Below are 230686 nucleotides of genomic sequence, written 5' to 3' on the forward strand. Positions count from 1 at the left end.
TGAAAGCATACCTGTTATAATAGTACTGCTCATTACCGGGATGTACTTCCAGAAACTGATAAGGTGCTGTTCCAAAAATTTTACCGCCATATACATTATAATAAACATAACCAAATGGTGCAATTTTTAAATAATCAGAAACAGATAAACTTACTTTATCGTAGGTGTAACTACTGTTTAAAACACCGGGGAAGCCATGCGCATAGTTGAATAATACAATGGGATAATCGCTACCCAAACTATAACGTGTAAAATTACTGACCAGGGTACGTTCATCGTAAGCATAGCGAACACTAAATCCGGCTTCAAAGGTTTTTAAAGGGGTACCGCCATTCGTAGTAGGAAAATATTGTTTACCGGGCAAGTTTAATAATGCTTCATATTGTTTAGAAGTGAAAGAAGTGCCAAAGCCAAAACCTGAATTGGTCTCTGCATAATAATTCAAATCCCATTCTTCGGAACGTTGGTATTTAAAAGGAATATTAGGCCTCCTGAAAATGGTAGCAAAAATATTATCGGTACCTAACTGATCAGCATACATCTGGCCATTATCCAAATCATTTCGATACTTTAAGTTGATGTAACTCCAGGGTTGCCTGCTAAACTGATACCGTATTTCACCCAACCCTTTTAGCCCTTTATCTTTAAAGCCATAAGCCAGATAAGTATGTGCAAACCAATGCTCATTAAATCCACGATTGGTTTCCACATCAAAACGAACCCTTGCACCTTCATAGGGGTTGGCGCTTAACCAATACCACCAGGGGCCAATACGTACATTGCCCACATCTTTATACCCTTTCGCTAAAAACTCTAATGTATTTCGATAATGAATATAAGTTTTATTATTTTCCAATGTATCTAATAATGCATACACCGTTTTTTCACTTTTATTCAGTTCTTCATGCCGATGATCGGCCCAGAATGAATCGGGCAAATTGGTAACATTGGGTAATAGATCAACTTCACTCGGTGTTTTGGCCGAATCGAGCATGCGGGTAACATAAGGGCTGTTCAGCAATACCTTTCGGTAAGTGGTTGTTTTTCGTCCTTTAAAAGCCAGTTTATTTTTCCCAAGGGGCGAAATATCTACCACAAATTTATCTTTCGATAAAAACCAGATACTATCATCTATTAATCTATATTCCTGAATTAAAGTAAGCCCACTGATAAAATTTAAATTTACGTCAACGGCAGGACGTAAAGTAATTTTTTGAATGGCAAAGCTGGTATCATTCACCCAGCAATCTCCTTCAAATACATCTTCACCTTTGTGTTTGGGTGTAAATTTAAAATGCACCAATCTCCGATGATTCAGGTACTGTGTATCTAATAATTTAAAATTATAAAACTTATCGCCACGTTCATTAAAAGGGCCAATGAAATCTCGGTTAAACACAGGAATGGTGTTGGCATAAATATCTACAATCTGGTACATATTACCCAATTGTTTTATCAGGCTTTCATTATCAATGCCATTGGTTTTGGTTGCTTTAATAATTTCGCGGGAACGTACGGGATTATTTTGATGATAATAATCTGAAATGGTTTCGGTTAAATAAGCCGGTAAAAATGGTTTATCTTCTGAAGTAGAGTCAATATAATTGAACACAAAATTCAAAGGCTTTACCAAAAAGTTTTTGGAAAGTTTGGCAGTGTTAATATTGGCAATATCTAATTCTAATTTATTGTAAGCCTCATAATAAAAATTATTCCAGTGGGTACGCTCATGATCGGCTTTGTGCTGCATAATTTTTCGCCAAAACCATAATGCCCGGTTGTATTTGCTTTTAACCACCACATCATTACTGGGCAACAATTCCATTTTAACAGTAAAAAATGCCGAGTCTTTAAATAAAGCACTGGGTATTAAAACATTTTTATACCCAACTGAACTGATTTGCAAGGTATCATTGTGACTCCATTGGCCGGAAGTAAATACAAAGCGGCCGGAAGAGTCGGTTAAAACACCCTGCCCGCTCAATTTAAAAACAGCAGTAGAGAAGGGAATAGGCTCATCACTTTGTTTATCTACTATGACTCCACTAATTTTAATTGCCTGCGCTACAGTTACTGCGCTACACATCCAAACCAAAAGAACACTCAAAAGGGTTTTCTTAACTGTATGCCATATCATAGCGCAAAATTAAAGGATAGGGGAATGTAAATAGAGACATAAGTCACAATTAAATTTAATTTATTTTAAATCATGCCCAATGACTTTTGGTTAGATAGCCCTTTTTTATGAAATGCTGCTTTTGTGAAAATGAATGGAAAAAACACAGCTTTCAATTGTTATTATTTAAAATAAATTAATGTATAACAAGATTTTTCAAAAATGGTTGCTACATATTTCCCAATAACAATAACTTTAAACTACAATTCAAACAAGGGAATGACCTCATTTTTTATTGCTGTGAAATATGCTGCTATCGGCATTTATACATTTTTTATACAGGAAAGAAATGCAAAAATACAGTTCTTTATAGCCATTCTTACCCTTTTTCTCAGTTGGTGGTTACATATTTCAAACATAGAATGGATACTGGTTTTGCTTTGCATGATGCTGGTAATTGGGTTAGAAATGATGAATACAGCTATTGAAAAAATCTGCAATCACATCACACCGGATTTTCATCCTAATATTAAAATCATTAAAGATATTGCTGCTGGTGCCGTACTTTGGGCAGCCTGTTGCAGTGTAATAATTGGTTGCATTATTTTTATTCCAAAAATCACTCACTATATTTTCAATTGGGAATAAAAAAACCGATGCAATGGATGTACACCGGTTTATTGAAGCATATCATATTCATTTCATTAAAAATCTAACCCAAGTGATAAATAAAATACAGATGGTCCTCTAAATAAGCCTTTCATTGGCCAACCCAAATCGGCACGGATAAAATAACCCAACAAAGTACTTCTTGCACCAAATCCATAACCACCGGCAAATGGGCCTAAACCACCGGCATCTAAGCGTACTGTAATAGGATTAATAGCCGGATTGGCAGGTTGAAATATTTCAGTAGGCCGTTTAATGCCATTAAATTTTCCGTTCCATGCGGTACCTAAATCAATGAATTGAACCAATTGAAAATTCCTTAAAAAGGCATTGTTAATGGGGCGGTTAAACAAGGTTGAAAATAAAGGAAACCGAAGTTCACTATTAATCACCACTGCATTATTACCATTGGCAACATTTTGATTATAACCCCGCATATTTAAAGCCAACGATTGAAATGCATAGGTTTGATCGGGTGCAGGCTGATTGGCACTATTGAACTTTGGATTTACCCAGCCATCTGTTCCACCCAAGTAATAAATAATTTTTTGGTTGCCAAAACTAAAGTCGCCTGCTGCCCTTGTTGCCCAAATAAAATTGCGATAAATTTTGTAGTAGTTACGTGCATCAAAGCCTAAGTTATAAGTTTGATTACCACTGCCACCGGTAGTTCCGGCAATGGGCTCATTAATATCGGCATATACTTTCCAGCGCAAACCATTCCAGATATTCTGTGCCGGGTTGATGGTATTATCATAAACGTACTCAATATGCCCCACTAAATATTGTGCACTGGTATCATTTACCTTGAGTGAAAACTGATCTGCAGGTTTTATAACGCCAAGGTCTTTACGTAAGCCGAATGTGGCTCGCAGGCTTCTTACCTCATCAAATGGATAGGCCACATTAAATTGATACAAGTTGGTAATTAACTGATTATCATAAGGGCTGGTATTAAAGAAATTAGTTTGGGTACTACGGTAATAAGTTACACCCCAGTCAACCCGTTTTTTCAAGTTTTGAAAGGAGAAAAAGAAATCTTTATCTTTTAAAGAAGTGCCGAAACGAATACCTCCAATAAATTTAATGTCTTCCATCAAATCGCTGACACCTGCGCGGAAGCTCCAGTTAATGGCACTTCCATTGTTCAACTGAATAGGGCCGGCACCACCTGCATAAGGTTGATAACGATTTACCAATATGTTATTAGTAACACCGGCCAACAAATAATCGGCACTAAACTTTAAACGATAATTAAACAGTTTGGTTTCTTGTAAATAGTTATGTTGATTTTTAGTTCCTGTGGCATTGTTTCCTGAAATATTGGTGTTCGAAATACCTGATTGGGAGGTAGCAGTATCGGCTTCACTTGAAAATTCATTTTGAAAAAAGTTTTTTGGTGCTGGTTTTACCGTATCAACTAATGCAACAGGCAGTTTCTTTTTGGAATTATTGGTGTAATTTAACGGATTACCCCGTGCAATTTTTTGTGCATTCATTTGCTCTTGTATGTATTGTGTAGGCCGGGCATTCACGTTTCTTCTGTTCAATGCTGTTTCATCTACTTTTAATTTGTAAAGAAATTTAAAGTCACCTTCCTGTCGGGTTTCGCTTACCTGGCCGTTATTGCCCGATACTCTTGATTCCAGTAAAGAACTCTGGTAATTGGTAATAGGGAAAGTATAAGTAGAATCTTTATACACCTGAAAATAACTGATACTATCGGCTTCGGGTTTACGCCAGGCGGCTAAGGTAGAATCCAACTCTTTTACAGAAGGATTTCTCAACATTTCGGTACCAATATAATACAATGTGTCAAGCCCATCCCGTTTGGTAGAGAAAAAACCGGCCCAACGGTTACCAATTCCATTCTCATCACTCACAAAAGTAAAGTGATTGGTATTGTATTGCATCGGGAAAGTAGCATTACCATATTTTAAATTCGTAAGTTGTGTAATTTGTTTGGTTTTGCTTTTGTTTAAAATATCAATCAGGAAAATATTGAAACGGTAACGGCTTGGCAAAACGGTATCATTACTGGGGGCAGAAGGGCTGGGTCTGTTAGAGGAAAAAATGATACCGGATCTGTTGGGGAAAGATACAAAATTGGGATACAATTCATCATACACATCATTGGTTACCTGCTCTATTTTCTGGTCATCAATTTTATAAATAAACAAATCTGTCTGACCATTTTTAACTGCACTTAAAATAAGGGTATTGGCATCGAGCATAAAAGACGCATCATTAATCTGCTCAAATCCTGTAATTTCCTGTTTAAACCTTTTATAACGGGCTAATACATCGTATACAAACATTTTAATTTTTCCTTTATCCCAATAAATTACTAAAAGCCGGGTTCCTTTGCCATCCCATGCTAAAATGGGATAATTTGGATTAATGTCCCCTTCGTTGGTACGAACGCCATAATCTAATAATATTTTTGTGTCGTAAAAATTTTCAACATATTTAACCCGGTAAACACCTTTCTTAAATTCAACTACGGCATAGTTATTATTGCGTGGATTGGGATTTGCCTGAAAACGGAAATAATCATTTTTGCTCACATCTTCCGATACACTTAAAACACCTTTTGGCGCATTTCTTCTTTGCCGGATATCTTTATAATAGCGGTCTTGCATTTGCTGCATGAAATCATCTAATACCTCTTTAAATTTTTTCTTACAAATTTTTTCAGAAGCACTATTCAAACTTTTGTAGATACGGGCTAAGTATAAAAAATAAGTTACATTTTCTTTTCGGTAATGTTCGGCTATGTAATACCAGAACGCGTTGCCGGCTAAAAGCGGTTTATCGAATGCAAACTGGTAAAAATTATTATAATTACCACTTAACAGGGCACTTTTTAACTGATCATCTTTCTCTGTACTCCAATTCTGTGCAACATAAGCTACATAACCATCTGTTAACCATTGCGGCAAATCCAATAAAGCCTGATTACTGGCAAATTCACCAATATCATCTCCAAACAAAATATTATCGGTTAATACTTTGGCAATTCCTTCTCGGATCTGATTTCTTAAATGATTATGATTGCCATCAAAAAAAACTACAATTTTATTGTTCACCAATTTGGTTAATCCACCGGCATTTTGCCAATCAATGCCAATTCCAATATTACTTTGTTTAAAATCGTTATAGCTGTTGTACACCACAATATTGGCGCGGCGTTGCAAACTATACTCGGTAAATTTTTCTAACTCAGGTAAATTATCTTCTGCAACCTGTGCTACAAATTTTCCCAATTCAGTACCACCTTGTGTAACATAGGTATTGAAATTAGGTGACTGGTAAAATTTCCATTTGAATTTGTTAAACTGTACCCTGTTTTTACCAAATTCAACCATATTTACCTGTGCCGTAACCGCTACCGGTAAAATGATAAATAATAAGATTGTAACTTTATGAATGATTGATTTCATTTGCATATCCAGTCAGAATTTAAAAATGTTCGGGGCATCAGAAACGTTTGTCCAAAATTTTAAAGTGAAGATATTGGTCAATTAATTTCTAATTCCTCAATACTTGTTAAAATTAAGTAATTACCCATTATCAATTTAAAAATAAGTACATGTTGCACATTAAAGTTTTTACGTTTAACCCCATACAGGAAAATACTTACCTTATTTATAATGATGCTTTAAACGCTGTAATTGTTGACCCGGGATTTTATTTTTCTTCAGAACAACAGGTTTTTAGCGATTATATTCAAAAAAAACAATTAACACCCTCGTTGCTCGTTAATACACATTGCCATTTAGACCATGTTTTTGGAAATAAATGGGTACATGAACATTATAAAATTGAACTTTGGGCACATAAAGATGAAATACCCATGTTAGAAATGGCACCCATTTCGGGCCAGCAATGGGGCTTGCCATTTGAAAACTATAGTGGAAACATTAATTTATTGCAGGAAGGAGATAAAATATATTTAGATGAGGATGAATTTGAAATTTTTGAAGTGCCAGGTCATTCACCTGCCAGTATTTGCTTATATCATGCACCGCAAAAAATTTTAATTGCAGGCGATGCGCTTTTCAAAGAAAGTATTGGAAGAACTGATTTACCCGGAGGCAACCACCATCAACTCATTAAAAACATTAAAGAAAAATTGCTTGTTTTACCAGAAGATACAGTGGCATACCCGGGGCACGGACCTGCCACTACTATTGGGCATGAGTTGCGCTACAACCCCTTCCTGCAATCATAATATCTTACTGACTTTTAGCTTTTTGAATGGCTTTATTATATGCCATAATAAACATGGCTCCTAAATTGTTTTGCGGTGGCACGTAATCATCAAATTTTTCTTTATAACCGCCGGTAAATTTATTTTGCAATCCGCTCCAGATTTTAGCCCAGTCTAAATTTTTACCCTGTCGCAAAGTTTCTGTAATAGTTTCTATCAATGCCATATTCACCACACCCGTACCCACTTGTTTAGATGCAATGATATGTGACTCTGGGCAAATTTTTAAAACATCATTCAAACTATTGTAACCACCACAACTGCCCAATAATACCACTTTTGCCGAAGGGAACAACCTTTTGATGGTAGAATTTACATAATAACTGTGGCCACGATGAATCACTACCGTAGGTTCTATATTGGCTGAATCTAAATAACTATACAGGTGCTGCTGAGCAGCATCATCTAAATCCTGCTGCGCATCTAAAGGCTTGTTGGCATAAATTTCAATAGGTGTGCCTTTCATTGATTTTACTTCTACCCATTCCGGTTTATTTACAACACGCCAATATCCATTATTAAAATTGGCCAAAAATGCATTAAATATATTTTTACCGTCTTTATCTCCGTAAAAAAACTGCTGAATAATTACTTTACCTGAGGCATCTTTCAATAATGATAAAGGCATTTCATACACCGGAATAATTCCCAATTTTGCTGAAACATCAATGTGATTGGCAGGATCCATCGATAAAAAAATGGTATTCAATATGTTATAAATTACAATGCCTCTTTCATTTCGCTTTTTTTGATTGTATTGCAGTTGCTGTTGCACTTGCTTTAACATCAGGCTTCTTATTCCGGGATCATTGATGCTGGCATAAGAATCAGCAACATCTACCGCATCTTCCAATGTGGTGGTTTTTTCCAGACCGTTTACAAAGCGCTTAATTAAATTTTGAGCGGTTGATTTATCCATTCGCTTTAAAAAATCATCCAGCTCATTATACGCAGCGGCCATGCGAATAAACTTCTTGTAAAAATCATCATGTACCCATGCCAATAAAGTATCTGATCGGGGAATGGCCATGCGTGGAAAAATTCGGTTGTACACACCCAGATAGCTGCTGGTATAAATATCATCTTCACCCAAAACACATAAATAGTATAAATCTTGAGGCGCCAAATTATCTAATACTTTAAACCGAACAGCATCGCGTGGCTCTTCATGCAGTCCATTAATTTCATTAATATAATGTTCAACAGCTTTTTGTTTCAGTTTATCGGTTAACACTTGTTTGGCATAAGGTGTATCACCCATTTGCATACGGGCTGCATATTTTATTTCTGTATTCACCAATAATTTATAAAAGGGGTCGTCGGTATCTTTTAATTTCTGTATTGAATCAATAGTAATTTGTTTGTGATAAATTTCATCCAGAAAAGCGAAATAAATACGGCCACCGGGCAATTTTTCTATTTGATAAATGGTTTGCACCAATGCATCATTTACTTTTTTTATTTTTTGCGAAAGTTCATTTCCTGCACCGAGATAATCATAAATCATATCCGGATTTCTGTGCGCCACAACAGTTATGAGGCTATCGGCAAAAGGCAAATTCAAATGATTTCCTATAATATTTAAAATGTTATCCGGATTTTGTTGGCAGTTTTTTAGTACTAAAATATTTTTAGCATCATTTAGCCCAATATTATCCTGCAAGGCAAAATTGCTGATCAGTAGATTTCCAATTGCCATATCGTTAGCATTAACAATCGGGGCTATAGATTGGTGATTTTTTTCAAAGGCTATTGCATTTTCGTAAACTACCATCAAATCGCCCAGCATAATTCCTTTTATTAATCCGGCTTTATAAGCTGTAATAAAACTTTCTAAAAGGCTGTAAATACCTCTTAACCATTTGTATTTATCATTATTGCTAATAGTGCTGTCTAATTCAACCGCTGCAGCCATATTATGAACAGTGGTATGCAGCAATTGGGTAATTTGTAAATTAACATCAATGTTGTTAGTTGGTGCAAATAAATGATCCTTATTCGGCGTAAGGTTAATAACATTTTGTTCGGCCGTTTTTATATTATCGTGAATTAACTGGCGCATATGCGGTATAACCGGCATTGCTAATTCGGGTTGCGCCTGCAAGACCATTACACCCAGCAAACATAAAACGGATAGGTAAACCTTTTGAATGATTCGCATAATCATCAAAAATAAATGCAATTATGCAAATTTTTCGTTAATGGAGTTAACAATTAGATAATCTGGGCCTTGTAGATGAATGCAAAAACTGTAAGTTAAATTTGTGTAAATTTGATGTTATCATGGAAACAGCAGCTAAAAAAATTTTAATTGCAGACGATGAACCCGATATTTTAGAAATTATCAGTTACAATTTAACCAAAGAAGGATATGCAGTTACTACTGCCAAAGATGGAGATGAAGCCATAGAAAAAGCCAAATTGGTTAAACCGAATTTAATTATTTTAGATATTATGATGCCGCATAAAACTGGCATTGAAGTATGTGCTATTTTAAGAGCGCAACCACAGTTTCAACATACCCTCATCATTTTTTTGACTGCATTAAGTGATGAACCATCGCACATTAAAGGTTTAGAAACCGGCGCAGATGATTATGTAAGCAAACCCATATCGCCCAAAATGCTCATCAGCAGGGTAAATGCGCTGTTTAGAAGGGTACAAAAAGAAGATGGCAAACCACTGAAAGTGGGGAATCTTACCATCGATCCTGTAAAATTTGTGGTTGAAATAGATGGCCGTGAAATAATGCTGGCAAAAAAGGAATTTGAATTACTATTTCTGCTGGCGGCTAAACCGGGCAGGGTATTTTTAAGGAATGAAATACTTTCGCAGGTTTGGGGCAATGAAGTAATTGTTGGCGACAGAACCATTGATGTGCATATTAGAAAAATCAGGCAAAAGTTAAATTTAGATTGTATTACCACTGTAAAAGGTGTAGGCTATAAATTTGATATATAAGTTTACGAACTGAAAATAATTCCTCCCATGCTTGTTATAAAAGTATTTGCTGCTTAGCTTTATGCATATTAGCCACTATGTTAGAAACCAAAAATTTATCGCCCCAGCAACTATCTGCCTTAACCGCATTATTTCTGGCCATTCCTATTGGATTTACATTTTTTTTAATTGAAAATGTATGGATTGGTGCAGCAGCATTTGTACTCACTTTTATTGGTAGTTATTATCTCATCGGGTTTGTGCTGGAATCGTTCATTTACCGAAAAATCAAGCTAATTTATAAATTCATTTATCAAACCAAAGCCAGTAAAAGGGAAGAAACCTATTATAAATATATATTACCACAAAAGGGAATAGATGAGGTACGAGAAGATGTAGAAAAATGGGCAGAACAAAAAAGTGCTGAAATAGAATTGCTGAAACAAAATGAAGCTTACCGGAAAGAATTTCTTCAAAATTTAGCACATGAATTTAAAACACCCATTTTTGCCATTCAGGGTTATATAGATACTTTATTAAGTGGTGCCATTGAAAATCCGGAAGTCAATAAAAAGTTTTTGGAAAATGCTTCTAAAAATATTGACCGAATGGTAAATTTAGTGGAAGATTTAGATGAGATCTCGAAATTAGAAAGTGGTGAACAACCCCTGTATAAAGAAAATTTTATTATTCAGGATTTAATCAGGGAAGTTTTTGAAGCCCTTTCCATAAAAACTGCAGCCAAACAAATAAAAACAATCATTAAAAAAGGATGTGAAGCACCCATAATTGTATTTGCCGACAAAGAAAAAATAAGGCAGGTGCTCAATAACTTAGTGATAAACGCCACCAAATACGGTAAAAACAATGGTACTATTATAGCCAGTATTTATAAAACCGATGGCATGCATGTTTTAGTTGAAATTAGTGATGATGGGATTGGCATTGCTGAAGAGCATTTACCCAGAGTGTTTGAACGTTTTTACCGAACCGACCGGGGAAGAAGCCGAAATGTAGGCGGTACAGGTTTAGGATTAGCCATTTGCAAACACATTATTGAAGCACATGGCCAAACCATACATATAAGAAGCAAAATTGATGTAGGTACATCGGTTGGGTTTACCCTTTCTACCAAAAGAAATTAAAAAAGCCCCTATGAAAATAAGGGCCGGTCATGAGAAAATCTACTGTACTCTTGTTGCGCTTTAACTATGAACTAAATTCTGAATGCAAAATAAAGAGCCCAATGTGAAGCCAATGTAAATTCAATGCAACCAAATCATTAACATTTTGGAGCCAAAGTTTAAATGGCTGTATTAACAAATTATTAATTCTTTTTTTTACCCAAGGCTTCAAATCCATAGCTTTACTTTTGTCCAAATTTTTTCGATTATGGGATTAAACACGATTGGCAGGATTTTCATGCCCAAAAACAAAATTTTCTACGAACTTTTTGAGCAGGTAGCCGATACCGTTTGTGAGATGGCAGATATGCTTAAAAAAGTGGTAGCAGAACCGGAACATGATAAAAGGGCACCACTTATTAAACAAATTGAAGATTTAGAACACAAAAATGATGACCATACCCACAAAATTTTTACCGAATTAGGCAGAAATTTTATAACCCCTTTCGATAGGGAAGATATTCACTATTTGGCCACTGCATTAGATGATATTGCAGATTATATTTATTCCTCTTCCAAAAAAATTAATTTCTACCATATTAACCCTAATGACAGCGGTATCCAAAAAATGGCTGAATTAATTTACCAGGGTTGCAATGAAATTAAAAAAGCAGTATATGGCCTTCGCGATATGAAAGATTTGAGAAAAATGACTGAAGCATTAGTAAAAGTAAATTCCATAGAAAATCAGGCCGATGATGTTTTTGATATGAGCATTGAAATGCTTTTTCAGAAAGAGAATGATGCCAAAGAAGTGATTAAAAAGAGAGAAATTTATCAGGTATTGGAAATTGCTACAGATAAATGCGAAGATGCCGCTAATGTAATTGAATCCATTATCATCAAATATGCTTAATCGGCATTGATGGCTTAAACTAAACTTATTAACAGCAATCAGGAGATATGATGATTTTATTGGTTACACTTGTTGTACTTGCGCTGATATTTGATTTTATTAATGGCTTTCATGATGCTGCCAACTCCATTGCCACCATCGTTTCTACAAAAGTACTCACACCTTTACAGGCAGTAGTTTGGGCAGCTTCTTTTAACTTTATTGCCTATTTTGTTTTTAAAGAACACAAAGTAGCCGGCACTATTGCCAACATCATTGCAGAAAATATAATTAATTTTCATGTATTAATGGCTGCAACCGTTGCTGCTATTATCTGGAATTTAATTACCTGGTATTTTGGTATCCCCTCCAGCTCATCTCACACTTTAATTGGGGGTTTAGCCGGTGCAGCCATTGCAGCCGGTGGCGGATTAGATGGCGTAAACAGCAGCCCCATTATAACTGCATTAGTTTTCATGGTACTCTCCCCTATTTTGGGATTAATATTTGGTTTTATCATCACCATTATTACTGTTAATGTGGCAAAAAATGCCCGCCCCTCTAAAGCTGAAGGATGGTTTAAACGTTTGCAATTGGTATCATCTGGTGCATTAAGCTTAGCGCATGGCGGTGGCGATTCACAAAAAACCATGGGTTTAATTTTAGCCGGTTTATGGTTTTTTGAAAAATCTTCTAACCCAAATATTGGTTCTATTCACAATTTTGCCATGCCCGAATGGCTGCCTTTTGCATGTTATACGGCAATAGCTTTGGGTACTTTGTTTGGCGGCTGGCGCATTGTTAAAACCATGGGTACAAAAATTACAAAGGTTACCCCGTTAGAAGGATTTTGTGCAGAAGGTGGTGGTGCATTAACCATATTTTTAACTACATTTTTTGGCATCCCGGTAAGTACTACCCATACCATAACCGGTGCCATTATTGGCGTTGGAGCCACCAAACGCTTAAGTGCAGTGCGCTGGGGGGTCACTATCAATTTAGTTTGGGCATGGATACTAACCATCCCGGTTTCAGCAGGTATGGCTGCATTGTTCTATTATGGCGCAAATTTTTTATTCTAACGTTTGCACATAAATTTATACGGCTATCTTTCCATATTTACACAATCAGGGTATAACTTTATACCGGTTTATATTTTCATTGAAATGAATGAAAATAATATTACACAACAGCTTAGTATAACTGAGAATCTCAAAATAGTTTGAATAATATGAAGAAAATATTAGTTACCGGTGGATGCGGCTATATTGGATCACACACCATTGTTGATTTAATTGAAAACGGATATGAAGTAATTTCTATTGATGATAATTCAAGATCAAGCATTACTGCTTTAAATGGCATTGAATTGATTACCGGAAAAAAAATAAAAAATTATACAGTTGATTTGAAGAATTTTGATGAAACACAAGCGGTATTTCAAGAACATCATGATATTACAGGAATTATACATTTTGCAGCTTATAAGGCCGTAAGTGAATCGGTTGAACAACCTTTGTTTTACTATGAAAACAATCTGTTTTCATTAATCAATCTGCTGAAATGTGTAAAGGAATTTTCTATTCCTTACTTTGTTTTTTCTTCTTCCTGCACTGTTTATGGTAATCCCGATAGTATACCTGTTACAGAATCTTTTCCCATCAAAAAAGCTGAATCGCCTTATGGAGCTACCAAACAAATGGGTGAGGATATTGTAAGAGATTGCAGTAATGCTTTTGAAACTACTTCAATTTTATTACGCTACTTTAATCCGGTAGGTGCCCATCCTTCCAATCATTTGGGCGAACTGCCCATTGGTAAACCCATGAATCTTGTGCCGGCTATTACCCAAACTGCTATCGGTAAAATACCCAAACTAATGGTGTATGGCAGCGATTATCCTACACGAGATGGTAGTTGCATCAGAGACTTTATTCATGTATGTGATATTGCACATGCACATACCCTTGCTTTGGAATATTTAATTGCTCAAAAAAACAAAAGCTATTGCGATGTTTTTAATTTAGGCACCGGCAATGGAGTTTCCGTTTTGGAAGCCATACATGCATTTGAAAAAGTAAGTGGTGTTCAATTAAATTATGAAATTGGCCCAAGAAGGCCGGGCGATGTAGTAGCCATTTATGCCAATAACGAATTAGCAAAAAAAACATTAGGCTGGAACATTCAATACAGCTTAGAAGATATGATGCGCACTGCATGGGCTTGGGAACAAAAACAGTTTACGACAAAAAAAATTAAATAGCACCCGGAAAATCAAACTATTGTACTATTCCGCATTTATTGAAGTAATAAAAAATTTACGAATTGCAGGTGAAGGGAATAACTTTATACCTGTATGGATTATTTAAAACAATTCCGCAGTTTTATTAATAGTTATTATGTTGGCGAAGGGGTAAGAATTACCATTGGCATTTTATTGCCTTCACTTATTGCAGGATATTTTCATGCTTTGCCTATTGGCATTAATATGTCGCTGGGCGCATTGGGTATAGCCATTAGCGACAATCCCGGCCCAATTTCCCATCGCAAAAACGGATTTTTAGCCGGAAGTATTATCCTGTTTTTGGTGTCGTTAATCATTGGTTTCGCCAGTCCAATCCACTGGTTATATGGTTTCATATTACCCTTATTGTGTTTTATATTTTCCATGTTAGGTGTTTTTGGAACAAGGGCCGCTTCTATTGGAATTGCAGCTTTATTGATTTTAGTATTACAGGCAGAACACCATTACAATAATTGGAGGGATGTTGTAACCGTAAGTTTTTATATTGGAATGGGTGCTGTTTGGTATAGCCTGTTAAGCCTGGCACTGTATAATCTTCGTCCCTACAAAATCATGCAACAGGCATTAGGAGAATATCTGGAATCCATCAGCAGATATTTGCGTTTAAAAGGATCTTTTTTTCAGGATGCAACAAATCTAGAGCATACTTACGCACAACTATTGCAATTGCAAACAACCGTTCTGGAAAAACAAAACCTGACAGCCGAACTAATTTTTAAAACCAGAAATTTTGTAAAAGAATCTACACCGGTTAGCCACATTTTAATGATGGCATTTTTAGATGCAACCGATTTACTGGAAATTTCAATGACTTCGCATCAGAATTATCAGGCATTGCATGCCTATCTTCCTGCACAAAATTTACTAAAAGGTTATGCCAATGCAATTAGCGATCTGGCAAATTACTTAGATGAAGCGGGAATTGCTTTAAAAAGTAGTACTGCCATTCAATCACCCACTGATTTTAGTGCAACCATTCGTTCACTTAGAAATGAATACAGCCAGTTGCATGCTAAAAATATCGCAGCAGATTCTATTCCAATTTTAATCAGCCTGAAACATATTTTAGACAGTATAGAAGCAGTAGCTGGAAGAATAAAAACGCTCGAATTATATACATCTTACAGAACTAAAATACCCGGTAAAATTTTTCAGGAAACAAATCCTGAAGATTTCATTTCACACCAACGGATATCATTTAACGTAGTTTTAGATAATTTAACTTTCCATTCAAATATTTTCAGGCACTCACTCAGAATTGCTTTAGCAGCCCTGGCAGCCTATTTCATAGCGCAATATTTTTTACTAGGGCATAGTTACTGGCTTTTATTAACTGTAATTGTAATTTTAAAACCGGCTTATAATCTTACCAAAAAAAGAAATAAAGAAAGATTAACCGGCACCATCATTGGTGCAATGATTGGTGCAATAGCACTTTACTTTATTCATAACGATACTATTTTATTACTGATACTTTCTGCCAGTATGCTGGTAGCCTACAGTTTTATGCGCACCAATTACCGGCTAAGCGTTGTTGCCATTACTTTATATGTTATATTGCTGTATCACCTTTTAAATTTCAATAATTATCGCTTACTGATTACAGACCGATTAATTGATACGGCCATTGGTTCTGCCTTAGCTTTCATTTTTAGTTATGTTTTACCTCCGGTTTGGGAAAGTGTTCAATTAGATACCATTATAGTGCGGGCTTTAGCTGATACACGTAATTATTTTAAAGCTTTAAATGAAATTTTTACAGGAAGGGCAATATACAACAAGGCAGATATGCGCCTTTCCAGAAAAAAAAGTTGGGTTGCAATAGCCAATGTTTCAGACAGCTTTAACAGAATGCTATCTGAACCTAAAAATCAGCAACATCACCTTACACAAATACACCAATTAGTGGTGTTGTTGCATATTACCAATGCGCATTTGGCTACCCTAAATTTTTATGCGGAGCAACTAACCAACCAATATATCACACCTGAATTAAACGATATCGGAATATTGATTGAACAATATTTTGATAGCGGCATTCAGCAATTGCAATCTGATAAGATAATTGAGCAAACAGATTTTTCAAATAAAATCATTCAAACAACCACCATCGAGCAAAAAATTAATGATTTATTGCAAATAAGAGCCAATGAAATTAATGCCGGACAATTGAATAGTGAAACCAGGCCATATCTTTCTACCTTAAAATCAATTACTGATCAGTATTATTTTATACACAATGTTTCCTATGATATGGCTAAAATTACTGATAAGCTTATTGCATATCATAAAAATAAACCCTCCGAATAAAAGAGGGTTTTGGTTTTTGATATAGGATTAAGAGAGGGGGATTAAAAGTTTTATTTTTTATATATTTAATATTTTAGTTATTCATTTATTTTTTCAGCATGGCACTCATTTCAGCTACCAACTCAGTTTTAGTAATTGGAATACCCATTATTTTATTGTAACCTTTCGCATCTACCATGTATATGTCTCTCAAAATTTTAACCAATTGTCCATTGTTAATTTCTGGTACCAATACCTGCTTAAATCCTTTAATAATTTGTCCAAGATTTTTTGGGAAAGGGCGTACATAACGAAGGTGGGCATGACTAACGACATAGCCTTGCTGTTGCAATTCGAGTACGGCACTTTTAATAGCCCCATACGTTGAACCCCATCCAATTACAAGCAAATCGCCTGTTTCGGCACCACTGTCTAAATGCTGTAATGGGATATGATCGGCAATTTTATCTACTTTAGCCTGTCTGATTTTTACCATGTGTTGGTGGTTATCGGGGTCATAACTCACATTTCCGGTAATATCCTGTTTTTCCAATCCACCAATTCTGTGCTCCAATCCTGCAGTTCCGGGTACAGCCCAGGGACGCACTAATTTTTCATCTCTTACATACGGCTGAAACTTTTCATCAGCATTAGTTTTAGCAGGAGCAAAAGCCACTTCAATTGGTTTTAAATCTGCTGCTTTTGGAAAACGCCAGGGTTCAGCACCATTGGCAATGTAACCATCACTCAATAAAATAACCGGCGTCATATGCTGTACGGCAATTCTGCAAGCTTCATAAGCCACATCAAAACAATCACTGGGTGTAGCTGATGCAATAATGGGCATAGGGCATTCCCCGTTTCTGCCATAATATGCCTGCATTAAATCGCTTTGCTCGGTTTTTGTAGGCAATCCGGTTGAGGGGCCGCCACGTTGTATATCAACAATCACCAAAGGAATTTCCAACATCACTGCCAAGCCCATCGCCTCTGCTTTTAAAGCCATTCCAGGACCTGAGGTTGTGGTAATACCCAAAGAACCACCATAACTGGCACCTATACTGGAGCTAATGGCAGCAATTTCATCTTCTGCCTGAAAAGTTTTTACACCAAACCCTTTATACTTGCTGAGTTCATGCAAAATATCAGATGCAGGTGTAATAGGATAAGAACCTAAGAACAAAGGCAACTCACTTTTTTGGCTGGCTGCAATTAAACCATATGCCAATGCCTGATTACCCATGATACTTCTGTAAGTACCTGCAGGAAGTTTGGCTTTTTCTACTTTGTATCGCGTAGTAAATGTTTCAGTGGTATCACCATAATTATAACCCGCCTGTAATACCTTAATATTACTTCGTAAAATGCTTTCTTTCTTACCAAATTTTTCCTTCAGAAACGCAATGGTATTATCAAGTGTGCGGTTGTACATCCAATAAATAAAACCCAACACAAACATGTTCTTGGCACGATCACGCTCTTTGGTGCCTAAATCGGTAAAATCTTTAAGTGCTTCTCTTGTCAGTTTGGTTACATCAATTTTAATTACTTCATAACTATCCAAACTACCATCCTCTAAAGGATTAACGCCATCCGGATAATTGGCTAAGCGTAAATTTTTTGCATCAAACCCATCAATATTGGCAATAATTTTTCCACCCGGTTTAATACTTTTCAAGTTTACTTTTAATGCAGCCGCATTCATTGCTACCAACACATCAGCAATATCGCCGGGTGTATATACTTTATTGGAAGAAAAATGTAATTGATACCCACTTACCCCAGGCAGTGTTCCAATGGGGGCTCTGATTTCAGCAGGAAAATCGGGAAATGTTGCTAAATCAATTCCTAATAAAGCGGTGTTATTGGTAAATTGCTGACCGGTTAATTGCATGCCATCGCCGCTATCGCCGGCGAACTTGATTACTACATCCTGCAGTAATTGCTCATTTCTGTTCATTTTATAAAAAATTGGTTACGAAGTTAAGCATAATACCCGTTCATATTTGAGCAGTTTTGCAGCAATTTAGAAACATTTTAAACATTTATTACACATTACCGCATTACCTTGCACCACCTGCAGGGTATAAAAGTAACATATGACTGATTCTTTACTAAAAAATTTATCCTTAAAAAGTTTAATGGGGCTGCTATTCATGCTTAGCATTTCATGCAATGAAAAGCCTTCCAATGCAAAATTATCTTCTCTTGCTCTTTCAATACCTGATATAGTGGCACTGGCGGATTCCATGCATGCACAAAAGCAAACCATTATCAGCACGCCCATTCAATATGATACAACAAAAAAATACATCTATCTGACTTTTGATGACGGCCCGCAACATGGCACAACTGCCTGCGTAGAAACCATCAAAAAAGAACAGGTAAAAGCTTCTTTTTTTATGATAGGCAATCAGATAAACGATGTATACCTGAAAAAATTAGTGGCATCTATTCGCAATGATTATCCGCAAATACTATTGGCCAATCACAGTTTTACACATGCCGGCAATAAATACATTTATTTTTATCATCATCCACAAATGGCGTTTAATGACTTTATTCAAGCACAGGAAACAATCAATATTCCATTCAAAATTATTCGTTTGCCGGGTAACAGTGCATGGATTGGCGCCAATTCAATAAAAACATCACCACTGGTAAGGCCTGTTTGCAAAATGTTAGATAGTGCCGGTTACAATGTAATTGGCTGGGATGTAGAATGGAGCTTTAACCATAAAACGGCAAACCCCATTCAAACTCCGGAAACAATGTTGGAACTGGTCAATCATGCATTCGAAAAAAATTATACCCATACTAAAAACCATCTGGTGATTCTTTCACACGACCGGATGTTCAGAAATGCTAATTTTACAGATTCATTGCAAAAATTTATTAGCCTGTTAAAACAAAACTCCAACTACGTTTTTGAAACAGTTGACCATTACCCCAATCTTAAAAAACCATTATAACTTTAACGACTCTTTTTACATTATTGCAGTAACTTTACACAAGAATTAAAACAATTTAAATTATGGCAATTTTTAAATCTGGTAACCCTACTTTAACAGAAAAAATTTTTAATAACAGCCTTACTGCCGAAGCCAATGCACAAGGCATTATGAGTGTTAGAGGCACCTTAAATAAATTCGGTTTTTTAATGCTGATGGTAATTGGTGGCGCTTTTTATACCTGGCATACTTACCAAAGCGGACAACCCGGCACCACTACCACTTTAATGATGGTGGGTGTTTTTGGTGGCTTAATTGCCGCTATTGCAATTATGTTTAAGCCCATGTGGGCAGGTTATATTGCCCCGGCCTATGGCATATTGGAAGGATTATTTATTGGTGCCATTTCAGCAATGATCAATGACATGTTTGCAAAAAATTATCCAAATTTGGTACTACAAGCAGTGGGCTTAACTTTTGGTGTTGCACTTGCTATGTTTTTGCTGTACAGTTTCAGGATTATTAAAGTAACCGACAAATTAAGAAGCATTATTTTCACTGCTACTTTAGGCATCGCTATCTTTTATGGCCTTACACTTGTTTTGGGCCTTTTTGGAGTGAATATGCCATTTATGAGTATTACCAATGGCGGTATGCTTGGCATTGGTATCAGTTTGTTTGTTGTAGCTATTGCTGCCTTGAACCTTTTATTGGATTTTGATATGATTGAAAGAGGCGCTGAGCAAGGAGCACCTAAATTTATGGAATGGTACGGCGCTTTTGGTTTGCTGGTTACCATTGTTTGGTTATACATTGAAATATTAAAACTGCTTAGCCGTTTGGCCAGCAGCAGAAACTAATAAACCAATTATTTTTGATAGCCCCATACCCAAACAGTATGGGGTTTTTTATACCCTTTTAAAAAACTTTGAAAACATTTTTGCAGATTGATATACCTGCAGCGAATAACCGGTAATTTAGAACTTTAAAACAAGAGCTGCCATGGAATTTAACAGAAAATCGCTTACTGATACCGACTTAATAAACCTTTACCGGCATTTGTTATTACCCAGATTGATAGAAGAAAAAATGCTGTTGTTACTGCGTCAGGGAAAAATCAGTAAATGGTTTAGTGGTATTGGTCAGGAAGCCATTGCTGTAGGCGCTACCATGGCATTAGAACCCGATGAATGGATAATGCCACTGCATAGAAATCTAGGTGTGTTTACATCCCGTAAAATGCCCCTGCATAAATTGTTTATGCAATGGCAAGGCAATAATGAAGGTTACTCAAAAGGAAGAGAAAGAAGTTTTCATTTTGGAAGCAAAGAACATTTTATTTGCGGAATGATATCGCACCTTGGCCCACAATTGGCTATAGCCGATGGTGTGGCATTAGCCAATCAGCTACAACAAAAACAAAAAGTAGCATTAGCCTTTAGTGGTGATGGCGGAACCAGCGAAGGCGATTTTCATGAAGCATTAAATGTAGCGGCAGTATGGAGCTTACCCGTTATTTTTTTGATTGAAAACAACGGTTATGGACTTAGCACGCCAGTAAATGAGCAGTACCGTTGCAAAAATTTGGTTGACAAAGCCATAGGTTATGGCGTGGAAGCCGTTCAAATTGATGGGAATAATATTTTGGAAGTGTATGATACCATTCGTGGGGTTAGGGATTATTGCATCACACAGCAAAAGCCTTATTTTATTGAATGCATGACTTTCAGAATGAGAGGGCATGAAGAGGCTAGCGGCACAAAATATGTTCCGCATGAATTATTTGAGATATGGGGCGAAAAAGATCCGGTAAAAAATTATGAGCAGTATTTATTAGATGCGCAAATACTTTCTGCACAGGCAATAGATGAAATCAGACAAAATACCAGGAAAGAAATTGAGCTGGAATTGCAAATCGCATTTCAGGCACCGGCCATTATACCCAATACAGCACTAGAATTAGCGGATGTATATGCCCCAGTGGAAGCTATTGATGAACCTGATGAATCATTGCGCCATCATCCATCTCAACAAAAACCACATCGACTTATAGATGCCATTAAAGAAGGATTAGATCAGGCAATGGAAAAATATCCTAACCTGATATTGATGGGGCAGGATATTGCAGAATATGGCGGTGCATTTAAAATTACAGAAGGGTTCGTTGAAAAATTTGGCAAAAATCGGGTACGCAATACACCACTTTGTGAAAGCGCAATTATAGGAACAGCACTGGGGCTAAGTTTAGAAGGATTTAAAAGTATGGTTGAAATGCAGTTCGCCGATTTTGTATCAGTAGGCTTTAATCAAATTGTAAATAATCTTGCAAAAATCCATTACCGCTGGGGACAAAATGCTGATGTAGTAATTCGCATGCCTACAGGTGCCGGTGTTGGTGCTGGCCCATACCATTCTCAGAGCAATGAAGCATGGTTTACACATGTACCCGGATTAAAAGTAGTATACCCTGCTACCCCTTTTGATGCAAAAGGATTATTACTTGCAGCTTTTAAAGACCCCAATCCGGTTTTATTTTTTGAACATAAAGCTTTGTACAGGAGTATTAGTGGCTATGTCCCAAACGGGTACTATGAAATTCCTATCGGAAAAGCACGTGTAATAAAACCCGGGAATGATATGAGTATTATTACCTATGGCGCCGGTGTTCACTGGGCATTACAATATACAGCGCAACATACTGAAACAGATATTGAAATTCTTGATTTAAGATCTTTACAGCCTTTTGATTATGAAAGCATTCGTGCTACGGTTCATAAAACAGGTAAAATATTGGTGCTGCATGAAGATACCTTAACAGGCGGTATTGGTGCTGAAATCAGTGCATGGATCACTGAACATTGTTTTGAGCATTTAGATGCACCCGTGTTGCGCTGTGCCAGTTTAGATACACCCATTCCATTTAATACGGCATTGGAACAAAATTTTTTAGCCAGTTCAAGATTAGAAGCTGCTATTCAAAAACTAATGCATTATTAAATGGAATCAACTACCCGGATGATAGGTTTTTTCGGCATGTTGCAATACATCTTCTTTGTAAAACAGCACATCTTTAAAAATGCCATTGGTGTACATGGCTGCCTGATCGGAAAAATGCGCAGATGACAAATGACCACTTTCGCCACCGGTGAGCAATGATTTGGCTTTTATTCTTTTTCCAAATTCAACCGCACAAATAAAACTATTGCCGTTATACCCATATCTTTTTTTGGTTCCATTAAATGTTCTGCTGACAAACGATGGAATACAACCCCAGGTAGAAGCTGCAAAACCAACAGGCAGACTGGGTTTGCTATCATCAAATTGCTCATTTATTTTTCCGGTTAACCGCTGGTAACGGTTCATATCGCCCCAGGCAACTTGCCATGTGCCGAAATTTTCAATTAATTTTTGAATCACATTTTCAAGTGGCTGTAATAAGGTAGCGGCATTGGCTTGTTGTACAAATTTTTCAGTTTTTTGTACCTGATCATCATCATCTCCATTATTGCGCATAATAGCAGGTAATAATTGCTGTGCCCATTCAATAGCCAATGTAGTAGCAACCGACGTAGCATTGGCATCACGATTCCAGTTTCGTAAAATTTCTATAGGCTGCTGCAGGTTTGCATAATTATTTTTTTCAGCGTCATATGCGTTCAGCAAAGCAGGAATTAAAATATCAAATGCACTTAAATGTGTATTATATGCTGTTTTTATAACCTTATCAATGGTTAATTGTGTTGCATTTTTCCAAAGTTTAACGGCCAATATTCCTCTGAAATTCTGACCATCGGGTGCCATATAACGCGGATAATTTTGTTTCAAGGGACTGCTGCTTCCCGATACGGTAAAAGGGGTTGAATTACAATTTTCTATCCAGCCGGTGGCAGGATTATATACATGCACCATTTCATCTAAAGTATGTAAGCCTTTCCATTCAGTTGCGGCAGTAGTGCCATCAACAGGTAATGCCCAGTTATAAGCTGTATCTCTGCGTGGTATAAAATTTCCATGCCAGTAGGCAATATTGCCCTTATCATCTGCAAAAACGGTATTGTTAGAGGTATTGGCATACAACTCCATAATTTTTTTGTACGATTCAAACCCATTGGCCTTTGTGCGTTCCCAGGATTGAATAAGGCTGGTCATAGATCGGTTCATAGCCTTAACGGATATCCATTTACCATTGCGCTCAGCCATTACAGTACCATGTTGTGTAAAAAAAGTAGTGAATGATTTTGAGGACAATCCATTATCAGTTGTGTAGGAAATGGTAATACTTTTTTCTTTTACCGGCAACCATTTCTTTTCGTATTCATAAAAATATTGCCCCTTTTTTTGAACAATTTTTTCAGCATACAAATCAGCTGCATCTGCGTAGCTGGAGGTATGCATCCAGCCGCAATGTTCGTTGAAACCCTGATAGACAAAGAATTGCCCCCAAGTTACTGCACCATATGCATTTAACCCCTCATCACTTGCCACTTGCACTTCAAATCTAAAATAAAAAGTAACATGCGGATTAATGTACAATATCGCATTACCCGATGCTGTTCGGGATGGCGCAAAGGCAAAGCCGTTAGAACCTGATGTTAAGATGTTATTTTCAGTATCAACTTTAGCTACAGGCTCATTTAACTTGCCATAAAAATTTTTTATTTCAGTTGTACTTAGCCCTCCAATATCTATGGCACCAATACTACCATCCGTCCACAAAAGTGGATACCAGGGTTTAAAGCAGTATAGCAATTTGGGCTTTACCTCCGGATGTTTGTACAAATAAAAATTGATGCCATCGGCATACGCATTGAGTAAAGCTTTTAACCATTGCGGCGCCGCTGCATAATCTTTTTGGGCATCTGCTGAATCAATTTGCAACCTGATCAGTAAATCATCATACAAAGCAGATTCACCTTTTATCTCAGACATACGGCCTAATTTTTCAATATAATTCATTTCAACCCTATCAAAATCATCTTCGCATTGTGCATACAACAAACCAAAAACAGCAGCCGCATCTGTTTTTCCGTAAATATGTGGTATGCCCCAATTATCCCTGATGATGGTTACATTATTTGCCATGTCTTCCCATCTTGCAACCATTTCATGGGTAGGTGATTGTGCAAAAAGCTGTATCGGCCAAAGCAAAGCAATCCATACATATTTCATAACAATACTTTTATTTTTAATTTTCGTTTTGTTTGAAAACACGTAACAAATTACCGCCTAAAATTTTATTGATATCTTTTTTACTGTATCCTCTTTGCAATAAACCTTTGGTAATGAGCGCATAATTTGTAACATCATTTAATTGCTGCGGTGCAGCGTTAATGCCATCAAAATCAGATCCAATGCCAACATGGTCTACACCAATTAAATGTACCACATAATCCAAATGATCGAGCAGTAAGGATAATGGAGGCCGCCAGCTATTTACTTCTGCTGCATATTTTTCAAATAAAATGATTAGGGCATAATCTTGTTGTGTTCCTGCATGAATCATTGAATCTAATTCATGGCGATGGTGCACACCAAACAGTTTTTGTTTTTGCATAAAAGTGCTGTCTAAAAATCCGGAATAAAAATTCAATTGTACAACACCTCCATTTTTACCAATCGCTTTTATCTGATCATCTTTTAAATTTCGAAAAACCGGACAAAGCGCATAAACATCACTGTGCGAAGCAATTACAGGTTTGGTTGTGGCATGCATTACATCCCAAAAAGTTTGTTCACCTACATGCGATACATCAATCATCATTCCCAATTGATTCATGTGTTGTACTAATTTTTTTCCAAAATCAGACAGTCCTTTTTGTTGCAATGCATCGGGGTGAAGGGTTTCATCCATTGCCGAACTTGCCCAGGGGTTTGAATTATTCCAGGTGAGTGTTAAATAGCGGGCACCTCTTTTGTACAGGCTATCGAGTTTGGATACATCATTTTCAATCATGTGTCCACCTTCTACGCCAAATAATGCTGCCAGTTTATGTGCTTTTACCGCCTGCATTAACTGGCTATAATTTTTTACGATAGCCATTTTATCAGGGTTTCGTTCAGCCACGGCATACAATGTATCCATTTCACGATTCGCAAAGTCAAATGGGTTCCGTTGGTCACTATCACACCACACAGAAAAAAATTGTACATCTACTCCACCCTGTTTAAATCTTTTTAAATCAGACATGGTAATACCTTTCAAGTCTTGATCTAACGATACCTTCTTTTCAATACAGGCGGTTAAAATATCATTGTGGGTATCTACTAAAATAGCCTGCTGTGTAATGCGTTGGTAACGTTGTGCAGATAAGCTGATAGCAAAACACAAAGCGATTAGGGTAAAAAATATTTTCATATATGAATGTTTATAATTAATGCAATACAACAAGCTATTTTCAAAATGGTACTCCTCCTTTATGAAACCATTAAAATGATGCACTATTTTTTAGTGTAATACCATTTCGTGCGCCGGTATGCTGCCCATTTTTCAATGTAATGGTTCCATTCACTACCACATATTTAAACCCTTCTGAATACTGGTGTGGTTTTTCATAGGTAGCTTTATCGGTTACTGTATCCGGATTAAACACTACAATATCTGCCGCATACCCCGGCAATAATAATCCTCTGTTTTGTAAGTGAAATTTTTGAGCTGGCAGACTGGTCATGCGCCGGATGGCTTGTTCCAAAGAAAACAAATGTTCCTCACGAACATACTTTCCTAAAATTTTAGCATTACTGCCATAGCCTCGGGGATGTGGCACCCCTTCGCCAAAAACCCTGATACCAGCATCGCACCCAAACATGCAGAAAGGATACTGCATAATGTATTGTACATCTGTTTCACTCATGCCATGAAAAACCATTCCTGCACCACCGTGCTGCATCATTTCTAAAACGGTTTCAGCTTCAGCTTTGGCCGTATGTTTTCGGCCTTTTAACAGGTTTATTGTTTCGATACTTTTCCCATTAAAAGCAGTATCAAAAGCATAATTGGCTACTACCGGGTAACTGAAATGCTTTAATTTTCGCTTACTTAAGCGTTGTAGCATATAAGCAATTACCTGTTCACGGATAACAGGATTATTCAATCGGGCATTAATTGAATCTTTGCCATCTGCCAATACCCAATCAGGTAACAATGTTCCTAAATTGGTACTACTGGCGGTATAAGGATATTGATCAATGGTAACATCAATCCCTTTTTTTCTGGCATCTATTATTAAAGCAAGTGTTTCTTTACTTCTTCTCCAGTTTTGCTGGCCACTTAATTTAAAGTGCGAAATTTCAACAGGCAGTCCTGCAACTGTTCCAATATGCAATGCCTCCTGAATGGCTTGTACTACACTATCACCTTCATCACGCATATGGGTGGCATATACACCATGATAGGCTGCAGCAATTTTTGTTAGAGCCACCACTTCATCGGTAGCAGCATAGGTGCCGGGAATATAAATTAAGCCGGTTGACAAACCTACTGCTCCATCCTGCATTGCTTTTCGGGTAATAGCTTCCATCTGCAACATTTCAGCTTCAGTGGGCGCTCTTCGGGCAGTGCCCATTACGGCTTTCCGTATATCATTATGCCCTACTAATGATGCAATGTTAATAGAAAGATGCAAGCTATCTAACCACTTAAAATAATTTCCAATATCTACTTTAGAAAGGCCACAATTACCCGTTATTACCGTGGTTACTCCATCATAAATAAAATTATCTGCTGTAGGATTTCGGACTTCATCGCCTTCAATATGCGTGTGTACATCTATAAAACCAGGTGCTACTATCATTCCGGCGGCATCGATTACTTTGGCGCTTTTCCAGGCAGAGAGATTACCTACCGCTGCAATTTTATTGTTCACAACAGCCACATCACCATAAAACCAATTATTACCTGTTCCATTGATAATTTTCCCATTTTTTATAAGTATATCAGCAGTTTGGGCTGTTAGTGCAACGGGGAAAAGAACAATAAAAAGCCAAATTAATTTTCTCATGTGTGCTGTTTTGGGGTGATTGAAATTAAGGAAACTTAATCTTACTGCAAAGCAGTACTTTTGCCAACTCAAAATTTTTTGTGGATATGCTGGATAAACTAGAAGCCATTAAAGCGCGATTTGACCAGGTAGGTGTTGCACTGACCAACCCGGAGATTATTAATAACCAGGCAGAGTTTGGAAAACTTAGCAAGGAATACCGTTCCTTAGAGAAAATTGTACAACCATTTGAGGAATACAAAAAGGTACTCAACGACTATCAATTTGTAAAAGAAAACCTGAATAGCAACGATGAGGAGATGAAAGACCTGGCCAAAATGGAATTACCGGAATTAGAAATGAAGAAAGATTCATTAGAAAAAATATTAACCCAATTATTAATTCCGAAAGATCCGCAGGATGATAAAAATGCCATTTTGGAAATTAGAGCCGGTACCGGTGGCGATGAAGCGAGCCTTTTTGCAGGCGATTTATTAGGAATGTATTTACGTTATTGTGCCAAAAAGGGTTGGAAAACGGCTATTGTGAGTGAAAGTGAGGGCACAGCAGGTGGCTACAAAGAAGTTGTGGTAGAAGTAACCGGCGAAGATGTGTATGGAACTTTAAAATTTGAAAGTGGTGTACACCGTGTTCAACGTGTACCCGCTACTGAAACGCAGGGCCGTGTGCATACTTCGGCGGCTACTGTTGCAGTGATACCGGAAGCAGAAGAAGTTGATTTTGAGTTGAAAGAAAGTGATGTTAAAATGGAAACTGCCAGAAGTGGAGGTGCCGGCGGACAAAATGTAAACAAAGTAGAAACCAAGGTATTTTTAACCCATATACCCACCGGAACAGTGGTGGTATGCCAAACAGAGCGAACACAGTTAGGCAATCGCGAAAAAGCTATGCAAATGCTGCGTACAAAATTGTATGAAGAACAGGTGCGTAAACAGGAAGAAGAAATTGCCCGGCAAAGAAAAACTTTGGTAAGCACCGGCGACAGAAGTGCAAAAATTCGCACCTACAACTGGCCGCAGGGAAGGGTTACCGACCACAGAATTGGATTAACTTCATATAATTTAGATGCAGTAATGAATGGCGAAATAGATGAATTTATTGAAGCACTGCAATTGGCAGAAAACTCTGCAAAAATGGCCAATCAGTAAGCTATGCGGTTGTTTTTAAGGTTTTACTTTTCATTTGTTTTTTATAATACAAACATATTTCGGTTAAACCACATGCACTGCATTTAGGATTGCGTGCCAAACAGGTATATCGCCCATGCAAAATAAGCCAATGATGTGCTTTGTGCACCAATGTTTCGGGTATGTATTGAACCAATTGCTTTTCGGCTGCTAAGGGCGTAGTAGCTTTTGTAGTTAAACCCAAACGGGCACTTACCCTAAAAACATGTGTATCTACCGCCATATTGGGTTGCTGATCAATAACACTGGTAATTACATTGGCTGTTTTGCGGCCTACTCCGGGTAATTGAACCAATTCATTCACCGTCATGGGTACCTCGCCCCCAAACTTTTGAATGAGCATATTGGCCATGCCTATTAAATGTTTGGTTTTATTGTTGGGATAAGATATACTTTTTATTAATGGTAATAATTCTTCAAATGTAGCTTTCGCCAATGCATCCACGTTAGGATACCTTTTAAAAATAGCCGGTGTGGTTTGATTAACCCGAACATCAGTGCATTGTGCAGAAAGAATAACAGCAACCAGCAGTTGGAACGGATTATGGTATATTAGTTCTGTTTGCGCATTGGGTATGCTACGTTCAAAATAATCTAATACAATTTTATAACGTTCTTTTTTGGTCATACACCTGCTTCAAATAGAATACAACAAAGAAAAGTGGCTAAAACTGGTGAAAGCTGTTTCCAATAAACTGAAGTGCATCTGTAATTCCGGTGCGCCAGTATGTCCAGTTATGCGCCCCATCACGCACCCTATATTCGTGTGGAATTTTTTTATCGGTTAATGCAATATGCAGCATGCAGTTTCCTCTTGTTAAGAAATCATCATCGCCGCAATCAATCCAGTAACGTACTTTTTTCAAACTATCTGCCGGTGTATTCTCTACCATTTTTAAAATAGAATTTTGATACCAGGCATTATTTAAACGCTGTTTACCTGTTAAGTTATTACCATATAATCTGGCAAATGTTATATCCCAGCTTTTTTGTGGCATATTTACCATCTCATCGTCGGTAAAAACGGCGGCACTGAGTGGGGCTGCTGCTGCAAACAAATCGGGATATTTCATAGCGTATATTAAAGTGCCATAACCACCCATCGATAGTCCAGCAATACCTCTGAATTTTTTTTCAGCTTTAATACGGTATTTTTTTTCAACTGTGGGCATCAACTCTTTTATAAAAAAGTCTTCATAATTTTCATTCCCATCAAATGAATTAATATACCAGCTTGAGTCAGCATTCGGCATAATAATAATCATAGGAGGAATGATACCATGGGCAATAGCATTATCTGCATAACGGTTTATTTCACCAAACTGCAACCAACCGGTTTGATCATCAGTATACCCATGCAATAAATAAACAACAGGATAATTGCGGTTTGAAGTAGTATAATCGAAAGGAAGGTACACTGCATACGCTACATCTTTATGCAGAATATTACTTTTAATTACTTCATGTTCACTTACTGTACCGTGCGATTGAGCTACTGCAAAGTAACCTGTGGTGCAAAGCACCAATACCAATAAAAATGATTTCATAACATGTGTTTTTGAAAAATAGCAAACTAAAAATACGTTATTTTTTAGCCAATTTTTTAGCATACGCCAAAATACTGTTCACAGACTCTTCGCGGGGATGTTTTGATTGTTTTTTTAACCGTTCTAATTGTTTGATGCTGCGTTGCAGTACTTTCAGTCTTTCTTGCAAATGAATATCTTCTTCTAATGCTGCTTCAATTTCTTTAGTTAGATTTTTATCGGTTTCCTGATAAAGGTATAATAATAGTGCTTCTTCTGTAAATGATTTCATTGTTACCGGATATTTTTTGCAGTGTTATTGGTGATTTGTTGTTTCATTTTTTAATCAAACAAGACGACCTCAGTTAAACGAGCTTTTATTTCAATTATTGCAGTAGTGCATTAATTGTGGAAAACATCGCCTTCCACAATAAAAACATCTTCATTGGGCTTTTTCATCAGATATTTTTCACGGGCAAATTTTTCAATTGCGGCGGGATTATGCTGTAAATTATCTAAATCTATTTGTACCAGTTTAATTTGCTGCTCATAGTATTGTTTTTTTAATTGCAGTGATTGTAATTGATGTTTTTGCTGCAATACATAAAAAACATCGCGCTGATCAATAAATAGCATCCAAACCACAAAAAATGCGGTGACCAGCACATACTTATTGTAAAAAAATGAGGGAATTTTTTTCATGCGTAAGAGAACATTTTTATTTCAACCTTTTAAACAACCAAATGCATTGTAGTGTAACATTTTTTTTCAACTGATTGATTCATATCAAGAACACAAAAGAATATTTCAAATTGATTTGAGCAGCCTCATGCCAAAATTACTTGAGTTGAAAGTTATTTTTTTTATTAAACGGAATATTTGCTGTTTTATTGAAAAAAGCATAAAAAAAGAAGAAAACATGTTGCCATGCCTTCTTCTTTCATTCAATAAGTAATTAAATATCACTACTTAGCAAACTTAATTTTACCGGTCGGGAAGATGGCTGTTGAACCCAGTTCTTCCTCAATTCTAAGCAGCTGGTTGTATTTGGCAATTCTATCTGTACGGGAAGCGGAGCCGGTTTTAATTTGTCCGCAACCTAATGCAACAGCTAAATCGGCAATGGTTACATCTTCAGTTTCACCGCTTCTATGACTCATGATAGTATTATAACCATTGTGCTGCGCCAAAGTAACGGCATTAATTGTTTCAGTAATTGATCCAATTTGATTTACTTTCACCAATAATGCATTGGCAATATGCTCATCAATACCTCTTTGTAAACGGTTTACGTTGGTAACAAACAAATCATCGCCCACCAATTGTATTTTACTGCCCAATGTTTGTGTTAATAATTTCCAGCCATCCCAGTCGTCTTCAGCCATACCATCTTCAATAGAAACAATGGGATAATTTTTTGCCCAGTTAGCCCAATAATCTACCATTTTTTCAATGGAAAGTTCTTTGCCATCTGATTTATGAAAATGATATACTTTTTTATCGGCATTAAACATTTCACTTACTGCAGGATCCATGGCAATGGCCATCTGTGTTCCGGCTTTGAACCCGGCAGCGCTAATTGCCGCCATTACAGTATCAATGGCTTCTTCATTGCTTTGAATATTAGGTGCAAAACCACCTTCATCGCCCACATTGGTACTGTAACCTTTTTTCTTTAATACTGATTTTAATGCGTGAAAAACCTCAACACCCCAGCGCAATCCTTCACTAAAAGATGGGGCGCCAATAGGCATTACCATAAATTCCTGAAAATCTATTTTATTATCGGCGTGTGCACCACCGTTTAAAATATTCATCATAGGAATGGGCAATGTTTTTGCATTGGTACCACCTATGTAGCGATATAAGGGCAATCCTGCTTCTTCGGCAGCAGTTTTTGCAACAGCCATACTAACTGCTAAAATTGCGTTGGCACCTAATTTAGCTTTGTTGGGCGTGCCATCTAATTCAATCATCGCCTCATCAATGGCCACTTGTTGGGCAACATCATAACCCACTACTGCTTCTGCTATTGTATCGTTTACATTTTTTACAGCCTGTAAAACACCTTTTCCCTGATAAACTTTTTTATCATTATCCCGCAATTCAACGGCTTCATGTACACCGGTGCTGGCACCACTGGGTACTGCTGCACGGCCCATGATACCTTCATCGGTTAAAACATCTACTTCAATCGTTGGGTTACCGCGACTATCTAATATTTGGCGGGCATGTACTTCTACAATGTAACTCATGGTTGCTTATTTTTAATTTATTGGATGCGAAATTAATTTATCTGTGGAATTTTTTCTGATATATTTAACTACCAAGTGTTAGCTGGCGAAATACTTCTTCCAGCGATTTTTGTTCCGTTTGTAGAGAAAGTATATTCAAATTTTCCTGTAAGGCAAAAGCCAGCAGGTTTTTTCTTACCAATTGCTCTTGTTTGGTATGTAATTTAAAATTACCCGGCGTTATCATTTCTACACGATCAACAAAATTGAATTTTAATTGCTCTGGAGTTAAATACTGCTCCCGAAAACTTACAATAACAGTTACCACTTCATTTTTTTGATGTTGTAAATTTTGCAACGAATCATTGGCTACTATTTGTCCTTTATGAATAATCATAACCCGATCGCATACTGCATTCACTTCCTGTAAAGTATGGGAAGAAAACAATACCGTTTTATCACTTCCCTGCTGTTTAATAACATTTCTAATTTCAACAATTTGATTGGGATCTAACCCACTGATTGGCTCATCTAAAATAAGTACTTTAGGCTGATTAATTAATGCTGCAGCAAGACCTACCCTTTGTTTGTATCCTTTTGAAAGCTGCCCTATTTTTTTATTTTTTTCAAGTTCCAGACCAGTAAGGGCAATTACGTTTTTTATGTGCTTCCATTTTTGATCTATTTTTTTAATGCCAGCAACAAAATAAAGGTATTCACTCACATACATTTCATAGTACAATGCATTTGACTCGGGCAAATATCCAATCATTTTTTTTACGTCAATTGGATTCCTTTGCACATCTATTCCATTCACTAAAACGGTTCCGGCATCAGACTTTAAATAGCCGGTTATCATTTTCATGGTGGTACTTTTACCGGCACCATTTGGCCCGAGAAAACCGGTAATTTCTCCTTTATTCAGCTTAAAACTTATATCGTTTACTGCCAATTGTGTACCATACTGTTTCAGTAAATGTTGCACTTCTACCGACATGTGTTGCTAATTTGCCCGAAAGTACTACTTTAAACCTAAGCAGATTGCAATAAAAACATAAAATAACCTCATATTTTCATCTGTTCAAACAGAAAGTAATTGAAATAACATTGGCTATTAAATCGATGGTTTGTAGAACCTAAACCAGATTACCACACCAATCTCAACAGGGAAATTGAGCAAAATAAATTTGAATTGTTTTTGGGCAATCACTTTTACTTCATTAAAATTATTTTGCAATGAATAGAAAATGTTAAAAGAAAAATACCCGACAGCTACGAAACATATTGTGTCTTGTCCTGAAATAATAATGCAAAGACAGACTTGTGTTTATTTTTGATGCTTACCATTTAAATTAAACTATCCTAAAAAATGATGGAAAGCAGAAAACCATGTTACCATTATGGCGCAAACCTTTGCATTTTGCAACAAAAAACAACATGCCCATCACTGCATGCCAACCAATAATCTTAATTTTATTGCCAAAACATTGATTGCCATGTCGTATCCTTATCAAATTAAAACTGTAGCACAGTATCAATCCGATTACAAAAACAGTGTTGAAAATCCGGAAGCTTTCTGGAATAATATTGCAGAAAATTTTACCTGGCGTAAAAAGTGGGATAAAACTTTAGAGTGGAATTTTACAGAACCAAAAATTGAATGGTTTAAAGGCGGCAAACTCAATATTACAGAAAACTGTTTAGACCGACATTTAGAAAAAATGGGCAATACGCCGGCCATTATTTGGGAACCCAATGACCCTGACGAACACCACCGGGTACTTACCTATAAAAAATTGCATGAAAAAGTTTGTTTATTTGCACATGTACTCAAAAATAATGGCGTTAAAAAAGGTGATAGGGTTTGTATATACATGGGCATGATTCCTGAATTGGCCATTGCAGTTTTAGCCTGTGCCCGAATTGGCGCCATACATTCAGTAATATTTGGTGGCTTTTCGGCCCAAAGTATTTCCGACCGGTTAGAAGATGCAAAAGCAACTTACATTATTACCTGCGATGGTGCTTTTAGAGGTGCCAAAGACATTCCTTTAAAAAGTGTAATTGATGATGCTTTAATTGGCAATAAAACCGTACAAAGGGTAATTGTTTGTACACGCACCAGAACACCGGTTTCTATGATAAAAGGGCGTGATGTTTGGTGGGAAGAGGAAATTAAAAAAATAGAAACCTTGGGACTAACAGATTTTGTAGCCGAAGAAATGGATGCAGAAGACCCCTTATTTATTTTATACACTTCCGGCTCAACCGGCAAACCAAAAGGTGTTGTGCATACCTGTGGCGGATACATGGTATACACCAATTACAGTTTTGTAAATGTTTTTCAATACCAACCGGGACAAATACATTTTTGCACGGCAGATATTGGCTGGATTACCGGGCATAGCTACATTGTTTACGGACCATTATCTGCCGGTGCCACCACGCTAATGTTTGAAGGCATACCTACCTGGCCCGATGCCGGTCGTTTCTGGGATATTGTAGACAAATACAAAGTAAATATTTTGTACACCGCACCTACTGCCATCAGAAGTTTAATGGGTTTTGGTTTAGGGCCGCTGGCAGGCAAAAACCTATCTTCGTTACAGGTATTGGGTACGGTAGGTGAACCCATTAATGAAGAAGCCTGGCATTGGTATCATGAACATATTGGAAAGAAAAAATGCCCCATTGTTGATACCTGGTGGCAAACAGAAACCGGAGGTATTTTAATTTCAAACATTGCCGGTATTACACCATCCAAACCCGGATGGGCCACCCTGCCATTACCCGGTGTGCAAATGACTTTAGTAGATGAAAATGGCAAAGAAATTGAACAGGGTGATGCCGCAACTGTATCAGGCAATCTTTGTATTAAAGCACCCTGGCCTGGTATTTTAAGAACCACTTATGGCGATCATGAGCGTTGCCGCACCAATTATTTTGCCACTTACCCCGGCATGTATTTTACCGGTGATGGTGCTATGCGAAACAAAGAAGGTATGTATCGCATCACCGGAAGAGTGGATGATGTACTCAACGTAAGCGGGCACCGAATTGGTACTGCTGAAGTAGAAAATGCCATTAACATGCATGCCGGCGTGGTAGAGAGTGCCGTGGTAGGTTACCCACATGATGTAAAAGGGCAAGGCATTTATGCTTTTGTCATTTATCAAGGTTCACATGGTCAGGATACACATGGCACCGGCGATTTGGTAAGAAAAGATATTTTGCAAACCGTTACCCGCATTATTGGTGCCATTGCCAAACCAGATAAAATTCAGTTTGTAAGTGGCTTACCGAAAACCAGAAGTGGTAAAATTATGCGCCGCATTCTCAGAAAAATTGCCGAAGGCGAAACGGAAAATTTAGGTGATACAACTACCTTATTAGACCCCGGTGTAGTTGATGAAATAAAAAAAGGAAAATTATAACTTTCATCCATTGGATAGTTGAAAAAATCTCACCATTCAGTGAGATTTTTTGTATCCGACAATAATCCAATTTCCTTCATTTGCCTATGCACTACCAAAAACCATAATGGTGGAAAAAGACTCAGCATCATCATACCCGGATAACCGGTAGGCATTTGTGGCGATTGAGGTTGGTGCCTTAATAGCTGGTATTTTCTGGATGCCATGTAATGGTGATCACTATGTCTGCTCAATTCAAATAACATTAAACGGCCTATTACATGATTACTATTCCAACTATGCCAGGGCATAACTCGTTCATATTTATCATCAGCCATTTTTTTCGCTGCAATCCATAATGTTCAATATAATTCACGGTTTCTAACAACAAAAACCCAATTACTGTGGCTGCTATATAATAACAGGTAATTAACCAGTCTATCCAATACCAAATGCCTGCCATCCATATTATTTGAATGAATTGCATTTGTATCATTTCATTCCTGTAATGCACAACAGGGAGGCCTTGTTGCTGAATACTTTTATTGGCTATTCTCCAGGCATTTTGATATGTGCCGGTTACACTTCTAACCCAGAAACCATATACCGATAAATGCAAAGGCGCACTACTCGGATCTTTTGGTGTTGCCACCCATTTATGGTGCCCATGGTTATGCTCTATAAAAAAATGCATATACAAACTGGTTAACAGAGCAATTTTTGCCAGTGCTGTTCATACTTTTTTTGCCAATGCCCCAACTCATGCGCCATATTAATACCAAATGTGCTGCATAATAAGCCCATGGTTGCAATTCGAGCTATAACAGTGGTAAAAGGCAATCCTATTGTTTGCATACTACCTAAAAAAACAATGAATAATAAAATATGCAACACTACTGCCACATACAAAACCGCATCATAATGAAAATCATTTTTTGCAGCCTTTTCCTCCGACTCTGAAAGATTCGTGATATCTGGGCTGCTTAATAATTCAATAAGCGGAATCAGCAGCCAGGCATATATCAGTGCAGTCAGGCACCACCAGCCTGTATGCGTAAATGCCATATAAGCCAGTAAAAACAATATAAATGAGGTAGTAAATTTTAACCAGTGCAACATTCCACCATTAATTTACAATTTTTTGAAACAGAAATACATAATTCCAATATCTTTAAAACTTTAAAAATGCATTATGAGTGAATTAAAAGAAACGATTGCACCTAAGCCACGTATGCCCAAAGCCGTTCCATTCATCATTGGCAACGAGGCTGCAGAACGATTTAGTTTTTATGGCATCCGGTCTATTTTGGCAACTTTTCTGGTTGCACAATTTTTTAACCCCACACACAATCCGGTACTTACTGCTATTGCTGAAGCCAAAAGCAATGAACAAACCCATATTTTTGTTTCATTGGCTTATGTAATGCCATTAGTGGGTGGCATTATTGCAGATTGGTTTTTTGGTAAATACTTAGTTATTTTTTATGTATCTATTTTATATTCCATAGGTAATTTAACGCTGGCCTTATCTACCCATAGCCTTCCATTGTTTAGTACCGGATTAGTCATTATAGCTGTTGCTGCCGGCGGTATTAAATCATGTGTATCGGCCAATGTAGGCGATCAGTTCGATAAATCGAACCAAAGCCTGATGAGTAAAGTGTATGGATGGTTTTATTTTAGTATTAATGCCGGTTCTGTATTTTCTACCATGCTCATTCCTGTATTGTATAAATCTTTTGGCCCATCTGTTGCCTTTGGCGTACCGGGTTTATTAATGTTGCTGGCAACACTTATTTTCTGGTTAGGCCGTAAATACTATGTAAGGGTACCTCCTTCCGGCATTAAAAAAGAAAATTATGTGTTTATTATGGCGTATTACATAATGAAAGCATTCAGTAATCGCAATGGCAAAACCATTTGGGAAGCAGTAGGTGAAAAATACAGTGCCGAGTCGATTGATGGCGTGAAGGCAGTAAACCGGGTGTTAATGGTATTTGCTTTTGTACCCATATTTTGGGCTATGTGGGACCAAAGCCTTTCAGAATGGGTTTTACAAGCAACAAAATTAAACCTCAATATTTTTGGTAAAACCTTTTTACCCGAACAAATACAAACAGTAAATCCGTTATTTCTATTAATGATGATACCCATTTTTACTTATGGCATTTATCCATTGGTTGAAAAACTGGGTATTAAGGTAACACCACTCAGAAAAATTGGGGCAGGTTTATTTTTAACCGGTGCATCATTTATTATTATAGCGCTCATTCAAACAGCTATTGATCATGGCGGGTACCCCAGTGTTTGGTGGCAAATTTTGGCCTATGCCATACTTTCTGCATCGGAAGTAATGGTTTCTATCACCGGATTGGAGTACGCTTATACCAACTCACCCAAATCAATGAAAAGTACCATGAGTGCTATTTGGTTATTAACTGTTGCCGTAGGTAATTTATTCACTGCATTTGTAAACAGCAGCATTGCAAGCGGAGGTATTTTTGCCAAATTTACAGGTGCCAGTTATTTTTGGTTATTTGTGGCAATTTTATCAGGGTTTTTGATTGTATATATGTTAATAGCCAAAATGCTGCCCGAAAAAAACTATGTTTTGGAAGATGCAGCTTCAGCAGGGTAACCCAACTCAATAACATTAAAAAAGCAGTCTGTTTGAAGTACTGCTTTTTATTTTATGCCTTCCAATACCCAAACTAATATTTTCAGTTAAAAATAAGGCGCTAATTTCGCAGCCATCCGGAAAACAGGTTACATTTTTTAATAAACCCCAATCTGCCGGTTTTTCTGTTTTTTTCATCAAAAACCATTGAACTGATTCGCATCATATCAACAAACAAATTCTAATGAAAATACTTCTTTTAGGTAGCGGAGGTCGTGAACACGCACTGGCCAAAAAATTATCGGAAAGTTATCATTGCGATGCTTTATTTATTGCACCCGGCAATACAGGTACACAACAATACGGCTCTAATGTATCTTTATCCCTCAACGATTTTAACAGTATCAGAAATTTTTGTGTAGAACAAACAATAGGCTTGCTGGTGGTTGGCCCCGAAGAACCTTTGGTAAACGGGATCTACGATTTTATGCAGGAAACCAATAAGGAAGGAATCAAATACTGGGATGGTATTTTAGTAGGCCCTTCCAAAAATGCAGCACAACTTGAGGGTAGCAAAGCATTTTCAAAACTGTTTATGCAAAGGCACAACATTCCAACTGCTGCATACGCCAGTTTTACTGCAACCAACTTTGAAGCAGGTAAAGCATATATTCAACAACATAGCTTACCCATTGTATTAAAAGCCGATGGACTGGCTGCCGGAAAGGGTGTTGTAATTTGCGAAGACCATGCAACAGCTCTCTCTGTTTACGAAAACATGATTCAACATGCGCAATTTGGAGAAGCCTCAAAAAAAGTTGTAATAGAGGAATTTTTGACCGGTATTGAGCTGAGTGTTTTTGTATTAACCAATGGCACAGATTATCAGATAATTGGCCATGCAAAAGATTATAAAAGAATTGGAGAAGGTGATACCGGTTTAAACACCGGCGGCATGGGCTGTATTAGTCCGGTTCCGTTTGCCAATGATGCATTTATGCAAGAAGTAGAAACCACCATTATTCAGCCCACTATAAAAGGATTACAGGAAGAACAATTGGAATACAACGGCTTTATTTTCTTTGGATTAATGAAAGTTGGTAATAAACCCTATGTAATTGAATACAATTGCCGTATGGGCGATCCGGAAACTGAAGTAGTAATACCCAGGTTACAAACCGATTTGGTAGCCCTGTTTGCAGCTATGCACAATGGCACATTAGCCGATGTAAATATTAATGTAGATGAACGCGCTGCAGCTACCATTGTTGCCGTTAGTGGCGGTTATCCGGAAGCCTATGAAAAAAACAAACCCATTCATGGTTTGGATACAATGCCTAAAAGAGCAGATGTAATGGTATTTCATGCAGGCACCTGTTTAGATAACAACCAAATTGTTACCAGCGGGGGTAGGGTTTTGGCAGTAACAGCATTAGCCCCTCTACTGCAGGAAGCAGTAAGGCTTTCCAAACAAACATTATCTGCTATTTCGTTTGATAGAATGTATTACAGAAATGATATTGGTTACGAATTTTTATAAACTCTGGCACGATTATTCGAATGTTCAGAGCCAATAAAAAAATAGTTTTTGCGTTAGAGTTACAGAATATCTAAGTCAATTATGGTTTCATCGATAACTGCATGTGTCCGGCAAACAAAATATTCACTTACAAATTATATTCAGTTTCAATAAAAATATAATTGGCTTTGATAGTTAGCTATTTTTCATACACCTTTGCAACTAATTTATTCAACTTTAGAGAATCATCATTTACATGGGAGTTTTTAATTTTTTAACCCAGGAAATTGCCATCGACCTGGGCACAGCGAATACTTTAATTATTCACAACGATGAAATTGTGGTAAACGAACCGAGTATTGTTGCCTTGAACAGAAATAATCCGAAAGAAGTGCTGGCTGTAGGCAAAAAAGCCTTGCTCATGCACGAAAAAACCCATGAAAGCATTAGAACGGTAAGACCCCTGAAAGATGGTGTAATTGCCGATTTTAATGCTGCCGAATTAATGATAAGGGAATTAATTAAGTTGGTATATCCTAAAAAACCGCTTTTCCCACCCAGCTGGCGGATGGTTATTTGTATTCCGTCTTCCATCACTGAAGTAGAAAAAAGAGCCGTACGCGATAGCGCTGAACAGGCAGGCGCCAAAGAAGTGTATATGATTCACGAACCAATGGCCGCTGCATTAGGTATTGGTATTGATGTAGAAGAACCTGTAGGTAATATGATTATTGATATTGGCGGTGGTACCACCGGTATTACGGTAATTGCTTTGGCCGGTATTGTTTGCGACCAATCGATTCGTATTGCAGGAGATGAGTTTACAGCCGACATTATGGAAGCCTTACGCCGCTATCACAGTTTATTAATTGGAGAAAGAACTGCAGAACAAATTAAAATAAATGTGGGCGCTGCAATGAAAGATTTAGATAATCCACCCGATGATATGCCCGTAAATGGCCGCGACCTGGTAACAGGTATCCCCAAACAAATTATGGTGAGCTATCAGGAAATTGCAGAAGCCTTGGATAAAAGTATTTTTAAGATTGAAGAAGCCATTTTAAAAGCACTGGAAACCACACCTCCCGAATTAGCCGGCGATATTTACCGGAGAGGTTTATACCTTACTGGTGGAGGTGCCCTTTTAAGAGGACTCGATAAAAGATTGAGTGCGAAAATTAAACTTCCCGTACATGTAGCAGATGACCCATTAAAAAGTGTGGTAAGAGGTACCGGACTGGCGCTTAAAAATTATCAACGCTTTCCTTTCATTATGCGATAGCCGTATTAAAAAAATATTTACAGTTTACTAAAAACAGATGCCAAGATAATAACTTTGTCAGGTTTTTAGAGTAGCTTCCCTTTTTAGAAAATGAAAAATATTTTTCTATTTATAAGACGTTTTTTTGTATTTATCTGCTTTATTGTATTGCAGATAACCAGTATGGTATTTCTATCCAAATATAGTAAAACCCATGAAGTTTTTTTCGGTGCAGTTACAGGTGATATAACTGGAAAAATATATACACAGTTTAATGATATAAACAGTTATTTCTCGCTTCGTAAAATTAATCAGCAACTGGCAGAAGAAAATGCTGCACTTAGAAATCGCTTAAAAGCAGATTTCCAAATACCAGATACTTCAAAAATAATTTTCACCGATACGCTGCGCATTGATTCACTTCAAAAAACAAGAAAATATATTTTTCTGCCTGCCCGTGTGGTGGGGAATTCAGTTAGTTCACAAACCAATTATCTCACCTTACAACGTGGTGCCAATCAGGATATCAAAAAAGGAATGGCGGTGATGGGGCCACAAGGTATTGTTGGCGTAGTAATTGATGTAAGCCCCAATTACAGCAGGGTTATGAGTTTGCTGCACCGCAACAGCAAAGTAAGTGCCATGCTAAAAAAAGACAATAGCTTTGGTAGTATTGAATGGGATGGCGATAACCCCAACGAGCTAACCTTACGCAATATTTCAAAAGGTTCAGTAGTAAATAAAGGAGATACGGTAGTTACCAGTAGTTATTCTGCTAACTTCCCACCAGGTTTAATGATTGGGACAGTAAGTGGAACAGAAAATGAAGCAGCCTCTAACTTTTATACTTTAAAAGTTAAACCCGCCACTAACTTTTATACTTTACAATATGTATATATTATAGCAAACAAATATTTTAACGAACAAACCAATTTAGAAAACGCCAAATTAAAAAATGAGTAACCTCATCCGAAATATTATCCGCTTCGTACTATTTATTTTGGTGCAGGTATTTGTGCTAAACCGTATTCCACCTATTCATCAGTTTATTGTACCATACGTTTATTTTCTTTTTATTCTTTGGTTACCTTTTTCCATCAACCGCTTAGTGCTACTTTTTACAGGATTTTTGTTTGGTATTAGTTTAGATTATTTCACTGAAACCCCCGGCCTGCATGCCGCTTGTTGCACGCTTATTGCTTATCTCCGACCATTTTTGCTCAACATTTTAATTCCACAAGAAACTACAGAACAAAGTTATTTAGAACCCTCTATTAAAAGTATGGGTTGGGCACCTTATAGCCTTTATGTGCTGTTGCTAACGCTTACTCATAATGTTTATCTGGTATTGATAGAGTGGTTGCAATTTGGAAATTTTTTGTATTTTATGGGTAAAGTGCTGGGCACCACCGCCATTAATTTATTGCTTATTTTTATAACTGAAATGCTTTTTTTCAGAAAAGCAAAGTACAGAACAAACGCTGCATAAAACTGCTGCTTATTGCAAAAAGCAATAAATATATTTTAATGATTTGTTTTTGGAAAAGTTTGTGCGGTTGTCTGTAGCTTTTGTGCATCTTTGTATATTCATTTCATTATTTATTGATATATTTTAGAAAACAATGCCCGTATTTAACCAAAGCAGAAGCAGGGTTATACAAATTATTTTTGCTATTGTATTCATCATAATAGCAGCACAATTAATCAACCTGCAGGTTTTTTCCAAAAAATATAAATTACAGGCAGAGAATAATGCCATTTACCGAAAAGTGATTTATCCGGACAGGGGTATTATTTTCGATAGAAAAAATAAAAGCCTGTTAGAAAACAGTATTATGTTTGATTTGGTGGTTACACCTGCCGAAAGCCGTGGCATTGATACCTTGGCGCTATGTAATTTATTAGACATTGATACAGCTGAATATAAAAGGAGAATGCGGGATATTATTTTTAAAAATACTTCAGTAAGACCCAGTGTTTTTGAGCCCTTGCTATCACAGGAATTATATGCCCGCCTCAATGAAAACATTTACAAATTTCCCGGATTTGAATTAAGTGAACGTTCGGTTCGTATTTATCCCTTTCATATTGGCGCTAATTTTTTAGGGTATACAGCTGAAGTAAATCCTGCATTTCTTTCCAAACATAAAGATGAAGGCTACGAAATGGGCGATTATACCGGTATGACAGGACTTGAACGAACTTATGAAAAAGTATTAATGGGTCAACGAGGTATAAAACGCTATATAAAAGACAACCGAAGCCGCATTCAGGGATCGTATGAAAATGGGCTTTTTGATACCGCAGCTGTTGCAGGAAAAAACCTATACCTCAGTTTAGATGCCCAATTACAGGCACTGGGTGAAAAATTAATGACCAACAAAGTGGGCAGCATTGTAGCTATCGATCCCAATACAGGGGGTATTTTATGCATGGTGAGTGCACCCAGTTACGACCCCAATTACTTAACCGGAAGTGAACGCAGCAGGCATTTCAATAAATTATATAAAGACCCCCGCCTGCCTTTATTAAACCGCGCTATTTATACCACTTACTCGCCCGGCTCAACTTTTAAAACAGTGGTAGGCATTGTTGGTTTATCAGAAGGTGTAATTGATGAACGCTTCTCCATTGTTTGTAATGGTGCCTTTTGGGGTTGTGGCAATGGCCGTCCTAAATGCTTAGACAAAGGCACTTTTAATTTAACATCGGCCATAGCACATAGTGATAACACTTATTTTGCTACAGTGTACAAACGTATACTAGACCAACAACGGTATGGTGGAGCAGACAGTGCTTTAAAAATATTTAACAGCTATGCATACACTTTCGGACTGGGACACAGGCTGGGAATTGATTTACCCGGCGAGCAACCTGGCAATTTGCCTATCTCTTCTTATTACAGAAAAATTTTTGGAAAAAACTGGAACTCCTGCAATGTTATTTCTAATGCCATTGGGCAGGGTGAGGTAAGCACAACCGTGTTACAATTGGCCAATGTAATGGCCACCATTGCCAACAAAGGCTGGTATTATACCCCACATATGGTTGATTCAATTGAAGGAAAAGAATTCGACTATTTATTAGACCGCTTTAAAGAAAAACACTTAACCGACAGTGCTATACCCGACAGTGTTTATGAAGCAGTACAAAATGGCATGCAGGGTGTAATGGAATATGGAACCGGAGCTGCTGCACAGGTACCCGGTGTGGTAGTATGCGGTAAAACCGGTACCGTACAAAATTTTTACCATGGTGTGGCCCAAAAAGATCATGCTTTTTTTGGCGCTTTTGCCCCACGCAATCACCCTAAAATTGCCATTGCTGTATTGTGTGAAAATGCAGGATTTGGTGCACAATCTGCCGCCCCAATTGCCAGTTTAATGATTGAACAATATTTAAAAGACTCAATACCCGAACCCGACAGAAAATTGAAAGTAGAAGAAATAGCCAAACTGAATTTAATACCAGCCCGAATGAAAGCGGAAATGAATCGTTTGGATTCTATCAAACTAAAAAAAGAAGAAGAACAGAACCGACAAAATCTGCAAGAGCAGTTGTTAGATTCTTCCGGAACCGAAACAACTGAAGCATTATTCCCCAATGAAGTAAAACAACAACCCAATCATTCATTACCCAACCAGCCGAATAAGAGAAAACAGCAGCAACTTACAATGGCTATTTTAATGACTGATCACAAAAAAAAGAAAACATTCCGATTCAATGCATAGAAATCATCATTCTACCCAAACCATTTCTCCAGGTATAGACTGGGTAATTGTGGCTATTTACCTTATTTTGGTAGCCATTGGCATACTCTGCATTTTTATGGTAGAATACAAACCCAATACCGATGTGTTGGCATCGTTTATCAGTGGCAAAACCAATTACAGTAAACAATTGATTTTTGCAGGCGTTTGTTTGGTAGCAGCCATATTTATATTACTCACAGATAGTAAAATTTATACTGCATTCGCCAATCTTTCTTATACATTGGGCATTGTTTTAATGCTGGCCACATTTGTAGCAGGTAGAAGCATTAATGGTTCTAAAAGCTGGATACCCATTGGCGGTGGATTTAACCTGCAGCCGGCAGAATTGTGTAAAATTTTTACAGCACTTGCATTGGCTAAATATTTATCACGACAAGAAACAGATTTCTCCAAATTAAAATCACAATTAATTGGTGGTGCACTTGCGCTGGCTCCGGCAGTATTATCTGTTTTTCAAAACGAAACCGGTCTGGCGCTTGTTTACCTTTCTTTCTTCATTGTTATGTATCGGGAAGGGCTACCACCCGGCTTGCTGATTTTTGGTTTTTCTTTTGCAGCGCTGGTCATAGCCACATTAATAATTGAACCCAATACCCTTGCTTTGACATTAACCGTTATAGCCGTATTAACCATTTATTTTGTTCGAAAACAATTGAAACGCAATAAAAGGCTGTTAAGTATTATTATTGTATTATGGGCATTGAGTGTAGGCATCCAGCGCTTTGCAGTGCCTTATATTTTTAATAATGTTTTTCAATGCTACCAAAGTACACGTATTTACAGCATGGTAGGTAAAGATTATGATTGCAGTAAAAACCACCATCATACCAATAGCAGTAAAGCCAATTATAAGCCTCCCAGAAAACCCGATGATTATAATGTACGCCAAAGTAAAATAGCCATAGGCTCAGGAGGTATTTGGGGTAAAGGTTTTTTGAAGGGTACACAAACTCGGGGTAAATATGTTCCAGAACAACATACCGATTTTATTTTTACTTCTTTGGGCGAGGCTTTTGGGTTGGCAGGCAGTTTAACTTTTTTGCTCATTTATTTATTTCTGCTAATACGTATTGTGAACATTGCTGAAAGACAAAGAAGTACTTTTAGCAGAGTATATGCCTACAGTGTTGCCAGCATCCTGTTTTTTCATATTGTAGTAAATGTATGTATGACAATTGGTTTGTTTCCTATTATTGGCATTCCACTTCCACTCATTAGTTATGGTGGATCTTCCCTGCTAACATTTACTATCTTAATTTTTATTATGCTCCGATTAGATGCCGACCGGCAAATGGTTTTACGCTAATTAAAAAAAGGAAGGGATATTTGCAAAATTGGAAAGCAGCAGCAATGCTGTTTCTTTTTGTTTTTAATCAATTAAATGCAAGTTAAATGCAAGTAATACCATTATCGGAAGGGAGTTTCACGATTGATAAATCTAAAATTTTTGTTCCTTTTAATCTGGAAGCTGATAATTTACATAACAGGCCCATTGGCAGTTTATTGGTAGAAGTGCAGCCTTTTGTAGTGATTACGGAAAAAGATATTATTTTATTAGATACCGGTTTGGGCTTTTCGGTTCAAAATACATTGCAGTTAATTCAAAATTTACAAGCCCAACATATACAACCCGAACAGGTTACAAAAGTGTGGATGAGTCATTTACATAAAGACCATGCAGGCGGCATTAGTAAAAAAAACAATCTGGGATTTTATAACCTTACCTTTACTAATGCGGTATATTATATTCAGGAAGAAGAATTTGCTTATGCAATGGATACAGGATTTCCCTCTTACATGATTGAAGAAATTGAAGTGCTGCATCATCATCCGCAAGTGCAATGGCTACATGGCAATGGCAGGTTAACAAATAATATCGGTTACGAAATTGAATATGAAATTACCGGTGCTCATAGCCCTTTTCACCAAATTTGTCGCATAAAAAATAATTCGCAAACCATTTTTTTTGGTGCGGATGATGCCCCACAATTGCAGCAAATGAAAAGTAAGTTTATAGCTAAATATGATTTTGACGGGAAAAAGGCCATGCAATTAAGACAGCAATGGTGGCAGGAAGGTAAAGCTCAAAATTGGACCTTTTTATTCTACCACGATATTGTAACACCAGTGTATCAAATGTAGCCTTCAGGAAACATTTAACGTTGATTGGGCAAACGGTTTTGTCTTCGCTTTTCCAATTCGTTCTTTAAAACCAATCTAAAATTTCTTTCGCAAAGAAATACTTTACCGGCCCTTTCATCAGTACCCAATATTTGTTTAAATTGGTTGTAATAATTTTTCTTAACCTCTAAAATAGCTTCATCCAATGCCAAGATATTGGGATTATTGAGATTATTTTTTCTTGCCTCTTTCAAAGCATCTAAATAATCATAGTAAACAGGCCAAAATTGCTGTGCTTCCTCACTGCTTAAATTCAACTGTTTGGTGATGTAAGCAATTTTCAAACCCTGAATATTGACAAAACGATTATTGGTAGTTTGTGCAAATACCTGTAGCCCACAAAACAACAAAACAACCAGGAATATATAATTTTTTTTCATCTGCAAATTTTTAATGCTTCAAACATTCAGCATTTGATCTTCAAACGTATATCTGATTAGGGCTTAACTTCCAACTTTTTGTTTGGTTTCAGCAGCTACCGGCAGGTTTGCAACATCTTCAGTTGCCTTTAAATAGCCTTTCAACTCATCATCACTAATGTTTTGTAAACTTTCCTGCACACTCAGCATGGTACCATCTGTATCAATACCGGCGGTATCATTCACATAAGCGGGAGCAGTAATATCATTGTTCAAATAATTTTGAATGGATTCATCGCTTACATTCGTAATTTCTTTATTCAAACTAAAAGCATTGATAGATGAAGTAAGCATGGTATTGTTCCACAATGCACCGGTTACCAAAATGCCTGACATAACAGCCGCCGCTGCATAAGTTATCCATTTGCGGGTTTTACTAAAGCCAATCACTTTTGCCTTAGTTTGTTCCTGAACAGGCGTAAAATCAGTGCGCTCAAAATATTTCGAAGGTACACTGTAAACTGGCATTTTTGAAATTTGATTGAGCAATGGTGCCACTTCCTCTAATTCTTCCCAAGCTGTTTGCTGGGAATTATCCTGTTGCTGAATCCGTTGTAATATTTGATGCGGCAACTTATTAAAATAATTATTCGGAACCGCAAACGGATTTTGGGGAGAGGGAAATAGGGATGCTACTTCATCTTCACGAATTTTAAGCAATAAATTGCCTGCAAACTGTTCAAAATAATTATGAGGAACAGTATAAACCTGCGTGGGTTGTATCTGAATCAACCCCGGAGAATGTTCTTTCAACTCCTGCAATATCATTTCACTTCTCAACATCATGGTATAAAGACTAATTTTTGGAGTAATCGTTTAACAGTTTATAAGTTTTTAATTACTTCTTCAATTTTTTTAGCGGCATGGTGGTAGCTCGCCTTCAAAGCGCCCTCGCTGGTATCTAATACTTTACTCATTTCCTCATAAGGCATTTCATCAAAATAACGCAGGTTAAACACCAATCGTTGTTTTTCAGGCAATTGTTGAATGGCCAACTGCAGTTTCCATTCTAACTGATTGGCGTTAAAATTTTCATCTGCCCGAATTTTATTGCTTAAACCACTTTCCATTTCATCAAAACTTAAAGTGCCTTTTTTCTTTTGTTGCTCCAAAAAAGTAAGGCATTCATTGGTGGCAATTCGGTATAACCAGGTGTATAATTGGCTATCTTCCCTAAAATTTTCTAATCCTTTCCAGGCTTTAATAAATACATTTTGCAACACATCGTTGGCATCTTCATGATTCACTACCATTCTTCGGATGTGCCAGTATAATTTTTCCTGATATTTTTTTACAATGGCAGTAAATGTCCGCTCTTTTGTAGCCGGTTCCCGAAACTCATATAACAATACGGTATCATCGCTTTGCATGCAGGGAAATTAAATAAAAAACGGAAATAAAGCTGGTTAGACTGTTTTTTTATGGAAAAGTTTAATGCACAAAAAGTTTATATTACCACTATTTTCACATTATTACTAAATTTAGAATACAAATACACATGAAGCGAATTGCTATACTGCTTTGTTTTTATCCATTTCGGCTTTCAGCACAGGTTTCTGAAGATGAAGCTGCCACCCGAAACATATTACAACAACAAGTAGTTGCCTGGAACAATGGCAATTTGGATGCATTTATGCAAGGGTATTGGAAAAAATGACAGTTTGTAATTTATTGACAGCAACGGGTCTGTATATGGTTATAACAAAACTTTGGCCAATTATAAAGCACATTATTCCACTAAAGCACAGATGGGCCATTTTACTTCCCCTACTTTACGTTTGCAACCTTTATCTAGCAATTATTGCTATGTAACCGGTAAATGGCATTTGGAAAGAACAGTGGGGAATGCCGAAGGTTACTATACCTTATTGTTTAAAAAAATAGAAGGGCAATGGGTCATTATTTCCGATCATAGTTCCTGATGAAATCATTTGAGCGGATGTTTCTTTCTCCAAATTTTTAGAACGTAATAAAAAACAAATGCACCACTCAACAATACCCACACATAAAATATAATATTGCCAGCAGTTAAATGATGTTGCACTTCTGCAAATTTTAACTTTAACCCAATTGCAATATTTACAAACAGCCAAAGTAATATTGCTGCAATGGTATTGATGATTTTTACAAAAAATGTCCTGATATCTTCTTCCAATATAATTGTATTTAAAGCTTAACAATCAGTGTTGCTGAATGGTTGATATTAATCTAAACTTTGGTTGGCTGTAGCTGCTAATTTTAAAATACGATCAAATTGTGCCGGTGTTAAATCATTATAAAAATAGTAAATAGGATCAACCGGTTTCCCATTTTTATGTACCTCATAATGACAATGCGGACCAGTACTTTTGCCGGTACTACCCACATAACCAATCACTTCACCCCGCTTTACCACTTCGCCCGACCTGGCTTTTACTTTAAACATGTGCCCATATAAGGTTTGGTAACCATAGCCATGATTAATGATTACTTCATTACCATAACCACCGGTATTAAATCCGGCTGTTTGCACTACACCATCTGCAGTAGCATAAATAGGCGTACCCAGTGGTGCAGCAAAATCTAATCCTGCATGAAACTTGGTTACTTTATAAACCGGGTCAATTCTATAACCAAAACCACTCGCTATTCTATTTAAATTTTTATTGCTTACCGGCTGAATGGCAGGAATAGCCAATAACAACTTCTCCTTATTCTTTATCATGTTATCAATATCGGCATAGCTTTTTCCCTGATAAGCCACCCGAAGGGTTAAATTATTCAATTGATTTTTAATGTTATTCACCAATTCGGTTTCTGTTTGCCCTTCTAATAATTTAATTTCATTTTTGGTTTCCATAATCTTGGTTCTGGCGCTATCGGGTATGGGGGTTGATTCAAATATGGTACGGTACACATTATTATCCCGATCTTCCAGTTCCTGCATTTGCACTTCCAACTGTTTTACCCTTTCTTGTATAAGGGCATAATTTTCAGAAAGATCGCGATTTTGCTGACGCAGTAATTTCTCTTTCGGGCTGTCAACAAATTGAAATACCAATAATACCAGCAATACCCCTGTAACAAGCGAAGCTGCGATAAAACCAATTACCTGCAATATTCGAACCCGCAAAGGTACTTCCAATTTTTCGAACCGAAGGGTATGTGTATTATAATAATATTTTATTTTTCGCATAAATGTGATTGTTTTTAAACACCGCTAAAAAGCCACTATTTGAGCTAACGGTTTCCCATGTTATAACCACATGGCATTAGAACATTGGATTTTCATTCGGTTTCATCAGCTTGATGATAAATGTATTCAAATAATTTGTTTGTTTTGCATGGTACCAATTTCAAAGTAAAACAACAGCTGTTTTTTCAGTGAGCGATGTACAGCCATATTTTAATTCAAACCAAATTCAGTTGTATTCATGAAAAAAAATACATATTCAACTGAAACGAATAAATTTTAGTTGCATACCGTATGTTTAAGCATACGGTTTGCTTACCTTTGAACGCTGCCAAATAATTGGCAAAGGTAATTGTAATGATTGCTAAACTTTTAGTAAAATTTTGAAACAGGCATGTTAACATCGGCAGAAATAAGGCAACAATTTTTAGATTTTTTTGCTTCAAAAGGGCATAAAATAGTACCCTCGGCACCTATTGTGTTAAAAAATGACCCCACTTTAATGTTTACCAATGCCGGAATGAATCAATTCAAAGATATTTTCCTAGGCGTTCGGCAACCCAATGCTGTTCGGGTTGCCGACACCCAAAAATGCCTTCGGGTAAGCGGTAAACACAACGATTTGGAAGAAGTAGGTGTTGATACCTACCACCATACCATGTTTGAAATGCTGGGCAACTGGAGTTTTGGCGATTATTTTAAAACAGAAGCCATTGCATGGAGTTGGGAATTATTAACCAAGGTTTACAAAATTGATAAAGACCGATTGTATGTAACCATATTTGAAGGCGATACGGCAGAAGGTTTACCCGAAGATGTAGAAGCACGGATAGAATGGAGTAAATGGATTGCCGCGGATAGAATTTTACCCGGCAACAAAAAAGATAATTTTTGGGAAATGGGCGATACCGGTCCCTGCGGCCCTTGTACAGAAATACATATTGACTGTAGACCAGATGCTGAACGGATAGCCATTAATGGCAAAACACTGGTGAACAAAGACCACCCACAAGTTATTGAAATTTGGAATAATGTGTTTATTCAGTATAACCGTTTAAAAAACGGAAAATTAGAACCCTTACCTGCTAAACATGTAGATACCGGAATGGGGCTGGAACGTCTGGTTCGTGTTATTCAAAATAAAACCAGTAATTACGATACTGATTTATTTACACTCACTATTGCATTAACAGAACAAATTACTAAGCAACAATACCAGAATACGCAAAATAAGCAGGATATTGCATTTAGAGTAATTGCCGATCATATTCGTGCCATTGCCTTTACCATAGCCGATGGGCAATTGCCGGCCAACAACGGTGCCGGCTATGTAGTACGCCGCATTTTGCGTAGAGCCGTTCGCTATTATTTCTCGTATCTTCAATACAAACAACCTTTACTGTTCCAGCTTATACCGGCATTAGCACAACAATTTAATCAGGTATTTCCTGAATTACAACAGCAAGTTGATTTTGTGGCAAAGGTAATTAAAGAAGAAGAAGAAGCTTTTTTACGTACGTTAGATAAAGGGCTTAAAAAAATGGAAGAACTGATAGAACAGGCACAGCAAACGCAACATATCATTGATGGTAAAAGTGCCTTTGAATTATTTGATACATTTGGCTTTCCCATTGATTTAACCAAACTCATTGCTGCTGAAAATAATTTGCAGGTTGATGATAAAGGCTTTGAAACCGAAATGCAATTACAAAAAAACCGGTCGAGAGCTGCCAGTACAATTGATGCAGATGATTGGGTAATACTACAACCCAATGCCTTTACTGAATTTATTGGTTATGACACCTTAAGTATTGAAACAAAAATTGTACAATACCGAAAAGTTACCGCAAAGGGAAAACAAGCTTACCAGGTGGTGTTAAACGCTACCCCATTTTATGCAGAAAGCGGTGGCCAGGTAGGCGATACTGGTTGGCTTACCATTGGCAATGAAACCATTGCTGTTACCGATACACGTAAAGAAAATAATGTATTTATTCAATTTACAGAAGCTTTACCCGCTCAGTTAAATGAACCGGTTATTGCAAGTATTAATATTCCCCGCCGAAAAGCCATCATGGCGCACCATACGGCCACCCATTTGCTGCATGCTGCACTTAGAAAAGTATTGGGTACTCATGTAGCACAAAAAGGCAGTTTAGTAAATGAAGCCTATTTGCGATTTGACTTCTCACATTTCGCAAAGCTTACTGATAAAGAATTAGAAAATATAACAGCTTTGGTGAATGAAAAAATAAGGGGAAATATTCCGGTAGTTGTTCAAACCATGAAAAAGGAAGATGCCCTGAAAATGGGCGCTATGGCTTTATTTGGTGAAAAATATGGAGATGAGGTACGTGTGGTAATTATTGACCCCTCCTATTCCGTTGAATTGTGCGGCGGTACCCATGTAGGCAGTACGGGAGAATTGGGAATTTTTGCCATTCAACACGAAACTGCAGTAGCTGCAGGTGTGCGCAGAATTGAAGCTGTTTGTGGTATTGCAGCGGAACAATGGATGCAACAACAATTACATACTTTACAGGAAGCAAAAACATTACTAAAAAACCCCAAAGACCTGTTAAAAGCCATTGAACAATATTTGGAAGAAAATGCACTACTGAAAAAACAGGTAGCCTATTTAGAGTTGAAACAAATAGAACAAATTCAGGAGCAACTATTACAGCAAGCAGATACCGTTAACCATACACATTTTATAGGTAAATTGTTAAATGTAATGCAACCCGACATATTGAAAAAACTTTGCTTTCAATTAAAAAACCAACTTACCGGAAATTATGTAGTTGTACTGGCTGCAAATATATCTGGCAAACCACATGTTGCTGTGCTATTATCTGAAACAATGGTTACTGAAAAAAAATGGGATGCCAACCAACTCATTAAACAACATATTGCACCCATTATTAAAGGCAGCGGTGGCGGACAAAAAACGCTGGCAACTGCTGGCGGACAAGATGCCAGTAACCTGAACACCATTTTTTCAGCCATCCGGGCACTTTTATAAATCTAATTCAAGTTTATTTTACTCATAATAACCGGCAGCATTTGGCTCCGGTTTTTTTGTATTTATCCTTGATGATTTTAACATTTCCGAAGGTTTTCGTAAATGAAAAATTGAATTACTTTTGAACTACTAAACTTTTCGTATAACCTCAAAAACAAATGGTATGAACAAAAAACAAATCATTTTGCCCCTGCTGGCAATGGCAATTACAGCAGGTATTGCAGCACAAACCAAACAAAACGATGATATTATTATTCATAGAAAAGGAAATGCACAACAAAAAACAACCATCGTAATTGATGGAAAAAATATTACTGTAAATGGCAAACCGGTTGACCAATGGAAAGATGGCACTGTTGAAATAGTGCAATCAGATTCAACCTCCATTGCCTTCAATTTCCCCGAATTTAAACAACAATTTGAACAAATGTTTGGCCCCAATGCATCAAGAGGTGGTGTTCAGTTTTTTAGAGGAATGGGACCGGTTGTGAATGCCCCCATCTACAATAAAGCCCAATTAGGTGTGCTTACCGAAAAAGCTGAAAACGAAACAGGTGCAGCTATTAAAGAAGTAAAAAAAGGTACTGCAGCCGAAAAAGCCGGGTTACAAACACGAGATATTATTCAAAAAATAAATAACACACCCATTCAAAACAGCGAAGATTTATATAAAGCTATTGGCCAATACAAACCTGGCGATACTGTTAACATTGCTTACTTAAGAAACGGTATCTCTAACACCACAAAAGCACTATTGCAGAAAAATGAAATGGCAGCCAATGATAATCAATGGGGTAAAGAAAATTTTAATCTTCAAATGCCGCCCATGCCTGACATGCCCGGATTCAATTTCAGAAATATGAATAAAAAACCGATGCTGGGTGTACAAATTGAAGAAATGGACAATAATGCAGGCGTAAAAATTAATAGCGTTAATCCCAATTCACCGGCCGAAAAAGCAGGACTTCAAAAAGGAGATGTTGTTATCGCTATTGATGGAAGTACCGTGAAAAGCATTGAGGACATTAAACAAGTAATGAATAACAAAAAAGAAGGCGATGAGGTGAGTTTATCTTATTTACGAAACGGTAAAAAATACAATACCAATATCCTGTTTCCTAAAACCATCAAAAAAGCTACGCTATAAAAGCCTGCCCCCAATGAAAATCCAAGCGCACCACACTAATGTAAAAAGTTAGTGTGGTTTTTTCATTTTAAACAAGCTGCTTTTACCCTATGTTATAAAATGATACCTTTACGCAGTAAAATCATCCAGTGACTATTGAATTTAACGAATGGATTATTCAAAATATGAAACCGTAATTGGCCTTGAAGTACACGCACAATTACAAACCCAAAGTAAATTATTTTCAGGTGATGCCAATCGTTTTGGAGGCCATCCCAATACCCAAATCAACCCTATTACACTGGCACATCCCGGCACCCTTCCTAAAATCAATAAAAAAGCTATTGAATATGCCATTAAAATGGGCTTAGCTTGTCATTGTGCAATTGAAACCCTGAATTGTTTTGCCCGTAAAAATTACTTTTATCCTGATTTGCCCAAAGGTTATCAAATATCACAACATACTACCCCAATTTGCATAGGTGGCTATATCAGCATTTTTATTGCAGGCATTGAAAAAAAGATTTATTTAAACAGAATTCATATTGAAGAGGATGCCGGTAAAAGCATTCACGATGCGGTAGAAGGGTTTACCTGTATTGATTATAACCGTGCCGGCACACCTTTAATTGAAATTGTAACGGAACCTTGTATTCAATCGGCTGAAGAAGCCTTCCAATATTTAACGGAAATAAGAAAATTAGTGCGCTGGTTAGATATTTGTGATGGGAATATGGAAGAAGGCAGTTTGCGCTGCGATGCCAATATTTCTATCCGTTTAAAAGGTGCAACAGAACTGGGCACCAAGGTAGAAGTAAAAAATTTAAACTCTATTCGTAATGTAAAAAAAGCTATTGAATATGAAGTGGAACGTATGATTGCATTAACAGAAAATGGCAAACCCATTGTTCAGCAAACCCGAAGTTTTGATGCAAACAACGATACCACCTTTGCGATACGTGAAAAAGAAGAAGCCAATGATTACCGTTATTTTCCGGATCCTGACCTGGTGCCATTTTTTATCAATCAGTCTACTATTGAAGTCATTCAAAAAACAATGCCGGCCTTACCCAATGCCTTAAAACAAAAGCTTCAGCATGAATATGGGTTAAGTGTATATGATGCGCATCAGTTATGTGACGATAAACATACAGCGGCCTTTTTTGAGACTACTGCAACCCATACCCGCCATTTCAAAGCCATTGCCAATTGGATGCTGGGACCTTTAAAACAATACCTGAATGAACAAGGCCATGATTTTAGTCAATTAACCCTACAGCCAAAAACATTAGCCGGCATCATACAATTAGTAGATGATGGCAAACTTAATTTTTCAACCGCTGCCAATAAATTATTACCCGCAATAATCACAACCAACGCAGATCCGGCAATAACTGCCGAAAAAATGAACCTGATTCAGGTTTCAGATGACAATGCAGTTTTAGAATGGGTACATCATGTTATTACAGCAATGCCCGAAAAAGTTGCCGAATATAAAAAAGGAAAAAAAGGATTAATGGGTTTGTTTGTTGGCGAAGTGAAAAAATTAAGCAAGGGTAAAGCTGATCCTAAAATAACTACCACAATATTAGAAAAGATTTTAAATGCAAAATAATATTGCAGCAAACAAGCTGCATATTCAATTAGAATTTCAAAACAAAGCGTTTATTTAAAAACAAATCAAAATATATGAAACAATTTGTATTAGGTATTGTACTGGTTTTTACACTATTTGCCTGCCAGCAAAAAAAATACGGAGCTTTTATTATAAGCGGGAAAATTGAAAATGCACCCTCCAATAAAATTTTATTAGAAGCATTGCCCTTTGGTGCACAACAACCCGTAGTAGTTGATTCAACTACATTAACTTCGAACGGAAATTTTGAATTAAGAGGAACTGCCACCACTGAAGGCCTTTATTTATTGGCAATAGAAAATGGGCCACAGGTTTTATTTATTAATGATAGTAAAGATATTAAAGTAGTAATGGATGCACATAATTACAAGGCTTATACTACCAATGGTTCTGCTGCATCTACTGCATTACATCAGTTTTTAGAACAGTATAGTACAAAATTTGGGCCTTTGGCCGATGCCTATCTGCAGGCAGATTCTTTACAAAATACACCCCATGCCGACAGTGCATTATTGGCAGCAGTTAATTTGCGCAAAGAAACCTTATTGAAAAATTTTAATGGGTTTTTAGAGCAAACCATTAAAACATCCAATAGTCCGGCTCTCACCTATTATGTAATTGGTAAAGCATTTAAAACCATGCAACCCGATGCAATCAAACAATTAACAGATGCATCTGCAGCAAAATTTAAAGACAATGCGGGCTTATTGCGTTTACAGGAAATCATCAATGGCCAAATGGCAACCGATCCAAAAATTGCACTCATGAACAAACCGGCACCCGATTTTACATTAGCCGATACTTCGGGTAAAATGGTATCATTGAGTAGTTTTAAAGGTAAGTATGTATTAGTAGATTTTTGGGCCAGTTGGTGCAGCCCCTGTCGTCAGGAAAATCCCAATGTAGTTGCTGCTTTTAACAAGTATAAAGATAAAAATTTTACTGTTTTAGGCGTATCATTAGACAATGACAAAGCAGCCTGGTTAAAAGCCATCCATCAGGATAAACTTACCTGGACCCATGTAAGCGATTTAAAACAATGGCAAAGTAGTGTGGTTGATTCATATAAAATAACGGGTATACCATTTAATGTATTGGTTAACCCACAGGGTATTATAATTGGCGTTGAATTAAGGGGAGCTGCGTTGCAGGATAAGTTAGCGGAAGTGTTAAAATAGAAAAATGATTGTAAAGCAGCTTATTGTAAAAACAGGTAGATTCTTAAAATAGGTTGCACTAATATTCATTAGAGGATGTATCAAAAGCAAAATGAAAGAGCTGAGATTTACATAAACAAAATTTTTCTCCATCCCCTTTTACTGAAAAAAGAGGCTGCATATCACTTTTGATACAACCTCTTTTTAGTGCTTTTTTAGATTGCTTAAATTAGCTAATGCACCTTTACAAATTAATGGGGCAAATTTTTAAAGAATAGAGAAAAAGGAAGTATACAATAAAAAACAGGCTGTACCCATACCCATAATGGAGCAGCCTGTTTTTATTAAATTAAAAACCAAATTAATAACCTGGGTTTTGAACCATTATGGAACCACTATTCAAAATTTCTTGTAAAGGAATTGGGAATCTACATTTAAAAGCACTATTAGGATCGGAAGTATTAATTCCAATAATACCTAATTGTTTGTATCTTCTTAAATCAAAAAAACGATGCCCTTCATGTGCTAATTCAACTCTTCGTTCATTTAAAATTGCAGTTAAAAGATCACTCTGTGTAACAGCCAAAGTATTTGGTAAACCAGCACGATTTCTAACAACATTTAAATCGCTGGCAGCTCCAATAAGGTTACCTTGCTGCGCTCTTGCCTCGGCGCGAATTAAATAGATTTCGGCTAATCTAATTTGAGGAATAAAATCATCACCAGTCGAAACACGTGTATATTTAAGCGTTTTAGCTGGAGGAGCAATAGCAGCACTTGCAGCGGTTGTGTAATTTACGCCCTTTCTTAAATCACCAATTTCATGCGCATTATTTAAGCCTGTGCTGGCAGAAATTTCATTTCTACCACCATAACCAGTTGTAAAATAGAAGAAAGCAACTGAATTTTGATTTGTTGGGTCATATGGAAGTGTCCAAATAACCTCTTGTTTAGGACCAATATTGCCATATAAGGACGCATAATTTGACAATAATGACTGACCTGTTACAGAAATTACGGCAGTTGCTTTTGCTTCAGCATTTGCCCAATCTCCCCTGTATAATGCAACTCTGGACAATAAAGCATTTGCAGCTTTTTGATCAATTCGCCAGTTATAACTGCTATTGGCTGAATTGGTTACTGCCAGGTTGGCTATAACCTGGGTTGGGTCTAAATCAGCTAAAATTTGTTTCCACACATCATCTTCTGAAGATCTTGCTATTGGAGCTGCATCACTTCCGGTTAAAGTTGGATTTATTCTTAAAGGAACTCCCCAAGATTTCCCATTTACATCTGGCCCCTGATTATAACCATTTTCATTGCCCCCCCAATAACGTAACAAATTAAAGTAGTGATATGCTCGCAAAACTTTAGCTTCTGCAATAACTTGATTTTTATCTGTAAAAGTGGTTGCAGTATTTGCTGTTGCAGCAGCTATAACAGTATTACATCTATTTATTCCAGCATATATTTGCGTCCACATATTTGTAATTTCTACATTATCCGGAGTAATTGATTTGTTAAATATCTGTGCAAAACTTGGAAACGTACCAACATGCGTTATATTATCTGCATACATATCTGCAAAAATAAAGTAACGTAATCCCATATAATTACCACTTAAAGATGCACTATAAGCACCAAGTAAAGCAGCACGAATACTCGCAGGATCATTAAGCCTGGATGCTTCTATATCATTTTGTGGGGTTTGGTTTGTAATTACTTTGGTACAACTCGTAAAAATAGTACCAAATATAAACAAAATAACAAATATTTTTTTCATACATTTTTATTTGAATAAATTAAAAGGTAACATTTAATCCTATTGACACAGTTCGAGCCTGAGGCACAGTTAAAAAATCTGTTCCAGCGGCCGTAGTGGTCTCACCAAAAGTGCTAATTTCAGGATCAAATCCGCTATACTTCGTAAAAGTTGCTAAATTCTGTCCCTGAATATAAAACCGCATAGAGGATATAGTCAATCTTCTCAAAATACTTTGAGGTAAATAATAAGCAATTGTTACAGTTTTTAATCTTAAGTATGAACCATCTTCCAAAAATCTGGTAGAAGTTCTTCTATTATTATTAGGATCACCAAAAACCGCTCTGGGATACCTGATGTCAGTTGTTGGATTGGAGGGAGTCCACCTATTTAAGGTAGTTGCAAATTGGCCAAATATACTATTCATTCCTTCAGCAAATGCACGTGTATTGTTATAAATTAGATTGCCCACCTGATATTGAGCAAAAACTGAAAATTCAAAATTTTTATATTTGAAAATATTACTAAATCCTCCAAAATATAATGGTTGTGCATTTCCGAGTATAGTTTGATCTGCACCGGTTATAGCAGATCCCCCTGTTAAACTTTTAAACTTTAAATCGCCGGGAGAGGTAAGTGAACTTTGAAAAGGGGCACCTGAAATCTCAGATTTAGATTGAAATACTTTATCTACAATATACCCTCTAAAAGAACCTAATGCATATCCTTCCTGTACCCAACTAGTAAAACCAGCAGCAAATGGCTGCCCACTTAATTTTGTAACGCGATTATTGTTCCAGGTAATATTTGCATTAAAGTCCCAACTAAAATTATTTATTTTTACTACATTAGCATTTACAGAAAGTTCTATCCCTTTGTTTGTAATTTGTCCAATATTTGAGGCAATACTGGTAAATCCCGAATTAAGAGGCAATGGTAAGTTAAATAATAAATCGTCTGTAATATTCTTGTATACATCTACTGTAATATTGACCCTATTAAACAAACCCAATTCTAAACCTATATCAGCAGCTTTACGATTTTCCCAACTTAAACTCGGATTTCCCAATTGTCTGGGAGCCAAACCAGGTAACTGATTAATATTAAATCCCGGTGAAACTAAGGCTAAAGCTGCAAAGTCTCCAAAATTTCTATTACCTGTTGTACCATAACTGCCTCTTAATTTCAAATTAGAGATAATTCGATTATTCTGAAGAAACTTTTCTTCACTGATATTCCATCCTCCGGAAATTGAATAAAAATTACCATAACGGTTATTGGCTCCAAAATTAGAGGACCCATCTCGCCTAAAACTTGCACCTAATAAATATTTTCCTTTGAAAGAATAATCAGCTTTGCTAAAAAAACTTACTAAAGCGTTGCTTGTAGCACTGGAACCAGCGCCAGATTTAACTGCACCTGCATCTAACTGGGTTATTGTATTTCCGGGAAAATTTGTGGCAGAAGCATTGATTGTTTCGTAATTAAATGTTTGTACTTCATTACCAATTAAGGCTGACAATTCATGGTTTCCTGCCCGATCTATTTTTTTCCTGAAAGTTAATACATCATTCCACAATAATGTATAATAGTTTGTATTAGCCTGATAACCATTTCCATTGGTGCCTCGTCCGGAATTAGTGGTGGTGGGATAAAACCTGGATTCTCTTAAGTTTACTGAATTTACACCAAAGGTGCTTTTAAATGTTAACCAGGGTTTAATTTTCCACTCTCCATAGGTATTTGCATTCAAGGTGTTTGTGATTGCTTTTATGGTAGGTTCGTAAGCAACTGCCAAGGGATTATCTATACTTGAATTTCTATCACGACCATAACTACCATCCGCATTGTATGCTGGTGTATTAGAACCTAGCAAAACTGCAGTTGAAAGTACGCCATAAATACTGTTATCATTCACCAGTCTGTTATTTTGAGATCTAGATAATGCAATTACCCCTCCAATTGTAAAATTATTGGAGATTTTGTTCTCTAAATTCATTCTCAAATTATAGCGCTCATATCCTGAACCAATTAAAGTTCCTTGCTGGTTTAAATATCCGCCAGAAAAATAAAACTTAGTTTTTTCATTTCCACCGGAAGCACTAAGTTCATAATTTTGAATAGGTGCATTTCTAAACACTAAATCTTGCCAATTGGTACTTACACCTTTAGCACTATCTGCAATTAATAATCCATTTCCACTACCAAACAACCCATTTACTAAAGCATCTAAATTTGGGAATGGATTTGGAATTAAATTACCATATCGATTAAATACTTCCTCACGAACCAACCCAATATATTGTGGACCTGTAAGTGGTTGAATTTTTTTCCAAACAGATTGAATACCGTTCTGAGAACTAAAACTTATTTTAGTTTTTTGATTAGCACCCCGTTTAGTAGTAACCAATACAACGCCATTATTAGCTCTTGAACCATATAAAGAAGCTGCGGCAGCATCTTTTAAAATTTCAATAGATTGAATATCATCTGGATTTAAATCAGATAAAGGATTTAAACCCTGACCACCAACACCGATTGTTTGTAAGTTGTTCGTTATAACCGGTACACCATCAACCACCCACAGTGGTTGATTTCCGGCACTCAGTGAAGAAACTCCTCTAATTCTAATAGAAATTCCACCACCGGGAGTACCTGATTGTGAACTTACTTGAACACCAGATGCCTGACCCTGAATTGCCTGATCCGGGCCTGCAACAGGTAGATCTTGTATCGATGAACCTGAAATGGTAGCAACAGAACCTGTAAGTTCTTTTCGTTTTTGAGTACCATAAGCTACAACAACTACTTCATCTAATTTTGAATTAGATGGTTCTAATTTTACGTTAATTAAAGTGGCCCCTTCAATATTTACCTCTTTTCTGGCAAAGTTTAAAGAAGTAATAATTAAAGCCTTAACATTAGCAGGAACTGCTAATGAAAACGTTCCATCACTTTCTGTACTCGTCCCAATTTTCGTTCCTTTTGCCAAAATGGATGCTTTTTCAACGGGTTTGCCGTTTTCATCCAGAACCGTACCTTTTATGGTACGATTTTGTGCCCACAATTGACCCACAGTCAACAATGCACACACGAGAAGCAATAGCAGTTTTCTCATAATTCTCTGTGTTTTAGTTTTAAAAAAAGTTAAAAAAGGATTTCAAATATAAGTTATCAAAACATTAAAGACATAAATTTTCTATAAAAAGTTGCAAAAAAATAAAAATTATCACTATTGTTCGACAAAACTTAACTTAAAAATCGCTGTAATCTTTTGCTGTAAAGAATTACAGGCTAAAAAATGATTATTTCAAAGTTGGAGGGAGCACCCCATCATCTTTTGAAATCGACTGAAATATGGTTCTGTAAGGGGGTTAAACCATTATTTTACAACTTTAGTCGGACAACAATGTGAAATTATCTTTTTTTTAAAAAAAATATTCTTGGATTTAAGTTTAAGATAATTTATAATTAAAAAAGGCCAAATTTTAATTTAGCCTTTTTAAAAATTAATTAAAAAAATATTAATACCCGTTATTCTGAACAATATTGGGATTCACTAATACCTCATCCTTTGGTATGGGAAAGATGATATTTAAGGTTGCAGGTGTAACATTTAAGCTTTGTATAATGGCATTAGTGGCATCCTGCGCCTGTGGTTTTACAAAAGAACGCTGCAACCGGTAAAAATCCCAAAAACGGTAACCTTCCCATGCTAATTCTTTACCCCGTTCAGTTAAAATATCTTCTAACACCTGCGGGCCGGAAGAGGTATAACCTGTAAAAGCAGGATCTCGTTGCATCGCTACCATGTTCAAGTATTTCAGTGCATTAATGGGATCGTTTAAATTGTAATAAGCTTCCGACAAAATCAGTAAAACTTCTGCATAACGTACAATTTTTACATCATCATAATTAATCGGATCAATAGGGTATTTGGTTATATAATAGGCAATACCCAATTGACCGGAACGGGTACTTGGATTATACAATTGCCGTCTGGCATCGGTTAAAGTATACGAATTGTAGAAATCTTGTGTTGCCAAAATATCACCATAGCTTCCAATTGGTTTGGGTACATAGAGGTTCGCCAATGTACCATCTGAAACACTATTGTTGGCGTCAGAAGTTACTTCAAACATGGTTTCTACCCTGTCAGTTCTTGGAGTAGTTCCTTTCCAGTAATTTACAAGGCCTGTACTTGGAGTTAAGGTAAAGCCTCCATTATTTACCACATCTAAAGCGGCATTTTTAGCATTGGTCCAATCGCCCATGTGCTGATAAACTTTTGCCAATAAACCTGAAATGGCATATTTAGAGCAGAAAGAAGAATTGACACTTCTGGTTTGGCCGGTACTGAGAAATGTCATGGTACCACCCTGATTAAATTTTGCAAGAGAATAAGCTTTATTTAAATCGGTCAATGCCTGTGCATACACTTCTTTAATGGTATTACGGGCAGGTTTTGCATTTTGATTGAATGTTAATACAATAGGTACACCCGGGCCATTGGGATCTTTAGCATAAGGCAAAGCATAATTTCTACATAAATCAAAATATACCATACCTCTAATGGCATATGCTTCAGAGAATAATTGACTGATATTGTCATTGGTTATAGCCAGTCCGGAATTGATGATCAAATTTGCATTTTTGATGGCCTGATATGCATTGAACCAAATATTGCTGGCATAACCATCGGTAACCACCATATTGTACAAATTAAAACCGGTATAACGACCAGAATTTTGACTGGATTGGAAAGCATGGTCGGCCATTAAATCTCCTTTTACGGCAAAGGTTCTGCCATAAAAATCAGTTGCCCGCAATGAGGCATATAAGCCATTGACTGCCGCATTTAAATCGGCCTCAGATTTAATTGCATCGCTCAAAACAGATGCATTGTAAGGTTTTAGATCTAAAAAACTTTTTTGGCAGGCAGATAAAAATAAAATCAGCCCCAATAAAGTAAGCTTACTTAAATGATTGTATATTTTTAAATGTTTCATTATCAGAAATTTTATTAAGTAATGAATTTAAAATGTTACGTTTAATCCAACGGTTAATGATCTGGAAGGTGCAACGGCTTGGTTGTTAAATCCTTGCACACCCTGCTCCGGATCGCTGGTTAAATTATTATCATAAACTTTTGTCCACAAATTGCTTCCGCGAACATAAAATGCGAGTGCAGATAAATGTAATTTTGATAATACATTTTTATCTGTTAATCGATAACCTAATTGAACATTTCTCAAGCGTATATAATCACCTTTATAGATAATACGGTCTGAACCACTTGCGCCATTTCTGGAGTCTCCATAAATATATTTAGGCACATTGGTAATATCACCTTTTTTCTGCCAGCGGTTCATCATAAATGCATATTTGCCGCGGGTAGGAAAACTACCATCCGTAAAGAAACGTGCATAGTTATCTACAATATAATTTCCGTAGTTGTAATAAAAATCAATACCAAAAGAAAAATTCTTATAAGTAAAGGTATTGCCCAAACCCCCAAAATCGGTTGGTGAGGCAGATTTACCTACTAAATATAATTTGGCAGAAGCAAAGGTTGAAGTAGTAGCAGATTTGGTACTGTCAGTATACCAAAGCGGATTTCCATTATTAGGGTCTACACCTGCCCATCCTCTGGTATAAAACGAGTAGAAAGGCTGGCCTGCTCGCATTAGGAATGCACTGCTTTGCGGATTGAACTGATCTCCTGTAGGCAAATTGGTTACTGCATTTTTATTATGCGCATAATTGAAATTTACCTGCCAGGTAAAATCTTTCGTTTGAATGGGTATCACAGATATGGAAAATTCTATTCCTTTATTTTCCATGCTACCCAAGTTGCTGATTACTCCGGTAAAACCGGTTGTTCTGGAAATTTGCTGACTCAATAAAGAACCATCTGTTTTTCGATTATAATAATCAGCAGTAATGTTTACTCTGTTTTTAAACAAACTCAAATCAAATCCTATATCAAATTGTTTGTTTTGTTCCCAGGTTAAATTAATGTTTCCAATATTATTAAAAGTACCACCGGCAACACCATTATAATTGTAACCAAAACCAAAGGACGGTCGCCATTGGTAGTTGCCTATTTCAGCATTACCATTGGTGCCATAAGATGCCCTTAATTTAAGATTAGTAATAGCGGGAATATTTTTCATAAAATTTTCATTCACCACATTCCAGGCAAATCCTATTGAATAAAAATTACCATAAGGGTTGCTACTACCAAACCGGGATGAACCATCTCTCCTAAAACTACCATATAAAGAGTAACGGTCATCATAACTAATATTGGCAGTAGAATAAGCCCCGGTGAATGCATAATCGGATGATACCTGAATACCCAGCGTAGAGGTTGCTGCATTTTGAGAAGAATACAAATCTAATTTAGGCGGAAAACTCTGAGCAGAACCCTGTTGCTGCAAATACGCATTGCGTGTAGCTTCATAACCTACTTTTATATCTGCATAAAATTTCTTATCCTTATTAAAATCAAAATGATAATCTAACTGGTTATACCAATTCCATAAAAAATTTCGCGTATACAATGATAATGCATAGCCTGCAGTACCTGAACCATCTCCATGAAACTGGTTATTAAATTGATACTCTTCGTTACCATTAAACTGCAATCCCAGATTACTGGTAAATTTCAGTGATTTCCATATTTTATATTCTACAGTTTCTGTTCCAAAAATACTTAATGCCTTTAACCAGCGTTTATCATTGGCGGCAATGTATAATGGATTATAGTGGGCAGGAAAGCCGAAATTATTTCCGGAAATATTTAAAGTTCCATCCGGATTAAATGGATTTTGCGTTGGCCTTAATACCAATGATACATATCCGGGATTTCCAAAATAACCACCTCCTCCGGAAATACCGCTTGAAGCCAATACTGAATTTTGAACCACATTACCTACCGTTACTTTTGTTGTAAAACTTAATCGGTCGGTTGCCGCATGGGTTATTTTAATATTACCTGTATATCGGGTTAAATCTGCACCAATGGTAGTACCCTGTTGTTTAAAATAACCACCTGAAATAAAATACCTGGTTTTACCATCACCACCTGAAGCACTTAAATTATATTGATTTTGAATACCTGTTTGGGTTACCAAATCAAACCAATGAATATCTACACCATTGCCATAACCATACGATGCTAAAGTATTATTAATAGTAGTTTGGCTTGCATTATTATTAACCAGCCCTTCCTGCAACAAAGTAAACCAGTCTGCTGCCTGTAATGCTCTTCCGGCAGCCGGTGGTGCAATTACATTATTGTTGCCTAATTCTGCACTTAGGTTAAATTGTGTTTTACCCATTTTACCGCTCTTGGTAGTAATAATAATTACACCATTTCCACCCCTTGAACCATAAATGGATGTAGCTGCTGCATCTTTTAAAATAGAGATACTCTCTATATCATCGGCATTAATGGTAGCTAAAACATTAGTACTGGGATTGATGTTAAACCCACCTCCGTTACCATTCGATAAATCACCACCATTCATAACAACACCATCAATTACATACAAGGGTTGTGATGCACTTAACGAAAAAGATCCTACCCCCCTGATTCTTATTTGTTGGTTGGCACCCGGTTGGCCTGTAGTAGCTACCGACTGTACCCCGGCAGCAGCGCCTTGCAACATTTGGTCAATTGACCCATAAGGCTTATCAGCCAATTGTTCGCCACCTACTTTCACTATTGCAGCGGAAGAATTACTCTTTTTCTGAAGACCATAACCGGTTACAACCACTTCTGATAAATCTTTACTGGAGGCAGATAATGATAGGTTAATAATACCCTTGTTACCTACAGGAATATATTGTTCATCTAAACCGACATGGCTAAACTGAAGCCCTTTCACTTTTTCTGAAACATTAATAGAATAGATACCGGCGGCATTGGTAACTGCAGTACCAACCACCTTTTTATCGCCGCCTAATGCATTGATGGAAACACCTACCAACGGTTCTCCTTTTTCATCCGTAACCTTGCCGGTTATAGTGCGGTTTTGTGCAAATACCTGGCTTACTATTAAGCACAAGCATAGTAACAGGAAATAAACTTTTCTCATGTATGCAGGATTTTAATTTTGGTTAATGAAACAATGTTATTAATAAAAATTTAACATTCCAAAAAAAATTTTAATTATTTTTAGTATCAAAGGATGACTTACTGTTTTAATTTTACATTCAATGTAAAAATTTTAACGATTTCATCCGTTTTTAAAATGCAATATTTTGCCAATAATTGCATAAAAAAACCTGCAAAAAGCAGGATTTAAAAGTATATACCCAATATAAATGTGAAAATGCACTGCCATTGCAATTAAAACCTCGTACACCTTAACTTATCTAAGGTACTGTTTCTAATTTTGAGAAAACCATGATAAGATGCAGTTAACTCAAATCCACCCCGATAATTCGATACGGTTTTTAACTTAGAAACATTTACATCATAACTTAACCCCACACTCATGTGTTTAAAATCCATTTTCACTACTGGTACAAACGCATCTCCCCAACGCAAAAAACTACCAAAATAAATGGTATATGGATCTTCATTATAAAATTTTTGAACATCAAACCCATATAAAATACCCCCCAATAATTGCCGATAGCCATTTTGTGTAAAATAATCGGCAAAAGCAATAATGCGGTTTCTGTCGGTAACCGGTGAATTGACCCCAACATTAAAAGTAAGTTTGGGATACAGGAAATTTTCTACAGTCCCCGTAACAGAATGTATCACCGGTTTATTAAAATGTGCATAGCCCGCCCCAATATAAAAACGGCCATTTTCTCCATAGCTGCTGCTGAAACTTACACCTGTAGCCAGATCCCAGTAATTGTATCCAGTATTGGTAAACATTTGTGAGGTTGGATTACTGGAATTATAAGAACCACCCAGGTATTGATCGCCGGTTTTAATTAGTGTAGGATCAAATTGGCTGTAAACAGGACCACCCATAAATGCAATAGATAAATAAGTGTCTTTATCATCACTCAACGACTTGCTATAATTTACTACCGGCAAAAACTGTGTGCGTTTTAACTGAATATCACCGGCCTGATCTAAGGTCATTTGAGAACCCAATGTTAACACGTCGTTATTGCCTTGCATGGGCATTTTATATTCCACACTCATAGCTTCTGTTCTAAAGGGTACCGTTACACTGGCCCATTGGTCACGATACACAGTAGACACTCGTAAATCACCGGTAAATACCCCGGCCAATGCAGGATTTCTTAGCAAGGGCTGCTCGTAGAACTGAGAAAAAGTAAGATCCTGTCCAAAAACAAATTGCCCGGACAAGAGAAAAAATATGCAGCAGATGAAGGGTGAGTAGCGTTTTTTCATATTTTTTGGATTTTTATAAAAGACTTTTTAAAGTCTTCCTGAAATAATTAACCAAATCCGCTCATTTTATTATATTTTTTATTTTAATATGGCAACATTTCCTTTATATACATTTGGTAATCCTTTTTCACATAAAACTTCACATACATATACGAAAACATCGGGCGTTGCGGGTTTGCCATGAATTTTACCATCCCATGCAAAAGCAGGATCGCCCGGCATAAAGTTGCTTCTTTCAAACAGCAACTCACCCCAACGATTGAATATCATAAAGTGTTTAATTACTTTTATGCCTTTACCCTGTACAATCAGTAAATCGTTAATACCATCTCCATCGGGTGTAAATACATTTGGAATATACACTTCAGCAGTGGGGCAAAATGTTTTTAAACATACTGTATCGGCACTCTGACAACCATATACGTTGGTAGCCACACAACTAATACAGGCATCATCAGAAATTTTGGCCTGTGGTTCCTGACAATTGTAACAAGATAAATTGTTGGCACCGCTCCATGCCCATTGCTTAATATCTTGTTTTTCGGCCACAGCTCTGAAATTATAGGTATCACCCGCCTGTAAAATGGTGTCTTTGCCAACAGTAATTTGTGTTGGATTTCCTACAATAATACTCACTTTACCGGTATCTGTAAAACAGTTGTAACTGTCTTTTGCTATTACAGAATAAGTAGTAGTAGTAATCGGACTCACATACATAGAAGAACTAGTTCCCAAACTACTTCCATCGGGTGCTACCCACTGATAATTATTGGCACCTATGGCTATAATCTGCTTTTGTTGTCCGGCACAAATGGTATCATTGGGAGATACCAATAATTTAAACGGCTGTACTACAGTTATATTGGTAGCACTCATTTGGCTACATCCAAATTCATTATAACCTACCACATAATATTGTGTATTGGCATCAGGCTTAACAATGGGTGTAGCGCAATTTTCGCATATAATATTATTCTTCTGATCTTTCCAAATGTAACGTTCAGCACCATTAACATTCAATTGAATAGAATCACCTTTACAAATTCTTTGTGGCGCCATAGCAGCTACTTTTGGCAAGGCATGCACCGTAATTTGTTTAATTGCTGAATCCAAACATTGGTTTACGGTACTAACAGTATATTTCACAACATAATCACCTGCATTATTATACCTTATTTCTCTAACCGAATCATTTGAAATGTTACCATTACCCATATCCCATTGACGATGAACAATTGAATCTTGTGAAATTGCGATTCCATTAAAACTAACTAAAGCAGTACGACAAACCTCCTGCATAGATTGTATGCTTACTTTTGGATACTGATATATTTTTACTTTAAAGGAGGCTTTAGCAGTATCACTACAACCAGATTTTCCTTTTACTACCAAAGTAATGTGTCTGTTACCTTCTGTTGTGTAATTTTGGGAAAATGAAGAATGTGTTTCGACTATATCCTCATCAGATTTCCAATTCCATTCCTGAATACCAAAAAGTGTATGACTAGAATCCATAAACTGATAAGTGGTTTTACCACATTTATATAGAGCAGTTAAATGAAAGTTTGCTTTTAATTCGTCTACTTTTATGGTATCATTTACAGATAACGGCATTTCACACCCTGTTGCTGCTATTAACTGCGCAGAAGGAATATATGTACCCCCTTTTATGTAATGATGTTGTATGCTTGTTTGCGTAGTAGTTAAGATTCTACCATCCCCAAAATTCCATCGAACAGAATCGTCGGATAAAATATGGGCATTAAAAGTAACATTGTTGTTGATACAGGTATAGCCGCTATTAAATGAAACTGTTCTTTCAGGAACATGAACAGATAAAGGCATGCTATCAGCATAGGTACAACCTCGTGCTGTTTGGGTAATTAATTTTACAGCATACTGTCCATTGTTTTTAAAAGCATAACGAACACTGTCACCAGACAACGAAGTTCCATCACTAAAGTACCATACTGTTTTTGAAGAAGGTACTGTTTTATTGATTAAAGTAAGAGTGTATGGCAAACATGTGCTACCTGTATCTTTTAATTGTATGGATGCTTTTTGAATTCCAATAATTGTAACAGGTGCACTCACACTCGTTGTACAGCCACTGCCATTGGTAACGGTATATGTAATAGTAGTTGTGCCTGCTGCAATGGCGGTGATTTTCCCACTGTTATCAATCGTTGCTACTGAAGTATTACTACTGCTCCAAACACCACCGGGGGTGGCATCTGTTACACTTAAACTACTGCCCACACATACCTGTCCGCTTCCTGTGTTGATGGGTTGTACTGTGGGCAAGGGATTGACGGTTATCGGTGCACTCACACTCGTTGTACAGCCACTGCCATTGGTAACGGTATAAGTGATAGTAGTTGTGCCTGCTGCAATGGCGGTGATTTTCCCACTGTTATCAATCGTTGCTACACCTGTATTGCTGCTGCTCCATACTCCTCCTCCGGTGGCATCTGTTACACTTAAACTACTGCCCGCACATACCTGTCCGCTTCCTGTGTTGATGGGTTGTACTGTCGGCAAGGGATTGACGGTTATCGGTGCACTCACACTCGTTGTACAGCCACTGCCATTGGTAACGGTATATGTAATAGTTGTGGTGCCTGCTGCAATGGCGGTGATTTTCCCACTGTTATCAATCGTTGCTACACCTGTATTGCTGCTGCTCCATACTCCTCCTCCGGTGGCATCTGTTACACTTAAACTACTGCCCGCACATACCTGTCCGCTTCCTGTATTGATGGGTTGTACTGTCGGCAAGGGATTGACGGTTATCGGTGCACTCACACTCGTTGTACAGCCACTGCCATTGGTAACGGTATATGTAATAGTAGTTGTGCCTGCTGCAATGGCGGTGATTTTTCCACTGTTATCAATCGTTGCTACACCTGTATTGCTGCTGCTCCATACTCCTCCTCCGGTGGCATCTGTTACACTTAAACTACTGCCAGCACATACCTGTCCGCTTCCTGTATTGATGGGTTGTACTGTCGGCAAGGGATTGACGGTTATCGGTGCACTCACACTCGTTGTACAGCCACTGCCATTGGTAACGGTATATGTAATAGTAGTTGTGCCTGCTGCAATGGCGGTGATTTTCCCACTGTTATCAATCGTTGCTACACCCGTATTGCTGCTGCTCCATACTCCTCCTCCGGTGGCATCTGTTACACTTAAACTACTGCCAGCACATACCTGTCCGCTTCCTGTATTGATGGGTTGTACTGTCGGCAAGGGATTGACGGTTATCGGTGCACTCACACTCGTTGTACAGCCACTGCCATTGGTAACGGTATATGTAATAGTTGTGGTGCCTGCTGCAATGGCGGTGATTTTCCCACTGTTATCAATCGTTGCTACACCTGTATTGCTGCTGCTCCATACTCCTCCTCCGGTGGCATCTGTTACACTTAAACTACTGCCCGCACATACCTGTCCGCTTCCTGTATTGATGGGTTGTACTGTCGGCAAGGGATTGACGGTTATCGGTGCACTCACACTCGTTGTACAGCCACTGCCATTGGTAACGGTATATGTAATAGTAGTTGTGCCTGCTGCAATGGCGGTGATTTTCCCACTGTTATCAATCGTTGCTACACCTGTATTGCTGCTGCTCCATACTCCTCCTCCGGTGGCATCTGTTACACTTAAACTACTGCCCACACATACCTGTCCGCTTCCTGTGTTGATGGGTTGTACTGTGGGCAAGGGATTGACGGTTATCGGTGCACTCACACTCGTTGTACAGCCACTGCCATTGGTAACGGTATAAGTGATAGTTGTGGTGCCTGCTGCAATGGCGGTGATTTTCCCACTGTTATCAATCGTTGCTACACCTGTATTGCTGCTGCTCCATACTCCTCCTCCGGTGGCATCTGTTACACTTAAACTACTGCCCACACATACCTGTCCGCTTCCTGTGTTGATGGGTTGTACAGTCGGTAAGGGATTGACGGTTATCGGTGCACTCACACTCGTTGTACAGCCACTGCCATTGGTAACGGTATATGTAATAGTAGTTGTGCCTGCTGCAATGGCGGTGATTTTCCCACTGTTATCAATCGTTGCTACTGAAGTATTACTACTGCTCCAAACACCACCGGGGGTGGCATCTGTTACACTTAAACTACTGCCCACACATACCTGTCCGCTTCCTGTGTTGATGGGTTGTACTGTGGGCAAGGGATTGACGGTTATCGGTGCACTCACACTCGTTGTACAGCCACTGCCATTGGTAACGGTATAAGTGATAGTAGTTGTGCCTGCTGCAATGGCGGTGATTTTCCCACTGTTATCAATCGTTGCTACACCTGTATTGCTGCTGCTCCATACTCCTCCTCCGGTGGCATCTGTTACACTTAAACTACTGCCCGCACATACCTGTCCGCTTCCTGTGTTGATGGGTTGTACTGTCGGCAAGGGATTGACGGTTATCGGTGCACTCACACTCGTTGTACAGCCACTGCCATTGGTAACGGTATATGTAATAGTTGTGGTGCCTGCTGCAATGGCGGTGATTTTCCCACTGTTATCAATCGTTGCTACACCTGTATTGCTGCTGCTCCATACTCCTCCTCCGGTGGCATCTGTTACACTTAAACTACTGCCCGCACATACCTGTCCGCTTCCTGTATTGATGGGTTGTACTGTCGGCAAGGGATTGACGGTTATCGGTGCACTCACACTCGTTGTACAGCCACTGCCATTGGTAACGGTATATGTAATAGTAGTTGTGCCTGCTGCAATGGCGGTGATTTTTCCACTGTTATCAATCGTTGCTACACCTGTATTGCTGCTGCTCCATACTCCTCCTCCGGTGGCATCTGTTACACTTAAACTACTGCCAGCACATACCTGTCCGCTTCCTGTATTGATGGGTTGTACTGTCGGCAAGGGATTGACGGTTATCGGTGCACTCACACTCGTTGTACAGCCACTGCCATTGGTAACGGTATATGTAATAGTAGTTGTGCCTGCTGCAATGGCGGTGATTTTCCCACTGTTATCAATCGTTGCTACACCCGTATTGCTGCTGCTCCATACTCCTCCTCCGGTGGCATCTGTTACACTTAAACTACTGCCAGCACATACCTGTCCGCTTCCTGTATTGATGGGTTGTACTGTCGGCAAGGGATTGACGGTTATCGGTGCACTCACACTCGTTGTACAGCCACTGCCATTGGTAACGGTATATGTAATAGTTGTGGTGCCTGCTGCAATGGCGGTGATTTTCCCACTGTTATCAATCGTTGCTACACCTGTATTGCTGCTGCTCCATACTCCTCCTCCGGTGGCATCTGTTACACTTAAACTACTGCCAGCACATACCTGTCCGCTTCCTGTATTGATGGGTTGTACTGTCGGCAAGGGATTGACGGTTATCGGTGCACTCACACTCGTTGTACAGCCACTGCCATTGGTAACGGTATATGTAATAGTAGTTGTGCCTGCTGCAATGGCGGTGATTTTCCCACTGTTATCAATCGTTGCTACACCTGTATTGCTGCTGCTCCATACTCCTCCTCCGGTGGCATCTGTTACACTTAAACTACTGCCAGCACATACCTGTCCGCTTCCTGTATTGATGGGTTGTACTGTCGGCAAGGGATTGACGGTTATCGGTGCACTCACACTCGTTGTACAGCCACTGCCATTGGTAACGGTATATGTAATAGTAGTTGTGCCTGCTGCAATGGCGGTGATTTTCCCACTGTTATCAATCGTTGCTACACCTGTATTGCTGCTGCTCCATACTCCTCCTCCGGTGGCATCTGTTACACTTAAACTACTGCCAGCACATACCTGTCCGCTTCCTGTATTGATGGGTTGTACTGTCGGCAAGGGATTGACGGTTATCGGTGCACTCACACTCGTTGTACAGCCACTGCCATTGGTAACGGTATATGTAATAGTTGTGGTGCCTGCTGCAATGGCGGTGATTTTCCCACTGTTATCAATCGTTGCTACACCTGTATTGCTGCTGCTCCATACTCCTCCTCCGGTGGCATCTGTTACACTTAAACTACTGCCCGCACATACCTGTCCGCTTCCTGTGTTGATGGGTTGTACTGTCGGCAAGGGATTGACGGTTATCGGTGCACTCACACTCGTTGTACAGCCACTGCCATTGGTAACGGTATATGTAATAGTTGTGGTGCCTGCTGCAATGGCGGTGATTTTCCCACTGTTATCAATCGTTGCTACACCTGTATTGCTGCTGCTCCATACTCCTCCTCCGGTGGCATCTGTTACACTTAAACTACTGCCCGCACATACCTGTCCGCTTCCTGTATTGATGGGTTGTACTGTCGGCAAGGGATTGACGGTTATCGGTGCACTCACACTCGTTGTACAGCCACTGCCATTGGTAACGGTATATGTAATAGTAGTTGTGCCTGCTGCAATGGCGGTGATTTTTCCACTGTTATCAATCGTTGCTACACCTGTATTGCTGCTGCTCCATACTCCTCCTCCGGTGGCATCTGTTACACTTAAACTACTGCCAGCACATACCTGTCCGCTTCCTGTATTGATGGGTTGTACTGTCGGCAAGGGATTGACGGTTATCGGTGCACTCACACTCGTTGTACAGCCACTGCCATTGGTAACGGTATATGTAATAGTAGTTGTGCCTGCTGCAATGGCGGTGATTTTCCCACTGTTATCAATCGTTGCTACACCCGTATTGCTGCTGCTCCATACTCCTCCTCCGGTGGCATCTGTTACACTTAAACTACTGCCAGCACATACCTGTCCGCTTCCTGTATTGATGGGTTGTACTGTCGGCAAGGGATTGACGGTTATCGGTGCACTCACACTCGTTGTACAGCCACTGCCATTGGTAACGGTATATGTAATAGTTGTGGTGCCTGCTGCAATGGCGGTGATTTTCCCACTGTTATCAATCGTTGCTACACCTGTATTGCTGCTGCTCCATACTCCTCCTCCGGTGGCATCTGTTACACTTAAACTACTGCCAGCACATACCTGTCCGCTTCCTGTATTGATGGGTTGTACTGTCGGCAAGGGATTGACGGTTATCGGTGCACTCACACTCGTTGTACAGCCACTGCCATTGGTAACGGTATATGTAATAGTAGTTGTGCCTGCTGCAATGGCGGTGATTTTCCCACTGTTATCAATCGTTGCTACACCTGTATTGCTGCTGCTCCATACTCCTCCTCCGGTGGCATCTGTTACACTTAAACTACTGCCAGCACATACCTGTCCGCTTCCTGTATTGATGGGTTGTACTGTCGGCAAGGGATTGACGGTTATCGGTGCACTCACACTCGTTGTACAGCCACTGCCATTGGTAACGGTATATGTAATAGTAGTTGTGCCTGCTGCAATGGCGGTGATTTTCCCACTGTTATCAATCGTTGCTACTGAAGTATTACTACTGCTCCAAACACCACCGGGGGTGGCATCTGTTACACTTAAACTACTGCCCACACATACCTGTCCGCTTCCTGTGTTGATGGGTTGTACTGTGGGCAAGGGATTGACGGTTATCGGTGCACTCACACTCGTTGTACAGCCACTGCCATTGGTAACGGTATAAGTGATAGTAGTTGTGCCTGCTGCAATGGCGGTGATTTTCCCACTGTTATCAATCGTTGCTACACCTGTATTGCTGCTGCTCCATACTCCTCCTCCGGTGGCATCTGTTACACTTAAACTACTGCCCGCACATACCTGTCCGCTTCCTGTGTTGATGGGTTGTACTGTGGGCAAGGGATTGACGGTTATCGGTGCACTCACACTCGTTGTACAGCCACTGCCATTGGTAACGGTATAAGTGATAGTAGTTGTGCCTGCTGCAATGGCGGTGATTTTCCCACTGTTATCAATCGTTGCTACACCTGTATTGCTGCTGCTCCATACTCCTCCTCCGGTGGCATCTGTTACACTTAAACTACTGCCAGCACATACCTGTCCGTTTCCTGTGTTGATGGGTTGTACTGTCGGCAAGGGATTGACGGTAACGGTAATGGATTGACTGGCAATCCCACATTTGTTTTGAAGGGTATAGGTAATGGTAGTAGTACCCGGCTGGAGTATGGTTACCGCGCCGGTGATACTATCAATGGTTGCCACTTGTGTATTACTACTCATCCAAACACCACCTACGGAAGTTGTATTGACGGTTAAAGTATTTCCCATACAAACCGCATTTGCCGATGCTTGAATAGGATTGACTATCGGCTTAGCCTGAACCAATATATTTCTTGTTACAGTTTGTCCGCATGCATTAGTATAACTTAAAGTGGTTGTTCCTGCAGCAATTGCAGTTACAATGCCTGCCTGACTAACAGTGGCTACTCCTGTATTAGATGAACTCCAGGTACCGCCCGGTACCGGATTTACAAATGTTGCAGTAGTGCCGGCACAAAGTGTATCTGCCCCACCACTAATGGGCATGGTAGAACGGATATATATAATTTGTGTGCTACTGCAGGTAATACCATTTACGGTATAGGCTACCGTAACCGTATCAATAGAATTGTCATCAAATTTAATTTGTGGATAACGACTGGTATTGGAAGTACCGGCTACATAGTTAGTACCACCACCGGTTACCGTCCATAAATAGATTCCGGAACTACTTCCATAAGTGGGCATATAAGGGGTATTACTAAACTTAATGGTACCATTGTTACAAGTGGCAACTGCGGGCAACATTTGCACACTGTTTACAGTAAATGATTTGCCCACACTTACACTACAACCATACTGATTGGTCATGGTATAAGTAATTGTGGTAGTACCGGCACTTATGGCAGTCACTTTTCCGGTAGTATCAATCGTTGCTACTGAAGTATTACTACTGCTCCAAACACCACCTTTTGTTGTGGTAGTCAATTGAACTGTGCTACCGGCACAAGTACCGGAATCTCCGGTAATAGGTGCAATAACAGGCAATGGGTTTACTGTAACACTAGTTTGTGCAGTGTTACTGCACCCATAGTTATCGGTAAGTGTTAGCAAATAACTACCACTTGCTGCAGTGGTAACATTAGCAATAGAGGGGTTCGCTAAGGTTGAAGTAAATCCATTCGGACCATTCCACTGATATGAGTAAGTATTAGAATTATTATTTTTTGATTTATCATTGTCGTCGTTGTCATTGTTATTCTTTTTACTATTATTTACAAAATTGTTATTCCCATTAACTGTTGAAGAAAGAAAAAGTGTACCCCCGGCACACAAAGGGCTATTGGACTGAACACTTACTATGGGAATGGGATGAACAGATAATTGTATACTATTGGAAGCTGTAATACAAGATGCACTATTTAAACTGGCTGCATTAGGGCCAACCAATACCCGATATAACCCACTATCTGATAATTGCACATTATTAATAGTAAGACTGTTGGTATTTACCGGCACACCAATATTATTCCAGGTAGTACCATTATCCGTACTTTTTTGCCATTGATAAGCAGGTGCTGTGAAAGGATTGTTGACCAAGGAAGCCACTATATTGGCTGTACTACCCACACAAACCGAATTTGCTGTTGTAATATTGGCTGTTACGTTGGGGGTACAGGCAGTAAATAATATATCATCCAATGCCAAATCATTGCCACATTGTGCACCGCCTCCATAATAGTCTACCATTTCTAACACTAACGTATTCATTCCGGCAGGTAAAGCAAACTGAAAGCCGTATTGGTTCCAGTTTAATGGACCGGCTGTGGGAGACAAGGGCAAATTACCGGTTGTTATGGTACCTAAAATATTCCCATTCAAATCCTTTACATTAAAAATTACCCTGGCATAAACCAGTCCTGATCCACAAACTGTTTGTGTATTTGGAGAGTTAACGTTGGCTAACCAGGCTGAAAAGTTAAAAACAGAGCCATCACATAAGTTACTAACGGTATCTCTGAAATAAATGGAATTATTACCTCCGGCATTCACTAAAAACATATTACCATTGGTATTACCAGTGTGGTCGCCACCGATTGCCCAGTCACTTTTATGGGCATTTTGTACTAATGGTGTAATAATATAATGCCCATCGGTACCCACGTTCCCATAAATATAACTGGTTGAACCAGGAGCAGCCTCTGAAGTAGCAGTTGGAGAACTTGCAGTTCCAAAATCCTGAATAAACACAGGCTTTAAAGCTGCGCTGTTGCATAAGCCACTGGTTTGTGATTGTACCTGGGTAAATCCTCCAAGTGTGGCAAATACCCATAGCATTATGCGTGTGGTACTCTTCATAGAAAATTGGAATTGCAACACTAATATACAAACGTCTTTTAACGAAAGTTTATCATTTCTATATTTTAATCAAAGTGTATCTAAATGGCTACAAGTCATGTAAATATTGTACTACAAGTTTCATTCTGCGTTTTATTTTATTTATTTGCAGAACCGGAAATCATCAAACCAAACCACATGTGGTACTCATTAGGTAAGTTTATTATTAAGTATAGAATTGTATTGTTATTTGTATTGTTGTTAGTAATTGGCTTTATGGGCTGGCAGGCTTCAAAAGTGCAGTTGAGTTATGATTTTACCAAAGCCATTCCCACCAATAACCAAAAGTATAAGGAATATGAAGCATTTTTAAAAACTTTTGGCAGTGATGGTGGCATAATGGTGATTGGCATACAAGACAGTGCTTTTTATACCCCAAAACTTTTTAATGCCGCAACCAACTTAGGCAAAGCATTAAAAACCATTCCGGCAGTACAAAATGTTTTGAGCATTCCCGACGCTTTTAATCTTGTAAAAGACAGTGTCACGGAAGCCTTAGTTCCAAAAAAAATATTTCATTATCCTTATACCACACAAGATGCCTTAACAAAGGATGAAAACCAATTCAATAACCTGCCATTTTATCGCAATCTGTTGTATAATCCGAAAACCCATGCTTATTTAATGGCCGTTACGCTGAATAATGATTCCGTTAACAGCAAGGCCCGCACTTTTTTAATTCAGCGCATACAGAATAAGGTAGATGCCTTTCAACAACAAACCGGTATTGAAACATATTTAAGTGGATTACCATATATTAGAACCATCATCAGCAACCGCATTAAACAGGAAATGAACTGGTTTATTTATGGTTCATTTTTGCTTTCTGCCATAACATTATTCCTGTTCTTCCGCTCATTAAGCACAACTATTATGAGTTTACTGGTAGTTGGCTTCGGGGTGATTACTACACTCGGCACCATGGTTTTAATAGGTTATAAAATCACCTTATTAACAGCTTTAATCCCTTCTTTAATTGTTGTAATTGGTATTCCCAATTGCATTTATTTTCTCAATAAATACCATTTGGCCTATAGAGATACAGGCGATAAGGAAAAGGCACTGATTCAAATGGTTGGCCGTATGGGTATTGTTACCTTATTCTGCAATCTAGCTGCCGCCATTGGGTTTGCTGTTTTTGCTCTTACCAAAAGTCAGTTGTTGAAAGAGTTTGGCGTGGTTTCCGGTATTAATATCATGGCCTTGTTCTTTATTTCTTTGGTTTTTATTCCTATTATACTCAGTTTTTTACCCGCACCACAAGCCAAACATGTGCGCTATTTGGATAATAAAATTTTAGAAAAAATATTGGTAGGAATTGAACGTTGGGCGCTTTACCATTCTCGTTGGGTATATGCCGTAACCATTGCAGTTACTTTGTTTGCCATTGCAGGTATCTTCCGATTAAAAAGTGAAAGTTATATTGTGGATGACCTTCCTAAAAAAGATAAAATATACACCGACCTGAAATGGTTTGAAAACAATTTTAAAGGTATTATGCCCTTGGAAATTATTGTAGATACCAAAAAGAAAATGGGTTTAGTCCGCTCTACCCGGCCATTGCAAAAAATAGATGTATTCTCGCAGTACATTGCCCAAAATCCGGCCACCGCCAAACCACTGTCTATTGTGCAAGGATTGAAATTTGCCAAGCAGGCTTATTTTGATGGCGATAGCGCCAGTTATACTGTTCCTTATGAAAGTGATATGATTTTTTTGGCTCCTTACTTAAGGACAAAGACTGATACCCATAACAAAACCGGTTTCAGTAAACTGATGAACAGTTTTATGGATTCAGAAAAAGAGAAAGCAAGGATTAGTGTGAATATGAAAGATATAGGCAGTATTGCATTACAACAACTCATTCACCAATTTCAACAAAAGGCGGATCAAATTTTTGATACGGCCAATTATACCATCACTTTTACAGGCAGCAGTGTTACTTTTTTAGAAGGCTCCAGCTTTATTATCAATGGTTTAAAAGACAGTATTTTCTGGGCATTTTTATTAATAGCCCTTGCTATGTTTATCCTCTTTAAATCCTTGCGTATTTTAATCTGCTCTTTAATTCCCAACCTCATTCCATTAGTCATTACAGCCGGACTAATGGGGTGGCTGAATATTACCATCAAACCCTCTACCGTTTTGGTTTTCAGTGTTGCATTGGGTATTGTAATTGATGTTACCATTCGCTTTTTGGTGAATTTCAAACAAGAGTTACCCCATTATAATTTTCAGGTAAAACAAACCATTGTACAAACCATTCGATACACCGGTGTAAGTATTATTTATACCTCGCTGGTGTTAATTGCAGGCTTTGTGATTTTTTGTTTCAGCAATTTTGGCGGCACGCAGGTATTGGGCTGGTTAACTTCCTTTACATTGGTAATGGGTACCCTTACCAATTTAATTTTATTGCCGGTACTTTTAATCAGTGTGGCAAAAAAAGACCAGAAAAAGCAGGAAGTAAATCCTTACTAAGAAAATATTTTTCGCCCATTACAAGATTTAAAGTATAGTGTAATCATCAGTAGAATCAATTATTGCATAAGATTGGTTCAATAAAATGCATCCCAAAATGGATGAAACAGCACATACATTGAAAATGAAATTTTCACTAAAGTATTGTATACTTTTTGGAGTTTATACATTGAGAAGGGTGACAGGTAATAAATATTACTTACAAAACAATTTTTATTACACTAAATAAAATACAGAAATTTATACCACCATACAGTTGCCACGCATTACCCACAAACATTTGTAAAATGCATGACCATCACCATCACTCGCATCACCATTCCAATACCATCAGTAACCTGAATAGGGCTTTTAGGATTGGCATTGTTTTGAATACCTTATTTGTAATAGTGGAAGCAGTCAGCGGTTTCTATTATCACTCTATGGCATTGCTGTCGGATGCCGGACATAATCTGAGTGATGTAGCCGGTTTGTTTTTGGCCATGCTGGCCTATCGATTAGCGCAATCCAAACCCACAGCAACCTTTACGTATGGATATCGGAAATCTACGGTATTGGTATCGCTCATCAATGCCGTTATATTGTTGATTGCAGTGGCAACTATTATTTGGGAAAGCATTACCCGTTTTAAAACCCCTGAAATTATTAATGGAGAAAATATGGCATTAGTTGCAGGCATTGGTATTGTGATCAATGCAACTACTGCACTGTTATTTTTAAAAGGAAAAGAAACAGACTTGAACATTAAAGGCGCTTATTTGCACATGGCTGCAGATGCATTGGTTTCATTGGGTGTAGTCATTGCAGGTATATTGATTCAATATACTGGTTGGTATTGGCTCGATGCAGTCATTGGTATTGTGATTGCCATTGTTGTTTTATTCAGTACCATTAATTTATTGAAAGACAGTTTCAATTTATCGATCGATGCAGTACCCAAAGGCATTCATTTGGCCGATGTTCAAAAAAAAATAGAATCCGTGCCCGGCGTTTTAAGTGTACATCACTTACATGTATGGGCCATCAGTACTACCTACAATGCTTTAACGGCACATATTGTAGTGGCAGATTCTGCCAGCATTGCTACCATCACCACCATAAAAGAAGCCATCCGGCACGAACTGGAACATGCAAATATTCGACACAGCACATTGGAATTTGAAATGGATTGTGAAAATTGTAAAGAAGAAATTTAAAAAATAAAAAACAAATACCATGGAAGCACATTATTATCAGGTAGATGTGAACTGGAATTCAGAACGCAAAGGGGTGATGTGTTCACCCGAATTAAACAAAGATGCAGGCAGTTGTATTGAAGTAGCCACTCCGCCCGATTTTCCGAAAGGTATGCCGGGCATTTGGTCGCCCGAACATTTGTTTACGGCAGCCGTAAGCAGTTGCTTAATGACTACTTTCTTGGCCATCGCTGAAAATTCAAAATTAACCTATACAGGTTTCAGTTGCCGGTCAAAAGGAAAATTAGAACAGGTAGATGGTAAATTTATGATGAGTGAAGTGGTATTAGAACCCACGGTAACCATTACCGATGAAAAAGACCGGGAAAGAGCAGAAAGGGTACTTCAAAAATCAGAGGCTGCTTGCTTAATTTCTAATTCCGTGAAATCAAAAATTACCATGATGCCTACTATCCTGGTTCAAGCCACAAATACATAAATTTTACTGCCACGAATGCACGAATACCTCTTGCACACTTCCCTTCGTGCAAATTCGTGTTATTCGTGGCTAAAAAAATTATTGTATTTCGGAAAAATCTATAAAACAATTCGTTTATAACTTAATTTCTCTTCTCCAAAATTTACAAGTAATGAAAGTCTATTACAAGAAACTTTCAGATAGTTGATGCATTGTGCTGTGAATTCTTCTGCAATTTGAGAAACCCCTTTTACTTCAAGAATAATTTTATCGTACAATACAAAGTCGGCATAAAACTTATGTGGAAGTATGAAATCTTTATAATTAACAGCGTATTCTTTCTCTCTTTCAAATGGAATCCCTGCTAATTTAAATTCATATTCTAAAGCATCCTTATAAACAATTTCTAAGAAACCGGCACCCAAGAATTTGTGAACCTCCATACATACCCCAATAATGCTGTAGCTTTCTTCTTTGTAAATTATTTTTTCCATATAATTTCTTTATGTTTTCAAATGTAAGAAACTAACTATCCCAATTTATCTTCGAATATAATTCGAGACAATATCCCTAAAATCATTTCGATTAAACATGCGCTTATCCTAATCCACAGACATTCATATTGAAAAATATGAAGGATAGCCTAACAAGAGATTTTATGTTTATTCTTGCACATTTCCCTTCGTGCAAATTCGTGTTATTTGTGGCTATACCACAATCAATGCATAATATATGTTGCCGCGAATGCACGAATATTTTTTCTCCCACACCATTCCTGTGCATTAGGGTAATTCGTGGCTAACTAAAAATAAAGCTGTGGCCCGGTTACATCGCAAAAAAGTAACCAATTAATTGGCAGGCTATACCCAATATTAAACCGGCATACACTTCCTGTGTGGTATGGTCGCTAACAATCAATCGGCTGGTAGCTACCATACCAGTTATAAGCGCAGTAATGCTAATGGCCATTCCCATGGGTGTTTGGTAAAAAAAAGAAAGCAATATCATGGCAGCCAATAAACTACCCATGGAAATACCATGTAAACTGATTTTGATAAAATTATTAATCACAAGTCCGATGGAAGTTGAGATGAAAATGCCAAAATAAAAAAACTGCAATGCCTCAGGCTGATTGGTCATGTTTTTACTGAGGTAATACATCCACCAGTAAAAAAACATGGTAATCATATATGGTGCTATGCGCTCTTTAGCGGTTCGCAAATAAATGCTGGATACAAATTTTAATTTATACAATAAAAACACAGCAAATGCAGGAAAGAAAGCTGTCATCCAAAAAGTACTAAACACCTTTAATTTTAACTGATATACACTGATATCTGTAAACAGATAAGGAAACCGATATACCAAATACAAAAAAAAGTAAGTAGGTATAAACAAAGGATGAAATAAATACGAAAGCACTTTAGCCGGAAATACCAGCCATAAACTTTTTACAGGGGTAGTATATAATTGCTCCTCCATATCCATATTTTTTGTTGTCATACTTTATAATTGTTTACGCAAACGAGCTACCGGTATGTTCAATTGTTCCCGATATTTAGCAACGGTTCGCCTTGCAATATTGTAGCCTTTCTGGTTCAACATATCGGTTAATTGTTCATCGCTCAACGGTTTTCGCTTATCTTCCCTTTCAATCATATCACTCAATATCTTTTTCACTTCACGGGTACTTACTTCTTCACCGCTATCGGTACTTAAACTTTCACTGAAAAAATATTTCAACCGGTAGGTACCAAATTCAGTTTGCACAAATTTGCTGTTGGCCACCCTGCTAACGGTTGATATATCTAAGCCGGTTTTCTCTGCAATATCTTTTAAAATCATGGGCTTTAAATTAGTTTCATCGCCCGTTAAAAAAAAATCTTTCTGATGGTTCATAATCGCTTCCATAGTTACCGCCAGAGTTTGCTGCCGTTGTTTTATCATATCAATAAACCATTTGGCGGCATCAATTTTTTGTTTAATAAACAAAACTGCTTCTTTTTGGCGTTTATCTTTTTTACTGCCGCGTTCATATTCCCGCATCATTTCGCGATAGGTATCACTAATGCGTAAATCGGGAGCATTTTTATTATTCAGGCTTAGCTCTAACCTGCCTGCATTATTAAAAATAAAAAAGTCGGGAATAATGTAACTGTCTACCTTATTCATTTCACCGGCATCGCCACCGGGTTTGGGGTTTAATTTAATAATCTGCTGCATCACTTCTTTCAATGCTTCATCGGTTAAATTCATTCCCCGCTGAATTTTTTCGTAATGCTTTTTGGTAAACTCATCAAAATATTTTTTTAAAATTTCTATGGCTAACGTAACCGACTTGCCGTCATTCTTTTTTCTTTCCAATTGTATCAGCAAACACTCCTGCAAATCGCGGGCTGCCACACCGGGCGGATCAAACTGCTGTATTTTTTTAATCAGTTCTTCCACTTCTTTTTCAGTAGTTATAATGTTTTGCCTGAAAGCCAAATCATCTACTATTGACGAAAGTTCACGCCGCAAATAGCCATCATCATCCAAACTACCAATAATTTGTTCAGCAATCTTGTAATCTTTTTCATCTAAATGCAGCAACCCTAATTGCTGTACCAATAATTCATAAAAACTGGTTTCACTTTTAATGGGTATTACTTTGCCATCATCCAATTCAGGATAATTTTCATCCTTCATTTTATAATCAGCAATCTCTCCATCTTCATCCGCCACATATTCACTCAAATCCAAATTTTCATATTCATCCTCACTCCCGTCTTTTTCAAAATCTTCTTCATTGCTGCTGTCAAACTCATCCTCCAGTTCCGCTTCCATCCCTTCTTCATGCTCATTTTCTTCCATTTCAAGCGCAGGATTTTCTTCCAGTTCTTCTTTAATCCTGTCTTCCAAATAGGCCGTAGGTACCTGCAACAATTTCATCAACTGAATTTGCTGTGGCGATAATTTTTGTAATAATTTTTGTTGTAAACCCTGACTTAATGACATAATCTATCTTTCTTCCTCAATAAAATATATTTGTATGTTACCGGCGCCTGTACTACTATTTTACACCGGTTGCGTCGCACACTGCAAAGTTCTGTTCGCTATTCGGCTCAACAGAAATTGCAGCATCCACAATAACGCCGTAAATTTACGAACAATGCACCCATCATGGCTACGAAACTATTCGGTTTAATGCTAATTTTTATACTAATTTGTAGTATATACCTGTCTGCACAAACACCTGTAACTACTACTGCAACTGCATTGAGCGACAGTACAGCTACAATAACACCCTTCCGCCTGCAACCCAATCATTATACCCGTCAATTACCCTTTTTTTGCCGTGAAGAATGGAAATTTGAGCGAAAAACAAAATTACCCCTGCGGTTTCGGTTGGGCAGTGTGCAATATGTAGACCGATTAGAAGGGAAACTCCATTAAACAAATAATCATTAGTTACCCACACGAATTTGGTTTGCCTTTGCCTGTTGCTGCACCCAACTTTGAATGGATTGTATAGCAGGTGCATCAAAACCCTGCTGCAAATCAATGGTAACTGCTTCACCTGATTTTGGCCACAGCATTAAGGTATTCCCAACCATTCGAATACCCTGCAGGGCCGACCAGTTTATTTTTTCCGGAGCAGTAAACAATGGGAAATTCCACTCCATCCCATCTGCTTCTACAGCAATATAATGGCGTGGTTTTTTCCCGGTTCTTAAACGTATCACGCAATAAGCAATCAACAGCAATGCATACACGATATAAAAGATGCTGCTGCTTTTAGTATGATTGTTTAAATAGACTGCTAACTGAAATGCTAAAAAAACAATATTCAGCAGTATAATTGCATACAATAATTTACGTTGCCATCCGGGCATTACACTACCTTTAAAAGGAAACTGCGGCATGCTGTTTTATTTAAGCGTTCACCTGATGTTGTTGTAAAACCTTTTCAATGGCAGCTACCATTTTTTGTCCTTTTTCAGTAATTTGTTCGGGTGTCCACAACATACTGATAGCAGTAGATATACAACGACTCATCACAGCATCGCTGGCAGAAAAATCCTGCGTTTTTATTTGCAGCAATGCTTTTTGTTGTGCATCATTCAGTGGATTTAATGCGGCTATATTTTTCAAATGATGCCATTTGCGTACATAATGCCAGTTATTATCGAACCAGTAAAAATTGCCGGCTACAATACCCTGTGCTTTCATTTCGGCCACTACGGCTTTGGTAATGGCCTCGGTGGGTAAAAACCAACTGAGAAAAGAACAGCTATCGCCCGATGGGTCAGGTACCTGTCTGAACTGAATGGCCGATACTTTTTCCAATATACTTTTCAGTTGTCCATGGTTATTGCGTTGTATGGCCAAGAAGCGGGGCAGTTTTTTAATTTGCGCCAAACCTACTGCAGCATGCAATTCGCTAATGCGGAAATTATAACCCAAATAAGGGTGTTCATCCACACCACGGTCCACCCCTTTATGATCATGCCCGTGATCGGTATAACCATCACATTTTTCATACAAGGCATGATCGTTGGTCATTACCACGCCCCCTTCAGCACAGGTAATGGTTTTTACAAAATCGAATGAAAAAGTACCGGCGTGGCCAATAGTGCCTAAGGCTTTACCTTTATAAGTACCGCCAATACTCTGGCAGGCGTCTTCCAGTAAAATAAGTTGGTGAGCCTTACAAATTTGCTGTAGTTCATCTAAATTGGCCATACTGCCGCACATGTGCACGGGCATTACACATTTGGTAGCCGGTGTAATGGCTGCTTTTACCGCTACGGGGTTCAGTGTAAGGGTTTCATCCACATCTACCAGTACAGGAATGGCACCCACACTCAATACTGCTTCAAAACTGGCTACAAAGGTAAAGGAGGGCATAATCACCTCATCTCCTGCACCAATACCCAATGCCGCCATAGCTGTAGTTAAGGCAGCAGTACCGCTACTGGTTAATTGTGCATAGCCGCATCCAAAGGTTTGGGTAATGGCTGTTTCCAGCTCTTTTGCTTTCCAAATTCCTTTCCGCGGGCCATCAAAACCATAGCGCATCAGGATACCTGTTTCCAGCACCTCATTCACTTCTTTTCTTTCTTCATCGCCAAATAATTCAAAACCGGGCATATACTATTTTTTAAGAATGATTCAATTTGTGAGGGCAAAGGTAGAAAAATATTGCGGGATGGAATATTTTGTGTAAACTGAAGAGTAGTAACAATTTCTGTTTGTTGTTTGAATGTATGTTATTTCATTCTTCCAGGTATTTTTCTTTGCAACTTGAAGTACAGCGAACATTAAGACAGGTTGTTATGCCTTTTCAACCATTACAAATTGGTATTTGAAAACCACTTGTACCTAATGGGAAAGCAAATTGGTTACCTGTTATTTATTTAAACTATTTACTGATATGGCGTTTAAAACTACAAAAAAGAAAATTTTGTTTTGTATGAAAAGGTGTAATATGGTCTTCCGTGATACAACGTATTTTATCAAAGCCATTTTGTAGTTCAGAGGTTAATGCTGCTTCGCTGTATTGTTTAATTTGCAGGCCGCTGCATTTTTCCGGGCCTTTATCTGAGAAAGTACCAATTGTGATATAACCCGTAACGAAATTTCTTGCAATTGACAGGTATTTGGCAACCTGCTCCTTAGTGATTAAAAAATGAAAAGTTGCTCTGTCGTGCCATATATCATAAGTTGTATCGGGCTTAAATTCAGTAATATCGCTCACCACCCATTTAATTTTTTGCGCTTTATCGCCCAACCGTTTCTTTGCTTTTTCGAGTGCCTGCGATGATATATCTAATACTGTAATATTTTCAAAACCCTCTTCCAACAAATAATCTGCCAGTTTACTATCACCACCACCTATATCTATAATTTTTGCAGTTTTTGATAACCCGAATGAATGTATAAAATCCAGCGATGTTTTTGGCGTTGCTTGTGTCCAACTGACTTGATCGGGTTCTTTTGTTTGATATACATTGTCCCAATGCTTTTGAATTGAATTTTCCATCCTGCAAAGTTTTGAATAAAAATAAATGCATTTTGTGACAAAAGTCGCAGATAAGATTTACAAATAAATACCTTCTCATAAATCCGTAATGCAATCTATTGTAGTAACATCATTTAAAGCAATGATGCTGCTGTTAAAGATACCAACAATACAATTCAAATGCAATTTTAAGCCTGCACATCATTAAGAAATTTAAAGATATTCAAGTAGAATTAACAACATCTATTGTAATTTCCCAAAATTTGTTTTGCATGATTATAAAATTTAGCATCTTAGGAATGAATAAATATGCCTGCAGATTTTGATAGCTTTAATACAGTTATATGATAATCACCCGTTCATTTACATTAGCAATGGCTTTATGGGCATCATCATAAATAATATGGGCAATAGTTTCAGGCTTTGTCCATGTAGAAAAATCGGCATCCGGCATATCGGCCCTGTTTTGCGGCGTATCGATAACCGTTGGTACAATTACAGCAACAACTACGTTGGTTCCTTTTGCCTCTGTATTCATAATTTCAGCCAATCGAAAAAGCAACGACTTGGATAAACCATAGGCCGTTACGCCTTTTGCATGGGTAGTATTTAAACCGGCTTTTGAACCTGTTAAAAACATACGTCCCTGTTTTTGTTGCATCATTTGCAAAAAAACCGGCCTTGCTATGTTATAAGCTGTTTCAAAATTCAACTGCATCTGGGCCTGAATGGCTTTTGTATCGGTTACAGCAATATTTCCCATTGCAAAACCGCCGGCAGTTAAAACAGCCACATCAATACTTCCACTACTTTCTGTAATATTTTGCACCATCGCACTACAGGCGGCTTCATTTAATAAATCTAATTCCACTTGTATAAAAGGATTTTGAGGCACTGTATCATTATCATTGCCCTGTTTTTTGTGTACAAAGCCATATACCTGATATTGATTGTCGGCAAATTTTTGTGCCACTGCTTTTCCCAGATTACCCGCTGCGCCGGTTACCAGCACTATTTTTGAAGGCATAACTTTTTTCTCTTCAAATTTAAGGTATAGATGCCACGAATGATTGCATTGCTATGAATATTTTGGTTGTAGCGAAGTTTGATTGCCACGAATACACGAATATATTTCCTTTCAATTCGTGTTCATTTGCGTTATTCGTGGCTAAAAATAAAAATTAGTGGCTGTGCAATGATTATTTTACCCGAACATACTTTTCAATATTAATTCTGTTTACACCAGCATTATCTACCTTCTCTATTCCTTTTTGAATAAGTGTATCCTGGTGCATGGTAACCGTAAAAGTAAAATCATTGCCCTCCCAGTTTCTGTCACTGCAATATTCTAAATGTTCGGTATATACACTATCGTTCAGTGAATACTTTCCTCCGCCGGCAACAAAAACAGCGACTGAGTCTTTTCCTTTGTTCAAATCATGTTGCAAAAAAGCAAAATGGGTATTGTTGATAATTTTAATGAAAGAAATATTTTTGGTATAATCTGTTACTACCGTATCATTTTTCTGAATCACAGTACCGGTAATCAGTTGCCAGGTTCCTGCCATTGCAAGGGGAGTTTTATTTTCTGCGGCCTGGTTCCTATTTCCGCCACAAGACAGGAAAGTTGTTGCAAGTAAAACAGCAGCTAATTTTGTTTTCATGTTTTTATTTTATACAAAGGTTCACGAATTTGCGATGATATTCAATAACATGTTTCCCCTATCTTAAACTTATTCACAATTAAAAATATTGTTTTGAAAATAAAATCTAAGATTGAAAATAAAATAGTGTATCAGAACAACAGTATAATTTATGAATGAGTTGCCAACCAATTGATGAGCTTTGTATAATTTTCTTCAGAATATTCATATCCCCAGTTGTCTTCGTAATTATTTTGTTCAACCCTTTCTTTTAAATCATCAAGAATATTTTTTAATGTTTTCGCAAAAAAAATAGCCGAAACATTTAAGGCAAATAATAATTTTTTTGAAAGATCAGGTGGTTCTTCAAATTCAAATTTTTGGTAGATGGCACTTTCAAAATTATAATGACATAAATCCTCTATCATTTCCTGATTGATATCTTCCCAGATAAGGATTGTAAAGATTCCATTTGAATTAATAATCAGCCATAAAATAATTGAACCTTCCAAATCGTGAATAACAATAGCTTTTTCATTTAAATACCAATTACCTCTTATATGAAATGGTTTATCTGTTAATAAAAGTACAGTAGCATTTAATAAATCATTCAATGGGTCAGTGCTATAGCTTGCTAAATAACTGAATTGCTTTTCAGGGGTTGCAATGGTAATATCCATCCATCCATGTTCTATTGCCCCTACGCGAATGATAAAATTCTCAACAGTTTGGAAAGGCAATTTTTTAAGAATATCCATATACTCACATATTAAACATTATTATATATAACAATATTAAAAAAATATTGAGGATGTATTATTCAACATGTTTGCAAAACTCAAAATGAACCTATACCCTTAAAAATAAGCAAAAATTTTTACAACCATTAATACTGACTATTAGCTTATCATTATTGCGTGCTTATTTATTATACCATTTGCAAAAAAAGCACAGGTAAACCTATGCTTTGAAAGTTCCAAAAATTGTAACGAATATGATAAGTATTGTTCAAGAGAGTTGACTTTTCCAAAAAGTTTTATTAAGTATTTAACGCGTTGTGCCATTAAGCTCTGAAAAACTTACTGAGCATATGTTTCAATAAACTTGGCTCAACAGCCATTAGTTATAAAGAGTTTACTGAAACACCATTAGGCAATGAGTTTCAAACGAAAACAGATTTTAATAGCACAACACGTTAAGTATTTATTAAAGTTTAATATGCAAGCTTGATAACGTCCACTAATAAAATCATCAAGGTTGAGGGTCATATGATGTTCAATTTCATGCCTCAGACCAATCAAAAATTTGAGATTATTTTTTGCATCATTGTCGATTGGGTAAGCTTTGTCATTCAAACATCTTTCCAACTCCCAAAACTTATATGAACCTCGCTTTGTCCTGTCAAATTTTTTACGCTTGTTCTTAACTTCATGATACCTATATTCTATTCGTTTTGAACGATAATAGGAATGAAGCAGGTAAGTCCATGCAATTATCATTAAAACTGTAAAACTCTCTGATTTAAACTTTATAAGTGGATCATTAAATACTTTTACAGCAGCTAAAGCGCTTTCCTTAGCTTTCTCTAAAAGTTCATGTTGAATTGACCAAACTCGTCTTTTCCTCATCTTGGGTTGTGTCAGATTAATGGCAGTTATCTCTCAAATATACAAAACACCTACCAATTATTATATAAAATAATTAAAATGTATTTATCCTGCTCACTCATTCACTCTATTCACTTACCAAAATACAGATTCGCATGTTTACTATTTCACAAACCTGAGTAGCATCAACCCAAACCGCCCCATCCCATTCACCACTATTGGTATATACCCGCCCCCACCCTTTTTCGATACTGCTTCGATACAACAGCGTTACGCAACGCTGTAAACCGGGAGATGGATGGTGATTGGATGAACCATGTCGGGTGTTTTATCTGCGGTTTTTACGGTAACATTTTGCAGAAAATACCGGCAAAAAAATTTGGAAACCACCTCACAAATGTTGTATATTGAAAACACAAAAAATCAATATACTATGGCAACTGTTTCTTCCTTTTATATGGTACGGCCGGCAATTGGTGCGTAGTAAAACTTCAATCAATAAAAAACGCTTTTTTACTGATTCAGCTTTTGCCCACAACGCCAATACAGCAAATGGCTGAAAATGGCTTCAACGATTGCCAGTGCCATATTTGCTGCAACTGTTTTTTCCTGCTACCACAACGGCAATGCCTGCCGCTATTGGCTTAAACCGGATGCACCATTTTAATGCAGTCAATACCAACAAACCGCTGCGCAGCCCGCAAAGCGGGTACATTCCTTTGCGTATTTAAATCAACAGGAAAAGTATTGTGCTATATGCTTTACCATCCATGAGTATTTGTGTAACAATTTCCTGCTAACTTGCAGCAGCAATATTGCCCAATTGTAGCTTATCGCTTATGCAACCTATTCTCATTTATTGTTATGATGCCTATTGCGGCTGGTGCTATGGTTTTAGTCCGGTTTTAAAAAAAATAACCGCTCAGTTTTCTGAATATTTTTCCGTTGAAGTGCTCAGCGGTGGCATGGTATTGCCCGAACAGCCCACCCCCATTGCCGCAACTGCACAATATATTCAACAGGCTTATACTACTGTTGAAAAAACAACGGGTATTCGCTTTGGCGAAGATTATCTCTGGCATATTTTTCATCCGGAGCTGAGCGACTGGTTTTCGCACTCTGAGAAACCGGCCATTGCACTCTGTATTTTTAAAGAATATTTCCCGGATCAACAATTGGCTTTTGCAAGTGATTTGCAATATGCTTTACACTATGAAGGGAGGGATTTAACAGATGATGAAGCATATCGACACCTGCTTCACAAATACCATTTGCCCATTGATATGTTTTACGAAAAATTGCACAGTGAATTATATAAAGAAAAAGCTTATTACGAATTTGCGCTCTGCAAACAATTACAGGTAACGGGATTCCCGGCCGTATTGCTGCAGGCATCGGATTCTAAATTTTATCTGTTGGCAAGAGGTTATACCGATGAAGACTCACTTACCCTGCGCATTAAAAACGTATTAAATGAACTGAATATAGCACAATAACCTGTTTTTGAGCTTGCTACGCTATAGGGAAATGCTTATTTTTATTAACTTAGGCAATATTTGGTATTTGTTAGAAAAGGAAGATTAAAAATGCAATGCCCCCAATACTTGTATTTATGAAACCATCAATCAATTATATATGAAAAAAATGTACCTATTGCATATTGCATTATTTGCACTATTTGTACAACTATTGGGGCAACCAACACCACCCCCGTCTCCCAAGCCATTGAATGATACTACTTCTGCAAAACCGGTAGTAGCCATTACACACCACAGTATTGTAATTGCCGGCAAAACAGTGAATTATACCGCCACAGCCGGTACCCTTATCTTAAACAATGAAAAGGGCGAACCCATTGCCAGCTTTGGGTTTGTGGCCTATACCAAAGATGGCGTGAGTGATTTGAGTAAACGACCGGTTTTGTTTGGCTATAATGGCGGCCCTGGCTCATCTTCTCTTTGGTTGCACATGGGTGCCTTAGGCCCACGCCGTGTTGTTGTTAACGATTTAGCAGCCCCAACGCCACCGCCTTATAAGGTAGAAGACAACCAGAACTCTATTTTAGATGTAACCGATATTGTGATGATTGACCCCATTGGTACGGGCTTTAGCCATGCCATTGGCAAAGCACAAAACAAAGATTTTTGGGGTGTGGATCAAGATCTGCGCTCTATCAGTAATTTCATTAAAGAATACATTACAGAAAACGACCGTTGGAATTCGCCCAAATATTTATTAGGCGAAAGTTATGGTACCATGCGTTCGGCTGGTGTGGTAAATTACCTGCAGGAACGGTTAGGCATTGCCGTTAATGGTGTGATATTGGTATCTTCCGTTTTAGATCTGCGCCAGCTAACTTTTGGTCCGGGCGATGATATTTCTTATGTAATGTATTTACCCACTTATGCAGCCACTGCTTATTTCCATCATAAATTACCCAATCAGCCCGCTAATTTGCCCGCTTTTTTGGAAGAGGTTACCAACTATGCCAAAGGTGCCTATACCACTGTATTGATGCTGGGCGATAAAATAGATGCAGCCACTAAAAATGCCGTGGCTGAAAAATTAGCCGCTTATACCGGGTTGAGTAAGGACTATCTTTTAAAAGCCAACCTGAGGGTAACGGAGCCACAGTTTACACAGGAATTATTGCGTGATCAGCACCTTACGGTGGGCAGGTTAGATAGTCGCTTTACCGGTATTAATCAAAATTTATTAGCCGAAAATGCAAGATTTGACCCACAAAGCACAGCCATTACACCGGCATATACCGCTACTTTTTTAAATTACCTGTACAATGAGCTGAAGGTGAATAAAACCATGTATTACCATATTTCTGCTTATAATGCAGAAGGATTTAAATGGGATTGGCAGCGCAAAGGCGGCCTTTGGGGCGAAGGAGTTTACCCGCCTTCTACCGCACCAGATTTGGCCAATGCCATGAGCAAGAATCCCAATTTGAAAGTTTTGGTATTCAATGGGTATTATGATTTGGCTACGCCTTTTTATGGTACAGAATACACCATGGATCATTTGGGATTAGAACCCGCTATTCAAAAAAATATCAGTATGAAATATTTTGATGCCGGACACATGATGTATGTGCACCCTGCATCATTGGTTACTTTTAAGAAAGATATTGCAGATTTCATTAACAGCACAAATCCATAAACGAATCTGTTATCTGTTTCCAAACCGGTAACCCTGTATTACAGTTTACCGGTTTTTTGTGTACCCACATCAGAAATGCTTTAACTTCAACGTTATTATTGAAAATAAAACAAACATGGCTAAATACTGGTTACCCGAACCCGAAACACACGATTTTCCGGCAGCGATAGACTATCTGGAATTATTATTTCCTTTACCTGAAGCCAAACAATATGCTGCTCAGCTTCAAAAAGCCAAAACCATTCGCAAAAAAGCAAAAGACATTTTGCGAGCCGCACAATTACCATTATTACCTGCCGATAATTTGCACGTGAATGAAAATATCAAAAAAGTAAAAAAGGGAAAAAAACTTTCCCCAATTTTGTTGATACGTGGTGAGCAAAAATTAATCATTGCCGATGGATACCACCGGCTTTGCGCCATTTATTATTTATCGGAAGACTTGGAAATTCCCTGCCGATTGGTATAATGCATGTTTCTCAATTAAAGTGCGGTGGGTTATCCTTCCAATGCCATAAATGTAAGCAGGCATAAGTGCGATAAGGGCGCCATTTTCTGGCAATTTTTTCTAATTTTTCACGCCGTGCTTTTTTGTCCATTGCCGGAAGTTGATAAATGGCTTGCATAGCTTGTTGAATACCCAAATCATCTGCAGAAAATACGTCTTCTCTTCCTAAAGTAAACATGAGTAACATTTCTACTGTCCAACGCCCTACGCCTTTTATTTGGGTAAGATAATCAATCACTTCCCCATCACTCATTTTACTCAATTGTTTTTGCTCCATACCATTTATTAACGCAAATTGGGCTACGTTATGTACATAATTGGCTTTGGCATGCGATAAACCAATGCTTCTTAATTGTTCATAAGGCGTTTGTGCAATATCGGCGGGGGTAGGAATAGATGGATATAATGCCAGAAATCTGCTTTTTATAACAGCCGCCACTTTTACCGACAGTTGCTGGCCAATAATGGCATTACACAATTGCAGATACACCGGCTTACGCGGCTGCAAACAAAAAGGTTCATGATGCCGGATAACGGTAGCCAGTTTCTTGTCTTTTTGTAAATGTGTGATGTACGACATACTTTTATGAATTGAATACAAACAATACCAAGAATGGCAAGTTAATACAATCGTTCCGAAAACAGTACTGCCATTCATCATTGCAAATGACCTATGAAACACAATTTGTATGCATGAAGCATACCTGCATATTTTGCTATCAACAGGCCGATATTGCTGCACAAAATCAGAGAATGGTAAAGAAGGTAACAGGATATTGGTATAGCTGCCACCATAGTATGGCAGGAAACTTAACCAATATCAAAATAAATAATAGCATTCAAAATGCGACATAAAATGTATTAATTTGCTGCAACAATCCTGTAGCTGAACAGGCCAGTCAGCAAACCTTTATGTTAAAAAATATACTTGCTTTTATTAAAACCAAACCAGTACTGGCAGTGGGTTTTTTATTTGCCACCTCCAGTTTAATTTTTGGAATTTGGGTAGCTTCCATTCCCGGCATTAAAGCCCGTATGGGTTTTAGTGATGGCAGCCTCGGGCTTTCTTTGTTGTTATCGCCTTTAGGAGCCATCACCGGCATGCTGATTTCTACCCGTATTTTCAGTAAAATACCAGTGGGCAAGTGGATGGTAGGTGGCTATATTACCATGGCCTGTATTATGATTGCGCAAATTAATTCGGTGAACAGAACCATGTTTTGGATATGCCTGTATTGTTATGGGTTAACCAGTTTTTTAAATGGCGTATCAAGCAATGCCACGGTGAATTTATTAGAGAAAAAATACAACCGCTTATTCATGAGTACCTGTCATGGTATGTATAGTTTAGGCGGGGCGGTAAGCGCCGGTATTGCGGCCTTGCTATTTTTGGTGCATGTACCACCCGGCATTCAAATTGTGCTGGTGGTATTATTCATTGTTACGGTGATTCTTTCCAACAAAGCACAATTGCTCAGCAATACTGATATCATTCATTCCCGTTCAGAAGTAAAATTACCTTCCTTAACCATATTGGGTATTTCATTTATTTGCATGGTGAGTTTTATGGCGGAAGGTTGTGTAGCCGACTGGAGTGCCATTTATTTTAAAGAAGTATTGCATGCACCCAAAGCATTGCTCAGTTTGGGTTATGCCGGTTTTTCGGTTGCCATGACTTTTGGCAGACTAAATGGCGATACATTGATTACCAAATTAGGCAGTAAAAATATGGTTGTATATGGTGCTATGTTGGCAGCAACCGGATTTTTAGTAGTAGTAACCGCTCCGGTAGCTTTAATAGCAATTATAGGTTATGTGATGGTGGGCTTAGGCAGTTGTTGTATTGTGCCTATTTTATTCAGGGCATCGGCCAATATACCCGGCGTAACAACTGTGGAGGGCTTTGCGATGGTAACTACAGGCGGATTGGTAGGATTTTTAACCGGGCCATCGGTAATTGGATTTATATCAGAGAAAGCAGGACTTTCAAAAGGTTTATCTTTATTGATATTAATGTGCAGCTTATCGGCTTATGTAGCCTACCGCAATCCTTTTATACAAAATAAGGAGCCTCTAACGGTAGACCCCTTGCCTTATGATGAGCAATTGTATTAAGCCATATAAAACCTATTTTGATTTTTTGCGAAAACAATTAGCTTGTTTTAAATTCGCCTCCATATTAACGCTTCAACATACCGTTGCCCCTGAGGGGCTTTGTAGGGATAACCTTCTCCAAAAAAAGTTTGTCATCACTCCGGCGGAGTGAAGTATGATGAAAACAATAGCAGAAAAAAAGTACTCTCCTTTTTCTGCTCTGTAACACCCACCTTCAAAAGTCAATCCAGTAAATCAATACTTTCAGCGGAAGGTTTAAAAAAGTGCGAAAAACAGGAAAAGGAACACCCTGTTTTGAATTGATCTGAAGTTAGATTAGTACATTTAAATACCAATTCACATAAATACCAATTCACACCCATGCAAATTACAGCTACCATACATCGGGAAAAATACAGCACTACATTAGAAACGCCATCAGGAATATTTATTGCCGATGAGCATTTGGATGTAGGTGGCACTCAAAAAGGAATGAATCCACATGAGTTACTATTATCCAGTTTGGCAACCTGCACTGCCATTACACTTAGAATGTATGCCGACAGAAAAGAATGGCCGTTAAACTGTATTCGGGTACAAGTGAATATTACAACAGAAGCCGAACCGGAAAAAGGTACGCAAATAGAAAGAACCATTCAATTCACTGGAACTTTAACAAAAGAACAGGAGGAACGCTTGCTGTATATTGCCAATCGTTGTCCTATCCATAAAATTTTATCGGGAAGCACACATATTCATACAACGCTAAACCATACGCTATGAATAAAGGAACAATGACAAAAAAATATACTAATGGTGAAATAACCATTGTCTGGAAGCCGGGCGTATGCATTCATTCAGGCATTTGTGTACGCGGATTACCACTTGTTTTTAATACTGATCTGAAACCATGGATTAATATACAGGCAGCCACTACTGCACAATTAATACAGCAGGTAAACCAATGCCCGTCAGGCGCTTTATCTTATTACAATAATATTGCAGAAGATGAAAGCTCGGTTGAAATAAAAGCTGAAACGAAATTGGAAGCAGTACCTGACGGACCCTTATTGGTGTATGGAAATGTATGGATTACAGATGCCTTTGGCCATGAAACAAGAAAGAATAAAGTAACGGCATTTTGCAGATGCGGTCAATCGGGTAATAAACCCTTTTGCGATGGTTCACATAAAAAAGCCGGATTTAAAGATGGGAAACCTACAGTATGAATACAAATAAACGAACAGAATAACTTTCACCTATCAAACACTAATCAGCCACAACACTTTGAAATAAGGGTGCATGCCTTATTTCAATATTTTTTACGTTATGTAAAACAGCAGCAGGTATACCCCTGGCTACCGGTGCTTTCAATTCGTCTATTTCAATCCCATTTACATCATTACAATACATTACAGGCCTTTCATCATTTTCGATTGTTTCAAATTGTATATCACTCAATGTTAAATCCTGCACATGCCGAACAAACAAGCCGTAAGCCGGCGTTTTTCCGAGCAAAAATGGTTCAGGATAACCTTTGGCTAATTCAGGAAACGAACGCAAACCATCAGCCTTTGTACCACCACCTTGGTATTGTACCGTAATATGCCTCAATTGAATATTTTGAATGGCATAATCCGGCACACCGGTGATTTGTATACCACTTAAAGAATCGGCATTCAGTACACGTATATTACTGATATAAATATTTTTTACGCTCCCCTCTTTAGTCGTTGCTAACGGCCCTCTGTTTCTGCTTCCCAATGTAATATAAATAGGGTAATGCCGAACATTTTCCATTACAATATTATCTACAATAATGTTATTCATTTCTCCGCCATCTACTTCCTCTAAGGCCAAGCCATTGCAACTTTTGAATATGCAATTAGACACCACACAATTTCGAAAACCTCCATTCGACTCTGTTCCAAACTTAATGCGGCCACCTGACCATCCAACTTCCGAAGGAATTCTGGTACCATCTAAAAAATTTGAAGTTGAAAAATAAATAACTTACCGGAACCTCTAATAACAATACCTATATTGAAACTTCAGATAATAATTTAAATACAAGCATGCAGTTATGGTAATTTTATAAAAAGTATCTATCTTATGCAACAAAAGTTTTAATGTGAAACAAAAATGTATTTTGGCAACATCACATGCACCCCAACATTACCATCAACAAGTTCTGTTATAACTACATCAGCAGCCACACTGCATAGCATATAGGCATCTGCCTCTGAAAGTTTTTTTGTTTGCATTAAATAATCAATCATTTGTCGAACTGCAATATGAGTGGCAGCATTTAAATCACGGTCAAAGCCCATTGTAATTATATGTGTGGCAGATTCAGCTCTGGGCCATTGTAGACTTTTGCCCTTGTGCACTATAAAATGCAACTTACCGATGAGAGAAGTTTCAATTGCCGTAATATCTACTTCACCATCACCCTGGGCTGCGTGGCCGTCTCCAATCTCAAATAAAGCGCCTTTAACGAAAACCGGCAAATAAAGTGAAGTGCCCGTTACAAGCTCTTTGTTATCTAAATTTCCGCCGTGGATCCAAGGTGGGGCACTATTCCATCTACCCGCTTTTTTAGGTGGCGCAACACCCATACTACCAAAAAAGGGATGTAATGGAATTTCAATTCCATCGGCAAAATGACCTAACATTTTCTCACGGTCTAAATGAATAATTTTTGTTTTACGGTCAAATATTTCATCCGACAAAAAACCACCTTGCCCTATACCATTGTAGCCATAATCAATGGGCAAATCAATGCTGTCAATATGTACCTCTAATACATCGCCAGGCGCTGCTTCTTCTATAAATACAGGCCCTGTCAATACATGCCCGCCTGGCCCACGATCTTTTACAGCCTGTACAGCAATTAATTGCTTTTCTATTTGATTAGCAGGTACCCCAGCCTTGATAAGATGTTCTGGATTAGATGTTAGTACAGTTCGTACTCTTACATAATCGCCAGAATGGATGTGTAAAACCGGTGGCATTTCAGACCAGTAACTTCCCCATACAACTGTTGAATCGGTAGGGTTCAGTATAAAAGGATTTTTTGCCGTTCCTTTCTGTTGGGCATAAGTAAACACGAATAACATTATAGAAAATAATGATAACACTACTTTAGTTTTTGAAGAAGACATATTAGATAATTAAGTTCATTTCTTTAATAATTACAATCATCTGTAAGTTAACCAATATACATGGTTTCCAAATCAAAAATCTTCTAATTCATTTACTTTAATTATTATTATCGATAACATTATTGATCAGCCAATAAAATAGTGTAAAATGAACTGGTATACTTCAAAAAAAATTTGAAAACCAAGAACCATCATCAGAATAATTTTATACTAATTGTCTTAAACATTTTTGAAACAATTGAAAGGATTTCGAGCACTTTTTTTAATAAAGTTCATCGAGGTATACCTATCATTATCGCACGAAAATGCGTTTGCTGCAATAATTAACTGAATGATGAACGGTTTAATAAAGCACAGTTCGCCCCAATTTAGCAGATTCTCTGGCTTTATCCAGAATTTTAACGACCATCAAATTATTTTCTAAAGAATATAAACCATAAGGCGCAATGGTAATATTTTTTCTAAGTACGGCATATAGATATGCATAGGGGTTAGTAAACACCTGAATATCGTTTGCTGTAATAATTTTTTCTTTTTCCTCCTGTTCATTTTTGCGGAAACGCATTTTTTCAGCATTTACCGAAATGATATACCCCGTATCCCCATATACTTCCATATCTTTTCGACTAAAAGGCCAATTCCAAGAGGCCATAATAATGGCCTGTGTTGTTGGATAATTAATGATGATAGTTGCATCATCATCAACCTTTGGATAAATATCAGGTTTAAATTGACGGGTAACTGCCTGTATGGAAATGGGTTGTGCACCATGCATTATCCGGGTAATCAAGTTTGCACCATAACATCCAAAATCAATAATTGCGCCACCTCCGTTTTCAACAGGGTCGGTTAACCACTTAAAGAATGCTTTCGGCACGCCTATTTCTTTCGGTCCCTGATGCCCGTCATGAAAGACAACTTTCCTGATATGCCCAACATAATTACTGTCCTTCAATAATTCAAATGTTTTTTCAGTGGAAGGATACCAGGATGTTTCATAATTGGTTAAAAGAAGTATGTGAAATTGTTGTGCTAATTTTTGCATTGCAACTGCATCCTTATAATTGGTTGCTAATGGCTTTTCAAGCATTACATGTATCCCCCTGGGAGCACAGGCTTGCACTACTTTTAAATGATCATGGATAGAACCATAAGCCAGAACCGCCTCTGGTTTCAACTTATCAAGAGCTAAACCCAGATGAGTATAAAATAAACTGCTATCTAAATGATACTGTTGAATGGTTTGTTTAATTAATTGCAGATCTGGTTCATAGATACCAATTACATTAACATCTTTCCGGTGTATATTATTTAAAATCCATGCAACATGCCCATGACTGATTCCTGCCACTACTACACGAACAGGCATATTTTTTATATCAATCTTTTTTTGAGCCAAAATATAAGGAATAATGATACATTGAAAACAAAATAAAAAAATCAATTTTTTCACTGGTGCTAACATAATTATTTGGTTTTATAATTTTTTTACTAAATCATATTAAAAAGGATATTATAATAATTAAAAAAATATTACACAAACCATTGAACAAATAAAAATTTTTGCATTTAAAGAGATGCCGTTATTTTATATTTATCCATACCTTTATTCTAATCAATTTCAATTAACCCCTTTCGAAAATATAAATATTTTTACAACCCATATTTAATTTTTAAAAAAATAATAAATATAATAGGCTATGCGAATGTTTACTACACTAATTACCATTATTTTAGTGCCCTTCTTTTGTGAAGCACAAAATAACAATGCGCTTATACAAGCACATATAAACAAATTTATAAATTCCGAGAAATACACACTCGAAGTGGCGTCTGAAATGCCCGATTCTTTGTATAATTTCAGGCCGGTAAGTACCGAAATGTCTTTTAAACAACAACTAATTCATTTGGGTAAAAATATAATTTGGCTTTGCACAAAGTATTTAAATGAACAACCAAATTTACCCTCATTTTCGAACAACCTGGTAGCAGAAGAAATGAATAAAGGCCAGACTATAAACTTCGTAAAAAAAGCCTATGAATATGGTATAACATCATTTAAACATTTGGATACAGCCAGTTTAATGAAAAAATTTGATTGGTCAGGTACCCAATTAAATAAAATCCAATTCCTTAATTTAATAGAAGATCATCAAACACACCACAGAGCCGAATTACTTGTTTATCTTAGGTTAAATAACATTAAACCACCTGAATATATTGGCTGGTAAATGAAATTAAATAACTTAAATTTCTCCACTGATTATAATGAAAAAAATTTCAGAGTCATTAATATGCACCTAATTTTCACATCATTACCTTCTCGCGGTTTTACCGACTAAGTTAACTATAATATTTTCAATTTTACTAAAATATAAATATATATTATTGAAGTAAAAGTATTAAAACGAATGGCTCCTTAAAATATTTTTTTATATAGTTTCACTTCATTACATTCGGTATGTTATAATATTTGTTAAAAGGATTACTTCTTTTAAATTTTATTACATGTTGAACCGATTGATTGCCTTTTATTTATACCCACCAATAGCTTCAACCACTTTAAGCGCTAAACACATTGCTTTTGTACTTTCATTAAAAATATTTATAATTTATATAATATATTTTTTGATGTATAAAAAAATAAATTTCAGTTACACACAATAAATAAATGATTAATAAAATTTTATGAATAAAAAATTAATTTTATGGTCTGTTACCGTTGGTTTAGGCGGCTTATTGTTTGGTATGGATGTAGCCGTTATATCGGGAGCCGAGCAGGCAATTCAACAACTCTGGCAACTTAGCAACTGGATGCATGGAACGGCTATTGCCATGGCATTGTATGGTACCGCATTTGGAGCGGCGCTGGGTAATATTCCTGCTAATAAAATAGGCCGAAAAAAATCTTTGTTTTGGATTGGTATTTTATTTTTAATTACCTCGTTAGGTGCTGCAGTTTCTACTAACGTATATGCGTTTATGCTCTTTCGTTTTATCAGCGGACTTAGTATTGGAGCCTCATCAGTAGTAGCACCGGTTTATATTTCTGAAATAGCACCCGCCAAATATCGGGGACGCATGGTTATTTCTTTTCAGTTGAATGTAGTGGCTGGTATTTTACTAGCCTATTTTTCAAATTATTTACTACAGGGCTTTGATGGAAAAAACGACTGGCGCTGGATGCTGGGTGTAGTTGCCATTCCTTCAGCTGCATTTTCCATACTGATGCTATTTACCCCTGAAACACCCCGTTGGCTGGTATTGTATAAAAAAGATGATGCAGCAGCCAGGAAAGTATTGGCTTTAACAGAAGATACGACCGACCATTTAATTGAACGCATTAAAAATTCAGTAAGTTCTAGTAAAGAAAAACTTTTCCAGAAAAAAAATACACGTTTGTTAATACTCGCTTTTTTGATTGCATTTTTTAACCAGCTCTCGGGCATTAATGCCATTATTTATTTTGCACCCAAAGTATTTGAAATGGCCGGCATTGGCCGCAGCGCCGCTTTATTTTCAACAGTAGGCATTGGTGTGGTGAATTTAATTTTTACCATTATTGGTTGGTCGCTGATTGATAAATTTGGCCGCCGAACGCTTATGTTTATTGGCTCTTTCGGATATATTGTTTCTTTATCATTAATTGCGATTGCTTTCAATAGCGCCAATCACAGCATGATTGTATATTATGTATTTCTATTTATTGCGGCACATGCAGTTGGGCAGGGGGCTGTTATTTGGGTATTTTTATCAGAACTTTTTCCCAATGCCATTCGCGCCAGTGGTACTTCATTTGGCTGTTTAACGCATTGGACATTTGCGGCATTGGTAGCACAAGTATTTCCCTTTTTCGCAGCAACAGTATCGGGCACCCTTATTTTTGGTTTCTTTGCTTTTATGATGGTGTTACAATTGTTGTACGTGTGGAAAATGATGCCCGAAACAAAAGGTGTTGCCTTAGAAAATATGGAAAGCACCATTGTGCTGCATTAAAAACATTGTGCCTTTCATGGCTTAATGCAATCCATCAATAAATGTTACAATGGCTTCAACCAATTGTGCGCTGATGGGTAATTGCGGATTATTATAGGTATCTATATTGGCATTTCTATCACCTGTAACCATTTTAAAAATATGATTCATATGGGGAATCATCACCAATTTTGCTTTCGTACTCGCCTTTGCCAATAATTGTGCATCTGCTTCACTCACCTGAATATCATTCATGCCCTGAATAATACATACAGGCAAATTGCTTAGCTGTTGTATAACAGTGGTAGGATTATACCGAAACCAGGATATTAAATAAGGCTGAATAGAAGGCCTAAACAGGTTATACAATAAGGGGTTAACGTATTGTAAGGTTTTACCCATTTCTAATGTATCAATATCAGCATATATCCAATTACGTATTACTTCCGGCTGTTTAGCCAACTGTTCTTTCAATAATGTACCGGCAGATTTACCTGCACCGGCTATCGACACAAATGCATCAGCGCTATGTTTTGAGGCTAACATACCAATTAAAGAACCTTCGCTATGCCCAATAACAATGATTGAATTAAATCTTTTATCCCTGTGCAATAATTGCAACCAGGCAATGGCATCTTGTACATAATCAGTAAACCGAATGTCAGACTCACTTTTTAATGCGGCTGCACTGGCACCAATACCGCGTTTATCGAACCGCACAGAGGCAATGCCATGTGTAGCCAAACTATCAGCCAGCATTTTTAAACTCTGGTTTTGCATGGAAGGATTATTGCCATTACGATCGGTAGGGCCCGAACCGGCAATAATGAGTGCCACGGGCATGGGGGCAGTACTTTCAGGCAGCGATAAGGTTCCTTCAATAGTACCGGCAGGAGTATGCAATGCAATTGGTAATTCATGAAATACAGAATGCACCTGTGCTTGTAAGGCAACAACAAAATGCAGGCAGGTATATAAAAGCAATACTAATTGTTTAAGCATGGCGTGTCTTTAAACCTTGAAATTAAGCAGTACCTTTTGATAAAGGGGAAAATACTGCCCTGTTTATCAGATAAAGGTTATTGATTTTTTTTCAGATAATCATCTACCAATTTTGCTGTATGCGCCAAATTATTAACTCCATATCCATCTAAATGTCCAGGTATAACATAAGCCGCCTGCGCAAATTTCTGAATGGTTTGTTGAATTGCCACACGCCAGGCAGGTACATTGGCATCTGACAGATTACCTATATCATTTGTTTCCTTACTCTTTATGAAACATCCACCATATAATATTTTATCGTTGGGAAACCAAACCACAATATTATCACTACTATGCCCTTCGCCCGGATAAAATGTTTGGAACTGAACATTCCCAACACTAAAAACAGTATCTTTTGTAAAAACATATTGGGCTATCCCTTCATTTTTTTCCCTGCATAAATTTTGCGTTGCTGTTGAACTGTATGTGGCAATTCCCTTTGTTGCATAATAAGGTAAACCAGCGGTACGATCGCTGTGAAAATGGGTGGCAATGCAGAGCACTACATTTTGATGGTGGCGGGCTTGAATACTATCTAACAAAGGTTGAAACTGCGTAGTATCCCACGGCGTATCCAACAATACTACTCCGTTATTGGTTACTACATACATACCATTGGAAGGATATGGCATACCATTTATGTTACCATAAGTAGTAAAAATATAAAAATTACCATTCAAATGCTTTATTAAAAGTAAGTGATGGGTCGATTGGGCATAATTTGGCTCCCATGCAAAACATACCAATAATGTTATTAAACTATACTTCCATATTGAATTCATTCGAAGCAGTGATAACTTAGTAGAAATATTTGTGAGCATCTTCAAGATTTAAGCACAAATAATAAATGTAATTTTAGCATAAAGTATATTTACTTTCTATTGTCGGTCTAATTGTAATATGCTTTGTAATAGTACATTGGCTCCTTTATAAATTGCTTCAGGTGTGGAATATTCTTTGGGTGAATGGCTAATACCTCCCACACTTGGGATAAAAATCATTCCGGCTGGTGCCAATAATGCCATTTCCTGTGCATCGTGCCCGGCTCCACTGGGCATAACTTTATAAGAATATCCTAATTGTGTAGTGGAAGTTTTAATGATATCTTGAATTTTACGGTTCATCAAAGCCGGTTTAGATGACATGTGTAGGTTTTTAAAACTAATAGTAGTAGCCGTTTGGGTTGCAATACTATCTGCGCGAAGTTCAATTGCTTTAAACATATTCCAAATTTTTTTTTCATCAAGGTCTCGTAATTCAAGGCTAAATACAACTTTACCGGGAATTACATTTGTGGCACCAGGTTCCACAGCTATTTTGCCTACATTGCACACTTGTCTACCTGGTATGCCTTTCACGATATCATTGATAGACACAATTAACTTTGCTGCTGCCAGTAAAGCATCCTGTCGGTGTAGCATTGGTGTAGTACCTGCATGGTTAGCAAATCCGTTGATAGTTACTTCCCATTCTTCAATACCTACAATTCCCTCTACTATACCAATGTCCTTTTTTTCATTTTCCAGAAAAGCTCCTTGCTCAATGTGCAGCTCCAAATAAGCTGCAAAACTCCCTTTAGGCTTTATTGCATCTGCAAGCTTGTCTGGATTACCTCCAACAGCACGAATACCTTCAGCAATGGTTAATCCACTGGAACTTATTTCATGTAGTGCTGATTTGTTGAGATTACCTGCTATAGCATGACTGCCTACTACCCCTCCTTCCTCATCCGTAAAATCAATTACCTGCAAGGGGTGTCGGGTAACAACATGATGTTCCTGCAATACCTGCATCACTTCAATGGCACTAATTACACCTACTGCTCCATCGTAATTACCACCTAGTGGTACCATATCGGTATGAGAACCCATGACGATGGGCAATAATGACATATCTTGTCCAGCTCTGCTGCCAATAATATTACCAGCAGCATCAATATGCACATCCAAACCGTTTTTTTTCATCAGTTTGCTTATATAAGCCCGTCCTTCTATATCGCCTTTACTGAAAGCTACACGGTTACCTCTACCCAGACTATCTTTACCATATTGTGCCAGTTCACAAATGTATTGTTTTATACTTTCCTGATTTGTCCTTAACACAGTTCTATTAACAGTCTGTTGACCAAAAATATATATACTAAACAGCATAGCTGTCATGGAAAATAATGACCGGCGCTCCATTTGTTTCATTGTTCAATGGGTAATTAATATTAGGAACTCATATTTACCTAATTATAAATTTACTCTTTTTAGCAAGAAATTGGGAAAATAATTTCATTTACTGAACAATTTATTGCGCGTTGCAACATTTTAATATCCCCCTGATAATTTTATTAATAAATTAATGACAACAGCAATTTAATACTGTAAAATTGTTTTGCTTACAATTATAATAAAAGCGGATTTAAAGCTTACTTACTATTCAAAAAACACTTTTGATTACAAAAATGAAATTTTTGTAGTTTTTTCCCATTTTACCCGCTAATCAGAGAGCTTTTTTAAAAACTGGATGCAAAGCTTTTCAAAACAGTAATAGACCATATGATATTCCAAAAACGTTTATTTTTTAAATGAGCTAAACAACCTTTTTCTAAAATATTACGTATGTAATATTATAATTAACCCCCTGCGATAACAATAACGCAGTTTAAATTATTGAAAAAAATAAAAAACAGGCATAAATAAAGAAGAAAGACGATAATTTTTTTTCAAAATAAACCATGAAATATTTTGCTCTCGTCTAACCAATAAAATTAAATTATAATGAGAATAAGCATAAATAAACATAAACATGTATACATTCTCATCATTGTTATCATTTTATGTTCTTTAATATATGCCTGGTATTTATACAATAAACCACACCAGGGTGTAGAAAAAAGCAAACCTGTAATAACTACTTCAGCAGTTAACTTTTATCATCTATATTCTGAAAATGAAGGTGAAGGTGATAAAAAATTTTCAGGAAAAGTAATTGAACTGAGTGGTATAGTAGACGATGTTGAGCTAAGCGATAGTTCTTTTAGTGTGCATCTTGCTGCCGGAAATACATTAAGTGGTATTAATTGCAGTATGTATTTCCCGAAAAAAAAACAAATAGAGCCTCCTAAAATTGGATCAGTGATACTTATCAAAGGAAGATGTGCAGGCTATTTAATGGATGTAAATTTAGTTGATTGTATTATAGAAAAATAAGAGCAAAAAATGTATTCTAAAACATAACAAAATGAAAAATAAAATAATATTTTTTTTAGCCCTTCTGCTATCATCTCTTTTATTCTTTGAAAGTTGTACCAAACAAAGTGAAGACCAGCTTTTATCTCCCTCAACACTTTCCTGCGATACCATCAATGTGCAATATAGCACTACTATTGTTGCCATACTTAATGCCAACTGTTATCGTTGCCATGGAGCAGTAACAAATGGGGGCAGTGGTGGCATTATTCTTGAAGGCTATTTTAATTTAAAAAAATGGGCTGATAATGGTTATTTGGTTGGGAACATAACACATGCACCCGGATATGTGCCGATGCCTTACGATGGAGGCAAATTATCTGACTGCGATATTAACAAAATAAAAGCATGGATAAATCAGGGTACAAAAAATAATTAATTTTTAAAAATGGTGATATGAAAAAAATATTATTATGGGTCTGTTTAAACCTGTTTTTTTTCTTAGGATATAGCCAGATATATCTTACTAGAACAGGATTTATTGGTTTTTATTCCAAAACACCGTTTGAAGATATAAGAGCTGAAAATAATCAGGTATATGCCGCCATTGATACACATAATAAAGACATTGCATTTGTTTTATTGATGAAAAGCTTTCTATTCACAAAAGAATTGATGCAGGAACACTTCAACGAAAATTATGCGGAAACAGATAAATTTCCTAAAGCCAATTTTATTGGTAAATTCTCTGGTACGGTTGATGTTTCAAAGGAAGGGGTTTATCCAATTAATGTAAATGGTAATCTAACTATTCATGGAATAACCCACAATATACAAACACCCGCAACCCTACAGGTTAAAGCGGGTAAACTTTTGGGACATGCACAATTTTATATAAAACCTGAAGATTATGGTATCAGTATTCCTTCGATTGTACGCAATAAAATTGAAGAAAAAATGAATGTAATAGTAGATATTACCTGTACAACAAAATAAAAATAATATGCGAACAAGAAAAATTTTCCTGTTTATTTTTTTAGTAGGCATTTGTAAAAACATACAAGCGCAGGATTCCTCGTTTCTATCTATGTTAAACGATTCGGTAGCTGCACATGCTAAAACCACCTATGTTACCGGAACATTTAAGGGCAACCATATTGTAAATATGCAAACGGTTGAATCGCCTGCAAAAGGTGCTATGTATTTTCTTATTATGCATAGGTTTGGCGCATTAAACAGTGGGGCTTATAATTTATTTGGATTGGATAATGCAACATTACGTCTTGGTTTTGACTATGGTATTACGGATCTTCTTTCGGTGGGTGTTGGCAGAACTTCATTAGATAAAGCTTTTGATGGTTATGTAAAATATAAATTTGTAAGACAGACTGATGGCAGCAATAAAATTCCGGTAACAGCAGATATACTTTTGGGAGTATCGAATTATACCCAACGTTACCCAGATAAACCATATTTAGATGCCAGCTACCGTACAGTATATACAGCACAATTTTTAGTTGCAAGAAAATTTAAAAAATACTCATTACAAATAGTGCCCACTTTCCTCCACTACAATCTAGTGCCTACAGCTCAGGATGCCAATAATATCTTTGCAATCGGTATTGGAGGGCGCGTAAAACTTACCAATAGAATGAGTATTACAAGCGAATACAATTATCTTCCACCTAATCAAATAGTATCGATGACTGTATATAATTCTCTTTCTTTTGCCTGGGAAATAGAAACAGGCGGGCATGTATTTCAACTAGTCTTCTCCAACTCGCAGGGAATGACAGAACCTTACTATATTACCCGAACTGCAGGAAGTTGGGCGAATGGAGATATTTATTTCGGATTTAATATTTCACGAAATTTTAATATAACAAAACATGCAAAGTTAAAATAGTATAGTATTTTCTATCCAACTACAATGATTGTACTACGTTTCATATAATACCTATATATTATCATACTATTTAACAAACGCGGCTTTTTTAAAATCTACTTTCAATACTACACCTGCCTGAATTCCAATGCCATTACTTTCCACGTTATTGATTTTTCCGCTCAAGTTAAAAATGCCAATTTCAGGAATTATACCAATTACTGAATTCAGGTTACTAGACAATCCGATACTCCCGCCAAATATGCTAACATAATTATTATCTTTACCGCCCAATGCACTTGGTATAACTGTTTGCAAAAGTCTGCTATTAAATGTGATGGAAGTACTACTATTCAATTGTCGGGTGATAGAAATGGCCACCCCGGGCGACCAAGCAGATTTATTGTTATCCAATATTTTCAAATAAGCATAACCCCCGCCGGCAATTACAGCTATTTGGTAGGGCGCAGTAATATTGGTTAATCGCAGTTTTGCATCTATAGCACTTCCTAAAGTTGGGCCTACTATTAACCATGGTATGGGAACAGTACAAAGCCTGCAACCAATATCTAAATTTTTTGAAATTCCATAACTTAAACCCGCATGTGCTAAAAAGGGCGTATAATTAGTGGTAGCCGGGGTTTTAATAAAAGTTACCTGACCGCCTGTACCACTAATAAACACAAAATCTTTGGGTTGTGCTGTAGTAGCAGTTTCAAAATTTAACACCCGCTGTGCATGCACTTATTCTAATAAGCATAAGCATAAAAATGAAAACAATAATTTTTTAATCGCCTCTCTATTATTTTATTTATTCTATACATGTAAAGCTAGATGAAGATAAATGTTTGATGCTCTTAAATTTGGTTGTAAATAGATATACAAAAAAATATAAAATAAACAGAATTGCCGTACAAAACTTAACTTAAAAAGCACTCTAATCCATTGCTGTAATTGATCACAGGCTAAAAAATGTTTATTTAAAAATTAGAGGGAGTGCCCATCTTTTGAAATCGGTTAAAATATTATTCGAAATAGGATTTAACCAATATTAAACAATTTTAGTAGCACAACAATGAAAATAAATTTATTTACTATTTTATTAATTCGAATCTGGTTCTAGCTACTATCGTTACTTTTCGGTAGTATAGCCGACCACCTAATTTCTACTCTCTTGCCGGTGTAATTGCAATATTCCTAAATTCAATAGGCCCATGATCTCCCTGGAAATATATGGGGCCGGGAGTACCTTCATTACTGTCTAAAGCACCTCCGGTAATACCGGGTATTTCGCGGTTACAAATTACTTTTATACCATTGGCAATTACAGTAACCATTCTGCCCACCAGGGTAATGTCGAACGACTGCCATTCGCCGGGCAATTTAGCCACCATTTCGCTCGGAGCTATAAAGCCGTAAATAGCGCTGAATAAACCTACAGCAGGCTCTTTGCCCTTACTGTCTATGATCTGCACTTCATACCTACCGCGCAAATAAACGCCGCTATTGCTTTCTGCAGGATACCGAAATTCAAGATGCAGTTTCAAATCGTTAAACTTCTTATCGCTTACCAAATTAGAACCCGAGTGTGGACTTTTCAACACGCCGTTTTCAACCACCCATTGGTTCTTGCCCATGGCATGCCAGCCACTCAGGTCTTTGCCATTGAATAAGCGGATGGGTTCACCCCAAACAACAGGTTTATCTCTGTGCAGGCGAGGCGCCCTATGGGCTATCCAGGTAAAATGTTCTCCCTCACTACTGGTTCCCGTACCCACCAAACTATCGCCCTGTAGTGTACCTTCTATGGATAAATATTTATCTGATTGTTCCCATTGTGGCGGAATGGCAAAATGCATTGTATTGTTTTCAAAAAACACTTCCGAAATAGGCCGGGCACTACCTCCAGGGCCTACAAATTGTCCTACCAGTGTTTTCAACCCGGAATGGTACACGCCCAACCAGGAAGGTAATGCCTTACCGTTCAATTGTAATACCATATCCCATCTGCCCTCTAAAGGCGAACCTTCCGGCGGCATTACTACTTGTGCATGCGCTACAATATGCATACAAAACAAAAAAAATGTGAGGAAAGATAGCTTTTTCATAAGCAAGTACCATTTAATGAGGTTAGGAATGAAACAAACAATGGACCAACAGGCTTTGTTTGCATAGCATGAAATTACAGTTTTTGAAGCAGTCAGAAAAAAATTCAGGATTAAACCTCTTGTACTTATTTTAATGTAATATTTTTTACATGCGTATACTTTCAGAAAACCTAAGCCAACTTTGGGTTTCATCAAAATATTAAGAAAAGAAATTACAATACCTACTGTTTCCCGAAGGAATGATGTACAATAAGAAAAATAACACAGTTTGAACCGTCAGTATCAATACCCTCTTCGCCACTATTGTCCAACTGCAAGGCATTACAGCACAAAATAAAAAGGCAACCTTGTAAAAGGTTGCCTTTGGAAAGCTTCCAACGGACTGCCTACCAATAGTTCTACATTTTTAAAGGATGTGCTGGGGGTGGCGGGGCTTTGAGGGGATGTTTTTCTAATTTGAATATTGATAGTGTGAAAATATATAAATTTTAGGTTGTATTACACCTGCACACATGCAATTAGCTATTTGGAATAAATGAAGATTGGTGTTAGTAGCTGCAAGCTACAAAAAAGTACGGCGTAGGCAAAGCCATACGCCGAGTGTGGTTTTATTGTTTTGATGTTGATAAACTACGCTGAGGGGGGTGATTATTGGATGGATATTGTTATTAGTAGCTGCATGCTAAAAATGTACAGTGTAGGCGCAGACAATACAGAGAGAAAATTTTTATGTTGGACAAACTACGCGGAGGTGAGGGTTGCTTTGTGTGTAGCTTATTCTTCGTCTTTTTCTCTTATAAATCCTATTCTCCTTCTTGGTACATGATTGCTTTGTTTTTCTATTAACTCCTTCAATACCATAAAAATATTTTCAATGTCTTTGCTGTTTCCCTTTACCTCTTTTTCTAGTTTGGATAATTGTAGCAGTATCTCTTTATGTGTTAAAGCGTATTCCCTAAGTTTTGTAAATACCCTTATTATCCTAATGTTTACTTCTATTGCAACATTGCTGTTTAAAACACTCGACAACATGGCTACTCCCTGTTCTGTAAAAGCTTTGGGCAGTTTTCTTCTTCCACCCCAATTTGATGTCGCATTTTGCGACTTCAAGTTTTCATACTCTTTTTTAGTCAGGCTAAACATAAAATCCTTCGGAAACCTCTTGCTATTGCGTTTTACCTGCTCATTCAGACGTCTTGTTTCAACACCGTACATTTCTGCTAAATCTTCGTCTAACATTACTTTCTGATTTCGGATAACATAAATCCTATTTAGTATTTTTTGTTCTGCCACTAATGCCTGTAATTCTTTCTTTGCCATTGTAATTTTTTGATTGCGTAAATATAAAGTTTAAAAAACTGAAGATCGAAAATTGCAACTTCCAATTTGGATGACTACTACCAAGCCATACGCCGAGTAAAAATGTATGTTTGAAAAACTACGCTAAGGTTGGATACCACTATGAACGCAATCTGGCACAGCCTTCTATTGAAGTGGCTAAAAAAATGGCTAAACTTCTTGATACTACGGTTGGTTATTTGCTTGGTGAGACGGAAGAAGTAAATATTTTAAAAGACCCGGCTATGTTAAAACGACTGAATGAGATTAACTCTCTGCTTGATGAAGAAAAAAATCTATCCTCGTAACGGTTGATGCTTTCCTCCGTGATGCTAAAACAAGAAAAGCTTATGCATAAAAAAACCGCAGCGGTTGCCGCGGCTTTGTTGTTATCAATTTATCTTTTCCAGCCAATAATAAGAATAATAAGTAAAGGGATAAATATAAGTGCAGCTACAATCCAACCACCAAACTCTATATAAGCACTATCTCTGTTTTCATACTTTTTACCAATCTTTGCAATCTTATTTTTAGTATAGTATAGATAAACAAGAAGAATACACAATAAGAATGAGACACCTAAAATTCCTTTGTCAAAGTTTATGCTTTCTAATCCAAGATTACTCCTAACCAGTTTTTTGATGATTAGTATAACAAAAACGACATGTATAAAAATTGCAAAAAACACAACTCCACTTGCATTGTTTCTACTCAGCCATTCGCTATTGTTACGGTTAATATTTCGCCTGTATAATATCCAAAAAATATAATCGTACATATACATTTAGTATTTTCCTGAATCAAATAAATTTTCTGTAATGCTATGCCCAGTTTTTGCTTCCACAATAGTATTAGCTATAAAATAGGCAGCTCCTACTATCCAGCCTGCAACTGGCACTGAAGCACCCCCCCTCCGCGTAGTTTACCTTTTCAAATTTCATCATCTGGGCGTATGCTTTCAGCTACGCCCGGCATTTTGTTAATATTTACAACGACCATTTTATTAAAATTAGTCTTTTTCTAATTATGCAAATAATTTTGTACACATCATTACGCATAAAAAAAGGCAACCTTTTGCAAGATTGCCTTTTGGGTAGTAATGTCGGCTTACCTACCCACAGTTCTATCTTGCTGAACGATGTAAAAGCCGTGGTGAGGTTTTGAGATAGTAATGATTGAATGAATGTGCTTGGTAGCTAAAAGCTACGAATAAGATCGGCGTAGGCACAGCCAACGCCGAGGGAGAAAATTTAAGTTGGATAAACTACGATGGGGTGGGGTAAAGGTGATTATTGGATGAAATTTGCTACGGGTAGCTGGAAGCTACAAGAAATTACGGCGTAGACGTAGCCATACGCCGAGGGGAAATTTTATGTTGGATAAACTACGATGGGGTGGGTTATTTCACCGGTTTTTTTATTTTTTTCATATCGAACGTGCACCATTTCATCATCACCATTTGCATCATTTCCCTCCATTCCATTTAAATCAATATATCGAATAGGATTATTAAAACAATATACATACGGTGAAATATTCAGCATCCTATCTGCAAATGGGTCTATTCCATTCCATCTGCCTATTTGGGGGTCTTGCATTCTGGCGCCAAAATCATACAACTCTATACCACTGCCATCACTAAACTCCCGGTGCTGTAATTCCTTGCCATTGTATTTGTATGGGTTTTCTTTTCCGCCTGCTGCTTTACTGCTTATACCCGCCATTGTCAATCCAAATGGATAATAATGCGTCTCTTCCAATATCGGCCCTCGTGTATGCACTACCTGTACATTATCAAAGAACACATCTACCGGACTTTCATTGCTGCAGTAAATATAAATATACCCATTTTTAGGTATTTGTATACCCTGCATGCCGGCATCGTTATGGTGGTCTTTTACTACACCACTACTGCCTACCACACTAAAGCCACTGCTAATATACTGAAATAATAATGCTATACAAAATTATTAATATGGGTTTTTGCAAAAAATTCATGAGTGTTTAATATCAAATAAAAAAGCAACCTTTAACTATATGGCCTTTTTAAAGAATTTGTTGGCAGTGGTGGGGTTTTGAGGTAGAGGTGATTATTGGATGAAATTTGCCACGGGTAGCTGGAAGCTACAAGAAATTACGGCGTAGGCACAGCCATACGCCGAGGGGAAATTTTTATGTTGATATACTACGCTGAGGTAAGGGTATTTGTATCCCCTGCATAGTAGCATCATTATGATGGTCTTTTACTACACCACTACTGCCTACCACACTAAAGCCTCCGCTAATATACTGAAATAATAATGCTATACAAAATTATTGATATATTGAATGAAAATTGGTGATGGTAGATGAAAACTACAAAAATGTGCGGCGTAGGCACAGCCATACGCCGAGGGAAAAATTGAATTTTCGATAAACTACGCTGAGATGGGGTAATGATGTCGGCATGCCTACTCAGAGTTCTAACTTTTTAGAAAGTTTAACCGCAATATTGGCATTATGATTGAATGGTATTGCTGATTTGAAAAGGTAGCAGAAAGCTAAAAAACATTTATCATTAGACGCAGGCTTAAGTTAGGTGTAGGGTTTTGATATAGAGGTGATTATTGGATGAAATTTGCTACGGGTAGCTGCAAGCTACAAGAAATTACGGCGTAGGCTAAGCCATACGCCGAGGGGAAATTTTTATGTTGGATAAACTACGATGAGGTTGGGGGTTTTGATATAGAGGTGATTATTGGATGAAATTTGCTACGGGTAGCTGCAAGCTACAAGAAATTACGGCGTAGGCTAAGCCATACGACGAGGGGAAATTTTATGTTGGATAAACTACCCCGAGTTGGGGGTTTGAAGTATTATTTTACAACTATGTCCAGACAATAATGATAAAAAAATATTAGATTATATCGATCATTCTTCCTTTATTTCAACCTCTCCATCATTTGTCTATCTTGCCTTGCTTGGATTATAATTATTAAATACAAAGTTAAACCTGGTATTACTGAAAACGGAATCGTTTTAGGTTTATATATAATTTGTATTATGACAGAAATTACAATCAAAAAAGATAATAAAATTATACATATACGACCAGTTTTCGAAGCAAAAAAGTTAGGAACTAGCTTGATTTTATCTCCTGAATTTCTACTGTTATAATTATTAATAACAGTAAAAATAACTTCATTAATTTCAGTTTTACCTTTGATTATTTCTTGCTCAACAAAATTATATGTTAGCTTATCACCACTTCGCAAATATATACTTAACAATGCTGATGTATCCTTTGAAGAATCAAATACTCTAAATGACTTTATTTCATTGTATTGAATTACATCTTTTCTTTGAGTAATATCATTATCATTCCTATCTAAGATGTCAATGGAAAAATAATCATCAAAAAAGTTCAAAATAGCTGGATTGACAAAATGCTTTTGGAATCGCTTTTGAAAAATAAATGGAATAAACATTGTAATCACAATTAAAGTCTGTCCTATAACTATTAAATTTAATTCCATCATAATAAATAATGCTAGAAGTATCCCGAAGAGTAAAAATATTCCTGTAAAAATTATGTATTTTTTCCTTTTAATTAATTTAGTATTTAAAGTTATCATCAGTTTTTAAATTATTCTGAATTAGTAAGCTTTTCTGAAGAATTTATTTTTTTTGGGTAGCATCATAAGCATCTTTAGTAATTATAATCCCATCTAGTACAAATGATGCAATTTCACATTCGGGACATGCTATGATTAGTGCTCCAGAAATAAATCCCAAACCGAAAGAACTAGCATCACTCCAATTAAAACCCGTTTGTGCCATATGTGTAGCTGCCATGAAAGCACCAAGAGTGGCTCCAGCAAGACCTGTGGTTCTTGTTGCAATTCTCATTGTCTCTCCAAATCCACCTGTTCCTTTTGCTAAAGCTGTAGCACCATCCATTGCAAGATTATGTGAATCTAATGCAAGTCCTATAACATTACCAACTAGATTACCAATATCTCTTTTTTCAGAATTAGCATTATTATTTACCGATGAGGATAGCTCCTCATTTGTAACAATATGCCAATCTCCGTTTTTTCCTAATTCAACTGTTCCTGCATTTGAAACATAGCGTTTCTTATCTGAACCATCTCCATAATATTCCTCATTCGGATTTTTTACATCATCCGCTTTCTTCACATTATCATCCCAATAAACCCTACCGGTTGTTTTATTATGAACCCAATCATCATTTGAATTTTGTTTAATACTGAATCTTTTAGCAGGCCCAGCAGATCCCGGATAAAACTTAATATACTTCCAATTCTTAAACGAAGCAGCAGAAGTTGTATTGTCCCTAACACCATATTCACCTTCATATTCTTCCGCTTCCATCCCATCTTTATCTATAAACCGTTCCGGGTTATCCAATGCATAGTTATAGGGTGAATAACGGCGTATTTGCTCTGCCAATGGGTCTATACCATTCCATCTGCCTAATTGCGGGTCTTGCAGCCGGGCACCAAAATCATAGAGTTCTATACCACTGCCATCACTAAACTCCAGGTGCTGTAATTCCTTGCCGTTATATTTGTATGGGTTTTCTTTTCCGCCTGCTGCTTTACTGCTAATGCCCGCCATTGTCAATCCAAATGGATAGTAATGCGTCTCTTCAAGTATCGGCCCTCGTGTATGCACTACCTGCAAATTATCAAAGAACACATCTACCGGACTTTCATTGCTGCAATAAATATAAATATACCCATTTTTAGGTATTTGTATACCCTGCATACTGGCATCGTTATGGTGGTCTTTTACTACACCACTACTGCCTACCACACTAAAGCCTCCGCTAATATACTGAAATTGATCATTCAAAATAATATAATTTATATAAGCCCTCGGTACGGTGGAGGTGGTGGGTAACCTGCCGGATGTTAAAAAACTACCCACGCCACTACTATTGTTGCCTATACTACTTAGCTGGCTTCCCGTTAATGCCCCATGGGTGGCCGCTGCTAAGGGATTGGCGGGTGTGCCCAATAAACCGCTTAACAGGGTTAATATGGGTAAGTTGTAATTGGTATTGTCATTCGTGTTATTTTGGCTATAATAACTTTTGCCAAAAATATCAATAACATCACCGGCCATTACTTTTAGGGTAATGCCCAACCCACTCTTATCGCCAGTACTGCTGTTTAATTTGTATACCTGTGTACTATTGGCAGTAGTATTACTATTGGGGTTGTTGTTGGGTATGCCATTGTTATTGGGGTAGGTTGGCATAAACCGGGGGTTGGGTACAATGGCTGCCGGATTAATACTATAATATTGGTTTTCTATGTATGCAGCACTGGTATTGCTAGTTATGCTGCCTTCTACTGTAGCAGCAGGGTATATGTCTTGTTTTTGCTCATCGGTCAGTACCATTCGTACATTACCCAAATGGTCTTTAATAAAATAATCCATCGCAAAGCTGGCCGGTACACTGCCCAATGCGGGTATAAACCTTGCCCTGCCTTCTTCATGGCTAACAAACTGTAGCACATCGTTTTGATACACAAAACCATTAATATACAATGTGGCATTGGTAACAGCAGGGTTTAGGGTATTATCCGTTGTTATTTTTGCCAGCTTGTTACCCGATGCATCATATACATATTGAATGTTTCCTTTTGCTGTTACACTTACCTGTTGTGGCAGGTTTAAATAATTGTATTGTATGCTGCTAATGGCTTTATTCTGATCGCTAATTAAATTGCCATTGGCATCATAGGCATAATCGGTAGTGGTTTTTGTCGCAGTATTATAATGAAAATCGCCCAGGGTACTGGTTGGGTTATTGGCAGCATCGGTTACTTGCTGTAATTGATTACTGCTACCATTATTCTGATAAGTATAATTCAGTTGGTCTATTAATCCTGAACTGCCAATTAAATACCCATACTGATTCATGGTTAGTATATTGCCATTGGCATCGTAACTAAGGTTGTTTACGCTAAAATTTAAAAAAGCATTGTCCCAACTGTTACTATTGCTGTTTTGCAGAAAATTGGCTGCTGTTATCCGGTTTACATTATCGTAAGTAAAATCATATTTACGATTGGTGGCATCACCTGCTGATTTCCATATTGTACCCGCTATATTCCCATTATATTGTGCATTCGTATATGTGGTGCCTGCAACAGAATTGGTTTTGTCATAAGCCAATTCCATTCCAAATTTATTGGTACTACTAAACTGAATGCAGTAAGTGGTGCAATTTGTGCATCAGCAAATTGCACAGCGAAACATGTGCAGAAGAGAGGGATGGATACCTCAGGTGCACGCTCTTAAAGCCGGGGGTCACTGTTCATTTCCTATAAGTAATACATTGAACAAAGAAAGGCAAGAGATATCATTAAACTGCCAATTCGTCATTAAATTAACCTGTTCTCTCCTACCTACCTGCTTCGAGAATGATTCGAGACAAGTTCGACTCAACAGCGTTGAAAACCGAACTAGTATCGAACAGGTATCGGTTTTGTTTGCTGCCAGTTTTGCAGTTTTTTTAGTATAAATGGTACATTCATCAACACAACAATACCCGAGGTGAATGAGAAGATACTTCCACCCATTATGCCTAACACAAAAAAAGGCAGCTAAAAATGTTTATGATTGTTTTTACATCTTTCCCTTTACTTTGCAGCCAATAAAAAAGGAAGTATGGAATATAGAAAGTTAATAGCTATTTCAGGCATGAGTGGTTTGTTTGAACTGGTAGGCAGTAAAACAGATGGCGCTATTGTTCGCTCATTAGAAGACAATACCACCAAATTTGTGAGCAGTCGTGTCCATAATTTTTCGCATATTGAAAGCATTGAAATCTTTACCATCCGTGAAAATGTGAATTTAGTAGAAGTATTCAAGGCCATGGAAAAAAGTGCTGAAATCATCCCCTCCGATAAAGACCCAAAGGCCATTCTCAACTATTTCAAAAAAGTATATCCGGAAATGGATTTTGACCGGGTATATACCAGTGATATGAAAAAAATGGTGCGTTGGTTCGGCATCATCAAACAAAATGATATTGCCATTGAATTACCCGAACATACCGATTCAGAGGAAGCAGCCATAGGGGATTAATACTCTTTTCATCCAAAATTATTTTTGCATTTACGCCGTACCACATCATTGTATGGCGTTTTATTTACCCACCACTCCTGTATTTTCCTGCAAAATAATTCGGCTTTCTGCCTGTTTTTGGTAAATTGTGGCCACTGCCAATGGGCAGTACAACTTAACTTTAATATTATTTACCGTATCAGGTTGTTTGTAAACCGGCATCACCTTAACAAAAATATGCGTACCACATTCACGTATCACCCAAAATTGTTTTCTACCCCTACACAGGCCAATACAATTAATACAAAACACAACCATCCATCCAACCATAAAAATTATTTTTTGAATATGAAAACATGCTTAGCTGTTGTACAGTTTTTATTTATCAGTTGTTCATTGCAGGCACAAAATTTTTATGCGCACACCAAAGCAGCAGACAAATGGGTGAACCACACCTTTAAAAAAATGAATAAAAAAGACCGCATTGCCCAACTGATGATTGTACGTGCCCATAGTAATTTAGGTGCTGACCATATTCAGGCAGTAACCCAATTGGTACAACAGTACCATGTAGGTGGCTTATGTTTTTTTCAGGGAGGGCCCGTACGTCAGGCTTTACTTACCAATTACTATCAAAGCCTGGCCAAAACGCCTTTATTGATTTGTATTGATGGCGAATGGGGGCTCGGCATGCGGTTAGATAGCGTGATACCTTTTCCACGCCAATTGCTCATGGGTGCTATCAGTGATAATGCACCACTCATTTATCAGTTTGGTAAAGCAGTGGGCGAACAATGCAAACGGATGGGTATTCAGGTAAATTATGCACCGGTGGTTGATATTAACAACAATCCGGAGAACCCGGTGATTAACGACAGAAGTTTTGGAGAAGACAAATACAAAGTAGCTTTATACGGTACCGCCTTTATGCAGGGAATGCAGGATGAAAACATCATGGCTTGTGCCAAACATTTTCCCGGCCATGGCGATGTTTCAGTTGATTCACACAAAGACCTACCCGCTATTAATAAAAGTATGGCTCAATTAGAATCATTGGAATTATACCCATTTAAAACGCTGATTAAAGCCGGGGTAGGTAGTGTAATGATGGGCCATTTGTTTGTACCGGCCATTGACAGCACGGAGCATGTTGCCACTTCCATTTCTAAAAATGCCGTTACCGGATTATTAAAGAACAAATTGGGCTTTCAAGGAATCACTTTCACCGATGCGTTAGAAATGCAGGGTATTGCCAAATATTTTCCTGCCGGCGAGGCAGCCTTACAATCGCTTATTGCAGGTAATGATATGCTATGTTTACCCGGCGATGTACCGGGTAGCATTGAACTGATATTACATGCCATCAAGCAAAAAAAATTAAGCTGGAATGATATTAATGCAAGAGTGAAAAAAGTGTTATTAGTGAAATACAATATGGGATTAGCACAACGTAGACCTATTGACACTACAAACTTAGTTAATGATTTAAACCAACACACTGCAGCGCTAAACAAAGCATTAGCGGAACAGGCAATTACTTTATTAAGGCTAAACAATGCCGCTTTACACCCCTTACAACAGCATAAAAAAATTGCGTATGTATCTATTGGTGCAAATGGTATGCCATTCATTGCTCAACAATTACAAACCCATTTTGGCGCTGCCTACTATGCCTTTGCAGATAAACAAACTGTGGGTAAAGAAGTCATGGATAATTTAAACAGCACCATTCCGCAGACAAAATCAGATACGGCGGCTGCCAATCTTTTACTGAACAGCATCCATTCGGGCAATTATGATGTCATTATTGTTGGCTTACACAATTACAGTCGCCGCCCCGCCCATAACTTTGGAATAGATAATCCTTCAGTATATCTGTTAAACCAATTACAACAGTTACCACAAAGTATTGTATGCATTTTTGGTAATCCGTATGCCATTGCCAATGTTTGTGAAGCACCCAATTTGTTAGCTTGCAATGAAGATACTTACGATACACAATTGGCAGCTTACCAATGGCTAACAGGCAACTTAACAGCCAAGGGAACTTTGCCGGTTTCTGTTTGTACTTCTTTGCCTTACGGTACCGGATTGCAGTACAATGATTGGTTTCCTGCAACAACGCCTGAGGCAGTGGGCATGAATGCTGCTATACTTCAACAAATAGATAGTATTGCACAGGAGGGTGTTGATAAAGGCGCCTATCCCGGTTGCCAAGTATTGGCGGCAAGAAATGGGAAAGTAGTGTATCACAAAGCATTTGGCTATACGAATTTTGATAAACAGATACCGGTAACATTACAAACAGTATACGACTTAGCTTCGGTAACTAAGGTATCGGCCACTACAGTAGCTATCATGAAATTAGTAGATGAAGGAAAGGTAGATATCCATAAAACCTTAGGCGATTATTTACCGGTGGCACGTGGCACCAACAAATCCGGTTTGGTGTTGAAAGATATATTATTGCATCAGGCAGGCTTAGTACCTTTTATCAGTTTTTATAAAGAAGTAATTGACTCGGTAACGGGCATGCCTTTACCACAATATTTTTCTACACAAAAAGATGCTAACCACCAGATAAGAGTAGCTGAAAACCTATACCTGCGTAACAATTGGGAGGATACTATTCTACACCGCATTATGCAAAGCAAACTACTGCCACACGGGCATTATGTGTATAGCGATAATGATTTTATTTTATTGGCTAAAGTAGTAGAAGCAGTAACCGGCCAGCGTTTAGATGAATATGTAAACGATCAGTTTTACCGGCCTTTACAAATGATATCTACCACCTTTTCACCCCGCAAAAAAATTCCTTTGGATGAAATAGCCCCAACGGAGGTAGAAACGCATTTCAGAAACCAACAAATGTGGGGTGATGTACATGATGAAGGCGCTGCGATGCTGGGTGGTATTGCAGGCCATGCCGGTTTGTTTAGTGATGCCTACGATTTAGCTCAACTATATCAAATGTTATTGAACAAGGGCGTAATGAACGGCAAACGCTATTTATCGGAGCAGGTAATTAATAAATTTACTGCATACAATAGTGCTGAAAGCAGGCGAGGACTGGGTTTCGACAAACCTGAAAAAAACAATGCCACATCCAAAGACCCTTACCCCTACCCGTGTAAAGACGCATCGCCCCTTACGTTTGGGCATACCGGCTTTACAGGCACCTGTGTGTGGGTTGACCCCAAAGAAAATTTGGTGTACATTTTCTTAAGCAACCATGTAAATCCTACCCGCAACAATAATTTATTGTTTAATTTACATATACGACCTAATATTCAGGAAGTATTGTACCATGCTACAAAGAATTGAAAGGAATTTTATATATTTATGTGATTTTGAAAAAAAATTACCACATTTTTACAACCATATTATAAAATACACTTCATGCAACGTCATATTTTTTCCTATTGCATTGTGCTACTGGGCATTAGCCTGCTGGCCGCCTGCTCTTCTAAAACACCCAAAGAGTTAAAACTCATACCCAATGATGCATCTACCATTATGTGCATAAACACCCAACAAATACACAACAAATTAGAAACAGCAGGCATTTCAGTTGACTCGGTTATTCAAAAACTGATTAAAACAGATACAGGCAATACCAATTTGTTACAACAATATCAACAACTGAAGAAGGCGGGCATTAACTGGAATAGCCGGGTAATACTTTTTAAAACTACAAAAGTATATGCCAACAAATCGTACAGCAATTTTATAAGCTTAATTATGGGAATTACCGACAGCGGTAAGCTCTCGGCTTACTTAACCGGTATTGATTATTTGAAAGGAAGAGATATACACCATGAAAAAAATTATGCTTTTATACAATGGGATGGCAACGGTATTGTTTCATGGAATAAAGAAAATGCGATAGTTACGCTGCAAGATTACACAGAACAACCCAAAGGGTTATTTCCTGACAGCATTATGCGGGTAAAAGAACCTGACATAATTAGCAAGGTTAATGAATTAAAAAAAGAAGTAAACCGCTATTATACGGAAAGTACAGGCACATCTATGAGTGCAATACCATTGGTTCAGAATTTATTTAAAACCCCTTCTGATGGCTATTTTTACAGCACCACTACCAATGCACTAAATACTTTTAATACCGGCATGTTGCAATTGCCCAAATTAAACGATTTACTCAATAACAATATTACGACCGGTACTTTTAATTTTGAAAAAGGAAAAATTGTAGCCAATACTAATTTTTATCCCAACAAACTGGTAAAAGCAATTTTAGAAACCTATAAAAGCGGCAAGGTAAATACACAACTGATTGAACATTATCCTTCAAAAAATATTGATTTTGCGATGCTAATGGCATTTAATCCACAAATTATTAATGGCGTTTTACAAGAGCTAGATGTGGCACCGTTAGTAGATGGGTTTTTAGACAAAACTGGTATACCCTCATCAACAATTTACAACGCCTTTACGGGCGATATGGCTTTAGTAATTTCTGACCTGAATTTAAAAAGTTACAAAACCGATATACACAAGTGGGGTAAATTTTTGATAAATATGCCAATTGGCAATCCTTCCAGCTTTCATACTATTATGAACAAAGTTGCTGAAGCCGGCTGGGTAGTAAAAGAAAATAAAACCTATAAAGCAGGTAAAATAATGGGGGCCATAAACTTAACGTTATTCACTGACGATAAAAACATGATCATTACCAACGATACTGCCTTATTGGTTACCTATAATAACAACAATGCACCGGTTGCTTTTAACGATAACATTTTACAGCAAATGAAAGGTAGCCATACATTTGTGTATAGCGATATTGAAAAAATTATTGATGTTATTGCCACCGACAGCAGTGCTTCAAACACGCTTATTCACCACACTTTTAAAGATGTAATTATTAAAGGAGTACCCTTTAATGGCACAAATACATCAGGCAGTTATGTACTGCGTATGCAGAATGAATCGCAAAACAGTTTAGTAAGCATACTGCAACTATTTCCCTACATTTCTAAACAAATGCAAAAAAACAGGAATGCCAGAAAAAATAATGACGGCGATACCAATGAATCTATTTTCAATGTTCCTTTTTCTTCCAGATTGGGCAGCCTGTAATTTGAAGCAACAACATGATGCACTTACATATTGAAAACCTGGTTCCTGTTCCATTAAAATCAAATCTACAAAAGCGTAACAGCGATATTTGGTTACAAGATGTGGAATTTGCATCCGGTCATTTTATTAAAATAAAAGCACCCAGTGGTACAGGCAAAACCACTTTTATTCATTTATTGTACCACCTGCGTAACGATTATGAAGGAAGTATTTACTGGAACAAACAGGAACAAAAACAATACAATGCAGCGGAATTAGCTATTCTGCGCCAACAAAACATCAGTATTATATTCCAGGACCTGCGCCTATTCCCAAATATTACCGCCCGTGAAAATATTGAATTAAAAAGGGTTATGTATCAACCCTATTATCCTTCTTACATCATTGATGAAATGGCAAAAGAATTAGGGATTAGTAAAATTTTAAACCAACGGACAGGCATTTGTAGTTATGGAGAACAACAACGAATTGCAATTATTCGTGCACTGATGCAACCTTTTAACTGGTTATTGATGGATGAACCTTTTAGTCACCTTGACCGTGAAAACACTGCAAAAGCCGCTGTACTGATTGCCGAAGAATGTACCAAAAGAAATGCCGGTTTTATATTAACCGATTTAGATGAAGATGCACATTTTTCATACCACCAAACTTTACAACTGTAGTGAAAGAATGGAATAGCATATTAAAAAAAATCATTAAAACCGCATCGGGCAGATTACGTTTGTTGCTGGCTATTATCGGGCTATCTGCTGCGCTGTTACTCATTTTATCTGCAGTACAGTTACAAGCCAATTACAACGATTTATTGCACAGTAAAAGCAACCAGGATAGTGTAGCCAACTTTTTAGTAGTAAATAAACAACTCACCAACGCCAATTATGGCAATACCACTTTATCGGCTTCAGCCATTGATGATTTTAAAAAACAACCTTTTGTTGATGCAGTAGGTATTTTAACGCCCAGCCGCTTCAAAGCCTCTATACAAAGCTATAGCAGCCAGTTTCCGTTTTATACCGATATTTCATTTGAAAGTGTACCTGCAGCATTTATTGATGTAGACAGTTCTCAATGGCATTGGGCACCCGGAGAAGATATTATACCTATAATTGCGCCAAACTTATTTCTCGATTTTTATAATTTTCAATTTTCACTTTCACAAAACCTGCCGCAGATAACACAGGAAATTGTAAAAATGATTGTGTTTAAAGTGAATATTCAAACACCCAATGGCATGGTATCATTAAAAGGAAAAGTAGTTGGATTTAGCGATAGAATTACTTCATTACTGGTTCCGGAATCATTTATGCAATGGGCTAACTCACAATATGCCACCGACAATGTGTTGCAACCATCCAGAGTGGTAATTCGTACCAAAGACCCCGGAAATCCTGCATTGGTGCAATATTTAAAAGCACACCAACTCACTACTGATGCCGATAAAACCCGCTTTAGCAAATACCGGCAAATTGTAAATATGGTGGTGCGCATTAGTTGGATTACCGGTATCATTTTATTACTGTTTGCACTACTCATCTTTTCATTGTTTATTCAATTAACCATTGCATCTTGTAAGAATGAAATACAATTGCTCATTACCTTGGGTGCAGCACCAAAACAATTAAGGCAGTTTTTAATGCACCGTTTTTTTCCTCCCAATATTTTTATTATTACAGGTGCAGTATTGATTATTGGCATACTGCAATATGCCGTTGCCGGTTGGCTGCAACAACAATATATGTTCATCAGCAATATGCTTTCGGTATATACCTTTACCACAGCAGTATTATTTTTAGGAATTTTGTGGATTGTCAATTTCTTTACCATTCAACATTATATACAAAAAGAAAACAATTGATACTCTTTTACTTTTAAAGCATGTTATACAGTAACGCATTCTACATAAAACGTTTACAATGGTGTTGGCTGTTATGTTTATACTGCATACAAAGCTTGGCACAAAGCAGCTTACAACCCATTGGCTATTGGCGGGAGCATTTTAATTACAAAAATGCAACAGCAGTAGTACAGGGTGATAAATTGTATTGTGCAACAACCAATAATGTTTTTAGCATTGATGCCAACAATGAAATAGAAAGATATAGTAAAGTAACCGGCCTTAACGATATGGGTGTAAGTACAATTGGATGGGATGACCTTACACAGCAATTGGTAATTGCCTATAACAGCAGCAATATAGATGTACTAAAAGGAAGTATCGTTACCAACATCAGCGATATTCAAAGAAGCAATATCAGCGGCAATAAAACCATTCATTCTATATACTGCAATGCCGGTTTTGCTTATTTATCAACCGGGCTGGGCATTGTTGTGGTTAACCTGCAGAACTACGACATAAAAGATACTTGGATAATTGGCAGCAATGGCAATCAAATAAACATCAATGCCTGTATTCAATCTAACAATCAGTTGTATGCTGCTACCGATGAGGGTTTAAAAACAGCACCGGCTGCTGGCACTAACTTAGCCAATTACAGCAACTGGTCAAACATGAGTGGCACCAATGGCTTGCCAGCCGGTACCGTAAACAATATAGTTGTTGCCAATGGTTTACTTTATGCACAATTACAAAATACCATTTACGTATGGAACAACAATAACTGGGTATTGTGGTATGCTGATAATAATTGGCCAATTACTAAAATGGAAGCATCGGGTAATAACCTGTTAATTTGCCAAAGAACGGCTTCAGGTAATAGCAGGGTAATTACTTTAGCAGCAAATGCAAATATAATCAATACCATTGCAGTACCCAACGTAGTATCCTTTCCGAAGGATGCGATTATTGCTAATAATACTACCTGGATTGCAGATTATTATGGAGGATTATCGGCCTTTAGTAATAACAGTTATCAACGGTATGTTCCCAATGGCCCATTAGGGCCTGCCAGTGGCGATATGGTTATTACCCAACAAACATTATATGTAGCTGCCGGCAGTGTTAACGATGCCTGGAATTATCAATATAACCGAAATGGTATTTATTTTTTGAAAGATGGTATATGGAGTGATGTGGGTGCATATACTAATGCGGTTTTAGATACCACACTCGACTTTATTACTTTAGCCACTGATAATAAAGATGGAAGTATTTGGGCAGGCAGTTACGGTGGCGGGTTGGTGCACATAAATGGAAACAATATTCAAATATATAAGCAAAGCAACTCCACCCTACAACCCACAATTGGCGACCCTGGTAGTTACCGCATTAGCGGTTTGGCTTTTGATACGCAACATAATTTATGGATAAGCAACTATGGTGCTGCACAAAATTTACAGGTTTTAAAAGCAGATGGCAATTTTAAAGGTTTTTCGGTTCCTTTTACTTTAGCAGAAAATGCACTGAGCCAAATTGTGGTAGATGATGCCAATCAGTTATGGATAATAAGCCCCAAAAACAACGGTTTGCTTTGTTATAATTATGGAAATAGTATTGATGCTACCAATGATGACCAATGGCAATTGTTACAAACCGGTATTGGCAAAGGAAACTTACCCGGTAATAATGTGTATTGCCTGGCAAAAGATAAAAACGGATTTATCTGGATTGGTACCGATAATGGCATTGGAGTAATACAATGTGCTACCAATTATTTTCAACAACCTTGCGATGCCGTTTGGCCCGTTATTCAACAAGACCTTTTTGCGGGTTATTTGTTTCAAGGCCAACAAGTAAAATGTATTGCTGTTGATGGCGCTAACAGAAAGTGGGTAGGCACTAATAATGGTGTATGGCTGGTTTCAGCCGAAGGCGATAAAATTATTCAGCATTTTACTGCATCCAATTCACCCTTGCCAGATAATAATGTTCAAAAATTAGTAATTAATCCCAATACCGGCGAAGTATTCATCAGCACCTTTACGGGTATTGTAAGCTATAGAAGCACTGCAACAGAAGGTACTACTACCAACGATAGTGTATTAGTGTTTCCAAATCCAGTTCCTCCCGGCTATTCCGGAACCATTGCCATAAGAGGGGTTTCCGAAAATGCATTGGTGAAAATTGCTGATTTATCGGGCAGATTGGTATATCAAACACAAGCATTGGGCGGACAAGCCGTTTGGAACGGATTAAATTATAAAGGCGAAAAAGTAGCCAGTGGCGTTTACTTAGTATTGATACGCGACCAGTTAATTGGACAGGAAAAATTAGCAACGAAAATTGTAATAATTAGTGGCAGGTAATTCAAGGCCTTATTAAACTTATGTTAATACATCAAGGATATACCGTTAGTGGCAGCTGCAGGGCCAATCCTCTTTTAAATCAATACAGGTAATAACGGTTAACACATCACCACATTCGGCTACTATTACCCGCAGGTATTGGTTTTCGTTTGTATTCCCTTCTAAAGCATAACGCTTTTGGCAATTATCGGCTTGTAACTGGCTTTTACGGTAATCAATTTTACCATTATGTATTATTTCACCTATCTCATTCTCTGTAATATGCCTGCATTCCATTCTGCATCTGGCATGACGTGAATAACGAATGATTTTGGGATTAGAATTAAACCCGGCATCTTTTTTCAGTTTTAAAATACCTTTATAGTGTGGTTTTGACTGATTATTTTGGGGTTGCTGACAGCCTATAGTGCCAGCATATGCCATTGTTAGAAAAATGAAAACAAATAGAATTTTCCGCATATCTTTGTTTTTAAAAGAATGGACATTGTACTTTAATCAATTATTAATCCTATAAGGCAAAATAAACGATTCCGTATAATAAACATTACAGTAATTTTGAACAGGTGTATTGCACAAATACAATTTGTCAAAAGTAATTTTAAACATACTATCTATTATGGATGAGATAGAAGTACCTACCGAGCATTTGCATGAAACCATCAAAGAAAAAGTAGAAGAACTCAACGAAAAAGAACCTTCGCATTTTTCAATGTATATTGCTATATCAACGGCATTAATGGCAGTACTGGCAGCAATATCCAGTTTACTGGCTGGCCATCATTCCAATGAGGCCATGATTGACCAAATAAAGGCCTCCGACCAATGGGCTTACTATCAGGCAAAAACAATTAAAGCCGAAATTAGAAAACTAGAATCAACTACTTCAATTACAAGCCACAAAACAGCAGATGAAACCTTACAGGAAAGCAATGCTATAAAAGCTAAAGCAAGTTCTTTTGAGGAAAGTAGTGAGGCGCACCTTGCCAAACATATGTTATTGGCCAGAGCTGTTACATTATTTCAAGTAGCAATTGCTATTTCTGCAATTTCTATTCTTACTAAAAAAAGTATTTTATGGTGGGGTAGTTTAATCATTGCTATTGCAGGATTATTTTATTTTATTAGTAGTATTTTTTAATTAACTTTTGCTGCGTAACCTATTTTTATTTGATGATACTAAAGAATAAAAATTAATTCTGGTACAAGAACTTCATTGAATGAATGAAATTAACAGTATTTTCATTCATCTACCTATGTTTTTCAGGCATTTACCGCCCAATTACCTCCAAATACCTAACTACTATTTTCGTATGGGATGAAAGTATTTAGCTTTGACTCATCAATAAAAAAAACATGATGAATCATCCATACGAACACAAAAGCAACCGGCTCTACATGGGCATCTTCTTTATTATTGGCGGATTATTGTTATTGGCTAACAAAATGGGTTATCCCATCCCTGACTGGATTTTTTCCTGGCCAATGTTACTGATTGCTATTGGCATCTTATCGGGTATTAAACATCGATTCCAAAATTTTTCCTGGATTATTCTAGTTGGTATTGGTAGCTTTTTTCTAATTGATCAGCAATTAGCTAATGCTACATTTCATCAATATCTATGGCCTGCCTTTTTAATTGGCTTAGGTATTATTTTTATTGTAAAACCTAAAAAAATCAATCACGGATGTGGTAGAAGATTCCGGTATGAGCAAAATTATAAAAGTACAATCGCCGATACGCCAACACCAATTACCAGCGAAGAAGATTTCTTAACCATTAATTCAATTTTTAGTGGTGTGCAACGCAGTGTTATTTCAAAAAAATTTTCAGGCGGTAAAATTAACTGTGTATTTGGCGGTGTTGAAATAGATTGTACACAAGCCGACATGCAAGAACCGGCCTGCCTGCAAATAGAATCAGTTTTTGGGGGTGTGAAATTGATTGTGCCGAAAAGCTGGACTGTTAAAAACGAAATGGATGGCGTATTTCATGGTGTAGATGATAAACGTAATCAAAATACCATCATTTCAGATACACCTAATAAAGTACTCATTTTAAAAGGATCTGCCGTATTTGCAGGTATTGAAATCAGGAGTTACTGACGGTGCAGCCATAGGGTAACATTCACATTAAACATAAACATCCGACTATAAATGAATTCAACAAATCAATAAAATGAAACAAACTATTTTAGGTGCCGGTGGGGCCATTGGTATAGAACTGGCAAAAGAATTGCCAAAATTCACTCCAGATATTAGATTAGTAGGAAGGAACCCAAAAAAAGTAAATGAAACAGATGAATTGTTAGCAGCCAATCTTTTCAACCGGGAAGAAGTATTTAAAGCCGTAGAAGGCAGTGTTATTGTTTATTTGTTAATTGGCCTCGAATACAATACCAAAATTTGGCAACAGATGTGGCCCCCATTAGTTAAAAACGTGATAGATGCTTGTGCACAACACCGCTGCAAATTAGTTTTCTTTGATAACGTATACGCCATTGGCGGAGACTATGTAAACCACATTACTGAAGCATCGCCTATTAGTCCTACCAGTAAAAAAGGTAAGGTAAGGGCTGAAGTAGACAAACTGATTCTCAATAGTATAGAAAGTAAAAACTTAGATGCCATCATTGCCCGTGCTCCTGATTTTTTTGGCAGCGTTATTCAGAAAAGTATTCTCATGACAATGGTGTACAAAAATTTAAAATTAGGGAAGAAAGCACAATGGGTATGCAATGCCAAAGTAATACACAGCATGGGTTATACACCTGATTTAGGCAAAGGAACAGCCTTATTGGGTAATATGCCGTCTGCTTACAATCAAATTTGGAACCTGCCTACAGATACGCAAAAAATTACCGGCGAAGAATGGATTCAATTATTTGCAGAAGAGATGCATGCAAAACATCAATACCAGGTATTACCCAAATGGGGCATTCAAACACTGGGTATGTTCATCCCAATATTAAGAGAGTTGAGTGAAATGTGTTATCAATATGACAGGGATTATTATTTTGACAGTTCTAAATTTAACAGGTATTTCAATTATACACCAACTTCTAATCAGGAAGCAGTTAAACAAACCATTACAGCGCTACAAATGAAGCATATCAACAAATAAGAGCTATTTACAACAAACAGCAGTGAAGTGCTGAACAGAATGTTGTCGTTGATGAATGGAGAATAGGTGAATAGCTAAATAAACCATTGAGTTATTTTATATTATATATCTTTCAAACAGAACCACATGAACTGCTATATTGCAAAAATGGTTTTCAGAATTGTTTGTGGAAATGGAAACCATACGCCGCAATTTGATGAACAAATCAGATTGTTTTATGCCACTCACCAACAAGAAGCTTTACAAAAGGCTATTGTATTGGGTAAAGCAGAAGAAGATTGTTTTATGAACATTCACCAACAGCCGGTGCAGTGGCAGTTTATTGCCATTACGGCTTTATACGATATTCAATCGCCGACAGATGGAATTGAAATTGCCTCCTGTATTAAAGAAGTTGATAATGCAGAAAACTATTTATATATTACCCACAAAAAAGCAGTACAAGTTGTAGAAGCCAATTCATTACAAACACAAACCATTTACTAATATAGTGACCCAATCTTTTTTACACGGCAAAGGAAATGTACCAGCACTCATTTTCTGGTGGCTGGTTTGGATAATATTGCAATGGAACATTTTATTAATAACCGGAATAAGTTCCGCAATCGCTATTACAGATAGCATTGTAGGAAATATTTTGTTGTTTGCCTGTTGTTGGTTGGTGATCAATAACCTACGATACTATTTACCCAAAAAAGAAAAATACTGGTACATTATTGTAGTAAGCTTTGTATTAAGCGTAGCATGGGTCATCGTGATACAATTCATACTAAAGCATATTTTTGCCGGTAATGCAGCTTATATACAATTACTAAAAACTACCTTATTATTGCGCTTTGCATTTGGGTTCTTGATGATGGGCTGCATTACATTAGCCGGTTTAATTTGGTACACACAAATAGATTGGTTAAAAACAGAAACCCAACAGCAGAGTATTGCTGAATTAGCCAAAGAAGCAGAACTATCTAAATTGCGCCAACAATTGCAACCCCATTTTTTATTTAATAGTTTAAATTCCATTAGCGCATTAACTACTGTACAACCTGAAAAAGCCAGAGAAATGATACAACAATTGTCTGAGTTTTTGAGAGGCACATTGCGTAAAGAAGACCATTGGAATACATTAGAAGAAGAATTATCCTATATTGGTTTGTATCTTTCTATTGAACAGGTACGTTTTGGGTATAGAATGTTAACCAATATTCAGGCAAACAGCAATGCCTTACCGTTAACACTTCCCTCATTGTTATTGCAACCCTTGGTTGAAAATGCGATTAAATTCGGGTTATATGATACCATTGGTGAGGTTACCATTAACATACAAGCAATAAATGAAAATGGCCAGTTAATTATTACAATTCAAAATCCCTATGATGCCAGCACAGCTGTAACTTTGCCCGGAACAGGCTTTGGAATATCGGCAGTGAAACGAAGACTCTGGCTGTTATTTGGACGAAATGATTTATTAACCATTGAAAAAACTGAGACCACCTTTAGTACAACTTTGTTGATTCCACAACTTAAAATAAATACAACGAACTAAACCCATGAATTGTATTATAATAGATGATGAGCCACTGGCACGCAGTATTATCAAAGAGTACTTGCAACATTATCCTTCTATTCATTTACAAGCCGAATGTGGCGACGGCTTTGAAGCAGCTAAACAAATACAGCAATACCAGCCCGATTTATTGTTCTTAGATATACAAATGCCCAAAATAACCGGGTTTGAATTATTGGAATTAGTAGAAACGAATGCTGCCATTATTTTTACAACTGCCTTTGAAGAATATGCCATTAAAGCTTTTGAACAAAATGCAATTGATTATTTATTGAAACCTTTTAGCCGCGAACGGTTTGATAAAGCCATTCAGAAAGTACTAAGCCATAATGCCAACACCAATACAAGCATATTGTTAGAAACATTGGCACCTACACCACAGGAAACCAATCGGATTGTAGTAAAGGATGGAACAAAAATAAAAATTATACCGGTTACACAAGTACACTATTTAGAAGCGGCTGATGATTACGTAAAAATAGTAACTAAAGAAGGATATTATTTAAAGAAAAAAACCATGCAGTATTTTGAGCAAACTCTTTCTCAGCAGCAATTTGCCAGAATACACCGCTCTTATATTGTAAACCTGCAGCTCATAACCAAAATTGAATTATACGAAAAAGAAAATTATGCTGCCATATTAAGCACCGGCCAGCAATTACCTGTGAGCAAAACCGGCTATACGCGCTTAAAAACTGTTCTGGGTATTTAAAAAAACGGAATGCCGTTGTCGCATCATGGCATTCCGTTGTATAAAAAATATTACCTGCTTATTCTGATTTGTACACTTTACCTGATTTCATCACAAATACAACCTTGCCCATTACATTCACATCCTGCACAGGGTCGCCATATACCGCCACTACATCGGCCATTTTTCCTTTTTCAAGGCTGCCAATTTTAGTATCCCCAATTAAATCGGCAGCACTAACGGTAGCGGCTTTAATACATTCTAAAACAGGCATACCTGCTTCGTGCATATAACCAAATTCCATCCAGTTTTTTCCGTGGTTGTACACACCGGCATCCGTACCAAAAGCAATTTTTACACCGGCTTTGTATGCTTTTGCAAAAGTAGCCTGAATAACCGAACCTATTTGAATGGCTTTTGCACGAATAATCGGTGGAAAATATCCGGGCATTTTAGTGGCTGAATCGGCTACTGATATACCGGCAATAATGGTAGGCACTAAATAAGTACCTCGTTCCTTCATTAGTTCCATTATTTCAGGCGTCATGTATGTTCCATGCTCAATAGAAGTTACACCTGCCAATACAGCCCGCTTCATGCCTTCAGGGCCATGTGCATGTGCAGCTACCCGCATACCATAATCTTTCGCTGTTTCTACAATGGTTTTAATTTCATCTTCTGTAAACTGTGCACCGGCACCATCTTTTTCCAGGCTTAATACACCACCGGTAGCTGTTATTTTAATTAAATCGGCGCCGTCTTTGTAATGCTGCCGAACGGCTTTTCGGCATTCATCATCGCCATTTACCACATTTTCATTCAATTGTGGCATCATCATTAAATCTTCTCTTAATCCGTTGGTAGGGTCCCCATGACCACCGGTAGTAGATATAATAGAGCCGGCCGTAAAAATCCGGGGGCCAATCACCAAACCTTTATTAACCGCATTACGCAACGCAATATTTACGCCACTGCCGCCTACATCACGCACAGTGGTAAAGCCTGCCATTAATGTTGTTTTGGCATACACGGCTGCCTGAAAAGCAATATCGGCAGGGTTTTGAGTTAATCGTTTCATCATGGCATCAGGACTGGTTTGACTTTCCAAGTGCACATGCGCATCAATTAAACCGGGCATAACGGTATATTTTTTCAAATCAATTACTTTATCATTAGCAGCGGCATTTACGTAACCTTTTTGAATATCGGCAACTGTATCGCCTTGCACAATAACGGACATGTCTTGCTGTACCGATAATTTATTTACATCAATTAATTTGCCGCAGTAAATAATGGTTTTTTGGGCAGCCGCCATTTGATAAAATAGCAGTGTCAGGAGTAGCATTTTTTTCATATCAATTTGTTTGTTTAAAGGGGTTAAGTTAAGGAATTAAAGTAGTAACCCCACAAAAAAAGCCCTGAATAAACAGGGCCTTATTACAAGTATGATGAAAAAAGGTATTAGTCTTTATCAGGCTGTGGGGTATAACGCAAATAAGGTTTTACCACTTTTACACCTTTAGGAAATTTAGCAGGTGCATCTTCTGTTTTAATTCCCAAACCAATAATTACATCTTCACCGGGATTCCAGTTTGCAGGTGTTGCCACACTATATTTTGCAGTTAATTGCAATGAATCCAACACACGCAATACTTCATTAAAGTTGCGGCCGGTAGAGGCCGGATAAGTGATAAATAATTTTAATTTTTTATCAGGTCCAATAATAAATAATGAACGAACGGTATGTGTTTCAGAAGCATTGGGATGAATCATATCAAATAATGTAGCCACTTTTTTATCTTCATCCGCAATAATCGGGAAATCAACATGGGTATGCTGTGTTTCGTCAATATCGCTTATCCATTTTTTGTGGCTTTCCACATCATCAACACTTAAAGCCAATACTTTTGTATTCCGCTTATCAAATTCTGCTTTCAATAACGCCGTTTTTCCCAATTCGGTTGTACAAACAGGTGTGTAATCCGCAGGATGTGAAAATAAAATACCCCAGCTATCTCCCAGGTATTCATAAAAATCAATGTCGCCAATAGAAGTTTTTGCTTTGAAATTGGGAACTGTGTCGCCTAAACGTAAGCTCATAAAACGATATTTTTAATGGTTAACAAATCAATTTGGGTGAAAAAGAAAGCGCAAAGATAAATACTCTATCAATTCAGTAGATTAATAAATGTACACTTCATCAAAATTTAACTTTACAGGCTTCTTCCTTTTTGCAGTGCAAAGGTACCATATTTGTTTTTTACGGCATCAATTGCTTTGTATAAGTTGGCCTTTGTATGGGTTTGATTAAACAAATCAGGTGCTTGTCCGTGTAAACTTAAAGCACTTAAGCGCACGCCCAAAAGCCGAACAGGAAGGTTAGGTTGATGCAATTGTTGAAACAGTTGTTTAGCCACCGGTATCAATTCATCATCACAAAACGTAAGCGGTATGGTAGTTTGTTTAGAAGTAGTAGTAAAATCGGCATAACGTATTTTAACGGCAAGGCAACCGGTAAACTGAGCATCCTGTCTTAATTCATAAGCCACTTTTTCGGTCATTTGTACCAGTTTTTGTTCCAAAAAAGCCTTATCAGTGGTATTGGCAGCAAAAGTTTGTTCGGTAGAAATAGATTTGGCTTCACGCGCCGTTTCCAAAGGCGAATCGTAACTACCTGTAGCAATGTGGTAAAGGGTTTGCCCCCATTTACCCAACTTTTGTTCTAAATGTTGTGGTGTAAACTGCAATATATCTTCAATGAAATGAATACCCATTTGCTGCAAAACAGGCAAAGTATGTTTACCTACACCCGGAATTTTTTGAACAGGAAGGGACGCTAAAAAATCTTTTTCCTTACCGGGCTGCACAAACAGGTATCCGTTAGGTTTAGCTTCATCAGTAGCAATTTTGGCAATGAGTTTGGTTGTAGCTAACCCAAAAGAAATAGGCAAACCGGTGGCAGCCATTATTTGCTGCCGCAAATCAATGGTCCATTGCAATGGATTAAAAAAGGCATCCATCCCCGTTAAATCAATATAAAACTCATCAATACTAGCTTTCTGAAAGGCAGGTGCTGCTTGGGCAATGATATTGGTAACCCGATTAGAAAAGCGGCTGTACTCTTTATAAGAACCTGGCAACACAATTGCCTGGGGGCAAAGCTGTAAAGCACGCTTCATGGGCATGGCGCTATGTATACCAAATTTACGAGCTGCATAACTGCAGGCAGCCACTACCCCTCTTGCATTACTACCCCCCACCAAAACAGGCAGATGTTGCAGTGCAGGATTTTTAATGACTTCCACACTCACAAAAAATGAGTCTAAATCAAAATGGGCAATATAACGCTGAGGCTGATGCATAACATAAACAACTGCTAAATTACGTAGATGGCAGGAGAAAGTGGGAACAGGGTAATTTCATCCTACCTTAAATATTTAAAATGCCTGCACGATGTGTTTCTTATTGAATAATTGAAAGAATCAATAAAAAGCAATTTTGTTACATTATTAAAAAAAATAAAGCAGTAAAATATACAGTATTATCAGTTAATCATTGTATAGAGATATTGAATAAACGATTGTTACAAACTTATGACACTACACAATATGATGGCAAAATAAATGATGTATTTGCCAATATAAACAAAACACCCATTACCACCGGTTTACTAAGGGATTATGGAATTGATTTTTTAAACTTAGACAACTATTTAGAAACAAAGCAGTACCAGACTACAATTTTGCTTCCTACTGAACAGAGAAAACAGACAATATACTATCCAATATTAAAATAATTAAAAAACATTTAAAATTGTTATGCATTATAAAATGCAGTTTTTATTTTTAAAACAAAATCTAAAACCAGCTTATGAAAACTATACAAATTTTCTTCATTGCAATTACAACTGCATGTTTTGCAATAATTAGTTGCAAAAAAAGTGTAAACCAGTTAAGTTTATTACCACCGATAACCAATACCGGGGCTAATACTTTTGGGTGCCTGGTAAATGGGGTAGCTATGCTACCCAAAAGTGGGGTGCCAACATGGAATAATCCTTTTCCACTTCCTGCTCTTTATACTGAATTTAGGGAAGAAGTTAGGATAAAAACGGGAGGGGGATCTAACTCCCCAGCTACTTTTATTTGCTTGTATCTATTTAATATTTTTAACAATGGAGTAACCAATTATGAATGGAAACAAACAGAATATGGAAGCGAAGTTTTTCCATTATTTAATAGCCAGCTATATGGTGTTTTTATCAACCCAAAAACAAACAAATATGAATGGTATGGTTCTTACGTTGGTTCGGGTTCAACCTCTATAACAAAATTTGATACTGTAAATAATATCATTTCAGGAACATTTAATGGGAAGTTGAAGCAACGCTTTGGTAACGATACAATTACTGTAGACAATGGAAGATTCGATATTAATTGGAAAACCGTAGCAGATAAAAAGTTTCCTTAATCAATAAAAACAGGAGGCAGACTGCCATCTGCCTCCTTCAATAATAATTAAAAACAATCAACCCGATTATTTACAATTAAAATCCATGCAAGTTATGAAAAAGTTACTAACTGTATCTATGGTAATATTTATGCTTACCATGTTCAATAATCCTATTCAATCCCAAACATCCGATTTGGATGTCATGCTTACCAATGTAAATCAGACTTCTGTAACGAACGGGAAGTAATCAGCAAAAATTTATACCTTTTGCCACTTTATGCTATTTGATGCAAGAGGGTGGCTAATATTAAATTTATTAAAAACCATTTAAAATTGATATGTATTACAGAAAATTAATTATATTTTTATAGCGAAAGCTTAAAACCTTACTTATGAAATCAATACAACTCCTTTCCATTGTAATTATAACTGCATGTTTTGCAATAATTAGCTGCAAAAAAAGTGTAAACCAGTTAAGTTTATTACCACCGATAACCGATACCGGGGCTAATACTTTTGGGTGTTTAGTAAATAATATAGCATCATTACCAAAAAATGGTAATCCGACTTGGTCTACTCCGTTCGGAAAAGAAGGTGTAAGTGTAATCTTCGGTTCCGATTGGATCGAATTTTATGTAGGGAACTATCAAGATGGGAAGCCAATCAATAGTATGATGATACATTTGCAAAATGTACAGCAACTTAAATCTGGAGATTATAACTGGAAGCAAACCACATATGAAAATGCTGTAACAGGATTTCCTGTGTATTATGAGAACCACATTTATTGTAGGGCGTTTGATTATAATAAAAATATTTGGATTTATTATGGCTCATATGATAGTTCAGGTAAAATAACTATAACAAACTATGATGCATTAAAACACATTATATCTGGTACATTTTATGGAAAGTTATGTGAAAAAAATGGAACAGATACAATTAGTATTACTAACGGACGCTTTGATATAAACTGGACAACAATACGATATAAAAAATTTTAAAAAACAGAGGCAGACTGCCATCTGCCTCCTTCGATAATAATTAAAAACAATCAACCCGATTATTTACAATTAAAACCTATGCAAGTTATGAAAAAGTTACTAACTGTATCTATGGTAATATTTATGCTTACCATGTTCAACAATCCTATCCTATCCCAAACATCCGATTTGGATGCCATGCTTACCAATGTTAACCAGTCTTCGGTAACCAGTGGAATAATATATGAACGAGTGATACCTTTCGCTAACTTATACAATTATAATCAGGCTTTCGATACTGCTACATTAGGATACTTTGAACAGGCTTTCAGCGAATTATATCGTGCCAGTAATCAGCAAAAATTTATTCCTTATACAACTTTACGCCAGCGATATACCGACGCAACCCAAACTTCAGTAGTTGATATTGGTATCATAAATACCCAATTTTCAATCTTAAATTATAATGCCAATAACCCTTCCGCAGGTGGGTTAACATTAAGTAACAATCAATTTTACTCCATAGCAGGTAAGCCGCCATTTTTGCAATTGCATACATTAATAATCGCTCCTTTAAAAAATGGTATTACTGGTCAAAATTTTACTTTTAATTTTAGAAATGATTTGTTTTTTAGTAATGGTACCCAAACCATAACAAGTTTAACCGCAGATTTAGGCGATGGGATTCAGCACAGTATCATTGCTAATGGAAGTTTTATAGCTAACTCAGTGAATGTATCCTATACACAAACGGGTTATAAAGTATTAAGTTTTACAGCTACATATAGCGATGGTAGTACACATACAACTTATGGCAATTTGTACGCAATAGTAATACCCATACTCACTGTTAATGGGTTTGACCCTTTAATAGAAGATGGCACATTAACAGCCAATATTGCTTTTCAGGGCTATAGCGAAACAACACCTGTTTATGGTCAGTTGCAATACCGTATTTTTTATCATAACAATAATGGCAATACACAGCCCACCTTACTTAAGCCAATTATTATTTCCGATGGTTTTGATCCTGGAGATATAAGAAAAATACAAGAAAAAGACTATTCAAGTGACCACCCTTATACGAAAGACATCGACCATTCAATAGAAGACATCATGAAGTACACAAATTGTAATGGTGTTGATACAAATTTAATTGCAGTGTTAAGAGCAAAAGGTTATGATGTTGTAATTGTTAATTACCCAGAATACACATATAACGGACAAAAAATAGATGGCGGGGCAGATTATATAGAACGTAACGCAATGAATATGGTTGCACTTATACAAATGCTCAATGGAAGATTACAATCTGCAGGTATTAATGAGCAATTGGTAATTGCAGGCCCTAGCATGGGCGGGCAAATTTCCCGTTATGCCTTAGCTTATATGGAAAAAAAATATGCTGAAACTAATAATGCCCAATGGTTGCATCATACCCGTTTATGGATAAGTATTGATAGCCCGCATTTAGGAGCTAACATACCTTATGGTGCACAAAGCTTAGTATATCAACTTAAAGATGATGCTCCAAAAGCAGCAGATTTTTACAACAATTGGTTAGGCTCTGCCGCTGCAAAACAACAATTAATTGAATTACAAACGCCTGACTATTCTTCTGCGAATATGAACGGACGAACAATAACGCAAGGTTTTTCAATGAATATAGGTTCACCATTCTACCAACAATATTATAATAACACTTTCAATAATGGGTTACCCAATTCTAATGGATATCCTGTTAATTTAAGAAAAATTGCATTAGTAAATGGTTCCTTATCTGGTAAAAAAACTTTTGCAATCAATGGAACTGTTAGCGGAGATTTTGGAATTCAGAGTGATCAAAGACTGAATGTAAGAGGCTTTATACATACTTTTTGGTGGGATAATTTGGTGGCTGCTTTAGAAGCATATAACTTACCCTCCTATGGTAGTTCTGGGATGATAAGCCGTAAGTTTAGATTTTTAAGTACTAGTTCAGGATATAATCAAACTATTACAAATATGAATTCAAGAGGCAGTATGGATGTTATTCCAGGAGGTTGTTTTCCGGCTTGGGATCTTCTACATTCAGCTATATTAGGTACAAATGTTCATGCAATTTGGAACTCAGGTTGGCCAAGTTTTGAGTGGTTAAAGATTAATTGGGAATCAAGAACAAATGGTTTAGTTCATTCTTTTATTCCTTCCTTCTCAGCATTGGGTATAAAAAATCCGGACCAAGATTGGAGCCAGCCTTTAAACAGAAATTTGGTTTGTAGCAATGAAACTCCTTTTGATAGCTATTTTGGCTATGACTACAATACACAACACACCAGTTTCGATTGTGAAAGTGTCAATTGGTTATTAAAAGAATTAGATGGTGTACCACAAGCACCATGGTATCCTATAAAGTTTAATGTAATAAATGGAGATTCTTATGTATGCATATCATCTAACAAAAATTTTAATATAAATTCATGTGACGTGCCAAGCACTCCAACATGGTCGGTATCTTCAAATTTGCAGATAATCTCTTCAACTTCATATAGTTTAACTGTCTCAGGCTTAAGCAATGGAAGTGGTATAATTACTGCAACCTTTACTAATGGTCAGTCAATATCAAAAAGTATTACAGTTGGCACCCCCACTATTCAGGGCTGGTACAATTCGCCCACCAATTCCAGTGAGCCATTAAAACCTTATAGCCGTTTTCAAACAGATTATAATGATGCCTGTTACTTGCAATATATAACAACTAACATGGCAGTTTCACCGGGTGCTACGGTGCTGTGGGATACGCCTTCCTTATCTTCTGCTTCCATACCCTGGAGCCAAACGGGTAATAACCTGCGTTTTTATTTTACAGATATTAACCAATGGGGTATTTTCCCCATCTATGCTACCAACGCTTGTGGTACCAACAACTTACGGTATCGCTTTCAATCTTCTAATGGCTGTGCCGGTACTCTGAGCCTGCGCAATGTACAATCAGGAATTGCAATGGATGAAAGCCTTGAAAAATTTGCAGTATTTCCAAATCCTGCAAAAAATTTACTCTATGTAGCCATACCTGCAGACAGCATTGATAGAGCTCATGCACAGATTCATTTAATGGATTTTTCGGGCAAAACCTTACAAAGCATTCAAAAAGTAAACACCCTGAATACTTTCAATATGAATGGGTTTGCCTCCGGTATGTATTTGATAGAAATAACAGATAAAACAAAAGAATCATAAAAAAAATTATAAAATATTAAGCCTTTCATGAAGTTTGTTATGGGTGGATCAAAAGTCAGCCACCCTTTTGTATATAGATTAATCTAAATACATTTTCCTACCGCAACACCTGCAAAATAGCCGCATCAATTCGCCTCGGGCGAAAATTAGCACGGTGTACCAATGCCCAAATACTGGTGGCTTTAATAATGGTTTGGTTATCGCGCAAGCGCACAATGGTATAATGGCGTTGCCAGGTTACGCCGGTATGTTCGCCGGGCCAGGTAGTTATTTCTAATTCATCACCTAAAAAAGCGCCGGATAAGTAATCTATTTCATGGCGGCGTACTACCCATAATACTTCGCGGTGCAAGGCTTCGGGTACTTTTTGCATCCAGTGGTTATAAGCAGCATCCTGTAACCATTGCACATACACCACATTGTTTACATGGTTTAAATGGTCTAAATGTGCTGCTGTTACCGTAATGGTAAAGCGAAACAGAGGATAATCATTATTTTCCATGGATTTACAGATATATTGCTAACAAACCTTCGGGCAGGTTTACCCAAACTTCTTTTCTTTTACGGTCTATTTTCTGAAGGGTATCTTCATGCAGGGGAATAAGTACCTCTTTGCCTTCAATGGAAATGCGTACCAATACCTGATGTGGTTGCGTTATTACTTCCTCTATGGTACCCAATGTTTTTTGCTTTTCTACAATGGTATATCCCAATAAAGCAATGGGTGCATTCACATCCATTAATGCAATGGCATCTGCCTCAGGCAACCATACATTTTTGTTTAAAAAACGGTGCGCTGCTTCTTTACTGCCTACCCCTTCTAATTGTACAAAAGTTTCTTCGGTGTTTTTGGGTTTGGCGGTTTCTACAAAATAAGGCAGGTAACTGTTTTTATTTTGTTCTATAAAAATGGCCTTAATGCCTTTCAATGCCGTTTTTTTCCCCAGTACATGCTGCACAATTACCTGTCCGTTAGTGCCAAAAGTGGCCACAATTTTACCGATATGAATATATTGTTGAATAGCCATGCGTCCAATGGGTTTACACAAAACTATGTAGTTAAAAGAATGAAAAGGCAGAAAATTAAAAAGCCCTGTTAACGGGTTTATGGTTAACGGGGCTACATTTTTTTGTGCAGGCTTACTACGCTTCTGAACCGCCTTCAGCAGGTTGTTCTTCTACCTTTTTAACAACAGGTTTGTACTCCTGACGCTGGCGTTTTTGTTGCTTGTGCGATTCGCCTCTGCGTTTTAACTGGGCTTCATGTTCATCGTGCCATGCCTGAAATTTGGTCATAGCCGTTGCATCATCAAATAATCCCAGGGAAACACCACGCAACAAATGCTTCAGGTACAATACCCCTTTAAAGGAAAGAATCCTTCTTACTGTGTCGGTAGGTTGTGCACCTTTATGTAACCAGTCTAAAGCTTTCTGACGATCTAATTGAATGGTTGCCGGTACGGTTAAAGGATTGTAAGTGCCCAGTTTTTGGATGAATTTACCATCTCTGGGTGCACGGGCATCGGCCACTACTATAAAGTAAAATGGGCGTTTTTTACTGCCGTGTCTTTGTAATCTCATTTTTACTGCCATGTTAAATAGACATTTAAAGGCGTTAATAAATAGGGTTTCAATTTTATTTGGACGGCGAAAATAATAAAGGATTGCTTTCCCTCCAACTTTAGCTGTTTTGTTTTTGATATTTAATACAAAATTATGAGCCTTGCTCGTTTTTTTTGACATTTATCGCCTGAACCCCGGCATTCTGCCCCCTATGGGTAATTTATTCATGGCGCCCATCATTTTTTTCATTTGTTCAAATTGCTTCATGAAGGCGTTTACTTCCTGAATATCTTTTCCGCTGCCTTTGGCAATACGCAATTTTCTTCGTTGGTCAATTAAATCGGGATTAGACCTTTCTTCGGGTGTCATGGAATGAATAATGGCTTCAATTCCTTTAAACGCATCATCATTAATATCTACATCTTTAATGGCTTTACCTACACCGGGTATCATGCCCATCAAATCTTTCAGGTTACCCATTTTTTTAATTTGCTGCAGTTGTTCTAAGAAATCCTGAAAATCAAATTGGTTTTTCCTGATTTTTTTTTCCAGCTTTCTGGCACGTTCTTCATCAAATTGCTCCCGTGCTTTTTCTACTAATGAAGCAATATCACCCATCCCCAAAATACGCTGTGCCATACGGTCAGGATAAAACACATCGAGTGTATCCATTTTTTCGCCGCTGCTCATAAATTTAATGGGCTTCTGCACGGTGTATTTAATAGAAAGTGCCGCCCCACCGCGGGTATCGCCATCTAATTTGGTTAATACCACGCCGGTAAAATCGAGCCGGTCGTTGAAGGCTTTAGCTGTATTTACCGCATCCTGTCCGGTCATGGCATCTACCACAAATAAAATTTCAGATGGATTTACCGCTTGTTTAATATTGGCCACTTCGGTCATCATTACTTCATCAATGGCCAAACGGCCTGCCGTATCAATAATCACCACATTTTTGTTCTGTGCTTTGGCGGACTTTAACGCATTTTGCACAATGCTTACGGCATCTTTGTTTTCGCGTTCTGCATAAACAGGTACTCCTACCTGTTCGGCTAAAACAGTTAACTGGTCAATAGCAGCCGGTCGGTAAATATCTGCCGCTACCACCATGGGCGATTTACCTTTTTGGTTTTTTAAATAATTGGCCAGCTTGCCTGTAAAAGTAGTTTTACCACTTCCCTGTAAGCCTGCAATTAAAATAATGGCGGGGTTGCCAGTTACTGAAAATTCAGCCGCTGTGCCGCCCATTAATTCAGTTAATTCATCCTGCACAATTTTTACCATTAACTGCCCAGGACTAACGGCATTAATTACCTTTTCGCCAATGGTTTTTTCTTTTACTTTATCTGTAAATTCTTTGGCAATTTTAAAGTTCACATCTGCATCAATCAATGCCCTGCGAATATCTTTCACCGTATTGGCAACATTCAGCTCGGTAATACGTGCCTGGCCTTTTAGATTTTTAAATGCGGATTCTAATTTTTCACTCAGTGAATTAAACATAATACATCAATTAATGGTCTGTTTATCATTAAAAAAGTGAACTTACCGGTTCACTTTTTAATTTGATGCTGCAAATATAATGGCAACTGTGTTTTTAACCCAGATAAACCTTTAAATGCTTGCAGCGGCTGGTACTTCTTAACTTATTAATGGCTTTATCTTTAATTTGCCGCACTCTTTCACGGGTTAAATTAAAACGGGCACCAATATCCTCCAGGCTCAACGACTCTTCCGTACCTATTCCAAAAAAATAACAGACTACTTCTTTCTGCCTTTCGGTTAACGTTTTAAGGCTGCGCTCTACTTCTTTTTTTAATGATTCATAATGCTCAACCGCCATATCGGTTCTTTCAGCATTTGGGTTGTACATAATATCGAGCAGGGTATTATCTTCTCCATCGCCCAAAGGGGTATCTACACTAATGTGGCGGGCATTTACCTGCATAGCGGCATTAATTTCAGAAAGGTCGGTTTCTAATAATTCTGCCAACTCTTCAAGGGTAGGCTCTCTTTCATTTTCCTGTTCTAGTTGTTGAATGGCACGCCCAATGCGGTTGGTAAGGCCAACTTTATTTAAAGGTAAACGCACAATACGGCTTTGTTCGGCCAATGCCTGTAGAATGCTTTGGCGTATCCACCAAACGGCATACGAAATAAATTTGAATCCACGGGTTTCATCAAAACGAAGGGCGGCTTTCATTAAACCAAGGTTCCCTTCATTAATTAAATCGGGTAGTGTTAGCCCCTGATTTTGATATTGCTTGGCTACCGATACAACAAAACGCAGGTTGGCTTTGACTAATTTTTCTAAAGCAGCCTGATCGTGGTTTTTGATTCGAATAGCTAATTTCACCTCTTCTTCGGGTGAAATTAATTCTACCTTCCCAATTTCCTGCAAGTACTTCTCTAAACTCTGGCTCTCCCGATTGGTGATGGATTTAGCAATTTTGAGTTGACGCATACTCATAGCAGTGGTTGTTTTGTGTTAGATAGAAGAAGTTGGTTTTGGTGGAGGAGCGGATAAATTTTTCAAATAGCAATTTAATTTATTTAAAGCATATCTCCCAAAAAATATATTATGAAGAATTTAAACCGCTAAAAGCCCTATTTCAGTAGGTTTAAACCGGAATATAAATCCAATAAACTTACTGTTTTAAAAAAAACATTTGGAGGGTATGTATAATTTAATATTATTGCAGCCCACAAAGTAGTTAGTAAAGCATTTGAAATGAGCAAAAAACAGTTATTTACAATTGAATTCCCCGTAAGATGCTCGCCAGGTATTTTATATGAGTTTTTAAGTACCCCAGCCGGTTTGCAGGAATGGTTTGCAGACAAAGTGGATGAATGGGATGGCGTATATAGTTTTAGCTGGAACGGCGGCACACCCGATAAAGCCAAAATTATGGAAAAAGAGCAGGATAAGTTTATCCGCTTTCACTGGCTGCATAGCGAGAAAAATGAATATTTTGAATTCAGGATTGAAAAAACAGAAATTTCGAACCAAACCATTTTAGTGGTAAAAGATTTTGCTGAGAAGAATGAAATTAAAGACCAAAGCCGCCTTTGGGAATACCAGATTAAAGAGTTATTTCACCGCTTAGGCAGCTAATTGAACACATTTTTCATCAACGCTTCGAAAGAATCCTGAAAAAAAGCGGGGGCTTCTGCCCACTGCTGAAGAGGTATTTTTTTAACTACTTTTATAAATGGCTTCTCCATTAAAGCGCTACATGTAATATTAGCTAACGGTGTAGTATTGCTGTTATCAATTACATGTTGCCATTTGTCTTCGGCTGTCAATAGCAACCAATCGGTTTGCACTACAGCTAATTGTTGTAATTTAGCCGCAAACATTTCAATAAATAATCCACTTATTTGCAGCGTAATGCTAAAATAGTGACCCCACCAAAAATAACTGCGAATGGCTAACTCAGCTTCCCGGGTAAAATAACGCGGATAATCGAGCATTACCCAGGGCAATCCCTGATAATTTTCGCCATTGTATATCTTAGGCGAAATTTGTTTTACCGCAGCGGGAATATCTTTCGCCTGTTGCAATAAAATTAGATAGTGACTGCATGCCTGACCCAATACCGCATTGGCAGCAGCAATAATGCGGTTCTTTGTTAAAATAAACGGTATGTTGGTAACCAGTTCTAATTCTGCGGCCGAAAGTTTTACATTTGCCATTACGCAACAATAGTAAGAAAGGAATTTGTGATAAAAAAATTAGACATTTTAGTAGTACGTGCATTTATTGGCCCCTTTCTGGCCACTTTTTTAATTGCATTATTTGTGCTGGTAATGCAGTTTTTTTGGTTGTATATTGATGATTTGGTTGGAAAAGGAATTGACTTTGGCACATTGGCTTACTTAACCGGACTGGTTGCCATTACCTGGGTGCCACTGGCTTTACCGCTGGCACTGCTGCTTTCTTCCATCATGACTTTTGGGAACATGGGCGAATCGTTCGAAATTGTGGCCATTAAAGCCGCCGGCATTCCTTTATTGCGGTTTATGCGCCCTTTATTAATTGTAACCATCATTATTAGTGGTATTGCTTTTCTTTTTGCCAATAATATTATTCCCGTTGCACAATTAAAATTAGCATCGCTTCAATATGATATTATTGTGGCCAAACCTGCTTTTGATATTAAAGAAGGCGTTTTTTATAATAAAATTGAAGGGAACGTGATTAAACTGGGTAAGAAAGAAAGCGATGACAGCACCATCAAAAAAATTGTTATTTTTAAAAAAACCTATGGCCTGCAGGATAATTTAATTACCGCCGAAAGCGGTGTAATGAAGGTAACCCCTGATAAAAAATTTTTAGAATTTAAATTGAAAGATGGTTACAGCTATGAAGAAAAAGGGCCCCGCCAAACCATTCAAACCGATTTTACCAGAACCCATTTTAACACCTATACCAAATTGTTTGATTTAAGCACTTTTCAAATGAACCGTACCAAAGACAGTGCTTTTATTTACGATCCTAAAATGCTGAGTGTTCGCCAGTTAAATACCACCATCGATTCTTTGGAAAATTTACAGGCCTATTATTTAAAACGTTCTAAAATAGAAATTAATCCCTATTTATCATTTGCCAAATACATGGATTCTACCTGGCCTAAAACCGATACCGGTTTTTTAAAATCGGTTGCTTCTATTCAACAACTCATTCCCGATTCAGAAAGGCATTATATTGAAGAACGTAGTTTGAGCCAGTTAGGCACCATTACCAATAATGTTTCTTTAATTTATGACGATTATAAAACAAGGCAGGATTCTTTATTGAAACATGAAATTGAATGGCATAGAAAGTTTACTTTAAGCGTAGCCTGTATTGTTTTGTTTTTAATTGGTGCACCACTTGGCTCTATTATTCGCAAAGGCGGACTGGGAACACCATTAGTATTTGCCATTGTATTTTTTGTATTGTTTCACTTACTGAATACCTTTGGCGAAAAGTTTGCCAAGAGTAATGTAATGAGTCCGCTGGCAGGTATGTGGCTTTCAACGCTGGTATTAATACCCATTGGATTTTTTCTTACTTTTAAAGCCATGCGTGATTCGCAGTTATTTAATCAGGAATTTTATTACAGGACATTCAAAGAAATAAGAAAATTTATTCATATAAAGAAAACAGAATACGAAAATAAGCACCAGGGTGCTGTATAATGTTACAGTATAGAAAGTGAAGGATTGAATAACTGCCTGCAAAACTACTATCATCCAGTAAACCAACTTTCATACTTTGTTATATCATCATTAAAAACAGATACTGTTCATGAAAACTACTACCAAATGGGTAAGCCACCTGGCCTTTAACAGCAGCGATGAAAACAATCATACCGTTCGTTTAGATACCAATGCTGCAGATGGCAGTTTAAACAGTGGCATGAGCCAAAAAAAAATGTTATTGGGTGCTTTAAATACCTGCAGCGGTATGGATGTAGTAGGTATTTTACAAAAAATGAAAGTACACTTCACCACCTTTGAAATAGAGGCCAGTGCCGAACAAACTGCCACACATCCAAAAGTATTTACCGGCATTCACTTACTATACAAAGCTGATATTGCACCGGAAGCATCCGAACAATTTAAAAAAGCCATCGAACTTTCGCTCAACGCCTACTGCGGTATAGCTGCCATGTTGCAAAAGCACTGTAAAATTGAGCACAGTATTGCTTTATTGCCTACTACCAAAAATAAATAACCCATACGTTGCAAAAAGAAAAACAAAATTATCGTTTGCAGTTGTTCATTACACTTTTAAGTGTAGTACTGTTTGCTGCAAAAATAATTGCGTTTTACCTTACTAATTCTATTGCCGTTTTAACCGATGCTTTAGAAAGTACAGTAAATATGCTGGCAGGATTAATTGGTTTGTACTCATTATATGTTGCAGCAAAACCCAAAGATAAAGAGCATCCTTACGGCCATGGAAAAGCTGAATTTATTTCGGCTGCAGTAGAAGGCTCACTGATTATTACTGCAGGTATTTATATTATTTTTCAAACCATACAAAGTTTCTTTGTACAAAAACCGGTACAGGAATTAGATAAAGGCATTATACTGGTTGCCATTACAGCCATTGTAAATTTTGCCGCAGGCTGGTTGTGTTTACATATTGGGCAAAGAAACAATTCATTAGCCTTAAAAGCCAGTGGTAAACACTTGCAATTAGACACTTATTCCACCATCATTATTATTGTTGGTTTATTTATTATAAAAATAACCAACTTATTTTGGTTAGATAAATTACTGGCATTAGGTATTAGTGCCGTAATTATGGTAAACGGCTACAAAATTGTACGGGCATCATTAGCAGGCATTATGGATGAAGCAGATATGGAGCTGCTGAAAAAGTTAGTTACCACACTGAACCAAAACAGAAGAAACAACTGGGTTGATTTACACAACCTGCGGGTGATTAAATATGGTGCCACTTTACATGTGGATTGCCATTTAACCCTGCCCTGGTACATGAATTTACATGAAGCACATGCTGAAGTAGACGAACTGGAGGCATTGGTGATTAGCACTTTTGGAGATGATATTGAACTCTTTGTGCATACAGATGGTTGCCTGCCCTTTAGCTGTCCTGTTTGTATTAAAACCAATTGCAGTGTGAGAGAACATGCTTTTACACACAAAGTAACCTGGACATTAGATAATATTCTCTCCAATCAAAAACACAATGCACCCACCACCACTTAACAAATTGTTTTGGTGTTAACTTGTTACCTTTACCATTTCATTCAAAGTTCATAGAAAATTAAAAAATGCACATATGGAACCATGGAAAAATTACATTGAAAGCAATCAACAACGCTTTCTGAACGAGTTGATTGATTTATTAAAAATACCCAGTATCAGTGCCAGAAGCGAACACAAACCTGACATGCTGGCTTGCGCCAAATTAACAGAAAAAAAATTGATAGAAGCAGGTGCCGATAAAGTTACAATTTACAATACTAACGGACACCCTATTGTGTATGCAGAAAAAATAATAGACCCAACAAAACCTACCGTTTTGGTATACGGCCATTATGATGTACAACCTGCAGATCCGTTGAACCTTTGGAATAGTCCACCTTTTGAACCAATAATAAAAGAGGGTAAAATTTATGCAAGAGGCTCTGCTGATGATAAAGGACAATTTTATATGCATGTAAAAGCTTTAGAAACCATGCTGCAAACCAATTCAATGCCCTGCAACATGAAATTAATTATTGAAGGGGAAGAAGAAGTGGGCAGCCCGAATCTGGCAACTTTTGTAGAAACACATCAGGATTTATTAACTTGCGATGTAATACTCATCAGCGATACTTCAATGATTGCTTTAGACACTCCATCTATTGATGTGGGCGTACGCGGACTAAGTTATATTGAAGTAGAAGTTACCGGCCCTAATCGCGATTTACATAGCGGTGTATATGGTGGTGCCGTTGCCAACCCTGCTACCATACTGGCAAAAATGATTGCATCCTGCCACGATGAAAACAATCATATTACTATTCCCGGGTTTTATGATGATGTATTGGAAATTAGCGAAGCAGAAAGAGCCGAAATGGCGAAAGCACCTTTTAATGAGGAAACTTATAAAAAAGAATTAGGTATTACTGATGTTTGGGGCGAAAAAGGTTACTCTACCATTGAACGCACCGGCATTCGGCCAACCTTAGAAGTAAATGGAATTTGGAGTGGCTATAACGGTGAAGGTGCAAAAACAGTACTGCCTTCAAAAGCATATGCTAAAATTTCAGCACGATTGGTACCTAACCAATCATCCAAAAAAATAACCGCCGCATTGATTCACTATTTTGAAAGCTCAGCACCAGCAAGTGTTACCGTAAAAGCTATGGAACATCATGGCGGCGAACCCTATCAAACTCCCATCGATTCTATTGAGTACTTAGCTGCGGCAAAAGCAATGCTAACAACGCTGGGAAAAGAGCCTGTTCCGGTTCGTGGCGGTGGCAGCATACCCATTTGCGCTTTGTTTGAAAAAGTATTACATAAAAAAATTGTGTTTTTAGGATTTGGATTGGATAGTGACAACCTACACAGCCCTAATGAAAAATTTGATTTGGCTAATTTTTATAAAGGCATTGAAACCATTCCTTATTTCTTTCAATATTATACAGAATTGTATCAGGCAAAACATTAATGCATTAAACCTTCTTTGTGTAAAAGCGCAGCACCGAAATGCTGCGCTTTTTTATGTTATGCTACCCGGTTTATTTTCCTTCAAAAATATTACCTTCATCATTACTTACAGTAAATGAATGTTGTATGGATGCCGTAAAAGAAAAAATAAGAATTGATAAATACTTGTGGTGTATACGCATTTTTAAAACCCGTTCGCTGGCAAGTGAAGCCTGCGAAAAAGGCAAAGTAAAATACTTGGGCAATAATGTTAAACCCTCAAAAACGGTTACTATTGGCGATGAATATGAAATTAAAACCGAAACCCGTAAATGGATAATAAAAGTTACTGCATTATTAGATCACCGGGTAGCTTATGCCGAAGCTATAAAACATTATATAGATATAACACCGGTAGAAGATTTAGAAAAACCGGCATTTCTGCCTCCTTCATTCCATACAGGCAAACGTTTAAGTAGAATTGGCCGCCCTACCAAAAGAGAAAGAAGAGATTTAGACAATTTTATGGAAAGTGAATAGCATCTTTGCAAAATGATAATTGATATTATTTCTGTTGTACCTGAATTATTAGAAAGTCCGTTGAATCATAGTATTATGAAGCGGGCTCAGGAAAAAGGCCTGCTGCAGGTGCATACACATAACCTGCGCCAATGGGCCATCAACAAACACGGACAAGTAGATGACTACCAGTATGGCGGCGGAGCAGGTATGGTAATGATGTGTGAGCCACTGTTTAATGCCATTACGCACTTACAAACTACCACAACTTACGATGAAATTATTTATTTAACACCCGATGGAGAAACTTTTAACCAGTCAATGGCTAACCGTTTATCGCTACAAAAAAATTTACTATTTATATGTGGGCATTACAAAGGTATTGACCAGCGCATTCGCGATCATTTTGTAACCAAAGAAATTTCTATTGGCGATTATGTGCTTAGTGGCGGAGAACTGGCAGCAGCAGTAATTGTTGATGCCATTGGGCGTTTAATACCCGGTGTTTTAAATGATGAAACTTCTGCCTTATTCGATTCTTTTCAGGATAACCTTTTGGCGCCCCCGGTATATACCCGACCGGCAGATTTTAATGGATGGAAGGTACCTGATATTTTATTGCAGGGCGATTCCAAAAAAGTAGAAACCTGGCGCTATGAAGCCGCACTGGCTATTACCAAAGCAAAACGGCCCGATTTGTTGAAGGACGAATAATATTTTTTAATTTACCTATTACACCAACCTCAATGTTGTGTATGAGCAGTTACACAACATTTTTTAAAACCAGATGATAAATACAATGGAACAAAACGAATATACTATCAGCGGACAATTAGTAGATGTCTGGAAGCAACAAATTTATCCCGCTACAATACATATAAATGCAGGCTGGATTGCTGCTATTGAAGCATTGCCAAAACATACATCCGTACCAGATCAATATATTTTACCGGGCTTTATCGATAGTCATGTGCATGTAGAAAGCAGTATGCTGGTACCCAGTGAATTTGCACGGTTAGCAGTTGTTCATGGTACGGTGGGCACCATCAGCGATCCGCATGAAATAGCCAATGTATGTGGTATTGAAGGCGTTGAATTTATGTTGGCGAATAGCCAACAAACTAACTTTTCTTTCAACTTTGGCGCACCCAGTTGTGTGCCTGCCACCACCTTTGAAACTGCAGGTGCTGCACTCAATAGTACTGACGTAGCTGCCTTGCTGCAAAGAGAAGATATTAAATACCTGAGCGAAATGATGAATTTTCCCGGTGTGTTGCATGGCGATGCGGAAGTGTTAAAAAAAATTGTAGCAGCCAAAGCAGCAGGAAAGCCGGTAGATGGGCATGCACCGGGATTAATGGGCACACAGGCGCAACAATATATTGCTGCCGGCATTAGTACCGACCATGAATGTTTTACGGTAGAAGAAGCATTGAACAAGTTGAACTATGGCATGAAAATATTAATCAGGGAAGGAAGCGCGGCCAAAAATTTTGAAGCATTGATTAATTTAATGCATACTCATTATGATAACATGATGTTTTGCAGCGACGACAAACATCCCGATAGCTTAGCCATTGGCCATATTAACCAATTATGTGCCCGGGCAGTAGCAAAAGGTATTGATGTATTTAAGGTACTTAAAGCCGCCTGCGTTAACCCGGTACAACATTACCGGTTAAATATTGGCTTATTAAGAGTAGGCGATCCGGCTGATTGCATTGTAGTGAATAATCTTACCGATTTTAAGGTACTGCAAACCTATATTAAAGGCCAATTGGTTGCAGATCAAGGCCGTACATTGTTATCCTCAGTTCCGGCTACGCCCATCAATCAATTTAATTGTATACCTGTAACAGAAAATGACCTGGCTATCCCAATAACGGAGTACCCCTTACAGCAGGATACAATACCCGTAATACAGGCATTAGACGGTCAATTAATTACCGAAAAAATTTGGGTATACCCCAAAATAAGCCATGGATGCATGGTTTCAGATATAGAAAAAGATGTACTGAAAATAGTGGTTATAAACCGCTACCAACCTGCACCCATAGCAAAAGCCTTCATCCAAAATTTTGGATTACAAAAAGGGGCTATCGCCTCTACCGTAGCACATGACAGCCACAATATTGTAGCCGTTGGCACCAATGATGCCGATTTGGCAAAAGCCATTAATGCGGTTATTCAGGAAAGGGGAGGAATCAGTGCCGTAAACGGAAACAACACAAAAGTATTACCGTTACCAGTAGCCGGACTTATGAGTACCGATGATGGCTATACCGTAGCAACTGCTTATACAGCAATAGATGCCATGGTAAAAAATGAATTAGGCAGTACGCTTGCTGCACCCTTTATGACACTTAGTTTTATGGCCCTGTTGGTAATTCCCCATATTAAATTAAGCGATAAAGGCTTGTTTGATGGGGATTGTTTTCAACTTTGGAGATAGTTATAGCTACTCTATTGCATTCATCTACCTATTGCACCATACAAAAAGATATAACTGTACACGAACACTAAATAAAATTCAACACTAATCCTATACATACCTTTAATTACCTACCATGAAAACAATTGCCTGTAAAATTTAAAATTCCAAAATGGTATCAAATTTTTTATTATGTCTTTTTTAGATATTACTCCTAACACATAAAGCCTAATACCTGATACAATTGGGTGATAAATTAATGAATATGTAAACAGGCTAATTGTAAATTCAGCAGGATGAATATAACCCATTTTTGAAAAAAGAACCATGATTAACAATGGAGTAGCTATCAAAAACAAATAAAATGGAAGATATTTTAAGTTCATATTGAATCATTTTAATGTTAAACAATTTTTTACTGCACATGCAGTAACGAAATATATCTTTTGCGAAAGACTATTTCAATAAATCAATAGCTTTTTCTAACTGTTTGTCAGTAGCATTTTGTAAAGCCGAAAGATTAAATGCAACATAATAATCGGGAGCAATTCCTTTTCCCTCATAAATTTTACCATCAATATATTTAAACTTTGATGAAGATATTTGTACACTCATGAAATCAGGTACAGTAAAACTACCATCATTGTATAAATTATTATCACTAACAATGGGTCCTGTTGCACCAAACGTTGTTTCGCCAACAAAAACAGAATTAGGAAATGCTTTAACTGCCATTACAGTAGCTTCCGCTAAAGAAGCTGAAACATTATCTGCTAAAACAATAATAGGAATATTTAACTGCTTCGTGTTTTTTGGTGGATTTATATAAGCAGGCAGCCATGCACTATAATCATACTTTCCATTGCCAATTTTATATTGCGTATAACCAAACAACAAAGGTTTGTCAATGAATCTTCCAATTAAAAAATTTAAGTCACTTAAATCTCCCCCATAATTACTTCTTACATCAATAATTAATCCTTTTAGATTAGAAGGTAAATTGTTTAAAGTGTTGAAAAAAGAATTTAAAATGGGTTGAATTTTATTTGCAGATGTTGAATAATATGCTTTTGACAATGAAAAATAATTACAAGAAAAAAATAAAATATTATGCTGAATAGTTCCGTATAAAACAGTTAAAGGCTGCCCTCCGTATGAATAAGTATTCTCAACACCTAATTGATAATTTGCATCTAAATAACCTGTATCTACTTTATAAAAAGCATAGGGGCTATGAAAATCGTATAAATTCTTTTTCTTATCATAAGCAGGATAAACAAATGAATCTATAATAGCATTTTGCATAAATGAAATATAATAATGCCCATCCATTATGGTTTTTGTCATCTCTTTAAAAAAAGAAACACTCTTTTTAAAATCGGCAGCGTTATTCAAATCTAACTTTGCAAATACAGGCTTATATCTCAGATACATCCTATTCCAATTTGTTGTATCAATATCCCAATAAACATAATTCATATTCATTTTATTCCAAAACTGTTCAAACACACCACTAAATGTTTTGGGGATTTCATTATTTATGGGTAATGCAACTTTTTTACATGAAGAAAAAATAAAAAGAAAAAATAAAACATTAATAAGTTTATGTTTCAAAAGAATATTTTGCATTACTGTCAATTTTTTTTATGAAAATTAAACATACAGCCTGCAGAAATTACACTGGTTTGATTATACTGCATAATCTGACTAATAGAATAATTTTTTTGTTGCGAAATGATAGATAAGTAAAATCTTGTATTGACAAAAAAAGAATATCTGTTATTAAGTATATACATTGATGTTATACCCACTAATGGTCCCACCTCAAATCGATTATCATTTAAATGAGAAAAAGTGTATTTTTTATAATAATCGGAAAAACGCAAATAATTTGTCACTACACCTGTAGCATCTACGGCATAGTAACTATCAAACACATTAGATATTACACCCTTTATGCTTCCATCAACCCAATAAGAAACAAAGAATCCGGCATCGGCCCATAATTCCCATTTACTTTTTTGTAGTAACTTGTATTCAATAATAACCGGCAATTGCAAATACGTATTTCTGTAATTCGCAAAAATACCTTCGTAAATCCCTTTGCGAACAAATGAATAATTTTTTTGCAATACATCTAATTCAGTTAGTAATTGAATTTTATTTTTATATGCATAGTTAAATATTAAACCTGTACTAAAACTATTGCCATTCTTATTTTCAGTAAACAAACGATTAGAAATATTGGTTTGTAAATGATTATTAGTATAACCTGAAAATACTCCTATACTATATTGTGCATTAAGGCTTTTTATAATAAAAAAGCATAGCAAAATATATATTTGCCGCATGCTGTTATATTTTTAAATGCTATTGAAAAAATATTTCTTTACAGTTAACAGCCAATTCTATATTACAAACCAATTTAGTGTGTGGTGCGTTTGTTCTTTTAAGTATTAGATAATACCAATAACCAAACTTTTTATTTCCTTTTTTGGTTATTTTTTTTACCACCAACCTATCTCCGTAATGTAATAGCTCTTTTAATTTATCATTCTGCCTGGCAAATTCAGGGTTTACCCGATTCAAATAAGTGGTTTTCATTTCTGCATCATGAAATAGCAATAAATTGGCATTGAGTTGTGTTTTAAATCTAATCTGCTGATAAATACCATTTACACCTGAACCGCTGCCCACTTGTAGTGTTAAGCCTTCATAAATTTTAAAACCGGAATCGGTTATTAATGTATTATTTTCTTCACGATAACTGGTACTTGGATATATGGTTTCACGCCTTGTTTGAGAAAAACAAACAAAAGGACATAAAATTATAATAACCAAACAAATACGAAACATGAATATTGTTTGAAGCCTGAAACCTATATTCGGGCTATGATGAAAAATTAAAAATATAAAAACCAATTGTTGCCATTGCTTAACACTACATTATAATATTCCTTTAATAAACTTAAGTTGTAGGTAGCATAAACAGCCTGATAGGCCACCGTAATGTAACCATCAGTTGATATGTTAACGAGGCTCCCTTGTGCAGAAGTTCCATCTACATTATATACAAATACAATATCCCCCTTTGCCATTACTTTTTGTAGCTTAGCCGCTGTAATTTGTCCTTGTGTGGGAGCAGAAACTTCTTTAGTACAAGAGGCAAAAGAAAAACCAGTAATAATTAACAAGAAGAGTAAAATTTTAATTGGATATTTGTTCATATACTATGAATTTAATTGCTTACAAAATTGGCTAAAAAGGTTTTAATAATTGTTGATTTTGGGGTACTACCATTGTTGGGTATAACGTCAAATGTTATTCGAACAGCAACATAATTATTACGTGGTTGCACTCTTGGTACTGTATAAGTTGTACCTACAGATGGTCCGGTAATGACTGTATGAGCTCCTATGATTCCAAGATTTCCGCCAATGACGGGATTTGCAGACAAATCTGGGTCAATTAATACTACTTCAGTTTTTAAATTTTTAATTGCAGCACCAGTTGATGAAGAATTTATAACTGACGGATTCCATAAATAATTAATTGAAAAAGTATTAACTGTATATAAATTATCATATTGATAATATATGCCACCATTTTGGCTTACTTTAATTGAATTAGTATGTATATTGACAATGGGTTTTGAAGATAAATTAAAAATACCTAAACTATTTGTATACAACGGAATATACCCTTGTGCAGTAATAGGATCTATGATTGTCCCAGGTACATATACAGAAGCGGGACTTGCAGGAAAAGAACCTTTACTTGTACTAGTACCATCCAATTGTAACTTTGCATTGAGTGTTAAACTTATTGTTTGTGCATTGCTGTTTCCGCCTATTATTGCACTTAATAATCCTGCAACTGCACCTGGAATATTGCCAGTTGCAGCAGAAAATGCACTATTTAGTCCACTCTGAAGTGCTGTGAAAGTTGCATTTGACAATCCTAATTTATTGTTAACTGTGGTAGGTGAGAACCCCTGCAGAGTCCCATCTGGATTTAGTATTGGGTTTACTGCAGAAAAATTGCCGCTGGCATTATTTACGGCAGAACTTCCTGCCAAAGAAAGACCTGCTGTTGTAACAACTTTTAATCCATTTAAAAGGGATGAACTAATATTAGACGTAGAAGACCCAACAGAACCATTTACACTACCTATCAATGGGCCACCCAATGATATTTTAGAAATACTATTATAATTGGTGTACCAACTCAATTGAATATTGTTATAATTTGAGTTCGCTAAATTGGGATCATAGGCCAATTCATATTGTAGCATGTACCACTTTCTGGTTCCTAATGGAGCTGAGCCATCTGGTGGACCTGGTTCTATTTGTGAATATGATAATTGATTTTGAGAAACATCGACAATATCATTACCCAAAAAGTTTAATAGACTTGTAGTTCCAGATGTTGATGCTGTAAGCCCATCAACTAAATAATCGGAATTAGCAGAAACTTGGGAAGTTACAAAAAAATAAATACGCATTAATCCTCGATATCTATTATACAAAATAAAGTAAGGATCTTCCAACGGACCAGGAGAATTTGGGTCAAAACTATTATACACTAAAACCCATCCATCACTTGCCTTGTAATCATTCGCTACATCAATACCATATATAGAAGTTATACTTCCCTGCCCAATCCATGGTGGATTTATTAAGGTTTGACCTACAACAGCGGGAGTAGGCATCCAATCAACTGTTTCCCAATTAAAGTTAAAAGGTTGTATCCCATCCTTTCCTTCTGCTAGTATTGAAGTATTAAAGTGTTTTTTGCAACTTGTAAGCATGAGTATATTCAACATGAAAATCAAAATAAACCATTTTGAATAAATGAATTCATAACAACGTATTTTTTTCATAAGCAAATAATTTTATGTATGATATTAAAAAAAATAAATAATTCCCCTCCCCTGCCTAACACTCATGGGGTCGGATGTTCATCGAATTTTTTACTTGCTTTACTGCATGGGGTAATACCTGTCTATTGCATGGCCTTTGTAACAAACAGTATTCCCTGTTTTTTACCGGTAAATGGTATTATTTGTGCACATCCAACAATACATAACAAACCTAATCATTTCAAATTATAAAAACGTACGTAGTTTTACGCTATTTTTTTAATCCCTCAACAAAATTGTATGATTGATGAACACGGGTATTCCATTGTAATATAAAATTAAAATTTATTGGGGGGAAAGCTTAACCATTTTCATATAGCAGAATGGAATAACTATTAAGATTAGCTATATAAATTTCAATAATTGTTGATTTTAGGTGGTATGTAACCATCAGTTACTAATTGTTACTTAAACCATTTGCTTAAATATTTTAATATTAACCAACAATAACAAAATCACAATGCGCATTTCCCATTCATAAAAATGAATTATTAGTTAATTGAAAAAAAACAATAAACCAGGCAATCAGGAAAGTTGAACATATTTTTAGCCATAAAGACAATAAGTTTAGTTATACAAATATTAATTTCCCGTCCTCTTTTTAATATCCTGATTAGCAATGTTCCTTTCACTAATAGTTTTTAAATTTCTATTACCGAATTGATAAGTGAAATTTAAACTGATACTTCTGTTATAAGTGTTGTTAAAAGAATTGTTAGCAGTAAAAAGTGGATTTGTAAAAAGACTTTGCCAAACTTTTGAAGAACCATTATAGATATCAGCTAAATAAATATAAAATGAAAAATTTTTGTACGTTTTCTTTATCATAATATCCAAATTAGAAATTCCATTAATAGTATGTGCAGCAAGAGTCTGCTGGGGTGAATTGTAATGCAGGGTTACAAAAGCCATCCAGTCCTTTTTTTTAGTTAAATACACATAGTTATCCCAATTTATCATACCATTGGCATTGTTTAACTGAATATTTTCTACGTCTGTATTGCCTTTGTAATGGGTATAATTAAAAGCAGTGTTGATGTACATTTGCCATATATCATTGATGATGGGCTTGTATAAACTAAATATAATTGAATAGGTATTACTGGAACCATAATTCAAATAAGTGTTATTGAATTTATTTTGATTATTCTCAACAACCGGTACTATAAAATTACTATATGCATTTTGTATATGTGAATAGCTGGCCACAATACTGAATAAATTATTATAAACATAGGTAAACTCAGCATTATTATATAGTTGGGGTTGAAGAAATGGATTATTCTGTGCAAAAAAAGTGGGATTATAGTAGGTACGCCCCGGAAAAAGCAATTCAATGGATGGGCGCATAATTTTTCTGGCAAACGAAAAACCAAAATTGTTTTTTGCATTAACAGCATAACTTAGGCCGAAAGAGGGAAAAAAATTAACATAGTTAGAATCCTTTGAAATACCGGTGTTCTTCTCTTGGGTATTATGCTGTGTAGTTTCTATCCTTCCACCAATATTCATTTGCCATTTATCTGAAATAGTATAAGCAAATGAGGTATAGCCGGAACCATAATTTTCTGTATAGGCATAATGTTTACTAAGAGCAGTATCTAAAGTGAAATTATTAGAATTCCCATTATAATATTTCAAATTGTTGTCTACTTGAGTTTGGCTAAACTGAATACCCAAAATCCACTTTAAATGGTTAGATAGTTGGTTGCCATAATCAATCCTTTCAGATAAATTAAAAAAGTCTTGTGGTAAATGATTGTTATAAAACACCAATATTCCCTGCCAGATTCCCCTGCTGGTCTAATTGATTAAAATTGCCTACACTATTTTGTTCCTGATAAAATTTGTTGTAATCTACATTAACATCAATATTTTTTTGATTTAAAGAATCAAACTGATGATGAAAATATATATTTCCAAAGTTATATATATAATGATCTGTTCCATTAACATAAGTTTGTTGTGGATTATTAAAACCTGACTGATTAGAAGGCAGATGATAAATGAGATTATTATCAATGGTATTACCATTCACTGTGGAATACCAGCCTTTATAACTTAAAGTGTTATTATTATTGATATAGTAATCTGCATTTAAGCCACCACCAGCAACAGTGTAACGCCTGTAGTGATCAACAGTAGTAGAATCCTTTGAATGGTCTGCATAAGTAAAACGATTATAGCCGGTATTATAATTAAAATTACTACTTAAATACGGAATAAACTGTAAAGCCAGATTATGTTTATTATAATTAACAGAACCATTTAATTGAGAAGTATTATAAACACTTTGCTGCGTGTTTAACTGAATATTGCCCATCCATCCTTCATTTAAATTTCGGGAAATATTTATATTGATGATTCCTCCTGTAATATCAGCATTATATTCACTTCCAGGATTGGTAATTATTTCGATATTTTTAATATTTTCAGCAGGAAGCGCTTTTAACATAGCAATGATTGTTTGCCTTGGCAAATTGCTTTTTCTATTATTAATATACACAGTAGTATTAGTTTTATTAATAATTTAAAAAAAGTCATCATTTTCATTATAAATTACCAATGGTACATAACGCATTAACTGTAATCCATTGATACCGGCTGCCACCCATTTATTGGGTGTAAAAACAAAACGATCGCCCCTTTTTACAAAAAGTGGTTTTTTAGCATTAACAGAAACATCTTTTAATGTATGCACAGAATCAACAAGCGTAATTTGCAACTGGGCATCACTATTAAGTGTAATAGTTTGCATAAAAGTATTGTAGTTAAGGCTTTTACAAACCAGCAAATACCGACCTTGAGGTAAAGATGGAACAGAGAAATTACCTAAACTGTCTGATACCCCCGCACCTATTAATACACTATCTTTTTGAACAAGAATCGTAGCTAATAGGATAGGCTTATTAACAGCATTTTTTATATTGCCATGAATAGAAAACTGACTCAAAGCTGGTATTGAACAAATTGAAAATAGTAAAATATAGAGTACTTTTTTGGGAAAAAGATTAATTAAACAATCCATATTGCATTATTAATTAAAATTTATTCATTTCAATTGCCTAATTCTAACTGGTTCTTTATTAATTGAAAATAATGGCTTTTATTATATACTAATTTTTCATGATTGCCTTGTTCTATAATTCTTCCGTTATTTAAAACAATAATTTTATCTGCATTTTTTACAGTACTCAACCTATGCGCAATAATAACAACAGTTTTTCCATGAAAGAATTTATTCAAATTATCCATTATTTCTCTTTCATTGTTTGCATCTAAAGAACTAGTGGCTTCATCAAAAAAAATAAATTCTGGATTTTTGTAAATAGCTCTTGCAATTAGTATACGCTGTTTCTGACCACCACTTAATTGCATCCCTACAGAACCAACCTTAGTATCAAATTTCATTGGCAGGCTCAAAACAAAGTCGTAAAAAATACTACCCAACTTCATAATAATAAATAAGCGTAATATGGGTAAATCTTACTTACTGTACAATATAAGGTTTTTAATTCATAAATTAAAAATTATAAGTTTGTATTTTTTATGTTTCGTCCTTCAACTTTTTTATTAAAATCAACATCGCCCTCTTTTTTTGATTTACCAAAAAAATAATTGAAAGAAAGATGAATATCTTGAAACTTAGTAATTTCAGAATAGATTCCGGAAATATCTGGTGAAGAATAATTTGAATTTATGCTGTTGTCAAAATTAAAAATATGATTCCATTCACATCGGACAAACAATTTATTCTTTAATAAGTTCTTATTGAAAATTAAAGACATGTTTGGATTTGCCAATGTATTTATTTCAAAAACATCATAATTTTTATTTCTGAATTCAAATAAAAATTCAAAACTTGCCGTTTTAGAAATATTGTATGTTATATTTTCGGACAACTTAATAGAATAATTATTATGCAAAATATGACTAACAAAATTATTATTTTTTAAAATGCTATCATAAAGATTAAATCTTAAACATTCTATATTAACATTAGAAATAGTACTGAATGATTTTGACCAGTTATTATTAACAGAAAAATCAAAGCCAATCTTTAATTTTTTCCCAATATTAGAATATACATTGGAAAAATTACTTGAGTCAAAATTATAAGGCCCTTTAGAGATAAAATCAGTGGTATGTATCAAATATATTGTAGAATTATAAGTTGATTTTGGTCTTTCAAAGATGTTATAAAAAGTAAAAGAATTTAAAACTTCCGGTTGTAAACGTGCCGATCCCATTGATTGTTGATTAGGCCTATAACTTAGTGGTGCTCCAGAAAGTTGATATGAATTAGGCAATTCAATGTCTTTCTGATATGAAAATATAAATGTACCAAATTTCGAAGTTGATTTAAAAAAAGAAAATTTAGGTAAAAAATTCCAAATTGTAGAATTCCCACTATATGAAGAATCAATTTTAGAAGTTACAATATACCTAACATGGTCAAGCTTTGCACCTAACATAAAAGTGCCAATATTAAAGTTTTTGGTTAAAGTAATTGACGAAGAAATTAAATATTGATCATAAGAGGTAAATCCAAATAAGTTTGGTGATGTAATCCCAATACCCGAATGAACCAATCCAAATGTTGAATTTGATTGGTATAGTTGATATAGTAAACTGCTTTCAATTGTTAAATTTTTTAAATTAAATTTATTTTTTAACTGTATAGCATTGTTTGGGTTATGTGAAATATTATTAAGAACACTACTATCAATTTTATATACCTGTTTATAATTATACGTATTTTTTATATAATCATTGTTTTCAGAAGCATTAATGCCACCAAGTAAATAAAAAACTAAATTATCTTTTACTTTATATTTTACAGTAAAGTTACCGAAGATACTTGTCGTTATTTTTCTAGTATTACTTTGAAAATAGCTGGTATCATTCTGTGCAGAAAATACATTTGAAAAATTATTAAAAAGAAGGGTTTGCTTATCATAATTAAGTGATACAAAAAATCCGAATTTTGTTGTGGGAGTATATTGTATGCTTACTGAATTAAACATTGGGGATACTGAATAATTTGCTCTATCAGAGGTAGAAAAATTTGAAATATTATTCGTAGATGATTTCCAAATAGCAGTCCTATCTGCAGAATAATCGTTAAAATATTTAGTGCTTGTAAAATTGATAAACAAATACTTCGAAGAGAGATAACTTGAAACTTTATACTCCGAAGTGTTTCTAACTAATCCAAGTCCGGCAGAAAATTCACCGCCAAATGCATATTTGAAATTTTTTTTTGTGATTAGATTTATAATAAATTCATCATCTTTCAATCCTGCAGACAAAGGTGGGTTAAATATAATTTCAATCTTTGCAACAATTTCTAATGGTAAATCTAGGATTACTTCTTTATTACTTTCAACCCCATTTAAATAGTATTTAGCTTTTTTGTAATTGTACAATGTATAATCATTATTATTCAAATGAATACCAGGAATGGTTCGTATAAGGGAATTTGCGGTAGGAGCTATAGCACCATTAACTGAGCTTACATAATATATTTTTTTATTAATGTCTATTTTATTCCTTATGCCTTTTACAACTACTTCGTCAATTTCTTTAACGAATGGCTGCAATCTAATTACACCTATATTAAACATACCTGATTTATTTAATAACAAGTTATTAAAAGAAAAATTAGCTTCTTTAAATAAATTTGTATTTACTTGTAAAATAAATGAAATGTTTTCTTTGGGAATTTTTACTTCAAATTCTCCTTTTTCGTTTGTTAAAAAAGTAACAGTATCTTTTGAAGGTAAATCATAAGTTAAACTAATTTTTAAAAAAGGAATTCCTTCTTTTGATAAACTATCGATTACCTTCCCTTTTATTTTTAGATAAACGCCATTATTATTATCAAATTGCACATTTTCGTTTGTAATATTTTGCGAAAAACTGCTGATGCTTATAAAATAAAATGCAATGATTACAATATATTTTACAAATTTTATTTTCATTTGTTTTTTACGTTTGTTATTAAATAACCATATAATGAAAATGCTATTAATAAAAAGTTAAATGCAATATGTTGCCCCCAAGTTAGCTCTTCAATAAAACCACCACAACTACAAGGCAAATATGGACTATAAACAATCATTAGTATAATATAACCGTTAAAAAGAAGAAGAATAAGAAAGGAAAATAAAAAACCCCATATTTTTAGTCTACTAGAAATTAGCAGTAAAACAATAGCTATTTCAATAAGGATTACAAATATTCCTGTTTCTTTTGTAAACTCATTATAAAGAAAAAGAGACTTAGATAATGTAGCAATAAAATTATTAAAATTAATAATTTTTTGTAGGCTTGAATACAGAAATACAAAAATTAGTACACTAGAAAATATGTGCACCAATTTAAAATTCAAATTTTGATTCATAGATGAAAAGATGTTTTGAGTAAACGAGAAATATTCTGTTTCCGTCTATAAAAAAATCATTGAAAACATCATCATCAAATTTTGGGATATAATAGCTTCCTTGATACTTCACTACATCGCTAATATCATAAACATCAAGTACAATACTTTCATTAAAATTATTATCATCATTATTAGCAGCTACTAATGAATGATTAAAAAGAAATTTACCATTTATGACTTGTGCATTAGGATTACACATTCTAACGGGAGATGCGTATTCTAATCGCCCGGTTCCATTAGCACCAATAAAGGTTACAACAGGACCTTTAGAAATAGTATCTATCAATTTCCCTTTGAAAATCACTTTAAGATTTGAATCTAAAACAAATAGAGAATTTTTATAAAAACAAGTATACACGAGTTTACTATTCCCAGAAATATTTAATATTCCATCATCTACCATATCAATCAAAAATAAATTACTTGTATCAACTTTTTGATAAATTATATTTTGATTCAAATCATTTTTATACTTTAAAAAAGTAAACACAAAATCTTTGTTTATATTCTGTTTTGACTCTGTTTCAAAAACAAAATTAACATCATTAAGTTTCCATCCTTTATTAAATAAAAAGTTTGTTTTAATTTCATTCGTAGCTTGAGAAGCAATATCATATGTATAAATAGTGTTTGTAGCTTCTGAAAATATGTAAATAATACCATTCTTTGCGTCGAGAGAAATATTGCTGGCAGAAATAGGAGTTTTAAAAATTTCATTAATATTAATAGTAGAATTTTCAATTGCAGGGCGGCTCTCAGAAAATCTATAAATTGTATTTCTTGTGAAGTTATGTAAATAAATTTGCTTATTATAATAGCCTAATATTTTATAATTACCATTATATAAATTAACGTTTTGTATTAAAGTTAATTCAGCAATATTATTTTTTTTTCTTTCAAATCCACCTTCTTGTAAAAAATGTTTACTTTTATTATTTTTAAGATTTATTAAAAAAAATACTATTAATAAAAAAACAACAAAACTGCCAAAAATTAAAACTTTATTCTTCTTCATACATTAATTTTTTAAGAAAACAGTCAACAAAAACCCTATTGTTACTAATTCTAGTAACAATAGGGGTATTTTTCACTACTAAAGTTTTATGGTTGCAAGACCACTAACCGATTTAACAGTTACACCACCCAGTGTAACTTTGTAACAAGTTTGTTTAGCAGCGGCACAACTAGCAGACTGTGCTTTAGCAGTATTACTATGTAATACAAGCACCACTGCAACTAGTATTGGCAATGCAACTGATAATAGTTTTAATTTTTGCATTATTAAAATTTTTATATTTTACCCTCCCCTGCCTAACACTCATGGGGTCAGATGTTCAGCGGATTTTTTACTTGCTTATCTGCAACGGTAACCTTCATTATTGCATGGCCATTACAATAAAAAGCCTACCTTTTTTTACCGGTAAAACCTATTATTGGTGTACATCAAATAGTACAGCTCAAATATATTGTAGCGACTTACCAAAAAACAAGCGTATTTCTACGCAATTTTTAAGATACCCGATACAAAATTTGATAATTTGTTACCTTTTTAATAATATTGTAATATTAAATGTAATCCTATATGGTTGCCCCTTTTTCAGTGGCTATTGTAGATGATCGTTTGCGTGATTTGGAATTAGTGAAAACCAAATTCCAAAAAATAAAAGAGTGCACCATCCTTTACTCCCACACCAACGCGTACCATTTTTTTGAACATTTAAACAATACCCGTTATTTACCCAATATAGTTGTTACCGACTGCCAAATGCCCGAAATTGATGGTATGGCATTAACCCGTTTAATTAAATTGTTTTTCCCCTCTATACAAGTAATTGTTATTTCCGGCCTTTTGGTTGAATCGGATGTGGCAGAACTGTTAGAAATTGGCACTAATGCTGTAATTGCCAAGGGATCTTTAAAAATGCTCAACAATCAATGCCTCACTTTAGCTATAGAAGCCATTCAACAAAACAAAGTATTCATTGACCCTATTTGGAATATTCCACTGGTTCGCAAAATGTTGAAACAAATACAAAAGAAAAAAGATGAATTAAAGACCCCCCATTTCACCCGGCACGAATTGAAAATTTTACAACTGTTAGCTACACATCCCGATTACGAAAAAATTGCCGATTTTTTAAACATCTCTAAACGCACTGTTGAAGGCCATGTTCAGAAAATATCGGAAAAAACACCCGATAACAGTAAAAAATCAAAATTAATGACCTATGCCTTAAAAAATTATTTAATACACCTTTTTAGGGGCTAATCCTTCCTGCATTACTCGTTTTCACTTTATTTTTTAACGCCTTTGCTACTATTATTCATCCTTACAAGATGGCATTAGCTAACTTATTTTTCAATAAGCAAAACTGTAAGTAGCAGGTAAATACCTCTATTTCCATTTTTTACCTTTATTTTACAGCGTTTTAGTACCCTAAATGCACTGTTACCTATGATTGTTAATTTAAGTGATACCCATAGTTTGGTCAGCAATTTTACGGCAGAAATCAGGAACATCCACCTTCAAACCGACAGAATGCGCTTTCGCCGCAACTTAGAGCGAATCGGTGAAGTTGCAGCATATGAAATTAGTAAACAATTGCCCTGGCATGAAGTGGAAACACATACTCCATTGGGTATTCACAATAGTAAAGTTTTAATAGAGCAGCCGGTTTTAGCCACCATTTTACGGGCTGGTTTACCCATGCACCAAGGTATGCTGAACTATTTTGACAAAGCCGATAATGCCTTTATTTCAGCCTATCGCAAACACCACCGCGATGGCAGTTTTGAAATTAGTTTAGAATACATGAGTTGCCCGTCATTAAATAATAAAATTGTCATTATCAGCGATCCCATGTTGGCAACCGGGGCCTCATTGGTTAAAACCATTCAGTTCATACAACAGGAATACAAACCCGCCGCCATTCATATTGTGGCTGCTATTGCCTGTACCGTGGGTATTGAATTTGTGCATAGAGAATGTGGTGCCAATATTCAATTGTGGTGCGGAGACATTGATGATGAATTAACCGCCAAAGGTTATATTGTACCCGGACTGGGCGATGCGGGCGATTTGGCCTATGGCAGAAAAGACCAATCTTAATTTTTTAATTTTTTTTGTTAAATACCTCAACAAATCAAAAATATATACAGCATTTCCAGTATTTTGGATATCTGTTTTTGCAAACAAACAATTTAAAATGATGGGCTTTTGCTTTGCACTCACTTTTACAAAGCAGATATTACATGACTAACGTAGGGGTTCTCATGAAAAAAATTGTACTATTTATCTTCCCGCTGTTATTGTCGCACCCACTGCTGGCGCAAGACCCGCATTTCTCACAATTTTTTTCTTCCCCCTTAACCCTTAGCCCTGCATTTACCGGAAAGTTCGATGGCAACTTACGTGTAGCCGGTAATTACCGGAACCAATGGCCTACCATTAACAATGCGTTTACTACCGGTACAGCTTCCGTTGATTTTCATATTATGCAAAATAAAATTGCCAGTAATGACGTGTGGGGGCTGGGTTTTATGGCCTACAATGATAACAGTGCTAATGGTGCTGTTAAATTTAATTATGCCACCGTTTCAACCGCCTATCACAAAGGATTGGATGAAGATGGCAATAACACCATTGGGTTGGGCGTACAATTAACGTATGCCAATATGATGATTAATACCGCAGGACTTACTTTTGAAGACCAGCTCACCAGCAATGGCTTTACCGGTGTTACCAGCGAAGTGTTTAATGGGGCTACCTTAAAATCGAATTACATGGATGTAAATGCCGGTATTTTATACAACGGAAGTACCACCGATAAAAATAATTTTTATTTTGGGATTAGCCTGTATCATATTACCCGGCCACAACAATCCTTCACCGGTGCCAACTATTCACTGAACCCACGTGCCACCATTCATGCAGGCACTTATTTTCCTATTAGTGATAATACAACTTTACACCTAAGTGCTTTACAAAGCTTTCAGGGTGGTGCATCAGAAACTGTTTTGGGTGGTGCTTTTCAATTTACCCCAACCTTAAATTTAGAGCAGGATGTGAGTGTTTATGTAGGCACCTGGCTGCGTTTGAGAGATGCATTTATTCCTTATGTGGGTTTAGAATATGGCAGTTTTAGGATAGGCGCTTCATACGATGTAAATACTTCTTCCTTAAAAACTGCTTCACAAGGTGTAGGTGGTATTGAAGTATCACTTATTTATATTCAAAAGCGCAGCGATGCCAAACCCATTAGCTGCCCTAAATTTTAAAATACCTTATTTTCCAAACTTGCTTCATTATATTCACGGTATTCAAACAACCCTGTCTTAATGCTGATCAAAAAAACCTACCTGCTTCAAAAACGATACCTGATCAAAATAGCTTACCGCAGATGTGATATGATTATCTACAAAAGTAAACCGGGTAATTTCTTTTAATATATACTGCTTCCCAATCATATAAGCAGGGGTACCCGCCTCGCCATGTTGTAATGTTCCCGTTGCCGTATATTCAACCACAGCTTCGTTTTTGGAATAAACCGTATGCGTAATATGATATTGCAAATTAGGGGTAGATACAAAATACCGATGTAAAACACTTTTAGCACCTGCCTGCCCTTTTTCTGTTCCTGACCAATTGGGTGAATACAATTCAGCATTAGTTGCAAACATGGTTGCTGCAGCAACAGAATCATGCTGATTGCATAAAGTAAAATATTGTTGAACTAATTTTTGCAGTGAATGATACACTTGTGTTGGTGCAGCGGGTTGAAATGCCAAAAAAAAACATAACAGGAGAAAATTGTTTTCATGTAAGTAATTTAATTGTATGAAAATCTATAAGTCAATTATTGAGAAAAAATTATTTACGACAACTCATATCGAATCTTCTCAAGAAACAGCAAAAGAACTATCTATTTTCCCCACTTACATAAGGATTTTCTTTTACCAAGAAACGATAAGGCAAAAAAGCATCTTCACCGGCATAGTCAACGCCTATCCGTTTGGTAATCATACAATCACCTGCCGGTAGGGTGTAACCATCATCAGCAATATACAAATCATTTCGGGTTAATAATTTAGCATTATGTAAGCGGCTAATACCCAATGCTTTGGTTACATTTCCAGGCCCGCGGCCAATAGAAAAATCGGCTTTGGGTTTACCCATCCGTTGTAACATGATAGATATACCCTTAACCGGCTCAACAGCACGTATTAAAACGGCATGTGGGGTATTAGCCGGCCCGGTAACTACATTAAACAGGTGATGAATGCCATAACACAGATACACATAAGCACAACCACCTGCTGCATACATAGTTTGGGTACGTTGGGTGTACCTGCCTCCATAAGCATGCGAAGCTTTATCAGTAGTGCCATTATAGGCTTCTGTTTCAACAATACGACCAATGGTTAATTGTTGCTCAAATTGCGTAACCAATAACTTCCCCAATAATTCTTTAGCAATTTGTAACACATCGTTTCTTTGGTAAAAATCAGGGGATAATTTCTGCATAATAACACCTGGTTCAACACTGCAAATTACAATAAATTGAGAATTACAAATTACTGATTGCTTTACTGAAAACAACGTTTCAAAAATCAATTCACCCTTAAATAAACAGAAACGATTATTTTCGTAACAAAAAACCATTTGCTGAAAGAAATTATTATAGCGGTTCAGGCCTATTTTAAAGCCCACCAATTCATTCAACAACACCGGTTATGGAAATGGATTATTATTCCGGGTATTTTATATGCACTGCTGTTCGCTGCCAGCATGGGTTTTTTCTTACATACTACCAGTGGCGTGATTGAATGGTTAAGTTTAAAGACCGGATTAAAAACCTGGCTAGATAAAATGCAGAGTACCTGGCTGGGATTTTTATTTACTTTATCGAGCCTGGGTTTACTGCTCATCCAAATGCTTTTTTATTTTTCATTCTTCAAATATTTTTACCTGATTGTGGGCTCACCGGTATTTGCTTATTTAAGTGAGAAAACAGAAGCCATCATCAATCACCAGGAATATCCTTTCAGCTTACGCCAATTGGGTACCGATATGTGGCGGGGTATTCGCTTAGCCATTCGCAATGCATTATGGCAAACGGTGTATTTAATTGCCTTGCTGATACTGAGTATTATTCCTTTATTTGGGTTAATTACGCCGATTATTGCGCTTTTTATAGAAGGTTATTACTATGGTTTCTCAATGCTGGATTATAGTATGGGAAGGCATAACAAAACCATGGGCGAAAGTACTTATTATATTGGTACACATAAGGGGTTGGCCATTGGTAACGGACTGATATTTTACATCATGCACCTGTTGCTTTTTGTTGGCTGGGTATTGGCTCCTGCTTATGCAGTAGTGGCAGCAACATTAGCCTTATATCCACTGCATCAAACAGAAGCACCTACTATATATTTTCCGGGCAAACCACCTTCTGAAAAAAATCATTCCACATCATAGCTTTATCAGCAATAATTTTTTACATGAAACCAGGAACAGTTTTTTTAATTCCGGCTCCTTTATATGACGATGCATTGCATGCATTACCCGCCCATATTTTACCGGCTATTCAGCAATGTCATGTCTTTTTTGTAGAAAATGAAAAAACTACCCGCCGTTATTTTAAACAGCTTTGGAAACAAATGGTGATTGACGATTATGCCTGGTTTACCATTCATAAAGCCGAGGAATCAGTAATTACCGAGTTTAAAAAATTATTGTTACAAGGAAAAAATATAGGTATTGTAAGCGAAGCCGGATGCCCTGGCATAGCCGATCCCGGACAAATATTAACAGGCATAGCACAACAAATGCAGGTAACAGTACACCCATTGGTAGGACCAAATGCATTATTGCTGGCTTTAATGGCCAGTGGCATGAACGGACAACGCTTTGCGTTTGAAGGCTATTTACCCATTGATGCAGTGGAACGCAAAAATAAAATAAAAGCATTAGAGCTGGTATCGCGGCAACATAACAGTACCCAAATATTTATTGAAACTCCGTATCGTAATCAGGCTTTATTGCAGGATTTACTGAATGTTTGTAAAGAAAATACCCTGCTGTGTATTGGTGCAGATATTACAGCCCCCACAGAAGCTATTTTTACCAAAACCATTGGCGAATGGAAGAAAATTACCTTACCCCTGCACAAGCGGCCGGCCATTTTTTTATTGTATGCATCTTAATCTTGCAGCCTGCTACTGCGGTATAATCACCGATTTACGTTGCCGGGTATGGGCACTAAAATAACCCAGCACGCCGCCGCTAATATTACTGGTGGGGTTTGCAGGTGTGGCCGCATTATTTTGTAAATCCTGTAATCCGCGTAAATATTGATAAATGGGTTTATCTATACAACGCATTTCAACAGTAATGGTATCACCGGGATTAATGGTACTATCGGGCTCAATCAACGGACGGGTTGAAATTCCGCCATTGGTTAAATTATCATCCCATACAAAAATGCGTTGATTCTCAGCCCGGTTAATGTATTCAATAAACCAATAATAATTGGCTACATTTTCAGGATCAGAATATTGCGGCTGCACAATCGGAATAATTTTTCCTGCAAAAATAATATTAGATACCAGTAAGGTATCTAAGTTTACCTGCTGTGGCATGGTAGTGGTAGCAGTATAAATAGTACCATTATCAACTACCTGCAAACGGTAAGTAGCCCCTGGAGTACCCAATAAATTGGTATTGACATAAATACCCGGGCTTGTTTGCACCAATTGGTATACGTTACCAATTATGTCAGTAATGGTTACTATCGCATCGGTAACCGGGGGAAATACATTATCGGCACTAAAAGCAACCGATTTGGAAATGAACACCCGTGCAGGTGAAGTATTGGTAATCATTCCTTCAATCACTAATACAGGTGGTGCATTCTTTAAATCTACATTAATGATTTTTTTGCAGGAAAAAAACCACAATGAAAAAAATAATATCATGAGTGATAATATCCGCATATGCTTAAAATTTAAAGTTCCAGGTTATACTGGGAATAAACCGAAATAAAGAAGTTTGCTGAGCAACCGTTTTATTGGGATTATTGGGATCATCAATAAACGTAATAAAATAGGGATTTTCGCGGCCATACACATTATATACTCCAAAAGTTAAACTGCTTTGGTATTTGCGGTAGGGATTTTTTTTATTTTGTACCGTTGCTGCAATATCTAAACGGTGATAGGCGGGCATACGGTAACCATTGCGCTCGGTATATAAAAAAGTAGTTTGGTTGTTCACCCGGTATTTACCACTGGGAAAAGTAACTGCATTACCGGTATTGTATACCCAATTGGCAGAAAGTGTCCACCGTTGGTTAAGCCGGTATATACCCACCGTGGTAATGGCATGTGTTTGGTCTTGCCGTGCCGGAAAGTATTGGCCATTGTTAATACTTGCAAATTTTCTTTCGGTGCGTGAAAGGGTATAACCGATCCATCCCGTTAATTTACCCATTTTCTTTTTGGCGAAAAACTCAACACCATAGGCCCTTCCTACCCCATATACCAACTCATTCTCTACATTATCATTGGCTTGCAAATCTGCGCCGTTTTTATAATCAATTTGGTTTTGCAACCATTTATAATACGTTTCCACCGAAAACTCATATACCTGATTCTTTGAATTTTTATAATAACCCAGGGCCACCTGATCTGCAATTTCAGGTTTTACATTATTGGTACTGGGTAACCACAAATCGGTGGGCGCACCAACAGTAGAGTTACTGAGCAAATGCAGATTTTGCACATTTCGGTTGTATGAAAATTTTAAAGAAGCATAGGTATTGAGCAAATAACTGGCACTAAAACGGGGTTCTAAATTCCAATAACTGGCAACGGCCTGGCCTTTAGGTACATTCAGGGTATCAATGGTATTGCCATTACTGTCGTACTGATAATAATTACCCGGACCTACTGCCGATAAATTAGAGAGGCGTAATCCATACACAATATTCAATTTATCATTAAAACTGAGTTCGTGCGATACATACAATGCACTTTCGTAAGAATACCGGTTTTGAATGGTAGCACTTTTTAAGTTAGAGGTGGCCGTTGCAGTAATGGCACCTGGCGATACGGTATGATGAATAATGTTACCACCAAATTTTATTTTATTATTGTTATTGATGAAATAATCAAAATCCTGCTTCAGATTCAGGTCCTGAATTTTAGAAGTAATTTTAAACTGATCGGTACCCGATTTAATGCGAATAACATAATTATAATTACTAAAAATAAGTGATGTGTTAGAGAATAGTTTATTACTCACAATATGGTTCCAACGCAGGGTGCCGGTGGTATTACCCCAATCGCTGCCAAAGGTTTCGCCAAAGCCCAGTACATCACGACCAAAATAACCCGATAAGTATAAATGGTTTTTTTTGTTGAGTGTATAATTGGCTTTCAGGTTTAAATCATAAAAATATAAGGTATTGGAATTAATGGCCGAATCGGGTGATAGTTTCAAAAATAAATCGGCATAGGTTCGGCGGCCGCTAATAATAAAAGAGCCTTTGTTTTTTACAATGGGCCCTTCCACAGTTAACCGCGATGAGATTAAACCTACGCCACCATCAACGTGGTAGGCTTTGTCGTTACCATCTTTCATTTTAATATCCACCACACTACTCAGCCGGCCGCCATATAGTGCCGGCATTCCCCCTTTGTACACCGCAACATCTTTAATGGCATCTGAATTAAAAGTAGAAAAAAATCCCAATAAGTGCGTGGCATTGTACACAGGCGCTTCATCCAATAAAATTAAGTTCTGATCGGCACCTCCACCCCTTACAAAAAAACCACTGTTGCCATCACCGGCTGATTTAATGCCGGGTAATAATTGTATAGATTTTAAAATATCTTTTTCGCCCAGTAATACCGGCAATTCATTTACCTCACGCAGGTTCAGTTTATCTACCCCCATTAAGGGACTGGCAACATTTTCATTTTTCTTTTTGGTAGAAACCACCACTTCCTGCAGGTTATTGGCAATAGGAATCAAATTAAAATTCTGTTCACGGTTTTGGGTAAAAGCCACAGCTTGGGTAATGGTTTCATATCCCGAATAACGAACGATAACTGTGTAGGTGCCCTGCTTTACGGTAATAGAATAAAAACCATAGGCATTGCTGGTAACCCCTATGCCGGGTAATTCTTTCAATTGAATAACTGCACCAATCAATAACTCGCCGGATGATTGATCGCGTACCACACCATTTAAAGTAAATTTAGATTGTGCTAATATTGTTGTAGCTATGCAAACTGATAACAACAATAACCAGGCCCTCAAAAAGCCGCATTTCCGCATAATACCGTTACTTTTAATAGTTATTGCAACAAATGATTGCCCGATTGGTTTATTGCATGGCAAAGATGCAGGATAAAATAATAGAAAAATAATAGATGCAATTTCTGACAGGCTTTATTAATTCGGCTCAATCGTGCCGGTTCTGCCTACACCGCGTATTTCAATCACACTATCTACAATAAATTTTTGCATGCCGCGCCAGGGTAATGCACCTATATATAGTTTATAATGCAGGTTCATATCACGCCCTGAGTTTTTTTCTAACAGGGCTGCCACTTGCTGATTGGTAACGCTGAAAGAAAACTCGTTGCTTTGTACATTGGCTTTAAATCCGCTTTGTATAATTTTACCTTCATAGGTTTTAAAAATGATGCCTTTGTGCTGAAAAGTGTTGAGTACACCAGCTTTAGTACCGGTGGCAAATACAAAATAAAAATGCCAGTAAAACCAGCCTGCCCCAATTATCACCAAAATAATGATGGCATTACGCAACCATTTTCTTGCTTTCATATTAAAAATATTTGTCTACAAGATATACCAGTCCGGCCATATTAATTGCTCCCAGTAATAATTCTCTTTTATTCACGGCTTCAAATACATCGGCTTTGGTATGGTGAATATCAAAATAGCGCTGATTATCGGGCATTAAACCACAGGCAGGAATTTTAAAATGGCGGGCTAACGGGCCAATATCGGCGCCACCACCGCCGGCTGCAATAACATCAGTACCATAGGGTTGTAATAAAGGAATCCAACTTCTGATCATGGCTAATTTTTCGGGTGAAGTGCTACAACCAAAACCACGTGGCGTAAAGCCACCTTCATCACTTTCCAAAGCAAAAATGGGTTGATCGGTTTGCAGTGCTGCTACTCGGGCATATTCGTTGCCGCCACGCAAACCATTTTCTTCATTGGCAAATAATACAAAATGAATACTATGTTTAGGGCGATAACCTACTGCTTTAAAAGCCCTTAATATTTCTATGGTTTGCACCACACCAGCACCATCATCATGCGCCCCTTCGCCTTCATCCCAACTATCTAAATGGCCACCAACGGTAATGTATTGCTGTATCTGTTCTGTTCCATTTAACACACCTACTACATTATACCCAATAGTATCGGATAAAAAATGGCCATGTGTTTCCAAATGCAATTGAACGGGCATGCGTTGGCACCAGGCAAATAAACTGTCTGCATCCTGCAAACCCAAGGCAGCGGCGGGTATTTTAGGCAAAGAATCGTTATAGGCCATTACCCCGGTATGTGCATTATTATCGGTTGAGCCACTCAACGAACGAATAATAATACCTATGGCGCCATATTTGGCTGCTATAGATGCACCATTACGCCGGTAAACCCCTGATTCGCCATAAGCCCGGCCCGGAATAATATAAGTGGGATTAAACGGATAATTAAAAAATACAATTTTACCCTTTGCTTCTGCTTTTCTCGCTTCTAATTCTGCAAAATCATGCACAGCTAATACCGGTGCCGTTATGCCACCCGGTTTTGCACCCAACGAATTGCCCAAAGCGGTAACCGACAAAGATTTTTTCACCTTACGGCTGCCTATTTGCACTACGGTAGCCACATCTTTTCCGCCACGCACCCAATGTGGCACCATACATTGCTGTATGTACACCGTATCGGCACCCATCTCTTTCATAGCTTGTTGGCCCCACAATACCGCTTTCATGAACTGTGGCGAGCCGGCCAACCGCCCTCCAATTTGTTTGGTGAGCTGGCGAAGCAGATCATATGCCTTTCCATTGATTAAAACATTATCCGATATTTGTTTAATCAGCAAACTATCGCTTGGCTGTTGTGCAAATGCCATACTAGGTACCATCCATATAACCAATAATAATTTTTTCATCATAGCCGTTCAGGGTTTATTGAGTCGAATAAGCATTTTTATAAAAAATCATCAACACGATAAAGATAATGGAATTCGCCTTTCATTTACCCGCCCCATTGGCATCCATCTTCCACCCATATTCGGGTTTACAGCATTGCGCAACGCTGTTGAGTTGAACTTGTCCCTAACCAATCCCGAAGAAATCCCATAAAAAATACCAGCAGGAAACACACCGGAAGCACCTTTTTCAGTAGCGACTACCCCAACAAAACCTGACAATTTTACAGATGATCAACGTTAATTTAACCTGCCTTTTCAAAAAGTAAATGCTAATAATTGAACTGAAAGCATAAATAGTTGTTACTTAGCACAAATAATCAGTTGAATCATGCGCATTGGTATCGTTTGTTATCCAACATTTGGCGGAAGTGGTGTATTGGCAACAGAATTAGGAAAGGCATTGGCCGATGAAGGCCATCAGGTACACTTTATTACTTACCAGCAACCCGTAAGGTTGAATGAATTTAATACCAATATTTTTTACCATGAAGTGCGGGTACCCACTTACCCTTTATTCGATTATCCGCCTTATGAAGTGGCCTTAGCCAGTACCATGGTGGATATAATTATTAACCACGATTTAGATTTATTGCATGTACACTATGCCATACCCCACGCCTCTGCTGCTTATATGGCCAAGCAGATTGTAAAAAGTAAGAATGGGCGAAATGTTCCGGTAATTACTACCCTCCATGGTACCGATATTACATTGGTAGGCCGGGATAAAACCTATGAGCCGGTGGTAACTTTTTCCATTAATGAAAGCGATGCCATTACTGCTGTTTCGCAAAACCTGCGGGAAGAAACCTATAAAAGTTTTGCCATTACCAAAGAAATAGAAGTGATAACCAATTTTGTAGATGTGCATCGGTTCAACAAAAAACCCTTTGATGCTTTTAAAAAAGTAATTGCCCCTGCGGGTGAAAAAATTTTGGTGCATGCCTCTAATTTCAGAAAAGTAAAACGGGTGCAGGATGTGATTAAAGTATTTGCCGAAGTGCGAAAATACCTGCCAGCAAAATTGTTAATGGTGGGCGATGGCCCGGAACGGCCGGTGATGGAAGAACTGGTGCGTGCTTTAGGTGTAATGGATGATGTGCGTTTTGTGGGTAAACAAGAGCAGATGGAAGAAATTTTAGCCGTGAGTGATGTATTTTTATTACCCAGTGAATATGAAAGTTTTGGTTTAGCTGCATTAGAAGCCATGGCCGCTAAGGTAGTGGTAATTAGTACTAACGCAGGTGGCTTGCCGGAGATTAATATACAGGGGAAAACCGGCTTTATGGCCAATGTGGGCGATGTGGCTGCCATGAGCGAATTTGCCATTACCATTTTAAAAGATGAGCAAAAACTGAATAAAATGAAGCATGCTGCTTATGAGCAGGCTAAACATTTTGATATCGCGAATATTATTCCCCAATATGAAAAATTATATGGTAGGTTTTGCAGAATGAATATTAAAGACGCTGAGAAAAAGCAGACAATGAAGGAATAGAATGTGCAACGGAAGGTGCCATATATTTTTTTAGACACGAATTACACCTATACATACGAATAAGCAATAAAAAACATTCGTGCATTCGTGGCAACAACACTTCGCCAATATTTTTATTCTACCCCCGTATCAATAATACTTTGCAACACAATGCCTGCTATTTTTTTCAATTCATTTTTTTGGATACACAAAGGCGGGGCAATACGCATGGCTTGTGACCTGAATAAAAACCAATCAGTAATTAAGCCGTGTTGAATACATTGGTGAATTACTTTATAATTGGTTTCAAAACTATCAAACTCAACCGCCATCCACAAACCTGCACTTCGAATGGTTTTAATGGCAGGATGCTGTAAATGCATTTTTAAAAAACTTTCTTTCTCTTTTACAGTTTTGGTAAAGTTACGATCCAGCAATACCTCAAAAGCAGCTTTACCAGCAGCACAGGAAACCGGATGGCCGCCAAAAGTGGTAATATGGCCTAAAACAGGATCGTGTGTAAGTAACTGCATAAATTCCCTCGCTGCAATAAACGCCCCCAATGGCATACCGCCGCCTAAAGCTTTTCCCAACAATAAAATATCTGGAACAATTCCGGTTTGTTCAAAGGCCCAAAGGGTACCCGTTCTGCCAAAACCCGATTGTATTTCATCGGCAATCAGCATTACCCCATTGGCAGTGCATTTGTCTCGTAAAGCCTGCAACCATTCGTTGGTAGGGCGTACAATACCGGCTTCGGCCTGCACCATTTCAACCACCACACAGGCGGTATTTGCATCAATAGCTTCAAGTGCGGCATCGCTGCCATATTCCAGATGATACACTTCCGGTAATAAGGGCCGGTAAGCATTACGCCAATATTCACTACCCATTATACTTAAAGCGCCCTGTGTACTGCCATGATAGGCATTATGGAAGGCCTGTATTTTGGTACGGCCTGTAATGCGTTTGGCCAATTTCATGGCACCTTCTGTAGCTTCCGTTCCGCTATTGGTAAAATACACACAGTTTAAAGTAGCCGGCAAATAATCGGTTAATAATTTGGCATAGGCCACCTGTGGTTGTTGAATAAATTCGCCATACACAATCAGGTGCATGTATTCTGATGCCTGTTGCTGAACGGCACTCACTACTTTGGGATGGCTGTGCCCAATATTGGCCACACTAAACCCGGAAATACCATCTATATATTCCTTTCCATGCACATCAAACATATAAATACCGTGTGCCCGCTGCATTTCTATGGCAATTGGCGCATCAGAGGTTTGTGCAATATGTTTTAAAAAAAGTTGCCTGTAATTCATACTCAACAATACATTAGCTTTGAAAATATAAAACGAAGTTATACATTCGGTGAATGATTGATTGTATAAAAAAGTTATCTAACAAATTTTTATGGCTATTATTCTCCCAGTTGAAAATGTGCATCCGCAATTTGGGCACGATTGTTTTGTGGCACCCAATGCCACGATAGTAGGTAAAGTGGTGATGGGCAACCAATGCAGTGTTTGGTTTAATACGGTAATTCGTGGCGATGTAAACACCATTACCATGGGTAACCGGGTAAATGTGCAGGATGGCGCTGTAATACACTGTACGTATCAAAAAAATGCAACGGTTATTGGCAATAATGTATCTATTGGGCATAATGCCATTGTACATGGCTGCACGGTGCACGACAATGTACTGATTGGTATGGGTGCTATTGTAATGGATCGCTGCATAGTACATAGTAATGCGGTTATTGCAGCAGGCGCTGTGGTGTTAGAGGGAACCGTGGTAGAGGCCGGTTGTGTGTATGCAGGCGTACCGGCGAAGAAGGTTAAAGAAGTATCGCAGGAATTATTAGAAGGCGAAATTAATCGCATAGCGAATAATTATACTTTTTATGCCGGCTGGTTTGCCGATGCAAATGCATGTCCGAAACAATAATGATGCAATATAAACGTTATATACACAACATGATATTCTCTAAAAAAATAGTATGGGTGATGAGTATCTGCCTGATACTCTCCGCCTGCGGTTTATTCAATCATGCCAACCGAAATGGCTGCCCGTCGAACGGGAAAAATGTAGATGCAGGTAAATTAGCTGCCGGTGACCCCAAGGCTATGAAAGCAGCCAGTAAAGCCCCAAAATTCAAAGCCGATAAAAATGTAGGAGGAAATTAGTTTATGCCCAGGTATTTTCATCAATTTCTTCTAATAATTTTAAATAACTAAAGTACCGTTCTTCTGCAATTTCGCCGGTATCAACTGCTTGCTTAACAGCGCATCCCGGCTCATACATATGCAAACAATTATTAAACTGGCATTGCGTTATACGTTCCCGCATTTCGGGAAAATAATGCGATAATTCCTGTTTGCTAATATCTACCAACGCCAATTCTCTAATACCGGGTGTATCAATCAGTTTACCGCCATCGGGCAAATCGAACATTACAGCAAAAGTAGTGCTGTGCATGCCTTTACCACTCCATTCACTTACAGCCAATGTTTTAAGCGACAGGTCGGGAAAAAGCTGTTGAATAAAAGTAGATTTACCCACCCCACTATGCCCGCTAATTAAACTTGTTTTTTGTTTTAGTAATGCTTCTAGCTCCGTTATGTTTTGTTGGGTTACCATACTACACAACAATACACGGTACCCTATTTGCGTATACAAATGATGGAGTTGTTCATATTGTTGCATTTCTTTATCGCGATATATATCTGCTTTATTAAATACCAAGATAGCAGGTACATGATACATTTCGCAGGCTACTAAAAAACGGTCAATAAATCCCTGCGAAGTACGGGGTTGTTTCAGGGTAATGAATAAAATACTTTGATCAATATTAGCGGCAATAATATGGTGATGTTTTCGGTGATGCGGACTTTGACGAATAACATAATTGTGGCGAGGCTCAATGGCTTCAATAACGGCATGTTGCTCAGGGCCGGGCTCAATGCTAATGTTCACCACATCGCCAACTGCAATGGGATTGGTGGAAGTAAACCCCTCTATTTTAAAAATTCCTTTTATTCTGGCAGCATAAAACATTCCATCATCTGCTTTTACCTGGTACCAGCTACCGGTTGATTTATATACAGTTGCCTTCATGCAATACAATAAGGCTGTAAGATAAAGAGAACTGAGAAATTTTCTGCGTTGAATGTGTGGAAGCTAAAAGAATTGGTTACAAAGTGATTATTAGATTGGATGTATGGATTAAAGGGAAAAGAGGAGAAGTTTTGAACAAAGAAATGTAATTCAACTATTTTTTCTTTTCCTATTGCAAATAATCAATTATTAAAAAACTGCATGGGTTTGAATATGAAGCAGTTAATTGCTCTTTCAATATTATAATCCCTATTTTAATACAGCATTGAGTTAGTGATGACTGCTAACATATCCCTTATAGATTTTTACCCATCTGTTTTTAATGGCCAATAACACTAAGGCCGATTTAGAACTTGTATCGGTCTTCTTGCGCAAATTATTGGCATAGTATTGAACTGTTTTCACGGAAATATGCATGCATGTCGCTATTTCTTCTTCATTCTCCATTGTTACTAACAATTGTAAATACAGTAGTTCTTTGTTGGTTAATTGTTGCGTAATATTTTTTTCATAGGGCAGTTTGTTAAAATGGTCAACAGCTTTATGAACCTGAGCTATATCAAAAGCAGTTGTATCAATAAAATCCTTTCGATAACTTACTGCATCAATAGCCTGCTCTAAAACAGCATGAGATAACTTTTTTTTACTCAAGAAGCCCTTTACGCCTATATCCATTAACTCGGCAATTTCGAATTCAGAAAGCAAATCAGACAAAACTATAATAGGTAATGCGGGGCGAGCATAATGCAAAATGGCGGCAAGCCCCATGCCATCCATTTCGGGCATAAGTAAGTCGGTTATAATTACATCAGGCTCTGTTTTAACCTGCTGTAATTTTTGTAAACAATCAACACCATGATTAGCTGTAAACAGAATATTGAGATAAGGTATAGTATTTACCATGTGTTGAAGTTTTAATAGGTATGCCGGCTTGGCATCTACCAATACCAAATTCAAAGCAGAAGACATAATAAAAACATTTTGTATAAAATTAAATGATACCGGGTACAATTGGATAGGAAGATGCTATTTTTTAAAAAATTGCGTAGAAATACGTATAAGATTTAGGAAAATTACTAAAGATATATTATAAATAATGTATTAGTTTCGGTTGTTCTTTATGTTTAACGAAAAGGCATATAAATAAAAATCATATAGTAGAATAATAAAAATAAAGAAACTAAGCAATGGAAAATATGAAAGATTAAAACATATTGTAAAAGTATTTTGGTAATCTACCAAATTTACAAGTTAAGAGTATAAAATAAATTTATAATAAATCAGTAGAATTGAATTAATATAAAATTATGGTGAAATTAAATATTTTAAAAAAGTTATTACGACTAGATTGGGTTTTGAAAATAAATTAACTTAAAAAAATATTAATAGCATTTTTAAAAGGCAGAAAAAATAAAACTGCAAGACAAACTTTATGAAAGATTTACAACTTAAAAATATAGGATTAGGTAGAACATTTACAAATAAGAGATAGGGGGGTGAAATAACTAAATAAATTAGTAAATTGAGGTCTAAAATATATAGTTATGTTCAAAGGGGTTAATGCAATTGAGTTTGGCAAACGGTTCAAAACAAATGAAGATTGCTACAATTATCTGTTGGAGATCAAATGGGGCAAGCAGTATCAATGTAGTAAATGTGGATGCGATCAGAGTTATAAAGGCCGTACATATTACTATCGTCGTTGCCGCAGTTGTGGCTACGATGAAAGTGTTACAGCTAACACTGTTTTTCATGGAATAAAGATGCCGATACTGAAAGCCTTTCACATGGTATTCAGATTAACAGCGAAGAAAAAAGGGATGTCGACGATAGAACTGGGCAATGAGGTTGGTGTACAACAAAAAACGGCATGGTTATTTAAAAGGAAGCTACAGGCAGTAATGAAGAAGGATAAAGAAGATAAATTGAAAGGTGATGTTGAAGTAGACGAAACCCTTATTGGGGGCTATTCTACCGACAAAGGGAGAAGTACCAAAACGAAAGATGCAATGTTTGTGGCAGTTGAGATATTAGCTGATGGTCGAACAGGGAATATTGCATTACAGCCAATAGAAAGTTTTAAATCCGAAGAATTGAAGTATGCGATAAAAGATAATGTATCATCGGAAGCCCAAATAAAAACAGATGCTTATCATTCGTATAAAAAATTAGCTAAACAAATGAAAAATATTAGCATCGAATATTCTAAAAAAGGAACTGCGATGGAAGAACTGCACAAACAGATTATGCAGTTCAAAAATTGGCTGAGAGGAACACATCATCAATGTTCGAGTGAATATTTGTTTGCTTATAGTGATGAATATGAATATCGATTTAATAAAAGGAATATGCGTAAGTGGCTATTTAATGATGTAGTGGAAAGATTGATGAATCAAATTCCACATCCTTACAATTATCTAAAATCCCTTTGCGCTTATTCTACCTAATCCTATAAAAATAAAAACCTTTAAGCCAAATGTAAACTTTAGTAATAATAAAAAGACTATACAAAATGAAGAAATAATTTGGGAGAATAATATTAAATACTATTAAAACTGCGATAATTATAATAAAAAATTACAGATGGAGTGTTTTATAAATATAATTTGGTTCTGCTTCAAAAAATTAAACCATAATCCTTCCAAATATCAATATATTTTTATTATAATATGTTTTATAATTGTATTTGTATTATTCAATTTAAACAATGTATTTGGACAAAGCCTGAAAGGAAAAATTGTAACTGCTAATAATACACCGATAGAATTTGTTACTGTTTCATTATTAAAAGATACTATTAATCTTGAAAACACAATAACAGACAGTAATGGTGTTTATCGTTTCACAAGACTTAAAATTGGACATTATAAATTATCGGTTTCACATATAAATTATGAAAATAAAGAAACAGCTTTTAATATGTTAAACGACACTATAATAAATGTTATGCTATTTCTTAAATCAAAAGAGCTTAAAGAAATAGCGGTATCAGGAAAAAAGCCGCTTATACAAAGAAAAGTTGACAGAATAATATTTAATGTAGAAAATAGTTTAACTGCAATTGGCTCAAATGCTTTAGAAGCAATAAGTAAAGCGCCGGGAGTTCGTGTTATTAACAATACAATTTCATTAGTTGGCAAAAGTAAGTTAGCGATTATGTTTAATGGACGACTATCTCAACTGACAGGAGACGATTTAATAAACTATTTAAAATCCACTTCAGCAAATGATATTTCTACAATAGAAGTTATTACAAATCCTCCAGCAAAATATGATGCAGAAGGAAATAGTGGCTTAATCAATATTATAACAAAAAAAAATACACAACTCGGATATAACTGCTCTGTACAATTAGGTGATGCACAATCTACTTATAATACGCTGTTAGGTGGAGTGAATTTAAATTATAATAAGGAAAAAAATAAACTGTACACTTTATTCAATGCAGGTAACGGATCAACCGCACCAATAGAGAAAAACATAATTTTTTATCCAACCCAAACATGGAAGAAAACCAATAATCGAAGAGACTACAACAGATATATTACAGGCACAATCGGTTATGATTATCAACCCAATGCTAAAACTGCAGCAGGATTTAATTATTCATTTGGCGCTCTTTCCCCTAACATGAAAGAAGCAATAAGTACACCAATATATAATTTATTCAATACCATTGATTCATCAATAAATACAAATGCCAATTCAACTAGAAATATTAACTATCAATCAGTAAATATTCATTTTGAAAATAAAATAGATAGTGTTGGAAAAAAAATAACGATTGATGGAGATTGGTACTTTTATCAGGATAACAATGAAAGAAAATTTACCAATGAAAATTATAATGCAAATGGGGAACTAATGCCAAATACATTAACTCAATATTTGTCGGGCAGCAAACAAAATATAAATTTATATACTTTAAATATTGTTGCAGATCTTCCATTTAAAGCATATAAAATTTCAGTTGGTGGAAAATTATCTTTTATTAATAACAAAAGTGATGTTTCATTTTATCAACGGATCAATAATAGATATGCATTTGACAATTCTAATTCAAATAATTTTATATATAATGAAAATACACAGGCAATTTTTGCTAATTTTAGTAAAACAATAAAGAAATTTGACTTTCAAGTGGGTTTACGGTCTGAAAATACAGGCACAACAGGAATTTCACAAAACAATAATCAGACTACAAAAAATTCATATTTTAAATTTTTTCCAACAGCCTATATAACATACAATTTAAATGATATGAATTCATTTTCTTTAAGTTATGGCAAAAGAATAAACAGACCCAGCTACTATAAATTAAATCCATTCAAATGGTATACTAATAGTTACTCATATTCAGAGGGAAATCCTTTTTTGCAACCATCATTTAATAATAATTTTGAAATATCACATACTTATAATAATTTTTTAACAACAGCTCTTTCTGTGAGCAATGAAAATAACAGATTTGACCAAATAACAATTGTACAAAATAATACAAATCTACAAATTACAAAGTATCTTAATTTTTTAAAAACTTATACCTATCAATTAAGTTCATCAGTGTTTATTAATAAAATAAATTGGCTTGAAACTAATAATCAGTTTCAAATATTTTATTCCGTTTCAAAGTCCAGCCTACCCGAAACTAAGCCGATAATTAAAGGTTGGGGGGGGTATGTCTCATCAGATAATCAAATCGTATTCAATAAAGTTAGAACAATACTAGGGGAATTAAATTTTTGGTACCAATTTCCATATATAGATGGACTAGATAAATCATCTGGCTATTATAACATTGATGCCGCTATTAAATTTTTAGTCCATAAAAAGAAACTACAGGTTACAATAAGTGGAAATGATATTTTAAAATCAAACAAACCAATTTATTATAGTCTTTTTAACAATATAAAACAACAGAACAATAACTACTATGATAATCAACAAATAAATATTTCTATATTATACAAATTTGGTAACCAGAAAATAAAGAAAAATTATAGACAAATAAACAATTCAGAAGAAACCAAAAGAATAAATTAAAATTTTCCGGAAAATGCGAGTATGAAGCATTAAAATTCATATCATGTTCAACAAATACCTAATAACATTAAACTTTGGTAATTTTTTAAAACTAAATTTTTTAAAATGAAGAATTCAAATTTGGAAAGTGCTCTCAAAAAATTAAATGAACATCAAGCTGGAATACCAAAAAATGAGAAAGGTGTTTCATTTTTGAGTAAGGACGATGCTAACAAAGTAAAGGGCGGAGTAGCTGCACCATCAGGATGCAATAAAGGTGGTTTTTCTTGTCCAATGTTTACGTCATGTGGCAAATTTTAGCTTGCCCACTTGTGGGGTTAATTTTTTAACCCCACAATTTTATTAATCATTAAATTTTTAAAAATGAATTTTAAACTATCACATTATGTTATTTTTTCAGATATAATCGATGAAAAAAACAATAGATTAATTTATACAACTAGAACTGGCTCTTTATTAAAAATTTCTGACAAAGTCTATTCACATTTGTTAAATAATGATTTTACAAACATCTCTAATGATGATATTATGCCATTAATTTTAAATGAGGCAATAGTAGATAATAATGAAGACGAATTTAAAGAAGTATTACAGAGAAACAGATTGGCTATTAAAGACAAGAGATTAGTAGCTTTTACCATACAACCAACAGGAAATTGTCAGTTAGGATGTAACTATTGCGGTCAAGTACACTCAAAGAAAACTATGAACGATTTAATAAAAAATAAAGTTGTTGAAAGAATTATTAAAAAAGTATCTGCTAAGCACATCACAGGACTTACTGTGGAATGGTATGGCGGTGAGCCTCTAATGGGTTTTGCAAAAATTATGGAGATAAGTAAAGATTTAATAGATTATGCTGAAAGAAATAACAAAACATATTTTGCAAGTATAATTACAAATGGACTTAGCCTAAAACTCCCAATTTTCAAAAAATTGGTTAAGGATTGTCAAATTAAACTTTTTCAAATTACGTTAGATGGCTTAGCTGAGACACATGATAAGCGACGTATTACAAAACAGGGTGAAAAAACATTTGATATTATTTTTGATAATATCAAAGCAGTGATTAATAGCAAGGAGTATGATGATAGTGATTGCGGAATTCTAATCCGTATTAATATTGATAAGACTAATGGTGACAATGTTACTAGGTTAATTGATTTACTTGCTCAATATGGATTTCATGAAAAAGGTGTAGCTTTTGAATTTAGCCCTGTAGTAAATTGGGGCGGCAATAATGCAGCCAAGAATAGTTACTCTCCAAAAGATTTCGGAAACTTAGAAATAGATTGGATACTTCATGCAATAAAAAAAGGATTTAAATATAAAACAGTTCTTCCATCCTTAAATCCAATAGTTTGCCAAGTTGTAGATAAAGAATCAGAGGTTTTTGACGCTGATGGAAATATTTATCCTTGCTACGAATTTCCATATACTCCAAAATATGAAAATGATAACTATAAAATAGGCAATATAATGTTTCCTGAAGAATCTTTTAACAATAATGCAATAACTAGAAATTGGAATACTGATATAGAAAAAGGTATCTCATTTTGTCCGACATGCAATTTATTTCCTGTATGTGGTGGAGGGTGTCCTAAAATTTGGTATAACAATGAAGTCGCATGTCCCTCTTTCAAAACAAATATTAAAGATAGAGTTGTTTTAGAATATATATTAAAACATGAAAAGTGTCAGGAAATTATTTCTAGTTTATAATTTATTAAAAATAAGATTAATATGAATATTAAAGAAACAGATATATTAACAAATGTGTCTAAAATTAGAGCATTTGAAAGAAAACATATATTCTTTAGCGTTTTGGAATTTAACGATAAATACTCTACAAGTAAAGAAAGGATATTAATGATTTACTTGTTTAATTATTACCAAAAAACTTTAGAAAATTATAGAGAAAATAATTTTGAAACGGCTAATCACTTTTTAAATAAAATTTCAAATGACATAAATAATTTAAATAGTATTAGTAAAATCGGTATGGACCTTGTATATTATCCAGTCATTGCTTACAAAGAGTATAAATTCAAGAATTATGAAATGGCATTCTATTATATTGATATAGCAATTAATAAAGGATATGAATTAATTGATAATAATTTTAATCTAAAAGATGCATTATTAGCAATTCTTGAGCAAAATTTTAATAAAATAAAAATTTTAATAAAGCTAGAAAGAATCTATGATGTTATTGATATTTCTAGTCAAATGATATTATATTTAACTAATGGGGAAAAAAATAATTTAATTAAAATTTCATTCAATAAATTTATTAATGAAAATTATGCTTATTGGTATGAAATTGTAAGTTACTACGTGGATTCAATAATAATATTACTAATTAATTGTATCAATAAACATTCATTTAATTTTGATGTATTTTTTGAAATATTATTGGAAAAAATAAATATGTCAGAGATTAAAAGAAAATCTTCAGGATATAATAATTTTACATATACATTATCTTTGCTTTGTAATAATTGGAAAAGCTATACTAAAGAAACTAAATACGAAAAGGGATTTAAAATTAACCTTGATTTTATTCCATTATCAATAAAATATTTACTCTTATATACCATAGATAAAAATAAAGAAAATTACGAAAATAAATTCAAAATACTCATTCAGAACAACTCCCAATCTATTTTAACATTATCATCCTTGTTAGCTTTTAATGAAAAACTAAATAACCTTGAAAGTTAGAAATTATTTTCATTTCCCATTTCAACCTCAGTATGACAAAATGGATTGCGGCCCCGCATGTCTAAAAATGATTACACAATTTTATGGTAAAGCATATTCTTTAGAATATTTAAGGCAAGAATGCTTTTTAAGTCGTGAAGGTGTAAGTTTACTTAGCATAAATGATGCAGCAGAGAAATTAGGCTTTCGTACACTTATGGTTAATTTAACTTTAAAAAATTTAACAGAAAATAGTCCATTACCTTGTATTTTACATTGGAATCAAGATCATTTTGTAGTACTCTACCAGATAAAAAGAAAATTATTTAATTCAAGCAAATTGAATTTTAGGATTGCTGATCCTGCATATGGGTTAATATCTATAGACAAAGATACTTTCTTTAAATCATGGATTAGTACGGTTGATGAAAAGGGAACATCATTATTATTAGAACCAACACCTGAATTTTTAAAAAAAAATGAAGTAAAGGAAAAGAATAAAGGTTATACTTTTTTATTTCGCTACCTTAAACCTTACAAAAAATATATTGTTCAACTATTAATTGGAATGTTCATCACCAGCCTGATTTCACTAACATTTCCATTTCTTACACAAGTTTTAATTGACATTGGTGTTACAGATAAAAACTTATCAATTCTATATTTAATTTTATTATCACAACTATTTTTATTTACAGGTAATACTATTATTGAAATTATACGAAGTTGGCTTTTGTTACACATCAATGCAAGAGTAACCCTCAATATCATTTCCGATTTTTTAATTAAACTATTAAAACTACCAATTAAATATTTTGATACAAAAGCAATAGGGGACATTTCTCAACGCATTAGTGACCATCATCGTATTGAAAATTTTTTGACAAACTCGACACTTAGCACATTGTTTTCAATAATTAACATTGTCATTTTTTCACTTGTATTATCATTTTACAACATTAAAATACTCTTTGTATTTATAGTTTTTAGTATATTAGCTATAACTTGGATTTTTTTATTCCAAAAAAAACGTAAACAATTAGACTATAAACGATTTGCTAGAAATAAAGAGAATCAAGACAAGTTATTTGAAATGATAACTGGTATGCAGGAAATAAAATTGTATGGTAGTGAAACTTCCAAGCGATGGGAGTGGGAGCAATTACAAGTAAAATATTTTAAATTGAATATTAAGAGTCTTGCTTTAGAGCAATACCAGCAATCGGGATTTATTTTTTTTTCTCATTTGAAAAATATTATTATTTCATATATTGCAGCAACCGAAGCTATAAAAGGAAATATGACAATTGGTGTATTGTTAAGTATTTCCTACATAATTGGACAAACTAATAGTCCATTAGAACAATTAGTAAGTTTCATAAAATCAGCACAAGATGCACATTTAAGCATGGACAGATTGCAAGAAATTCATAATAAAACCGATGAAGAAAATAACAAAACAAATAAATTCCAACAACAAATAACTAATATATTACATCAAGATATTAAACTTCAAGATCTATCCTTTCAATATGAGGGACCTAACTCTCCATTTGTTTTAAAAGATATTAATTTAACTATTCCCAAAGGTAAAATTACAGCAATAGTTGGCACAAGTGGTAGTGGAAAAACAACATTATTAAAATTATTATTAAATTTTTATCAACCAGTCAAGGGTAACATATTAATTGGTAATGATAACTTACAATCATTATCACCAAAATTTTGGCGAAAACAATGTGGAATAGTAATGCAAGAAGGCTTTATTTTTTATGATACAATAACAAAAAACATTGCATTAGATGGAAAAGAATTAGATTATAACGCAATGGAAAATGCTATTAGAATAACCAATTTGCAAGAGTTTATTAATGAACTTCCACTAGGTTATACAACCAAAATTGGAAGTTCAGGAGTAATTTTAAGTGGTGGGCAAAAACAAAGAATATTAATTGCTCGTTCTGTATATAAAAATCCTAATTATCTTTTTTTTGATGAAGCTACGAGTAATTTGGATGCCAATAACGAAAGACAAATAATGGATAACCTAAATGATTTTTTTAAAGGGAAGACTGTTTTAATTATTGCACATCGCTTAAGTACAGTAAAAAATGCTGATCAAATAATAGTTTTAGAAAAGGGTAAAATTGTGGAAGTTGGGAATCATGAAAAACTTGTAAGAATCAAAGGTAAATATTTTGAATTGGTAAAAAATCAATTAGAGCTAGGCAATTAAAAAATAAAACCATGATATCAAATAAGTTTGAATTAAGAAGTAATGAAGTGCAGGAAGTATTTCAAAAATCTCCTCACTTATTAATAATGTGGGGAAATACTTTTATTGGAATAATTTTAATAGCAGGATTTTATTTACTTGATAATATAACTATACCGCAAAAAATAACTATACCATTTCAACTAATACAAACTAAAAAGCCATATAACTCTGAAGAAGTATTTGCTTTGCAGATAGATTCAGAATATACTTCACACATATACCAACACCAACCAATTAATATTAATTTTGAAAAATACCCTTCAAATATTTATGGAACTATCCAGACAGAAATAGACACAATTATTTCCTTTCAAAATAAAAAAATAATATTCTTTAAATTACAAAATGAACAATCAAAAAATAATTTATCATTCAGAGTAACATTAAAACCTTTTTTATTAGGTAATTTAGTAACACAAATTGACAAAAAAAATTTTCTTTCCACAATTAAAAATTCATTATTCTCCAAAATAAAAACAAAAGATAAAAGATAAGTAATTTCACTTTGTTATTTTAGTCTGTTGTAATTGTGTAAGCTCCCCTTTTTTTAATGCCATTGTTAATTAGAGATTTCTAAGGTACTGATCTTTTGTTTTTCAATCACTTTATCCACTAAACGGCTCTCTTCAATTAATGAATGATTTGCGTTCGCCTTTTTTGGATAAAGGGATATATCTACACTTTATCTTTTGTAATTTTCTTCAGCAAATTTTATGGGAGATGAGTATCCTAGAGATTTGTGTGGTCTGTCTGTATTGTAATCAATCCTCCATTGCTCTATTTGCTCTCTTACTTCCAATAAGCGATAAAACAGGTATGGATTTAATACTTCTCTTCTCCTCATGCTTCCATTTTTTCTTTCGATGTATGCAATTTGTGTGGGTTTCCCCGGTTCAATAAATTGAATTGTTATTTGTCTGCGTTGATCACTACACCATTCTTGCAGCTTATGGCTAATAAATTCAGGTCCGTTATCACATCGGATATTGGCAGGTTTACCTCTTTGTACATTCAGTTTTTCCAGCACACGGATTACTCTTAGTGATGGTAACTAAGTATCCACTTCAATAGCCAATGATTCCCGATTAAAATCATCCATAACATTAAACAGTCGGAATCTTCTTCCATCTACTAGTGTGTCACTCATAAAGTCGATGCACCATACCTGATTAGGTGCTGACGGAAGCGTTAATGGTTGTTTTATCCTTTCAGGTAGCCGCTTTTTAGCCATGCGACGGATATTCAACTTCATATCGGTATAAACCCTGTAGATTCTTTTATGATTCCACTTGTGTCCTTTATTCCAAAGACGATAACAACATTGCCAAAACCCAATGGCAACATGCTTTGTAGTAAGTGCCATCAGTGCATCCTGAATTGCTCCATCGTCCTTGGGCTTTGATTGATACTGGTAGGTGCTGCGGGATATACCTATCAGCTCACACGCCTTACCGTTACTTAACTGTTCTTCTTCTAGCAAATGATGAACAGCTTCCCGTTTCGCTTCAGGCGTTAAAACTTTTTTGCAATCAGGTTTTTCATAGCTCGATTCTCAAGACTCAGTTCTGCTACAATCTTTTTGTAATCACTGAGCTCTGCTTCCATCTGCTTCATCTTTACAACCTCACTTACCTCCATGCCGCCATACTTCGCTTTCCAGTTGTAAAATGTCGCTTCACTTATACCCATTTCCCGGGCAATGTCTTTAACAGCAATCCCTGATTCCTGTTTTCTAATAGCAGATACTATCTGCGCTTCAGTAAATCTTCCTTTTTTCATTTGGTTCAAAATTTAAAGTTAACTAGCTTTTTTGTTAACTCTAACTTCAAATGGACAACTTTTGGGGAAGCTTACAAATTTCTATTAAAAAGTATTATAACATCAGACCATGATGTGCAGTTAAATGTTTTTGAACCTTATGAAGGTACATTTTACAATCATTGCCTTGCTACTAAAAGTATCAATGTATCCTCAAACAAAGAATTAGTTATACCTATTACCGTAAAAACTTCTACTTTTTTTAAAATAACATTTGATGGTGTCCCTTTTTTTATCTATGCCCAGCCTAATGACTCCTTGTATTTTAATGCAACTGTTTTGGGTGATACACCCCCTGTAAATACCAATTGGATACATTTAACAGGCAGCAATGCAAAAGGAATTTTGTTATTCAATCATCAATTCAATTATCCCTACCCTATTTCTAAATTCACCCCTATATTTAATTTATTTGAACAAAAAAATTTGAATCTTCCTGATTTAAAGAAAAACTTAATTATCATCATCAACACTTACACCCATCCTTATGATTCGCTATACCACGAAAACAAAATAACGGAAAGCTTTAGAAACGCCATTGGCATTCAATTCAAAGCAATATTAATGGACGAATTCCTAAAGCCATTTATAAGAAAAAGAATTAAAGAAATTCACTTTATTAGTGCAGATATAAGCAAAGCAAATATTTTACAAATGGCAGAAGAATTGCAAAAACCATTTAATATAGCAGTATCAAAATGTGTGCTTGGAACATTTTACGTTTCAAGCTATTTATGTTTAAAATACATGATTGTAAATAAATTAGAAACAGATAATGATATTAAAGACTCTACATTTAAAATAAACAATAATACTTATATTTTTTAGTAACACTTTTGTTCCTACGCTATATGCTACTGATAATATTAAAACCAATTTAATTGGGAATTATATGATTGCAGCAATTATTTTATTCCCCGAAAGTGTTACTAAAAGCGACTTAGCTATCTTTAATCATCTGGCACCTAATAATTATTATTTAAAAATCCTTCAAAACAAATACAGTTTTAACAACACACAAGCCGGTATTGATAGCAATCCAAATATAGAATTCATAGACACCTCTAAAAAAATTAACTCAATTAATGATTTAATAGCACTAAACAAGGGGAAACGATTATATATTGACATTTGGGCTACCTGGTGCGCACCTTGCATACAAGAATTCAATAGCTACCAATTTATAGATTCAACATTATTTAAATTGAAAATAAATAAACTATTTATTTCCATTGACAATTATTCAAATTATAATAACTGGGTAAAAACAGCCAAAAAATATTCCTTAGATGGTGCTCATTTAATTGCAAACAAAAATTTAATAGATAATCTACAAGAGAAGATATACGGTAAAAATTCATTTGAAATTCCTCGCTATATCATCGTCAACGAAAATGGAGAAATTCTAAATTTAAAGGCAGAACGACCCTCTTCAGGTGGTAAGCTAATTGCAGAATTGAATAATTATTTTAAGTGAAGCAATCAATTTTTCCCTTTATTCACCAACTCAATCAAATGGATTGCGGCCCTGCATGCTTAGCTATGATTGAATAACTTTTTACAAAATGGGGAACTGTTGATTATCAAATTAACCCGCAATGGCTAATACTCTCCATTAACAACATTACCACGACTACTACATTCCTCTATAGTCAAATTTTTAAATACAATAATACTTTACCTGCCGGTGTAAACATCATTACACAACTGGAACACTATTATAACAATGGCTCTGTTAATCATCAAAACACATTTTTTGCAGATTTACTCTTAAAAAAACAATTAAAAATAAAACAGATATTGAATGGGGCGTTCGCAATTTAATCAACAACAATTATATAGTAACTACTACCATTAACCCCTATTATACCCTGCAATCAGGAATGAATGTTCGGCCAAGACAATTTACTTTAGCCGTTCGTTTTGCCTTTCAATAAATGAATATGCTACGGAAACTTTCTCAACAATGTTAAACGCAGCAAAACCTCTAACACAATCAGCACCAACGTAGCTAATACAAACCACTGAAACTGCTCGGTATAACGTTTGTAGGTAGTAACGGTAATATTACTCTTTTCTAAACCGTCAATACTCTTGTATATATTTTGCAGTGCAGCATTATTGGTAGCATGGTAATACTGTCCGCCCGTTTCGGCAGCCAGTTGTTTTAATAAACCTTCATTAAAGTCTAACGGAATTGAGTTGTCGTTGCTCAGTGGATGATGGTTATCATCTATTCTATTGGCATTACTTCCCACGCCAATAGTGTACACTTTAATACCATATAATTTGGCCATATTCAATGCCACATCGGGTGGTATTTGCCCGCCAAAATCAACCCCATCTGTTAATAAAATAATCACTTTACTTTTATTGGTACTGTTTCGTAAACGGTCTACACTGGTGGCTAAGCCTGAGCCAATGGCAGTACCCTCTTCCTGCAAATATCCATTCTGAATATTATTAATTTGATTCAACACAGTGGCATGATCTACCGTTAACGGACATAACGTAAAACTCTGACTGCTGAAAATTACCACGCCAATTTCATCGCCGGGCCTGCTATCTACAAAAGATGTGGCTACCTTTTTAGCAGCTTCTAACCGGTTGGGCACAAAGTCCTGCTCCGTCATGCTGCCACTAATGTCAATACAAAGTATAATATCAATACCTTTTCCATCAATCTGCTGCCGGGTAAACTGCTCACGAGGGCGGGCCAATGCAATTACAACAGCACAAAGCGCCAGCATGCGCAACACAAAGGGCAAATGCTTTAGTTTAGATTTCATTCCGGCAGTACCCCTTAAAAAATGCGTAGTTGTAATACGAACCGCAGGAATTTGTTGACGATAAGTTTTTATATACCAATACACCAAATAAGGCACTACCAGTAAAAAAGGTAACACCCAGGGATAAGCAAATTCAGTATGATGTAGCCAGGCAGAGAGCATTACTATTTGGGTTGAAATGAATATTTATACATTGTTTTTACCATATCTGTTGCAATTACAAAGGCATTTTCAACTTCTTGTTCTGTGGGAATATAGCGGGCAAACTTCACGGCATCTGACAAACGCAGCAATTGAAAATAATCTGTTTGCACCGGTTCTGCCCCTATTTTATTTTTTACGGCTACCATGTATTCATCGGTTGTAAAACTATGGGTATCCTGCCGCAATTGAGCATCTGAAAAAACACGACATAAAGCAATTAATTCAGTAAAAAATGCCTGATGTTCACCAATAGAATAAGGATATTTTTCCCGCAACTTTTTGATAGCATCCAATACTTGATCATTACTTTGTGGTGGTATAACGGGAAGGGGATTGCGTCGTTTCGCCAACCTTATCCGTTTAATTAACAGTACAATCAACAGTATTGACAATACAGCTGAAACTAAGATCCACCAGGGAAAAGGTTTAGCAGGTTGCGGCACTTCAATAATATCGGTAAACCCGTTATAATCTTTCATGCCCGAAACATCGGCAGGTAATACAGTAAGTACAGGCGTATTTTTAATGGCGAAAGTTTGTTTGTTCTGAAACACCACAGTTAATACCGGTATTTTCCAGCTACCCGAATCAAAAGAAGTGAGGATAATATGTTGGGTAAGAATAGTATTGCCATTAACGGTAAAGGTATCAATAGCTGAACGGTTTACTACCTGTATATGCGCAAAAGTATCGGGTAACTGAAACCATTGCTGAATACCACTGCTATTTTGTTGTACATTTTCTACCTGCAAAGTAAGTTTTGCCTGATTACCGATTAATATTTTATCAGGATTGAGCTGAACACCGGCTTGTTGCGCAATTGCAAATACCGGCAGAATAAACAAAAAAAATAAACAATATTTTTTAAGAAAATATCTACGTAAACCATTGCTAACGGCATGGCATTGATGTATGAATTGATGTATCCTCATGCCCGTTGAATAAAAAATTGTTGTAAGGTTTTAACATAATCCTGCCCGGTAGCAATTTGCATCAAATCAGCACCTGCTGTTCTAAATACTTTTTTAGCGTCCTGCTGGATTTTGGCAAATTGGGCTGCATATTGTTGACGTATTTTTTTATTGGAAGTATCCAACCATAATTGTTCACCAGTTTCCGGATCTTCTACCACCACCAGGCCCATATTGGGCATTTGTACATCTAACAGATCATACACCTGAATGCCAATTACATCGTGCTTTTTAGCAGCTATCCGCAGTGCTTCTTCATAACCTTCATCGGCAAAATCACTTAATAAAAAAACAATGCTTTTATGCCGTGTTATATTATTTAAATATTGTAAGGCTTTTACAATATTGGTTTGTTGATGGCCGGGTTGTAACGATACCAGTTCGCGTACCATATACAAAGCATGTTGACGTCCTTTTTTAGAAGGTATATACTTTTCTACCCGATCGGTAAAAAACAACAATCCGGCTTTATCATTATTGTTCAATGCACTAAAAGCCAGTACGGCGGCTATTTCTGTAATTAGCTCCTTCTTGGTTTGTTGCCGGGTACCCATCAGGTTACTGGCGCTGGCATCTACCAGAATAAACACTTCCAATTCTCTTTCTTCTTCAAATACTTTTGTAAAAGTATCGTTCATACGGGCGCTTACATTCCAGTCAATAAACCGAATATCATCTCCGGCATGGTATTCTTTTACTTCTTTAAAAACCATTCCACGCCCTTTAAAAGCAGAGTGATACTCGCCGGTAAACAAATGGTTGGTAAGCCTTTTGCTTTTAATTTCTAATTCACGTACTTTTTTTAATAATTCGGAAGCTTCCATATTCTATGTGTTCAGGTGCCGGAAATAAGTTTCAACAATTGCAATCATTTAAGGTACCTGAATGGTAGCCAGTAATGCATCTATTATTGATTCAGTGGTACTGTTTTCTGCCTCTGCTTCGTAAGTTAAACCGATACGATGGCGCAAAACATCTTTTGCTATAGCTTTTACATCATCGGGTATAACGTAACTGCGTTTGTGTAAAAAGGCAACGGCTTTTGCTGCAAGGGCTAAGTTAATACTGGCACGTGGCGATCCGCCATAACCAATCATTTGCTTTAGTTTAGCCAATCCATATTGGTCGGGATAACGGGTGGCAAAAACCAAATCCAATATATAATTTTCAATTTTTTCATCCATATAAACCTGCCGCACCAAATTTCTCGCAACCATAATTTCGCTGATATCAACAACCGGCTGTACCTGTTGTATTTCTAAACCTTGTACCTGTTGGCGTATAATAAGTTGTTCTTCCTGTTTATCAGGATAACCCACTACTACTTTCAGCATAAACCGATCTACCTGTGCCTCGGGCAACGTATAAGTTCCCTCCTGCTCTAATGGGTTTTGCGTAGCCAATACCAAAAATGGTTCGGGTAGCGGATAAGTAGTTTCGCCAATGGTTACTTGTTTTTCCTGCATAGCTTCTAATAAAGCGCTTTGCACTTTTGCAGGGGCACGGTTAATTTCATCGGCCAATATAAAGTTGGCAAACACCGGGCCTTTTCGTACCAGAAATTCATTTTTAGACTGGTTATAAATCATGGTTCCAATTACATCGGCCGGCAATAAATCAGGGGTAAATTGTATGCGGCTAAAACGGCCATTCACCGCCTGAGCCAGCGATTTAATGGTGAGGGTTTTGGCCAATCCGGGAACACCTTCTAACAGCACATGGCCATTGCTGAGTAAACCAATCAACAGGCGATCTATCATATATTGCTGCCCTACGATTATTTTAGAGAGTTCGGCTTTAATGCGGTCAATAAAACGTGCATGTAATTCAATCTGTGTATTCATTTCCTGAATAGCCTCTGGTGTCTGCATGGGTTATTTTTATTTGTGAAAGTACAAACTGCCGTGCATTTGGGGATCATATTGTACTGTTTTTGGGAATATTTTATCGGGTAACCGGTAATGCGCATGAAATTTAACCATTAATAGTCATGCATCAAACAAAAAATCATGCTATTTATTAAAATGAAACCAGCATTTTAAAAACGAGTGGATGAATAAATGAATATCTTCGCACACTATGCCAACGCAATTTGCACACGATACAATTGTTCCTGATGAAAATAGCGATCTGCATAAAAAAGAGCAGGTAGCTGAAATGTTTAATAGTATTGCTGCGAAATATGATTTTTTCAACCGGTTTTTAAGTGGTGGTATCGATATAATATGGCGCAAAAAAGCCATTCAACAGTTAAAAACCATTCAACCCAAAATAATATTAGATGTGGCTACCGGTACTGCCGATGTAGCTTTAATGACCTATGCAGGTCTGCATCCTGAAAAAATTATTGGTATAGATATTAGTGAGCGGATGTTAGATTTAGGCAAACAAAAAATTGAAAAATTGGGCCTCTCACAAAAAATTATATTGCAGAAAGGGGATAGTGAAAATATTGAATTTGAAGACAATAGTTTTGATGCCATTACCGTTTCATTTGGGGTACGCAATTTTGAAAACTTATTAAAAGGCCTGCAGGAAATGCATCGGGTTTTAAAGCCCGGTGGCAAATTGGTAATATTAGAATTTTCAAAACCGCGTTTTAAACCCTTTCAAATCATTTATAATTTTTACCTTAGTACTTTAGCACCCGGATTTGCACAATTATTTTCTAAAAACAAAAAAGCCTATCAATACCTGAACAATAGTGTTCAAGCCTTCCCGGAAGGTAAATTATTTTTAACAATTATGCATGAAGCAGGATTTACCCAAACGTATTTAAAACCACTTAGTTTAGGTATATGCACTATTTATTGCGGTTCAAAATAATTGTATATTTTCTGCCCGTTTTTTGTGTATTGCAGGCTTCGGCGCAAAGAGAAATTTATCGCCCTTACCACGATGATATGCCCTATTATTTTGGATTAACGCTGGGTTATAATTCATCATATTTACACCAGTTAAAGTCTAACCACTTCCTGGCTAATGATAGTGTATTAACAGCTGAACAAGGCTCAACCGGAGGTATATCGCTGGGCTTATTGGCTACCGGACGATTGAATGATCATTTTCAAATTCGATTTAACCCAACGCTCATGCTGGGTGGCTCCCGTTACTTTACCTACACTTTGGGCAGCACTGCACCCGGCGAATCGAAAGAACAAAAACAAACCCTGCCTACTACCATTGTAAGTATGCCTGTTCATTTTAAATTCAACTCCGACAGAATTGATAATTTTAGAACCTACTTGCTATTTGGCGTAAAATTCGATACCGATTTATCGAGCAACTCGGCTCTGCGCAATGTGCCCAATATTATTAAACTGCGAAAAAATGATTTTGGGTTGGAAGGCGGGCTTGGTTTTAACTTCTTCCTGCCGTTTGTAACCATATCGCCCGAAATTAAATTCAGTTACGGACTCACCAATTTGCTGATACCTGATCCTAATTTAAAGTATGCCAGTGTTTTTCAGCAATTGCAATCACGCATGATTATTTTTTCTATTCACTTCGAAGATTAAAAATTGCACTTTAAAAATCAAACGTTCTTCTACCCATATTCCACCGCATACCCAGCATAATAATATTGGAAGTAAAATCAGGCTGATTTACCACTTTGTACTTTCGAATGGTTCCTGTTACATCAAAAAATAAATTAGGAATTAATTCATACGTAACAGTAGTTGAAACCATGGCTGTTTTGGCCAATAACCCACTGCCGATATGAAAACCATAATCGCTGATGCGGTTAGAAGTATAAAACTCGAACGGATTGGCACCAAAATTATATCCGGCAGAATCTAACCCCTGCTCTATGTACATGGCTTTTGCCGTTAATTGTAAACGATTAACGGGCTGGTATTTAATAACACCCAAAAATTCCCGCAAATTAGCACCCAATGGATGTGCCAGGGGTTGATTGTAATGGGTAAATGAACCTACCGAATCATAATGCGAGTATACAAATGGTCTGATTAAATTTACTTCGCCCTGCACATCTAAATTCTTTACCCCAAATACATCAATTGATTTAAAGCCTAATTGCAATGCCTGTTTGTTAGCGTAGTATCCATTTTTGTAATGCAATACTTCTTTCATTACAAATTCATTGATAATAATCTGGCTATACAACTGTGTGTTTTTAAAAACATTGGCTTTAATATTTCCACCCAGCGTTACTTTATCGGGGCTGCCCAACTGCTGCTCAACCGAGCGATAAAAAATTATGGGATTCAAATAATTCAAATCAAAACCGGAAGAACGGCCAAACATCACATCTTCAAACAAACCAATATTCAACCATTTGGTGGCCTGAAAATCTAAATAATGCATCGTCATATATTTCTGTGGCCTTAAATAATCCGGACCACGTTGGTAGCTGGATACCAACTGTGCAAACAAATTATAGTACTGAAATTTCCAAAAGCGTGTATTAATTTTTAAGAACAGCATATCATTACTGCCATCGCTTAAAATAAGACTGCGAATACCATTGCCTATAAATACCTTATCATAGGCAAACTGGAAATCGATTTTTTTTCCGGCCTTAAACATAATACCACCTCTTGCATCAAAATAATCAAAACCATCGGTTTGGTAATTTTTATAATACCCCGCACCCGGAACGGCCTGGTATTTTTGCGCATATTGTTGCACATAAAAAGGATCACGCTCCTGATTGGTGGTAAAATAAGAATAATAGCCAATACCTTTTGAAAGTGTTCCCCGTAAATAAAAACCACGCCGATTCATGAATAAAGGATGATTCAGATTATTATCATGTCCTAATTCCAAATCTAATAACGGAGAAATATAGGCGGAAAAATCGTCACGCTTTACACCAATATAGGCCGGATTTTTTCGTATAGAAGATGTGAATAGATTTTTGAGCGGAATAGTGGTATCGCCCATTCCCGGTCTCCAATCGAAATTGTCTTTTAAAACAATATTCAAATTATATTTATCTACCTTTGACAAATGAATTTTTCCGGCAGCAGCCAATGCCTGAATATAATACAACCTGTCGGTAATTGTTTTACGTTCAAAAGGTTTTACGGCAGAAAAATTTAATACAGAATCAGTGCGTAACTTTAACTCTAAACGGGTTAATAAATCATACTGGCGGCTGCCTAATTCCACATAATCAGACTGTGCAAACACAGAATCAAAGGAAATAAGCAACAGGAGCAGGGTTACATAACGCAAACATTTCATAATCTTGCTGAATTAATTTGAACAAAAGTAATGGAACATGCACACATACCTTATTAAAAACGGCTATATTATTAATGAAGGCAGAAAATATTATGCCGATTTATTACTAAAGGATGGCCGTATAGAAAAAATAGCGCCCCAAATAGACACGAAAGGCGCCGTAAAAGAAATGAATGCAGAAGGCAGATATGTATTACCCGGATGTATTGACGACCAGGTGCATTTCAGAGAACCGGGATTAACATACAAAGCTGGCATCAACACAGAATCAATGGCTGCAGTTGCCGGTGGCGTTACCAGTTTTATGGAAATGCCCAACACCATTCCCCCGGCATTAACACAGGAATTATTAGAAGAAAAATACCAATTGGCCCAACAACATGCTTTGGCAAATTATTCCTTCTTCATGGGTACCTCTAATAACAATTATGAAGAAGTAATGAAAACCAATAAAAGGAAAAATGACATCTGCGGTATTAAAATATTTATGGGCTCTTCAACCGGTAATTTATTGGTAGATAATCCGTTGGCGTTAGAAAAAATTTTTAGTGGCAGTGAAGTCTTGATTGCTACCCATTGCGAAGAAGAAAAAATGATTCAAAAAAACCTGCATGATTTACAACAACAAAAAACCCTTACTGCTGCCGACCACCCCATTATCCGTAATGATGAAGTTTGTTTTGAATCGTCCCTGAAAGCCATACAATATGCACAAAAACATGGCAGCAGGTTACATATATTACATATTTCTACTGCAAAAGAATTACAGTTATTTACCAATTTAATTCCATTGAAAGAAAAAAAAATTACTGCAGAAGTATGTGTGCATCATTTACATTTTACAGCAAATGATTATAGCCTTTTAGGCAATTTAATTAAATGCAATCCGGCCATTAAAGCACCACACAATCAACAAGCTTTATGGGAAGCCTTGTTGGATGACCGGTTAGATGTAATTGCTACCGACCATGCACCGCACACTTTAGAAGAAAAAGGTTACACCAGAGATGAGTTAAGCGGCAAATTGGTTTGTAACAATGCTGATTATTTACATGCACATGCAGGATTACCACTGGTACAACACAGTTTGTTATTGATGTTACAATATGTACATGATGGAAAAATAAGTATAGAAAAAGTAGTGGAAAAAATGAGCCATGCAGTAGCAGACTGTTTTCAAATAAAAGACCGAGGCTATCTTCGGGAGGGTTATTTTGCCGATGTGGTAGTGGTTAATCCACAGCAACCCACTACCGTTACAAAAGAAAATATTTTATACAAATGCAATTGGAGTCCATTTGAAGGAAGCAATTTCCCGATGCACATAGAAAAAACTTTTGTAAATGGCCATTTGGCTTATGCTAATGGTGTACTAGATGCATCTGTAAAAGGTAAAAGGCTTCAATTTAACAGACAGTAATACAAAACCGGTAAAGATTGAAGCAAAAGCAATTGATTATTCATAACTTACAGATTGTATGCAGGTAGACGATATCACTTTACACGATTTATCTATTTTAGGTAATAATGAAACAATTGCTATCTGGCAACAACTCAACTTTACACACACAGACGGCGGAAGGCAATATTTAAAAAAAATTTTACAGAAACCACTCAACAACATTGCCGCCATTCAAGATGTACAAAATACCATACAGCAATTGTTACAAATTGAAACGGACTGGCCGGTTACCATTACCAATGGTACCATTATGGTACTGGAAAAGTATTTTGAAACACCGGTTGATAGTTTTAAACCCGTGCCCGATCCATTTTCTGCATGGCTTTATGCCACACTAAAAAAGGGGGATTATTCATTAATCAAATATTCTGTTGAACACACCATTAGTTTTTTGCAGGGCTTGCAACAAATTACCATTTTACTAGGCAATGGCAATAGCAAATTGCTATCAACCTGGATGCAAACCATTCAGATTCAATTAAGCAAACCATGGGCGCAAAAAATGTTACAGTTTAAAAAAGAAAAGCCATTAACAAAAGTTGAAGTGCTAACATATGGGCATTTCATCCAACACCATTTCAAAAGCGGTATTGAAGAACTGATTGAAATATATAATAAATTAGATGCTTATTTAAGCTTAGCCATCGCCACAAAAAAATTTAGCTTTCATTTTCCCGATTTTAAAGAATGCAATGAGCCTTTTATTAGGGCAGAAGCCTTATACCATTTACAATTAAACACACCGGTGCCATATACCATTGCTTTAGAACGCAATCAAAATTTTTTATTTTTAACCGGTGCCAACATGGGTGGCAAAAGCACTTTTATTAAAGCCGTAGGTGTTTGTATATATCTTGCCCATATTGGCATGGCAGTGCCTGCTTCAAAAATGGAATTGAGTTTGTTTGATGGTTTAATCAGCAATATTAACTTAACCGATAACATTACAAAAGGCGAAAGCTATTTTTTTAATGAGGTGCATCGCATCAAAAAAACCATTGAAAAAATAAGTGATGGAAGAAAATGGCTGGTGTTGATAGATGAATTGTTTAAAGGTACCAACCAACAAGATGCCGTAAAATGCAGCATTAGCGTAATTGAAGGCCTCAGAAAAATGAATAATGCATTATTTATTTTATCAACACATTTATATGAAATTGGTCATGAACTTAAAACCCACTCAAATATTCAGTTCAAATATTTTCAAACCAGCATAGAAAACGATCAGCTTATTTTCAGCTATCAATTACAAGATGGCATTAGTAACGACCGCTTGGGTTACTTAATTATGCGTAAAGAAGGGGTGGTAGATTTATTGAATAAATTATAGTGCTTCACAATTTTTGTTATATATTAGTTTTTGAAAAATTAACGTATAACACAAAGCAAACATTTGCAGTGTCTCATAAATATAATGCTATGCAAATGCAAATACCCTGTTAACTATGCTTGTAAAAACCTATGGAAGTGCCGTTTATGGTGTAGATGCCATTTCAATTACCATTGAAGTAAATATTAGTGGCGGCGATATCAAATATTTTATAGTTGGCCTGCCCGATAATGCTGTGAAAGAAAGTTTACAACGTATTGAAAGTGCCATAAAAACCAGTAACTACAAAATGCCGCGCACCCGTTTGGTGGTCAATATGGCTCCCGCCGATATTAAAAAAACAGGTGCAGCATTCGATTTGCCCATTGCAATAGGCATTTTAGGTGCCGGTAATCAGTTACCGGATACAGATACATTAAAAGATTATGTGATGATGGGTGAATTAAGTTTAGATGGCACCATACAACCCATTAAAGGCGCATTACCCATTGCCATACAAGCCCGTAAAGATGGTTTTAAAGGATTAATCGTTCCCAAAGCCAATGCAAGAGAGGCGGCCATGGTCAATAATCTGGATGTATATGGCGTGCAACATATTTCTGAAGTAGTTGACTTTTTTTCAGGAAACAGCAAGGCAGAACCGTTAGTAGTAAATACACGAGATGAATTTTTTTCAACCCAAAATGAATTTGAGGTTGATTTTAATGATGTGAAAGGACAAGAAAATATAAAACGGGCACTCGAAATTGCAGCTGCAGGCGGGCATAATGCCATACTCATTGGCCCACCCGGTGCCGGTAAAACCATGTTGGCTAAACGGTTACCTACCATACTGCCACCACTTACATTACAGGAAGCATTAGAAACTACAAAAATTCATAGCGTAGCAGGTAAATTACCTGAAAATGCTTCACTTATTGCTAAACGCCCCTTTCGCTCTCCACACCACACAGTTAGTGATGCTGCTTTGGTGGGTGGTGGCGGTAATCCCCAACCCGGCGAAATTTCATTGGCACATAACGGTGTGCTATTTCTGGATGAATTGCCCGAATTTAAACGTACTGTTTTAGAAGTAATGCGTCAGCCTATGGAAGAAAGGCGTGTTACCATTTCACGAGCAAGATTAGCGGTTGACTTCCCTGCTAATTTTATGCTGATTGCTTCTATGAACCCCTGCCCTTGCGGTTTTTACAATCACCCCGAAAAAGAATGTACCTGCCCTGCCGGTGCTGTTCAAAAATACCTGAATAAAGTTTCAGGGCCTTTATTAGACAGGATTGATTTACATGTTGAAGTAACACCGGTTGCTTTTAGTGAGTTAAGCACCCGACAACAAACTTCTGAAAATTCGGCAACCATACGTGAACGGGTTATCAAAGCCAGAGCCATACAGGCAGAACGTTACAAAACATTACCCGGTATTTATGCCAATGCACAAATTAGTAGCAAAACCTTACGTGAATTTTGTACAATTAATGCAACAGGTGAAGCATTACTAAAAAAAGCAATGGAAAAATTAAATCTTTCTGCCCGGGCTTATGATAGAATTTTAAAAGTAGCCAGAACCATTGCCGACTTGGAAGGCAGTAACCATATTGAAGCGCAACACTTAGCCGAAGCTATTCAATATCGTAGCTTAGACAGAGAAGGGTGGGCAGGTTAAAACAACATATATTAAGAGCGAATACTTTGTGACCACAATCATGTTTTGTAAATAAATTTGAAATAACTTTGCAGCAAATTATTGTTTGTTTGAAGCAAACTATTGCTATATTATTTCTCGCTCCTTTTCTACTGCAAACTTTCAGCAAATTGTTGATTGTGGCCGATTACTTTATAAATACCAACCGTTTTGCCATTCATTGTGAAAATAAAAACAAACCCATGCTGCATTGTAACGGCAAATGCCAAATGATGAAGCAATTAACCAAAGCTGAAAAAAGCGAACAAAAAAATCCCGAACGCAAAGCCGAAAACAGAGATGAAATTTTCTTATTAAACTACAATAGTTTTTTTACAATTGCTCAAAACAATTCCGGTTTACTACAGCAATTTATAGCCGTTATCTGTATTGGTTTTCCAACCAAAATTGTACTTTCTATTTTCCATCCTCCCGGTTAGTCATTTATCTTTTGCATTGTTCACCGAAAACAATTTCAATTTCTTTAGTTATTGATTGGTGCATTACTATGCGCTAAAGCAAACAGATCGTTCACTGTTTTCAAACAGAATTGTTGTTCAATCACTTTCAATTGAATATTGAAAGGCTGTTGTATACATGAACAATTCTGTTTCTGACTACCCGCTATTCACGAAAAAATAGCCCGGGTAAAAAATTTTATCACTATCCTACAACAGATTGTTAAATATACTAATTTAATATAATTATGAAATCGATTATTTTTTCCCTTTCTATTGCATTATTTTTTCTGGTTTCGTGTAAAAAAAATGTTGCACCTGAATACAATGCATCTGCAACCGGACAATTGTCTGTTGAGTTTGATAATGTAGCCGGCAACCAGGATTTACAATTAAATACAGGCAACTATACCAACGCAAGTGGTGAGGCTTTTAAAGTTACTTTATTAAAATATTTTGTGAGTAATTTTACATTAACCAAAACAGATGGTAGTGTTTACAGCATTCCACAAGACAGTTGCTACTTTTTAATTGATGAAAACAAGCCTGCATCAACCATTCCTGTATTGCGTGTACCGGAAGGAGAATACAGTAAATTAACTTTTATGGTAGGTGTAGATAGTTTGAGAAATACCTTGGACATCAGTAAAAGAATCGGTATATTAGATCCTGCAGGTGCCGCCGCAGGTATGTACTGGAGCTGGAACAGCGGCTATATTTTCTTTAAGATGGAAGGCACTTCACCCGCATCTACTCAAAATGGTAATATTTTTCAGTATCATATCGGACTGTTCGGTGGTTATACCAGTACCAGTCCAACACTTAATAACATTAAAACCATTACACTCGATTTAACAGCCAGAGGTACTGCTAAAATTAAAGCCACCAAATCAGCTAACATACATTTATTGGTAGATGTAATGAAAGTATTTAATGGCACTCCCAATGTAAGTATTGCGCAAAATTCAGTGGTAATGGTTAGTCCGTTTAGTGCAACCATCGCTAACAACTACGTAAATATGTTTACACACAACCATACTGAAAACTAACTGGTATGAAATTAAAATTATTGATATTAACTTTCTTTCTTGCAGGCGTTATTGCCTGCAAGAAAGAAAGTACACAAGTGTTTGCCGGATTCACCAAACCGGATATTTTTCCAACCCCTGTATATCATTTTGAAACTAATCCGATAACGGAGAACGGGTTTGTGTTAGGAAGAAAATTATTTTATGATGCATCACTTTCCGCCAATAACACCATAAGCTGTAGTTTCTGTCATATTCAAACTTCGGCTTTTACCCAGCATGGGCATAGTGTAAGCCATGGTATTTTTGACAGCCTGGGTGTTAGAAATACACCACCTATTATGAACTTGGCATGGAGCCCATCTTTTATGTGGGATGGTGGTATTGCCGACTTAGACCTACAGCCCATTGCACCCATTACCAACCATGTTGAAATGGGTAATACCATGAATAATTTGTTGGCTACGCTGCAAAAATCTCCGGTTTACCCATCCCTTTTTCAGAAAGCATTTGGCACACCTGAAATTAATACATCCCGTTTATTAAAAGCATTGTCGCAATTTATGGTGATGTGCGTTAGCGATCAATCGAAGTATGATAGTGTAATGCATCATCAAGCCAGCTTTACAAATGATGAAAATGCAGGTTATACTATATTCAAAAACAATTGTGCTGCATGCCACAAAGAACCATTATTTACCGATTTTTCATTTCGGAATAACGGGTTATCACCAAACAATATTGATGATGTAGGCAGATACGATATCACACTACAGGATGCAGATAAATATAAATTTAAAGTACCCACCTTACGTAATTTATACTATACCGCACCCTATATGCACGATGGGCGCTTTTTAACTTTAGAGGCTGTTCTGGATTTTTACAGCAATCAAGTTCAAAACGCACCTAATCTAGACCCCATGTTAAAAAACAACGGGCATATTGGAATAGCATTATCAAGTTCAGAAAAAGAACAATTACTTGCTTTTTTACAAACACTCAACGATAAAAATTTTGTGGAGAATCGCTTGTTGAGTGAACAATAAAAATGAAAAATTACATGAAAAAAGTATTTCTCATCATTATAACTGCAGTCATTTCAGTTCAGTTCACCTATGCATGCGATATTTGCGGATGTGGTGTAGGCAATAATTATTTAGGCATTATGCCCGAATTTCACAAACATATTTTCGGAATAAGATACCAAAACAACAGCTTACGTACCCACATTGGTGTAGGAGGTACCAGCAGCTATTTAACCACTACCGAAAATTATACTACTGCCGAACTTTGGGGCGGATGGAATATAGCCAAACATGTACGCATTTTAGGTAATGTGCCTTATAGCTTTAATACCAAAACCAATGCAACCGAAAATTTGAGTAAAAACGGAATTGGCGATATTACATTTACCGGATTTTATGAAGTATTGAACCAAAGAAAATCTCTATACCAAAAATTGTTGGTACAGAACCTCTGGATAGGGGCAGGCATAAAATTACCCACCGGAAAATACAATCCGGCAGATAAGGATAACAATATGCAAAGCGCCAATTTATTTCAATTAGGTACCGGCAGTACCGATTTTCTGGCAAGCCTGATGTATGATGTTCGTTTACAAGATGCAGGTATAAACATAGCCGCTAATTATAAAATAAATGGAACCAATATGCATGAATACCAATACGGCAATAAATTTTCAACCATATTTCAGGCGTATTACAAAATTCGTATTGCAAAAGCGGTTACGCTTGTGCCTAATATTGGATGCCAGTTTGAACAGGCACAAAAAGATACTGACCATGCGTTACAGGCAGATATTTCGGGTGGCAAGCTCCTTTTAGGCACAATTGGTTTAGAAACAACATTCAAAAACATGGCTATTGGCACAAACTGGCAAACGCCATTATCGCAAAATTTAGCCAATGGATTTGTAAAAGCAAATAACCGGGTAATGGTGCATATAGCATGGATGTTCTAATAAAGCATTTACTCAATTAAAACATTTTAAATAATACAAATCCAATAAAAATAGTGCCATCCAAGATGGTTTTACAACAAAATTGCAGGCAGTAGAATTTATAAAAGCAGTAATTAGTATCTTGTAGGTACTAAAACAAATCATATGCTTAAGAAATACACTATTTTATCTGCAACACTATTGCTGATGTTTTCATTTGCAAGAAGCCAGAAAATAACTGCTATAAAGTGCGGGAAATTATTAGATGTAAAACTGGGTACCGTTGGTAATAACCAGGTAATTATTATTAAAGATAACATCATACAAAAAATTGTTCCGAAGGTGGAATTTCAAGAGAAAGTAGATAGTACTATCGATTTATCCGGTTATTTTGTTTTACCCGGATTAATTGATTGCCACACGCATGTTTTATTGCAAGGCGATATTACCAGTGATGATTATGCCGAACAACTACTGAAAGAATCCATTCCCTACCGAACCCTTCGTGCAGCTCGCAGCGCAAACATTGCATTACACAATGGCTTTACTACTATTAGAGATTTGGAAACAGAAGGTGCTATGTATGCAGATGTAGATTTAAAAAAAGCCATTAACAATGGCGTAATACCCGGGCCACGTATGTTTGTAGCTACAAGGGCTATTAATACTGTGGGGCACTATCCTATTAGTCCGAAAGAATACAATTGGGAGCTTGATTTGCCAAAAGGCATCCAGGAAATTAATGGATCCGATGATGCCAGAAAAGCTGTGAGAGAGCAATTGGCACATGGAGCAGACTGGATAAAAATTTATGCCGACAGAGGTTATTATCGCTTACCCGATGGTTCCTTCAGAAGTCTTCCCAACTTTACAGAAGAGGAAATAGAAGCCATAGGAGATGAAACACGGAAAAGCAGAAAAAATTTTGCAGCACATGCCATGACCAGGGACGGTATTTTAGCTGCTATTGCAGCAGGCGCCAGAAGTATTGAACATGGTAGTGGCATGGATGAAGAATGTGCCAATACAATGGCCCAAAAAGGTGTATTCTGGTGCCCCACCATTTTTGTAAACGATTATGTTGCAGATGGAAGAGCCAAAGAAGGCAGTTTCATTAATCAACAGTTTCGCCAAGCTGCTCCAGCTATATTTAAAACAGCTATGAAAGCAGGTGTAAAAATTGCTTATGGCACCGATATTGGCGGATATGAGTGGAATTTGCCGGAAGCAAAAGACTTTGAGTTTATGGTGCAATATGGGCTATCACCATTACAAGCCATACAAACCGCTACTACTACCGCTGCCGATTTATTACAACAAGATGGAAAAATTGGTGTTATAGCTCCGGGTGCTTTTGCTGATATCATTGCAGTAAAGGGTAATCCATTAAACAATATTCAATTATTACAACAAGTACAATGGGTAATGAAAGACGGAAAAGTATGGAAATCGCAATAAACTAAACTGACTTTTCGACATACCAGAAAATTTGCATAGTTATTGTTTCTATATGTTTTCATTTTTCACTAAACCAAATAAAAGTATGAAAACTTGTGCATTATTTGCGTAATGAATCATGCTTTTAACATTGAAACAATACATGTATGAAACTACTGTTACAATACTTAAAACATTATAAATGGCTCATTGCATTGGCATTATTATTAGCAGCCATTAATCAGGTTTTTTCCATGTTCGATCCGTTACTGTTCGGGAAATTAATTGACCGATATTCCAACCATCCACATTTTTTTGATCACGAAAAAAAATTACCCAGAACTGAATGGCAATATATCTATGGCGTATTGGTTTTTTTAGGCTTAATGGTAGGCACCGCCATGGTAAGCAGAATTGCCAAATCATTCCAGGATTATGCCGTAAATGTAATTATTCAAAAATTTGGAGCAGCATTATTTACAGATGGATTGAAGCATAGCATGCAATTACCCTATCAGGATTTTGAAGACCAGCGTAGTGGTGAAACCTTATCAATTTTAACTAAGGCAAGAGCAGACTGCGAAAAATTTATTGGATATTTTATTAATGTATTGTTTGGAATTTTAGTGGGTGTTGTTTTTGTTTCTGTATATGCCTTTCATATTCATTGGAGTATAATGCCTACTTATATTATTGGTATTGCCATTTTATCATGGCTTACTAACCGCTTAAGCAACAAAATAAAAAGCATACAAAAACGCATTGTAAAAGAAACTACCATGCTGGCAGGCTCTACTACTGAAAGTTTACGAAACATTGAACTGGTAAAAAGTTTAGGGCTCACTGACCAGGAGATAAAACGCCTAAACAATAATACCTATAAAATATTAGGACTTGAACTAAAGAAAGTAAAAAGCATAAGAACCATTGGCTTTATTCAGGGTACATTCGTAAACTTATTAAGGCAGGTAATTATGATGGTTTTGATGTGGTTAATATTTAAAGATATATTGACCACCGGACAACAAATTACCCTTCAATTTTACAGCTTTTTTATTTTCGGACCATTACAGGAAATTGGAAATATTTTGCTCAGTTATCGGGAAGCAGAAGCTTCTATCAATAACTTTCATCATTTAATGAGTAAAACGCCCGATCATTCACCGGTTACACCTACTCATATTGGCGCAATTGAAATACTAACTTTCGATCAGGTATCATTTCAACACCAAACAGCTAATTATAAAGCCATTGATAATATCTCTTTTACTGTACAAAAAGGCGAAACCGTTGCTTTTGTAGGTCCGAGTGGCGCCGGTAAAAGTACTTTGGTAAAATTATTGGTAGGATTATACCGGCCAAAAGAGGGTACCATTTTTTATAATGGTGTAGATGGCCACAATTTAAATTTTGATGAACTACGCGGACAAATTGGCTTTGTTACCCAAGATACCCAATTATTTGCAGGCAGTATCAAAGAAAATCTTTTATTTGTAAAGCCCGATGCTACAGATGAGGATATTTTAGAAGCACTACAAAAGGCAAGCTGCAATCAATTGCTGACTAAGGCAGACAATGGCATTGATACACTAATAGGTGAAAGCGGATTAAAACTAAGTGGTGGCGAAAAACAAAGAATATCCATTGCCAGAGCGTTGATACGTAAACCACATTTATTGTTATTTGATGAAGCCACCAGCGCATTAGACTCTATTACTGAGGAAGAAATAACCAATACCATTAAAGCAGTATCGAACGAAAAATCACAAATCACTGTTCTTATTGCACACCGTTTAAGTACAATAATGCATGCCGACAGAATTTATGTGCTGGAAAAAGGGCAAATTGTGGAAACCGGCAATCACCACAGTTTAGTGGCTATGAAAGGATTATATTATGCCATGTGGCGCCAGCAAATTGGCGAACGCAAATTAAATGCATCATTTGCAGTGTAAAATTAAAATTATCCACTATCTATTCTTGTAAGATAACAGAAAGGCCCTTCCGTAATAGAGTGGGCCTTATTTCTACCAAAAACAAACCAACTTAACTGCTTTTCTTTAAATTATAACTCAGCGGAAAATCTATTTTCAATGAAACATTTCTACCCATATTGTAAATACCATGTTCTCGTGGGTTATCGTTTGGACCCGGATTTTGATAATTTCCATAAAAATATTTTAACCTGCTTAAGTGATCCCAATAAGCCAAATTGAAGAGGTTATTACCCATAACATACACATTAAATAACACATCGCCTTTTTTATTGGTAATACTTCCTCCAAAACCTGCATTAAACAAACTATAACCCGGAGTTGGTGTTTCGGTTCCGTAAGCACTGAAAACATTGTTTTGGCTGGCATAATATTCCAACTGCACTTTTACAAAAGCATTCTTAATACCCGATTTTGCCAAATTAAAATTATATCGCAATTCAGAAGTTCCGTGCACAGGCGGAATAAATGGAAGATATTTTTCTGAATCAGCAACAGCCTTTCCATCTGTACCTTTATTAATGGCATTTACAACAGATACACTGTTTTCAAAATGCAAAGGTTTAATGGGATGCAGATCTACACTAAACTCTCCGCCCCACAAATTTGCTTTGGATGCAACAAATTTAAATGTCTGATTACCCTGAACCAAAACGGAGTCCTGGCCATTGGCGCCCAATAATTTCTGATTGTAGATATAATTGTTAATGGTATTATTGAATACACTTAACTGAATAACGGCATATTTTGAAGAATACACCAAACCAACATCCTGCTGTAAACTAAACTCAGGCTTTAACTGATCACTACCTATTTGATAAATGTTAGTACCCGGATGCACACCATTAGCAGATAGTTCAGCAATATTGGGTGCACGATAACCACGAGCTAAATTCACCTTTACTGAGAATTTTTCAGAAAAATTATAGGTTGCCCCTATGCTTCCGGAAAATCCTGAAAAATTATGCCTATAATTAGAAAATATTTTTTGTGCACCAATCGTATCTGTGCCATTCACTGCCATATCAAACCCTGTAACAGGATTTACATTAGTGAACAATTTTTGATTATCAAATGTTCTGCCATCTATTCTTGCACCTCCGGCAATATCTAAATTGCCAAATGTTTTTTTACCCAAAATAAACCCTCCGATATCGAATTGATGGTAATTGGGTATCACAAATTCGGTACCGTTAGTAACGGTATTGTTCTGGTACATTCCATTTACACCTGCGGTGATATCCCAATTGTCTAAAGAAGGAAAATGATATTTTACATCATAGGTGTATGTTTGCAGTTGCAAATCAAGACCAGGGATAGTAAAAAGTTCAGGATGGCTATACTCTCTGCGCCTGCTATTCTGAAAACCCAAATTCACATCTAACCTGCTTTCACCTAAAATAAAATTATTACTCCAGTATATGCGGGCATGTTGCACATGTTGGTGTAATTTTTCAATGGCATAACTATTTAAATCATGGTTAGAAACAATTTGCCGTACCGTATCAATTTCAGTAATTTGCCTGGTAAACTTCCAGGTGGCGCTGTCGCGGCTTCCATCGGGTATTTCCTGCAAGTCATCAAACAAAACTAAATTCAGGTGTGAGTAACCCCATTTACGATGCAGACCCAATGAAGCATTTGCATCAGTTTCGCGAAAAGCCGTTCCAAACACTCTGCCATCTACTTTGTTTTGATAATCCACGGCTTGTTTGTGCGAAACACGAGCCATCCATTCAAAACCATTCTTAGTGGCACCTAACATTGCCGAACCACCTATAAACTTATTGTTGGTTTGGTAATTCAACAAAACCTCTCCAATCATTTTTCCTTCGGGTGCAGGTTGTGTAGGAATAAGATTGACTACGCCGGCAAGCGCATCTGAACCATATGATAAACTGGCAGGACCTTTTATTACTTCAACCCTGTCAACACTAAACTGATCTATTTCAATACCATGTTCATCGCCCCATTGCTGGCCTTCTTGTCGCACACCATCATATAAGGTTAAAATTCTATTGTACCCCAATCCTCTGATAATAGGTTTTGAAACATTGGGTCCGGTAGTAACAGTTCTTACACCAGGTATTTTTGCTATTGCATCAATAGCATTGGTGGCACTATTACTGAGCAGGTAACTATGATTAATGGTTACAATAGGTACCGGGCTTCTTTTAATTTGTGTTGCTTTTGAAGTACCCGTTACTACTACTTCGCCAATTTCAGTAGCACTTTCCAGCAAACTGAAATTAGCCGTTATAGTACCTTTCAATGCAACATTTTTTGTAGCAGTTGCATAACCTACATATTTTACTTCTATCAAAAAATTACCAACGGGCAAGCCCTTTATTTGATATTCACCTTTATCATCTGTAATAACACCCAATTTTAAATCAGGAATACTTACAGTGGCGCCAACTAATGGTTTTTGCGTTTGTGCGTCTAATACTTTTCCATGTAAAACCACCTGCTCCAAATCTTCATTCCCATCCCATGCAATTGCAAATTGTGGTAATAAAATAAATAAAATACTATATAATGGCAAAGCCAGTAATAACTTTTTCAACATAAAATTACATTAGTTAAATAAATAATTAAATTACAACCAGATGAAGTTATTGACGGCAGAAGGAGGCCCGCGTGTTGCAAAAGTGTGATGGCCTGATGAAAATATATTTTCAGATAAAATGGTAGTTGCATTGATAAAACTAACCGGCAGGGTAATTATTACATTTATTTGTTCGCCCATAAAAGGCAATACCACCACCATATTATTTACATCGCAACTATAACCAACTGCATGAATAACAGGCCCGTTTTTAGGTATTGCAACACTGGCAGGTATATCGGTATGTTGTGCCAACCAATAATGCAGCCATTGTTTGGGCATTATAGCCAACAACATAACCAACAAAAGAAAAGCGGCGGTAAAGGATTGTATGTTTCCCCTATTTTTCAAATAATTTTTGTTACAGTGTTGCAAATGTAACTTTCTACTCAGAAATTACAAGCTATAGCAGCTTGAATTTTGAAAAAAAATGATAAACGGTTAAATACTATGTGCCGCTCAAAAGAAAAAAAATGCCAAGCAGCATTTAAAATTTCAAAATGTCCTATATTTAAGGGTAACTATTTATCCCGTAATGACTGAACAGGCAATAATAACTGGATGTATGTACAATGACCCCATTGCACAACGTGAGTTGTATAACAGATATAGCCCTAAAATGCTATCGGTGTGTTATCGGTTTGCACATAACAGACAGGATGCGGAAGATATGTTACAGGAAGGTTTTATAAAAGTGTTTACACAAATGAATACTTTTCAAAACCGTGGTGCATTTGAAGGCTGGATTAGAAGAATTATGGTACACACCTGCATTAATTTTTTAAAAAAGAATAAAAAATTTAATGAAAGTGTTGAATTGTCGCAGGCAACACATTTGCATACCAAAGATGAAACCATCCCTTCCATATTGCAGGGAAAACAAATTATAGAATGTATCAGACTTTTACCCGTGGGATACAGAACCGTATTAAACTTATATGCCTTAGAAGGCTTTAGCCATAAGGAAATAGCCGAAATGCTGGATATAGAAGAAAGTACCAGCAGAAGTCAGTACACAAGAGCCAAAACTATGTTGGAAACTATTTTAATTAAGAAGAAAATTGTTGACAGCCCGAAGGAAGAGTACAACTGGCTGGCAGCATTTAGTAAATAAGTGCAGGAACGATGGAAAACAATTTTCATATACATGATGAATTTGAACAATTCTTGCAAGATGAGGTGAAACAACACCGCATGTACCCATCTGAGCATGTATGGGAAAATATTCGTACAGAATTGCATGGTACGGGTTCCTGGAAAGCATTAACATTTATTGCTATTTTTATTATTGTTGCATTAACGGCTACTACCATTTACAATTACCCGCCTAAAAATATTTTGATAAAGCCCCTTGGACCCATTGGTAACGTTCAAATGATTGATGCCAATACACCCGACAATAGCAATATACACGCTGATGCCAATAAAAATAATTTATTAGAGCAAACCATTAATCCTACTGCTATTACCAATAAAACCATCAATAAACTTCACCACATCAATAAACCGCAGCACAATACGTACTATGCAGTTGTAAATACATCCAATAACATTACTGCCGGTAACGAGATTATTGTGAGTAGCCGCCACTTCAATAAAGGTATTCAAAATATTTCCATCATCAGCAAACATATTAACGGTAATGGTGAACCGGTTGAATTGATGAATACAGAAAGCATTAAAAACAATACCTATCCTTCAGGTAACACTACTTATTATTCCGGCAACAACAGCCTGATATTGTATCCTAATTTTGCATGGTTAGATCAGAAAAACAAAATCAGTGGTTTCAATAATGTGCTGAACAAATCAGCTTATAATACTTCAAAAAATTTATTAAAAACTACTGCTAAAATTCCAAGATTTTCTTACCAATTATATATTACACCTTCCATCAGCTACCGAAATTTAGTTGACAATCAGGAAAGATTAAATTATGCAACATTATTGAGCACCTTCGCATTAAACAGTCCGGTTAACAATACCAACAATTCAGTAAATGGCAACATTAATGCAGCAGTACACCACAAACCTGCCATTGGCATGGAAGCGGGTGGTGCTATTTTATACCGTTTAAATAAAAACCTGCAAATAAAAACCGGCTTACAATTTAATGTTCGGCAGTATTATATTGATGCATATTGGTCGCCCTATAATATTGCAACCATTGCATACGTACGTAACCATCAGTTAGATTCTGTAAATATGCTTTCCAGTTATAGCAATGCAGGCGGCTTTCAATCTGCCAAATTAGATAATAAACTATACCAAATATCTATCCCCATTGGTGTTCAATGGAGTTTCTTTCCCGATAAAAAAATTGGTGTAGATGCAGGTATCAGTTTTCAACCTACCCTTACTCTTAACAAAAACGTGTATTTGCTTTCAACCGATTATAAATATTATACCAATGGAGCTCCCTTTTTCAGAAAGTGGAATGCCAATACAGGGATTGAGTTGAATGTTACCTATAAAACCGCAAACAGAACCTGGTTTATTGGGCCGCAGGTACGGTATCAACATTTTCCTACCTATAACGATTTGTACCCCATTAAAGAATTTAGATGGGATTATGGTTTAAAAATTGGGTTTACCCAGCCCATTCGTTAATTTTTTTCAAGTATAAATCAGCAGCAAATAAGTTTATACAATGCGGTTACAAGTGTTTCAAATACTTTTGTAGCATGAAGTATTTGCTTTTTATATTAGTACCCATTGCAGTAACTGTTTGCTGTTCAGGCTGCCATAGTAACCAACAAAAGGCAGCAACAACCACACAACCGGTAAAAGATACCGGTACTTATTTTCCAATAAAAGAAATATTAACTGAAGAAATAAACGATGTAAATAGCACGCCGTATTTTATGTACAAAATAGAAACGAATAATGCAGGAAAAAAAGACTCTTCAGTTATTTATGCTAAGGAATTTGAACATTTAGCCCAACCCTTTTTGGATGCTGATATTAATAGCCCTGCACTAAAACCTTTACTCAATGAATCTGTATTTCATGATTTATCAACCAACAGTTATAGTTTTACCTATGCACCAGCCGCACAAGATGATACATTCCCCATTAAATCAGTAATTATTTTATTAAATGACGCTAATAACAAATTGAAAAATATTTTTATACACAAAATACTGCATCGCGCAGATACTACCATAGATGAGGCTTTACACTGGAAACCTACCAATTATTTTACAATCAATAAAGAATACTTATTGAAAGATTCTGTAATTAACAAAAACAAAATATTTGTAAACTGGAAACATTGATATGACTGCTGCTGCTTTTCAACTCATTGCCCATACCATACCGCATAAACCGGGCATATACAAATATTATGATGTATCGCATCAACTTTTATATGTAGGAAAAGCAAAAGACTTGCACAAAAGAGTAAGCTCTTATTTTTCAAAAACTTTTACCGGCTATAAAACATTTGAATTAGTTAAGCGAATTGAAAGTATTGAGTTTACCATTGTTGATTCGGAACAGGATGCATTTTTATTGGAAAATGCACTGATTAAACAATATCAACCCAAGTATAATATTAATTTAAAAGATGACAAAACGTATCCATATATTGTTATTAAAAAAGAACCATTTCCCAGAGTATTTTTAACACGTCAAAAATTAAACGATGGCTCAGAATATCTGGGACCATTCAGTTCTGTAGGGCGTGTTCGGGAATTATTGCATTTTATTAAACAATACATTCCTTTAAGAACCTGCAAACTGGCATTAACTGCAAACAATATTCAAAAGCATAAATTTAAAGTATGCTTAGAGTATCATTTGGGTAATTGTAAAGGCCCTTGTGAGGGTTTACAAACGGATAGCGATTATAACACCGGCATTCAGCAAATCAGAGAAATTTTAAAAGGTAATTTAAGTTCGGTAATGAACCGCTTAAAACTTGAAATGCAGTTACATGCAGCAAATTTAGCTTTTGAAAAAGCGGCAGCGGTTAAAAGTAAAATGGAATATCTTGAAAACTATCAGGCAAAATCAGTGATTGTAAGTAAACACCTTACCAATATTGATGTCTTCTCAATTGAGAAGGAAGGACATGTTGCATTCATCAATTACCTGATGGTAAACCATGGTACCATTGTACAAACGCATACCAGAAAAATTGATATACAATTAGAAGAAACCGAAGCGGAGGTACTGCCGATGGTAATTTTAGATATAAGAAAAACTTTTAACAGTACTGCTAAAGAAATGGTGGTGCCTTTTGAGATGGATTACCCCGAACCGGATATCACCATCACAGTTCCCAAGGCGGGCGACAAGAAAAAATTATTAGAATTATCCATAAAAAATGTAAGCTATTTTAAAGAAGAGCTCAGGAAGAAAAAAACACTGCATATTACTACTAAATCAGACGCAGATTTGATGCAGGTTTTAGAAGAAGTAAAAAATTATTTGCATTTACAGGAAACACCGATACATATAGAATGTTTTGATAACTCGAATTTTCAGGGTAGTTATCCGGTTTCTGCAATGGTTTGTTTTAAAAACGGCTTACCCAGTAAAAAAGATTACAGGCACTTTAATGTAAAAACCGTTCAGGGCATCAATGATTTTGCAACCATGAAAGAGGTAGTTTACAGGAGGTATAAACGTTTGAAAGAAGAAAACCAATCACTGCCACAATTGGTGATTATTGATGGTGGAAAAGGCCAATTAAATGCTGCTTTAGAAGCGTTGGATGAATTGGGCCTTTTGGGTAGCATGAATGTGGTGGGTTTAGCCAAAAATGAGGAAGAAATATTTTTTCCGGGCGATAACCGTTCCTTAAAATTACCCTGGGATAGTGACAGCTTGCTACTGATTCGGAGAATTAGAGATGAAGTGCATCGCTTTGGTATTACTTTTCACCGGAATAAACGTTCGGCGGGTGCTTTTAAAAATGAATTAGAGCAGATTCCCGGCATTGGTAAAACCACGGCAGATACCCTCTTAAAGCATTTTAAATCTATCAAAAACCTGCAAACGAAAGATAAATCTGCTATTGCTGCAGTTGTTGGCCCCGCAAAAGCCGAATTAGTGATACGTTATTTTAATTCCGCCAGGCAATAATAATATCAATTTGGGAAAAGTAATGGCATAAAAAAAGGGCCAGGATAAAAATCCAGCCCCGTCTTTAAAATCCAATATCCTATGAAAAACCGAGATAAAGGTACAGATTAGTTTTTAAATAACAATAATTTTTTAAAAAAAAAATTCTACTGAAATTATAAAACAAATTTAATACCAAGTTAAAACAAGCCCCAGCAATGCTTAATAAGCCCACAAATCCTGTTCATAATTAAATATCTTTTCCTTAACTTTTTCGCCGGCCAGTAAACGGAATAGGGGGTCTTTAATATAATCTTTAAAATACTGATTTTTGAAGTTATCCATAGTTGTTTTAACAATATAACTGCTGTACATGTGGCTTTCAAACAAATCATCCCAACTCATTCTGGCGCCATTATTTTTTGGATTGTACACCTGCACTTTAGCAAAAGTTGCACGAATATCAGGGTAATAAACCCAGAACAAAGGATACAAATCATTACCAACTGTGGTACCATCCGATAAATATCTTTTCATCATGGGTGCAATACCAATAATACGACGCACCAATCTGGAAGCTTCTTTATCAAAAATATAATCTTCCTTAATTCTGAATTTGTAGATGGAATCTGCAACTATCTGCCGTTGTCTGATTTCACAAACACCGGTTGGCTGACCATCAATATTCCTTCTTTGAATAGTATCAATGCCACCGCCAAAAGTTTTCATAAAATCCGCTTTGCTCAGTGGTGTGGTAAAACGATCATCATTTGCATCAAAAGCGGTAACATCCCCATTCATCACAGCCTGCACAATAATTGAAATTAAACGCTGGTTGCCATTGTCTTCATTAGAGGCGTATCCAAATACCTGATTCATTTTTTCCCTGATGTCAATTTCACTCCAAACCCTTTCTTTAAAAACAGCATCATCTTCCCGAATAAAATCATAAGCCAAAGGGGTTTTATCACGCACCATTTCGTAATTGCGTGTAGGATCGTCCGGGCGAAGCGAAACCTTTACCGTATCAAATAAACCACCTTCACTGCTGCTGGGCATATTTACATATTCCCTACAGCCATTTTGAGGCTTTGGTGTATTTGCATTGGCATTTGTGTTACTGTTTGCAGCGGGTGCATTATTTGGATTGCCCGACAAATAAGGGTTGTTGCTATTCGTATTAGAATTATTATTCTGCAAATACGGATTGGCAGCATTATTGGCCGGTTGCTGTGTAGGTGGCGTTGTATTTCTTTTGGCAGTTCGCTTTTGTGCCTGCGCCAACGCAGCATTGCTTTCAAACATCAGCACAGTTACTGCAACAATCCACACAAAAATTTGAATGCTGGTTTTTTTCATAATCAAAAATTTAATATAAATAGAATGAAATGGGCGGTAATGAGGTAGTTCCATTCGGTCCTTCTACTTTAATCATATCAATTAAAACAGTAGAGTTGGGTCCTAATTTTTCAATTAAAGCACGAGTTTCACTATTAAAAACAGCGCCATTGTTTACAGAAATTCCTGGCCGCTCGGCAAAAGCTTTACCCGTCGCAATAAAAGTATAACTTAACACATTGTATTTTAAATTTTCAAAAATAAAGTTTTCCAAATCTGCCCGCACACCAGCCATTGCTTTAAATTCATTCAAAGCCATTCTACCACCTTTACTGTTACCAACTTTGGCAACGGGATCGGGTATGGTTTTTACCCTGAATTTAAAAGGCGTTATATTTTTTCCATCATTCACGGTAACAGTTGCTTCGCCGGGTGTAGTTACCTGTGCTTCATAATGACCGGGGCCGGTCTTGGTTAAAGAACCCTGACTTATAGAAACACTTACTCTTTCATCACCTACCCCTGCACCACCAATAACGGTTAGTGGGTTAGCTACACCAATATACAATACCCGGGTAGCATCAGCACTTACATTGGCACCTGTTGGTGAACCTACGGTATATTTTATATCAACATCTTTTGTTTCTTGCTTACCGGTTGCCTGGTTGAAATAACTGATATGTAATTTTTTTACATAAGAACCCGGACCACCTACTGTTGTTTTATACAATCCAGTACCATCGGGCTGTAACGGAACACTGGCACCGTCAATGGATATGAAGGGTCTTGATTCTTTATTAAATGCCCCAATACCGGCAGTAACATCCAACTCCTGTCCGGGCATTAAATATTGTGCACTTTGGCCTATTAAAGGCACATACGTGTCAAACACCATTTTCACCTCCCCGATTTTATTGTGGAAATATTCCACTGCACGGGCTTCAGAGTTCTTCACATCATTTTGGAATTTACTTAAAATAGTAATACCTGCAATAGTAGGTGTCATATTAAAATAAGCATATGCCCAATCTTTTTTTGCAGCATCAGAAGTTGCTGTTTTAGGAATAGAAACATCTAAGGGCAAAGTAGCCGCATATTGCATAGCAAATCCGGTATCAATAGCCAGCAGATCTTTTTTAAACTGAATTAGCTTTTGCTGTAATTCATTTCCCTTCTTTTCTTCAACCATTAATCGTGAAGAAGCTTCTAAATCGTCTTCTTTAAAAGTAGTATCTTTTGGTGGGTTATATCCGGAAGCTCTTTTTAAAGAATCTTTTAATGATTCAATGTAAACATACATGTTTTCGGATAATTGCTTTGCTTTTTCAGCTTTTGGCCACCAAATGGCTGCTTTTTCTTTTGTATCGGCCTGATTTAATTTTTCCTGAAATGATTTAAAAAGGGTTTGATTTTTCTGTTCAATTACTTCATTTGAAGTACCTAAACTATTGTTCACCGTCTTAAATGCATTCAATATTTCAGAAGATACATTCAGTGCTAACAGTGCCGTTAATACCAAATACATCAGGTTAATCATTTTTTGCCGTGGCTCCTTAGGTAATGCCATAATTTATCTGCAGTTTATATAAATTTTATATGAATAGGGTTGCAATCAATCAGCATTGTATGAATTATGGTCTGCCCTGCATGGCAGTTAACATATTACCATATACCTGATTTAACTTACCTAAGTTATTGGCCAGTATGGCAATTTGCTCTTTTGCCTTCATTGCATCACCGGCAGAATTGTTCATGGCTTCAGAAGTTTGCGCTAGTTTACCATAGAATTGATTCAACACTTTTAAATGGTTATTGCTTTCCTGCAATTCCAACTCATATATTGTATTTAAAGAAGTAAGATTTTTGGTCAGCAACTGCACCTGAGTATGAAATTGTTTGGTATTTTCTGCCGCTGCATTAAAAGAAGATAATGAAGCAGTGGTTTGACTAACGGCACCGGTAATAGTACCCAAAGCACCTGCAGCTTCTTTTGCTTTTGCGCTAAAATCGCCGGTAGATTTTACTACATCGCCAATTTCGCCCATTTTTTCAACAGTAGATCCCAATTTCTGAAAACCTGCACTCAGTTTACTCAGGTTAGCGGGTGTGATATCAGCTTCCAATAACATTTTTTCCATGGTTTGTAAAGCCGGGTTTCCGGCAGGAACTTTTGCTCCGGGAATATGCACTTCATGATCATCCATATAAGGAAATATTACATAAAGTATACCATATCCTAAAAAGATTAATGCCTCTGTAGTTAAACCTACTTTCAACATTACATCTGCAATTGGAGTGTGTAAAATTTTCTGCAATGCACCGAAGATAACTACTGCTGCACCAACAGAAACACCAACATCGAACCATTTACTTACCTGAGGAGGAATTTTTGCTGCCATAATTAGGAGAATTTAAATTTTTACTGGGTTTGGGTTAATAGAATACTACCTGCGATTGCATCGCCTGTTGTATCCGTAAAGTTTATTAAAGTTTTAATCAATGAAATGTGCTGATTTTAGGGTTCTATTTTTTCATTCTTGGAGCTAAGTCAATTACACACCTGAATCCTATATAAGATTTTGCACTATCCTGGTATTCGAATGTGCGGGTACTGGTTTGCAGGAAATAACCTACATCTTTCCAGCTTCCACCTCTTACTACTTTTCTGCGCATTAATGGAGGATCAGAATCTTTAGCTTCATAGCGTACATCCGGACTCATATCAGACATAAAATTATAGGCACTTTCGTTGAAATAGGAATTGGTCCATTCAGCAACATTTCCTGCCATATTGTATAAACCGTAATCATTGGGCCAGTATGCATCTACCCGAACTGTATAGAAACCACCATCTTCAGCATAATTACCACGGCC

At 36.5% G+C, this 230686-nt stretch carries 198 protein-coding genes and 1 pseudogene (2 of these 199 only partly in view); 103 read left to right on the top strand and 96 right to left on the bottom strand.

The features are described 5' to 3' along the window. Positions 1-2137, bottom strand: the 5' portion of a protein-coding gene (locus AC3QLY_RS01545) for a DUF5686 family protein (protein ID WP_074420272.1). The gene continues 359 nt to the left of window position 1, outside the view; 2137 of the gene's 2496 nt are visible here — the first part of the coding sequence; the start codon lies at positions 2135-2137; its stop codon lies beyond the left edge, outside the window. A gap of 258 nt (positions 2138-2395) precedes the next feature. Between AC3QLY_RS01545 and AC3QLY_RS01550 the strand changes: the two genes are divergently transcribed. Beyond that, positions 2396-2764, top strand: coding sequence for a diacylglycerol kinase family protein (locus tag AC3QLY_RS01550; RefSeq protein WP_074420283.1), 369 nt, complete (start codon positions 2396-2398; stop codon positions 2762-2764). Positions 2765-2820: 56 nt separating this feature from the next. Here the strand turns inward: AC3QLY_RS01550 and AC3QLY_RS01555 are convergent, their stop codons facing one another. After that, positions 2821-6234: a BamA/TamA family outer membrane protein gene (locus tag AC3QLY_RS01555; protein WP_228733205.1), complete on the bottom strand. Its 3414-nt coding sequence runs from the start codon at positions 6232-6234 to the stop codon at positions 2821-2823. Positions 6235-6377: 143 nt separating this feature from the next. Here AC3QLY_RS01555 and AC3QLY_RS01560 point away from each other — a divergent pair, with 143 nt between their 5' ends. Further along, entirely contained in the window at positions 6378-7019 is a 642-nt protein-coding gene (locus AC3QLY_RS01560; protein WP_074420274.1) for an MBL fold metallo-hydrolase, read from the top strand. Between the two features lie 4 nt (positions 7020-7023). Here AC3QLY_RS01560 and AC3QLY_RS01565 read toward each other — a convergent pair whose 3' ends face one another. Next, complete coding sequence (locus AC3QLY_RS01565) at positions 7024-9219, bottom strand: hypothetical protein (protein ID WP_492990387.1); 2196 nt, start codon at positions 9217-9219, stop codon at positions 7024-7026. Positions 9220-9341: 122 nt separating this feature from the next. Between AC3QLY_RS01565 and AC3QLY_RS01570 the strand changes: the two genes are divergently transcribed. The 6 genes from AC3QLY_RS01570 (at position 9342) to AC3QLY_RS01595 (ending at position 16632) form a co-directional block, all read left to right on the top strand. Continuing rightward, positions 9342-10019 (top strand): response regulator, encoded by a 678-nt coding sequence (locus AC3QLY_RS01570; protein WP_074420276.1) that lies wholly within the window; start codon positions 9342-9344, stop codon positions 10017-10019. Between the two features lie 77 nt (positions 10020-10096). Then, the gene (locus AC3QLY_RS01575) at positions 10097-11143 is read left to right on the top strand and encodes a sensor histidine kinase (protein ID WP_074420277.1); all 1047 of its coding nucleotides are present in this window, start codon (positions 10097-10099) and stop codon (positions 11141-11143) included. Between the two features lie 277 nt (positions 11144-11420). After that, positions 11421-12038 carry a DUF47 domain-containing protein gene (locus AC3QLY_RS01580; protein WP_492990389.1) on the top strand — a complete coding sequence of 206 codons (618 nt, stop codon included), beginning with the start codon at positions 11421-11423 and terminating at the stop codon, positions 12036-12038. A gap of 47 nt (positions 12039-12085) precedes the next feature. Beyond that, complete coding sequence (locus AC3QLY_RS01585; RefSeq protein WP_068245085.1) at positions 12086-13099, top strand: inorganic phosphate transporter; 1014 nt, start codon at positions 12086-12088, stop codon at positions 13097-13099. A gap of 149 nt (positions 13100-13248) precedes the next feature. Further along, positions 13249-14280, top strand: coding sequence for a UDP-glucose 4-epimerase GalE (gene galE, locus AC3QLY_RS01590; protein WP_075051795.1), 1032 nt, complete (start codon positions 13249-13251; stop codon positions 14278-14280). Positions 14281-14373: 93 nt separating this feature from the next. Beyond that, entirely contained in the window at positions 14374-16632 is a 2259-nt protein-coding gene (locus AC3QLY_RS01595) for an FUSC family membrane protein (RefSeq protein WP_492990391.1), read from the top strand. An 85-nt stretch (positions 16633-16717) separates the two neighbouring features. On the opposite strand, the gene AC3QLY_RS01600 is transcribed toward AC3QLY_RS01595, so the two are convergent. Then, positions 16718-18571 carry a 2-oxoacid:acceptor oxidoreductase subunit alpha gene (locus AC3QLY_RS01600; RefSeq protein WP_074420280.1) on the bottom strand — a complete coding sequence of 618 codons (1854 nt, stop codon included), beginning with the start codon at positions 18569-18571 and terminating at the stop codon, positions 16718-16720. Between the two features lie 139 nt (positions 18572-18710). Here AC3QLY_RS01600 and AC3QLY_RS01605 point away from each other — a divergent pair, with 139 nt between their 5' ends. The 3 genes from AC3QLY_RS01605 (at position 18711) to AC3QLY_RS01615 (ending at position 22559) form a co-directional block, all read left to right on the top strand. Continuing rightward, entirely contained in the window at positions 18711-19583 is an 873-nt protein-coding gene (locus tag AC3QLY_RS01605) for a polysaccharide deacetylase family protein (RefSeq protein ID WP_218331268.1), read from the top strand. Positions 19584-19645: 62 nt separating this feature from the next. Then, positions 19646-20422: a Bax inhibitor-1/YccA family protein gene (locus AC3QLY_RS01610; RefSeq protein WP_218331269.1), complete on the top strand. Its 777-nt coding sequence runs from the start codon at positions 19646-19648 to the stop codon at positions 20420-20422. Positions 20423-20564: 142 nt separating this feature from the next. Next, complete coding sequence (locus AC3QLY_RS01615) at positions 20565-22559, top strand: alpha-ketoacid dehydrogenase subunit alpha/beta (RefSeq protein ID WP_218331270.1); 1995 nt, start codon at positions 20565-20567, stop codon at positions 22557-22559. 6 nt (positions 22560-22565) lie between these two features. Here AC3QLY_RS01615 and AC3QLY_RS01620 read toward each other — a convergent pair whose 3' ends face one another. The 3 genes from AC3QLY_RS01620 to AC3QLY_RS01630 form a co-directional block, all read right to left on the bottom strand. Then, positions 22566-24731 (bottom strand): penicillin acylase family protein, encoded by a 2166-nt coding sequence (locus AC3QLY_RS01620; protein WP_287101454.1) that lies wholly within the window; start codon positions 24729-24731, stop codon positions 22566-22568. Positions 24732-24747: 16 nt separating this feature from the next. Further along, entirely contained in the window at positions 24748-25917 is a 1170-nt protein-coding gene (locus AC3QLY_RS01625; protein ID WP_218331272.1) for a dipeptidase, read from the bottom strand. A gap of 70 nt (positions 25918-25987) precedes the next feature. Next, positions 25988-27559 carry an N-acyl-D-amino-acid deacylase family protein gene (locus AC3QLY_RS01630; protein ID WP_074418652.1) on the bottom strand — a complete coding sequence of 524 codons (1572 nt, stop codon included), beginning with the start codon at positions 27557-27559 and terminating at the stop codon, positions 25988-25990. Positions 27560-27645: 86 nt separating this feature from the next. On the opposite strand from AC3QLY_RS01630, the gene prfA reads away from it, so the two are divergent. Then, complete coding sequence (gene prfA, locus AC3QLY_RS01635; protein ID WP_218331273.1) at positions 27646-28707, top strand: peptide chain release factor 1; 1062 nt, start codon at positions 27646-27648, stop codon at positions 28705-28707. Between the two features lies 1 nt (position 28708). Here prfA and nth read toward each other — a convergent pair whose 3' ends face one another. The 6 genes from nth to AC3QLY_RS01665 form a co-directional block, all read right to left on the bottom strand. Continuing rightward, positions 28709-29374, bottom strand: coding sequence for an endonuclease III (nth, locus tag AC3QLY_RS01640; RefSeq protein WP_218331274.1), 666 nt, complete (start codon positions 29372-29374; stop codon positions 28709-28711). Between the two features lie 37 nt (positions 29375-29411). Then, a complete protein-coding gene (locus AC3QLY_RS01645; protein WP_074418597.1) occupies positions 29412-30293 on the bottom strand; it encodes an alpha/beta hydrolase in 882 nt (293 codons plus the stop codon). A 37-nt stretch (positions 30294-30330) separates the two neighbouring features. Beyond that, positions 30331-30564 carry a hypothetical protein gene (locus tag AC3QLY_RS01650; protein WP_074418598.1) on the bottom strand — a complete coding sequence of 78 codons (234 nt, stop codon included), beginning with the start codon at positions 30562-30564 and terminating at the stop codon, positions 30331-30333. A 110-nt stretch (positions 30565-30674) separates the two neighbouring features. Further along, positions 30675-30974, bottom strand: coding sequence for an FtsB family cell division protein (locus AC3QLY_RS01655; protein ID WP_074418599.1), 300 nt, complete (start codon positions 30972-30974; stop codon positions 30675-30677). A gap of 263 nt (positions 30975-31237) precedes the next feature. Continuing rightward, on the bottom strand, positions 31238-32527 hold the full coding sequence (gene eno / locus AC3QLY_RS01660; RefSeq protein WP_218331275.1) for a phosphopyruvate hydratase: 1290 nt from the start codon (positions 32525-32527) through the stop codon (positions 31238-31240). 64 nt (positions 32528-32591) lie between these two features. Next, the gene (locus AC3QLY_RS01665) at positions 32592-33503 is read right to left on the bottom strand and encodes an ATP-binding cassette domain-containing protein (RefSeq protein WP_218331276.1); all 912 of its coding nucleotides are present in this window, start codon (positions 33501-33503) and stop codon (positions 32592-32594) included. A gap of 403 nt (positions 33504-33906) precedes the next feature. Between AC3QLY_RS01665 and acs the strand changes: the two genes are divergently transcribed. Further along, positions 33907-35940, top strand: coding sequence for an acetate--CoA ligase (gene acs, locus AC3QLY_RS01670; protein ID WP_492990396.1), 2034 nt, complete (start codon positions 33907-33909; stop codon positions 35938-35940). A 29-nt stretch (positions 35941-35969) separates the two neighbouring features. Here the strand turns inward: acs and AC3QLY_RS01675 are convergent, their stop codons facing one another. The 3 genes from AC3QLY_RS01675 to AC3QLY_RS01685 are packed head-to-tail and all read right to left on the bottom strand — an operon-like array spanning position 35970 to position 37038. After that, a complete protein-coding gene (locus AC3QLY_RS01675; protein ID WP_492990398.1) occupies positions 35970-36230 on the bottom strand; it encodes a hypothetical protein in 261 nt (86 codons plus the stop codon). Next, a complete protein-coding gene (locus AC3QLY_RS01680) occupies positions 36197-36613 on the bottom strand; it encodes a fatty acid desaturase (RefSeq protein WP_492990400.1) in 417 nt (138 codons plus the stop codon). The genes AC3QLY_RS01675 and AC3QLY_RS01680 overlap by 34 nt, the downstream gene beginning before the upstream one ends. A gap of 11 nt (positions 36614-36624) precedes the next feature. After that, a complete protein-coding gene (locus AC3QLY_RS01685) occupies positions 36625-37038 on the bottom strand; it encodes a fatty acid desaturase family protein (RefSeq protein ID WP_218331278.1) in 414 nt (137 codons plus the stop codon). 73 nt (positions 37039-37111) lie between these two features. On the opposite strand from AC3QLY_RS01685, the gene AC3QLY_RS01690 reads away from it, so the two are divergent. Beyond that, a complete protein-coding gene (locus tag AC3QLY_RS01690) occupies positions 37112-38557 on the top strand; it encodes a POT family MFS transporter (protein ID WP_218331279.1) in 1446 nt (481 codons plus the stop codon). Between the two features lie 15 nt (positions 38558-38572). Here AC3QLY_RS01690 and AC3QLY_RS01695 read toward each other — a convergent pair whose 3' ends face one another. Beyond that, positions 38573-38734, bottom strand: a complete 162-nt coding sequence (locus AC3QLY_RS01695) for a hypothetical protein (RefSeq protein ID WP_218331280.1) — start codon at positions 38732-38734, stop codon at positions 38573-38575. Between the two features lie 46 nt (positions 38735-38780). On the opposite strand from AC3QLY_RS01695, the gene purD reads away from it, so the two are divergent. From purD to AC3QLY_RS01730, 7 genes are all read left to right on the top strand, one after another. Then, positions 38781-40076: a phosphoribosylamine--glycine ligase gene (gene purD, locus AC3QLY_RS01700; protein ID WP_492990403.1), complete on the top strand. Its 1296-nt coding sequence runs from the start codon at positions 38781-38783 to the stop codon at positions 40074-40076. Between the two features lie 235 nt (positions 40077-40311). Continuing rightward, positions 40312-41337: a rod shape-determining protein gene (locus tag AC3QLY_RS01705; protein ID WP_068245144.1), complete on the top strand. Its 1026-nt coding sequence runs from the start codon at positions 40312-40314 to the stop codon at positions 41335-41337. Between the two features lie 90 nt (positions 41338-41427). Continuing rightward, the gene (mreC, locus tag AC3QLY_RS01710) at positions 41428-42279 is read left to right on the top strand and encodes a rod shape-determining protein MreC (protein ID WP_074421125.1); all 852 of its coding nucleotides are present in this window, start codon (positions 41428-41430) and stop codon (positions 42277-42279) included. Then, positions 42272-42805: a rod shape-determining protein MreD gene (locus AC3QLY_RS01715; protein WP_074421126.1), complete on the top strand. Its 534-nt coding sequence runs from the start codon at positions 42272-42274 to the stop codon at positions 42803-42805. Before mreC ends, AC3QLY_RS01715 begins: the two co-directional genes overlap by 8 nt. Positions 42806-42938: 133 nt before the next feature. Next, a complete protein-coding gene (gene mrdA, locus AC3QLY_RS01720) occupies positions 42939-45047 on the top strand; it encodes a penicillin-binding protein 2 (RefSeq protein WP_074421127.1) in 2109 nt (702 codons plus the stop codon). Further along, positions 45040-46395: a rod shape-determining protein RodA gene (rodA, locus tag AC3QLY_RS01725; RefSeq protein WP_074421128.1), complete on the top strand. Its 1356-nt coding sequence runs from the start codon at positions 45040-45042 to the stop codon at positions 46393-46395. Before mrdA ends, rodA begins: the two co-directional genes overlap by 8 nt. Before the next feature lie 86 nt (positions 46396-46481). Next, positions 46482-47231 carry an MBL fold metallo-hydrolase gene (locus AC3QLY_RS01730; protein ID WP_074421129.1) on the top strand — a complete coding sequence of 250 codons (750 nt, stop codon included), beginning with the start codon at positions 46482-46484 and terminating at the stop codon, positions 47229-47231. A 14-nt stretch (positions 47232-47245) separates the two neighbouring features. Here AC3QLY_RS01730 and AC3QLY_RS01735 read toward each other — a convergent pair whose 3' ends face one another. From AC3QLY_RS01735 to AC3QLY_RS01745, 3 genes are all read right to left on the bottom strand, one after another. Then, a complete protein-coding gene (locus tag AC3QLY_RS01735; RefSeq protein ID WP_074421130.1) occupies positions 47246-47650 on the bottom strand; it encodes a hypothetical protein in 405 nt (134 codons plus the stop codon). A gap of 63 nt (positions 47651-47713) precedes the next feature. Next, complete coding sequence (locus tag AC3QLY_RS01740; protein ID WP_288095459.1) at positions 47714-48475, bottom strand: hypothetical protein; 762 nt, start codon at positions 48473-48475, stop codon at positions 47714-47716. Between the two features lie 38 nt (positions 48476-48513). After that, entirely contained in the window at positions 48514-49059 is a 546-nt protein-coding gene (locus AC3QLY_RS01745; RefSeq protein ID WP_074420577.1) for an RNA polymerase sigma factor, read from the bottom strand. Positions 49060-49187: 128 nt separating this feature from the next. On the opposite strand from AC3QLY_RS01745, the gene AC3QLY_RS01750 reads away from it, so the two are divergent. After that, the gene (locus AC3QLY_RS01750) at positions 49188-49346 is read left to right on the top strand and encodes a Cif family virulence factor (protein ID WP_179853784.1); all 159 of its coding nucleotides are present in this window, start codon (positions 49188-49190) and stop codon (positions 49344-49346) included. Positions 49347-49359: 13 nt separating this feature from the next. Continuing rightward, a complete protein-coding gene (locus tag AC3QLY_RS01755; RefSeq protein ID WP_287101456.1) occupies positions 49360-49611 on the top strand; it encodes a nuclear transport factor 2 family protein in 252 nt (83 codons plus the stop codon). 281 nt (positions 49612-49892) lie between these two features. Here AC3QLY_RS01755 and AC3QLY_RS01760 read toward each other — a convergent pair whose 3' ends face one another. Next, complete coding sequence (locus AC3QLY_RS01760; protein ID WP_068245175.1) at positions 49893-50864, bottom strand: M23 family metallopeptidase; 972 nt, start codon at positions 50862-50864, stop codon at positions 49893-49895. Positions 50865-51255: 391 nt separating this feature from the next. Between AC3QLY_RS01760 and alaS the strand changes: the two genes are divergently transcribed. From alaS to AC3QLY_RS01780, 4 genes are all read left to right on the top strand, one after another. After that, positions 51256-53883 (top strand): alanine--tRNA ligase, encoded by a 2628-nt coding sequence (alaS, locus tag AC3QLY_RS01765; protein WP_074421132.1) that lies wholly within the window; start codon positions 51256-51258, stop codon positions 53881-53883. A gap of 163 nt (positions 53884-54046) precedes the next feature. Continuing rightward, a complete protein-coding gene (locus tag AC3QLY_RS01770; RefSeq protein ID WP_074420445.1) occupies positions 54047-55030 on the top strand; it encodes a PDZ domain-containing protein in 984 nt (327 codons plus the stop codon). Between the two features lie 148 nt (positions 55031-55178). After that, complete coding sequence (gatB, locus tag AC3QLY_RS01775) at positions 55179-56624, top strand: Asp-tRNA(Asn)/Glu-tRNA(Gln) amidotransferase subunit GatB (RefSeq protein WP_287101451.1); 1446 nt, start codon at positions 55179-55181, stop codon at positions 56622-56624. Between the two features lie 74 nt (positions 56625-56698). Further along, a complete protein-coding gene (locus AC3QLY_RS01780) occupies positions 56699-57823 on the top strand; it encodes a TlpA disulfide reductase family protein (protein WP_074420444.1) in 1125 nt (374 codons plus the stop codon). Between the two features lie 340 nt (positions 57824-58163). On the opposite strand, the gene AC3QLY_RS01785 is transcribed toward AC3QLY_RS01780, so the two are convergent. The 6 genes from AC3QLY_RS01785 to AC3QLY_RS01810 form a co-directional block, all read right to left on the bottom strand. After that, a complete protein-coding gene (locus AC3QLY_RS01785) occupies positions 58164-59585 on the bottom strand; it encodes a RagB/SusD family nutrient uptake outer membrane protein (RefSeq protein WP_074420443.1) in 1422 nt (473 codons plus the stop codon). 19 nt (positions 59586-59604) lie between these two features. Next, entirely contained in the window at positions 59605-62682 is a 3078-nt protein-coding gene (locus tag AC3QLY_RS01790) for a SusC/RagA family TonB-linked outer membrane protein (RefSeq protein WP_287101449.1), read from the bottom strand. A gap of 406 nt (positions 62683-63088) precedes the next feature. Continuing rightward, positions 63089-64573, bottom strand: coding sequence for a RagB/SusD family nutrient uptake outer membrane protein (locus AC3QLY_RS01795; RefSeq protein ID WP_218331288.1), 1485 nt, complete (start codon positions 64571-64573; stop codon positions 63089-63091). A 27-nt stretch (positions 64574-64600) separates the two neighbouring features. Beyond that, positions 64601-67669 (bottom strand): SusC/RagA family TonB-linked outer membrane protein, encoded by a 3069-nt coding sequence (locus AC3QLY_RS01800; protein ID WP_218331289.1) that lies wholly within the window; start codon positions 67667-67669, stop codon positions 64601-64603. Between the two features lie 254 nt (positions 67670-67923). Next, on the bottom strand, positions 67924-68955 hold the full coding sequence (locus AC3QLY_RS01805) for a PorP/SprF family type IX secretion system membrane protein (protein ID WP_218331290.1): 1032 nt from the start codon (positions 68953-68955) through the stop codon (positions 67924-67926). A 78-nt stretch (positions 68956-69033) separates the two neighbouring features. Beyond that, on the bottom strand, positions 69034-79209 hold the full coding sequence (locus AC3QLY_RS01810) for an Ig-like domain-containing protein (RefSeq protein WP_492990411.1): 10176 nt from the start codon (positions 79207-79209) through the stop codon (positions 69034-69036). Between the two features lie 177 nt (positions 79210-79386). Here AC3QLY_RS01810 and AC3QLY_RS01815 point away from each other — a divergent pair, with 177 nt between their 5' ends. From AC3QLY_RS01815 to AC3QLY_RS01825, 3 genes are all read left to right on the top strand, one after another. Then, positions 79387-81729: an efflux RND transporter permease subunit gene (locus tag AC3QLY_RS01815; RefSeq protein WP_492990413.1), complete on the top strand. Its 2343-nt coding sequence runs from the start codon at positions 79387-79389 to the stop codon at positions 81727-81729. A 287-nt stretch (positions 81730-82016) separates the two neighbouring features. Then, positions 82017-82925, top strand: a complete 909-nt coding sequence (locus AC3QLY_RS01820; protein WP_074420072.1) for a cation diffusion facilitator family transporter — start codon at positions 82017-82019, stop codon at positions 82923-82925. 19 nt (positions 82926-82944) lie between these two features. Then, positions 82945-83403 (top strand): OsmC family protein, encoded by a 459-nt coding sequence (locus AC3QLY_RS01825; protein ID WP_074420071.1) that lies wholly within the window; start codon positions 82945-82947, stop codon positions 83401-83403. Positions 83404-83501: 98 nt separating this feature from the next. Here the strand turns inward: AC3QLY_RS01825 and AC3QLY_RS01830 are convergent, their stop codons facing one another. The 3 genes from AC3QLY_RS01830 to rpoN all read right to left on the bottom strand — a co-directional run bounded on the left by AC3QLY_RS01830 (position 83502) and on the right by rpoN (position 86379). Then, positions 83502-83876: a GxxExxY protein gene (locus AC3QLY_RS01830; protein WP_074420070.1), complete on the bottom strand. Its 375-nt coding sequence runs from the start codon at positions 83874-83876 to the stop codon at positions 83502-83504. Positions 83877-84207: 331 nt separating this feature from the next. Continuing rightward, complete coding sequence (locus tag AC3QLY_RS01835) at positions 84208-84885, bottom strand: hypothetical protein (RefSeq protein WP_074420069.1); 678 nt, start codon at positions 84883-84885, stop codon at positions 84208-84210. Between the two features lie 3 nt (positions 84886-84888). Continuing rightward, positions 84889-86379, bottom strand: a complete 1491-nt coding sequence (rpoN, locus tag AC3QLY_RS01840; RefSeq protein ID WP_074420068.1) for an RNA polymerase factor sigma-54 — start codon at positions 86377-86379, stop codon at positions 84889-84891. Between the two features lie 165 nt (positions 86380-86544). On the opposite strand from rpoN, the gene AC3QLY_RS01845 reads away from it, so the two are divergent. After that, positions 86545-86817, top strand: coding sequence for a hypothetical protein (locus AC3QLY_RS01845; RefSeq protein WP_074420067.1), 273 nt, complete (start codon positions 86545-86547; stop codon positions 86815-86817). Between the two features lie 11 nt (positions 86818-86828). Here AC3QLY_RS01845 and AC3QLY_RS01850 read toward each other — a convergent pair whose 3' ends face one another. The 7 genes from AC3QLY_RS01850 to AC3QLY_RS01880 form a co-directional block, all read right to left on the bottom strand. Continuing rightward, positions 86829-87287: a hypothetical protein gene (locus AC3QLY_RS01850; RefSeq protein WP_074420066.1), complete on the bottom strand. Its 459-nt coding sequence runs from the start codon at positions 87285-87287 to the stop codon at positions 86829-86831. Positions 87288-87297: 10 nt separating this feature from the next. Then, complete coding sequence (locus AC3QLY_RS01855; RefSeq protein ID WP_074420065.1) at positions 87298-88515, bottom strand: DegT/DnrJ/EryC1/StrS family aminotransferase; 1218 nt, start codon at positions 88513-88515, stop codon at positions 87298-87300. Positions 88516-88786: 271 nt separating this feature from the next. Continuing rightward, the gene (locus AC3QLY_RS01860; protein ID WP_074420064.1) at positions 88787-89407 is read right to left on the bottom strand and encodes a class I SAM-dependent methyltransferase; all 621 of its coding nucleotides are present in this window, start codon (positions 89405-89407) and stop codon (positions 88787-88789) included. Positions 89408-89726: 319 nt separating this feature from the next. Beyond that, positions 89727-90413 carry an SDR family NAD(P)-dependent oxidoreductase gene (locus AC3QLY_RS01865; RefSeq protein WP_074420063.1) on the bottom strand — a complete coding sequence of 229 codons (687 nt, stop codon included), beginning with the start codon at positions 90411-90413 and terminating at the stop codon, positions 89727-89729. 172 nt (positions 90414-90585) lie between these two features. Continuing rightward, entirely contained in the window at positions 90586-91050 is a 465-nt protein-coding gene (locus AC3QLY_RS01870; RefSeq protein ID WP_074420062.1) for a lipocalin-like domain-containing protein, read from the bottom strand. A 149-nt stretch (positions 91051-91199) separates the two neighbouring features. Next, positions 91200-91787: a hypothetical protein gene (locus AC3QLY_RS01875; protein ID WP_074420061.1), complete on the bottom strand. Its 588-nt coding sequence runs from the start codon at positions 91785-91787 to the stop codon at positions 91200-91202. Positions 91788-92177: 390 nt separating this feature from the next. After that, complete coding sequence (locus AC3QLY_RS01880; RefSeq protein ID WP_074420060.1) at positions 92178-92657, bottom strand: DUF3644 domain-containing protein; 480 nt, start codon at positions 92655-92657, stop codon at positions 92178-92180. Between the two features lie 818 nt (positions 92658-93475). Between AC3QLY_RS01880 and AC3QLY_RS01885 the strand changes: the two genes are divergently transcribed. From AC3QLY_RS01885 to AC3QLY_RS01895, 3 genes are all read left to right on the top strand, one after another. Next, on the top strand, positions 93476-94132 hold the full coding sequence (locus AC3QLY_RS01885) for a DsbA family protein (protein ID WP_074420059.1): 657 nt from the start codon (positions 93476-93478) through the stop codon (positions 94130-94132). 139 nt (positions 94133-94271) lie between these two features. After that, positions 94272-95807: a S10 family peptidase gene (locus tag AC3QLY_RS01890; protein ID WP_074420058.1), complete on the top strand. Its 1536-nt coding sequence runs from the start codon at positions 94272-94274 to the stop codon at positions 95805-95807. Between the two features lie 115 nt (positions 95808-95922). Further along, positions 95923-96276: a hypothetical protein gene (locus AC3QLY_RS01895; protein ID WP_074420057.1), complete on the top strand. Its 354-nt coding sequence runs from the start codon at positions 95923-95925 to the stop codon at positions 96274-96276. Between the two features lie 10 nt (positions 96277-96286). On the opposite strand, the gene AC3QLY_RS01900 is transcribed toward AC3QLY_RS01895, so the two are convergent. After that, positions 96287-96895, bottom strand: coding sequence for a DNA-3-methyladenine glycosylase family protein (locus tag AC3QLY_RS01900; RefSeq protein ID WP_074420075.1), 609 nt, complete (start codon positions 96893-96895; stop codon positions 96287-96289). A 113-nt stretch (positions 96896-97008) separates the two neighbouring features. Here AC3QLY_RS01900 and AC3QLY_RS01905 point away from each other — a divergent pair, with 113 nt between their 5' ends. The 4 genes from AC3QLY_RS01905 (at position 97009) to AC3QLY_RS01920 (ending at position 99638) form a co-directional block, all read left to right on the top strand. After that, a complete protein-coding gene (locus AC3QLY_RS01905) occupies positions 97009-97170 on the top strand; it encodes a hypothetical protein (RefSeq protein ID WP_179853748.1) in 162 nt (53 codons plus the stop codon). A gap of 57 nt (positions 97171-97227) precedes the next feature. Further along, on the top strand, positions 97228-98430 hold the full coding sequence (locus AC3QLY_RS01910; protein WP_074420055.1) for an MFS transporter: 1203 nt from the start codon (positions 97228-97230) through the stop codon (positions 98428-98430). 360 nt (positions 98431-98790) lie between these two features. Continuing rightward, a complete protein-coding gene (locus AC3QLY_RS01915) occupies positions 98791-99192 on the top strand; it encodes an OsmC family protein (RefSeq protein WP_074420054.1) in 402 nt (133 codons plus the stop codon). Next, a complete protein-coding gene (locus AC3QLY_RS01920; RefSeq protein ID WP_074420053.1) occupies positions 99189-99638 on the top strand; it encodes a (4Fe-4S)-binding protein in 450 nt (149 codons plus the stop codon). Before AC3QLY_RS01915 ends, AC3QLY_RS01920 begins: the two co-directional genes overlap by 4 nt. 40 nt (positions 99639-99678) lie before the next feature. Here the strand turns inward: AC3QLY_RS01920 and AC3QLY_RS01925 are convergent, their stop codons facing one another. Beyond that, positions 99679-100269, bottom strand: coding sequence for a hypothetical protein (locus AC3QLY_RS01925; RefSeq protein ID WP_074420052.1), 591 nt, complete (start codon positions 100267-100269; stop codon positions 99679-99681). A gap of 19 nt (positions 100270-100288) precedes the next feature. On the opposite strand from AC3QLY_RS01925, the gene AC3QLY_RS01930 reads away from it, so the two are divergent. Further along, positions 100289-100417 carry a hypothetical protein gene (locus AC3QLY_RS01930; RefSeq protein ID WP_262900187.1) on the top strand — a complete coding sequence of 43 codons (129 nt, stop codon included), beginning with the start codon at positions 100289-100291 and terminating at the stop codon, positions 100415-100417. Between the two features lie 118 nt (positions 100418-100535). On the opposite strand, the gene AC3QLY_RS01935 is transcribed toward AC3QLY_RS01930, so the two are convergent. Next, a complete protein-coding gene (locus AC3QLY_RS01935) occupies positions 100536-101573 on the bottom strand; it encodes an acetamidase/formamidase family protein (RefSeq protein WP_218331627.1) in 1038 nt (345 codons plus the stop codon). Between the two features lie 343 nt (positions 101574-101916). Then, positions 101917-103038: a Gfo/Idh/MocA family protein gene (locus AC3QLY_RS01940; RefSeq protein ID WP_492990423.1), complete on the bottom strand. Its 1122-nt coding sequence runs from the start codon at positions 103036-103038 to the stop codon at positions 101917-101919. 235 nt (positions 103039-103273) lie between these two features. Between AC3QLY_RS01940 and AC3QLY_RS01945 the strand changes: the two genes are divergently transcribed. Then, complete coding sequence (locus AC3QLY_RS01945; protein WP_492990425.1) at positions 103274-103804, top strand: DinB family protein; 531 nt, start codon at positions 103274-103276, stop codon at positions 103802-103804. Between the two features lie 457 nt (positions 103805-104261). Beyond that, positions 104262-105569: a sugar porter family MFS transporter gene (locus AC3QLY_RS01950; protein WP_074420049.1), complete on the top strand. Its 1308-nt coding sequence runs from the start codon at positions 104262-104264 to the stop codon at positions 105567-105569. A 21-nt stretch (positions 105570-105590) separates the two neighbouring features. Here AC3QLY_RS01950 and AC3QLY_RS01955 read toward each other — a convergent pair whose 3' ends face one another. The 3 genes from AC3QLY_RS01955 to AC3QLY_RS01965 form a co-directional block, all read right to left on the bottom strand. Next, positions 105591-106550 (bottom strand): alpha/beta hydrolase family protein, encoded by a 960-nt coding sequence (locus AC3QLY_RS01955; protein WP_074420048.1) that lies wholly within the window; start codon positions 106548-106550, stop codon positions 105591-105593. A 77-nt stretch (positions 106551-106627) separates the two neighbouring features. Then, on the bottom strand, positions 106628-107374 hold the full coding sequence (gene bla, locus AC3QLY_RS01960) for a BlaB/IND/MUS family subclass B1 metallo-beta-lactamase (RefSeq protein WP_179855954.1): 747 nt from the start codon (positions 107372-107374) through the stop codon (positions 106628-106630). A gap of 96 nt (positions 107375-107470) precedes the next feature. Next, positions 107471-108784: a Zn-dependent hydrolase gene (locus tag AC3QLY_RS01965; protein ID WP_287101531.1), complete on the bottom strand. Its 1314-nt coding sequence runs from the start codon at positions 108782-108784 to the stop codon at positions 107471-107473. Between the two features lie 573 nt (positions 108785-109357). Between AC3QLY_RS01965 and AC3QLY_RS01970 the strand changes: the two genes are divergently transcribed. Genes AC3QLY_RS01970 through AC3QLY_RS01985 form a run of 4 tightly spaced genes read left to right on the top strand, consistent with a single transcriptional unit; the run spans position 109358 to position 111674 of the window. Continuing rightward, complete coding sequence (locus tag AC3QLY_RS01970) at positions 109358-109789, top strand: OB-fold protein (protein WP_074420595.1); 432 nt, start codon at positions 109358-109360, stop codon at positions 109787-109789. A gap of 31 nt (positions 109790-109820) precedes the next feature. Next, entirely contained in the window at positions 109821-110207 is a 387-nt protein-coding gene (locus tag AC3QLY_RS01975; protein ID WP_074420594.1) for a c-type cytochrome, read from the top strand. A 17-nt stretch (positions 110208-110224) separates the two neighbouring features. Next, positions 110225-110764, top strand: a complete 540-nt coding sequence (locus AC3QLY_RS01980; RefSeq protein ID WP_074420593.1) for a YceI family protein — start codon at positions 110225-110227, stop codon at positions 110762-110764. Between the two features lie 7 nt (positions 110765-110771). Beyond that, positions 110772-111674: a DUF5777 family beta-barrel protein gene (locus AC3QLY_RS01985; RefSeq protein ID WP_287101528.1), complete on the top strand. Its 903-nt coding sequence runs from the start codon at positions 110772-110774 to the stop codon at positions 111672-111674. Positions 111675-111740: 66 nt separating this feature from the next. On the opposite strand, the gene AC3QLY_RS01990 is transcribed toward AC3QLY_RS01985, so the two are convergent. The 3 genes from AC3QLY_RS01990 to AC3QLY_RS02000 form a co-directional block, all read right to left on the bottom strand. Then, positions 111741-112397, bottom strand: coding sequence for a hypothetical protein (locus AC3QLY_RS01990; protein ID WP_492990429.1), 657 nt, complete (start codon positions 112395-112397; stop codon positions 111741-111743). A gap of 422 nt (positions 112398-112819) precedes the next feature. Next, the gene (locus AC3QLY_RS01995) at positions 112820-113761 is read right to left on the bottom strand and encodes a 3-keto-disaccharide hydrolase (RefSeq protein WP_074419713.1); all 942 of its coding nucleotides are present in this window, start codon (positions 113759-113761) and stop codon (positions 112820-112822) included. A gap of 774 nt (positions 113762-114535) precedes the next feature. After that, the gene (locus tag AC3QLY_RS02000; protein ID WP_074418384.1) at positions 114536-115081 is read right to left on the bottom strand and encodes an ORF6N domain-containing protein; all 546 of its coding nucleotides are present in this window, start codon (positions 115079-115081) and stop codon (positions 114536-114538) included. 110 nt (positions 115082-115191) lie between these two features. Between AC3QLY_RS02000 and AC3QLY_RS02005 the strand changes: the two genes are divergently transcribed. Next, complete coding sequence (locus tag AC3QLY_RS02005) at positions 115192-115407, top strand: helix-turn-helix domain-containing protein (protein ID WP_218332125.1); 216 nt, start codon at positions 115192-115194, stop codon at positions 115405-115407. A gap of 89 nt (positions 115408-115496) precedes the next feature. Here the strand turns inward: AC3QLY_RS02005 and AC3QLY_RS02010 are convergent, their stop codons facing one another. The 4 genes from AC3QLY_RS02010 to AC3QLY_RS02025 all read right to left on the bottom strand — a co-directional run bounded on the left by AC3QLY_RS02010 (position 115497) and on the right by AC3QLY_RS02025 (position 121294). Next, positions 115497-115877, bottom strand: coding sequence for a hypothetical protein (locus AC3QLY_RS02010; protein WP_143439110.1), 381 nt, complete (start codon positions 115875-115877; stop codon positions 115497-115499). A 592-nt stretch (positions 115878-116469) separates the two neighbouring features. Beyond that, positions 116470-117021 carry an RHS repeat domain-containing protein gene (locus AC3QLY_RS02015; RefSeq protein ID WP_074419231.1) on the bottom strand — a complete coding sequence of 184 codons (552 nt, stop codon included), beginning with the start codon at positions 117019-117021 and terminating at the stop codon, positions 116470-116472. A gap of 999 nt (positions 117022-118020) precedes the next feature. After that, positions 118021-118617: a hypothetical protein gene (locus AC3QLY_RS02020; protein ID WP_287101693.1), complete on the bottom strand. Its 597-nt coding sequence runs from the start codon at positions 118615-118617 to the stop codon at positions 118021-118023. Positions 118618-118756: 139 nt separating this feature from the next. Further along, on the bottom strand, positions 118757-121294 hold the full coding sequence (locus AC3QLY_RS02025) for an RHS repeat protein (RefSeq protein ID WP_492990432.1): 2538 nt from the start codon (positions 121292-121294) through the stop codon (positions 118757-118759). Between the two features lie 489 nt (positions 121295-121783). Here AC3QLY_RS02025 and AC3QLY_RS02030 point away from each other — a divergent pair, with 489 nt between their 5' ends. Next, positions 121784-122203: a DUF5606 family protein gene (locus tag AC3QLY_RS02030; protein ID WP_074418512.1), complete on the top strand. Its 420-nt coding sequence runs from the start codon at positions 121784-121786 to the stop codon at positions 122201-122203. A 60-nt stretch (positions 122204-122263) separates the two neighbouring features. On the opposite strand, the gene AC3QLY_RS02035 is transcribed toward AC3QLY_RS02030, so the two are convergent. After that, a complete protein-coding gene (locus tag AC3QLY_RS02035) occupies positions 122264-122512 on the bottom strand; it encodes a hypothetical protein (protein ID WP_287101537.1) in 249 nt (82 codons plus the stop codon). A gap of 18 nt (positions 122513-122530) precedes the next feature. Between AC3QLY_RS02035 and AC3QLY_RS02040 the strand changes: the two genes are divergently transcribed. From AC3QLY_RS02040 to porZ, 5 genes are all read left to right on the top strand, one after another. Continuing rightward, positions 122531-125509 (top strand): glycoside hydrolase family 3 N-terminal domain-containing protein, encoded by a 2979-nt coding sequence (locus AC3QLY_RS02040; protein WP_074418513.1) that lies wholly within the window; start codon positions 122531-122533, stop codon positions 125507-125509. A 75-nt stretch (positions 125510-125584) separates the two neighbouring features. After that, on the top strand, positions 125585-127288 hold the full coding sequence (locus AC3QLY_RS02045) for a DUF4836 family protein (RefSeq protein WP_074418511.1): 1704 nt from the start codon (positions 125585-125587) through the stop codon (positions 127286-127288). A 14-nt stretch (positions 127289-127302) separates the two neighbouring features. Then, positions 127303-127953: an ATP-binding cassette domain-containing protein gene (locus AC3QLY_RS02050; RefSeq protein ID WP_228733230.1), complete on the top strand. Its 651-nt coding sequence runs from the start codon at positions 127303-127305 to the stop codon at positions 127951-127953. Then, complete coding sequence (locus AC3QLY_RS02055; protein ID WP_074419234.1) at positions 127953-129146, top strand: hypothetical protein; 1194 nt, start codon at positions 127953-127955, stop codon at positions 129144-129146. The genes AC3QLY_RS02050 and AC3QLY_RS02055 overlap by 1 nt, the downstream gene beginning before the upstream one ends. A gap of 20 nt (positions 129147-129166) precedes the next feature. Next, positions 129167-131494 carry a type IX secretion system anionic LPS delivery protein PorZ gene (gene porZ / locus AC3QLY_RS02060; RefSeq protein WP_218331458.1) on the top strand — a complete coding sequence of 776 codons (2328 nt, stop codon included), beginning with the start codon at positions 129167-129169 and terminating at the stop codon, positions 131492-131494. Between the two features lie 45 nt (positions 131495-131539). Here porZ and AC3QLY_RS02065 read toward each other — a convergent pair whose 3' ends face one another. Further along, positions 131540-131953, bottom strand: coding sequence for a DUF4258 domain-containing protein (locus AC3QLY_RS02065; RefSeq protein ID WP_492990437.1), 414 nt, complete (start codon positions 131951-131953; stop codon positions 131540-131542). 124 nt (positions 131954-132077) lie between these two features. Between AC3QLY_RS02065 and AC3QLY_RS02070 the strand changes: the two genes are divergently transcribed. The 6 genes from AC3QLY_RS02070 (at position 132078) to AC3QLY_RS02095 (ending at position 136891) form a co-directional block, all read left to right on the top strand. Next, positions 132078-132632: a DUF4337 domain-containing protein gene (locus AC3QLY_RS02070; RefSeq protein WP_218331460.1), complete on the top strand. Its 555-nt coding sequence runs from the start codon at positions 132078-132080 to the stop codon at positions 132630-132632. 215 nt (positions 132633-132847) lie between these two features. Continuing rightward, positions 132848-133597 (top strand): LiaF transmembrane domain-containing protein, encoded by a 750-nt coding sequence (locus tag AC3QLY_RS02075; protein ID WP_218331461.1) that lies wholly within the window; start codon positions 132848-132850, stop codon positions 133595-133597. Between the two features lie 73 nt (positions 133598-133670). After that, positions 133671-134615: an NAD-dependent epimerase/dehydratase family protein gene (locus tag AC3QLY_RS02080; RefSeq protein WP_218331462.1), complete on the top strand. Its 945-nt coding sequence runs from the start codon at positions 133671-133673 to the stop codon at positions 134613-134615. A gap of 126 nt (positions 134616-134741) precedes the next feature. Further along, entirely contained in the window at positions 134742-135101 is a 360-nt protein-coding gene (locus AC3QLY_RS02085; protein WP_074419240.1) for a DUF4288 domain-containing protein, read from the top strand. A 4-nt stretch (positions 135102-135105) separates the two neighbouring features. Beyond that, positions 135106-136158, top strand: a complete 1053-nt coding sequence (locus AC3QLY_RS02090) for a sensor histidine kinase (RefSeq protein WP_218331463.1) — start codon at positions 135106-135108, stop codon at positions 136156-136158. A gap of 4 nt (positions 136159-136162) precedes the next feature. Then, the gene (locus AC3QLY_RS02095; RefSeq protein WP_288095870.1) at positions 136163-136891 is read left to right on the top strand and encodes a LytR/AlgR family response regulator transcription factor; all 729 of its coding nucleotides are present in this window, start codon (positions 136163-136165) and stop codon (positions 136889-136891) included. A 58-nt stretch (positions 136892-136949) separates the two neighbouring features. Here the strand turns inward: AC3QLY_RS02095 and AC3QLY_RS02100 are convergent, their stop codons facing one another. The 3 genes from AC3QLY_RS02100 to dinB form a co-directional block, all read right to left on the bottom strand. Further along, positions 136950-138224, bottom strand: a complete 1275-nt coding sequence (locus AC3QLY_RS02100; RefSeq protein WP_492990441.1) for a metal-dependent hydrolase family protein — start codon at positions 138222-138224, stop codon at positions 136950-136952. A 107-nt stretch (positions 138225-138331) separates the two neighbouring features. Further along, the gene (locus AC3QLY_RS02105; RefSeq protein ID WP_218331466.1) at positions 138332-138970 is read right to left on the bottom strand and encodes a peroxiredoxin; all 639 of its coding nucleotides are present in this window, start codon (positions 138968-138970) and stop codon (positions 138332-138334) included. Between the two features lie 113 nt (positions 138971-139083). After that, positions 139084-140232, bottom strand: a complete 1149-nt coding sequence (gene dinB / locus AC3QLY_RS02110; RefSeq protein ID WP_492990443.1) for a DNA polymerase IV — start codon at positions 140230-140232, stop codon at positions 139084-139086. Positions 140233-140450: 218 nt separating this feature from the next. On the opposite strand from dinB, the gene AC3QLY_RS02115 reads away from it, so the two are divergent. From AC3QLY_RS02115 to AC3QLY_RS02130, 4 genes are all read left to right on the top strand, one after another. Further along, positions 140451-140666 carry a hypothetical protein gene (locus AC3QLY_RS02115; protein ID WP_074417425.1) on the top strand — a complete coding sequence of 72 codons (216 nt, stop codon included), beginning with the start codon at positions 140451-140453 and terminating at the stop codon, positions 140664-140666. Between the two features lie 74 nt (positions 140667-140740). After that, positions 140741-141340, top strand: coding sequence for a Riean_0653 family protein (locus AC3QLY_RS02120; RefSeq protein ID WP_074417426.1), 600 nt, complete (start codon positions 140741-140743; stop codon positions 141338-141340). Positions 141341-141714: 374 nt separating this feature from the next. Beyond that, positions 141715-142326, top strand: coding sequence for a Riean_0653 family protein (locus AC3QLY_RS02125; RefSeq protein ID WP_074417427.1), 612 nt, complete (start codon positions 141715-141717; stop codon positions 142324-142326). Positions 142327-142413: 87 nt separating this feature from the next. Then, on the top strand, positions 142414-145524 hold the full coding sequence (locus AC3QLY_RS02130; protein WP_176712960.1) for a T9SS type A sorting domain-containing protein: 3111 nt from the start codon (positions 142414-142416) through the stop codon (positions 145522-145524). A 97-nt stretch (positions 145525-145621) separates the two neighbouring features. On the opposite strand, the gene AC3QLY_RS02135 is transcribed toward AC3QLY_RS02130, so the two are convergent. From AC3QLY_RS02135 to AC3QLY_RS02155, 5 genes are all read right to left on the bottom strand, one after another. Then, positions 145622-146026: an acyl-CoA thioesterase gene (locus tag AC3QLY_RS02135; RefSeq protein WP_074417429.1), complete on the bottom strand. Its 405-nt coding sequence runs from the start codon at positions 146024-146026 to the stop codon at positions 145622-145624. A gap of 4 nt (positions 146027-146030) precedes the next feature. Beyond that, positions 146031-146552: a ribosome maturation factor RimM gene (rimM, locus tag AC3QLY_RS02140; protein WP_074417430.1), complete on the bottom strand. Its 522-nt coding sequence runs from the start codon at positions 146550-146552 to the stop codon at positions 146031-146033. A 115-nt stretch (positions 146553-146667) separates the two neighbouring features. Then, complete coding sequence (rpsP, locus tag AC3QLY_RS02145) at positions 146668-147117, bottom strand: 30S ribosomal protein S16 (RefSeq protein WP_074417431.1); 450 nt, start codon at positions 147115-147117, stop codon at positions 146668-146670. A gap of 150 nt (positions 147118-147267) precedes the next feature. Next, on the bottom strand, positions 147268-148590 hold the full coding sequence (gene ffh, locus AC3QLY_RS02150) for a signal recognition particle protein (RefSeq protein ID WP_492990447.1): 1323 nt from the start codon (positions 148588-148590) through the stop codon (positions 147268-147270). Positions 148591-148684: 94 nt separating this feature from the next. Further along, on the bottom strand, positions 148685-149557 hold the full coding sequence (locus tag AC3QLY_RS02155) for a sigma-70 family RNA polymerase sigma factor (protein WP_218058103.1): 873 nt from the start codon (positions 149555-149557) through the stop codon (positions 148685-148687). 261 nt (positions 149558-149818) lie between these two features. On the opposite strand from AC3QLY_RS02155, the gene AC3QLY_RS02160 reads away from it, so the two are divergent. Beyond that, positions 149819-150202 carry an START-like domain-containing protein gene (locus tag AC3QLY_RS02160; RefSeq protein WP_074417433.1) on the top strand — a complete coding sequence of 128 codons (384 nt, stop codon included), beginning with the start codon at positions 149819-149821 and terminating at the stop codon, positions 150200-150202. Here AC3QLY_RS02160 and AC3QLY_RS02165 read toward each other — a convergent pair. Next, positions 150199-150783: a hypothetical protein gene (locus AC3QLY_RS02165; protein ID WP_218331472.1), complete on the bottom strand. Its 585-nt coding sequence runs from the start codon at positions 150781-150783 to the stop codon at positions 150199-150201. The two genes, AC3QLY_RS02160 and AC3QLY_RS02165, sit on opposite strands and share 4 nt — an antisense overlap. 27 nt (positions 150784-150810) lie before the next feature. Here AC3QLY_RS02165 and AC3QLY_RS02170 point away from each other — a divergent pair, with 27 nt between their 5' ends. The 7 genes from AC3QLY_RS02170 (at position 150811) to ade (ending at position 158215) form a co-directional block, all read left to right on the top strand. Next, complete coding sequence (locus AC3QLY_RS02170) at positions 150811-152271, top strand: LptF/LptG family permease (RefSeq protein ID WP_287101587.1); 1461 nt, start codon at positions 150811-150813, stop codon at positions 152269-152271. A gap of 109 nt (positions 152272-152380) precedes the next feature. Next, entirely contained in the window at positions 152381-152809 is a 429-nt protein-coding gene (locus AC3QLY_RS02175) for an OsmC family protein (protein WP_492990450.1), read from the top strand. 8 nt (positions 152810-152817) lie between these two features. Then, positions 152818-153813 (top strand): cation diffusion facilitator family transporter, encoded by a 996-nt coding sequence (locus AC3QLY_RS02180; protein ID WP_074417436.1) that lies wholly within the window; start codon positions 152818-152820, stop codon positions 153811-153813. A gap of 73 nt (positions 153814-153886) precedes the next feature. Next, a complete protein-coding gene (locus tag AC3QLY_RS02185) occupies positions 153887-155266 on the top strand; it encodes a dipeptidase (protein ID WP_492990452.1) in 1380 nt (459 codons plus the stop codon). A gap of 125 nt (positions 155267-155391) precedes the next feature. After that, positions 155392-155784 (top strand): RNA-binding S4 domain-containing protein, encoded by a 393-nt coding sequence (locus AC3QLY_RS02190; RefSeq protein WP_074417467.1) that lies wholly within the window; start codon positions 155392-155394, stop codon positions 155782-155784. Between the two features lie 12 nt (positions 155785-155796). After that, on the top strand, positions 155797-156477 hold the full coding sequence (trmD, locus tag AC3QLY_RS02195) for a tRNA (guanosine(37)-N1)-methyltransferase TrmD (protein WP_074417438.1): 681 nt from the start codon (positions 155797-155799) through the stop codon (positions 156475-156477). An 85-nt stretch (positions 156478-156562) separates the two neighbouring features. Continuing rightward, positions 156563-158215 carry an adenine deaminase gene (gene ade, locus AC3QLY_RS02200; protein ID WP_492990455.1) on the top strand — a complete coding sequence of 551 codons (1653 nt, stop codon included), beginning with the start codon at positions 156563-156565 and terminating at the stop codon, positions 158213-158215. 435 nt (positions 158216-158650) lie between these two features. On the opposite strand, the gene AC3QLY_RS02205 is transcribed toward ade, so the two are convergent. From AC3QLY_RS02205 to AC3QLY_RS02265, 13 genes are all read right to left on the bottom strand, one after another. Further along, positions 158651-159673 (bottom strand): S41 family peptidase, encoded by a 1023-nt coding sequence (locus AC3QLY_RS02205; protein WP_218331486.1) that lies wholly within the window; start codon positions 159671-159673, stop codon positions 158651-158653. A gap of 155 nt (positions 159674-159828) precedes the next feature. Beyond that, positions 159829-160545 carry an outer membrane beta-barrel protein gene (locus AC3QLY_RS02210; RefSeq protein ID WP_074417442.1) on the bottom strand — a complete coding sequence of 239 codons (717 nt, stop codon included), beginning with the start codon at positions 160543-160545 and terminating at the stop codon, positions 159829-159831. A 19-nt stretch (positions 160546-160564) separates the two neighbouring features. Beyond that, on the bottom strand, positions 160565-161050 hold the full coding sequence (locus tag AC3QLY_RS02215) for a hypothetical protein (RefSeq protein WP_218331488.1): 486 nt from the start codon (positions 161048-161050) through the stop codon (positions 160565-160567). A gap of 47 nt (positions 161051-161097) precedes the next feature. Continuing rightward, positions 161098-161421, bottom strand: coding sequence for a hypothetical protein (locus AC3QLY_RS02220; protein WP_074417444.1), 324 nt, complete (start codon positions 161419-161421; stop codon positions 161098-161100). Positions 161422-161432: 11 nt separating this feature from the next. Beyond that, on the bottom strand, positions 161433-163076 hold the full coding sequence (locus tag AC3QLY_RS02225) for a hypothetical protein (protein ID WP_218331490.1): 1644 nt from the start codon (positions 163074-163076) through the stop codon (positions 161433-161435). Between the two features lie 621 nt (positions 163077-163697). Then, on the bottom strand, positions 163698-164888 hold the full coding sequence (locus AC3QLY_RS02230; RefSeq protein ID WP_492990458.1) for an outer membrane beta-barrel family protein: 1191 nt from the start codon (positions 164886-164888) through the stop codon (positions 163698-163700). Then, positions 164878-165570: a hypothetical protein gene (locus tag AC3QLY_RS02235; protein ID WP_218331501.1), complete on the bottom strand. Its 693-nt coding sequence runs from the start codon at positions 165568-165570 to the stop codon at positions 164878-164880. Before AC3QLY_RS02235 ends, AC3QLY_RS02230 begins: the two co-directional genes overlap by 11 nt. A gap of 75 nt (positions 165571-165645) precedes the next feature. After that, a complete protein-coding gene (locus tag AC3QLY_RS02240) occupies positions 165646-166143 on the bottom strand; it encodes a carboxypeptidase-like regulatory domain-containing protein (protein ID WP_218331503.1) in 498 nt (165 codons plus the stop codon). A 29-nt stretch (positions 166144-166172) separates the two neighbouring features. Beyond that, on the bottom strand, positions 166173-166571 hold the full coding sequence (locus AC3QLY_RS02245; RefSeq protein WP_218331505.1) for an ATP-binding cassette domain-containing protein: 399 nt from the start codon (positions 166569-166571) through the stop codon (positions 166173-166175). Positions 166572-166645: 74 nt separating this feature from the next. Beyond that, positions 166646-169099 carry an outer membrane beta-barrel protein gene (locus AC3QLY_RS02250; protein ID WP_492990461.1) on the bottom strand — a complete coding sequence of 818 codons (2454 nt, stop codon included), beginning with the start codon at positions 169097-169099 and terminating at the stop codon, positions 166646-166648. Then, the gene (locus AC3QLY_RS02255) at positions 169096-169521 is read right to left on the bottom strand and encodes a MauE/DoxX family redox-associated membrane protein (RefSeq protein WP_394369761.1); all 426 of its coding nucleotides are present in this window, start codon (positions 169519-169521) and stop codon (positions 169096-169098) included. Before AC3QLY_RS02255 ends, AC3QLY_RS02250 begins: the two co-directional genes overlap by 4 nt. Further along, positions 169499-170578, bottom strand: coding sequence for a hypothetical protein (locus AC3QLY_RS02260; protein WP_492990462.1), 1080 nt, complete (start codon positions 170576-170578; stop codon positions 169499-169501). Before AC3QLY_RS02260 ends, AC3QLY_RS02255 begins: the two co-directional genes overlap by 23 nt. Before the next feature lie 78 nt (positions 170579-170656). Next, a complete protein-coding gene (locus AC3QLY_RS02265; protein ID WP_218331912.1) occupies positions 170657-170842 on the bottom strand; it encodes a hypothetical protein in 186 nt (61 codons plus the stop codon). A gap of 303 nt (positions 170843-171145) precedes the next feature. Between AC3QLY_RS02265 and AC3QLY_RS02270 the strand changes: the two genes are divergently transcribed. The 3 genes from AC3QLY_RS02270 (at position 171146) to AC3QLY_RS02280 (ending at position 173841) form a co-directional block, all read left to right on the top strand. Then, complete coding sequence (locus AC3QLY_RS02270) at positions 171146-171832, top strand: response regulator (protein ID WP_492990463.1); 687 nt, start codon at positions 171146-171148, stop codon at positions 171830-171832. 186 nt (positions 171833-172018) lie between these two features. After that, a complete protein-coding gene (upp, locus tag AC3QLY_RS02275) occupies positions 172019-172672 on the top strand; it encodes a uracil phosphoribosyltransferase (RefSeq protein WP_218331908.1) in 654 nt (217 codons plus the stop codon). Between the two features lie 164 nt (positions 172673-172836). Beyond that, complete coding sequence (locus AC3QLY_RS02280; RefSeq protein WP_218331906.1) at positions 172837-173841, top strand: PorP/SprF family type IX secretion system membrane protein; 1005 nt, start codon at positions 172837-172839, stop codon at positions 173839-173841. A gap of 57 nt (positions 173842-173898) precedes the next feature. On the opposite strand, the gene AC3QLY_RS02285 is transcribed toward AC3QLY_RS02280, so the two are convergent. Continuing rightward, the gene (locus tag AC3QLY_RS02285) at positions 173899-174351 is read right to left on the bottom strand and encodes a nuclear transport factor 2 family protein (RefSeq protein ID WP_492990464.1); all 453 of its coding nucleotides are present in this window, start codon (positions 174349-174351) and stop codon (positions 173899-173901) included. 130 nt (positions 174352-174481) lie between these two features. After that, the gene (locus tag AC3QLY_RS02290) at positions 174482-175087 is read right to left on the bottom strand and encodes a DNA-3-methyladenine glycosylase (protein WP_218331902.1); all 606 of its coding nucleotides are present in this window, start codon (positions 175085-175087) and stop codon (positions 174482-174484) included. Positions 175088-175225: 138 nt separating this feature from the next. Between AC3QLY_RS02290 and AC3QLY_RS02295 the strand changes: the two genes are divergently transcribed. Beyond that, the gene (locus AC3QLY_RS02295; RefSeq protein ID WP_218331900.1) at positions 175226-176044 is read left to right on the top strand and encodes an EI24 domain-containing protein; all 819 of its coding nucleotides are present in this window, start codon (positions 175226-175228) and stop codon (positions 176042-176044) included. Between the two features lie 23 nt (positions 176045-176067). Then, positions 176068-176772: an SAM-dependent methyltransferase gene (locus tag AC3QLY_RS02300; protein WP_218331898.1), complete on the top strand. Its 705-nt coding sequence runs from the start codon at positions 176068-176070 to the stop codon at positions 176770-176772. A gap of 12 nt (positions 176773-176784) precedes the next feature. On the opposite strand, the gene AC3QLY_RS02305 is transcribed toward AC3QLY_RS02300, so the two are convergent. From AC3QLY_RS02305 to AC3QLY_RS02320, 4 genes are all read right to left on the bottom strand, one after another. Beyond that, on the bottom strand, positions 176785-177561 hold the full coding sequence (locus AC3QLY_RS02305; protein ID WP_288095999.1) for a DUF4249 domain-containing protein: 777 nt from the start codon (positions 177559-177561) through the stop codon (positions 176785-176787). 4 nt (positions 177562-177565) lie between these two features. Further along, on the bottom strand, positions 177566-179908 hold the full coding sequence (locus tag AC3QLY_RS02310) for a TonB-dependent receptor (RefSeq protein ID WP_492990465.1): 2343 nt from the start codon (positions 179906-179908) through the stop codon (positions 177566-177568). Between the two features lie 117 nt (positions 179909-180025). Next, positions 180026-180418, bottom strand: a complete 393-nt coding sequence (locus AC3QLY_RS02315; RefSeq protein WP_288073140.1) for a DUF8785 domain-containing protein — start codon at positions 180416-180418, stop codon at positions 180026-180028. A 1-nt stretch (position 180419) separates the two neighbouring features. Further along, a complete protein-coding gene (locus tag AC3QLY_RS02320) occupies positions 180420-181790 on the bottom strand; it encodes a M20/M25/M40 family metallo-hydrolase (protein WP_288073141.1) in 1371 nt (456 codons plus the stop codon). Between the two features lie 367 nt (positions 181791-182157). Here AC3QLY_RS02320 and bshA point away from each other — a divergent pair, with 367 nt between their 5' ends. Further along, positions 182158-183324 (top strand): N-acetyl-alpha-D-glucosaminyl L-malate synthase BshA, encoded by a 1167-nt coding sequence (gene bshA, locus AC3QLY_RS02325; RefSeq protein ID WP_074420247.1) that lies wholly within the window; start codon positions 182158-182160, stop codon positions 183322-183324. 113 nt (positions 183325-183437) lie between these two features. On the opposite strand, the gene AC3QLY_RS02330 is transcribed toward bshA, so the two are convergent. Continuing rightward, entirely contained in the window at positions 183438-184628 is a 1191-nt protein-coding gene (locus AC3QLY_RS02330) for a class-III pyridoxal-phosphate-dependent aminotransferase (protein ID WP_074417455.1), read from the bottom strand. 91 nt (positions 184629-184719) lie between these two features. Here AC3QLY_RS02330 and AC3QLY_RS02335 point away from each other — a divergent pair, with 91 nt between their 5' ends. Both AC3QLY_RS02335 and AC3QLY_RS02340 read left to right on the top strand, forming a co-directional pair. Next, complete coding sequence (locus tag AC3QLY_RS02335) at positions 184720-185256, top strand: gamma carbonic anhydrase family protein (protein WP_074420245.1); 537 nt, start codon at positions 184720-184722, stop codon at positions 185254-185256. After that, positions 185256-185495: a hypothetical protein gene (locus tag AC3QLY_RS02340; protein ID WP_074420244.1), complete on the top strand. Its 240-nt coding sequence runs from the start codon at positions 185256-185258 to the stop codon at positions 185493-185495. The genes AC3QLY_RS02335 and AC3QLY_RS02340 overlap by 1 nt, the downstream gene beginning before the upstream one ends. 1 nt (position 185496) lies before the next feature. On the opposite strand, the gene rsgA is transcribed toward AC3QLY_RS02340, so the two are convergent. Both rsgA and AC3QLY_RS02350 read right to left on the bottom strand, forming a co-directional pair. Beyond that, positions 185497-186426, bottom strand: a complete 930-nt coding sequence (gene rsgA / locus AC3QLY_RS02345; protein ID WP_492990468.1) for a ribosome small subunit-dependent GTPase A — start codon at positions 186424-186426, stop codon at positions 185497-185499. A 270-nt stretch (positions 186427-186696) separates the two neighbouring features. Next, a complete protein-coding gene (locus AC3QLY_RS02350) occupies positions 186697-187395 on the bottom strand; it encodes a response regulator transcription factor (RefSeq protein ID WP_074417459.1) in 699 nt (232 codons plus the stop codon). A gap of 575 nt (positions 187396-187970) precedes the next feature. Here AC3QLY_RS02350 and AC3QLY_RS02355 point away from each other — a divergent pair. From AC3QLY_RS02355 to AC3QLY_RS02385, 7 genes are all read left to right on the top strand, one after another. Further along, positions 187971-188873 (top strand): IS1595 family transposase, encoded by a 903-nt coding sequence (locus AC3QLY_RS02355; protein ID WP_492990471.1) that lies wholly within the window; start codon positions 187971-187973, stop codon positions 188871-188873. A 136-nt stretch (positions 188874-189009) separates the two neighbouring features. Further along, on the top strand, positions 189010-191469 hold the full coding sequence (locus AC3QLY_RS02360) for an outer membrane beta-barrel family protein (RefSeq protein WP_074417461.1): 2460 nt from the start codon (positions 189010-189012) through the stop codon (positions 191467-191469). 105 nt (positions 191470-191574) lie between these two features. Next, positions 191575-191769: a hypothetical protein gene (locus AC3QLY_RS02365; protein WP_074417462.1), complete on the top strand. Its 195-nt coding sequence runs from the start codon at positions 191575-191577 to the stop codon at positions 191767-191769. A gap of 63 nt (positions 191770-191832) precedes the next feature. Continuing rightward, the gene (locus tag AC3QLY_RS02370) at positions 191833-193191 is read left to right on the top strand and encodes a radical SAM/SPASM domain-containing protein (RefSeq protein WP_074417463.1); all 1359 of its coding nucleotides are present in this window, start codon (positions 191833-191835) and stop codon (positions 193189-193191) included. Positions 193192-193212: 21 nt separating this feature from the next. Continuing rightward, on the top strand, positions 193213-194193 hold the full coding sequence (locus tag AC3QLY_RS02375) for a hypothetical protein (protein ID WP_074417464.1): 981 nt from the start codon (positions 193213-193215) through the stop codon (positions 194191-194193). After that, positions 194183-196408, top strand: coding sequence for a peptidase domain-containing ABC transporter (locus AC3QLY_RS02380; protein WP_228733265.1), 2226 nt, complete (start codon positions 194183-194185; stop codon positions 196406-196408). The genes AC3QLY_RS02375 and AC3QLY_RS02380 overlap by 11 nt, the downstream gene beginning before the upstream one ends. A gap of 11 nt (positions 196409-196419) precedes the next feature. Continuing rightward, positions 196420-196944 carry a hypothetical protein gene (locus tag AC3QLY_RS02385; protein WP_143439231.1) on the top strand — a complete coding sequence of 175 codons (525 nt, stop codon included), beginning with the start codon at positions 196420-196422 and terminating at the stop codon, positions 196942-196944. Between the two features lie 188 nt (positions 196945-197132). On the opposite strand, the pseudogene AC3QLY_RS02390 reads toward AC3QLY_RS02385, so the two are convergent. Then, positions 197133-198229: pseudogene (locus tag AC3QLY_RS02390) on the bottom strand (IS3 family transposase). Between the two features lie 114 nt (positions 198230-198343). Between AC3QLY_RS02390 and AC3QLY_RS02395 the strand changes: the two are divergent. From AC3QLY_RS02395 to AC3QLY_RS02405, 3 genes are all read left to right on the top strand, one after another. Next, on the top strand, positions 198344-199096 hold the full coding sequence (locus AC3QLY_RS02395; RefSeq protein WP_143439232.1) for a hypothetical protein: 753 nt from the start codon (positions 198344-198346) through the stop codon (positions 199094-199096). 64 nt (positions 199097-199160) lie between these two features. Continuing rightward, positions 199161-199745, top strand: coding sequence for a redoxin family protein (locus AC3QLY_RS02400; RefSeq protein WP_075051525.1), 585 nt, complete (start codon positions 199161-199163; stop codon positions 199743-199745). Then, the gene (locus AC3QLY_RS02405) at positions 199742-199822 is read left to right on the top strand and encodes a cysteine peptidase family C39 domain-containing protein (RefSeq protein ID WP_143439234.1); all 81 of its coding nucleotides are present in this window, start codon (positions 199742-199744) and stop codon (positions 199820-199822) included. The genes AC3QLY_RS02400 and AC3QLY_RS02405 overlap by 4 nt, the downstream gene beginning before the upstream one ends. A 392-nt stretch (positions 199823-200214) precedes the next feature. Here AC3QLY_RS02405 and AC3QLY_RS02410 read toward each other — a convergent pair whose 3' ends face one another. The 4 genes from AC3QLY_RS02410 to AC3QLY_RS02425 form a co-directional block, all read right to left on the bottom strand. Beyond that, positions 200215-201219 carry a vWA domain-containing protein gene (locus AC3QLY_RS02410; protein ID WP_075051526.1) on the bottom strand — a complete coding sequence of 335 codons (1005 nt, stop codon included), beginning with the start codon at positions 201217-201219 and terminating at the stop codon, positions 200215-200217. A 2-nt stretch (positions 201220-201221) separates the two neighbouring features. Then, positions 201222-202106: a hypothetical protein gene (locus AC3QLY_RS02415; RefSeq protein WP_143439233.1), complete on the bottom strand. Its 885-nt coding sequence runs from the start codon at positions 202104-202106 to the stop codon at positions 201222-201224. Positions 202107-202189: 83 nt separating this feature from the next. Further along, positions 202190-203056 (bottom strand): DUF58 domain-containing protein, encoded by an 867-nt coding sequence (locus tag AC3QLY_RS02420; RefSeq protein ID WP_074420813.1) that lies wholly within the window; start codon positions 203054-203056, stop codon positions 202190-202192. Between the two features lie 48 nt (positions 203057-203104). After that, positions 203105-204103 (bottom strand): AAA family ATPase, encoded by a 999-nt coding sequence (locus AC3QLY_RS02425; RefSeq protein ID WP_074418286.1) that lies wholly within the window; start codon positions 204101-204103, stop codon positions 203105-203107. Between the two features lie 208 nt (positions 204104-204311). Between AC3QLY_RS02425 and ubiE the strand changes: the two genes are divergently transcribed. Continuing rightward, positions 204312-205058, top strand: coding sequence for a bifunctional demethylmenaquinone methyltransferase/2-methoxy-6-polyprenyl-1,4-benzoquinol methylase UbiE (gene ubiE, locus AC3QLY_RS02430; protein WP_074418285.1), 747 nt, complete (start codon positions 204312-204314; stop codon positions 205056-205058). Then, positions 205031-205750: a type IX secretion/gliding motility protein PorT/SprT gene (gene porT / locus AC3QLY_RS02435; RefSeq protein WP_081299018.1), complete on the top strand. Its 720-nt coding sequence runs from the start codon at positions 205031-205033 to the stop codon at positions 205748-205750. Before ubiE ends, porT begins: the two co-directional genes overlap by 28 nt. Before the next feature lie 10 nt (positions 205751-205760). Here porT and AC3QLY_RS02440 read toward each other — a convergent pair whose 3' ends face one another. Continuing rightward, the gene (locus tag AC3QLY_RS02440; protein ID WP_492990478.1) at positions 205761-207443 is read right to left on the bottom strand and encodes a hypothetical protein; all 1683 of its coding nucleotides are present in this window, start codon (positions 207441-207443) and stop codon (positions 205761-205763) included. A gap of 37 nt (positions 207444-207480) precedes the next feature. On the opposite strand from AC3QLY_RS02440, the gene AC3QLY_RS02445 reads away from it, so the two are divergent. From AC3QLY_RS02445 to AC3QLY_RS02485, 9 genes are all read left to right on the top strand, one after another. Beyond that, complete coding sequence (locus tag AC3QLY_RS02445) at positions 207481-208863, top strand: dihydroorotase (RefSeq protein ID WP_074420817.1); 1383 nt, start codon at positions 207481-207483, stop codon at positions 208861-208863. 58 nt (positions 208864-208921) lie between these two features. Continuing rightward, a complete protein-coding gene (locus tag AC3QLY_RS02450; protein ID WP_074420818.1) occupies positions 208922-210235 on the top strand; it encodes a MutS-related protein in 1314 nt (437 codons plus the stop codon). Positions 210236-210350: 115 nt separating this feature from the next. Beyond that, entirely contained in the window at positions 210351-211898 is a 1548-nt protein-coding gene (locus AC3QLY_RS02455; protein WP_074418281.1) for a YifB family Mg chelatase-like AAA ATPase, read from the top strand. Between the two features lie 89 nt (positions 211899-211987). Beyond that, positions 211988-212356, top strand: coding sequence for a hypothetical protein (locus AC3QLY_RS02460; protein WP_141676786.1), 369 nt, complete (start codon positions 211988-211990; stop codon positions 212354-212356). A 266-nt stretch (positions 212357-212622) separates the two neighbouring features. Further along, on the top strand, positions 212623-213423 hold the full coding sequence (locus AC3QLY_RS02465) for an MbnP family protein (RefSeq protein ID WP_492990481.1): 801 nt from the start codon (positions 212623-212625) through the stop codon (positions 213421-213423). Positions 213424-213428: 5 nt separating this feature from the next. Beyond that, positions 213429-214451 carry a cytochrome-c peroxidase gene (locus AC3QLY_RS02470; RefSeq protein ID WP_074418278.1) on the top strand — a complete coding sequence of 341 codons (1023 nt, stop codon included), beginning with the start codon at positions 213429-213431 and terminating at the stop codon, positions 214449-214451. 14 nt (positions 214452-214465) lie between these two features. After that, positions 214466-215386 (top strand): transporter family protein, encoded by a 921-nt coding sequence (locus AC3QLY_RS02475; RefSeq protein ID WP_074418287.1) that lies wholly within the window; start codon positions 214466-214468, stop codon positions 215384-215386. Positions 215387-215530: 144 nt separating this feature from the next. Next, positions 215531-216823, top strand: a complete 1293-nt coding sequence (locus AC3QLY_RS02480; RefSeq protein WP_074420820.1) for a metal-dependent hydrolase family protein — start codon at positions 215531-215533, stop codon at positions 216821-216823. Between the two features lie 146 nt (positions 216824-216969). Continuing rightward, positions 216970-218757 (top strand): ABC transporter ATP-binding protein, encoded by a 1788-nt coding sequence (locus AC3QLY_RS02485; protein WP_074420821.1) that lies wholly within the window; start codon positions 216970-216972, stop codon positions 218755-218757. A 91-nt stretch (positions 218758-218848) separates the two neighbouring features. Here AC3QLY_RS02485 and AC3QLY_RS02490 read toward each other — a convergent pair whose 3' ends face one another. Both AC3QLY_RS02490 and AC3QLY_RS02495 read right to left on the bottom strand, forming a co-directional pair. Then, positions 218849-221365, bottom strand: a complete 2517-nt coding sequence (locus AC3QLY_RS02490; protein ID WP_492990485.1) for a TonB-dependent receptor — start codon at positions 221363-221365, stop codon at positions 218849-218851. A gap of 30 nt (positions 221366-221395) precedes the next feature. Then, positions 221396-221755, bottom strand: a complete 360-nt coding sequence (locus AC3QLY_RS02495) for a hypothetical protein (protein WP_074420823.1) — start codon at positions 221753-221755, stop codon at positions 221396-221398. A gap of 214 nt (positions 221756-221969) precedes the next feature. On the opposite strand from AC3QLY_RS02495, the gene AC3QLY_RS02500 reads away from it, so the two are divergent. The 4 genes from AC3QLY_RS02500 to uvrC all read left to right on the top strand — a co-directional run bounded on the left by AC3QLY_RS02500 (position 221970) and on the right by uvrC (position 226495). Then, on the top strand, positions 221970-222518 hold the full coding sequence (locus AC3QLY_RS02500) for an RNA polymerase sigma factor (protein ID WP_253810308.1): 549 nt from the start codon (positions 221970-221972) through the stop codon (positions 222516-222518). A gap of 11 nt (positions 222519-222529) precedes the next feature. After that, positions 222530-224014, top strand: a complete 1485-nt coding sequence (locus AC3QLY_RS02505; RefSeq protein ID WP_492990487.1) for an outer membrane beta-barrel protein — start codon at positions 222530-222532, stop codon at positions 224012-224014. A 74-nt stretch (positions 224015-224088) separates the two neighbouring features. Further along, positions 224089-224682, top strand: coding sequence for a hypothetical protein (locus AC3QLY_RS02510; RefSeq protein ID WP_074420825.1), 594 nt, complete (start codon positions 224089-224091; stop codon positions 224680-224682). 1 nt (position 224683) lies between these two features. Next, positions 224684-226495, top strand: a complete 1812-nt coding sequence (gene uvrC, locus AC3QLY_RS02515) for an excinuclease ABC subunit UvrC (protein ID WP_492990489.1) — start codon at positions 224684-224686, stop codon at positions 226493-226495. A gap of 201 nt (positions 226496-226696) precedes the next feature. On the opposite strand, the gene porN is transcribed toward uvrC, so the two are convergent. From porN to porK, 4 genes are all read right to left on the bottom strand, one after another. Then, positions 226697-227833: a type IX secretion system ring subunit PorN/GldN gene (gene porN / locus AC3QLY_RS02520; RefSeq protein ID WP_492990491.1), complete on the bottom strand. Its 1137-nt coding sequence runs from the start codon at positions 227831-227833 to the stop codon at positions 226697-226699. A 10-nt stretch (positions 227834-227843) separates the two neighbouring features. Next, positions 227844-229379 carry a type IX secretion system motor protein PorM/GldM gene (gene porM, locus AC3QLY_RS02525; RefSeq protein ID WP_492990493.1) on the bottom strand — a complete coding sequence of 512 codons (1536 nt, stop codon included), beginning with the start codon at positions 229377-229379 and terminating at the stop codon, positions 227844-227846. A 64-nt stretch (positions 229380-229443) separates the two neighbouring features. Continuing rightward, positions 229444-230211: a type IX secretion system motor protein PorL/GldL gene (gene porL, locus AC3QLY_RS02530; protein WP_074418198.1), complete on the bottom strand. Its 768-nt coding sequence runs from the start codon at positions 230209-230211 to the stop codon at positions 229444-229446. A gap of 124 nt (positions 230212-230335) precedes the next feature. Further along, positions 230336-230686: the 3' end of a T9SS ring complex lipoprotein PorK/GldK gene (gene porK, locus AC3QLY_RS02535; protein ID WP_074418197.1), read on the bottom strand. The gene runs 942 nt beyond the window's last position; the window shows 351 of its 1293 coding nt (coding positions 943-1293); the start codon falls outside the window, past its right edge; the stop codon is at positions 230336-230338.

It is taken from the genome of Hydrotalea sp. GW822-HT8A01, assembly GCF_058798575.1.

What these genes read in the sequence shown, in the direction of transcription:
- AC3QLY_RS01550 (WP_074420283.1), top strand. Translation starts at nt 2,396, where the DNA reads ATGACCTCATTTTTTATTGCTGTGAAATATGCTGCTATCGGCATTTAT.
- AC3QLY_RS01555 (WP_228733205.1), bottom strand. Translation starts at nt 6,234, where the DNA reads ATGCAAATGAAATCAATCATTCATAAAGTTACAATCTTATTATTTATC.
- AC3QLY_RS01560 (WP_074420274.1), top strand. Translation starts at nt 6,378, where the DNA reads ATGTTGCACATTAAAGTTTTTACGTTTAACCCCATACAGGAAAATACT.
- AC3QLY_RS01565 (WP_492990387.1), bottom strand. Translation starts at nt 9,219, where the DNA reads ATGCGAATCATTCAAAAGGTTTACCTATCCGTTTTATGTTTGCTGGGT.
- AC3QLY_RS01570 (WP_074420276.1), top strand. Translation starts at nt 9,342, where the DNA reads ATGGAAACAGCAGCTAAAAAAATTTTAATTGCAGACGATGAACCCGAT.
- AC3QLY_RS01575 (WP_074420277.1), top strand. Translation starts at nt 10,097, where the DNA reads ATGTTAGAAACCAAAAATTTATCGCCCCAGCAACTATCTGCCTTAACC.
- AC3QLY_RS01580 (WP_492990389.1), top strand. Translation starts at nt 11,421, where the DNA reads ATGCCCAAAAACAAAATTTTCTACGAACTTTTTGAGCAGGTAGCCGAT.
- AC3QLY_RS01585 (WP_068245085.1), top strand. Translation starts at nt 12,086, where the DNA reads ATGATGATTTTATTGGTTACACTTGTTGTACTTGCGCTGATATTTGAT.
- galE (WP_075051795.1), top strand. Translation starts at nt 13,249, where the DNA reads ATGAAGAAAATATTAGTTACCGGTGGATGCGGCTATATTGGATCACAC.
- AC3QLY_RS01595 (WP_492990391.1), top strand. Translation starts at nt 14,374, where the DNA reads ATGGATTATTTAAAACAATTCCGCAGTTTTATTAATAGTTATTATGTT.
- AC3QLY_RS01600 (WP_074420280.1), bottom strand. Translation starts at nt 18,571, where the DNA reads ATGAACAGAAATGAGCAATTACTGCAGGATGTAGTAATCAAGTTCGCC.
- AC3QLY_RS01605 (WP_218331268.1), top strand. Translation starts at nt 18,711, where the DNA reads ATGACTGATTCTTTACTAAAAAATTTATCCTTAAAAAGTTTAATGGGG.
- AC3QLY_RS01610 (WP_218331269.1), top strand. Translation starts at nt 19,646, where the DNA reads ATGGCAATTTTTAAATCTGGTAACCCTACTTTAACAGAAAAAATTTTT.
- AC3QLY_RS01615 (WP_218331270.1), top strand. Translation starts at nt 20,565, where the DNA reads ATGGAATTTAACAGAAAATCGCTTACTGATACCGACTTAATAAACCTT.
- AC3QLY_RS01620 (WP_287101454.1), bottom strand. Translation starts at nt 24,731, where the DNA reads ATGAAATATGTATGGATTGCTTTGCTTTGGCCGATACAGCTTTTTGCA.
- AC3QLY_RS01625 (WP_218331272.1), bottom strand. Translation starts at nt 25,917, where the DNA reads ATGAAAATATTTTTTACCCTAATCGCTTTGTGTTTTGCTATCAGCTTA.
- AC3QLY_RS01630 (WP_074418652.1), bottom strand. Translation starts at nt 27,559, where the DNA reads ATGAGAAAATTAATTTGGCTTTTTATTGTTCTTTTCCCCGTTGCACTA.
- prfA (WP_218331273.1), top strand. Translation starts at nt 27,646, where the DNA reads ATGCTGGATAAACTAGAAGCCATTAAAGCGCGATTTGACCAGGTAGGT.
- nth (WP_218331274.1), bottom strand. Translation starts at nt 29,374, where the DNA reads ATGACCAAAAAAGAACGTTATAAAATTGTATTAGATTATTTTGAACGT.
- AC3QLY_RS01645 (WP_074418597.1), bottom strand. Translation starts at nt 30,293, where the DNA reads ATGAAATCATTTTTATTGGTATTGGTGCTTTGCACCACAGGTTACTTT.
- AC3QLY_RS01650 (WP_074418598.1), bottom strand. Translation starts at nt 30,564, where the DNA reads ATGAAATCATTTACAGAAGAAGCACTATTATTATACCTTTATCAGGAA.
- AC3QLY_RS01655 (WP_074418599.1), bottom strand. Translation starts at nt 30,974, where the DNA reads ATGAAAAAAATTCCCTCATTTTTTTACAATAAGTATGTGCTGGTCACC.
- eno (WP_218331275.1), bottom strand. Translation starts at nt 32,527, where the DNA reads ATGAGTTACATTGTAGAAGTACATGCCCGCCAAATATTAGATAGTCGC.
- AC3QLY_RS01665 (WP_218331276.1), bottom strand. Translation starts at nt 33,503, where the DNA reads ATGTCGGTAGAAGTGCAACATTTACTGAAACAGTATGGTACACAATTG.
- acs (WP_492990396.1), top strand. Translation starts at nt 33,907, where the DNA reads ATGGCGCAAACCTTTGCATTTTGCAACAAAAAACAACATGCCCATCAC.
- AC3QLY_RS01675 (WP_492990398.1), bottom strand. Translation starts at nt 36,230, where the DNA reads ATGCCCTGGCATAGTTGGAATAGTAATCATGTAATAGGCCGTTTAATG.
- AC3QLY_RS01680 (WP_492990400.1), bottom strand. Translation starts at nt 36,613, where the DNA reads ATGCATTTTTTTATAGAGCATAACCATGGGCACCATAAATGGGTGGCA.
- AC3QLY_RS01685 (WP_218331278.1), bottom strand. Translation starts at nt 37,038, where the DNA reads ATGTTGCACTGGTTAAAATTTACTACCTCATTTATATTGTTTTTACTG.
- AC3QLY_RS01690 (WP_218331279.1), top strand. Translation starts at nt 37,112, where the DNA reads ATGAGTGAATTAAAAGAAACGATTGCACCTAAGCCACGTATGCCCAAA.
- AC3QLY_RS01695 (WP_218331280.1), bottom strand. Translation starts at nt 38,734, where the DNA reads ATGAAAAAAACAGAAAAACCGGCAGATTGGGGTTTATTAAAAAATGTA.
- purD (WP_492990403.1), top strand. Translation starts at nt 38,781, where the DNA reads ATGAAAATACTTCTTTTAGGTAGCGGAGGTCGTGAACACGCACTGGCC.
- AC3QLY_RS01705 (WP_068245144.1), top strand. Translation starts at nt 40,312, where the DNA reads ATGGGAGTTTTTAATTTTTTAACCCAGGAAATTGCCATCGACCTGGGC.
- mreC (WP_074421125.1), top strand. Translation starts at nt 41,428, where the DNA reads ATGAAAAATATTTTTCTATTTATAAGACGTTTTTTTGTATTTATCTGC.
- AC3QLY_RS01715 (WP_074421126.1), top strand. Translation starts at nt 42,272, where the DNA reads ATGAGTAACCTCATCCGAAATATTATCCGCTTCGTACTATTTATTTTG.
- mrdA (WP_074421127.1), top strand. Translation starts at nt 42,939, where the DNA reads ATGCCCGTATTTAACCAAAGCAGAAGCAGGGTTATACAAATTATTTTT.
- rodA (WP_074421128.1), top strand. Translation starts at nt 45,040, where the DNA reads ATGCATAGAAATCATCATTCTACCCAAACCATTTCTCCAGGTATAGAC.
- AC3QLY_RS01730 (WP_074421129.1), top strand. Translation starts at nt 46,482, where the DNA reads ATGCAAGTAATACCATTATCGGAAGGGAGTTTCACGATTGATAAATCT.
- AC3QLY_RS01735 (WP_074421130.1), bottom strand. Translation starts at nt 47,650, where the DNA reads ATGAAAAAAAATTATATATTCCTGGTTGTTTTGTTGTTTTGTGGGCTA.
- AC3QLY_RS01740 (WP_288095459.1), bottom strand. Translation starts at nt 48,475, where the DNA reads ATGATGTTGAGAAGTGAAATGATATTGCAGGAGTTGAAAGAACATTCT.
- AC3QLY_RS01745 (WP_074420577.1), bottom strand. Translation starts at nt 49,059, where the DNA reads ATGCAAAGCGATGATACCGTATTGTTATATGAGTTTCGGGAACCGGCT.
- AC3QLY_RS01750 (WP_179853784.1), top strand. Translation starts at nt 49,188, where the DNA reads ATGAAGCGAATTGCTATACTGCTTTGTTTTTATCCATTTCGGCTTTCA.
- AC3QLY_RS01760 (WP_068245175.1), bottom strand. Translation starts at nt 50,864, where the DNA reads ATGCGAAAAATAAAATATTATTATAATACACATACCCTTCGGTTCGAA.
- alaS (WP_074421132.1), top strand. Translation starts at nt 51,256, where the DNA reads ATGTTAACATCGGCAGAAATAAGGCAACAATTTTTAGATTTTTTTGCT.
- AC3QLY_RS01770 (WP_074420445.1), top strand. Translation starts at nt 54,047, where the DNA reads ATGAACAAAAAACAAATCATTTTGCCCCTGCTGGCAATGGCAATTACA.
- gatB (WP_287101451.1), top strand. Translation starts at nt 55,179, where the DNA reads ATGGATTATTCAAAATATGAAACCGTAATTGGCCTTGAAGTACACGCA.
- AC3QLY_RS01780 (WP_074420444.1), top strand. Translation starts at nt 56,699, where the DNA reads ATGAAACAATTTGTATTAGGTATTGTACTGGTTTTTACACTATTTGCC.
- AC3QLY_RS01785 (WP_074420443.1), bottom strand. Translation starts at nt 59,585, where the DNA reads ATGAAAAAAATATTTGTTATTTTGTTTATATTTGGTACTATTTTTACG.
- AC3QLY_RS01790 (WP_287101449.1), bottom strand. Translation starts at nt 62,682, where the DNA reads ATGAGAAAACTGCTATTGCTTCTCGTGTGTGCATTGTTGACTGTGGGT.
- AC3QLY_RS01795 (WP_218331288.1), bottom strand. Translation starts at nt 64,573, where the DNA reads ATGAAACATTTAAAAATATACAATCATTTAAGTAAGCTTACTTTATTG.
- AC3QLY_RS01800 (WP_218331289.1), bottom strand. Translation starts at nt 67,669, where the DNA reads ATGAGAAAAGTTTATTTCCTGTTACTATGCTTGTGCTTAATAGTAAGC.
- AC3QLY_RS01805 (WP_218331290.1), bottom strand. Translation starts at nt 68,955, where the DNA reads ATGAAAAAACGCTACTCACCCTTCATCTGCTGCATATTTTTTCTCTTG.
- AC3QLY_RS01810 (WP_492990411.1), bottom strand. Translation starts at nt 79,209, where the DNA reads ATGAAGAGTACCACACGCATAATGCTATGGGTATTTGCCACACTTGGA.
- AC3QLY_RS01815 (WP_492990413.1), top strand. Translation starts at nt 79,387, where the DNA reads ATGTGGTACTCATTAGGTAAGTTTATTATTAAGTATAGAATTGTATTG.
- AC3QLY_RS01820 (WP_074420072.1), top strand. Translation starts at nt 82,017, where the DNA reads ATGCATGACCATCACCATCACTCGCATCACCATTCCAATACCATCAGT.
- AC3QLY_RS01825 (WP_074420071.1), top strand. Translation starts at nt 82,945, where the DNA reads ATGGAAGCACATTATTATCAGGTAGATGTGAACTGGAATTCAGAACGC.
- AC3QLY_RS01830 (WP_074420070.1), bottom strand. Translation starts at nt 83,876, where the DNA reads ATGGAAAAAATAATTTACAAAGAAGAAAGCTACAGCATTATTGGGGTA.
- AC3QLY_RS01835 (WP_074420069.1), bottom strand. Translation starts at nt 84,885, where the DNA reads ATGACAACAAAAAATATGGATATGGAGGAGCAATTATATACTACCCCT.
- rpoN (WP_074420068.1), bottom strand. Translation starts at nt 86,379, where the DNA reads ATGTCATTAAGTCAGGGTTTACAACAAAAATTATTACAAAAATTATCG.
- AC3QLY_RS01845 (WP_074420067.1), top strand. Translation starts at nt 86,545, where the DNA reads ATGGCTACGAAACTATTCGGTTTAATGCTAATTTTTATACTAATTTGT.
- AC3QLY_RS01850 (WP_074420066.1), bottom strand. Translation starts at nt 87,287, where the DNA reads ATGCCGCAGTTTCCTTTTAAAGGTAGTGTAATGCCCGGATGGCAACGT.
- AC3QLY_RS01855 (WP_074420065.1), bottom strand. Translation starts at nt 88,515, where the DNA reads ATGCCCGGTTTTGAATTATTTGGCGATGAAGAAAGAAAAGAAGTGAAT.
- AC3QLY_RS01860 (WP_074420064.1), bottom strand. Translation starts at nt 89,407, where the DNA reads ATGGAAAATTCAATTCAAAAGCATTGGGACAATGTATATCAAACAAAA.
- AC3QLY_RS01865 (WP_074420063.1), bottom strand. Translation starts at nt 90,413, where the DNA reads ATGCCTTCAAAAATAGTGCTGGTAACCGGCGCAGCGGGTAATCTGGGA.
- AC3QLY_RS01870 (WP_074420062.1), bottom strand. Translation starts at nt 91,050, where the DNA reads ATGAAAACAAAATTAGCTGCTGTTTTACTTGCAACAACTTTCCTGTCT.
- AC3QLY_RS01875 (WP_074420061.1), bottom strand. Translation starts at nt 91,787, where the DNA reads ATGGATATTCTTAAAAAATTGCCTTTCCAAACTGTTGAGAATTTTATC.
- AC3QLY_RS01880 (WP_074420060.1), bottom strand. Translation starts at nt 92,657, where the DNA reads ATGAGGAAAAGACGAGTTTGGTCAATTCAACATGAACTTTTAGAGAAA.
- AC3QLY_RS01885 (WP_074420059.1), top strand. Translation starts at nt 93,476, where the DNA reads ATGCAACCTATTCTCATTTATTGTTATGATGCCTATTGCGGCTGGTGC.
- AC3QLY_RS01890 (WP_074420058.1), top strand. Translation starts at nt 94,272, where the DNA reads ATGAAAAAAATGTACCTATTGCATATTGCATTATTTGCACTATTTGTA.
- AC3QLY_RS01895 (WP_074420057.1), top strand. Translation starts at nt 95,923, where the DNA reads ATGGCTAAATACTGGTTACCCGAACCCGAAACACACGATTTTCCGGCA.
- AC3QLY_RS01900 (WP_074420075.1), bottom strand. Translation starts at nt 96,895, where the DNA reads ATGTCGTACATCACACATTTACAAAAAGACAAGAAACTGGCTACCGTT.
- AC3QLY_RS01905 (WP_179853748.1), top strand. Translation starts at nt 97,009, where the DNA reads ATGAAGCATACCTGCATATTTTGCTATCAACAGGCCGATATTGCTGCA.
- AC3QLY_RS01910 (WP_074420055.1), top strand. Translation starts at nt 97,228, where the DNA reads ATGTTAAAAAATATACTTGCTTTTATTAAAACCAAACCAGTACTGGCA.
- AC3QLY_RS01915 (WP_074420054.1), top strand. Translation starts at nt 98,791, where the DNA reads ATGCAAATTACAGCTACCATACATCGGGAAAAATACAGCACTACATTA.
- AC3QLY_RS01920 (WP_074420053.1), top strand. Translation starts at nt 99,189, where the DNA reads ATGAATAAAGGAACAATGACAAAAAAATATACTAATGGTGAAATAACC.
- AC3QLY_RS01930 (WP_262900187.1), top strand. Translation starts at nt 100,289, where the DNA reads ATGCAATTAGACACCACACAATTTCGAAAACCTCCATTCGACTCTGTT.
- AC3QLY_RS01935 (WP_218331627.1), bottom strand. Translation starts at nt 101,573, where the DNA reads ATGTCTTCTTCAAAAACTAAAGTAGTGTTATCATTATTTTCTATAATG.
- AC3QLY_RS01940 (WP_492990423.1), bottom strand. Translation starts at nt 103,038, where the DNA reads ATGTTAGCACCAGTGAAAAAATTGATTTTTTTATTTTGTTTTCAATGT.
- AC3QLY_RS01945 (WP_492990425.1), top strand. Translation starts at nt 103,274, where the DNA reads ATGCGAATGTTTACTACACTAATTACCATTATTTTAGTGCCCTTCTTT.
- AC3QLY_RS01950 (WP_074420049.1), top strand. Translation starts at nt 104,262, where the DNA reads ATGAATAAAAAATTAATTTTATGGTCTGTTACCGTTGGTTTAGGCGGC.
- AC3QLY_RS01955 (WP_074420048.1), bottom strand. Translation starts at nt 106,550, where the DNA reads ATGCTTAAACAATTAGTATTGCTTTTATATACCTGCCTGCATTTTGTT.
- bla (WP_179855954.1), bottom strand. Translation starts at nt 107,374, where the DNA reads ATGAATTCAATATGGAAGTATAGTTTAATAACATTATTGGTATGTTTT.
- AC3QLY_RS01965 (WP_287101531.1), bottom strand. Translation starts at nt 108,784, where the DNA reads ATGAAACAAATGGAGCGCCGGTCATTATTTTCCATGACAGCTATGCTG.
- AC3QLY_RS01970 (WP_074420595.1), top strand. Translation starts at nt 109,358, where the DNA reads ATGAGAATAAGCATAAATAAACATAAACATGTATACATTCTCATCATT.
- AC3QLY_RS01975 (WP_074420594.1), top strand. Translation starts at nt 109,821, where the DNA reads ATGAAAAATAAAATAATATTTTTTTTAGCCCTTCTGCTATCATCTCTT.
- AC3QLY_RS01980 (WP_074420593.1), top strand. Translation starts at nt 110,225, where the DNA reads ATGAAAAAAATATTATTATGGGTCTGTTTAAACCTGTTTTTTTTCTTA.
- AC3QLY_RS01985 (WP_287101528.1), top strand. Translation starts at nt 110,772, where the DNA reads ATGCGAACAAGAAAAATTTTCCTGTTTATTTTTTTAGTAGGCATTTGT.
- AC3QLY_RS01995 (WP_074419713.1), bottom strand. Translation starts at nt 113,761, where the DNA reads ATGAAAAAGCTATCTTTCCTCACATTTTTTTTGTTTTGTATGCATATT.
- AC3QLY_RS02000 (WP_074418384.1), bottom strand. Translation starts at nt 115,081, where the DNA reads ATGGCAAAGAAAGAATTACAGGCATTAGTGGCAGAACAAAAAATACTA.
- AC3QLY_RS02010 (WP_143439110.1), bottom strand. Translation starts at nt 115,877, where the DNA reads ATGTACGATTATATTTTTTGGATATTATACAGGCGAAATATTAACCGT.
- AC3QLY_RS02020 (WP_287101693.1), bottom strand. Translation starts at nt 118,617, where the DNA reads ATGATGGAATTAAATTTAATAGTTATAGGACAGACTTTAATTGTGATT.
- AC3QLY_RS02025 (WP_492990432.1), bottom strand. Translation starts at nt 121,294, where the DNA reads ATGGAATTGGCTTATGACAAAACCAATTCTGTTGCAGGCACCACATAT.
- AC3QLY_RS02030 (WP_074418512.1), top strand. Translation starts at nt 121,784, where the DNA reads ATGGAATATAGAAAGTTAATAGCTATTTCAGGCATGAGTGGTTTGTTT.
- AC3QLY_RS02035 (WP_287101537.1), bottom strand. Translation starts at nt 122,512, where the DNA reads ATGGTTGGATGGATGGTTGTGTTTTGTATTAATTGTATTGGCCTGTGT.
- AC3QLY_RS02040 (WP_074418513.1), top strand. Translation starts at nt 122,531, where the DNA reads ATGAAAACATGCTTAGCTGTTGTACAGTTTTTATTTATCAGTTGTTCA.
- AC3QLY_RS02045 (WP_074418511.1), top strand. Translation starts at nt 125,585, where the DNA reads ATGCAACGTCATATTTTTTCCTATTGCATTGTGCTACTGGGCATTAGC.
- AC3QLY_RS02050 (WP_228733230.1), top strand. Translation starts at nt 127,303, where the DNA reads ATGATGCACTTACATATTGAAAACCTGGTTCCTGTTCCATTAAAATCA.
- porZ (WP_218331458.1), top strand. Translation starts at nt 129,167, where the DNA reads ATGTTATACAGTAACGCATTCTACATAAAACGTTTACAATGGTGTTGG.
- AC3QLY_RS02065 (WP_492990437.1), bottom strand. Translation starts at nt 131,953, where the DNA reads ATGCGGAAAATTCTATTTGTTTTCATTTTTCTAACAATGGCATATGCT.
- AC3QLY_RS02075 (WP_218331461.1), top strand. Translation starts at nt 132,848, where the DNA reads ATGATGAATCATCCATACGAACACAAAAGCAACCGGCTCTACATGGGC.
- AC3QLY_RS02080 (WP_218331462.1), top strand. Translation starts at nt 133,671, where the DNA reads ATGAAACAAACTATTTTAGGTGCCGGTGGGGCCATTGGTATAGAACTG.
- AC3QLY_RS02085 (WP_074419240.1), top strand. Translation starts at nt 134,742, where the DNA reads ATGAACTGCTATATTGCAAAAATGGTTTTCAGAATTGTTTGTGGAAAT.
- AC3QLY_RS02095 (WP_288095870.1), top strand. Translation starts at nt 136,163, where the DNA reads ATGAATTGTATTATAATAGATGATGAGCCACTGGCACGCAGTATTATC.
- AC3QLY_RS02100 (WP_492990441.1), bottom strand. Translation starts at nt 138,224, where the DNA reads ATGAAAAAAATGCTACTCCTGACACTGCTATTTTATCAAATGGCGGCT.
- AC3QLY_RS02105 (WP_218331466.1), bottom strand. Translation starts at nt 138,970, where the DNA reads ATGAGCTTACGTTTAGGCGACACAGTTCCCAATTTCAAAGCAAAAACT.
- dinB (WP_492990443.1), bottom strand. Translation starts at nt 140,232, where the DNA reads ATGCATCAGCCTCAGCGTTATATTGCCCATTTTGATTTAGACTCATTT.
- AC3QLY_RS02120 (WP_074417426.1), top strand. Translation starts at nt 140,741, where the DNA reads ATGAAAACTATACAAATTTTCTTCATTGCAATTACAACTGCATGTTTT.
- AC3QLY_RS02125 (WP_074417427.1), top strand. Translation starts at nt 141,715, where the DNA reads ATGAAATCAATACAACTCCTTTCCATTGTAATTATAACTGCATGTTTT.
- AC3QLY_RS02130 (WP_176712960.1), top strand. Translation starts at nt 142,414, where the DNA reads ATGAAAAAGTTACTAACTGTATCTATGGTAATATTTATGCTTACCATG.
- AC3QLY_RS02135 (WP_074417429.1), bottom strand. Translation starts at nt 146,026, where the DNA reads ATGGAAAATAATGATTATCCTCTGTTTCGCTTTACCATTACGGTAACA.
- rimM (WP_074417430.1), bottom strand. Translation starts at nt 146,552, where the DNA reads ATGGCTATTCAACAATATATTCATATCGGTAAAATTGTGGCCACTTTT.
- rpsP (WP_074417431.1), bottom strand. Translation starts at nt 147,117, where the DNA reads ATGGCAGTAAAAATGAGATTACAAAGACACGGCAGTAAAAAACGCCCA.
- ffh (WP_492990447.1), bottom strand. Translation starts at nt 148,590, where the DNA reads ATGTTTAATTCACTGAGTGAAAAATTAGAATCCGCATTTAAAAATCTA.
- AC3QLY_RS02155 (WP_218058103.1), bottom strand. Translation starts at nt 149,557, where the DNA reads ATGAGTATGCGTCAACTCAAAATTGCTAAATCCATCACCAATCGGGAG.
- AC3QLY_RS02160 (WP_074417433.1), top strand. Translation starts at nt 149,819, where the DNA reads ATGAGCAAAAAACAGTTATTTACAATTGAATTCCCCGTAAGATGCTCG.
- AC3QLY_RS02165 (WP_218331472.1), bottom strand. Translation starts at nt 150,783, where the DNA reads ATGGCAAATGTAAAACTTTCGGCCGCAGAATTAGAACTGGTTACCAAC.
- AC3QLY_RS02175 (WP_492990450.1), top strand. Translation starts at nt 152,381, where the DNA reads ATGAAAACTACTACCAAATGGGTAAGCCACCTGGCCTTTAACAGCAGC.
- AC3QLY_RS02185 (WP_492990452.1), top strand. Translation starts at nt 153,887, where the DNA reads ATGGAACCATGGAAAAATTACATTGAAAGCAATCAACAACGCTTTCTG.
- AC3QLY_RS02190 (WP_074417467.1), top strand. Translation starts at nt 155,392, where the DNA reads ATGGATGCCGTAAAAGAAAAAATAAGAATTGATAAATACTTGTGGTGT.
- trmD (WP_074417438.1), top strand. Translation starts at nt 155,797, where the DNA reads ATGATAATTGATATTATTTCTGTTGTACCTGAATTATTAGAAAGTCCG.
- ade (WP_492990455.1), top strand. Translation starts at nt 156,563, where the DNA reads ATGGAACAAAACGAATATACTATCAGCGGACAATTAGTAGATGTCTGG.
- AC3QLY_RS02205 (WP_218331486.1), bottom strand. Translation starts at nt 159,673, where the DNA reads ATGAATTATGTTTATTGGGATATTGATACAACAAATTGGAATAGGATG.
- AC3QLY_RS02210 (WP_074417442.1), bottom strand. Translation starts at nt 160,545, where the DNA reads ATGCGGCAAATATATATTTTGCTATGCTTTTTTATTATAAAAAGCCTT.
- AC3QLY_RS02215 (WP_218331488.1), bottom strand. Translation starts at nt 161,050, where the DNA reads ATGTTTCGTATTTGTTTGGTTATTATAATTTTATGTCCTTTTGTTTGT.
- AC3QLY_RS02220 (WP_074417444.1), bottom strand. Translation starts at nt 161,421, where the DNA reads ATGAACAAATATCCAATTAAAATTTTACTCTTCTTGTTAATTATTACT.
- AC3QLY_RS02225 (WP_218331490.1), bottom strand. Translation starts at nt 163,076, where the DNA reads ATGAAAAAAATACGTTGTTATGAATTCATTTATTCAAAATGGTTTATT.
- AC3QLY_RS02235 (WP_218331501.1), bottom strand. Translation starts at nt 165,570, where the DNA reads ATGTTAAAAGCGCTTCCTGCTGAAAATATTAAAAATATCGAAATAATT.
- AC3QLY_RS02240 (WP_218331503.1), bottom strand. Translation starts at nt 166,143, where the DNA reads ATGGATTGTTTAATTAATCTTTTTCCCAAAAAAGTACTCTATATTTTA.
- AC3QLY_RS02245 (WP_218331505.1), bottom strand. Translation starts at nt 166,571, where the DNA reads ATGAAGTTGGGTAGTATTTTTTACGACTTTGTTTTGAGCCTGCCAATG.
- AC3QLY_RS02250 (WP_492990461.1), bottom strand. Translation starts at nt 169,099, where the DNA reads ATGAAAATAAAATTTGTAAAATATATTGTAATCATTGCATTTTATTTT.
- AC3QLY_RS02255 (WP_394369761.1), bottom strand. Translation starts at nt 169,521, where the DNA reads ATGAATCAAAATTTGAATTTTAAATTGGTGCACATATTTTCTAGTGTA.
- AC3QLY_RS02260 (WP_492990462.1), bottom strand. Translation starts at nt 170,578, where the DNA reads ATGAAGAAGAATAAAGTTTTAATTTTTGGCAGTTTTGTTGTTTTTTTA.
- AC3QLY_RS02265 (WP_218331912.1), bottom strand. Translation starts at nt 170,842, where the DNA reads ATGCAAAAATTAAAACTATTATCAGTTGCATTGCCAATACTAGTTGCA.
- AC3QLY_RS02270 (WP_492990463.1), top strand. Translation starts at nt 171,146, where the DNA reads ATGGTTGCCCCTTTTTCAGTGGCTATTGTAGATGATCGTTTGCGTGAT.
- upp (WP_218331908.1), top strand. Translation starts at nt 172,019, where the DNA reads ATGATTGTTAATTTAAGTGATACCCATAGTTTGGTCAGCAATTTTACG.
- AC3QLY_RS02280 (WP_218331906.1), top strand. Translation starts at nt 172,837, where the DNA reads ATGAAAAAAATTGTACTATTTATCTTCCCGCTGTTATTGTCGCACCCA.
- AC3QLY_RS02290 (WP_218331902.1), bottom strand. Translation starts at nt 175,087, where the DNA reads ATGCAGAAATTATCCCCTGATTTTTACCAAAGAAACGATGTGTTACAA.
- AC3QLY_RS02300 (WP_218331898.1), top strand. Translation starts at nt 176,068, where the DNA reads ATGAAACCAGGAACAGTTTTTTTAATTCCGGCTCCTTTATATGACGAT.
- AC3QLY_RS02305 (WP_288095999.1), bottom strand. Translation starts at nt 177,561, where the DNA reads ATGCGGATATTATCACTCATGATATTATTTTTTTCATTGTGGTTTTTT.
- AC3QLY_RS02310 (WP_492990465.1), bottom strand. Translation starts at nt 179,908, where the DNA reads ATGCGGAAATGCGGCTTTTTGAGGGCCTGGTTATTGTTGTTATCAGTT.
- AC3QLY_RS02315 (WP_288073140.1), bottom strand. Translation starts at nt 180,418, where the DNA reads ATGAAAGCAAGAAAATGGTTGCGTAATGCCATCATTATTTTGGTGATA.
- AC3QLY_RS02320 (WP_288073141.1), bottom strand. Translation starts at nt 181,790, where the DNA reads ATGATGAAAAAATTATTATTGGTTATATGGATGGTACCTAGTATGGCA.
- bshA (WP_074420247.1), top strand. Translation starts at nt 182,158, where the DNA reads ATGCGCATTGGTATCGTTTGTTATCCAACATTTGGCGGAAGTGGTGTA.
- AC3QLY_RS02330 (WP_074417455.1), bottom strand. Translation starts at nt 184,628, where the DNA reads ATGAATTACAGGCAACTTTTTTTAAAACATATTGCACAAACCTCTGAT.
- AC3QLY_RS02335 (WP_074420245.1), top strand. Translation starts at nt 184,720, where the DNA reads ATGGCTATTATTCTCCCAGTTGAAAATGTGCATCCGCAATTTGGGCAC.
- AC3QLY_RS02340 (WP_074420244.1), top strand. Translation starts at nt 185,256, where the DNA reads ATGATGCAATATAAACGTTATATACACAACATGATATTCTCTAAAAAA.
- rsgA (WP_492990468.1), bottom strand. Translation starts at nt 186,426, where the DNA reads ATGAAGGCAACTGTATATAAATCAACCGGTAGCTGGTACCAGGTAAAA.
- AC3QLY_RS02350 (WP_074417459.1), bottom strand. Translation starts at nt 187,395, where the DNA reads ATGTCTTCTGCTTTGAATTTGGTATTGGTAGATGCCAAGCCGGCATAC.
- AC3QLY_RS02355 (WP_492990471.1), top strand. Translation starts at nt 187,971, where the DNA reads ATGTTCAAAGGGGTTAATGCAATTGAGTTTGGCAAACGGTTCAAAACA.
- AC3QLY_RS02360 (WP_074417461.1), top strand. Translation starts at nt 189,010, where the DNA reads ATGGAGTGTTTTATAAATATAATTTGGTTCTGCTTCAAAAAATTAAAC.
- AC3QLY_RS02365 (WP_074417462.1), top strand. Translation starts at nt 191,575, where the DNA reads ATGAAGAATTCAAATTTGGAAAGTGCTCTCAAAAAATTAAATGAACAT.
- AC3QLY_RS02370 (WP_074417463.1), top strand. Translation starts at nt 191,833, where the DNA reads ATGAATTTTAAACTATCACATTATGTTATTTTTTCAGATATAATCGAT.
- AC3QLY_RS02375 (WP_074417464.1), top strand. Translation starts at nt 193,213, where the DNA reads ATGAATATTAAAGAAACAGATATATTAACAAATGTGTCTAAAATTAGA.
- AC3QLY_RS02385 (WP_143439231.1), top strand. Translation starts at nt 196,420, where the DNA reads ATGATATCAAATAAGTTTGAATTAAGAAGTAATGAAGTGCAGGAAGTA.
- AC3QLY_RS02400 (WP_075051525.1), top strand. Translation starts at nt 199,161, where the DNA reads ATGATTGCAGCAATTATTTTATTCCCCGAAAGTGTTACTAAAAGCGAC.
- AC3QLY_RS02410 (WP_075051526.1), bottom strand. Translation starts at nt 201,219, where the DNA reads ATGCTCTCTGCCTGGCTACATCATACTGAATTTGCTTATCCCTGGGTG.
- AC3QLY_RS02420 (WP_074420813.1), bottom strand. Translation starts at nt 203,056, where the DNA reads ATGGAAGCTTCCGAATTATTAAAAAAAGTACGTGAATTAGAAATTAAA.
- AC3QLY_RS02425 (WP_074418286.1), bottom strand. Translation starts at nt 204,103, where the DNA reads ATGCAGACACCAGAGGCTATTCAGGAAATGAATACACAGATTGAATTA.
- ubiE (WP_074418285.1), top strand. Translation starts at nt 204,312, where the DNA reads ATGCCAACGCAATTTGCACACGATACAATTGTTCCTGATGAAAATAGC.
- porT (WP_081299018.1), top strand. Translation starts at nt 205,031, where the DNA reads ATGCACTATTTATTGCGGTTCAAAATAATTGTATATTTTCTGCCCGTT.
- AC3QLY_RS02440 (WP_492990478.1), bottom strand. Translation starts at nt 207,443, where the DNA reads ATGAAATGTTTGCGTTATGTAACCCTGCTCCTGTTGCTTATTTCCTTT.
- AC3QLY_RS02445 (WP_074420817.1), top strand. Translation starts at nt 207,481, where the DNA reads ATGCACACATACCTTATTAAAAACGGCTATATTATTAATGAAGGCAGA.
- AC3QLY_RS02450 (WP_074420818.1), top strand. Translation starts at nt 208,922, where the DNA reads ATGCAGGTAGACGATATCACTTTACACGATTTATCTATTTTAGGTAAT.
- AC3QLY_RS02455 (WP_074418281.1), top strand. Translation starts at nt 210,351, where the DNA reads ATGCTTGTAAAAACCTATGGAAGTGCCGTTTATGGTGTAGATGCCATT.
- AC3QLY_RS02465 (WP_492990481.1), top strand. Translation starts at nt 212,623, where the DNA reads ATGAAATCGATTATTTTTTCCCTTTCTATTGCATTATTTTTTCTGGTT.
- AC3QLY_RS02470 (WP_074418278.1), top strand. Translation starts at nt 213,429, where the DNA reads ATGAAATTAAAATTATTGATATTAACTTTCTTTCTTGCAGGCGTTATT.
- AC3QLY_RS02475 (WP_074418287.1), top strand. Translation starts at nt 214,466, where the DNA reads ATGAAAAAAGTATTTCTCATCATTATAACTGCAGTCATTTCAGTTCAG.
- AC3QLY_RS02480 (WP_074420820.1), top strand. Translation starts at nt 215,531, where the DNA reads ATGCTTAAGAAATACACTATTTTATCTGCAACACTATTGCTGATGTTT.
- AC3QLY_RS02485 (WP_074420821.1), top strand. Translation starts at nt 216,970, where the DNA reads ATGAAACTACTGTTACAATACTTAAAACATTATAAATGGCTCATTGCA.
- AC3QLY_RS02490 (WP_492990485.1), bottom strand. Translation starts at nt 221,365, where the DNA reads ATGTTGAAAAAGTTATTACTGGCTTTGCCATTATATAGTATTTTATTT.
- AC3QLY_RS02500 (WP_253810308.1), top strand. Translation starts at nt 221,970, where the DNA reads ATGTACAATGACCCCATTGCACAACGTGAGTTGTATAACAGATATAGC.
- AC3QLY_RS02505 (WP_492990487.1), top strand. Translation starts at nt 222,530, where the DNA reads ATGGAAAACAATTTTCATATACATGATGAATTTGAACAATTCTTGCAA.
- AC3QLY_RS02510 (WP_074420825.1), top strand. Translation starts at nt 224,089, where the DNA reads ATGAAGTATTTGCTTTTTATATTAGTACCCATTGCAGTAACTGTTTGC.
- uvrC (WP_492990489.1), top strand. Translation starts at nt 224,684, where the DNA reads ATGACTGCTGCTGCTTTTCAACTCATTGCCCATACCATACCGCATAAA.
- porN (WP_492990491.1), bottom strand. Translation starts at nt 227,833, where the DNA reads ATGAAAAAAACCAGCATTCAAATTTTTGTGTGGATTGTTGCAGTAACT.
- porM (WP_492990493.1), bottom strand. Translation starts at nt 229,379, where the DNA reads ATGGCATTACCTAAGGAGCCACGGCAAAAAATGATTAACCTGATGTAT.
- porL (WP_074418198.1), bottom strand. Translation starts at nt 230,211, where the DNA reads ATGGCAGCAAAAATTCCTCCTCAGGTAAGTAAATGGTTCGATGTTGGT.